The organism is Aeromonas sp. PI_26, from assembly GCF_027854445.1.
GTDB classification, from domain to species: Bacteria; Pseudomonadota; Gammaproteobacteria; order Enterobacterales; family Aeromonadaceae; genus Aeromonas; species Aeromonas veronii.
The window spans coordinates 1-161547 of record NZ_JAJNOE010000008.1 but is presented as its reverse complement, the minus strand read 5'-3'; the positions used below and the strand labels follow the sequence as shown (position 1 = coordinate 161547).

At 59.4% G+C, this 161547-nt stretch carries 152 protein-coding genes, 4 tRNA genes and 1 other RNA gene; 82 read left to right on the top strand and 75 right to left on the bottom strand.

Features of this window, described 5'->3' with window-relative positions:
• Nucleotides 1-67: 67 nt before the first annotated feature.
• The 7 genes from murA to mlaF are packed head-to-tail and all read right to left on the bottom strand — an operon-like array spanning nt 68 to nt 4588.
• A complete protein-coding gene (gene murA / locus LRL22_RS11200) occupies nt 68-1324 on the bottom strand; it encodes a UDP-N-acetylglucosamine 1-carboxyvinyltransferase (protein ID WP_058058614.1) in 1257 nt (418 codons plus the stop codon).
• An 18-nt stretch (nt 1325-1342) separates the two neighbouring features.
• Nucleotides 1343-1600, bottom strand: a complete 258-nt coding sequence (gene ibaG / locus LRL22_RS11195) for a BolA family iron metabolism protein IbaG (RefSeq protein WP_005306001.1) — start codon at nt 1598-1600, stop codon at nt 1343-1345.
• The gene (locus tag LRL22_RS11190) at nt 1600-1872 is read right to left on the bottom strand and encodes an STAS domain-containing protein (protein WP_005336352.1); all 273 of its coding nucleotides are present in this window, start codon (nt 1870-1872) and stop codon (nt 1600-1602) included. The genes ibaG and LRL22_RS11190 overlap by 1 nt, the downstream gene beginning before the upstream one ends.
• A complete protein-coding gene (locus LRL22_RS11185; protein WP_005336350.1) occupies nt 1869-2501 on the bottom strand; it encodes an MlaC/ttg2D family ABC transporter substrate-binding protein in 633 nt (210 codons plus the stop codon). The genes LRL22_RS11190 and LRL22_RS11185 overlap by 4 nt, the downstream gene beginning before the upstream one ends.
• Before the next feature lie 2 nt (nt 2502-2503).
• Nucleotides 2504-3001, bottom strand: coding sequence for an outer membrane lipid asymmetry maintenance protein MlaD (gene mlaD / locus LRL22_RS11180; protein WP_005336348.1), 498 nt, complete (start codon nt 2999-3001; stop codon nt 2504-2506).
• A 7-nt stretch (nt 3002-3008) separates the two neighbouring features.
• Nucleotides 3009-3788, bottom strand: a complete 780-nt coding sequence (mlaE, locus tag LRL22_RS11175; protein WP_005336345.1) for a lipid asymmetry maintenance ABC transporter permease subunit MlaE — start codon at nt 3786-3788, stop codon at nt 3009-3011.
• Complete coding sequence (gene mlaF / locus LRL22_RS11170) at nt 3788-4588, bottom strand: phospholipid ABC transporter ATP-binding protein MlaF (RefSeq protein WP_005336343.1); 801 nt, start codon at nt 4586-4588, stop codon at nt 3788-3790. The genes mlaE and mlaF overlap by 1 nt, the downstream gene beginning before the upstream one ends.
• A 207-nt stretch (nt 4589-4795) precedes the next feature.
• Here mlaF and LRL22_RS11165 point away from each other — a divergent pair, with 207 nt between their 5' ends.
• The 10 genes from LRL22_RS11165 (at nt 4796) to npr (ending at nt 11612) form a co-directional block, all read left to right on the top strand.
• Nucleotides 4796-5791 carry a KpsF/GutQ family sugar-phosphate isomerase gene (locus tag LRL22_RS11165; RefSeq protein WP_058057518.1) on the top strand — a complete coding sequence of 332 codons (996 nt, stop codon included), beginning with the start codon at nt 4796-4798 and terminating at the stop codon, nt 5789-5791.
• Nucleotides 5791-6345: a 3-deoxy-manno-octulosonate-8-phosphatase KdsC gene (gene kdsC, locus LRL22_RS11160; RefSeq protein WP_101530526.1), complete on the top strand. Its 555-nt coding sequence runs from the start codon at nt 5791-5793 to the stop codon at nt 6343-6345. Before LRL22_RS11165 ends, kdsC begins: the two co-directional genes overlap by 1 nt.
• Entirely contained in the window at nt 6342-6902 is a 561-nt protein-coding gene (gene lptC, locus LRL22_RS11155; RefSeq protein WP_043821874.1) for an LPS export ABC transporter periplasmic protein LptC, read from the top strand. The genes kdsC and lptC overlap by 4 nt, the downstream gene beginning before the upstream one ends.
• A complete protein-coding gene (gene lptA, locus LRL22_RS11150) occupies nt 6889-7416 on the top strand; it encodes a lipopolysaccharide transport periplasmic protein LptA (RefSeq protein ID WP_040068817.1) in 528 nt (175 codons plus the stop codon). Before lptC ends, lptA begins: the two co-directional genes overlap by 14 nt.
• A 3-nt stretch (nt 7417-7419) precedes the next feature.
• A complete protein-coding gene (gene lptB, locus LRL22_RS11145) occupies nt 7420-8145 on the top strand; it encodes an LPS export ABC transporter ATP-binding protein (protein ID WP_005336333.1) in 726 nt (241 codons plus the stop codon).
• A gap of 65 nt (nt 8146-8210) precedes the next feature.
• Nucleotides 8211-9650 (top strand): RNA polymerase factor sigma-54, encoded by a 1440-nt coding sequence (locus LRL22_RS11140; RefSeq protein WP_005336331.1) that lies wholly within the window; start codon nt 8211-8213, stop codon nt 9648-9650.
• 20 nt (nt 9651-9670) lie between these two features.
• A complete protein-coding gene (hpf, locus tag LRL22_RS11135; protein ID WP_005336323.1) occupies nt 9671-9958 on the top strand; it encodes a ribosome hibernation promoting factor in 288 nt (95 codons plus the stop codon).
• Between the two features lie 2 nt (nt 9959-9960).
• The gene (gene ptsN / locus LRL22_RS11130) at nt 9961-10407 is read left to right on the top strand and encodes a PTS IIA-like nitrogen regulatory protein PtsN (RefSeq protein ID WP_005336322.1); all 447 of its coding nucleotides are present in this window, start codon (nt 9961-9963) and stop codon (nt 10405-10407) included.
• Between the two features lie 45 nt (nt 10408-10452).
• The gene (gene rapZ, locus LRL22_RS11125; protein WP_268011556.1) at nt 10453-11319 is read left to right on the top strand and encodes an RNase adapter RapZ; all 867 of its coding nucleotides are present in this window, start codon (nt 10453-10455) and stop codon (nt 11317-11319) included.
• Between the two features lie 20 nt (nt 11320-11339).
• Nucleotides 11340-11612, top strand: coding sequence for a PTS phosphocarrier protein NPr (gene npr, locus LRL22_RS11120; protein WP_005336318.1), 273 nt, complete (start codon nt 11340-11342; stop codon nt 11610-11612).
• 17 nt (nt 11613-11629) lie between these two features.
• Here the strand turns inward: npr and LRL22_RS11115 are convergent, their stop codons facing one another.
• From LRL22_RS11115 to LRL22_RS11060, 12 genes are all read right to left on the bottom strand, one after another.
• Nucleotides 11630-13534 (bottom strand): BglG family transcription antiterminator, encoded by a 1905-nt coding sequence (locus tag LRL22_RS11115; protein WP_270905402.1) that lies wholly within the window; start codon nt 13532-13534, stop codon nt 11630-11632.
• 107 nt (nt 13535-13641) lie between these two features.
• Complete coding sequence (gene dagF, locus LRL22_RS11110) at nt 13642-14382, bottom strand: 2-dehydro-3-deoxy-phosphogluconate aldolase (RefSeq protein ID WP_270905401.1); 741 nt, start codon at nt 14380-14382, stop codon at nt 13642-13644.
• Nucleotides 14382-15497 carry a DgaE family pyridoxal phosphate-dependent ammonia lyase gene (locus tag LRL22_RS11105; RefSeq protein ID WP_270905400.1) on the bottom strand — a complete coding sequence of 372 codons (1116 nt, stop codon included), beginning with the start codon at nt 15495-15497 and terminating at the stop codon, nt 14382-14384. Before LRL22_RS11105 ends, dagF begins: the two co-directional genes overlap by 1 nt.
• Entirely contained in the window at nt 15481-16620 is a 1140-nt protein-coding gene (locus tag LRL22_RS11100; RefSeq protein WP_270905399.1) for an amidohydrolase/deacetylase family metallohydrolase, read from the bottom strand. Before LRL22_RS11100 ends, LRL22_RS11105 begins: the two co-directional genes overlap by 17 nt.
• A gap of 42 nt (nt 16621-16662) precedes the next feature.
• Nucleotides 16663-17313, bottom strand: a complete 651-nt coding sequence (locus LRL22_RS11095; RefSeq protein ID WP_005355144.1) for a DUF4310 family protein — start codon at nt 17311-17313, stop codon at nt 16663-16665.
• A gap of 11 nt (nt 17314-17324) precedes the next feature.
• Nucleotides 17325-18101 (bottom strand): DUF4311 domain-containing protein, encoded by a 777-nt coding sequence (locus tag LRL22_RS11090; protein ID WP_005355143.1) that lies wholly within the window; start codon nt 18099-18101, stop codon nt 17325-17327.
• A 39-nt stretch (nt 18102-18140) separates the two neighbouring features.
• Nucleotides 18141-18437, bottom strand: coding sequence for a DUF4312 family protein (locus LRL22_RS11085; protein WP_064335274.1), 297 nt, complete (start codon nt 18435-18437; stop codon nt 18141-18143).
• The gene (locus LRL22_RS11080; protein WP_005355141.1) at nt 18437-18802 is read right to left on the bottom strand and encodes an SFCGS family glycine-rich protein; all 366 of its coding nucleotides are present in this window, start codon (nt 18800-18802) and stop codon (nt 18437-18439) included. The genes LRL22_RS11085 and LRL22_RS11080 overlap by 1 nt, the downstream gene beginning before the upstream one ends.
• Nucleotides 18803-18819: 17 nt before the next feature.
• Nucleotides 18820-19179, bottom strand: coding sequence for a transcriptional regulator (locus LRL22_RS11075; RefSeq protein ID WP_270905398.1), 360 nt, complete (start codon nt 19177-19179; stop codon nt 18820-18822).
• A gap of 314 nt (nt 19180-19493) precedes the next feature.
• Nucleotides 19494-20618 (bottom strand): outer membrane-stress sensor serine endopeptidase DegS, encoded by a 1125-nt coding sequence (gene degS, locus LRL22_RS11070; protein WP_005336297.1) that lies wholly within the window; start codon nt 20616-20618, stop codon nt 19494-19496.
• A 109-nt stretch (nt 20619-20727) separates the two neighbouring features.
• Nucleotides 20728-22089 carry a Do family serine endopeptidase gene (locus LRL22_RS11065; RefSeq protein ID WP_005336295.1) on the bottom strand — a complete coding sequence of 454 codons (1362 nt, stop codon included), beginning with the start codon at nt 22087-22089 and terminating at the stop codon, nt 20728-20730.
• 81 nt (nt 22090-22170) lie between these two features.
• Entirely contained in the window at nt 22171-22551 is a 381-nt protein-coding gene (locus LRL22_RS11060) for a YhcB family protein (RefSeq protein ID WP_005355138.1), read from the bottom strand.
• 140 nt (nt 22552-22691) lie between these two features.
• On the opposite strand from LRL22_RS11060, the gene zapE reads away from it, so the two are divergent.
• From zapE to LRL22_RS11020, 8 genes are all read left to right on the top strand, one after another.
• Complete coding sequence (zapE, locus tag LRL22_RS11055) at nt 22692-23786, top strand: cell division protein ZapE (protein WP_270905397.1); 1095 nt, start codon at nt 22692-22694, stop codon at nt 23784-23786.
• Nucleotides 23787-24052: 266 nt separating this feature from the next.
• On the top strand, nt 24053-24481 hold the full coding sequence (rplM, locus tag LRL22_RS11050; RefSeq protein WP_005336289.1) for a 50S ribosomal protein L13: 429 nt from the start codon (nt 24053-24055) through the stop codon (nt 24479-24481).
• A 15-nt stretch (nt 24482-24496) separates the two neighbouring features.
• Nucleotides 24497-24889: a 30S ribosomal protein S9 gene (gene rpsI, locus LRL22_RS11045; RefSeq protein WP_005336286.1), complete on the top strand. Its 393-nt coding sequence runs from the start codon at nt 24497-24499 to the stop codon at nt 24887-24889.
• Nucleotides 24890-25184: 295 nt separating this feature from the next.
• On the top strand, nt 25185-25775 hold the full coding sequence (gene petA, locus LRL22_RS11040) for a ubiquinol-cytochrome c reductase iron-sulfur subunit (RefSeq protein WP_040068840.1): 591 nt from the start codon (nt 25185-25187) through the stop codon (nt 25773-25775).
• Nucleotides 25776-25777: 2 nt separating this feature from the next.
• A complete protein-coding gene (locus tag LRL22_RS11035) occupies nt 25778-26995 on the top strand; it encodes a cytochrome b (RefSeq protein WP_040068842.1) in 1218 nt (405 codons plus the stop codon).
• Entirely contained in the window at nt 26992-27726 is a 735-nt protein-coding gene (locus tag LRL22_RS11030) for a cytochrome c1 (RefSeq protein ID WP_040068844.1), read from the top strand. The genes LRL22_RS11035 and LRL22_RS11030 overlap by 4 nt, the downstream gene beginning before the upstream one ends.
• 87 nt (nt 27727-27813) lie before the next feature.
• Nucleotides 27814-28443 carry a stringent starvation protein SspA gene (sspA, locus tag LRL22_RS11025; protein ID WP_005336279.1) on the top strand — a complete coding sequence of 210 codons (630 nt, stop codon included), beginning with the start codon at nt 27814-27816 and terminating at the stop codon, nt 28441-28443.
• Nucleotides 28440-28865 carry a ClpXP protease specificity-enhancing factor gene (locus tag LRL22_RS11020; protein ID WP_270905396.1) on the top strand — a complete coding sequence of 142 codons (426 nt, stop codon included), beginning with the start codon at nt 28440-28442 and terminating at the stop codon, nt 28863-28865. The genes sspA and LRL22_RS11020 overlap by 4 nt, the downstream gene beginning before the upstream one ends.
• A 42-nt stretch (nt 28866-28907) precedes the next feature.
• On the opposite strand, the gene dolP is transcribed toward LRL22_RS11020, so the two are convergent.
• From dolP to LRL22_RS11000, 4 genes are read right to left on the bottom strand one after another with little or no spacing between them, the layout of a single operon-like run.
• Nucleotides 28908-29486, bottom strand: a complete 579-nt coding sequence (dolP, locus tag LRL22_RS11015) for a division/outer membrane stress-associated lipid-binding lipoprotein (protein ID WP_005336277.1) — start codon at nt 29484-29486, stop codon at nt 28908-28910.
• Between the two features lie 4 nt (nt 29487-29490).
• Complete coding sequence (locus tag LRL22_RS11010) at nt 29491-30081, bottom strand: D-sedoheptulose-7-phosphate isomerase (protein ID WP_005336275.1); 591 nt, start codon at nt 30079-30081, stop codon at nt 29491-29493.
• A 9-nt stretch (nt 30082-30090) separates the two neighbouring features.
• On the bottom strand, nt 30091-30483 hold the full coding sequence (locus tag LRL22_RS11005) for a YraN family protein (RefSeq protein ID WP_270905395.1): 393 nt from the start codon (nt 30481-30483) through the stop codon (nt 30091-30093).
• On the bottom strand, nt 30404-32191 hold the full coding sequence (locus LRL22_RS11000; protein WP_270905394.1) for a penicillin-binding protein activator: 1788 nt from the start codon (nt 32189-32191) through the stop codon (nt 30404-30406). Before LRL22_RS11000 ends, LRL22_RS11005 begins: the two co-directional genes overlap by 80 nt.
• Before the next feature lie 199 nt (nt 32192-32390).
• Between LRL22_RS11000 and rsmI the strand changes: the two genes are divergently transcribed.
• The 20 genes from rsmI to mutT all read left to right on the top strand — a co-directional run bounded on the left by rsmI (nt 32391) and on the right by mutT (nt 55293).
• Entirely contained in the window at nt 32391-33224 is an 834-nt protein-coding gene (gene rsmI, locus LRL22_RS10995) for a 16S rRNA (cytidine(1402)-2'-O)-methyltransferase (RefSeq protein ID WP_047438714.1), read from the top strand.
• A 157-nt stretch (nt 33225-33381) separates the two neighbouring features.
• Nucleotides 33382-33768: RNase P RNA component class A (gene rnpB, locus LRL22_RS10990), an RNA gene on the top strand.
• A 442-nt stretch (nt 33769-34210) separates the two neighbouring features.
• Nucleotides 34211-34669, top strand: coding sequence for a division/cell wall cluster transcriptional repressor MraZ (gene mraZ / locus LRL22_RS10985; protein ID WP_013723406.1), 459 nt, complete (start codon nt 34211-34213; stop codon nt 34667-34669).
• On the top strand, nt 34670-35608 hold the full coding sequence (gene rsmH, locus LRL22_RS10980) for a 16S rRNA (cytosine(1402)-N(4))-methyltransferase RsmH (RefSeq protein ID WP_005336168.1): 939 nt from the start codon (nt 34670-34672) through the stop codon (nt 35606-35608).
• Nucleotides 35609-35611: 3 nt separating this feature from the next.
• Nucleotides 35612-35926 carry a cell division protein FtsL gene (gene ftsL / locus LRL22_RS10975; protein ID WP_005336166.1) on the top strand — a complete coding sequence of 105 codons (315 nt, stop codon included), beginning with the start codon at nt 35612-35614 and terminating at the stop codon, nt 35924-35926.
• On the top strand, nt 35923-37677 hold the full coding sequence (locus LRL22_RS10970) for a peptidoglycan glycosyltransferase FtsI (protein ID WP_005336163.1): 1755 nt from the start codon (nt 35923-35925) through the stop codon (nt 37675-37677). Before ftsL ends, LRL22_RS10970 begins: the two co-directional genes overlap by 4 nt.
• The gene (murE, locus tag LRL22_RS10965) at nt 37610-39142 is read left to right on the top strand and encodes a UDP-N-acetylmuramoyl-L-alanyl-D-glutamate--2,6-diaminopimelate ligase (protein WP_270905393.1); all 1533 of its coding nucleotides are present in this window, start codon (nt 37610-37612) and stop codon (nt 39140-39142) included. The genes LRL22_RS10970 and murE overlap by 68 nt, the downstream gene beginning before the upstream one ends.
• Nucleotides 39139-40494 carry a UDP-N-acetylmuramoyl-tripeptide--D-alanyl-D-alanine ligase gene (locus LRL22_RS10960; protein WP_270905392.1) on the top strand — a complete coding sequence of 452 codons (1356 nt, stop codon included), beginning with the start codon at nt 39139-39141 and terminating at the stop codon, nt 40492-40494. The genes murE and LRL22_RS10960 overlap by 4 nt, the downstream gene beginning before the upstream one ends.
• Nucleotides 40488-41570, top strand: coding sequence for a phospho-N-acetylmuramoyl-pentapeptide-transferase (gene mraY / locus LRL22_RS10955; RefSeq protein ID WP_005356635.1), 1083 nt, complete (start codon nt 40488-40490; stop codon nt 41568-41570). Before LRL22_RS10960 ends, mraY begins: the two co-directional genes overlap by 7 nt.
• Nucleotides 41571-41574: 4 nt before the next feature.
• On the top strand, nt 41575-42858 hold the full coding sequence (gene murD, locus LRL22_RS10950) for a UDP-N-acetylmuramoyl-L-alanine--D-glutamate ligase (RefSeq protein WP_005355119.1): 1284 nt from the start codon (nt 41575-41577) through the stop codon (nt 42856-42858).
• On the top strand, nt 42855-44036 hold the full coding sequence (gene ftsW, locus LRL22_RS10945) for a cell division protein FtsW (RefSeq protein ID WP_107684326.1): 1182 nt from the start codon (nt 42855-42857) through the stop codon (nt 44034-44036). The genes murD and ftsW overlap by 4 nt, the downstream gene beginning before the upstream one ends.
• Nucleotides 44036-45118, top strand: coding sequence for an undecaprenyldiphospho-muramoylpentapeptide beta-N-acetylglucosaminyltransferase (murG, locus tag LRL22_RS10940; RefSeq protein ID WP_270905391.1), 1083 nt, complete (start codon nt 44036-44038; stop codon nt 45116-45118). Before ftsW ends, murG begins: the two co-directional genes overlap by 1 nt.
• 111 nt (nt 45119-45229) lie before the next feature.
• Entirely contained in the window at nt 45230-46684 is a 1455-nt protein-coding gene (gene murC / locus LRL22_RS10935; RefSeq protein WP_005336150.1) for a UDP-N-acetylmuramate--L-alanine ligase, read from the top strand.
• Between the two features lie 97 nt (nt 46685-46781).
• Complete coding sequence (locus LRL22_RS10930) at nt 46782-47534, top strand: cell division protein FtsQ/DivIB (RefSeq protein ID WP_005336149.1); 753 nt, start codon at nt 46782-46784, stop codon at nt 47532-47534.
• Entirely contained in the window at nt 47515-48774 is a 1260-nt protein-coding gene (ftsA, locus tag LRL22_RS10925; protein ID WP_005336148.1) for a cell division protein FtsA, read from the top strand. The genes LRL22_RS10930 and ftsA overlap by 20 nt, the downstream gene beginning before the upstream one ends.
• A 39-nt stretch (nt 48775-48813) precedes the next feature.
• Nucleotides 48814-49965 carry a cell division protein FtsZ gene (ftsZ, locus tag LRL22_RS10920; protein ID WP_005336147.1) on the top strand — a complete coding sequence of 384 codons (1152 nt, stop codon included), beginning with the start codon at nt 48814-48816 and terminating at the stop codon, nt 49963-49965.
• Nucleotides 49966-50064: 99 nt separating this feature from the next.
• Complete coding sequence (lpxC, locus tag LRL22_RS10915) at nt 50065-50988, top strand: UDP-3-O-acyl-N-acetylglucosamine deacetylase (RefSeq protein ID WP_005336146.1); 924 nt, start codon at nt 50065-50067, stop codon at nt 50986-50988.
• Nucleotides 50989-51128: 140 nt separating this feature from the next.
• Nucleotides 51129-52034, top strand: coding sequence for a M23 family metallopeptidase (locus LRL22_RS10910; protein WP_005355107.1), 906 nt, complete (start codon nt 51129-51131; stop codon nt 52032-52034).
• A gap of 59 nt (nt 52035-52093) precedes the next feature.
• Entirely contained in the window at nt 52094-54814 is a 2721-nt protein-coding gene (secA, locus tag LRL22_RS10905) for a preprotein translocase subunit SecA (protein WP_005336144.1), read from the top strand.
• Nucleotides 54815-54888: 74 nt separating this feature from the next.
• Nucleotides 54889-55293, top strand: a complete 405-nt coding sequence (gene mutT, locus LRL22_RS10900; protein ID WP_019444787.1) for an 8-oxo-dGTP diphosphatase MutT — start codon at nt 54889-54891, stop codon at nt 55291-55293.
• A 77-nt stretch (nt 55294-55370) separates the two neighbouring features.
• Here mutT and yacG read toward each other — a convergent pair whose 3' ends face one another.
• From yacG to LRL22_RS10855, 9 genes are all read right to left on the bottom strand, one after another.
• Entirely contained in the window at nt 55371-55565 is a 195-nt protein-coding gene (gene yacG / locus LRL22_RS10895; protein WP_005336142.1) for a DNA gyrase inhibitor YacG, read from the bottom strand.
• Nucleotides 55566-55574: 9 nt separating this feature from the next.
• Complete coding sequence (gene zapD / locus LRL22_RS10890) at nt 55575-56297, bottom strand: cell division protein ZapD (RefSeq protein WP_005336141.1); 723 nt, start codon at nt 56295-56297, stop codon at nt 55575-55577.
• 37 nt (nt 56298-56334) lie between these two features.
• Nucleotides 56335-56949 (bottom strand): dephospho-CoA kinase, encoded by a 615-nt coding sequence (gene coaE / locus LRL22_RS10885; RefSeq protein ID WP_270905390.1) that lies wholly within the window; start codon nt 56947-56949, stop codon nt 56335-56337.
• A gap of 13 nt (nt 56950-56962) precedes the next feature.
• On the bottom strand, nt 56963-57835 hold the full coding sequence (locus tag LRL22_RS10880; RefSeq protein ID WP_270905389.1) for a prepilin peptidase: 873 nt from the start codon (nt 57833-57835) through the stop codon (nt 56963-56965).
• 60 nt (nt 57836-57895) lie between these two features.
• Nucleotides 57896-59137 (bottom strand): type II secretion system F family protein, encoded by a 1242-nt coding sequence (locus LRL22_RS10875; RefSeq protein ID WP_005336136.1) that lies wholly within the window; start codon nt 59135-59137, stop codon nt 57896-57898.
• Between the two features lie 233 nt (nt 59138-59370).
• Complete coding sequence (tapB, locus tag LRL22_RS10870; protein WP_139463613.1) at nt 59371-61077, bottom strand: PilB family type IVa pilus assembly ATPase TapB; 1707 nt, start codon at nt 61075-61077, stop codon at nt 59371-59373.
• Complete coding sequence (locus LRL22_RS10865; protein ID WP_139405164.1) at nt 61077-61532, bottom strand: pilin; 456 nt, start codon at nt 61530-61532, stop codon at nt 61077-61079. Before LRL22_RS10865 ends, tapB begins: the two co-directional genes overlap by 1 nt.
• Before the next feature lie 315 nt (nt 61533-61847).
• Nucleotides 61848-62711: a carboxylating nicotinate-nucleotide diphosphorylase gene (nadC, locus tag LRL22_RS10860; RefSeq protein WP_270905388.1), complete on the bottom strand. Its 864-nt coding sequence runs from the start codon at nt 62709-62711 to the stop codon at nt 61848-61850.
• 3 nt (nt 62712-62714) lie between these two features.
• On the bottom strand, nt 62715-63185 hold the full coding sequence (locus LRL22_RS10855; RefSeq protein ID WP_270905387.1) for a retropepsin-like aspartic protease family protein: 471 nt from the start codon (nt 63183-63185) through the stop codon (nt 62715-62717).
• Between the two features lie 130 nt (nt 63186-63315).
• On the opposite strand from LRL22_RS10855, the gene ampD reads away from it, so the two are divergent.
• The 6 genes from ampD (at nt 63316) to LRL22_RS10825 (ending at nt 72345) form a co-directional block, all read left to right on the top strand.
• Nucleotides 63316-63891, top strand: a complete 576-nt coding sequence (ampD, locus tag LRL22_RS10850) for a 1,6-anhydro-N-acetylmuramyl-L-alanine amidase AmpD (RefSeq protein ID WP_270905386.1) — start codon at nt 63316-63318, stop codon at nt 63889-63891.
• Between the two features lie 278 nt (nt 63892-64169).
• Nucleotides 64170-64934, top strand: coding sequence for a pyruvate dehydrogenase complex transcriptional repressor PdhR (gene pdhR, locus LRL22_RS10845; protein ID WP_005341670.1), 765 nt, complete (start codon nt 64170-64172; stop codon nt 64932-64934).
• Nucleotides 64935-65013: 79 nt separating this feature from the next.
• On the top strand, nt 65014-67674 hold the full coding sequence (aceE, locus tag LRL22_RS10840) for a pyruvate dehydrogenase (acetyl-transferring), homodimeric type (protein ID WP_270905385.1): 2661 nt from the start codon (nt 65014-65016) through the stop codon (nt 67672-67674).
• Nucleotides 67675-67793: 119 nt separating this feature from the next.
• Nucleotides 67794-69683, top strand: coding sequence for a pyruvate dehydrogenase complex dihydrolipoyllysine-residue acetyltransferase (gene aceF, locus LRL22_RS10835; protein ID WP_270905384.1), 1890 nt, complete (start codon nt 67794-67796; stop codon nt 69681-69683).
• Nucleotides 69684-69831: 148 nt separating this feature from the next.
• On the top strand, nt 69832-71259 hold the full coding sequence (lpdA, locus tag LRL22_RS10830; protein ID WP_005336123.1) for a dihydrolipoyl dehydrogenase: 1428 nt from the start codon (nt 69832-69834) through the stop codon (nt 71257-71259).
• A gap of 123 nt (nt 71260-71382) precedes the next feature.
• On the top strand, nt 71383-72345 hold the full coding sequence (locus tag LRL22_RS10825; protein WP_270905383.1) for a GGDEF domain-containing protein: 963 nt from the start codon (nt 71383-71385) through the stop codon (nt 72343-72345).
• Nucleotides 72346-72429: 84 nt separating this feature from the next.
• Here LRL22_RS10825 and LRL22_RS10820 read toward each other — a convergent pair whose 3' ends face one another.
• Nucleotides 72430-74340, bottom strand: coding sequence for a methyl-accepting chemotaxis protein (locus LRL22_RS10820; RefSeq protein ID WP_128834314.1), 1911 nt, complete (start codon nt 74338-74340; stop codon nt 72430-72432).
• A gap of 234 nt (nt 74341-74574) precedes the next feature.
• Here LRL22_RS10820 and LRL22_RS10815 point away from each other — a divergent pair, with 234 nt between their 5' ends.
• The 5 genes from LRL22_RS10815 to LRL22_RS10795 all read left to right on the top strand — a co-directional run bounded on the left by LRL22_RS10815 (nt 74575) and on the right by LRL22_RS10795 (nt 84218).
• A complete protein-coding gene (locus LRL22_RS10815; protein WP_270905404.1) occupies nt 74575-76830 on the top strand; it encodes a patatin-like phospholipase family protein in 2256 nt (751 codons plus the stop codon).
• A gap of 229 nt (nt 76831-77059) precedes the next feature.
• Nucleotides 77060-79657 (top strand): bifunctional aconitate hydratase 2/2-methylisocitrate dehydratase, encoded by a 2598-nt coding sequence (acnB, locus tag LRL22_RS10810; RefSeq protein ID WP_164535958.1) that lies wholly within the window; start codon nt 77060-77062, stop codon nt 79655-79657.
• Between the two features lie 280 nt (nt 79658-79937).
• The gene (locus LRL22_RS10805; protein WP_270905382.1) at nt 79938-81524 is read left to right on the top strand and encodes an EAL domain-containing protein; all 1587 of its coding nucleotides are present in this window, start codon (nt 79938-79940) and stop codon (nt 81522-81524) included.
• Between the two features lie 162 nt (nt 81525-81686).
• Nucleotides 81687-83081 carry a D-arabinono-1,4-lactone oxidase gene (locus tag LRL22_RS10800; protein ID WP_270905381.1) on the top strand — a complete coding sequence of 465 codons (1395 nt, stop codon included), beginning with the start codon at nt 81687-81689 and terminating at the stop codon, nt 83079-83081.
• 9 nt (nt 83082-83090) lie between these two features.
• On the top strand, nt 83091-84218 hold the full coding sequence (locus LRL22_RS10795) for a CobW family GTP-binding protein (RefSeq protein WP_270905380.1): 1128 nt from the start codon (nt 83091-83093) through the stop codon (nt 84216-84218).
• On the opposite strand, the gene LRL22_RS10790 is transcribed toward LRL22_RS10795, so the two are convergent.
• Nucleotides 84203-87310: an efflux RND transporter permease subunit gene (locus tag LRL22_RS10790; RefSeq protein WP_270905379.1), complete on the bottom strand. Its 3108-nt coding sequence runs from the start codon at nt 87308-87310 to the stop codon at nt 84203-84205. The genes LRL22_RS10795 and LRL22_RS10790 overlap by 16 nt on opposite strands.
• Complete coding sequence (locus LRL22_RS10785) at nt 87307-88407, bottom strand: efflux RND transporter periplasmic adaptor subunit (RefSeq protein WP_270905378.1); 1101 nt, start codon at nt 88405-88407, stop codon at nt 87307-87309. Before LRL22_RS10785 ends, LRL22_RS10790 begins: the two co-directional genes overlap by 4 nt.
• A 90-nt stretch (nt 88408-88497) precedes the next feature.
• Here LRL22_RS10785 and LRL22_RS10780 point away from each other — a divergent pair, with 90 nt between their 5' ends.
• Both LRL22_RS10780 and mdtD read left to right on the top strand, forming a co-directional pair.
• Nucleotides 88498-89106 (top strand): TetR/AcrR family transcriptional regulator, encoded by a 609-nt coding sequence (locus LRL22_RS10780; RefSeq protein WP_270905377.1) that lies wholly within the window; start codon nt 88498-88500, stop codon nt 89104-89106.
• A gap of 11 nt (nt 89107-89117) precedes the next feature.
• Nucleotides 89118-90533: a multidrug transporter subunit MdtD gene (mdtD, locus tag LRL22_RS10775; protein WP_270905376.1), complete on the top strand. Its 1416-nt coding sequence runs from the start codon at nt 89118-89120 to the stop codon at nt 90531-90533.
• Here the strand turns inward: mdtD and LRL22_RS10770 are convergent.
• The 3 genes from LRL22_RS10770 to folB form a co-directional block, all read right to left on the bottom strand.
• Nucleotides 90505-90993, bottom strand: coding sequence for a YbaK/EbsC family protein (locus LRL22_RS10770; RefSeq protein WP_270905375.1), 489 nt, complete (start codon nt 90991-90993; stop codon nt 90505-90507). The genes mdtD and LRL22_RS10770 overlap by 29 nt on opposite strands.
• Nucleotides 90994-91119: 126 nt before the next feature.
• Nucleotides 91120-91629: a 2-amino-4-hydroxy-6-hydroxymethyldihydropteridine diphosphokinase gene (folK, locus tag LRL22_RS10765; RefSeq protein ID WP_103252347.1), complete on the bottom strand. Its 510-nt coding sequence runs from the start codon at nt 91627-91629 to the stop codon at nt 91120-91122.
• Nucleotides 91629-92000, bottom strand: a complete 372-nt coding sequence (gene folB, locus LRL22_RS10760; RefSeq protein ID WP_270905374.1) for a dihydroneopterin aldolase — start codon at nt 91998-92000, stop codon at nt 91629-91631. The genes folK and folB overlap by 1 nt, the downstream gene beginning before the upstream one ends.
• 157 nt (nt 92001-92157) lie before the next feature.
• Here folB and plsY point away from each other — a divergent pair, with 157 nt between their 5' ends.
• From plsY to LRL22_RS10730, 6 genes are all read left to right on the top strand, one after another.
• Complete coding sequence (plsY, locus tag LRL22_RS10755; RefSeq protein WP_270905373.1) at nt 92158-92820, top strand: glycerol-3-phosphate 1-O-acyltransferase PlsY; 663 nt, start codon at nt 92158-92160, stop codon at nt 92818-92820.
• Nucleotides 92821-92867: 47 nt separating this feature from the next.
• Nucleotides 92868-92943 (top strand) — tRNA-Phe (locus LRL22_RS10750).
• A gap of 52 nt (nt 92944-92995) precedes the next feature.
• Nucleotides 92996-93071, top strand: a tRNA-Thr gene (locus LRL22_RS10745).
• A gap of 3 nt (nt 93072-93074) precedes the next feature.
• A tRNA-Phe gene (locus LRL22_RS10740) sits at nt 93075-93150 on the top strand.
• Between the two features lie 8 nt (nt 93151-93158).
• Nucleotides 93159-93234, top strand: a tRNA-Asn gene (locus LRL22_RS10735).
• Between the two features lie 106 nt (nt 93235-93340).
• Nucleotides 93341-94513, top strand: coding sequence for a CD0519/CD1768 family membrane protein (locus LRL22_RS10730; RefSeq protein ID WP_270905372.1), 1173 nt, complete (start codon nt 93341-93343; stop codon nt 94511-94513).
• A 76-nt stretch (nt 94514-94589) separates the two neighbouring features.
• Here LRL22_RS10730 and LRL22_RS10725 read toward each other — a convergent pair whose 3' ends face one another.
• On the bottom strand, nt 94590-95282 hold the full coding sequence (locus tag LRL22_RS10725; RefSeq protein ID WP_270905371.1) for a B3/B4 domain-containing protein: 693 nt from the start codon (nt 95280-95282) through the stop codon (nt 94590-94592).
• A gap of 445 nt (nt 95283-95727) precedes the next feature.
• Between LRL22_RS10725 and LRL22_RS10720 the strand changes: the two genes are divergently transcribed.
• Nucleotides 95728-96183, top strand: a complete 456-nt coding sequence (locus LRL22_RS10720; RefSeq protein ID WP_058058655.1) for a hypothetical protein — start codon at nt 95728-95730, stop codon at nt 96181-96183.
• Between the two features lie 75 nt (nt 96184-96258).
• On the opposite strand, the gene argH is transcribed toward LRL22_RS10720, so the two are convergent.
• The 5 genes from argH to argC form a co-directional block, all read right to left on the bottom strand.
• Nucleotides 96259-97644 (bottom strand): argininosuccinate lyase, encoded by a 1386-nt coding sequence (gene argH, locus LRL22_RS10715; RefSeq protein WP_270905370.1) that lies wholly within the window; start codon nt 97642-97644, stop codon nt 96259-96261.
• A 210-nt stretch (nt 97645-97854) separates the two neighbouring features.
• Complete coding sequence (locus LRL22_RS10710) at nt 97855-99090, bottom strand: argininosuccinate synthase (protein WP_033115910.1); 1236 nt, start codon at nt 99088-99090, stop codon at nt 97855-97857.
• A 68-nt stretch (nt 99091-99158) separates the two neighbouring features.
• Nucleotides 99159-100070: an ornithine carbamoyltransferase gene (locus LRL22_RS10705; RefSeq protein ID WP_270905369.1), complete on the bottom strand. Its 912-nt coding sequence runs from the start codon at nt 100068-100070 to the stop codon at nt 99159-99161.
• Nucleotides 100071-100095: 25 nt separating this feature from the next.
• Nucleotides 100096-100875 (bottom strand): acetylglutamate kinase, encoded by a 780-nt coding sequence (gene argB / locus LRL22_RS10700; protein ID WP_033115912.1) that lies wholly within the window; start codon nt 100873-100875, stop codon nt 100096-100098.
• A 22-nt stretch (nt 100876-100897) separates the two neighbouring features.
• The gene (gene argC / locus LRL22_RS10695; RefSeq protein ID WP_201938570.1) at nt 100898-101905 is read right to left on the bottom strand and encodes an N-acetyl-gamma-glutamyl-phosphate reductase; all 1008 of its coding nucleotides are present in this window, start codon (nt 101903-101905) and stop codon (nt 100898-100900) included.
• A gap of 271 nt (nt 101906-102176) precedes the next feature.
• Between argC and argE the strand changes: the two genes are divergently transcribed.
• Nucleotides 102177-103322, top strand: a complete 1146-nt coding sequence (gene argE / locus LRL22_RS10690) for an acetylornithine deacetylase (RefSeq protein WP_270905368.1) — start codon at nt 102177-102179, stop codon at nt 103320-103322.
• A gap of 231 nt (nt 103323-103553) precedes the next feature.
• On the top strand, nt 103554-106187 hold the full coding sequence (gene ppc, locus LRL22_RS10685; RefSeq protein WP_069554237.1) for a phosphoenolpyruvate carboxylase: 2634 nt from the start codon (nt 103554-103556) through the stop codon (nt 106185-106187).
• Between the two features lie 105 nt (nt 106188-106292).
• On the opposite strand, the gene LRL22_RS10680 is transcribed toward ppc, so the two are convergent.
• Nucleotides 106293-106928 carry a Vat family streptogramin A O-acetyltransferase gene (locus tag LRL22_RS10680; RefSeq protein ID WP_270905367.1) on the bottom strand — a complete coding sequence of 212 codons (636 nt, stop codon included), beginning with the start codon at nt 106926-106928 and terminating at the stop codon, nt 106293-106295.
• Nucleotides 106929-106951: 23 nt separating this feature from the next.
• On the bottom strand, nt 106952-107269 hold the full coding sequence (locus LRL22_RS10675) for a DUF6968 family protein (protein WP_058056329.1): 318 nt from the start codon (nt 107267-107269) through the stop codon (nt 106952-106954).
• 350 nt (nt 107270-107619) lie between these two features.
• Between LRL22_RS10675 and LRL22_RS10670 the strand changes: the two genes are divergently transcribed.
• Nucleotides 107620-108510, top strand: a complete 891-nt coding sequence (locus tag LRL22_RS10670; RefSeq protein ID WP_159158084.1) for a sensor domain-containing diguanylate cyclase — start codon at nt 107620-107622, stop codon at nt 108508-108510.
• 152 nt (nt 108511-108662) lie between these two features.
• Here LRL22_RS10670 and LRL22_RS10665 read toward each other — a convergent pair whose 3' ends face one another.
• Nucleotides 108663-108917 carry a hypothetical protein gene (locus LRL22_RS10665; protein WP_257725760.1) on the bottom strand — a complete coding sequence of 85 codons (255 nt, stop codon included), beginning with the start codon at nt 108915-108917 and terminating at the stop codon, nt 108663-108665.
• Between the two features lie 217 nt (nt 108918-109134).
• On the opposite strand from LRL22_RS10665, the gene LRL22_RS10660 reads away from it, so the two are divergent.
• Nucleotides 109135-110256 carry an amino acid permease gene (locus tag LRL22_RS10660; RefSeq protein ID WP_270905366.1) on the top strand — a complete coding sequence of 374 codons (1122 nt, stop codon included), beginning with the start codon at nt 109135-109137 and terminating at the stop codon, nt 110254-110256.
• Between the two features lie 66 nt (nt 110257-110322).
• Here LRL22_RS10660 and LRL22_RS10655 read toward each other — a convergent pair whose 3' ends face one another.
• Nucleotides 110323-110961 carry an exopolysaccharide biosynthesis protein gene (locus tag LRL22_RS10655; protein ID WP_257725762.1) on the bottom strand — a complete coding sequence of 213 codons (639 nt, stop codon included), beginning with the start codon at nt 110959-110961 and terminating at the stop codon, nt 110323-110325.
• Between the two features lie 251 nt (nt 110962-111212).
• On the opposite strand from LRL22_RS10655, the gene LRL22_RS10650 reads away from it, so the two are divergent.
• Entirely contained in the window at nt 111213-111836 is a 624-nt protein-coding gene (locus LRL22_RS10650) for an outer membrane beta-barrel protein (RefSeq protein ID WP_270905403.1), read from the top strand.
• A 91-nt stretch (nt 111837-111927) separates the two neighbouring features.
• Here the strand turns inward: LRL22_RS10650 and LRL22_RS10645 are convergent, their stop codons facing one another.
• Entirely contained in the window at nt 111928-112851 is a 924-nt protein-coding gene (locus LRL22_RS10645) for a GGDEF domain-containing protein (RefSeq protein ID WP_270905365.1), read from the bottom strand.
• Between the two features lie 505 nt (nt 112852-113356).
• Between LRL22_RS10645 and amt the strand changes: the two genes are divergently transcribed.
• Complete coding sequence (gene amt, locus LRL22_RS10640) at nt 113357-114784, top strand: ammonium transporter (protein ID WP_103252255.1); 1428 nt, start codon at nt 113357-113359, stop codon at nt 114782-114784.
• An 82-nt stretch (nt 114785-114866) separates the two neighbouring features.
• On the opposite strand, the gene LRL22_RS10635 is transcribed toward amt, so the two are convergent.
• The 9 genes from LRL22_RS10635 to LRL22_RS10595 form a co-directional block, all read right to left on the bottom strand.
• Nucleotides 114867-115334, bottom strand: a complete 468-nt coding sequence (locus LRL22_RS10635; RefSeq protein WP_201952827.1) for a glycine zipper 2TM domain-containing protein — start codon at nt 115332-115334, stop codon at nt 114867-114869.
• A gap of 119 nt (nt 115335-115453) precedes the next feature.
• Entirely contained in the window at nt 115454-115930 is a 477-nt protein-coding gene (locus LRL22_RS10630) for a GNAT family N-acetyltransferase (protein ID WP_139405189.1), read from the bottom strand.
• A 112-nt stretch (nt 115931-116042) separates the two neighbouring features.
• Nucleotides 116043-116447 (bottom strand): nitrous oxide-stimulated promoter family protein, encoded by a 405-nt coding sequence (locus tag LRL22_RS10625; RefSeq protein WP_216979590.1) that lies wholly within the window; start codon nt 116445-116447, stop codon nt 116043-116045.
• 86 nt (nt 116448-116533) lie between these two features.
• Nucleotides 116534-118336, bottom strand: a complete 1803-nt coding sequence (locus tag LRL22_RS10620) for an aminopeptidase P family protein (RefSeq protein ID WP_270905364.1) — start codon at nt 118334-118336, stop codon at nt 116534-116536.
• Between the two features lie 33 nt (nt 118337-118369).
• On the bottom strand, nt 118370-119035 hold the full coding sequence (locus LRL22_RS10615; protein ID WP_005340138.1) for a GntR family transcriptional regulator: 666 nt from the start codon (nt 119033-119035) through the stop codon (nt 118370-118372).
• Between the two features lie 193 nt (nt 119036-119228).
• Complete coding sequence (gene pckA / locus LRL22_RS10610) at nt 119229-120854, bottom strand: phosphoenolpyruvate carboxykinase (ATP) (protein WP_005340139.1); 1626 nt, start codon at nt 120852-120854, stop codon at nt 119229-119231.
• 149 nt (nt 120855-121003) lie between these two features.
• A complete protein-coding gene (hslO, locus tag LRL22_RS10605; protein ID WP_019445177.1) occupies nt 121004-121888 on the bottom strand; it encodes an Hsp33 family molecular chaperone HslO in 885 nt (294 codons plus the stop codon).
• A 77-nt stretch (nt 121889-121965) separates the two neighbouring features.
• Nucleotides 121966-122364, bottom strand: a complete 399-nt coding sequence (gene hslR, locus LRL22_RS10600) for a ribosome-associated heat shock protein Hsp15 (RefSeq protein WP_270905363.1) — start codon at nt 122362-122364, stop codon at nt 121966-121968.
• A gap of 256 nt (nt 122365-122620) precedes the next feature.
• Nucleotides 122621-123001: a hypothetical protein gene (locus tag LRL22_RS10595; RefSeq protein ID WP_202004441.1), complete on the bottom strand. Its 381-nt coding sequence runs from the start codon at nt 122999-123001 to the stop codon at nt 122621-122623.
• A gap of 185 nt (nt 123002-123186) precedes the next feature.
• Here LRL22_RS10595 and LRL22_RS10590 point away from each other — a divergent pair, with 185 nt between their 5' ends.
• Entirely contained in the window at nt 123187-124575 is a 1389-nt protein-coding gene (locus tag LRL22_RS10590) for a bifunctional NUDIX hydrolase/phosphatase PAP2 family protein (protein WP_202004444.1), read from the top strand.
• Complete coding sequence (gene ydiK, locus LRL22_RS10585; protein WP_270905362.1) at nt 124572-125657, top strand: AI-2E family transporter YdiK; 1086 nt, start codon at nt 124572-124574, stop codon at nt 125655-125657. The genes LRL22_RS10590 and ydiK overlap by 4 nt, the downstream gene beginning before the upstream one ends.
• Nucleotides 125658-125976: 319 nt before the next feature.
• Here the strand turns inward: ydiK and LRL22_RS10580 are convergent, their stop codons facing one another.
• Nucleotides 125977-126645 carry a hypothetical protein gene (locus tag LRL22_RS10580; RefSeq protein ID WP_202004450.1) on the bottom strand — a complete coding sequence of 223 codons (669 nt, stop codon included), beginning with the start codon at nt 126643-126645 and terminating at the stop codon, nt 125977-125979.
• 86 nt (nt 126646-126731) lie between these two features.
• The gene (locus tag LRL22_RS10575) at nt 126732-127514 is read right to left on the bottom strand and encodes a hypothetical protein (protein WP_202004453.1); all 783 of its coding nucleotides are present in this window, start codon (nt 127512-127514) and stop codon (nt 126732-126734) included.
• 459 nt (nt 127515-127973) lie between these two features.
• Between LRL22_RS10575 and dhaR the strand changes: the two genes are divergently transcribed.
• The gene (gene dhaR / locus LRL22_RS10570) at nt 127974-129875 is read left to right on the top strand and encodes a dihydroxyacetone kinase operon transcriptional regulator DhaR (RefSeq protein ID WP_270905361.1); all 1902 of its coding nucleotides are present in this window, start codon (nt 127974-127976) and stop codon (nt 129873-129875) included.
• A gap of 94 nt (nt 129876-129969) precedes the next feature.
• Here dhaR and LRL22_RS10565 read toward each other — a convergent pair whose 3' ends face one another.
• The 8 genes from LRL22_RS10565 to LRL22_RS10530 form a co-directional block, all read right to left on the bottom strand.
• The gene (locus LRL22_RS10565) at nt 129970-131052 is read right to left on the bottom strand and encodes a glycerol dehydrogenase (RefSeq protein ID WP_040067696.1); all 1083 of its coding nucleotides are present in this window, start codon (nt 131050-131052) and stop codon (nt 129970-129972) included.
• 125 nt (nt 131053-131177) lie between these two features.
• Entirely contained in the window at nt 131178-131894 is a 717-nt protein-coding gene (gene dhaM, locus LRL22_RS10560) for a dihydroxyacetone kinase phosphoryl donor subunit DhaM (RefSeq protein ID WP_270905360.1), read from the bottom strand.
• A 1-nt stretch (nt 131895) separates the two neighbouring features.
• Nucleotides 131896-132525: a dihydroxyacetone kinase subunit DhaL gene (gene dhaL / locus LRL22_RS10555; protein WP_270905359.1), complete on the bottom strand. Its 630-nt coding sequence runs from the start codon at nt 132523-132525 to the stop codon at nt 131896-131898.
• A 9-nt stretch (nt 132526-132534) separates the two neighbouring features.
• Complete coding sequence (dhaK, locus tag LRL22_RS10550; RefSeq protein WP_043851621.1) at nt 132535-133605, bottom strand: dihydroxyacetone kinase subunit DhaK; 1071 nt, start codon at nt 133603-133605, stop codon at nt 132535-132537.
• Between the two features lie 238 nt (nt 133606-133843).
• Nucleotides 133844-135202, bottom strand: coding sequence for an NCS2 family permease (locus tag LRL22_RS10545; protein WP_270905358.1), 1359 nt, complete (start codon nt 135200-135202; stop codon nt 133844-133846).
• A gap of 305 nt (nt 135203-135507) precedes the next feature.
• Nucleotides 135508-135720 carry a transcription antiterminator/RNA stability regulator CspE gene (gene cspE, locus LRL22_RS10540; RefSeq protein ID WP_005316548.1) on the bottom strand — a complete coding sequence of 71 codons (213 nt, stop codon included), beginning with the start codon at nt 135718-135720 and terminating at the stop codon, nt 135508-135510.
• Between the two features lie 595 nt (nt 135721-136315).
• Nucleotides 136316-136600 (bottom strand): DUF3811 domain-containing protein, encoded by a 285-nt coding sequence (yjbD, locus tag LRL22_RS10535; protein WP_005340165.1) that lies wholly within the window; start codon nt 136598-136600, stop codon nt 136316-136318.
• 145 nt (nt 136601-136745) lie between these two features.
• Nucleotides 136746-137648 (bottom strand): cation diffusion facilitator family transporter, encoded by a 903-nt coding sequence (locus LRL22_RS10530; protein ID WP_043822581.1) that lies wholly within the window; start codon nt 137646-137648, stop codon nt 136746-136748.
• A 460-nt stretch (nt 137649-138108) separates the two neighbouring features.
• Here LRL22_RS10530 and LRL22_RS10525 point away from each other — a divergent pair, with 460 nt between their 5' ends.
• A complete protein-coding gene (locus tag LRL22_RS10525) occupies nt 138109-138234 on the top strand; it encodes a hypothetical protein (RefSeq protein WP_019445191.1) in 126 nt (41 codons plus the stop codon).
• A 73-nt stretch (nt 138235-138307) separates the two neighbouring features.
• Here LRL22_RS10525 and LRL22_RS10520 read toward each other — a convergent pair whose 3' ends face one another.
• Nucleotides 138308-139051, bottom strand: coding sequence for a substrate-binding periplasmic protein (locus LRL22_RS10520; RefSeq protein ID WP_201953071.1), 744 nt, complete (start codon nt 139049-139051; stop codon nt 138308-138310).
• Between the two features lie 149 nt (nt 139052-139200).
• Entirely contained in the window at nt 139201-139788 is a 588-nt protein-coding gene (locus LRL22_RS10515) for a single-stranded DNA-binding protein (RefSeq protein ID WP_005340181.1), read from the bottom strand.
• Between the two features lie 426 nt (nt 139789-140214).
• Between LRL22_RS10515 and LRL22_RS10510 the strand changes: the two genes are divergently transcribed.
• The 9 genes from LRL22_RS10510 to LRL22_RS10470 all read left to right on the top strand — a co-directional run bounded on the left by LRL22_RS10510 (nt 140215) and on the right by LRL22_RS10470 (nt 150036).
• On the top strand, nt 140215-140862 hold the full coding sequence (locus LRL22_RS10510; RefSeq protein WP_042080923.1) for a LuxR C-terminal-related transcriptional regulator: 648 nt from the start codon (nt 140215-140217) through the stop codon (nt 140860-140862).
• Entirely contained in the window at nt 140862-141305 is a 444-nt protein-coding gene (locus tag LRL22_RS10505; protein WP_201952785.1) for a curli production assembly/transport protein CsgE, read from the top strand. The genes LRL22_RS10510 and LRL22_RS10505 overlap by 1 nt, the downstream gene beginning before the upstream one ends.
• 11 nt (nt 141306-141316) lie before the next feature.
• Nucleotides 141317-141718, top strand: coding sequence for a curli assembly protein CsgF (locus LRL22_RS10500; RefSeq protein WP_270905357.1), 402 nt, complete (start codon nt 141317-141319; stop codon nt 141716-141718).
• Between the two features lie 7 nt (nt 141719-141725).
• On the top strand, nt 141726-142565 hold the full coding sequence (locus LRL22_RS10495) for a CsgG/HfaB family protein (RefSeq protein ID WP_005355003.1): 840 nt from the start codon (nt 141726-141728) through the stop codon (nt 142563-142565).
• A 187-nt stretch (nt 142566-142752) separates the two neighbouring features.
• Complete coding sequence (locus tag LRL22_RS10490) at nt 142753-143274, top strand: curlin (protein ID WP_270905356.1); 522 nt, start codon at nt 142753-142755, stop codon at nt 143272-143274.
• Nucleotides 143275-143308: 34 nt separating this feature from the next.
• A complete protein-coding gene (locus LRL22_RS10485; protein ID WP_270905355.1) occupies nt 143309-144898 on the top strand; it encodes a curlin in 1590 nt (529 codons plus the stop codon).
• Nucleotides 144899-145008: 110 nt separating this feature from the next.
• Nucleotides 145009-145323 carry a curli-like amyloid fiber formation chaperone CsgH gene (gene csgH, locus LRL22_RS10480; RefSeq protein ID WP_254204223.1) on the top strand — a complete coding sequence of 105 codons (315 nt, stop codon included), beginning with the start codon at nt 145009-145011 and terminating at the stop codon, nt 145321-145323.
• A gap of 89 nt (nt 145324-145412) precedes the next feature.
• The gene (gene uvrA / locus LRL22_RS10475; protein WP_270905354.1) at nt 145413-148241 is read left to right on the top strand and encodes an excinuclease ABC subunit UvrA; all 2829 of its coding nucleotides are present in this window, start codon (nt 145413-145415) and stop codon (nt 148239-148241) included.
• A 121-nt stretch (nt 148242-148362) separates the two neighbouring features.
• Nucleotides 148363-150036 carry a diguanylate cyclase gene (locus LRL22_RS10470; RefSeq protein WP_270905353.1) on the top strand — a complete coding sequence of 558 codons (1674 nt, stop codon included), beginning with the start codon at nt 148363-148365 and terminating at the stop codon, nt 150034-150036.
• Here LRL22_RS10470 and LRL22_RS10465 read toward each other — a convergent pair.
• The gene (locus LRL22_RS10465; protein ID WP_019445201.1) at nt 150033-150164 is read right to left on the bottom strand and encodes a hypothetical protein; all 132 of its coding nucleotides are present in this window, start codon (nt 150162-150164) and stop codon (nt 150033-150035) included. The two genes, LRL22_RS10470 and LRL22_RS10465, sit on opposite strands and share 4 nt — an antisense overlap.
• Nucleotides 150165-150494: 330 nt before the next feature.
• Here LRL22_RS10465 and LRL22_RS10460 point away from each other — a divergent pair, with 330 nt between their 5' ends.
• The 3 genes from LRL22_RS10460 to LRL22_RS10450 all read left to right on the top strand — a co-directional run bounded on the left by LRL22_RS10460 (nt 150495) and on the right by LRL22_RS10450 (nt 154771).
• Complete coding sequence (locus LRL22_RS10460; protein ID WP_005340187.1) at nt 150495-151091, top strand: OmpW family outer membrane protein; 597 nt, start codon at nt 150495-150497, stop codon at nt 151089-151091.
• 222 nt (nt 151092-151313) lie between these two features.
• Nucleotides 151314-153293: a HAMP domain-containing methyl-accepting chemotaxis protein gene (locus tag LRL22_RS10455; protein ID WP_270905352.1), complete on the top strand. Its 1980-nt coding sequence runs from the start codon at nt 151314-151316 to the stop codon at nt 153291-153293.
• An 8-nt stretch (nt 153294-153301) separates the two neighbouring features.
• Nucleotides 153302-154771, top strand: a complete 1470-nt coding sequence (locus LRL22_RS10450) for an ABC transporter substrate-binding protein (RefSeq protein ID WP_270905351.1) — start codon at nt 153302-153304, stop codon at nt 154769-154771.
• A 72-nt stretch (nt 154772-154843) separates the two neighbouring features.
• Here the strand turns inward: LRL22_RS10450 and LRL22_RS10445 are convergent, their stop codons facing one another.
• On the bottom strand, nt 154844-155644 hold the full coding sequence (locus LRL22_RS10445; protein WP_270905350.1) for a GNAT family N-acetyltransferase: 801 nt from the start codon (nt 155642-155644) through the stop codon (nt 154844-154846).
• Nucleotides 155645-155973: 329 nt separating this feature from the next.
• On the opposite strand from LRL22_RS10445, the gene metF reads away from it, so the two are divergent.
• Nucleotides 155974-156864 carry a methylenetetrahydrofolate reductase gene (gene metF, locus LRL22_RS10440; RefSeq protein WP_005340191.1) on the top strand — a complete coding sequence of 297 codons (891 nt, stop codon included), beginning with the start codon at nt 155974-155976 and terminating at the stop codon, nt 156862-156864.
• Between the two features lie 69 nt (nt 156865-156933).
• Here the strand turns inward: metF and LRL22_RS10435 are convergent, their stop codons facing one another.
• Both LRL22_RS10435 and LRL22_RS10430 read right to left on the bottom strand, forming a co-directional pair.
• Nucleotides 156934-157998 (bottom strand): DUF3103 family protein, encoded by a 1065-nt coding sequence (locus LRL22_RS10435; RefSeq protein WP_021231648.1) that lies wholly within the window; start codon nt 157996-157998, stop codon nt 156934-156936.
• 122 nt (nt 157999-158120) lie between these two features.
• Nucleotides 158121-159296 (bottom strand): benzoate/H(+) symporter BenE family transporter, encoded by a 1176-nt coding sequence (locus LRL22_RS10430; protein ID WP_270905349.1) that lies wholly within the window; start codon nt 159294-159296, stop codon nt 158121-158123.
• 119 nt (nt 159297-159415) lie between these two features.
• Between LRL22_RS10430 and LRL22_RS10425 the strand changes: the two genes are divergently transcribed.
• Complete coding sequence (locus LRL22_RS10425; protein ID WP_270905348.1) at nt 159416-159985, top strand: helix-turn-helix domain-containing protein; 570 nt, start codon at nt 159416-159418, stop codon at nt 159983-159985.
• Between the two features lie 16 nt (nt 159986-160001).
• Here LRL22_RS10425 and LRL22_RS10420 read toward each other — a convergent pair whose 3' ends face one another.
• On the bottom strand, nt 160002-161198 hold the full coding sequence (locus tag LRL22_RS10420; protein ID WP_270905347.1) for an NnrS family protein: 1197 nt from the start codon (nt 161196-161198) through the stop codon (nt 160002-160004).
• Nucleotides 161199-161547: the final 349 nt, after the last annotated feature.

Here is a 161547-nt window from a genome sequence, read left to right as displayed (position 1 = left end):
AAACCATGAAAAAGGCCCCCTCGCCAACGCGAGGGGGCCTTTTTATCGGCTAGCGATCAGTGGGCTATCAGCCCTTGATGCGCTCGATGCGGCCACCCAGACCCTGCAGCTTCTGCTCGATGTCTTCGTAGCCACGGTCGATGTGATAGATACGGTCGACGATGGTGGAGCCTTCGGCCACGAAGCCGGCCAGTACCAGACTGGCGGAGGCGCGCAGATCGGTCGCCATCACCTGGGCGCCCTTGAGTTGCTCGGTGTCACGGCAGATGGCCACATTGCCCTGCAGTTCGATGTCTGCACCCATCCGTACCAGTTCGGGAACGTGCATGAAGCGGTTCTCGAAGATGGTCTCGGTGACCATGCCGGTGCCTTTGGCGACGGCGTTCAGCACAGTGAACTGCGCCTGCATGTCGGTCGGGAAGGCCGGGTAGGGGGCAGTCTTGATGGTGACCGGTTTGAGGGGGCGGCCAGTCATGTCGAGGGTGATCCAGTCTTCACCCTTCTCAATCAGGGCGCCAGCCTCTTCCAGCTTGACCAGTACCGCTTCCAGCAGGGTCGGGTCTGTCTTGCGGCAGGTGATCTTGCCGCCGGTGACCGCTGCACCCACCAGGAAGGTACCGGTTTCGATGCGGTCAGGCTGCACGCTGTAGTTGCCGCCGTGCAGACGCTCGACACCGTCGATGGTCAGGGTATCGGTGCCCGCGCCCTGGATCTTGGCGCCCAGAGTATTGAGGAAGTTGGCCAGATCGACCACTTCCGGCTCGCGCGCGGCGTTTTCGATCACGGTGCGGCCATCAGCCAGGGTCGCGGCCATCATCAGGTTTTCGGTACCGGTCACGGAGACCATATCCATCAGGATGTGGGCGCCTTTCAGGCGGCCATCGACACGGGCCTTGATGTAACCATCTTCGATGGTGATCTTGGCGCCCATCAGCTCCAGGCCGTGGACGTGCAGGTTGACCGGACGGGCACCGATGGCGCAGCCGCCGGGCAGGGAGACGTCAGCCGCGCCGAAACGGGCAGCCAGCGGGCCCAGCGCCAGAATGGAGGCGCGCATGGTCTTCACCAGCTCGTAGGGGGCGACGTGGTTGTTCACCGCACCGGTCAGCACTGTGACGTTGCCGTTGACCTTGGTGGTCGCGCCCAGCATCTCCAGCAGCTTGATGGTGGTGCCCACATCTTTCAGGCGCGGCACGTTGGAGAGGTGAACCTCTTCATCACAGAGCAGGGTTGCGAACAGGATCGGCAGGGCGGCGTTTTTGGCGCCGGAGATGGTCACTTCGCCGTTGAGAGTACAACGACCATCGATTTTGAATTTGTCCATTTTTACTTCGTTACCAAATCAGGAGGGCAATAGGAATTTACGTTCGCGTTTCCACTCGGCGTCGGTGAACGCCTTGATGGAGAGGGCGTGAATGGCGTTGCTGGCGATCTTGTCCATCAGCGGGGCATAGATAGCCTGCTGCTTCTTGACCCGGCTCATGCCGTCAAACATGTCACCGACGGCGATCACTTGGTAGTGACTACCGTCCCCTTTGACATGGACTTCGGACAATGGCAGAGCCTCAAGGAGTATCGCTTCAATTTCAGAGACTTGCATTATGCGTCCTCAGTTGTGAGCGGGGTTGACTGAAACAGCCCGGCCACCCCGTAGAGGTTGGCCAGGGTATAGAAATCACTGGAGGCGCCCACCAGTTGCGGTGTGGCGCCTCGTGCTAATACGGCTTTGGCCCATTTGACCAGCAGGGCCAGTCCGGCGGAGTCGAGAGTGGTGACGCCGCCGAGCTCGAGCTGGTCGTCCTGCCACCATTCGGCGCGGCGTTGCCACAGGTCATTGACCTGTGGCGCCTGCAGCTCACCGCTGAGGGTCATGGTTTGAGTACCAGCGGCTTGGCGTTGTGTTCGCGCAACTGGGCGATCACCGCATCGATGCCGTTCTGGCGGATCAAACCGCCCAGCTCGCTCTGTTTGGCGGAGAGCAGGCTGATCCCCTCTGCCACCATGTCGAAGGCTTTCCACTCGCCGGTCTTGTTGTTCTTGCGCAGCTTGAACTCGAGGAAGATGTCCGGCTTGCCGGCCTCTTTCACGCTGACGTTGACGGCGGTGATGTTGCCGCTGGGAGCTTTGCCCGGCTCGACCTTGACGGTCTGTTTGTCAAAATGGGCCAGCGCATCGGCGTAGGAGCTCACCATGTACTCGGTGAACACCTCGACGAAGGCATTGCGCTGCGCTTCGGTGGTCTCTTTAATCTGGTTGCCAAGCACCTTGTAGGCGGCGAAGCGGTTGTCCACATAGGGCAGCAGCTCTTCGCGGATGATCACCCGCAGGTGATCCGGATTGCTTTTCACCTGGGCCTGATCGGCTTTCAGGCGGGCAAAGGTCTGCTTGGCAGCCTGATCCACCAGCGCGTTGGGGTCGGTGGCATCGACGGCGGCTTGGGCAGACAGGGAAAAGAGCATGCTGGTCATCAGACCCAGCAGCAGGGCGATTTTCTTGAACATGATTACTCCTTCTTGCTGTCTGATTTGCTGTCGGAGGATTGGCTATAGAGGAACTTGCCAATCAGATCTTCCAGCACGATGGCGGATTTGGTGTCTTCAATCAGGTCGCCATCCTTGAGCATTTCGGTGCCCATCTCCTCATCGCTGAAGCCGGGGGCCAGACCGATGTACTGCTCGCCGAGCAGACCGGAGGTGAGGATGGAGAGGGAGCTGGTATCGGCAAACTCGCCAGCGCTCTTTTGCATCATCAGGGTCACTTCGGGCACCTGGGTTTTCGGGTCCAGTACGATGTCGCTGACCCGACCAACCACCACGCCGCCAACCTTGACCGGCGAACGGACTTTCAGGCCGCCGATATTATCGAAATGCGCGCGCAGGGTATAGGTTTCTCCTTCCGGTTTGAAGCTCAAACCGGCCACTTGCAGGGCCAGTGCCAGAATGGCACCGATGCCAGCCAGCATGAAGGTGCCGACCAGGAATTCTACTTTGCTGAACTTCATCTTTACCTTATCCAAACATGACTGCAGTGAGTATAAAATCCAGGCCGAGCACGGCGAGGGATGAGTGGACCACAGTTCGGGTCGTGGCCTGACTGATCCCGGCCGAGGTCGGCTTGGCATCATAGCCGTTAAAGAGCGCAATCCAGGTGACCACCAGGGCGAAAATCAGGCTCTTGATGGCGCCCTGCATGATGTCTTCATGCCAGTCGACGGAGGCCTGCATGGCAGACCAGAAGCCCCCTTCGTCCACGCCGAGCCAGTCCACACCGACCAGCTTGCCGCCGAAGATACCGATCAGGCTGAACATAAAGGCCAGCAGCGGCATGCTGATGACGCCAGCCCAGAAGCGGGGGGCAACCACCCGGCGCAGTGGGTCGACCGCCATCATCTCTAGGCTTGAAAGTTGCTCGGTGGCCTTCATCAGGCCGATTTCAGCGGTCAGGGCCGAACCGGCACGGCCGGCAAACAGCAGCGCCGTGACCACAGGACCCAGCTCCCGCAGCAGGGAGAGGGAGACCAGCGGCCCCAGGCTCTGCTCGGCGCCGAAATCCTTCAATACGTTGTAACCCTGCAGCGAGAGCACCATGCCGATGAACAGGCCGGAGACCAGAATGATGGCCACCGACTGTACGCCCACCACATACAACTGCTGGACAAGCAGCGGGAAGTGCTTGCGCGGCTCGGGTTTGCCCGCCAGCGCATGGAACAACATGATGGTGGCGCGACCGACGGAGCTGATAAATCGCACTCCGACCCGCCCCAGCTTGCTTATTTGACTTATCAACATCAGAGATCCTGTAGCAGATCGCCTGCCGGAAAATGAAACGGAACAGGACCATCGGGCAATCCTTTGAGGAACTGCTCGACTTCGGGATTGTGCTCCTCGCGCAGCTGATCCGGTGTGCCGTGCGCCACCACCTTGCGATTGGCAATGATGTAGGCGTAATCGGCGATGCTCAGCACCTCTTTTACATCGTGGGTGACGATGACGGAGGTGATACCGAGGGCATCGTTCAGCTCCTTGATCAGCTTGACCAGCACCGCCATGGTGATGGGGTCCTGCCCGACAAACGGCTCGTCATACATGATGAGGTCGGGGTCAAGGGCGATGGCCCGTGCCAGCGCCGCCCGGCGCGCCATGCCGCCGGAGAGCTCGGAGGGCATCAGTTTCGCTGCGCCGCGCAAGCCCACCGCCTGCAGTTTCATCATGACGATGGTGTGGATCAGCTCCTCCGGCAGGCCGGAGTGCTCCCGCAGCGGGAAGGCCACGTTGTCGTAGACCGTCATGCCGGTAAACAGGGCGCCGCTCTGGAACAGCATGCTCATCCGTTTGCGCACTTCATAGAGGCGCGAACGGGAGAGGGTGGGGATATCTTCCCCGTCAAACAGAATGTGACCGGACTCCGGCTTGAGCTGGCCACCGATCAGCCGCAGCAGGGTGGTTTTACCGATGCCGCTCGGGCCCATGACGGCGGTTACCTTGCCACGAGGAATGGTCAGGTTGATCCCGTCATACAACAGCCGATCTCCGTGACTGAAGGTCAGGTCGGAGATGGTGATCAGGTCATTGTTCAAACAATTGTCCATCCGGTGTAAATGAGGTGCGAATTTTATGGGGTAGTCTAGGTCTAAGCAACAGCAAGGAACAACTATTGAACAGGCTGCAAGCCCATTTGCACGACAGTTTTCTGTAACAAAGTGCGTCATTGAGAGCGGGACTTGCCATCCGATTCGCTTATCCGGACAGACTTTTTTATAATCCCGCAGCTAATTTCGGCCCGGAGCTGTGTCTTTATGTCTGTAAAGCCTGAGAAAGTGTCTGAACTGTTCGATTTTCGTCGCAGTGCCCGCGCGGTGCTGGACACAGAAAAGCAAGCCATTGATGGACTCTATCAGTATCTGAACGACGCCTTCGACAAGGCGTGCGAAATGGTGCTGCGCTGCGGTGGCAAGATAGTGGTCACCGGCATGGGCAAATCGGGCCATATCGGCAGCAAGATCGCTGCCACCCTCGCCAGCACCGGCACCCCGGCCTTCTTCCTCCATCCGGGGGAAGCGAGTCACGGCGATCTGGGGATGATCTCCAGCGGCGATCTTATCATCGCCATCTCCAACTCCGGCGAGAGTGACGAAATCCTGGCCCTGCTGCCGGTACTCAAGCGCCGCGGCATTCCGCTCATCTGCATGACCGGTAATCCGGCCTCCACCATGGCCAAAGAGGCCAACGTGCATCTGTGCATCAAGGTGGAGAAAGAGGCCTGCCCGCTGGGGCTGGCACCCACTTCCAGCACCACGGCAACCCTGGTGATGGGTGATGCCCTGGCGGTCGCCCTGCTGGAAGCGCGCGGTTTTACCGCCGATGACTTCGCCCTCTCTCACCCGGGCGGGTCGCTCGGCAAGCGTCTGTTGCTGCGGGTCGGCGACCTGATGCACAGTGGCGAGCTGTTGCCCCGGGTGGGGATAGATGCCACCATCAGCCAGGCGCTGCTGGAAGTGAGCCGCAAGGGGCTCGGTATGACGGCGGTGGTCGATGGCAATGGCCTGCTGGCCGGGCTCTTTACCGATGGCGACTTGCGCCGCATTCTTGACCAGCAGATCGATATCCATCACACCCCCATCAGCCGTGTGATGACGGCCAACTGTGTTACCGTAGGTCCAGAGATGATGGCTGCGGAAGCCGTCAAGCTGATGGAAACGAGAAAAATCAACGGATTACTGGTCGTGGATGAAGAGAAACGCCCACTCGGCGCCTTCAACATGCACGACCTGCTGAAAGCCGGAGTAATTTGATGCAAAACGTACCGACCCTCTATGGTCCGGTGACGCGCAGCCAGTTCGAGAAGGCGGCGCAAATCCGCCTGCTGGTGTGCGATGTGGACGGGGTGCTCTCCAACGGCCTCATCTACATGGGAAACAACGGCGAAGAGCTGAAAACCTTCTGTACCCGCGATGGTGCGGGCATGCGAGCGTTGCTCAATGCCGGGATCGAGATCGCCATCATCACCGGGCGCAACTCCCGTATCGTCAGCGATCGGATGAAAAGCCTGGGGGTGGCTCATGTGGTGCAGGGGGCTGATAAAAAGCTGCCTCACTTCGAAGCGCTGCTGGCCAAGCTGGGGCTGACTGCTGAACAGGCCGCCTATATGGGCGATGACACCATCGATCTGCCGGTGATGGCCGCCTGTGGCCTGGGTATCGCGGTGGCTGATGCCCATCCGCTGGTGCTGAGCCGTGCCGATATGGTGACCCGGCTTGGCGGTGGCATGGGTGCGGTGCGCGAGGTGTGTGACCTCATTTTGCAGGCGCAGGGCCACGACGATTATCAGCCCGAGGCCTCGGTATGAGCAGACAGACCCTGTTGTTTGCCCTGCTGTTTCTGGTTGCGCTGGTTGCCTGGCAGCTGGGCAAGGTTGAGCTGGTGCCGGAGAGCACCGTCAAAATCGAAAACTATCAGCCGGATTTTGTCGCCAAAGATCTGGTGACCACCCGTTTTGATATCAACGGCAAGCGCACTGAGCGGCTGGAGTCGACCTACGCCGAGTATTATCAAATCCTCGAGCAGGCCACCTTCGACAAGCCGGTGGTCTACATGTATGACGATCAGGGTACCGCCGAGTGGAAGGTGACCGCCGAAACCGGCGTGCTCAACACCGGCGACAACGTCATCCTGCGGGACAAGGTGCATCTGGATGGTCTGCTGCCGACCTCTTTCATCTCCACACTGGATACCCCCTATCTGGAGCTGGATCTGGTGACACAAGATGTGCGCAGCAACCGGGAAGTGAATATTCTGGGTCGGGATTTCCAGACCCAAGGGGTTGGCCTCAAGGGCCATCTGGACCGCAAATATTTTGAGTTACTGGATCAAGGCCATGCCATCTATTTCAATGAAAAACGCTAATCTGGCCCTCGCAGCCCTGTTGTTGTGTGGTGCGGTGACCGCCAAAGAGTCCGACTTTGCCGAGAAGGTCTACGTCGATGCCGTCAAACAGGTGGCCGAGATGCAGGACAACCGCATCACCTTCGAAGAGGATGTGACCATCAATCAGGGCACCATCCGGATCAAGGCTGACAAGGTGGTAGTGACCCGTTCCGGCGAGAAAGGGGCCGAGGTGATGACTGCCTACGGCAAGCCCGCCACCTTCTTCCAGATCCTGGATAACGGCAAGCCGGTCAATGCCCACGGCAACACTATCCGCTACGAGCTGAAGAACCGGCTGGTGACCATCACCGGCAACGGTCAGCTCAAGCAGGAAGATAGCCAGGTCAATGGCGATCTGATCCGCTACGACATCGTCAAACAGAAGATGATCGCCGAGAGCAAGAGCCCGAGCCAGCGGGTCAAAACCGTATTCCTGCCTGATCAGGTAGAGAATTTCGACAAGCCCGCCGACCAGAAGAAGCAGGGAAAATAAGCCATGGCAGTGTTGAAAGCAGTGGGCCTGCAGAAGAGCTACAAGCGCCGCATGGTGGTGAGTGACGTCAGCCTTGAAGTGGGCACCGGCCAGATTGTCGGCCTGCTCGGCCCCAACGGGGCGGGCAAGACCACCTCCTTCTACATGATCGTGGGGCTGGTGCAGCGCGATGCCGGTCTCATCACCATCGACGATCAGGACATCAGCCTGCAGCCCATGCATGTGCGGGCGCGTAACGGCATCGGTTACCTGCCGCAGGAGGCCTCCATCTTCCGTCGCCTGTCGGTGTTCGACAACCTGATGGGCGTGATGCAGACCCGCAAGGGGTTGAGTCGCGAGGAGCGTGAGGACAAGGTTCAGCAACTGCTGGAAGAGTTCAACATCACCCACATTCGCGACAACCTGGGTCAGAGCCTCTCCGGCGGTGAGCGCCGTCGGGTCGAGATTGCCCGTGCGCTGGCAGCGGAACCGCGTTTTATTCTGCTGGATGAACCCTTTGCAGGGGTTGACCCGATTTCTGTGATAGACATCAAGAAGATCATTCAGCATCTGAAAGATAGAGGCCTTGGCGTCTTGATTACCGACCACAACGTCAGAGAGACTCTGGACGTATGTGAGAAGGCCTATATCGTCAGCCACGGCAAGATGATTGCCGAAGGTGCACCGGCTGACATCCTTGCCGATGAGCAGGTCAAGCGCGTCTATTTGGGCGATCAATTCAGTCTATAGTAAGGGGGCATGCCTTCATTTCCTTTGACGAGTGCCTCGCTGAACATAAGGATATCCCGACGTAGATGAAGCCGACATTACAGTTGCGTCTCGGTCAGTCCCTGACCATGACGCCGCAATTACAACAAGCGATTCGTCTGCTCCAGCTCTCCACTCTGGAACTTCAGCAGGAAATTCAGCAAGCGCTCGAAAACAACCCTCTGCTGGAGCAGGAAGAGAGCGAGGCGCAAGAGACCAGTCCGGAAGCGCCGGTCGATGCCAGCCAGCTGGATTCCAGCGATGCCATGGCTCAGGAGCAGATGCCGGACGAGTTGCCGGTGGATACCACCTGGGACGAGGTTTACTCTGCCGGCACCGCCCAGAGTGCGGGCCCGATCCACGATGGGGAAGATAGCGTCTATCAGGGTGAAACTACCGAAAACCTGCAGGATTATCTGCTGTGGCAGATGCGGCTCACACCTTTCAGCGATGTGGACGCCGCCATCGCGCTCGCCATCATCGATGCCATCGACGAATCCGGTTATCTGACCGTTGCGCTGGAGGATATTCAGGCTGCCGTCACCAGCGATGACGTAGAGGTGGAACTCGATGAGGTCGAGGCGGTACTCAAGCGGGTGCAGCACTTCGATCCGGTCGGTATTGCTGCCCGTTCTGTGCAGGAGTGTTTGCTGATCCAGCTGGATCAGTATGACCCGCAGACCCCCTGGCTCAATGAGGCCAAGGAGGTGATCCTCGAGCACATGGAGCTGCTCGGCAACCGGGATTACCGTACCCTTGCCCGCAAGACCAAACTGAAGGAGAGCGACCTCAAGGAGGTGCTGGATCTGATCCAGCTGCTGGAGCCGCGCCCCGGCAACGGCATCATCCAGAGCGACTCCCAGTACGTGATCCCCGACGTCTCCGTGGTCAAGAAGGGCAGCAAGTGGGTGGTCGAGCTCAATCCCGACTCAGCCCCCCGCATCCGGGTCAACGAGACCTATGCCGCCATGGCCCGCAACGCCCGCAGCAGCACCGACACCCAGTTTATTCGCTCCCATTTGCAGGAAGCCAAGTGGTTCATCAAGAGCCTGGAAAGTCGCAATGACACCCTGCTGAAAGTGGCCAGTTGCATTGTCGAGCAGCAACAGGGCTTTTTCGAGTATGGTGAAGAGGCGATGAAGCCGATGGTGCTCAATGACATCGCCGAAGCGGTGGAGATGCATGAGTCGACCATCTCCCGGGTGACGACCCAGAAGTACATGCATACCCCCCGTGGTATCTTCGAATTGAAGTTTTTTTTCTCCAGCCATGTGAACACCGAAGGAGGAGGAGAGTGCTCATCGACCGCAATTCGCGCGCTCATCAAGAAGCTGGTCACGGCAGAGAATCCTGCCAAGCCGTTAAGTGATAGCAAGATCGCGGATTTGCTGGCCGAACAGGGTATTATGGTGGCGAGACGCACGATCGCTAAGTATCGCGAATCCTTGTTTATCCCACCTTCCAATCAGCGCAAACGCCTGGTTTAGGCAAACAAAAGGATGATGTTATGCAAATTAACCTGACCGGACACCATGTCGAGATCACCGAAGCTCTGCGTGATTATGTGAATAACAAATTTGCCAAACTCGAGCGTCACTTCGACCACATCAACAATGTTCATGTGGTGCTTAGCGTGGAAAAACTGAACCAGATAGCGGAAGCCAAATTGCACGTCAGCGGTGGCGAAGTGTTTGCCAACTCTGAACATGCCGATATGTATGCTGCGATAGACACCTTGCTCGACAAGCTGGACAGGCAGATCATCAAGCACAAAGATAAGTTAAATAAAAAATAACCATGCAACTTGAACACATACTGAGTCGGGACTGCACCAAGAGTGCAGTCCCTTGTACCAGCAAGAAACGCGCCCTCGAAATCATCAGCGAGCTGGCCGCCGAACGCCTTGGCACCTCCCGTCAGGCGCTGTTTGAATGCTTGCTGGCCCGCGAAAAAATGGGTAGTACCGGGATCGGTGCCGGTATTGCGATCCCCCACGGTCGCATTGACGATGAGTTCCCGCCAACCGCGATCCTGATGACCTTTGCCGACCCTATTCCTTTCGACTCCATCGACAATCAACCGGTTGACCTGCTGTTTGCCTTGCTGGTGCCGGAAAGCGAGTGCAAGCAGCATCTCAAGACCCTTTCTCTGATGGCTTCCAAGCTGGGTGACAAGGCGGTTTGCCGCCAGTTGCGTCAGGCAACCAGCGACGAAGAGCTCTATCAGATCATGACCTCGGCCTGACAGCAGGCCAAGGATGAAACACCCGTTTTGGCGTGAGGGAACAAGATGCAGTTAATCGTGGTAAGTGGACGTTCGGGCTCCGGTAAAACGGTAGCCCTGCGAGTGCTGGAAGATCTGGGTTACTACTGTGTGGACAACCTGCCGGTCAATCTGCTGCCCCAGCTGATCGTCTCGGTCGAGAGCCAGTATGACAAGCTGGCGGTCAGCATCGATGTGCGCAACCTGCCGAGCGATCCGGAGAAACTGGAAAATCTGCTGGCACAGGTGCGCAATGAGGGGCGGGTAGAGTTCTCCAGCTTTTTCTTCGACGCCGACAACGGCACCCTGCTCAAGCGCTATGGCGAGAGCCGCCGTTTGCACCCCCTCTCACGCAACAAGCTGTCGCTGGATGAGGCGATTCGGGAGGAGACCCACCTGCTGGCGCCTATCTCCTCGACCGCTGACCTGCGTATCGACACCACCACCCTCAGCATTCACGACCTGAGCGAGCTCATCAAAACCCGGGTACTCGGCAAGAAAGAGAACGAGCTGGTGCTGGTGTTCGAGTCGTTCGGCTTCAAGTACGGCATTCCCAAGGATGCCGACTTCGTGTTCGATGCTCGCTTCCTGCCCAATCCACACTGGATCCCCGAGCTCAAGCCCTTCACCGGCAAGGATGAGCCGGTCGCCAACTACCTCTCGGCGCAGGCTGACGTGATGCTGTTTACCCAGCAGATCGAGAACATGCTGGTTACCTGGTTGCCCCATCTGGAGCGCAACAATCGCAGCTACCTCACGGTCGGCATCGGTTGCACCGGCGGTCAGCACCGCTCGGTCTTTATTGCAGAGCGGCTGGCCAGTGCATTCCGTTTGCTTGGCAAGAACGTGCAGGTCCGCCACCGCACTCTCGACAAGAGTGCCCCCCAATCCTGACGGACCAATAGGACGACCCGATGACTGTTTCCGCCTCGGTTGAAGTGAAAAACAAGCTGGGTATTCATGCCAGACCAGCCATGATGCTGTTCGAGCTGGTGCAGGGTTTCGATGCCCACGTGCTGCTGCGCAATGAAGATGGTGTGGAGGCCGATGCTGACAGCATCATCGGCCTGCTGATGCTGGATTCCGCGCAAGGGCGGCAGGTGGAAGTACAGGTTGAGGGCCCTGAAGAGGTCGAGGCCCTGGCCGCCGTGGTGGAGCTGTTCACCTCCGGCTTTAACGAGGAGTAGTCACTCCTCGTTTTATGTTATGAACCGGTGCGCGCCAGCGCTTTGAAGCTGGCAAAATCCCGACAAGCCAGCAGATTCCTGCTGGCTTTTTCGTTCATCAGTGCCAGAAACAGGTCGTAGAGACCCATCGCCTCCTCGTAATCGGCCTTGCTGATGGCCAGCACGAAGATGAGCGTTGCGATTTCCCCGTTGCCCCAGTCGATCCCCTGCGGTGCCAGTACGGTGTACACCAGAGTGCGGCGCGCCAGCAGACCGAGAGAGTGGGGCAGGGCGATCCCTTCTCCCAGCATGGTGGAGACGATCCGCTCCCGCTCCTGCAGTGAGGCTCTGAAGCCGCTCTCCACCAGATCTTCCGCTTCCAACTGATCACAGATGCGGGCAAACAGTTCGGCCTGGGTAAGGGGTTCTTTGACCACCATGAAGTGGTCGGCATCGAAATATTTGTCGAGCATGTAGGGGCGGGTGCGGTCGATCAGCACCAGCTTGCCAAGCTGCTCCAGCTGGTATTGGGTCGGGAAGGGGGCAACGAGTACCACGGGGGCGTTTTTTTCGTTCACCTTGACGGTACTGATGACAAAGTCCTGCGCGATCTGCGCCAGTCCTTCGTAATCTCGCACCGACTCCAGCGTGGTCAGCTGCAACTGGGGATACTCCCGCTTGATGCGTGCTTCCAGCACCCGGAAGGTGGCGTTGCCCGCATCGCAAAGCAATAGAGCCTGCGGGCGGCGGGTATAGCCGATATCGTAATGGCGCTCCAGCCCGACCCCGATATGGATCACCAGATAGCCTATCTCGTGGTGGGTCAGTCGGTAGGGGGTCTGCTTGATCCACTCCGAAATGGCCGCCAGCGTGATGTCGTAGGCGAGGGGGTAGTACTGCTTGATGTGATCGGCCAGCGGGTTGTGGTTGCCAATCTGGTATTTAACCCGTAGCAGCATGGCGCTGATATGGGTTTGCAGGTCGGCCCGCAGCTGTTGGTCGCCTCGCAGGTCGTAAGGGTAGTGTTGATGAATGTAGGTCAGCAGATGTTCCACCAGCTGTTCGCTCTCGGCGGCCATCGCCGGGCTGAGCTGGGGAGTATCGGCAATCAGGCGCGCCTGGATCTGGATGGCGAGCCCGGCGATCTCGTCCTCTACGGGGGGCGTCAGGGTTGGCAATACCGCATAAATATCGCGAGATACTGCCAGCAGCGGCAGAGTCAGATCCTCGCTGGCGAAGTGGCGCAACTCGTGACCGGATGCCTGACGCAGCAGGGCAACGGCGCAGTAGATGGCGAGCTGCTGCAAGCTCTCGTCAGCGAGACGCAGCTGATGTCGGGCAAGCTGGGCATGGATATGATTGCCCACTACCTTCATCGTCTTGCTGGGGCAGAGGTTGGGTAGCAGGGTTTGCAACTGGTTGTTGTGCAGCAACTCCTGATAGAGCAGTTGGGTCAAACAGGCCCGGATCGCCGTCTCCTCCCCCTGAATGCGCATCCCCAGGCGGGGTTTGCTCTCAACGCTGAGCCTGAAGTGGCTGAGCTGCTCGCGGACTTCCGCCATATCCCCCTGCAGTGCCGCCCGGCTCAGATACCAGGTATCAGCCAGCTCATCGAGCTTGATCCCCTGCTCTGCTGTCAATAGCAGGATCTGCAGGTGCAGCACCCGCTCCCGGCTGGTGCGTGGCAGGCCGCTATCCTGACCCTGGGCCGCCAGCAGAGCGTCGAACAGTCCCTGATTGTAGATTTTCAGCTGGTAGCCGCTGCCACGCTGGTGGATCAGGTGAGCGCCGTGCGTGGCAATCAGTTCGTTGAGGGTCGCCACATCGGTGCGCACCGTGCGGGTGGAGACATTGAGGCGGCGAGCCAGCTCCTCCTGCGGCAGTGGTTCGGCATGGAGCTGGATCAGCAGTTGATGGAGCCTGGGGTGTGGCAGCTTGATCATAGGGGGTATGCAAGACTCCTGTTGCGAGATAAAGGGTCGATGTTAACAAGTGGGTCATCAACAAGCCAGGCACCGGTCAGTGATTGAACCGGCGCCCGTGACTGCCATCAGGCCAACAGTCGTTTCACTATGGCCAGCAGAGTCCGCACATCCTCGGGGCGAGTGTGCCCGCTCGCGCTGTCGATGATGGAGCTGTAGACGTGGGGGATCACCTTCTCGACTCCGGCGTCCAGCGCAATCCGCACTATCTCCTCGAAGTTCTCCAGATCGATGCCGCCGGTGGGCTCCAGCCAGAAGTTGTTGCGGGCACAAGCCTCGGCCACTGCCTGATACTCGTCGCGGCAGGCCAGCCCACCCATGGGGAAGAACTTGACCGAGCTGCCGCCCATGTCCTTGAGCAAGGCAATGGCGGTATCGATGGGCACTATGCCATCCGGCTGCCCGGCGCTGAGTGGACCGGTGGAGATCTTCACCATGCCCGGCATGCCGGTAGGGGAGGTCAACCCATTCACCAGCGTTTGTGATTGGCCGAGCAGCGCCCGGCTGGCGCCGACACCGGTGAACACCTGATTGACGTGCTGGGGCTGCAGCTGGCAGGCCAGTTCGGCCACCATGGCGGATTGGCGCGGATCGCCGGCGCCCAGCCCGATGGAGAGGGCGTTGTCGATAAGCTTGGCGTACTCCTTCATATCGGCAACTGCGGAGGGAATATCCGGGTAGTTTTTGGAGAGCACTCCGACCAGCACGTGGCCTTCGGCTGCGTCGTACACCTCGACGGCATTCTCCTTGGATCCAGCCAGCACGTTGAGACAGACCCGATCACGGTAGTAGTTGGGGGTAAGGGACATCAGCGATTCTCCTGAACGAGGTTGGCAATGGCGGTGTGGATTTGGTCGAGCTGGGGCACGGTGACGCTGCGCACATCGATCTCGATGTGCCCCTCGTTGGCCTTGTAGCCGCGGCAGTAGATGGCAGGCGTGCCCTGTTGCAGACGGGTGACGACCTGCACTGTGGTCATGCCGATATGCTGGTGGTCAAACGCGATATCCGTGCGGGCAATGTCGCGTCCTGCGCTGTCCCACACCACCTTGGCGGTGACGCCGGGCAACTGGTTGAGGCGCTCTATGAAGGGGCTCATCTTGGCGACCATGGCGGCGCCGCTCTCTTTCTCTTTGGCCAGATAGCGCTCGATAGCGTGGGTCAGGCCGAGGATCCCCTCCTTGCCCACCTTCATGGCGCGACCGATGCCATTGGCCTGCTGTTTGACCCACTCCACGTACTGACGCTTGCCGAGCACCAGCCCACTGGTGGGCCCTTCAATGGCCTTGGCTCCGCTGTAGATGACCAGATCCGCCCCCTGGTTGTAGTAGAGGCGCAGATCCTCTTCGGCAGCTGCATCGACGATGAGCGGGAGCCCATGGGTCTTGGCGACCTCGGCGGCCTCTGCCACCGACAGAATGCTCTTCTGCACGCAGTGGTGGGATTTGATGTAGAGGATGGCTGCTGTGTTGGCATTGACGGCGGCGGCCAGCTGGGAAGGGGAGCACTCGTTGGCGTAACCGGCTTCCACTACTTTGCCGCCACCCAGATTGACCATGGTACCGACCGGGGCGCCGAAGTTGACGTTATGCCCCTTGGGCAGCACGATTTCACTCGGCACCTCATGGTGATGGGCATGCAGGTGCTCGAGGCGATAGGGATCGCCGCGTACTATCATGGCGGCGACTGACTGGGCGATGCCGGCGCTGGCACAGGAGACCACTACTGCATCTTCCACATCCAGCAAGCCAGCCAGATAGGCGCCGGTCTTGTTGACCAGATCCTTGACCTCGAAGTAGTGGCCCAGGCCAAAATTGACCGCATCGACCACCTCCTGCTCGGGGGTGGAGACGCCGAGAATGGTCATGCGCCCGGAGGCGTTGATCACCGGTTTGAGCTGATATTTCTCATAAACAGAAGGCATGGTGTGATTTCCCATAGTGAGTCAGAACCAGTTCGCCACCGACCAGGGCGGCGAGAGGCTGCAGTTGTTGGTCACCGCTGCGGGACTGGGCTTCGGTATCCATAAACAGGGTCGGGCCGCTGGCGACCTCGAACAGGGTCAGATCGGCATCGGCTCCCACCTCTAGCCGCCCCTTGCCGGAAAGGCGCAGGGCATCAGCGGCCTGATGGGTGACGCAGGCGAGCACCTGTTCCAGCGTCATGCCGATGGCGAGAAACTTCGACATCACGTGGGCCAGGCTGTAGGCCGGCCCCTTGATGCGGTTCTTGCAGTAGATGTCGGAGCTGATGGTGCGGGGCAGGATCCCCTGTCGGATAGCCAGCTCCGCCACCTCGAAGCTGAAGCTGGCGCCGCCGTGGCCAATGTCGAGCAACAGGCCCCGTTTCATTGCCTCGCGCACCGCGACCCGCAGCTCGCCAGCCGGGGTCAGGATGCGGTTCGGTTTGCCGTTGAAGCAGTGGGTCATCAGATCGCCATCCCCCAGCAGGGCGACGATCTCGTCCAGATCCGGCGGCGTGTTGCCCACGTGCACCATCAGCGGCAGCTGGCCGTGAGCCTGTTGCAGCGCCTTGGCCATGCGCAGCGGTTGCAGGCCGTTCTCACCTACCACGCTACCGCTCATCCGCGCCTTGATGCCGACGATAAAGTCGGGGTGGCGACGAATGGCTGCCGAGGCGAGATCCATATCGAGGTCCCGGCTATCCGCCAGCTCGTTCTGGCGTAGCAGACCGATGCGGGAGATGTTGAGCAGGGCATGCACCCGGGTCTTGCAGCCCGCAGCGATCTGCTGGAAGTCATCCACATCATCGGCTCCGGTGCTGCCCGCGTCGATGACGGTGGTGACGCCGGACTCTACGCCCACCTTGTCCGGCTCATCGTGATAGATGGGGGAGGCGGGGTAGCAGTGGGTGTGGCCATCGATCCAGCCAGCGCTCACATGCACCCGGCCGCCGAGCTCCAGGATCTGCCGCGCCGTTGCCGTCCCCGGCAGGGAGCCGATGGCTGCGATTTTGCCCTCCCTGATGGCGATATCGACGAGCTGGCCATCTCCCAGCCGCCCCGCTCTGATGATGATGTCGTACATGCTGATAACCTCTGGCGAGCCGCCCTGCAGGGCGGCTGGTACTTACACAAGGGCGACCGGGAAGAAGGTGCCGAGCAGCATGGCTCCCAGAATGGCACCGCCGGTGATGGGCTTGCCCCACACGTAGAACAGCAGGGCACCCAGCAGGGAACCGATACCGATGGGGATGGAAGCGCCCATGGCAGAGAGGATGATGAGGGGGCCGAGGAAGCGGCCAGAGCTGTTGCCAGCACCCATCATCACGTCAGCACCGTAAGTGGAGTTGCTCTGGTTGATGGTGAACTTGCGCGCCAGAATGATGACGTAGCCGATGGCCAGACCAATCCCCATGCCGGTTGCCAGCGAGGCGCCGAAGTTCTCCACCGGATAGACGATGCCGGCTCCCAGCAGCAGTGCGGGAACGCCCAGTCCGACCCCGGTCTGGATGGCTCCGCCGATATCCAGGATCCCCACCAGGGATCCCTCGATGATGCGGGCGAACAGGAAGCTGGCACCGAAGGCGGCTACTGCGCCGTAGGCACCCGTGTCCATTCCGGCTTTCAGCATGGCGACGAAGGCTACCTCGTTGAAGGCACCAACCCCGTACAGATAGAACATGTGGGTACCGGCAAAGACCCCGGCCGAGAGCAGGCCGACGAAGATGGGGAAGGACCAGTCGGCGTACCAGAAGTTGTTTTTCAGTTTCTCATCCATGGTGTGACCCCTTATTTGCCGCTCAGCAGGTTATGGACACTTTCCAGCCATAGGGGGACACCCATATGGAAGGATTCAATCAGTTTCATGTCGAAGCCGCGGAAGAAGCCGCTCAGCACGAACAGCAGGACGATGGCCGCCATCATCACCTTGGTGACATGGTTCCAGCCGCTCTCTTCCACACCCTTGCCGATCAGGATGCCGAGCACCAGACCCGGTACCGCGTTGCCCATGATGAGCTGCGCCAGACCGCCGAAGATGGTGGCCCAGAAACCGGATTTCTTGCCCGCTTCGATGGCAGCCAGCCAGAAGATCACCGGCATGACGGTGTTGACCAGCAGGTTGGCTGCCGGTACCAGCACCTTGACCGCAGTGACCTGCAGGGCGGCCGGGACGGCAGCAGCCGTACTGTTGAGGAAGGCGACCACGATGGCACCTATGATGCCGCCGGCGATGGCCATCTTTTTCGGGTCGTGCAGAGTGGTGGCGAGATCCCGATTTTTGAACAGCAGTGCCGCCGTGGCCCAGTGCGGGATGATGCGGTGATCCACATCCTGGGTGAAGGCGCCTGCCGCCACGGTGGAGGCCCAGGCGTTGAAGAAGAAGCCCAGACCAAACGAGAAGTGAGAAGCGGGATCCCCTTCGCAGGAGTTAAGTTCGCCCAGGGTGCGGAAGGCACCCATGCCCTGTACGGTCGGGGCGTGGAACATCCGCGCCGCGCCGGCCCCCACCCCGACGCCAACCAGGCCGCCAATGATGAGTGACTTGATAAAAATGATTAGAAACATCCAACGTATCCTTCTTGTGGGGTTGTGCCTGCGCAGGCATCACACCTGGGTGAACGTCACCTTGGCTACATCCAGACTGGTGACCTGAACCTTGATCTCCAGCTGGACGCGGTATTCGCGGCGCTGGCGCGGCAGGAAGAAGAACAGGAACTTCTCCACCCGGACCAACTCTTCTGCCTTGAGCACCTGTACATCGACCGGCTCAATGCGCAGCAGTACCTGCTGATTGTCCTTGAGCAGTGTGGGTTGCACCTGGCTGAGAGCGGAGGCAAACGCCTGCTGGCGGGTCGTCCCCTTGCCGTTGACGATGACCTGGGTGGTGAAGTTCTCTTTCATCAGGCGCGTCCGTGCTTTTTGGCGAAGGCTTCGACCAGCTTCTGGCCCAGCTCTTCCTTGTCCATGAAACCGAAGCCCAGCACCACGCACCCTTCGTTGATGGCGGTGACGCCCTCTTCAACAGAGCGCATGCCGTAGCGGCACTTGTAGCCGTATTTGGTCTGGGCGGTGATCGCCCCTGCGCCGCCGCTGCCGCAGAAGGAGATGCCGAGATCCGCCTGCTCTTTGTTCATCACGTCGCCGAGCTTCATGTCAGCGGCCATGCCTGGGATGATGGTCACGTTGGCCCCGGCAGCTTCCGCGCCTGCGCCCACTTTCTGACCCTTGCCGAGACGGTCTCCAATCACGAGTTTGATGGCTGTCATATCGATTTCTCCTTGAGTTACGGGTTCTGCACCGAGCTGAGTTCGTTTTCTTTGGCGACTTCAAAATGGACGGACAAGAGGTGTGCCTCCTCATAAGCAAGCTGATCCAGCCAGCTGACGACCTGTTCGGCGAGACGCAGTGAGAGGGGGGAGATCTCTTCAAACAGGCTGAGGTCAACTTCTGGCAGGGGCTCGCCGCTGTGGGAGCGCCACACCATGGCTTTGACATGGGAGGCCAGCATCTGCCGTTGCACCTCGTTGGGGATGATGCCCTGTTCGGCCAGCAGGGGATAAATGCGCGCGAGGATATGATCGGTCTGGCGCAGCAACTCCGGGCTGTTCAGGGTCAGGGTCTGGTCGTGAGTCTCTGTTTGCAATGTCTGCTCTCCAAGGCTGGCAGAAGGTATGGCGTTACCCTAAGCCTGCGCGTCGATGTGGAGGAGGCAGCGTTTTTCCGATTCGAAGCGGAAATTCCTGAGGAAATGGCCCAGAAGTAATCGTTTGGATACTGAAAAGGTAAAAAGAGTGTTTATTGAAGCTGGTTTTGTGTGATCGGTAGCGCACAAATCGGGAGGCGGGGGCAGGGCAAGCGTTGCGGGAAACTGTGAGTCATCTCACGGTAAGAGACGTTGCCGAGAGGGCAGATATGGAAAAGGGCGGTTTCCCGCCCTTCTCATTAAAAGGAGTGACGCTAGCTGGCCGATGCTGCGCTCGAGCTGGCTGTTCTCTGCTGATAGCGCAGGTCTTCCTCTATAGTGACCACCACTTCCAGCGGCTTGCCGGAGCGGAATACCGAGATGGTCAGCTTGGTGCCGGGGCGGCTTTCGACAATCTTGTCCATGGCGCTGCGTACGCCACTGATGGCCTCTCCATTGATCTTGAGCAGCACATCCCCTCGCTGCAGGCCGCCTTTGGCCGCCGGGCCGTTGGGGTCCAGACTCTCCACCACCAGACCACGCAGGTCGCCGAGGTTCATCATCCGCGCGACTATGGGGTTGATCTCGACACTGGAGATCCCGAGGTAGCCGCGGATCACCCGGCCGTTGGCGATCAGCTCATCCATGATCCGTTTTGCCAGCCGGTAGGGGATGGCGAAGCTGATGCCGTAGCTCTCCTGATTGCCGTTGAGGTGATAGGTGGCGGTGTTGATACCCACCAGATCGCCACGGCCGTTGACCAACGCGCCACCCGAGTTGCCCTCGTTGATGGCGGCATCGGTCTGCAGCAGATCCTGACGGCCATTGCTGTCGGGCCCCATGCTGGAGAGGCCGGTACGGCCGGTCGCACTGATGATGCCCTGGGTGATGGTCTGGCCGACGTTGTAGGGGTTGCCGATGGCGAGCACCACATCTCCCACTTCTGGCAGTCGTTCGGGATCCTGCGGGATCACCGGCAGGTTGTCTGACTCGATATAGAGCACGGCGAGGTCGGTGAGCTGATCGGTTCCGACCAGCTCGGCGCTGAAGACCCGACCATCCTGCAACGCGACGATGATCTGGTCGGCATCGGCGATGACGTGGTAGTTGGTCAGTACATAGCCGCGCTGGTTCATTATGACGCCAGAACCCAGCCCTTGCGGGCGTAGTTCCCCCTGATTGCCCTGATTGGGGGCAAAGCTGCGGGTGTAGATGTTGACGACGGCAGGGCCTGCCCGATGGGCGGCATAGGAGAAACTCAGTTCACGGGCATTGGTGATGATGCCGGGCAGTTGGGCACCACCGCGAAAATGGGGAAACAGCAGCAACAGCAGCGCCGCGACGGTCAATCCAAAACCGACAGACTTGCCCAAGTAACTGACTAAAGGGGGGATTTTCATGTCATTCTCATCCGTACAGGCTGCGCGCAGAGAATAACACTATCGATGGATAAAAATCACCCGCGGTGAAGGCCGCGGGTGATGGAGGGGTTGGCGAACAACTTGAGCGTTAGCGGATCACCAGATAGAGCGAGGAGTCGCCGCGCTGGATGTTGAGTGCCAGCACGTCAGGCTTGTTCTTGAGCGCCTTGGTCAGCTCGCCCAGGGTGTTGATGCGCAGGCGGTTGACCCCGATGATGATGTCACCCTTCTGCAGGCCGGAAGCGGCTGCCGGAGAGCGAGGATCAATATCGGCCACCGCAACACCGGAGACCGGGTCGGTGGTGGTGCTCAGCTTGGCCCCTTCCAGTGCCGGATGCAGCGCGCTGGCGCGTACTTCGCTGTCATCGGCCTGCTTCAGGGTCACTTTGGCGGTTTGCGACTTGCCATCGCGGATCAGCCCCAATTCGACCTGCTTGCCAGCGCCCATGGTAGCGATCTTGGCGCGCAGCTCACCGAAGGAGCGAACCGGTTTGCCATCGATGCTGACGATGATATCGCCGGCCTTGATGCCCGCCTTGTCGGCCGCCGAATCAGGCATGACCTGATTGACGAAGGCACCATCCTTCTTGTTGTAACCGAAGGTTTTGGCGATGTCGGAGGTGAGCTCGGTGCCGGTAATACCCAGCTGGCCGCGACGCACTTCACCGTACTTGACGATCTGCTCGGTCAGATCCCGCACCATGTTGGAGGGGATGGCAAAGCCGATGCCAATGTTGCCGCCGTTCGGGCCCAGAATCGCGGTGTTGATACCGATCAGCTCGCCACGCAGGTTGAGCAGGGCACCGCCGGAGTTACCGGAGTTGATGGCCGCATCGGTCTGGATGAAGTTCTCCAGATTCTCGATGTTGAGGCCGCTGCGACCCAGCGCACTGACAATACCGGAGGTGACGGTCTGGCCCAGACCAAACGGGTTGCCGATGGCCAGCGCATAGTCACCTACCCGCAGCTCGTCGGAGTCGGCGAACTTGATCTGTACCAGATCCTCGGCCTTGATTTGCAGCAGGGCGATGTCTGACTGCTTGTCTTCACCGATCTTCTTGGCCGCGTACTCACGACCATCCTTCAGGTTGACCTTGATCTCGTCCGCCTCGTGCACCACGTGGGCGTTGGTGATCACGTAACCCTTCTTGGCATCGACGATGACACCGGAGCCGAGCGCCTGGAATGGCTGCTCGCTCACCTGTTCATCGGGCATGTTGGGGCCGAAGAAGAACTTGAACTGTTCCGGCAGACGCTGACGGGTAATTTTTTTGCCAGAAACCGAGATATTGACCACCGCCGGGGTGACCTGTTCGAGAACAGGCGCCAGGCTTGGCATCTCCTGATTTGAACCTAACAGGGAAGGCAGTGCAGCCTGAGCAGGGGCCGCAGACATGGCGATACCGACACTGAGGGCTAGCACACTGAGCATGGAAAGAGGTTTACGCATATGAAAAACAGCTCCCAGAAAAAGTTGCATTGCAATCGTCAAGGTCAGACCACGGGACTGGCCAATTAGTTCCGCGAGGAACTAGTTTGGTTGCTTGAGCAGTCCGGAAGAGGCGCCAGCATAGTCGCGAGGCGGAACGCCCGGCTCTTCTGCCACATTGGCAGGGGCTTCTTCTACCAATGATTCGCGGAACAGCGGTTCCTGCGCCTTGGCCAGGAATTTGCTCTGCTCGGCCATGTGGCGATAGAGGGTTTGATACTGCTCGGCCAGTTGCTCCATCAGGGCGGCACTGTCGGCGAAGTGGGTGTTGATCTGGCCCTGATAACTCTCGAGCTCCTTGTGGGCCTTCTTCAGTTCCTGTTCCAGACGGCCAGCATCGCGGCTACGTACCGAAAAACGGCCGAGAACGACACCGATAATCAAGGCCGCGACAGCCAGCAGGATCCCAGTTAACAGACTCATAGATGCTCCTTGTTACAGCTAAAACAGAGTGGGTTTATGCGGTCGTCATAACCGCCATGCCTTGATGGCACTATACCGTGCGTCCTGAGGCCGTGATACCATTTTGTCCTCGATTCAGGGACTTGGAGAGGCGCTCAAGGATGACACCGCAGCAAAAATACCAGCAGGATCTGCTGCGCCCCGGCTTTGTGGCCGACCCCGCGCAGGGGATGGCCATTAGCAGGCTGGAGCGACTGTATCAGGATTTGCTACGGCGCCCGACTCCGACCAGATCTCGAGGGCTGCTGGGGTGGCTGCAAAAGCCCAAGCCGCCGGAGCCTGTCCTCGGTATCTATATGTGGGGCGGAGTGGGCCGAGGCAAGACCTGGCTGATGGATACTTTTTTCGACAGCCTGCCGGGGATGCGCAAGATGCGCAGCCATTTCCACCGTTTCATGCACCGCATTCACGATGAACTGCAGGGGCTGAGCGGGCAGTCCGATCCCCTCAAGCTGGTGGCCAGCAAGCTTGCCAGCGAGACAGACATCATCTGTTTCGACGAATTTTTTGTCTCCGATATCACCGATGCCATGCTGCTGGGCACGCTGTTCCAGGAGCTGTTTGGTCACGGTGTCGTGCTGGTTGCCACTTCAAATATTCCGCCGCAGGATCTTTATCGCAACGGGCTGCAGCGAGCCCGTTTTCTGCCAGCTATCGAGCTGATCGAGCGTCATTGTGAGGTACTTAACGTGGATGGCGGTATCGACTATCGCCTGCGTACGCTGGAACAAGCCGAGATTTATCACTGCCCGCTGGATTTGCAGGCAAAAGCCAATCTTGACCACTATTTTCAGCAATTAACCGGCGGACACACGGCTTGCGAGGGGACGTTCGAGGTCAATCATCGTCAGCTGGCGTCGCTCGGGATGGGGGAAGGGGTGCTCTACATGGAATTTGAGCAACTTTGTTGTACTCCCCGCTCCCAGAACGACTATATCGAGCTGGCCAGGCTGTTCCATACCGTTCTGCTGGCCAATGTGCAACCAATGGGCACAGGCACGGATGACGCGGCTCGCCGCTTCATTGCCATGGTCGATGAGTTTTATGAACGGCACGTCAAGCTCATCATGTCGGCAGCGGTTCCCATGGCAGAACTCTACGGCGAAGGGCTGCTGAATTTCGAATTCCAACGCTGTCTTTCACGGCTTCAGGAAATGCAATCGCACGAATACCTTGCCAGAGTGCACCTTCCTTAGTCACAATACCGCGCCTGCCAGTCGGATGGGCATCTGCGGCAGGTAGGGCCGGGCGACATTTGCTGGTTTCATGGCAGTGAAATTAGCAGGTGATATTTAAGGCAACTTCACTTATAATCGCCCGGCCCACGTTACAGCTGTCGATAAGGCAGCAACACTTTAAGCTTTACTTGTATTCGAAGGGGTACAGGTAGGCCATCGTTTGTTGTTTGTGGGAGAGCCCCCATAAGCAATTGGGTCTGTAACAGGTAATTGGGTTTAACTTAATGAAAACTTTCGTTGCCAAGCCAGAAACCGTAAAACGTGACTGGTACATTGTGGACGCAGAAGGTAAAACTCTGGGTCGTATCGCAACCGAGATCGCTGCTCGTCTGCGTGGTAAGCACAAAGCTGAGTACACTCCGCACGTTGACACCGGTGATTACATCATCGTTGTAAACGCTGAGAAGGTACACGTAACCGGTAAGAAATTTACCGACAAAATGTACCACGCTCACTCCGGTTTCCCGGGTGGTATCAAGTCAATCAGCTTCGACAAGCTGATTCAGCGTAAACCGGAAATGGTAATCGAAGCAGCCGTCAAAGGCATGCTGCCGAAAGGTCCTCTGGGCCGTGCCATGTTCCGTAAACTGAAAGTTTACGCAGGCGCCGAGCATGCTCATGCTGCTCAGCAACCTCAAGTACTGGATATCTAATCGGGAACTGGCAACATGGCAGAAAATCAATACTACGGTACCGGCCGTCGCAAAAGCTCCACTGCTCGCGTATTTATCAAAGCGGGTAGCGGCAAGATCGTAATCAACCAGCGCTCCCTGGAGCAGTACTTCGGCCGTCCGACTGCCCGCATGGTAGTTCGTCAGCCGCTGGAACTGGTTGAGATGACCGAGAAACTGGACCTGTACATCACCGTTAACGGTGGTGGCATCTCTGGTCAAGCTGGTGCGATCCGCCACGGTATCACTCGTGCTCTGATGCAGTACGACGAAACCCTGCGTTCCGAACTGCGTAAAGCTGGCTTTGTTACTCGTGATGCCCGTAAGGTTGAGCGTAAGAAAGTTGGTCTGCACAAAGCTCGTAAGCGTCCGCAGTACTCCAAGCGTTAATTCGCTTTTGGTACTCACTCTTTCGAGTGTCAAAAAAGCCTGGCGGTTGCCAGGCTTTTTTTATTGGTAATATTACCGACATCAATGCTAACCACGCGTCACAAAAGACAAAAAATTGTTTCTTTATTGTTTTCATTGCTCACCGCTCTTTCTTGTCAAGTTGTTATCTTTTCTTTAAAATTTCCCCTGTTTTCTGTGGCAATTGTAAATCCAGCTTCCGCCGCTGTTGTCACGGGAAAAATGGGGAACAGGGACACTATAAGAATGTGCGGAGTCCACATGGGAGAGTTTTTGGATGAGCAATGCGCCAGTTGATACCGGTCGCCGCAGATTTCTTACCTGGTCAACGGTTGCCGTTGGTGGGGTAGGAGCTGCGTTTACCGCAGTGCCGTTTATAAAGTCATGGAATCCGAGCGCCAAGGCCAAAGCAGCCGGTGCGCCGGTTGAAGTCGATATCAGCAAGTTGGAACCGGGTCAGCTCATCCGTGTCGAGTGGCGAGGCAAGCCTGTCTGGGTGGTGAAACGCACCAAACAGACGCTGGATGCCTTGGCCGCGCATGATGACAAGCTGCGGGATCCCTCATCTGAAGAGCCGCAGCAGCCTGACTATGCCCATAACGGGTACAGATCGATCAAGCCCGAAATTTTTGTCGCGGTCGGTATTTGCACCCACTTGGGGTGTTCACCTTCCTATCTGCCTGACAGCTTTGGCGAGCAGGTGCAGGGCGTTACGTCCGGCTTCTTCTGCCCGTGCCATGGCTCCAAGTTCGACATGGCCGGCCGTGTGTTCCAGGGGGTGCCTGCACCGCTGAACCTGGTCATTCCGCCCTATCAATTCATTAATGACACCACCATCCTGGTCGGTGCCGATGGCAAGGAGGCCTGACCATGTTGAGTAAACTGATGGGCTGGATCGATTATCGATTCCCGCTCACGGCCATGTACAACGACCACATGGCCAAGTATCCGGCACCGAAGAATCTGAACTTCTGGTACTTCTTCGGCTCGCTGGCCATGCTGGTGCTGGTCAACCAGATCATCACCGGGATCTGGCTGACCATGAACTACAACCCCTCTGCGGAAGGTGCGTTTGCGTCCGTGGAGTACATCATGCGTGATGTGGAGTACGGCTGGTTGCTGCGTTACATGCACTCAACCGGTGCGTCTGCATTCTTCATCGTGGTCTACATGCACATGTTCCGCGGCATGATCTATGGCTCTTATCAGAAGCCTCGTGAACTGCTGTGGATCTTCGGCATGCTGATCTTCCTGGTGCTGATGGCGGAAGCCTTTATGGGCTACTTGTTGCCCTGGGGCCAGATGTCATTCTGGGGTGCCCAGGTCATCATCTCGCTGTTTGGCGCCATTCCGGTCATCGGTGACGATCTGACCCTGTGGATCCGCGGTGACTACGTGATCTCCGGTGCGACCCTGAACCGCTTCTTCGCGCTGCACGTCATCGCGTTGCCGCTGGTGCTGGTGATGCTGGTTGCCATGCACATTCTGGCGTTGCACGAAGTGGGCTCCAACAACCCGGATGGTATCGACATCAAGAAGCACAAGGACGAAAACGGCTGGCCGCTGGATGCGGTGGCGTTCCACCCTTATTTCACCGTCAAGGACATGATCGGTGTGGCGGGCTTCCTGTTCTTCTTCTGCGCCATCATCTTCTTCAAGCCGGATATGTGGGGTTACTTCCTCGAGAAGCCGAACTTTGAAGTGGCCAACGGCCTGAAGACTCCTGCTCACATCGCGCCTGTGTGGTACTTCACCCCCTTCTACGCGATTCTGCGTGCGGTACCTGACAAGCTGCTTGGCGTCATCATGATGGGCCTCTCTATTGTGGTGTTGTTCCTGCTGCCTTGGCTGGATCGCTGCAAGGTGCGTTCTGTTCGCTATCGCAGCAAGCTGCACAAGCTTAACATCGCCCAGTTCGTGGTCTGCTTTATCATCCTGGGGGTGCTGGGTGTACTGCCGTCGACGCCGACCCTGACGCTGGTTGCCCAGATTTGTACCTTGGGTTATTTCGGTTTCTTCGTGCTGTTGTTCTTCTACAGCAAAAACGAACGCACCAAGCCGCTGCCGGAGAGGGTTACATTTAAATGAAAAAAATAATATTTGCAGTGCTGACCCTGCTGCCATCACTGGTGTTTGCCAATGCTGGGGCCGTGCATCTGGACAAAGCCAATTATGATCTGAGCGACAAGGCATCCCTGCAACGTGGAGCTGCCACCTTCATGAACTATTGTGCAGGCTGCCACTCTACCCAGTATCAACGCTACAACCGGGTTGCTGCCGATCTGGAGATCCCCGAGGAGCTGATGAAGGAGAACCTCATCTTCACCGGCGCCAAAGTGGGTGATCTGATGAAGAGCGCCATGTCCGAGAAGGATGCCGCCAAGTGGTTTGGTGCTCCCCCTCCGGATCTGACTCTGGTTGCCCGGGTACGTGGTGCGGACTGGATTTACACCTATCTGCGTTCTTTTTACGTGGATCCGACTCGTCCGTTTGGGGTGAATAATGTGGTGTTCCCGTCTGTGGGTATGCCTCATGTGCTGGAGCCGTTGCAGGGAACCCCCCGTGCCGAGTTCGTCACTCACACGGTCGATGGAGTCGAGACCCAGCAGGTTGTCAGCATCAAATCTGACGGTAATGGTGAAATGGATGACGAAGAGTATGATCAGACGGTACTGGATCTGGTAAACTTCTTGGTCTACTCGGCTGAACCGGTACAACAGGAGCGTGAACGCATGGGCTTCTGGGTGCTTGGTTTCATCGTGATCTTCTTCATCTTCACTGTGCTGTTGAAGAAGGAATTCTGGCGCGACGTTCACTAAGCGACCAGATACGGGTAATATAATGCACGGCAATGAAGACCAAGATGCTTCATTGCCGTTTCTGCTTTTTAATGACGGGAGGGTTCAATGGCTGTAGCTGCCAATAAGCGTTCGGTAATGACGCTGTTTTCCGGTGCCAACGATATGTTCAGCCATCAGGTGCGTATTGTCCTGGCGGAGAAGGGTGTTAGCGTGGATATCTGCCAGGTTGATCCAGCCAATCTGCCGGATGAGCTGGCCGAGCTGAACCCGTACAACTCTGTACCGACCCTGGTTGATCGTGAGCTGGCACTCTACACCTCGCGCATCATCATGGAGTATCTGGACGAGCGCTTCCCGCATCCGCCCCTGATGCCTGTTTACCCGGTTGCCCGTGGTAACAGCCGTCTGATGATGCACCGCATCGAGCTGGACTGGTACTCACTGGCCGACAAGATCATGGCCGGTACCGATGCTGAAGCGGCACGCAACGAACTGCGTGACAACCTGCTGGCCATCGCGCCGATCTTCGGTGAAATGCCCTATTTCATGAGCGAAGAGTTCGGTCTGGTGGATTGCTACATGGCACCGCTGCTGTGGCGTCTGCCGAGCCTTGGCATCGACCTGACCGGTCGTGGCGCCAAAGAGCTGAAGGCCTACATGGTTCGTCTGTTCGAGCGTGAGTCCTTCCAGGCTTCCCTGACCGAAGCCGAACGCGAGATCCGTGCTGGCGTATGAGCATGGAACCGACAATGACACCGAGCCGCCCGTACTTGTTACGGGCGTTCTTTGACTGGTTGCTGGACAACGATCTGACCCCTCATCTGGTGGTCAACGTCAACATTCCCCATGTGATGGTGCCGATGCAGTTTGCTCAGGACGGGCAAATTGTGCTGAATATCGCGCCCCGAGCCGTGATGCAATTTCACATGGATAACGAGGCTATCAGCTTCAGTGCTCGCTTTGGCGGGGTCTCCCAGCAGGTTTACATCCCGATGGCAGCCGTACTGGCTATTCATGCCCGGGAGAACGGCGTGGGCACCATGTTCCCGTCCGAGCCGGGTTACGATATCTGGCTTGAGCGGGCTGAAGCGCCGGTGGAGCCTGAGCCGGAACCACCGCGTCCAAGCGGTCGTCCGACCCTGAAGGTGATCAAATAAAAAACGCAGCCGATTGGCTGCGTTTTATTATGCCGCGTTGGCTTAGTTCTGGGCGAACTCGAAGGCCTTGATCACGCGCTTCACGCCGGTGACATGGCGGGCGATGTTGACTGCCTGCTCTCCCTCCTGGCGAGTCACCAGACCAATCAGGAACACCTCGCCGTTCTCGGTGACCACCTTGACCTTGGTGCTGTCGAAGTTCTTGGTGCCGAACATGTCGGCTTTCACCTTGGAGGTGATCCAGGAGTCATTGCTGCGAGTGGTGAAACTGGCAGGTTGGCCGATGCGCAATTCATTGTAGACGTGGCGCACCCCTTCGATGCGACTGACAATTTTGCCCGCCTCAATCTTGTAAACGTCAGAAGGTGTCTGTCCGACCAGCAGGACGCGGCCATTGTTGCTGTAGACGCTGATCTTGCTGGCTGCACTGAGGGGTTTGTTGTCGGCCAGCAGATTGGCCGCTTTCAGCTCGATGGTCTGGTCATCCCACTGCGCGCCCAGGGTTCGGCGATCGCCAGAGGCCTTGGCAGTCCCTGCGGCGCCGCCAACAACCAGGGCTGCGCAGCCTTGCAGCAGCAGGGTGCTAACCAGCAGACCGAGCAGGATAGTGTGCTTTTTCATGGTTTCAATCTTCCTGTTGCGGGAAAAGTGTCTGGTCGATGAGATCACACAGGCAGTGCAGGGTCAACAGGTTCACTTCCAGAATGCGAGGGCGACGGGCGGAGGGAACACGGATCTCCACATCGTTCGGGCCGAGCAGACCTGCCATTTCGCCACCGTCACCCCCGCTCAGCACCACTATGGTCATGTCGCGGGAGAGGGCAGCTTCGGCGGCCTTGATCAGGCTGCGGCTGTGGCCAGAGGTGGTGATGACCACCAGAATGTCACCAGGCTGGCCCAGCGCGCGGATCTGCTTGGCGTAGACCTCTTCAAAACCGTGGTCGGTGGCGATGGCGCTGATGGTTGCCATGTCCGGGGTCAGGGCCATGCCGGGCAGGGAGGGGCGCTGTGTCTCGTAGCAGTTGACCAGTTCGGAGATGAACAGTTGCGCCAGTGCGGCAGAAGGACCGTTACCGCATGCCAGCACCTTGTGGCCATTGAGCAGGCAGATGGTGATCATCTGGGCTGCAGTATGGATGGCATCCGGCAGCGCCTCGGCGGCGGCTATCTTGGTCTGGATGCTTTCGGTGTAGTTCTCTTTGATGCGGTCAGTCATAGGGTCCTCTTAAAATGCGTTCTGGATCCAGGCTGGCTGGTCGCCCTCGAACGCAATCACATCGAATCGGCAGGCCTGATTGGCCTCGTTGATGGCATGTTGCTTCAAATAGTGGCGCGCTGCCAGCATGATCTTGTGCTGTTTGCTGCGGGTGACCGAGCTGGCGGCCCCGCCATGGCTGCCGGTGGCCCGGTGGCGCACCTCAACAAACACCAGGGTCTGGCCCTGGTGCATGATGAGATCTATTTCACCGCCACGACAGCGGTAGTTGCGAGCTACCGGTTGCAGGCCCCGAGCCTGCAACCAGCGTTCAGCGACTTGTTCAAAGTGCTGTCCCTTGCTCGTTGGTGAGGGGAACAGGCTCGGCAACTGCTGGCGCATCCGTTTCCATAGTTCCTTCATTGGAGGGCTCCTCCAGCTGCTGAACGGCGTTCTCGTCGACCAGTTTGCCGTTCTGGTAAGTACCCCAGCTCAGCATCCGCACAATATTACCTTGGGCATCCACGCTCAGCTGACCGCTCATGCCGGCCTGCTGCATGCCGCCTACTTTGCGCATCTGTTGCAGATTTTCCGCCAGTGCAACGGCGTCATAGCCCATGGCAAACAGGCGCAGCAGGTCGCCCTGGGTCTGCGGCCAGAGCAGGGCGATCTGCTCGCGCTGTTTCTCGTAGCCGCCCAGCAGCAGCGGCATATCGGCGATATGCATGCCGTTGAGCTCGGAGGCGACCTCGGTTGCGGCGCTGTCGTAGCCACGGGAGCTGGTGTAGATGGGCAGGCTGCCCATCGGATTGACCGAGATATCAACGTAGGGCTTGATCATCCGGGTTTCGAGGCTGTTGGCCACCACATAAACGGCATCGATGCTGCGCGGTGCGGCATCAGAGAGTTGCACCACTTCACCAGCTCGGGCGGTAGAGCGGCCGCTCAGGGCATTCTTGACCATCCCCTGCACTTCGTTGCGGGCACCGAAGGTGGCAACGACCGGCTTATCCTGGCTCAGGGTGGCCCAGCTCTGCTCGAACGCCTTGATACTGCTGTAACCGATCCGACCCTGGGCGGCGATCAGCAGCGGTTTACGGTAGCCCTGGGTGTAAAGGTACTGGGCTGCCTGCGCGGCATCTGCGGCGGCAGAGAGGGAGAAGTAGTAGGTGGTGTCGTTGACGACCGGCTTGTCCAGCTCGTTGAGCGCCAGTACCGGCACGGTCGGATTGGCCTTGAGCAGCTCCTCGACACGATCTTTCAGCAGCGGGCCGATGATCATGTCTGCCCCTTCCTGAATCGCCTGCTTATAAAGATCGCCGGTCGACTTGCTCTGGGTGTCGTAGAAGTTCAGGGTGAATTGCCCCTGATTTTCCTTATAAGACATCAGCATACCGTTACGGATAGCGGCGCCCTGCGGCTCCAGATTGCCTGAGAGGGGCAGCAGCACAGCGATCTGTTGCACCGAGGTGCTGGCAGTAGCAGCCAGATCGCCCAATCCTGCCGGCATATCCTTCTGGGCTGGATGGTTGGGGAAGTCGCGCTTCCAGCCTGCCAGTTGGCGGGCCAGCAGGTTCGGCTGGGCGCCAAATTCGTTGACCAGTGCCGCCAGTCGCAACCAGCCGGTGGTCACATCAGGGGCCGGAGCCTCTTCCAGCGCCTGCAGGGTGGAGGGGGTCATGCTTTTGAGCAACGACCAGATTTGCTGATGGTTGGTCGCCTGCTCGCTCTGATTGAGGTAGGGCTCCAGTGCAATCAACGACTTGGCTGCGCCAAATTTGTTGTTGATGTCGAGCTGCAGCACCACGCGCTGGCGATACCAATCCTTCTGGGTATCGGCATCCAGCACCACCTCGGGTTTGCCTTCCAGCAGGATCAGCGCCTGATTAGCGTGGCCTTGCGCCAGCAACAGATGGGCTTGCAGCAGTTGCAACTGCGCCTTCTGAACGGGATCCTTGGCCTGCTTCTGCAATTGCTGGAACAGTGCCGAGGCCGGTTTGGCCTGGCCGAGCGCCAGATAGCTGCGTGCCGCCAGCATCTGCCAGGTAAAGGCCTCGGCCGGCTTGGCGGGGTCCACCTGCTCAAGATACCACTGGGCATTCTTGGTCAGATTGGAGAACGCAGAGGGCATGCCTGACGGCCCTGACGGTTGATTGGGCTCCGACGCACAGGCGGCGAGCAGTACTGCCGCGAGTATGATGCCGAAGAGTCGTGATACACTTAACTGCTTTGTAACCCGGTTCAAGTTCATTCCCCGACCAGTGTTGAAGTTCCCCATAGTGTAAACGGGCCAATATGGCGACACAATTGTCGGGGCACTCGGAGATCCCATGAGTGACATCCCAACCCTGTATATAGTCCCCACTCCGATCGGCAATCTGGCGGACATCACCCAGCGTGCATTGGACATTTTACGCAGTGTCGATCTGGTGGCAGCCGAAGATACCCGTCATACCGGTATCCTGCTCAGCCACTACCAAATCTCGGTGCCGACCTTCGCCCTGCACGATCACAACGAGCAGCAGAAAGCCGATGTGCTGATCGGCCGGATCAAAGAGGGCAAGAGTGTTGCGCTGGTCTCCGATGCCGGCACCCCGCTTATTAGCGACCCCGGTTATCACTTGGTCACCCGCTGTCGTGAAGCCGGGGTCAAAGTGGTGCCGCTGCCCGGTCCCTGTGCCGCCATTACCGCCCTGAGCGCGGCCGGTCTGCCCACCGATCGCTTTGCCTTTGAGGGCTTCCTGCCCGCCAAGAGCAAGGGGCGTGACGATCGCCTGCAAGCCGTTATTGAAGACACCCGCTCGCTGGTGTTCTACGAATCCCCGCGCCGTGTGCAGGATACAGTGGAAGCGATTGCTCGCATTCTCGGCGAGCGTCAGGTGGTGGTGTGCCGCGAGCTGACCAAGACCTTCGAGTCGATCCACGGTTTGCCAGCCTCTGAAATGCTGACCTGGCTTGGTGAGGATGACAACCGCTGCCGCGGCGAGATCGTGCTGGTCGTGGCTGGCGCCTCCAAAGAAGAAGAGGATCTGCCAGCCGAGGCGATCCGTACTCTGGGTCTGCTGGTGACCGAACTGCCACTGAAAAAAGCGGCTGCGCTGACCGCCGAGATCCACGGCGTGAAGAAGAATGCCCTCTATAAATACGGTCTCGAGCACTATTGAGTCGGTGGAATAGGCCGGCAGACTATTTTATGACCAGTGCGCTCCTCTCTATCTGCGAGCATTCAGCCTGTGAATGGGGACCAAAGCGCGATAAATGGCTGTAAACGGGAATTGCCGGTTTACCCCGTGCGTATCGCAAGGCTATAATCCGCGCCTCGGAGTTGGCTGGGCAATCGCTGCTTCGTCGTTGTGTCCCTCGGGACAGACGGGCGGAGGGGAGGAAAGTCCGGGCTTCACAGGGCAGGGTGCCAGGTAACGCCTGGGGGGCGTGAGCCTACGACCAGTGCAACAGAGAGCAGACCGCCGATGGCCCGCAAGGGATCAGGTAAGGGTGAAAGGGTGCGGTAAGAGCGCACCGCGCGACTGGCAACAGTTCGTGGCACGGTAAACTCCACCCGAAGCAAGACCAAATAGGCCCCTATTGGCGCGGCCCGCGTTGGGGGCGGGTAGGTTGCTTGAGCCAGCGAGCGATTGCTGGCCTAGAGGAATGATTGCTACCCGGGGCAACCCGGTACAGAACCCGGCTTACAGGCCGACTCCGACCTCATTCCGAAGAGCCCCGCGATTTATCGCGGGGCTCTTTTTTATGCATGAGAAAATATGGCTTCGTTGGCAAGATATTTTCGACCTTGTCATTTTGCATGAAAATATATGTTTTAAATCAATCGAATAGTTTTGTATTTGGCACGATGGCAGCGATAGATGGTGATAGAACCCAGGATGGTTGTTCGCACCCACATATTGTGTGTGTTCTCAGTTCATTCACTTATTTCAATTAATCACCAGAGTTTAACGCCAAATAACTTGTGGAAAATCAACCCACTCAATCCGCGGTATGCAATTACTGCGTCAATATGTTCCCTCTGTCCCATCTCCTTGCTTGAAAAGCCCCCTGCACGTCCTTAAACTTCAAGGTGGGGAAAAGTGGATCAAAGTGGTTTTTAGAGGGGCAATTTGCCTGCTCACTCACCTTCAGGGACTGCAATTTGTTGCGTGGCGCTCATGCCATCAGCCTGGACAGTAAAGGGCGGCTGGCAATTCCGACCAAATTCCGTGATTGGCTGCGCGATGAAAGCGACGGCCAGCTGGTCTGCACCATCGATATTGCCCATCCCTGTCTGCTGCTTTATCCCCTGAATGAATGGGAAGAGGTCGAGCGCAAGCTCAAGACTCTCTCCAGCATGAATCCGCAAGAGCGCCGTTTGCAGCGCCTGCTGCTGGGACATGCAACTGAGTGCGAGCTGGATGGCAATGGCCGTCTGCTGCTCAGTCAGCCACTGCGAAACCATGCGGGGCTGGACAAGAAAATCATGCTGGTGGGCCAGCTCAACAAGTTTGAGTTGTGGGATGAAGCCCGCTGGCAACAACAGGTCAATGACGACATCTTGGGTCTGCCCGGGGACGATTGGGCAAGCTCACCACGACTACAGGATTTCTCTTTATAAATGACCCAAGCCGCTGAACACATCACAGTGCTGCTGCACGAAGCCGTTGAAGGTCTGGCCATCAAGCCGGACGGTGTCTACGTCGACGGTACTTTTGGCCGTGGTGGTCATTCTCGTCTGATCCTGCAGCACCTTGGCCCCAATGGCCGCCTGATCGCCATCGACCGCGATCCCCAGGCTATCGCCGAAGCGGCCAAGATCCAGGATCCCCGTTTCGAGATCGTGCACGGCCCCTTCTCTGGCATCGCCTCCTATCTGGATGAGCGCGGTTTGCTGGGCAAGGTGGATGGCTTCCTGCTGGATCTGGGGGTCTCTTCACCCCAGCTGGATGATGCCGAGCGCGGCTTCAGCTTTATGAAAGATGGCCCTCTCGATATGCGGATGGACCCCACCTCCGGCCAGAGCGCTGCCGAGTGGCTGGCCAAGGCCGATGTGGATGATATCGCCTGGGTGCTGAAGACCTTCGGTGAGGAGCGTTTTGCCAAGAAGATCGCCCGCGCCATCGTGCATGACCGTGTGACCGAGCCTTATGTGCGTACCCGCCAACTGGCCGAGATGATTGCCCGGGTCAATCCGAGCAAGGAGAAGGGCAAGCATGCGGCAACCCGCAGTTTCCAGGCCATTCGCATCTATATCAACAGCGAGCTGGACGAGATCGAAACCGCGCTCAACGGTGCACTGGAAGTGCTGGCACCACATGGCCGTCTGTCAGTGATCAGCTTCCATTCGTTGGAAGACCGGTTGGTGAAGCATTTCATCCGCAAGCACGAGAAGGGGCCGGAAGTGCCTTACGGCATTCCGTTGACCGAGGCCCAGTTGGCAGGCGGTCGCAAATTGAAGTCGGTCGGCAAGGCGCTCAAGCCTTCTGATCATGAAGTATCTGAAAACAGCCGGTCACGCAGCTCGGTGCTGCGGGTTGCCGAACGGTTGGCGGAGTAAGCGATGAGCGAAGTGCGTGTTCATCTGGCCAAGGAGATCGTTGCCGATCTCTGGCGGCACAAGCTGCAGATTTTTCTGTCGGTCGCCGTGCTGGTGACCGCGTTTGCCGTGATCCTGGTGACCAACATGACCCGTGGTCTGACGGCCAAGCAGAACGATCTGATGGCGGAAGAGGATCGCCTCAATATCGAATGGCGCCACCTGCTGCTGGAGCAGGGCACCCTGGCTGAACACTCCCGGGTGGCGAGTCTGGCGATGGACAAGTTGCAGATGGGTCGTCCGCTGGTGACCACCGAGAAGGTAATTACCCAACCATGAAACGCAAGGCTACAGCCAAAGCTGCCAAAGCGAATGTCAAAGCGCCATCGATCTATCCGTGGCGCTTTCGCACGCTTGCGGTGTTTATCGGCATCGCGTTTGTGGGTCTGATCCTGCGTCTGGCCTGGATCCAGGTGATCAATCCGGATCGTCTGCGTCAGGAGGGTGACATGCGCTCCCTGCGTACAACCTCTACCCAGGCGGTGCGCGGTATGATCACCGATCGCAACGGCGAGCAGCTGGCGGTTTCTGTGCCGGTCGAAGCGGTCTGGGCCGATCCCAAGACGGTACACGAGTCCGGTGCCATCAATAATGAGCGAGCCTGGCTGGCGCTCTCCGCCGTGCTCAAGCTCGACATCAATACCCTCAAACACCGCATCGCCAACCCCAGCAAGCGTTTCGTCTATCTGCAGCGTCAGGTTACTCCTGCGGTGGCGGAATATATCAAGGGGCTCAAGCTGGGTGGCGTCTACCTGCGCCCTGAAGCACGCCGCTTCTACCCGACCGGCGAGATCAGCGCCCATCTGGTGGGGGTGACCAACATCGATGGCAGCGGTATTGAAGGAATCGAGCGCAGCTACAACGAGTGGTTGACGGCGACACCCGGCGAAATGCGGGTGCGCAAGGATCGTCAGGGGCGCGTCATCGAGCGGCTTGGCATCGTCAAAGAGGGCAAGAACGCCAACGATCTGCAGCTCAGTATCGATCAGCGGGTGCAGGCGCTGGCCTACCGTGCCCTCAAGCGGGCAACCGACGAGAACAAGGCTACCTCCGGCTCCATGGTGATGCTGGATATCAAGACCGGTGAAGTACTCGCCATGGTCAATACCCCCTCCTATAACCCGAACAACCGCGGCCAGTATCAGAGCTTCCGGGTACGCAACCGGGTGGTGACTGATACCTACGAGCCGGGTTCGACCGTCAAGCCATTGATTTTGCTCAGTGCCTTGCAGGCAGGTGTCACCAGCTGGAAAGATTTCATTCCCGGTGGTCCGCTCTTTATCGGTGCCAAGCAGATCAAGGACGTCAGTATCCACAAGGCGACCAACCTCTACGATATCCTGCGCTACTCCTCCAACATCGGTATGTCGCGCATCGCGCTGCGGATGCCGGCGCAGGAGATGATCAACACCCTCAGCATGTTCGGTTTCGGCATGGATACCGGCAGCGGGCTGATGGGCGAGAGTAGTGGCATGTTGCCCCAGCGTCGTCGCTGGTCCGATATCGAGCGAGCAACCCTCTCGTTCGGTTATGGTCTGCGAGTCACCCCGCTGCAGCTGGCTTCCGCCTATGCCACCCTGGCCAACAAGGGCAAACGGGTGCCGCTCTCCATTGTCAAGGTGACTACGCCGCCCAAGGGTGAGCAAGTTATTGATCACAACAACGCCGCTGCCATGTTGCAGGCGCTGGAGTACGTGGTCGACAACGCCATTCCAAAAGCCAAGATCCCGGGCTATCGGGTCGGTGGCAAGAGTGGTACCGCCAAGGTCGCCGTCGCCGGTGGCTATGGCAAGGATTACATGGCCTGGTTTGCCGGTTTCGCACCCGCCAGTGATCCCCGTTTCGTCATGGTGGTGGTGATCAACGAGCCAAAAGGCAGCGCCTATTATGGCGGCGCCGTGGCGACCCCACCGTTTGCAGAGGCCATGGGCGGGGTGCTGCAGCTCTTCAATATTCGTCCCGATGCGGTGCCGCCAGCGGTGCCCACCAAACTTGCCCGTACGGAGGCTTCTCTTGTCCCGCGCACTTGATGCATTACTGCGCCCCTTCGGTATCCAGGCGCCGGCGCTAACCCTGACCGATATCCAGCTGGATAGTCGGCGGGTTGGCCCCGGCTCGCTCTTCGTGGCCATTCGCGGTCATCAGGTGGATGGCAGACGGTTTATCGAACAGGCGGTGGCTCAAGGAGCAACCGCTGTTGTGTTTGAGGAGGATGGTGAATTTATCCCACCATCGACTCCGGTTCCCTGTATCGGGATGCGGGAGCTGCCCGCTCACCTCTCAGCACTCGCAGGTACCTTCTACGACCAGCCAGCGAACAAGCTGCAACTGGTGGGAATCACCGGCACCAATGGCAAGAGCACTACCGCTTTGCTGGTCGCCAACTGGCGCACCCTGCTGGGTGGCAAGGCGGGTGTGATGGGCACCATCGGCAACGGCCTGTTCGGCAATTTGATCGAAGCGGAAAACACCACCGGCAGCGCCGTGCAGGTGCAAGCCAATCTGGCTGCGCTGCAAGCGCAGGGGGCGGATCTGGTGGCGATGGAGGTCTCCAGCCACGGTCTGGTGCAGCATCGTGTTGCCGCACTGCCGTTTGCCGCTGCCGTTTTCACCAACCTGAGCCGGGATCACCTCGACTACCACGGCACCATGGAAGCCTATGGCGCGGCCAAAGAGCAGTTGCTGCAGTTGGTCGATGAGTCTAATGCGGTGATCAACCGCGATGACGAGCTGGGTGCCAAGTGGCTCGAAAAATACCCGGCAGCTGTGGCGTTCAGCGTTAATGGCCCGATTGAACACCATTTTGGCCGTCAATTAACGGCGCAGCAGCTCGATTTTCACCAGCAAGGTTTTCGCGCGCAGATTAACTCCAGCTGGGGGAATGGTGTATTATCCGCCCCCTTGCTCGGGCGCTTCAACGTCAGCAATGTGCTGGCCGCGATGGGTGTGATGCTGGTGCTCGGCTATGACTTCCACGAGCTGCTGGCGACAGCGCCTCAGTTGCAGCCGGTGACCGGTCGCATGGAGTGCTTTGGCGGTGGTGATACGCCGCTGGCGGTGGTCGATTACGCCCACACCCCGGACGCGCTGGAGAAGGCATTGCAGGCCCTGCGGGTGCACTGCACAGGCCAGCTCTGGTGCCTGGTCGGTTGTGGTGGCGACCGCGATCGCGGCAAGCGCCCCATGATGGCCGCCATGGCCGAGCAGTATGCGGATCGCGTGATCCTGACCGACGACAATCCCCGTACCGAGGAGCCGGCCCGGATCATGGCCGACATGGTGGCGGGTCTTCGCGATCCTGCTGCGGTGCAGGTGGAGCACGACCGGGTCAAGGCGATTGTGCTGGCCATTGGTCAGGCGAGCAAACAGGACATCATCCTGGTGGCTGGTAAGGGTCACGAGGATTATCAGATCATTGGAACCGACAAGCGGCACTACAGCGACCGGGAAACCGTCGCGGCCGCCTTGCACACATTATTGGAGTCATTCAAATGATGACCCTCAGGCTTGCCGAGCTGGCGCAGGTACTCGATGCCCGTCTGATTGGTAACGATGGCGAGATCACCGTCGTCAGTACCGACACCCGCACTCTGGGCGCGGGTGCCCTGTTCGTTGCCCTGCGCGGCGAGCGCTTCGATGCCCACGATTTTTGCGAACAGGCTGTTCAGGCAGGGGCCTCTGCCCTGCTGGTCGAGCGTGAGCTGCCGCTGGCCATCCCCCAGCTGGTGGTAGCCGACAGTCTGAAAGGACTGGGCCGACTCGGCAAACTGGTGCGCGAGCGTATCAACCCGAAAGTGCTGGCCATTACCGGCAGCTGCGGCAAGACCACGGTGAAGGAGATGGCAACCGCCATCCTGCGCAACGAAGGGGAAGTGCTGGCCACCGCTGGCAACTTCAACAACGAGGTGGGCGTGCCGCTCACCCTGCTGCGCCTCGAACCGCAACACAAGTTTGCGGTGATGGAGCTGGGTGCCAACCATCCGGGCGAAATCGCCTGGACTACTTCACTGGCCAAACCCGATGCCGCCATCATCAACAACGTGGCGGCGGCCCATCTGGAGGGCTTCGGCTCGCTGGAAGGGGTGTTCCACGCCAAGAGCGAAATCTTTGAGGGCTTGAGCGAGGGTGGCACCGCTATCGTCAATGCCGACAACGAATTCTGGCCGAAGTGGCGGGAACGCGGCATTCAGTGCGCCTTCTCCATCGACGATCAGAGCCAGCCGTTCCACGCGCGCAACCTTGTGCTCAACGAACAAGGCTGCGCCGAGTTCGTGATGGTGACCCCGCAGGGTGAGCTGAGCCTGACTCTGGCTATCCCGGGTCGCCACAACGTGGCCAATGCGTTGGCTGCCGCCGCGGGCTGTCTGGCCCTCGGCGCATCCCTCGCCTGTGTCAAGGCGGGGCTGGAACAGATGGCGCCGGTCAAGGGGCGCTTCTGCGTGCAGCGCTGGGGCGGTCTGACTCTGGTGGATGATACCTACAATGCCAGCGTGGAATCCGTGCTGGCGGGCATCGATGCCCTGACCGCCATGGGCGGCTTCAAGGTACTGGTGTTCGGTGATATGCGGGAACTGGGTGAGGAGTCTGCCGAGCAACACGCCCGGGTTGGCCGTCATGCCCGCGAGCGCGGTCTGGATGCCGTGCTGACAGTGGGGGAAGATAGTCGTCACACCGCAGATGCCGCGGCGGGACGACATTTCGATAACAAGGCGTCGTTGTTTGAAGTGCTTGCGCAAATGATAAATACACATCAGGAAATTTCGATTCTGGTCAAGGGGGCCCGTGGCTCCCGCATGGAAGATATCGTCGAGATGGTCAAAGGCCATCAGGAGTCAGCCACATGCTAGTCTGGCTGGCCGAACTGCTCACCCCGCACTTCACCTTCTTCAACGTCTTCTCCTACCTGACGTTTCGCGCCATCCTGTCGATCATCACCGGACTGGGGGTTGCCCTCTGGATGGGGCCACGACTGATCCGTCGCCTGCAGATCCTGAAATTCGGTCAGGTGATCCGCAACGACGGTCCCGAGTCCCACCTCAGCAAGCGGGGCACCCCGACTATGGGTGGCCTGATGATCATTGCTGCGATTTTCACGTCTGTGCTGCTCTGGTGCCGCCTCGACAACCCCTATGTCTGGCTGGTGCTGTTTGTGCTGGGAGCCTACGGTGCCATCGGTTTTGCCGACGACTACCTCAAGGTGGTGCGCAAGAATACTGACGGCCTGATCGCGCGCTGGAAGTATTTCTGGCAATCCGCGGTAGCGCTGGCGGTGGCTGTGTTCCTCTATGCGACTGCAACCCATGAGGGACAGACCCAGCTGGTGGTGCCTTTCCTCAAGGATGTGATGCCGCAGCTTGGCCTGATGTTTATCGTGCTGACCTACTTTGTCATCGTTGGCACCTCCAACGCGGTCAACCTGACCGACGGTCTCGACGGCCTGGCCATCATGCCGACCGTGATGGTGGCGGGGGGTTTTGCCCTGATCGCCTGGGCTACCGGTAACGTCAATTTTGCCAGCTACCTGCACATTCCCTACGTGCCCTATACCTCTGAGCTGGTGATCGTCTGTACTGCCATCGTCGGGGCGGGTCTTGGTTTCCTCTGGTTCAACACCTATCCGGCCCAGGTCTTTATGGGGGACGTCGGTTCCCTGGCGCTGGGCGGCGCGCTTGGCACCATCGCCGTGCTGGTCCGTCAGGAGTTCCTGTTGGTGATCATGGGCGGCGTCTTCGTGATGGAGACCGTCTCGGTGATCCTGCAGGTGGGTTCATACAAGCTGCGCGGCGTGCGGATCTTCCGCATGGCGCCGATCCATCACCACTACGAGAAGAAGGGCTGGCCGGAGCCGCGCGTTATCGTGCGCTTCTGGATCATCACCCTCGTGCTGGTGCTGCTGGGTCTTGCCACCCTGAAGGTGAGGTAAGGCCATGGTCATCATCATCGGATTGGGCAAAACCGGGCTCTCCTGTGTCGATTACTTCCTCGGCCGTGGCGTGACGCCACTGGTGATGGATACCCGCGCCAACCCGCCCGGCAAGGATCAACTGCCGCCGGAGGTGGAGCTGATCCACGGGCTCGACGAGGCGCTGCTCAAGCAGGCGCACATGATTGTCGCGAGCCCGGGTATCGCGCTGGCGACCCCCGAACTGAAAGCGGCTGCCGAGTGTGGCGTACAGATCGTCGGTGACATCGAACTGTTTGTGCGCGAGACCCAGACTCCGGTCATCGCCATTACCGGCTCCAACGGCAAGAGCACCGTTACCACCTTGGTGGGCGAGATGATTGCCGAAGCCGGTCTCAATGTCGGCGTGGGCGGTAATATCGGCACACCTGCGCTGGAGCTGCTCAAGCAGCCGATGGATCTCTGCGTGCTGGAGCTCTCCAGCTTCCAGCTGGAAACTACTCACAGTTTGCGTGCAGCCGCCTCCGTGGTGCTGAACCTCTCAGAAGATCACATGGATCGCTATCAGGGCATGGCCGACTATCGCGCCGCCAAGATGGAGATCCATCAGCACTCCAAACACATTCTGGTCAATCGTGACGATGCCCAGACCCTGCCCGATGTGGGTCAGGTGTGGCAGAGCTTTGGTCTCGATTGCAATGGCTATGGCCGTTGCCTGCTGGATGGCCGCCACTGGTTGACCCTGCACGGCGAACCGCTGTTGGCAGTGGACGAGATGAAGATCGTCGGTGCCCACAATCAGGCCAACGCCCTTGCGGCCATGGCGCTGTGCGATGCGGTCGGTATTCCCCGTGCGGCTCAGCTTACCGTGCTGCGTCGTTTCGAGGGCTTGCCCCATCGTGCCCGCTTCGTGCGCGAGGTGAACGGGGTGCGCTGGATCAACGACTCCAAAGCCACCAACGTGGGGGCCACGCTGGCTGCCGTTGCCGGTGTGCGCGAGTCGGTCAAGGGGCGCCTGCTGTTGCTGGCCGGTGGTCAGGGCAAGGGGCAGGATTTTGGCCCGATCCAGGCGCTGCTGGGCAACCAGATCGATCACATGTACTGCTTCGGTCAGGATGCCGAGGTGCTGCTGGCACTGGGCGAGCAGACCGAACGGGTGGCCGACCTGGCCGCTGCGGTTGCCAAAGCGGCGGCCGATGCCAAGCCCGGTGACTGGGTGCTGCTGGCGCCAGCCTGTGCCAGCCTCGATCAGTTCAAGTCGTTCGAGGTGCGCGGCGATCGTTTCACCGAGATGGTGCTGGCACTATGAACGCCCTTCGCGTAGCAGCAGGTCTGTTCCAGCGCTGGTTGTTACCAGCGCGTCCTGCCGGTCTCTACGATCGGCAGCTGGTTCTGCTGGCGCTCTCCCTGATGGCGGTCGGGGTGGTCATCGTGGCCTCGGCGTCGATCCCCGAAGGGATTGCGCTGGGGGATGACCCCTTTATGTTTGTGAAACGTCACGCCCTGTTTCTGGTGATGGCGCTCGGTATCTCCTGGTTTGTGTTGCAGGTGCCGATGGCGCGCTGGCAACAGCACAACGGCCCCATGTTGCTGCTGGCGATCTTGATGCTGGTGCTGGTGCTGCTGGTGGGGCGGAACGTCAACGGTGCGGTGCGCTGGTTGCCGCTCGGCCCCTTCAACCTGCAGCCTGCCGAGTTTGGCAAGCTGGCGCTGTTTGTCTATCTGGCCGGTTATCTGGTGCGGCGCCAGAGCGAAGTGCGTGAAGCCTGGATCGGCTTCCTGAAACCGCTGGCGGTGTTCGGGGTGCTGGCGGTCTTGCTGCTGTTGCAGCCGGACCTGGGTTCCACCGTAGTGATGTTCGTCACCTCGTTCGGCATGCTGTTTCTGGCCGGTGCCCGACTGGGACAGTTTTTGACTCTGATCGGCGCGGGTCTCGGCTCGGTGGTGATGCTGATCATCGTCGAGCCCTACCGGATGCGGCGGGTGACCTCTTTTATGGATCCTTGGGCCGATCCGTTCGGCAGCGGCTACCAGTTGACCCAGTCGCTGATGGCGTTTGGCCGTGGCAGCTGGTTTGGCGAAGGGCTTGGCAACTCCATCCAGAAGATGGAGTACCTGCCGGAAGCACACACCGACTTCGTGTTTGCGATCCTCGGTGAAGAGCTGGGTTACGTCGGGGTGCTGGGCGCCCTGTTCCTGATTTTTGCGCTGGCGGTCAAGGCGCTCAAGCTGGGGCATCGCGCGCTGGTGGCCGAGCGGCTCTATGACGGTTATCTGGCGATCGGCATTGGCATCTGGTTCAGCTTCCAGACCTTCGTTAACGTCGGCGCGGCTAGTGGCATGATGCCAACCAAGGGCTTGACCCTGCCGCTGGTCAGTTACGGTGGTTCCAGTCTCATCATCATGTCGGTGGCGGTGAGCATGTTGATTCGAATCGATTTTGAGTTGCGTCAGGCGACAGCCCAGGCGCGCGTGCGGGAGGTTTAGTGAGCAAGACTCTGTTGGTGATGGCAGGTGGTACCGGTGGGCATGTGTTCCCCGGTCTGGCCGTGGCCGATCGCCTTAAGGCCCAGGGCTGGACTGTCCACTGGCTAGGCACTGCCGACCGGATGGAGGCGGAACTGGTGCCAGCCCACGGTTATCCCATCTCCTTCATCGATATTCAGGGGGTGCGTGGCAACGGCATCAAGCGACTGCTGGTGGCGCCCTATCGCATCGTCAAATCGATCTTGCAGGCGCGTCAGGTACTCAAGACCGTTCGCCCTGATGTGGTGCTCGGCATGGGCGGTTTTGCTTCCGGCCCGGGTGGCGTGGCGGCCTGGTTCTCCGGCATTCCGCTGTTGCTCCATGAGCAGAATGCTGCTGCTGGCATGACCAACAAGTTGCTGGCCCGTATCGCCAGGCGGGTTTTGATGGCATTTCCGGGCGCCTTCGCGCCGAGCCGTCGCACCGCCGTGGTCGGTAATCCAGTGCGTCCCGAAGTGGTCGCCCTGCCGGATCCGCAACTGCGCAGCGGGGATGAGCCACTGCATCTGCTGATCGTCGGCGGCAGTCTGGGGGCGCGGGTGCTCAACGAGCAGGTACCTGCTGCGGTGGCAGCATCCGGCGTGCCCATTGAAGTGCGTCACCAGTGTGGCAAGGGCAATGCTGAGGCCGTCTCTGCTGCCTATGCCCAGCACGACATCAATGCCGAGGTGAGCGAATTTATCAAGGATATGGCCAGCGCCTACGCCTGGGCCGACCTGGTGGTCTGCCGTGCCGGTGCCCTGACTGTTTCCGAAGTGGCTGCCGCCGGTGTGGCTGCCATTTTCGTGCCGCTGCCCCATGCGGTGGATGATCACCAGACCCGTAACGCCTTGACTCTGGTCGACGGCGGTGCGGCCGAGTTCCTGCCCCAGTCCGAGCTGAATACCGCATCACTGGCGGCGCGTCTGACCTGGCTGGCTGGTCGCAGGGAGACCCTGTTTAACATGGCGAAAGCGGCTCGCCGCGTCGCCATCACCGATGCGGCCGAGCGGGTTGCAGATGAGTGCAAACAGCTCGCAACCGGGCAGTGTGGTAAAGATTGATGAGCAAGGTTGCAGCGGTGACACCGTGCAGCCTTGTACCTGTATGTATTGATGCCGCCGTGCAACTGCGCTTTGACGGCGCATGGCCTGCGGCAGACTAAAGAGACGATTATGACCAAGGTTGAACTGGCAAAACTACGTACTGTGATCCCCGAAATGCGCCGCGTGCGTCGCATCCACTTTATCGGCATCGGTGGTGCCGGTATGGGCGGGATTGCCGAAGTGCTTGCCAACGAAGGGTATCAGGTGACAGGTTCTGATCTGGCTCGCAACGCCGTGACCGAGCGGTTGGCCGGACTGGGCGCCCACATCTTTGTCGGCCACAGTGCCGAACACGTTGAGGGTGCCAGCGTGGTGGTGGTCTCTACCGCCATCAAGCAGGACAACCCGGAGCTGCTGGCTGCCCGCGAACTGCGGATCCCGGTGGTGCGCCGTGCCGAGATGCTGGCCGAGCTGATGCGTTTCCGTCACGGCATCGCTATCGCCGGTACCCATGGCAAAACCACCACCACCAGTCTGGTGGCGAGCATCTATGCCGAAGCCGACCGCGACCCGACCTTCGTCATCGGTGGCCTGCTCAACAGTGCCGGCACCAATGCCCGACTGGGCAGCAGCCGCTACCTGATTGCCGAGGCGGACGAGAGCGACGCCTCTTTCCTGCATCTGCAGCCGATGGTCTCTATCGTGACCAACATCGAAGCGGATCACATGGATACCTACGGCGGTGATTTCTCCAAGCTGAAGGCCACCTTCATCGAGTTTCTGCACAATCTGCCCTTCTACGGACTGGCGGTGGTCTGCATCGATGATCCGGTGATCCGTGGCATGTTGCCCGAGATTGCCCGTCCGACCTTGACCTACGGTCTCTCTGACGATGCCGATGTGCAGGTGCTGGATTTTGTCCAGACCACCAACCACAGCTGCTTCCGTGTTCGCCGCAAAGAGGCCGGTGAGCTGCAGGTGACCCTCAATTTGCCGGGTATTCACAACGCATTGAACGCCGCAGCGGCGATAGCTGTCGCGACAGAGGACGGTGTCAGCGATGAGGCCATCATCTCTGCTCTGGCCAAATTTGAAGGGGTTGGTCGTCGCTTCCAGCAGTATGGCGAGTTTGAAACCGGTCGCGGCAAGGCGATGCTGGTGGACGATTATGGTCACCACCCGAGCGAAGTGAAGGTCACCATCAACGCCGCCCGTGCCGGTTGGCCCGAGAAGCGTCTGGTGATGGTGTTCCAGCCGCACCGTTATACCCGCACCCGCGACCTCTACGAGGACTTCGCCGATGTGCTCTCCAAGGTAGACGTGCTGGTGATGCTGGAGGTTTATGCTGCCGGTGAGGAGCCGATCCCGGGCGCTGATGGACGGGCACTGTGCCGCTCCATTCGCTCGCGCGGCAACCTGGAACCCATCTTCGTCGCTACACCGGATGACGTGCCAGCCGTGCTGGCCGACCTGATCGGCGAGGGGGATTTGGTGTTGACTCAAGGCGCCGGGAACGTCGGGGCACTGGCCCGTCGTCTCGGAGAGATGAAATTGAGCATAGATAGCATGAAATCTGGCGCCTGAGGGCCCAATGAGTATTTTGACCGCCAAGCCGGGGCCTATATAATGGCGAACCGGTCTGTCAAAGGCCGGTTTAGCGCGTTACACGGGGATCGATCGGGTGGAGGCAAGGGCACAGGGGCGCACCAAGGGTGGCTTCATCGCAGGGGTAGCGTTTTTCCTGCTGGTGATATGGGGCTGCTACCGGACGGCGCTGGATGTTAAAGGTTGGCTGACAGATGCCAACCGGTTGCCCATGAGCGAGCTGTTGCTGCAGGGGCAACACCAGTATTTGCAAACCGAAGAGCTGCGGATGGCCGTGCTGGATGGCGCCGAGCTGCGCAACTTCTTCGAATTGGACGTCAACGAATTGCAGGCAAGGCTCAATGCCTTGCCATGGGTGGCCTCGGTCTCGGTACGAAAGAAGTGGCCGAACAAGATCAAGATCTACCTCACGGAACAAGATGTGGCGGCGCGCTGGAATGGCAACCGCTTCGTCAACACCAAGGGCAAGGTATTCAGTGCCCCGGATCGGGTCAAGACGCCGCTGTTGCAGCTGTCAGGGCCGGATGACCAGGCTGCCCGGGTGTTGAAAGAGAGTCGGCAGTACGAGTCGCAACTGGCTGCCAAGGGATACAAGTTGCTGGGGGTGAATCTGACCCCCCGCCATGCCTGGGAACTGACCCTGGATGGCAATATCAAGCTGTTCCTGGGACGCAATGACATTGCGCTCCGGCTGCAGCGGTTTATCGATGCCTTCCCGGTTATCGAACCCCGTGCGCAAGTTGCCTACGTGGATCTTCGATACGACACCGGAATGGCAGTTGGCTGGAAGAAGAGCGAAGAGAAAGTGCATGACCAACACCGCAGATAGGAATTTGATTGTCGGACTGGATATCGGCACAACCAAGGTGGCGGTTCTGGTCGGGGAAGTATTGCCGGACGGTGAACTGAACGTCATCGGTATGGGCAGTCACGCTTCTCGCGGAATGGAGAAGGGCGGGGTCAATGACCTCGACTCCGTGGTCAAGTCACTGCGCCGCGCGGTGGAAGAGGCTGAGATGATGGCAGATTGCCAGATCAGCTCGGTCTATCTGGGGTTGTCCGGCAAGCATATCGACTGCCGCAACGAGACCGGTATGGTGCCCATCTCCGATGAAGAGGTGACCCAGGAGGATGTGGACAACGTGATCCACACTGCCAAGTCGGTTCGCCTCTCCGATGAGCTGCGCGTGCTGCATGTGCTACCTCAGGAGTTTGCCATCGACTATCAGGAAGGGATCAAGAATCCGGTCGGCCTCTCCGGTGTGCGGATGGCAGCCAAGGTTCACCTGATCACCTGCCATAACGACATGGCCCGCAACATTGAGAAATGTGTGGAGAAAGTCGGCTTGCGCGTGGATCAACTGATCTTCTCCGCGCTGGCCTCCAGCTATGCGGTGTTGACCGAAGACGAGAAAGAGCTGGGTGTCTGCGTGGTGGACATCGGTGGCGGAACCATGGACATGTCGCTGTTTACCGGCGGTGCCCTGCGCCACACCAAGGTGATCCCGTACGCTGGCAGCACTGTGACCAGCGACATCGCCTACGCCTTCGGCACGCCGCCGCTCGACGCGGAAGCGATCAAGGTGCGCTACGGTTGCGCCCTCGGTCGTCTGGTCAGCAAGGAAGACAATATTGAAGTACCCAGTGTCGGCGGTCGCCCGGCGCGCAGCCTGCAACGGCAGACACTGGCTGAAGTGATTGAGCCCCGTTACACCGAGTTGCTCTCCATGGTGAATGATGAGCTGGTGCGGGTACAAAGCGAGTTGAAAGCGCAGGGGGTCAAGCATCAGCTGGCAGCCGGTGTGGTCTTGACCGGCGGCGCTGCCCAGATTGAAGGCATTGTGGAGTGTGCAGAGCAGATCTTCCAGAGCCAGGTCCGGGTGGGAGAGCCCATGAACATACGTGGTTTGAGTGATTACGTGCAGGCACCGGTGTACTCGACTGCGGTCGGGTTGCTGCAATATGGCCGCACCCATCAAGCCACAGGTAGCAACAAAGAATATGCCGCCAAGGCAAGCGTCGGTGGCCTGGTCAAACGGGTTAGCAACTGGCTGCGTGGCGAGTTCTAAGAATTTTGCTGAGTCAGGCAAATAAAGCGGAGAGACAACATGTTTGAATTTATGGATAGCCACACTGACGAAGCCGTCATTAAAGTGATCGGTGTAGGTGGCGGCGGCGGCAACGCTGTCGAACACATGGTTCGTCAAAATATTGAGGGTGTTGAGTTCATTACCGTCAACACCGACGCTCAGGCACTGCGCAACTCCAGTGCCAACACTACCCTGCAGATCGGCGGTGGCATCACCAAGGGTCTGGGGGCCGGCGCCAATCCGGAAGTGGGTCGTGATGCTGCAATGGAAGATCGCGAAGCGCTGCGTGAGCTGCTGACCGGTTCCGACATGGTGTTCATCGCCGCAGGTATGGGTGGTGGTACCGGTACCGGTGCTGCGCCGATCGTGGCCGAAGTGGCACGCGAGATGGGCATTCTGACCGTTGCTGTGGTGACCAAGCCGTTCTCCTTTGAAGGGAAGAAGCGGATGGGCTTCGCCGCGCACGGTATCGAAGAGCTCTCCAAGAACGTCGACTCCCTGATCACCATCCCCAACGACAAGTTGCTGAAGGTGCTGGGTCGCGGTATCTCCCTGCTGGATGCCTTCAAGGCGGCCAACGATGTACTGCTTGGCGCGGTACAGGGCATTGCCGAGCTGATCACCCGTCCGGGTTTGATCAACGTCGACTTCGCAGACGTGCGTACCGTGATGCGTGAAATGGGTACCGCCATGATGGGTACCGGTTCCGCCTCTGGTGATGACCGTGCCGAAGAAGCGGCCGAGAAAGCCATCTCCAGCCCGCTGCTGGAAGATGTGGATCTGGCCGGTGCCCGTGGCATCCTGGTCAACATCACCGCCGGTATGGACATGACCATCGAAGAGTTCGAAACCGTGGGTAACGCGGTCAAGGCCTTCGCTTCCGAGAACGCCACTGTAGTTGTGGGTACCGTAATCGATCCGGAAATGCACGACGAACTGCGTGTGACCGTGGTTGCTACCGGTATCGGTGCCGAGCGCAAGCCGGACATCACGCTGGTCAAGAGCAGCCAGGTGCAAGAGCGCCCGGTGCGTCAGCCGCTGGTTAGCGACATGATGCAAGGCCGCGTGATGGACGAAGCCCCGGCCAAGGTGGTCAACGCCGAGCCGCAAGCTCGTCGTGAACCGGATTACCTGGATATTCCGGCGTTCCTGCGCAAGCAAGCTGATTAAGCCTCTTATGGCTCTTGTTTGTTTGTTGTTCAAGGAATGTGCTAAGATGGCCTGCCAACGACCATCTGGTCCGGATTTTAAGCTGTTTAGGGTACACCCATGATTAGACAAAGAACCTTGAAAACGAGTGTACAGGCGACTGGTGTCGGCCTGCATTCGGGCCGGAAAGTCACCATGACGTTCCGTCCGGCGCCTGTGAACACAGGAATCGTTTACTTGCGTACCGACCTGAATCCTGTGGTGGAGCTGCCAGCCAATGCCGATCAGGTGCGCGATACCGTGCTCTGTACCGCTCTGGTCAACGAAGCCGGTGTCCGTGTCTCTACCATTGAGCACCTCTCCGCCGCGCTGGCCGGGATGGGGATCGACAACCTCTACGTTGAGGTTGACGCGCCCGAGATCCCGGTGATGGATGGCAGTGCGCATCCCTTTATCTACCTGCTGCAGGAAGTCGGGATCCGTGAGCAGAATGCTGCCAAGCAGTTTGTGCGGATCAAGAAGAGCATCCGGGTTGAAGACGGCGACAAGTGGGCGGAATTCCACCCCTATCGCAACGGCTTCAAGATGGATCTTGAGATCGATTTCCAGCATCCGGTCTTTGAAGGGCGCAATCAGCGTTGCGTACTGGATTTCTCCGGTGCCTCCTTCGTGAAAGAGATCAGCCGTGCCCGTACCTTCGGGTTCATGCGCGATATCGAGTACCTGCGTTCCCAGAACCTGGCGCTGGGCGGAAGCCTAGAAAACGCCGTGGTACTGGATGACTATCGGGTGCTGAACGAAGACGGTTTGCGTTATGAGGACGAGTTCGTCAAGCACAAGATGCTGGACGCGATCGGTGACCTCTATATGTGTAACCGCAGCATCATCGGTGAGTTCCGTGCCTACAAGACCGGACATGCCCTGAACAACAAGCTGCTGCGTGCCTTGCTGGCCGAGCAGGAGGCTTGGGAATTGGTGACCTTCGAGGGTGAGGGCGACAAAGCGCCTATCGCTTACTACGATAACGGTCTGGTTCTGGCCTGATAGCTGTGCAACGGAACGTCGGTCCTCTCTCCGCACCGACGTTCCGTCATTTGTTTACTCCATCCTTTAATACCGATTATCTCCCGGTTTTATTTCCCGTGCAGGCTCCTGGCCGCACCTGACCGAGCAGACTGATTTCTATGAGCATTACCCTGATCCTCCACGGCAAGCAGCGACGCAAGTTGCACCTGCCCAAACAACGTCTGGCCTGGGTCGGCGGTATTCTCTTCTCCCTGTTGGCCCTTGGTGGTGGTTGGCTCTGGCAGAGCTGGCACCAAAAAATGGAGGCGCTGGAAGTGGCGCTTGCCGTTGCCGAGCAACAGTCCGTCGACCAGAGTGGCGACGAAGCCCGTGAACAGTTGGCAATGCTGGCTGCTCAGGTGGGCACTATGCAAGGCCAGCTTGGCCGTCTCAATGCCCTCGGCGAACGATTGACCGAGCAGGCCGATCTCGATCCCGACGAGTTCAATTTCAAAGAGCTGCCCCCCATGGGCGGTCCTTCTTATGATGAAGAGCTGGAAGTGAGCCTCAACGAGCTGCAAGCCTCGATGAAACACCTCAGCCAGCAGCTCAGCAGCCGCGAAGAGCAGCTGTCGGTACTTGAATCTTTCATCATGAATCACCATATCACCGATGCCGGTTTTATTTCCGGCACGCCAGTCAAACAGGAGCGAGTTTGGGTCTCGTCCGGGTTTGGTGGACGGGTCGATCCGTTCAACGGGCGTGCCAAGATGCACAAAGGGGTCGATTTCCGTGGCAAACCCGGAACCCCGATTCTGGCCACCGGGCCCGGCATTGTCAGCTGGGCGGGCCGTCATCCGGAATTTGGCAATATGGTGGAGATTAATCACGGCAATGGCCTGGTCACCCGCTATGCCCACAACTCCAAGTTGCTGGTCGAGGTGGGCACTCTGGTTGATCAGGGTCAGAAGATTGCCTTGATGGGACGCACCGGTCGCGCGACCGGGGTCCATCTGCATTACGAAGTGTTGAAAGATGGTCGTCAGGTCAACCCCGCACGCTTTCTCAGTGCCAGACGGGGTTAGGTTTTTTTCTTCAGGTTCCAGTGACGGAACGCTTTTATAACCAGAAATAGTTGGTACCCATGATTAGCACACTGCTTACCAAGATTATCGGCAGCCGGAACGACAGAACGCTCAAGGCTTTGCGCAAAATTGTAAAACAGATCAATGCCATGGAGCCGCAGTTCGAGGCTCTGTCCGATGCCGAGTTGCAGGCCAAAACGGCTGAATATCGTCAGCGTATCGAGCAGGGTGAGACCCTGGAGCAGTTGCTGCCGGAAGCGTTCGCGACCGTGCGTGAAGCCTCCAAGCGGGTGTTTGGCATGCGCCACTTCGATGTGCAACTGATCGGCGGCATGGTGCTGAACTCCAACCGCATCGCGGAAATGAAAACCGGTGAAGGTAAGACTCTTACGGCGACTTTGCCAGCTTACCTGAACGCCCTGAGCGGCCGGGGTGTGCACGTGGTAACGGTGAACGACTATTTGGCCAAGCGTGATGCGGAGGCGAACCGCCCGCTGTTCGCCTTCCTCGGCATGACCGTCGACTGCAACGTGCCCGGTATGGATGCGTCCCAGAAGCGTGACGCCTACGCCGCCGACATCACCTACGGTACCAACAACGAATTCGGTTTCGACTACCTGCGCGACAACATGGCGTTCTCGCCGGAGCAGCGCGTACAGCGCCCGCTCAACTACGCGCTGGTGGATGAGGTGGACTCGGTGCTTATCGATGAAGCCCGGACTCCGCTCATCATCTCCGGCCCAGCTGAAGACAGCTCAGAGCTCTATATCCGCGTCAACAAGCTGATCCCGCTGCTGGTCAAACAGGACAAGGAAGACACCGAAGAGTACACCGGTGACGGTCACTACACGGTGGACGAGAAGAACCGTCAGGCACTGCTGACCGAAAACGGCCAGATCTTCGTGGAAGAGCTGCTCAAGAAAGAGGGGCTGCTGGACGAGAACGACTCCCTGTTCTCCGCCTCCAACATCAGCCTGCTGCACCACGTCAATGCGGGCCTGCGTGCTCACACCCTGTTCGAGCGCAACGTGGACTACATCGTCCAGAAAGACGAAATCGTCATCGTCGACGAGCACACTGGCCGTACCATGCCGGGTCGTCGCTGGTCCGATGGTCTGCATCAGGCCGTTGAAGCGAAGGAAGGGGTGAAGATCCAGAACGAGAACCAGACGCTGGCATCCATCACCTTCCAGAATTACTTCCGTCTCTACAACAAGCTGGCGGGCATGACCGGTACTGCAGATACCGAAGCCTTTGAATTCCAGCAGATTTATGGCCTGGATACCGTGGTTATCCCGACCAACAAGCCGATGGTGCGTAAAGACATGGGCGATCTGGTCTACCTGACCGCCAACGAGAAGTATGCCGCTATCATCGAAGATATCCGTCAGTGCGTGGCCAAGGGCCAGCCTGTACTGGTCGGTACTGTCTCTATCGAGAACTCCGAGCTGCTCTCCGGCATCCTGACCAAGGAGAAGATCCCGCACAAGGTGCTGAACGCCAAGTTCCACGCCATGGAAGCGGAGATCGTTGCCCAGGCTGGTCAGACAGGTGCGGTCACCATCGCGACCAACATGGCCGGTCGTGGTACCGACATCGTGTTGGGCGGCAACTGGCAGGCAGAGATTGCCAAGCTGGAGAACCCGACCAGCGAGCAGATTGCCGAGCTGAAAGCCGCCTGGCAGGTGCGTCACGATGCGGTGCTGGCCGCTGGTGGTCTGCACATTATCGGCACCGAGCGTCACGAATCCCGTCGTATCGATAACCAGCTGCGCGGCCGTTCCGGTCGTCAGGGTGACCCGGGCTCCTCCCGTTTCTACCTCTCCATGGAAGATACCCTGATGCGGATCTTCGCCTCCGATCGCGTGACCGGCATGATGAAGAAGCTGGGCATGGAAGAGGGCGAAGCCATCGAGCACCCGTGGGTCACCAAGGCGATCGAAAATGCCCAGCGCAAGGTGGAAGGTCGCAACTTCGACATCCGCAAGAGCTTGCTGGAGTTTGATGACGTGGCCAACGACCAGCGCAAGGTGGTCTACGAGCAGCGCAACGAGCTGCTGGATACCAACGACATCTCCGAGACCATCCACGTTATCCGTGATGATGTGTACGGCGCGGTGATCGATGAGTACATCCCGCCCCAGTCTCTGGAAGAGATGTGGGATGTGCCGGGTCTGGAAGCGCGCCTGAAGGCCGACTTCGCGCTGGATCTGCCGCTGCAACAGTGGCTGGCGGAAGATGACAAGCTGTACGAAGAGAAGCTGCGCGAGCGCATTCTGGACGAAGCCACCAAACTCTATGCCCACAAGGAGGAGCTGGTCGGCAAAGAGGTGCTGCGCAACTTCGAGAAAGCGGTGATGCTACAAACTCTGGATGGTCTGTGGAAAGAGCATCTGGCCGCCATGGATCACCTGCGTCAGGGCATCCATCTGCGCGGCTACGCCCAGAAGAACCCCAAGCAGGAGTACAAGCGCGAATCCTTCGATCTGTTCACCCAGATGCTGGAAACCCTCAAGCGCGACGTGGTCAGCATCCTGAGCCGTGTTCAGGTGCAGGAGCGCGATGTAGAGGCGATGGAAGAGCAGCAGCGCCAGCAGGCGGAAGCCGCTCCCCGCACCTATACCCACGCCGCAGCCGAGAGCCAGCTGGCCGATGAACAGGCCGCAGGCGAAGAGGGGCACACCACCTTCGTACGTGACGAGCAGAAGGTCGGTCGCAACGATCCCTGCCCGTGCGGCTCCGGCAAGAAGTACAAGCACTGCCACGGTCAGTTGACCTGATCGACGCTATGCCATAACAGGCGGGCCAAGTGCCCGCCTTGTTATTGGTGGCAACAAGCGAACAGAGGTAATTGATGGAACAGAAAAAACGGATCTGGGTGGCGGTTGGCGTCATCGAGAATGAACGGGGCGATATCTTCATCGCCAGACGCTCCTCCGATCGCCATCAGGGGGATCGCTGGGAGTTTCCCGGTGGCAAGGTGGAGTCGGGCGAGGATCTGCTGACTGCGCTGGATCGGGAGCTGTGGGAAGAGATCGGCATCCGGGTATTGGATTGTGCCCCCTTTATGGAGCTGCAGCACGACTACCCCGAGAAGCAAGTATTGCTGGATATCTGGAAGGTGACCCGTTTCAGCGGCGAGCCGTTCGGAAAAGAGGGGCAGGAGTGTCTGTGGGTGCCGGTGGCCGAGCTGCACAACTACCACTTCCCCGATGCCAATGGCCCGATTGTAGCGCGGCTACAGGGTCTGCTGGCGTGAGCCGGTAGCAATCAACAAGCATCAAAAAAGGGCCAATCGGCCCTTTTTTGATATTGCAGAGGTGAGTGACCAAGGGCTTATAGCCACTGATCGCCCTCTTCCGGCTCCGGCAGCAGATCCGGGTTGATCTCCCCCGGGATCCGCTTCTCTTCATCGGCCCATTCGCCGAGATCGATCAGCTGGCAGCGCTTGCTGCAGAAGGGGCGGAACGGACTCTGCGGGCCCCACTCCACTTCGCTCTGACAGGTCGGACACTTTACCTTGGTGACCATAAGCCCTCCTTAGCAGCAGGCGAGCTGGAACGGCACGTCGCCAATCGGCTGTTCTGCGGTAGGCAGAAAGCGCAGGGCGAAGCGGTTCTTGTGGCCGCTCAGGGTCGGGTAGCAGAACAGATTGCCCGGCAGCTTGATGCGGATCAGCTCGGCGCTCTCGGCGGTGTCCTGGAAGAAACCGTTGCTGGCAACCTGCTCACTGAAGCTGCCTGATTCACGCCACAGGCGCAGCAGCAGAGTGATGGCATTCATCAGCAGGTTAATATCGCTCAGCCAGCCCTGCATCTGCTGGTGACGGGTGATGGCCGGGGTGCCGAGCCAGTGGTGCAGCTGTGGCACATCGAAGGCACACAGACCACCCGGGATGGAGAAGCGCTGGCGGATGGAGCCGAGCAGACGATCCTCTTTCAGGCGGGCACCCGGGCGTGGCGAGTTGAGCAGGTTGCGAGAGAGCTGGCTGCTCTCTTGCTGCATCAGTTTGATCTGCTCCAGATCGACATCGGGCAGGCTGGCCCAGTGGCTCAGACGCTGGCCGAGACGTTCCAGATCCTTGATGAGGTCGGCGCGCAGGTCACCACGCTCAAGCAACTCCTGCAGATCGAACAGCCCCTTGAAGAAGGCGATATGTGCCCAGGATTGTTCACTCTCCAGATTGTCGCGGATCTGGGAAAACAGGGACTCCAGACGAAGATAGGTCCGGCTTTTTTCATTGAGGGGAAAATCGTAAATCATGCCTAATCCTGGCCAGCCATAAACCGGCCTAGTGTACTCACACTTGGCGGCCTTGTTGAGAGGCAATTGCCAGATATGTCTCGTGCAGCGCCAAAATCCGCGTTTTAATCGCCATTTCGCTACCATTGTGGTTTTCGATGACATCATCCGCCGCAGCGAGACGTTCCGACCGGCTCGCCTGAGCGGCGATGATGGCTCGGGCCTGCTCGGCCGATACCCCATCACGGCGGCAGGTGCGCTCAACCTGGGTGGCTTCATCCACATCGATCACCAGCACCCGGTTGGCGAGGCCGGTGAGTTTGTTCTCCACCAGCAGTGGCACCACCAGCAGGCAGTAAGGAGAACTGGCCGCGGCACATTGGCGCAGCATTTCGCTGCGAATCAGCGGGTGGAGCAGGGCATTGAGCCACTCCTTGGCCTGTGGATCGCTGAAGACCCGCTCGCGCAGGGCACGACGGTCGAGTTGACCGCTAGGTTCAATCACATCCGGGCCAAAATGGTCGGCGATGGCGGCAAGGGCCGGGGTACCCGGCTCGACCACTTCGCGGGCGATCACATCGGCATCCACCACCTCGATACCCAGCGCGGCAAACTGATTGGCGATAGTGGTCTTGCCGCTGCCGATACCACCTGTGATAGCAACTACATACATGGGGGCCTCTTGCTCAAAGCAGGGTCGAGAGATACCAGCGGGTGATGGTATCGCCCCATAGCAGGGCGATCCAGCCCGCGATGGCGAGGTAGGGGCCGAAGGGGATGGGCTTGCCCTGATGGTGTTTGTGCAAGGCGATCAGACTGATGCCGATCACTGCGCCGATCAGGGATGAGAGCAGCAGAATTATGGGCAGCGCCTGCCAACCGAGCCAGGCGCCCAGCGCCGCTAGCAGCTTGAAGTCGCCATAGCCCATCCCCTCCTTGCCAGTGAGCAGCTTGAAAGCCCAGTAGAGGCTCCAGAGCACCAGATAGCCCGCCATGGCGCCGATCACGGCATCCGCCAGCGGTACGAAGCCACTTGCCAGGTTGAACAGCAGCCCGCCCCACAGCAGTGGCAGGGTGAGCTGGTCGGGCAGCAACATCTTGTCGAGATCGATGAAGGTGAGGGCGACCAGCACCCAGGTCAGCAACAGGGCGGCCAGTGTGCCCCAGCCCGGTGTTATGACCATGGCTACGGCTACCGATAGCAGGGCGGTCAGCAGCTCTACCAGCGGATAGCGGGCCGAGATGGGGGCCTGACAGTCGCGGCAACGCCCTTTGAGCCAGAGCCAGCTCAACAGCGGGATGTTCTCCAGCGCAGTGATGGCGTGACCACAGTGAGGGCATGCGGAGCGCGGCACCATCAGGTTGTAGCGCTCTGGCGCAACGGCCTCTTCGTCGGGGGCGAAGTAGCTGCGATACTCGGCCTGCCACTCCCGCTCCAGCATGATGGGCAGGCGGTGGATGACCACATTAAGGAAACTGCCGATCATCAGGGAGAAGAGAAAAACCAGCGAGAAGTAGAGCCAGGGCAAGCTGTGAGCCAGCTCGAGAAGAAGTGTCATAACCAACCGTCAGTTATTGAATGAGGGGAGGGCATGGTTTTGGTGCCATGCCCTGATAAATCAGCCTACCACGTCGCCAAGCTTGAAGATGGGCAGGTACATGGCGATAACCATGCCGCCGACCAGCACCCCGAGCACCACCATGATGAGGGGTTCCAGCAGGCTGGTGAGGCCATCGACCAAGTCATCCACCTCCTGTTCGAAGATGGTGGCGACCTTGGAGAGCATATCATCGATGGCGCCGGACTCCTCACCGATCATCACCATCTGGATCACCATGTCGGGGAAGAGATCGACGGTGCGCATCGCCACGTTGATCTGCATGCCTGCCACCACCTCGTTGCGGATCGCCATGACGGCGGTGCGATAGACATAGTTGCCGGAGGCACCTGCTGCCGAAATCAGCGCATCCACCAGCGGGATACCGGCGGAGAAGGTGGTCGACAGGGTGCGGGCAAAGCGGGCCATCGCTGCCTTGTGCAGGATCATCCCGACTACCGGAATGGTGAGGACGAACTTGTCGGTATTGTCTTTCACCTTCTGGGAGGCCCGCCAGGCCCGCACATAGAGGAAGATGCCAAGGGCTGTGCCACCAAAGAAGACATACCACCAGTTCTGCATAAAGCGGGAGATGCCGATAACAAACTGGGTGAACACAGGCAGCTCGGCACCAAAGCTCTTGAAGATATCCTCGAACTGCGGAATGACGAACAGCAGCAGGATGGAGGTGACCACGATGGCGACCAGAATGACCATGGTGGGGTAGAACATCGCCTTCTTGATCTTCGACTTGAGCGCTTCCGACTTTTCCCGGTAAGTGGCGATACGGTCGTAGATGGTCTCCAGTGCACCGGATTGCTCACCGGCTTCCACCAGATCGCAGTAGAGATCATCGAAATAGAGAGGATGGCGACGCAGCGCCTCCGACATGGGGGTGCCGGTCTCCACATCGGCGGCAATCTGCCCCATCAGCTCGCGCATCGAGGCTTTCTCGTGACTGCGAGCGATGATCTGCAGGCTCTGCACCAGTGGTACGCCGGCGGAGAGCATGGTAGTTATTTGGCGGGAGACGATGGCGATATCCATCGGTTTGATCTTGGCGCCGCCCTTGGAGAAAAGCCCCTGGGATTTCTTGGCCACCTTGGTGACGTTGACCCCCTGCTTGCGCAGTTCGGTCTTGACGGTGTTGATGCTGTCAGCCTGCAGCTCGCCGGAGACCTTCTGCCCCTTGCGATTAACCCCGTGCCAGCGGAAGGCGAAGACTTTCTTGGGGGCATTGTTCTTTTTCGTTAGGGTTGCCATCTTTGCATCCTGCAATGGGGTTGGTTGTCAGAGCCTGGCTCTGCACGTCACCAACCTGGTCAAGGTGCCCGACTGGCTTGATGCCGGCGGGGTACTGATAGGGGGGCCTTCTTGGCGCCAGCCCGGTCACTTTAATGCCTGATTATTCTGTCATTCGGGCTGTCATCTATTCCGTGTTCGTGAACGACAAATTCGCTCTGCCAACCAAACCGGCGGGTCGTCCCGCACACGGATCAGTTGGTGGTGACCCGGTTGACTTCGGCCAGACTGGTGACCCCGAGCCGGGCCTTCTCCAGTCCCGAGGTGCGCAGGGTGCGCATCCCCTCCTTCTGCGCGATAGCGGCGATTTGCAGGGAGTTTGCCCCCTGCATGATCAATTTGGCGATGTTCTCCGACATCAACATGATTTCGTAGATGCCGACCCTCCCCTTGTAGCCGCCAGAACACTCCTTGCAACCGACCGGTTTGAACAGTCGCAGTCCGGCTGCCAGCTGCTGCGGCGTAAAGCCCAGCTCCAGCAGTTCGGCTTCCGGCACCACTTCCGGCGCCTTGCAGTGGTCGCACAGTTTACGGGCCAGCCGCTGGGCCATGATCAGGGTCACCGAGGAGGCGATGTTGAAGGCCGGTACCCCCATGTTCATCATCCGGGTCAGGGTCTCGGCGGCGGAGTTGGTGTGCAGGGTCGAAAGCACCAGGTGACCGGTCTGCGCCGCCTTGATGGCAATCTCTGCGGTTTCAAGATCGCGAATTTCACCCACCATCACCACATCCGGGTCTTGCCGCAAGAAGGAGCGCAAGGCGCTGGCGAAGGTGAGCCCCGCCTTGGGGTTGACCTGCACCTGGTTGACGCCGGGCAGGTTGATCTCCACCGGATCTTCGGCAGTGGAGATGTTTACCTCGGTGGTGTTGAGAATATTGAGGCCGGTATAGAGCGAGACCGTTTTGCCCGAGCCGGTGGGGCCGGTCACCAGGATCATCCCCTGTGGCTTGGAGAGGGCGCGCAGGTACTGCGCCTTCTGCCGGTCATCAAAGCCGAGTTGCTCGATATTGAGGCGTGCCGCCGAGGAGTCGAGCAGACGGATAACGATCTTCTCCCCCCACATGGTGGGCAGGGTGTTGACCCGCATATCCATCGATTTGTTGCGTGACAGCTTCAGTTTGATGCGGCCATCCTGTGGCAGCCGCCGCTCGGCGATATCGAGCCGCGCCATCACCTTGAGGCGAGCGGAGAAGCGGTTGGAGAGGTTGACCGGCGGTGTGGCAATTTCATGCAGAATGCCATCGATGCGAAAGCGAACCCGATACTTGAACTCATAGGGCTCGAAGTGCAGGTCGGAGGCGCCACGCTTGATGGCATCCATCAGGATCTTGTTGATGTACTTGACGATGGGAGCATCGTCATCGGCAGTATTGACGCTCTCGTCCAGCCGACTGTTATCGTCGGAGACCTCGAGATCCGAAATCTCGGACTCGTCGATATCCTCCATGCCGAGGGCGTCGTTTTCACTCTCCAGCAGCTTGCCGATGGCGGCGGTGAGCTTGTTCTCCTCCACCAGCAGCGCCTCGGTATGAAGGCCGAAGCTGAAGCCAAAGTCCTCCAACGCCGAGACATTGGTCGGATCCGACATGGCGATATAGAGGGTGTGGCCCTGGGTGTAGATGGGCAGGACGTGGTGTTTCTCAATCAGCTTCTGATTGAGGTATTTCTGCGGGATCTCGGCCAAATCGAAGGCGGCAAGATCCAGCAGAGGTACCCCATACTCCAGCTCGCAAAAATCGGCGAGCGCCTTGCTGTCGAGGATCTCGTTCTCTATCAGAAATGTCACAAAGGGTTTGCGCTGGGCCTTGGCCTGGCTCAGATAGCGCTGGGAGTCCTCTTCACTGATCAGTGAAGAGGCGGCCAGGCTTAACGCCAGGCCGCTATTAGGGCTAGAGGTCATTATTTGGGGCAATAGTCATTAACGTTGGATGCTCCTGCGCATGAAGTCTGCCAAGTTACTTTCCCATCGGTTGCGACTGTGCCAGTAAGGCGATAAGAATCGTTCGCTGGTAGAGGAGATAGGGTAGTAGCATCTTTAACTGTCGCAGTAAGTGTGTAACTGGTTGATGTTCCACCACCTGAACCTGTTAATTCAACACCAGTTGATACTGCTGGCGATGGCGCTGCACCTGGGATACCTGTTCCCGCTGTGCCTGCAGCACAGCTGCTGACTCCTTTGGTTTGAACGCAAACTTCTACAGCTGTTTTTGCTGCGCCGGTCGCGGCAACAAGTTCAGTCATCTTGGCTTTTTTGGTGTAGTTCTGATACGCCGGCAGTGCTACCGCCGCCAAAATGGCCACGATCGCGACCACGATCATCAGTTCAATAAGGGTAAAACCCGATTGTTTCTTCATTTGAAATATCCTTTTATCCTTGGTTCCTGGGAAGTGTCGGTAGAAAACCATCCGAACGTCAGTATCTTATCCGAGCTGTCAGGGGTGGCAACAGAGATTGCTTCCTTTGTTAACCACTTTCATGTCATTTACCAAAAACTTGATGCGAGTCATAAAATAAGTGGCTTCTTATGACTCTTTGTTACGGGTGAAAGCGGGTCCGTCATTACACTCCTTTGCTGAGGGATCCTGCATAAAGAAAAGGCGCCCATGGCGCCTTTTGCAAGTTGTTTATCCGGTTAGGTCGAGTATTTGCTCAGGCCTGCGGGGTGAATCTCACTGCTGGATAAAGCGCATGGAGAGATCGAGCGCCCGCACATGCTTGGTGAGCGCCCCGACCGAGATAAAATCGACGCCGGTGGCGGCAAACTCGGCCAAGGTGTCCAGCGTCACATTGCCGGAGACTTCCAGCTTGGCACGGCCCTGATTGGTGGCGACCGCTTCCCGCATCATGGTCACGTCGAAGTTGTCGAGCATCACGATATCGGCCTTTGCCGCCAGCGCCTGCTCCAGTTCTGCCAGTGATTCCACTTCCACCTCTACCGGTTTGCCCGGATTGAGATGACGAGCCTTGCTAATTGCCTCGGCAATGCCGCCACAGGCGAGGATATGGTTCTCTTTGATGAGGTAAGCGTCGTAGAGGCCGATGCGATGATTCTTGCCGCCGCCGCAGGTGACTGCGTACTTCTGGGCGGTGCGCAGCCCGGGGATGGTCTTGCGGGTGTCGAGCAGACGGCAGTCGGTGCCCTCCAGCTCCGCCACATAGCGAGCGGTGAGGGTGGCGACGCCGGAGAGGGTCTGGACAAAGTTCAGCGCATTGCGCTCGCCGGTCAGCAGCAGGCGGGCAGGGCCGTGGAGGCGGAACAGCTCCTGATTGGGGGAGAGCACTTCCCCATCTTGCACCTTCCATTCCACCTTCACGTCGCCGCCGAGTTGTACGAACACTTCATCCACCCAGGGCTGGCCGCAGAACACACCGGCCTCACGGGTGATGACCCGGGCGCTGGCCATCCGATCCGCTGGGATCAGCTGGGCGGTGATATCGGCGCTGGCGTCCGGTTGGTCCAGCGTGGTGAGGGCATCGCCCAGATCTTCGAGTAGTGCGGCGCGCACGGCGCGGCTGACATCCTGTTGAAACATGCCTTATTCCTGCAAGGGTCTGAGCAGCAGTTGCCGCTCCTTTTGAACCAGCTCCAGCCGACCGAGGGCGTTCATGCCAACCAGCACTTCGTCACCGTCTGCCGCCGGATTGATAAAGATGGCCAGATCGTACAAGGTCAATGGCCCCATCGCCAGCGTTTCGATGGTGCCGTTGCCGACCCGGATCTGCCCCGCGGCAGTATTGACCTGGCTGCTGCCATAAGCGGTCAGGCCGAGGCGCTCGGCAACCTGCTGCGGGATGGTGATACGGGTGGCGCCGGTATCGAGCAGCAGTTGCACCGGTTGGCCGTTGATGGCACCCTCCAGACGATAGTGGCCGCTTTGGTCGGCCCGCAGCAACAGCTCGCCGCTGGCGGTGACGCTGGGTTGGTTGCGGGAGTGAAAATAGAGGGTCAGCAGGCCCATCAAAGAGAGCCAGGCCAGTAACCACATCCAGCGTACCGTGTGCTGCATACCCCATCCATATCGAGCGGAAGATGACTCAGCCTAACATACCATTTCCCGTTGATTCAGTGAGTTGGTGCCGGGTTGCCTATCAGGTATCTTCGTTTTTTCGCCATTTATCAGCCAACTCGAGTAGCCGATGACTCAACTCGCTTCGCAACCTTGTTTCTCTATCGATGCCGCTGGCTGGTGCCAGCAGGCACGCCGGGTGCCTTCTCCTCACCACAACGAGCGGGCCGTGCCGGACGATATCTCCCTGCTGGTGGTGCATGGCATCAGCCTGCCGCCAGGGGAGTTCGGCGGCCCCTTTATCGACGATCTCTTTATGGGACGACTCGACCCCGATGCCCACCCCTATTTTGCCGGTATCCATCAGTTGCGGGTTTCGGCCCATTGCTTGATCCGCCGTGATGGCGAGCTGGTGCAGTATGTGCCGTTCGGCGCACGCGCCTGGCATGCTGGTATCTCGAGCTGGCAGGGGAGAGAGGCATGCAATGACTTCTCCATCGGCATCGAGCTGGAAGGGACCGACGAGACCCCCTACACCGAGGCTCAATATCGGGCACTGGTAGGGCTCACTCGAGCCATTTCAGAACGCTATCCGGCGATTACCCGCGAAAAAATTGTCGGTCATTGCGACATAGCTCCAGGGCGCAAGACGGATCCCGGTGCCAGTTTTCAGTGGGATTACTACTGGCAACTACTAAACAGCTAAAGTAAATATTCAAATTTAGTTTGGGTTTTAAAATCAATGGCTTGCCGATCTGGCAGGCCATTTTCGCCTCTGGTTGCACATATGTTATTTGTGAGCGTGGTCAAGAATATTGGTCAGACCATTTTCTATGAGCTAAATCATGTTTCCTCTGCTTTACCCCTTAAGTGGTGGGGGTGATTCTTGACTCAGATCATCTTTTGAGTGGACTTTTCAAAAGGCCTCTGCTAATTTTCGCCCCATTCATGAAATTGGTAATACCAATTTAACAAAGTAGCCTCATGCCCTATCGCAAGATTACGCAACCCAAGTTGGCCGACTCCATTGTCGCCGAGCTGGAACAGATGATTCTGGAAGGCAGCCTGCAGCCGGGGCAGAAATTGCCTCCCGAGCGGGAACTCGCCATCCAGTTTCAGGTATCGCGCCCCTCCCTGCGCGAAGCCATCCAGCGGCTGGAAGCGCGCGGGTTGCTTTATCGCCGTCAGGGCGGCGGCACTTATGTGCAGAATGCCCTGAGCAAGGGGATGGCCGATCCTCTGTTCGAACTGCTCAGTACTCACCCGGAAGCCCGGTATGACCTGCTGGAGTTTCGCCACGCGCTGGAAGGCATCTGTGCCTACTACGCCGCCTTGCGGGGAACCGGGTCTGATTTCGAGCGCATTCGTCAGGTACAAATCACCATCGAAGAGGCGGGCCAGTCGGGCTCGCTGGTGGCCGAATCGGCAGCCGTCACCCAGTTTTATCTGGCGGTGGCCGAGGCGTCCCACAACGTGGTGCTGCTGCACCTGCTGCGGGCCATGAGCCCCATGCTCGAGCAGAACATTCTGCAGAATAACGAGATTTTGAATCGCCGCCCGGGAGTGGTAGCCAAGATACGTCGCCATCGCGCGAATCTGATCGAGGCTATTCTTTCGGGGGCTCCGGAGCGGGCCAGAACAGCTTGTCATGAGCATCTGGCCTTTATCGAGGACACCTTGTTGGATATGCAGAGGGAAGACAGCCGGATCCAGCGATCCATGCGTCGGATCCGTCAGCAGGAAAACTAATCCCACAAGGCTTTATTGTCGAATGCTTGCGCCCTTCGCCGTGCAATGCCGTGCAATCACAACAACATAGGAACCAGCCATGTCTGATATCCTGAAGAACGATGTGGACCCGATAGAAACGCTGGAGTGGCTTGCCTCTCTGGAATCCCTGCTGCGTGAAGAGGGTCCGCAACGCGCTCAGTTCATCCTTGAACAGTTGGCCGAGAAAGCCCGCGCAAGCGGTGTGGACGTGGCTGCCAAGGCAAATCGCGATTACATCAACACCATCCCGTCCAGCGATGAGCCGGACTACCCGGGCGACCTGGAGATGGAACGCCGCATTCGCGCCATCATCCGCTGGAACGCCATGATGATCGTGCTGCGCGCCTCCAAGAAAGACCTGGACCTGGGTGGTCACATGTCTTCCTTCGCTTCTTCTGCGACCATCTATGATGTCTGCTTCAACCACTTCTTCCGTGCTCGCAACGAGAAGGATGGTGGTGATCTGGTTTACTTCCAGGGTCACATCTCCCCGGGCATCTATGCTCGCGCCTTTGCTGAAGGCCGTCTGACGGAAGAGCAGCTGGACAACTTCCGTCAGGAAGTAGACGGCAAGGGTCTGCCTTCCTACCCGCACCCGAAACTGATGCCGGACTTCTGGCAGTTCCCGACCGTATCCATGGGTCTGGGTCCCATCGCCGCCATCTATCAGGCTCGCTTCCTGAAGTACCTCACCGACCGTGGTATCAAGGATTGCTCCGAGCAGACCGTTTACGCCTTCCTGGGTGACGGCGAGATGGACGAGCCGGAAGCCAAGGGCGCCCTGACTGTTGCCGTGCGTGAAAAGCTCGACAACCTGGTGTTTGTGGTTAACTGCAACCTGCAGCGTCTGGATGGTCCGGTTGTCGGTAACGGCAAGGTCATCAACGAGCTGGAAGGCCTGTTCGCTGGCGCCGGTTGGGACGTGACCAAGGTTATCTGGGGTCGCAAGTGGGATGAGCTGCTGCGCAAGGATACTTCCGGCAAGCTGATCCAGCTGATGAACGAGACTGTGGACGGTGACTACCAGACCATGAAGTCCCGCGACGGTGGCTACATCCGCGAGCACTTCTTCAACCGTTATCCGGAAACTGCCGCGCTGGTCAAAGACATGACCGACGAGGAGATCTTCGCTCTGAACCGCGGTGGTCACGATCCTCGCAAACTGTTCGCTGCATTCAACAAGGCGACCCAGACCAAGGGCAAGCCGACCGTTATTCTGGCCAAGACCATCAAGGGTTACGGTATGGGTGAAGCGGCCGAAGGCAAGAACATCGCTCACCAGGTCAAGAAGATGGAGCTGGACTCCGTGCGTCACCTGCGTGACCGCTTCAACCTGCCGGTGGCCGACGAGCAGCTGGCCGATCTGCCGTACCTGAAGATCGAAGAGGGCAGTGAAGAGCACAAGTACCTGCATGCTCGTCGTGCAGCCCTGAAAGGCTATCTGCCGACCCGTCTGCGCGAAAGCACCACCAAGCTGGAAATCCCGGCGCTGGATGCCTTCGGCCCGCTGTTGGGCGAGCAAGCGCGCGAAATTTCCACCACCATGGCGTTCGTGCGTTCCCTGAACGTGATGCTGAAAGACAAGTCCATCGGCAAGCGCATCGTTCCGATCCTCGCTGACGAAGCCCGTACCTTCGGTATGGAAGGTCTGTTCCGCCAGATCGGTATCTACAGCCCGCACGGTCAGCAGTACACCCCGCAAGACCGTGACATCGTCTCCTACTACAAGGAAGACAAGCAGGGTCAGGTTCTGCAAGACGGTATCAACGAGCTGGGCGCCATGTCCTCCTGGCTGGCTGCTGCGACCTCTTACAGCACCAACGATTGCCCGATGATCCCGTTCTACATCTACTACTCCATGTTCGGCTTCCAGCGGATCGGCGACATGGCGTGGGCAGCCGGTGACCAGCAAGCCCGTGGCTTCCTGCTGGGTGCGACCTCCGGTCGTACTACCCTGAACGGCGAAGGTTTGCAGCACGAAGATGGTCACAGCCACATCCTGGCGAACACCATCCCGAACTGCATCTCCTACGACCCGTCCTACGCCTATGAAGTGGCGGTGATCGTACAGGACGGCCTGCGCCGCATGTACGGTGAGAACCCGGAGAACGTGTTCTACTACATCACCACCCTGAACGAGAACTACGCCATGCCGGCCATGCCGGAAGGCGCCGAGGAAGGCATCCGCAAGGGTATCTACAAGCTGGAATCCGTCGCCGGTGCCAAGGCGAAAGTGCAACTGCTGGGTTGTGGTTCCATCCTGGGGCACGTGCGCAAGGCTGCCCAGATCCTGGCCAGCGAGTACGGCATCGGTTCCGACGTGTTCAGCGTCACCTCCTTCAACGAGCTGGCCCGTGACGGTCAGGACGCGGATCGCTGGAACATGCTGCACCCGACCTCTGAAGCGCGTGTTCCCTACATCGCTCAGGTACTGGGTTCCGAAGCCACCATCGCTGCGACCGACTACATGAAGTCCTTCGCCGATCAGGTTCGCGCCTTCGTTCCGACCGAGAACTACCGCGTGCTGGGTACCGACGGCTACGGCCGTTCCGACAGCCGTGCCAACCTGCGTCGTCACTTCGAAGTGAACGAGTTCTACGTGGTGGTTGCTGCTCTGACCGAACTGGCCAAGCGCGGCGAGGTAGACAAGCAGGTTGTGGCCGACGCCATCGCCAAGTACGGCATCGATGCCGACAAGGTCAACCCGCTGTACGCGTAAGTGGATCAAGGGTCGCGCCGTCATGCGGCGTGACCCTGCCAGGATTTAAAACGGTTAACGCGAGATGTGCGTGGCGGCATCAGCCAGTCACGCGGATCGACGCAAGAGGATAAAGCACAATGTCCAAACAGATTATGGTGCCGGATATCGGCGCCGATGAAGTTGAAGTCACCGAGATCATGGTGGCCGTGGGTGACAAGGTCGAGCTGGACCAGTCCATCATCGCGGTAGAAGGCGACAAGGCCTCCATGGAAGTACCGGCCCCGTCTGCCGGTATCGTCAAAGAGATCCTGATCAAGGTAGGCGACAAGGTTGCCACCGGTTCCCAGATCATGATCTTCGAAGCCGAAGGCGCTGCCGCCCCTGCTGAAGTGGCTGCACCGGCTGCCGCTGCTCCGGCCGCCGCTCCTGCCGCTGCCGTGCGCAAAGATGTGCACGTGCCGGACATCGGTGACGACGAAGTGGACGTGACCGAGATCATGGTTGCCGTGGGCGACATGGTTGAAGCCGACCAGTCCATCATTGCCGTGGAAGGTGACAAGGCCTCCATGGAAGTGCCAGCGCCGTTTGCCGGTCGCGTGGTCGAGATCAAGGTTGCCGCTGGTGCCAAGGTCTCTACCGGTTCTCTGGTGATGGTATTTGAAGTGGCTGGCGCTGCGCCTGCTGCCGTTGCTGCTCCGGCTCAAGCTGCCGCGCCCGTGGCTGCTGCCCCGGTTGCCGCCGCTGCCAAAGAGGTCAATGTACCGGATATCGGTGGCGACGAAGTGGAAGTCACCGAGATCATGGTTGCCGTGGGTGACAAGGTTGAAGCTGACCAGTCCCTGATCGCCGTGGAAGGTGACAAGGCCTCCATGGAAGTGCCTGCGCAGTTCGCCGGTGTGGTCAAAGAGATCAAGGTGAAGGCGGGTGACAAGGTCTCCACCGGTTCCCTGATCATGGTATTCGAAGTGGCTGGCGCTGCTCCTGCCGCCGCGCCGGTTGCTCAAGCTGCCGCCCCGGTCGCTGCAGCCCCTGTTGCCGCTGCTCCGGCTCCGGTTGCCCAGGCTGCTGCCGCTGCGACCGATTTCGTTGCCAACGACGCTTATGTACACGCCTCTCCGGCGGTACGCCGTCTGGCGCGCGAGTTTGGCGTCAACCTGGCCAAGGTGAAGGCCTCCGGTCGCAAGGGCCGCATCGTCAAAGAAGACGTGCAAGCCTACGTGAAGGATGCCATCAAGCGTGCCGAGTCCGCTCCTGCCTCTGCCGGCGTAGCCGGTGGCAACGGTCTGGGCGTACTGCCGTGGCCGAAAGTAGACTTCAGCAAGTTCGGTGATGTGGAAGAGGTCGAGCTGACTCGGATCCAGAAGATCTCCGGTCCGAACCTGCACCGCAACTGGGTCATGATCCCTCATGTCACCCAGTTCGACGAAGCCGATACCACCGAGCTGGAAGCGTTCCGCAAAGAGCAGAACGCGATGCTCGAGAAGCAGAAGGCTGACGTGAAGATCACCCCGCTGGTGTTCATCCTGAAAGCCGCCGCCAAGGCGCTGGAAGCTCACCCGCGCTTCTGCAGCTCCCTGTCCGAAGATGGCAGCAAGCTGATCATGAAGAAGTACATCCACATCGGTGTGGCGGTAGATACCCCCAACGGTCTGGTTGTGCCCGTGGTGCGCGATGTTAACAAGAAGGGCATCATGGAGCTGTCTCGCGATCTGGCCGAGATCTCCAAGAAGGCCCGTGCCGGCAAGCTGACCGCTGCCGACATGCAGGGCGGTTGCTTCACCATATCCAGCCTGGGTGGCATCGGCGGTACCAGCTTTACCCCGATCGTCAACGCGCCGGAAGTGGCCATCCTCGGTGTTTCCAAGTCCGAGATGAAGCCGAAGTGGAACGGCAAAGAGTTCGCGCCGCGCCTGATGCTGCCGCTGGCTCTGAGCTACGACCACCGCGTGATCGATGGTGCCGATGGGGCTCGCTTCATCACCACCATGAACGGCGTGCTGTCCGACATTCGTCGACTGGTCCTGTAAGTGAGAGGGCGGGCCCAGAGCCTGCCCTTTTTACTTCTCATTTCATTAACATGATCGTAAACTTGCCCCGTTTTTTTCACGGCTGCAGCCACCCGTTTCGGTATAAGACTGCGCTGTCCGGGGATATAAGAACGACAAAGAGGTCATGATGAGTAAAGAAATCAAAACCCAGGTCGTAGTACTGGGTGCTGGCCCTGCCGGTTATTCCGCTGCTTTCCGTGCAGCCGATCTGGGTCTGGATACTATTATCGTCGAGCGTTACTCCACCCTGGGTGGCGTCTGCCTGAACGTGGGCTGCATCCCCTCCAAGGCGCTGCTGCACGTTGCCAAAGTGATTGAAGAAGCCAAGGCGCTGGCCGAGCACGGCATCGTCTTCGGTGCCCCGCAGACCGACATCGACAAGATCCGTCTGTGGAAAGAGAAGGTTATCAACCAGCTGACCGGCGGTCTGGCTGGCATGGCCAAGATGCGTAAAGTTCAGGTTGTTAACGGCTTGGGTAAATTTACCGGCCCGAACACCCTTGAAGTGGAAGGTGCCGACGGCAAGACTACCGTGACCTTTGACAACGCCATCATCGCGGCCGGTTCCCGTCCGGTGAAGCTGCCGTTCATCCCCCACGATGACCCCCGCGTATGGGACTCTACCGATGCGCTGGAGCTGAAAACCGTTCCCGGCAAACTGCTGGTTATCGGTGGCGGCATCATCGGTCTGGAGATGGGTACCGTTTACTCCTCTCTGGGTTCCGAGATCGACGTGGTGGAATTTGCCGACCAGCTGGTTCCGGCTGCCGACAAAGACATCGTCAAGATCTATACCAAGCGCGTCGCCAAGAAATTCAACATCATGCTGGAGACCAAGGTCACCGCAGTTGAAGCTCGCGAAGACGGTCTGTACGTCTCCTATGAAGGCAAGCACGCCCCGGCCGAGCCGGTTCGTTACGACAACGTGCTGGTTGCAGTAGGTCGTGTGCCGAACGGCAAGATGCTGGATGCCGAGAAGGCAGGCGTTGCCGTGACCGAGCGCGGTTTCATCGAGGTGGACAAGCAGCTGCGTACCAACGTGGCGCACATCCACGCCATCGGCGACATCGTGGGTCAGCCGATGCTGGCGCACAAAGGTGTTCACGAAGGTCACGTTGCCGCCGAAGTGATCGCCGGCAAGAAGCACTACTTCGACCCGAAAGTGATCCCGTCCATCGCCTATACCGAGCCAGAGATGGCATGGGTTGGTCTGACCGAGAAGGAAGCCAAGCAACAGGGCCTGAACTTCGAAGTCGCCACCTTCCCGTGGGCTGCTTCCGGTCGCGCCATTGCGTCCGACTGCTCCGACGGTATGACCAAGCTGATCTTCGACAAGGAGAGCGGCCGCGTCATCGGTGGTGCCATCGTGGGTACCAACGGTGGTGAACTGTTGGGTGAAATCGGTCTGGCCATCGAAATGGGTGCGGACGCCGAAGATATCGCGCTGACCATCCACGCTCACCCGACTCTGCACGAGTCCGTGGGTCTGGCTGCCGAAGTGTTCGAAGGCTCCATCACCGACCTGCCGAACGCCAAGGCCAAGAAGAAAAAGTAATCTTCTGCCATCTTCATGAAAAAGCCGCTCATTTGAGCGGCTTTTTGTTTTCTCCTTGCTGCCCCGACTTCGACAAAGCCCAATATGCTAAAGATAGGTTTTGGCACTGATGAGAGAGGCACGATGCTAGAAGCACCCATTCCACCCGATGAGGCATTGCGGTTGGAGACCCTGCGGCGGCTCTCTTTGCTGGATTCCGAGGCCGAGGAGCGGTTTGATCGGCTGACCCGCATGGCCCGACGGGTGTTCAATGTCCCCATCGCGCTGGTGAGTCTGGTGGATGAAGATCGCCAGTGGTTCAAATCCTGTATCGGACTGGAGGTCCGCGAGACCGCCCGGGACATTTCGTTCTGTGGCCACGCCATCATGGGCAATGAGACCTTTATCGTGCCGGATGCTTCGCAGGATCCCCGCTTTGCCGACAATCCGCTGGTGGTGGGCGGGCCCGGCATCCGCTTCTATGCCGGACAGCCACTGCGGATCGCCAACGGCTGCAAACTGGGGACGCTCTGCATCATAGATACGGTGCCACGGGAATTGAGCGAGGAGGATGTGGGGTTGCTCAAGGATCTGGCGGCGATGGTGGTGCGGGAGCTCGAAGCGGTGCAGCTGGCCACCATTGATGAGTTGACCCTGATCTCCAATCGGCGCGGGTTCGTGATGTTGGCGGAGAAGAGCCTCTCGCTGGCCAGTCGCTTGCAGATGCCGCTGGCGCTGCTCTATCTGGATCTCAATGGCTTCAAGGGGATCAACGATCGGTGGGGGCATGCAGAAGGGGATCGGGCTCTGATCGCCTTTGCCACTCTGCTCAAGCAGGCTTTTCGGGGCGCAGACGTGTTTGCCCGCATGGGCGGCGATGAGTTCGCCGTCCTGTTGCCCAATGTGCTAGAGGCGCAGGCACAACTGGCCTATGAGCGTTTCAATGCCATGTTGGCCGAGCACAATCAGCACAGTGGTTGCGGTTATGCGCTGACCTGCAGCACCGGGATTGTCTGTTATGACGGGCGCGGCTGTGCTTCCCTTGCCGAGCTGCTCACCCGCGCGGATGAGCTGATGTATCAGCGCAAACGGGATGACAAGGGCTGACTGCTATACCGGATTAGTCGCCACCAAAACAACAGAGAGCGCCACGGCGCTCTCTGTTGCTGATGACTCAGGTCAAGGCCAGGGTCAGAGCCGGAAGTTGCCAACCAGCTTGTCCAGCTGACCGGAGAGCTGCTGCAGGCTGCGGCTCGATTCGGTCAGCTGGTGGGCGATATCGGCGGTCTCCATGGTGAGCTGGTTGATGTCTTCCACGTTGCGGTTGATCTCGCCGACCACACTGGACTGCTCCTCGGTGGCGGTGGCGACCTGGATATTCATGTCGTTGATCTGGGTGATGTGGGCGGTGATCTGGCCGAGGGCGGCGTTGGCCTCATCGGCCTGGCTCACCACCTCCAGACTCTGGTTGCGACCCTGCGCCATGGCGCTGACGGCGCGGGCACTCTGCTCCTGCAAGCGGTTGATCATCCCCTGAATCTCGGCGGTCGAGGCGGCGGAGCGGTTGGCGAGGTTACGCACCTCATCTGCCACCACGGCGAAACCGCGACCCTGTTCACCGGCACGAGCGGCCTCGATGGCGGCGTTCAGTGCCAGCAGGTTGGTCTGCTCCGAGATGCTGCGGATGGTTTCGAGAATGCTGCCGATGGAGTCGGTCTGGCTCGCCAGCGACTCGATAACCCCTGCCACCTGCTCAATCTCGCCGGAGAGGTCGACGATGCCGTGGCGCGCCTGCGCTACCACTACTGCCCCTGCATCGGCCTGATCGTTGGCCTGTCTGGCTACTTCGGCTGCCAGCGAAGCGTTACCGGCGATCTCGCTCACCGTGGCCCCCATTTCGTGGATAGCGGTGGCCACCTGCACGGTGCGATCGCGCTGGGCAGTACAGTTGTGCTGGGTCAGCTGCGCCTTGTTGGCCACCTCGTTGGCGGTGGCCGCGAGCTGGCGGGAGTTCTCCGCCACCTGCTCGATGGAGCCGTGGATCTTGGCGACGAAGTTGTTGAAGCCGGTGGCGACCTGACTCAGTTCGTCACGTCCTTCCACCTTGAGGCGCTGGGTGAGATCCCCATCGCCGCTGCCCAGCTCCTTGAACAGGCGGGCCAGCTCGTTGAGCGGGCGGCTGACCGAACCTGCCAGCAGCATCCCCATCAGCCCCATGACCAGCGCAATCACCAGCGAGATCATCAGGATCTCGTTGCGGGTCTGATCCAGCTCGGCATAGATCTCGGCTTCTGGCACCTGGGCCACCAGATACCAGTCGAGCAGCGGGATATAGCTACTGGCCAGTACCATGGGCTCGCCATTGACTTCGGCGTTGATAACGGCAAAGGGACGTTTGGCCAGCAGGCTGCCGGTATCACCGCTGGCAATGTTGCCAAGCGTGTCACGCTCGATGCGGTTGGCCTCGGGGTGCAGCTTCACCTTGCCGCTGCCATCGACCATAAAGACGATGCCGCTCTCTTCCAGCCGGAAGTTGGAGACCATGGTCACCATGGTGTCGAGGGATTTGGCAAAGCCGGCCAGCCCGCGCCCGTTGAGCTGCTGGAAGTTGACGAACAGCTTCACCTCGCCGTTGCTCTCGCGGAAGATGCTGAGGGTCATCTCCTTCTGGCTCTTGGTGTAGTCATAGAACCAGGCATCTTGCGTGGGGGTCAGGTTGCGCAGAAAGCCATCCTGGTTGTAGTAGGCGGCACTCTGGCGATCGGCGAAGGAGGCAGTCACCAGACCATACTGGTTGGCCACATCCTTGAGCTGGTTGATGAGGATTGGCTCCTGCTCTTTGGGCATGCCCCGATCCACCCAGTCGAGGATGAAGCGGTCGGTGGCCAGTTGGCGGGCGGCCTGGGCGATGCCGTGGAGATCCTGTTCAATCTCCTTGCTGATCCGCTGGGTCAGGTTGGGGAGCTCCTGCTCGAACATCCGGTTTTCGATCAGTTGCTGGGCCGAGCGTTGGCTGAAGTAGCCTACCAGCAGGCAGGAGACGACCACGGCCAGGGTGACCGTGGCCAGTATTTTCTGTTTAAGAGTGAGGGTTGCCAGCATAAAGGTGCTCAAAAGGTTGAGATTGACGACGCTCATATTAGCGGCAGCGCGGCGCTACCCATGAGGCTTGCAGCCCTTTATTTGCGGATTACGTTTGCGCTCACAGGGGCGGCGGCTTGCCCCATCGGCATGCAGCACAGGCGGGAGGCGGATTGACGGTTGCGCTAACTGCCGGGCCCCTTATAGTAGAGGCCATCCTTGGTGACTGACCCTCTGAATAATATGGAAAATATGATGCGCAGCTTAGGTGCGGGATGGACCCGTCTGCTTTTGGTGATGCTGGCGGCCTGCCCGCTGCTGGCTGTGGCGGCACAGGGGGAGCGCCCGAAAATTGCGGTGGTGCTCAGCGGCGGCGGCGCCAAGGGTTCTGCCCATATCGGCATCCTCAAGGTGCTGGAGCAGAAACGGATTCCGGTCGACATCATAGTCGGCACCAGCATGGGCTCTTATGTGGCGGGGATGTACGCCATGGGGCTCAGTGCCGAGGAGGTGGAGCGCACTACCCTGGCCATCGACTGGAACAAGGGCTATCAGGACAAGGTGGGCCGCGACGAGCTGTCGTTGCGTAAAAAGCAGCAGAACGAGCAGTATCAGCTGCGCACCGATATCGGGGTGAATGGCGACACCACCCAGCTGCCGGACGGTTTTTTCCAGGGCCAATCCATGGCCAGCCTGCTGCGGGGGGCCACCTCCAACCTGCCGGTGCAGGCGAGTTTCGACGATCTCCCCATTCCCTACCGCGCCATGGCGACCGACATGGAGACGGTCACACCCTTCGTGCTGGATCACGGCAGCCTGGCCAAGGCGATGCAGGCCTCCATGTCCATTCCCGGTGCCCTCAAGCCTGTGGAGTGGGAGGGGCACATCCTGGCGGACGGCGGCAGCGTCAACAACATGCCGGTGGATGTCGCCAAGGCGATGGGGGCTGACGTGGTGATCGCGGTGGATATCGGTGCCAAGCTGCGTACCCGGGAGTCCCTCAAGTCAGGGTTGGCGATGATCGACCAGCTCACCACCTACATGACCCAGGTGGGCACCGACAAGCAGAAGGCGCTGATGGGGCCCAGAGATATTCTGATCGCCCCCGAGTTTGGCGATATGGGGATCGCCGACTTTGCCCGGATGCCGGAGGGGATCAAGATCGGTGAGACGGCGGCTGACAAGGTGTCGCTGCAACTCGATAAGCTGTCGCTCACCAAGGCGCAGTACAACGCCTATCGCAACCAGAAGCTGAGCCGCCGTGCCGAGCGTAGCGGTCAACCCGCCTACTTCATCGACAAGGTGGAGATCATCAACAAGTCGCGCCTCTCCGACGAGACGGTGCGCGCCATGCTGAAAGTGCGGCCTGACAAGATCCAGACCAACGAGAGTCTGGAGGCTGGCATTCGCCGCCTCTATGCGCTGGAGTCGTTTGACCGCATCACCTATGAAGTGGAGGAGCGCGATGGGGAGAACGTGCTGGTAGTGGATGCCAGCGAGAAGAACTGGGGGCCTGGTTACCTCAACTTCCAGTTCGGTTTCACCGATGACTTCGAGAACACCTCCAACTACAACGTCGGCATGTCCTACACCCTCACCAACGTCAACGAGTGGGGGGCCGAGTGGTTGACCGAGGCATCGCTGGGCACGGCCAAACATATCAAGACCGACTTCTATACACCGCTGGAGCCCTCCCAGACCTTCTATGGCGAGGCGAGCCTGGCCTATGACCAGACCCAGAGAAGCCTCTTTAATCCGGATCCGGACGAACCGATATTCACCTATCTCGATACCGAGTACTCCTTCTTCAGCGCCGATCTGGCGGTAGGCTGGAATCGTCAGCCCTGGAGTCGCCTGTCCATGGGGCTGGAAGGGCAGATGGGGAGTATCGAGATCAAAAACTTCAAAGAGCTGCAAGGGGATGCCACGGCGTGGGGCCCCTATGTCCGCTTTGAACACGACAATCTGGATAGCCGCTATTTCCCCTATCAGGGGGTGAAGTGGGATATGAAACTGGGCCACTCCCACGTCAGTGTGGATGGACTCGAGTCGGCAGATGGTCGCAGTGAAGGCTGGAATTATCAACTCTCCATGATCAAGCCCTGGTCATGGGACAGGCACAGTCTCAACCTGATCCTCGAAGGGGGCGGTTCTGGCAGTGAAGAGGTGGTGCCGCTGCATATTCAGGATCTGGGCGGGCTGTTCCGCCTCTCCGGTTTCCAGCGCTATCAGCTGAGCGGTCGCTACAGCCTTTTTGGTGGCCTGCGCTACATCTATCGGGTGGCAGACAACGACTTCGGTGCCCTCAAGATGCCGCTCTATCTGGGTGGATCTCTGGAGCAGGGCGGGGTCTGGAACAAGGGTGAGGATATCAGTCTGGAGAGCTCGTTTACCGCCGGGTCGGTTTATGTCGGGGTGGAGAGCTTCCTCGGCCCTGTGTTCCTCGGCTACGGCATGGCGGAGGGGGGCAATGACGTCTTCTATCTGCAATTGGGCAGTACGTTCGAATAATGCCGAAATGATGCCAATTTGTTAACTCTGGTTGAGGGTGTTCAATTAATTTTCAAAAAACACCAGTCTGTTTAATTGGTTATGATTTTGTGGTGAATAAGTAAACAGGGTTTGGATTTTAATTAGTCGTTAAAACTTATATAGTGGGGAGCACCCTACGGGGTGTCCCGCAAGGACGATCGCCGCGAGCGTGGGCGAACCCCAAAAAAAGACCAAAGAGGAATTAGTCGTGCTTGAAACATACCGTAAACACGTCGCAGAACGTGCCGCCGAGGGCGTGGTTGCCAAACCTCTGGATGCAGAGCAGGTCGCCGCCCTGGTAACGCTTCTCAAGAACCCGCCCGCTGGCGAAGAAGACTTTCTGAAAGAGCTGTTGTCCTCCCGTATTCCCCCCGGTGTTGATGAAGCGGCCTATGTCAAAGCCGGTTTCCTCACCGCCGTCGCCAAGGGCGAAGCCCACTCTCCCATCCTGACTGCCGCCGAAGCCGTTGAGCTGCTGGGCACCATGCAGGGTGGTTACAACATTCAACCGCTGATCGACCTGCTGGATCACGCCACTCTGGCGCCGCTTGCCGCCAAGGGGCTCTCCCACACCCTGCTGATGTTTGACTCCTTCCACGACGTGGAAGAGAAGGCCAAGGCGGGCAATGTCCACGCCAAACAGGTGATGCAGTCCTGGGCTGATGCCGAGTGGTTCCTCTCCCGCCCGGAGCTGGCCGAGAAGATCACTGTCACCGTGTTCAAGGTGACCGGTGAAACCAACACCGACGACCTCTCGCCGGCACCGGACGCCTGGTCCCGCCCGGACATTCCGCTGCACGCCTTGGCGATGCTGAAAAACGCCCGTCCCGGCATTACTCCGGACAAGGATGGCGCCGTCGGCCCCATCAAGACCATCGATGCCCTGAAAGAGAAAGGCTTCCCGCTGGCCTACGTGGGTGACGTGGTCGGTACCGGCTCTTCCCGTAAATCCGCCACCAACTCGGTGCTCTGGTTCATGGGCGACGACATTCCGTTCGTGCCGAACAAGCGCGCTGGCGGTGTCTGTCTGGGTGGCAAGATTGCCCCGATCTTCTTCAACACCATGGAAGATGCCGGTGCTCTGCCTATCGAAGTGGACGTCTCCAAGCTGGAAATGGGCGATGTGATCGACATCTACCCCTATGCCGGCAAGATCTGCAAACACGGCACCGAACAGGTGCTGGCGCAGTTTGAACTGAAAACCGACGTGCTGATCGACGAAGTACGCGCCGGTGGCCGTATTCCGCTGATCATCGGTCGCGGCCTGACCGACAAGGCCCGCGAAGCACTGGGTCTGCCGTTCTCCACCGTATTCCGTCGCCCGCAGCCGGTGGCCGATACCGGTAAAGGCTTCACCCTGGCCCAGAAGATGGTGGGCAAGGCGTGCGGCGTGAAGGGCATTCGCCCGGGCACTTACTGCGAGCCCAAGATGACCACGGTCGGCTCTCAGGACACCACGGGCCCGATGACCCGCGACGAGCTGAAAGATCTGGCCTGCCTCGGCTTCTCCGCCGATCTGACCATGCAGTCCTTCTGCCACACCGCCGCTTATCCGAAGCCCATCGACGTACAGACCCACCACACCCTGCCGGACTTCATCATGAACCGCGGCGGCGTGAGCTTGCGTCCGGGTGACGGCGTCATCCACTCCTGGCTGAACCGCATGCTGCTGCCGGATACCGTGGGTACCGGTGGTGACTCCCACACCCGTTTCCCCATCGGGATCTCCTTCCCGGCGGGTTCCGGTCTGGTGGCCTTCGCCGCCGCCACCGGCGTGATGCCGCTGGATATGCCGGAGTCCGTGCTGGTGCGCTTCAAGGGCGAACTGCAACCTGGCATCACTCTGCGTGATCTGGTCCATGCGATCCCCTATGCCGCCATCCAGAAAGGGCTGCTGACCGTCGAGAAAGCGGGCAAGAAGAACATCTTCTCCGGCCGTATCCTCGAGATCGAAGGCCTGCCGACCCTGAAAGTGGAACAAGCCTTCGAACTGGCTGACGCCAGCGCCGAGCGTTCCGCTGCCGGTTGCACCATCAAGTTGGATAAAGAGCCGATCATCGAGTACCTGAAGTCCAACATCGTGATGCTGAAATGGATGCTCTCCGAAGGTTACGGTGACCCGCGCACCATCACCCGTCGCATCAAGGGGATGGAAGAGTGGCTGGCCAACCCGACCCTGATGGAAGCGGACAAGGATGCCGAGTATGCCGAGATCATCGAGATCGATCTGGCCACCATCAAGGAGCCGATCCTGTGTGCGCCGAACGATCCGGACGATGCCCGTCTGCTGAGCGACGTGGCTGGCGACAAGATCGACGAAGTGTTCATCGGTTCCTGCATGACTAACATCGGTCACTTCCGTGCCGCCGGCAAACTGCTCGAGAAGTATCAGGGCGAGCTGCCGACCCGCATGTGGATCGCGCCGCCCACCAAGATGGACAAGGATCAGCTGACCGAAGAGGGCTACTACGGCATCTTTGGTCGCGTCGGTGCCCGCATCGAGATCCCGGGCTGCTCCCTGTGCATGGGCAACCAGGCGCGGGTAGCGGAAGGGGCCTCGGTGGTCTCCACTTCCACCCGTAACTTCCCGAACCGTCTGGGTAAAGGTGCCAACGTCTATCTGGCCTCTGCGGAGCTGGCCGCCGTTGCCGCCATCCTCGGCAAGATCCCGACTGTGGCGGAGTACCTGCAGTATGCCAAGGCGCTGGATGCCACTGCGGCAGACACCTACCGCTATCTCAACTTCAACGAGATCGCCTCCTACACCAAGAAGGCCGATGCGGTGATCCTGCAGCAAGCCGTTTAACGGAGTTCTTGCGCGATTTGCGCGATAAGAAGCCAATAATGCCGCGTATTTACGCGGCATTATTTATTTGTGTGTTATTCACCGTCTTTTTTGAAGATTGTTTGCACGATCCTTGCTAGAGAGATCCAACCACCTGTTTGGTGGTTCGTTTTATAAACGCTTTGGGTTATGTTGTTCGGTTATGTGCGGTAATGATGAGGCATCGTTATCGAGGGAAAGTGGATATCTGTTCACTGGGTGCTTGCGTTGGCAGGCCTGACGAATTGCGGCGTGGTTCTTTATGTTTCTGTTCAGGATCGATCTCTCCCGAACCGGGTTACGCTTCGGCGGTGCCTTGCTGGTCTTTACCCTGCCGCTGCTGGTGGGAGCTTGGCTCATCCACAGCAATTATGTGCAGGAGCTGAAAGCGGAATCCAGCGCCTCGGCCCACAAGGCCAGAACCCTGATGGAGTCGATGCTGGATCATGCGGAGCAGGCCAACCGCTCCGTGCTGCCTCTGGTGAATGCTCCCTGTCGCGACAACCTGCTGGTGCTGCGCAAGAAGGTCGCCATCGAGCCCTTCCTGCGTTCGGTCAATCTGGTGCGAAACGGCATCATCAATTGCACCTCGCTGTTTGGTGAGGCCAATGATGCCGATGACGGCTCCATTTACACCGGCCGCAAGCTGTTGCTGATGAGTGGCAACCGGGTGCGGCAAAATCACCCTCTGCTGGTGGTGCGCACCGAACAGGGCAAGGATGCCGCCTTGAGTGCCATCGACAGTACCCAGCTCAGCTTCATGCTCTCCATGAGCGGAAAATCCAGTGCGCTGTATCTGCAGGTGGGGTCTGCCTGGCTCAATGAGTCGGGCCGCTATCTGAGCGAGGTGCCCACCCTCCATCGCGGGATCAGCCAGGCCCTCACCTCATCCCATTATCCTTTCACCATCCATGCCGGTTATGCCATGCCGGTCTACTGGAAGTCGCTGTGGGCCGCGCGGCATGTGGCGCTGTCGTGGCTGGCGGTTTCCTCGCTTTTGCTGGCCTGGCTGGTGTGGTGGGTGCTGGGGCGGCCCGGCTCGCCAACAGATGAGTTGCGACGTGCCCTGCGGGCCAGGGAGTTTGTTCCCTACCTGCAGCCGCTGATTGCCAGCCACGACGGCAAGATGATGGGCGCCGAGGTGCTGATGCGCTGGGAGCATGTCAATGAAGGGGTGATCCGGCCCGATCTCTTTATTCCGCAAGCGGAGGAGTCGGGACTGATCGTCCCCATGACCACCCATATCATGAAGCAGGTGGCGACACGGTTGAACCGCTCTCAGGAGCAGTTGCCCGATGGGTTTCATATCAGCTTCAACATCAGTGCCGCCCATTGCCACGATTTTGCCCTGCTGGCCGAGTGCCGCGCCTTCCTCGGGCATTTCCTCCCCGGCAAGGTGGTACTGGTGCTGGAGCTGACCGAGCGGGAGCTGTTGATGTCAGATCCCCAGACCCTCTCCCTGTTCCGCCAGCTGGACGAGATGGGGGTCAAACTTGCTATCGACGACTTTGGCACCGGCCACTCCAGCCTGGCTTACCTGCAGCAGTTTCATGTGGATTACCTCAAGATCGACAAATCCTTTATCGCCCGCATCGGTACCGAGTCGCTCTCGGAGCATATCGTGGATAACGTGATCGATCTGGCGACCCGGCTCGGTCTGGCGCTGGTGGCGGAAGGGGTGGAGAGCGAGCGTCAGGCTGACTACCTCAGGGCCAAGGGGGTCGACTATCTGCAGGGGTACCTGTTTGCCCGCCCCATGCCGCTGCGCCAGTTCTGCGAGGAGCTGCTGCCGGAAGAGGCTCAGACCCGCCAGCCAGATGGGGTACGAGGCATCCCGAACGCCACCTGATCTATCGGTGACAGACGGGCGGCCACGTTCCCCTCTGGCAGGGTAGGGAAGTGCTCTCTCCCTATCCCCCCTCGAGTGCAGGGGCTTGTTTTTCATGCCTTGCGGCTCGCTTTTCGGTAGAATCAGCGCTCATTTTGACGTCAGTAAAAGATGAGGCGCGGTATGACGGTTCAGTTCCAGGCATTTCACAGCATCAAGGCGATCGGTAATCGGGAGGTGCTGTTCAACTGGTCGAGAACCAATCCCCTCGGGGCGCTGGATCAGGTGTGGCGCCCGAAAAGCCGCGACGAGCTGCAAGCGCTGCTGCGGGAACACCCCGAACGCAAGCTGCGCCTTATCGGCTCCGGCCTCTCCTTCGAACCCATCCACAGCGTCTATGCCGAGGGCAGTCAGGCGCTGCTGGTGGACTTGCACCACCTGCGCGGCCAGCTGGCCAAAACCGCCGATACCGTGACCTATCAGGCGGGTACGCCGCTCGATACCGTTTATGCCGAGCTGATCGCCATGGAGCGGATGCTGCCCGCATCCCCGGGCGTTATCGGCATCCAGACCCTGGGCGGCGCCCTCAGCACCGGTACCCACGGTCAGGGGCTGCACCAGTCTGCCCTCTGCGATGCGGTGGAGGCGATGACGGTGATGCTGGCCAGTGGCGACATCATCCTGGTGGATCGCACCGACCCGCGCTTCGGTGCCTTCGTGATGGGAATGGGGATGCTCGGCATCCTGCTCGACGTCACCCTGCGCACCGTGTCCAACCGCATTATGCGCTGCACCAAGTTCACCACCGATTACCCCTTCCTGCTGGAGCACAACGAGCGGCTCAACCGCGAGCATGGCTTTGTGAAGAGCTGGTGGTTTGCCTGGACCGGCGAGAGTCACATCTGGCTGGTGGATCCCGCCTCCGATGACGAGGTGGCCCGCTACCGCGCTGGCGGCAGCGAGCCGCTGCTGCTGGATGGCGATATCGACGCCCGCATGAACGCCACCATTGATGCCACCTTGCAGAAGATGGCGAAAGATACCAAGGATGAGGCGCTGGCCGGTGAGCACTTCGAGACGGTGCGCCGCTTCAAGGATGCCTCCGATCTGGTGGGCAACGTCTACCAAATTCTTTGCAAGGGGATCCCGGCGCCCCAGATCAACTGCGAGGTGGCGGTGCCGCTGCATCGCATGAACGAGGCGCTGGAGACCCTGCAAGCCTGGCAGCAGGCCAATCCGGGCGTGTTGCACTACCCCTTTATCCTGCGCTGCACCGGCCCCTCCGAGGCCTGGCTAAGTGCCGCTTACGGCCAGCCGGTCTGCTGGATCGGTTTTCTGGTCTATCTGGCGGCGGACGGCACCTTCGTCAACGGCTCCATGGAGCAGATGCGCGAGCTGCAGCAACTGCTGGCGCCGCTTGGCGGCATACCCCACTTCGGCAAGCATCTGGCGATGGATCTCTACGACTTCCCGACCCTGCTGCCGCGCTGGAACGACTTCGTGGCGTTGAAAGCCGAGCTCGACCCCCACGGCCGCTTTGAAAACCGCTGGCTCAGCGACCTGTTTGCCAACCGGTAAGGATCTGACATGACCGATATGCAAGATACCCGTATCCCTGTGACCCTGCTGACCGGCTTTCTCGGCAGCGGCAAGACCACCTTGCTCAACCATTGGGTCAAGCAGCCGGAGCTCGGTGAGTGCGCCGTGCTGATCAACGAGTTCGGCTCGGTGGGGCTGGATCACCATCTGGTGCAACAGGTGGATGAGCAGGTGATGCTGCTCGACTCCGGCTGCATCTGCTGCTCGGTACAGGGTTCTCTGGTGGAGGCGCTGCAGGGGCTCTTTATGAAGGCCATCCAGCGCAAGATCAAACCGTTCAAGCGGCTGATTATCGAGACCACTGGCCTCGCCGATCCGGCCCCCGTGCTCTTCACGTTGAGGGAAGAGGGCTTTATCGCCCAGCGCTACCGCTTCGATGGCACCGTCACTGTGGTGGATGCCGGTCATATCGAGCAGCAGTTGGCGGCCCAGTATGAGGCGGTGAAACAGGTGGCGTTGGCGGATCTGCTGGTGGTGAGCAAGGGGGATCTGGTGGACGGCGAACAGCTGGCGCGGGTCGAAGCCCAATTGGCAGCCCTCAATCCAGCGGCCCCGATCCAGCAGGTGACCCATGGCGAACTGTCGCCAGCGGTGCTGGAGAAGCTGGGCGCCTACAACGAAGCGGCGGGGCGCGATGTGCGCCAGCTGCTGGCCTGGCTGCGCACCGAATCCCCCAAGCAGGGGCTGGCGTCACCGATGCAGCCGAAGATGCAACCGTTCGCCGCCAAGGTGGGCACGGCTGCGCCCACCCACTTCGAGCACGGCAACATCGAGAGTTTCTCCCTGCGTATCGGTGAGCCGCTCAAGCCCTCCCGCCTGCTGGCCGCCATCGATGCGGTGCAGGCGAAGTATGGCGATGCACTGCTGCGCCTCAAGGGGATCTTGCAGCTGGAGGGAGAGAGCCAGCCGGTGGTGATCCACGGTGTCCACGGCCAGCTCTATCCGCTGCAGGCGCTGGGCGACTGGCCGGAGGGCAAGGCCCAGTCCCGACTGGTGTTTATCGTGAAATGTCAGGACAAGGCCGGTATCGAGCAGCTCTTTATGGCGACCCTCAAGGCCCCCGAGCCCACTCTGGAAGAGCGGCTCAAAGCCATGCTGGGTCAGCCCGACAACTGATCTTGCACGTTGTAGCTCTCCTGCACCGGGTCAGGACGGCGACGGTTGAACAACACAAACGCCACCGGCACAAAGTAGAACGAGAGCAGGGTCGCCAGCGCTGTGCCACCGGCGATGGCGATGGCAAAGGGTGGCCAGAAGCCGCCGCCCCCCAGCAATAGCGGGATGAAGCCGCCCACCGTGGTGATGGTGGTCGAGACGATGTGGCGGCTGCAACCGGCCACCAGATCGCGGATCTGCGGCAGATTGCCCTGTTGTGCCAGCGGGTCTGCCTTCAGCTCAGCCAGAATGACGATGGCGGCGTTGATGGCCAGCCCCATCAGTCCCAGCAGGGCGATGATCACCGTAAACCCGAAGGGGTACCCCAGCAGCCAGACCCACAGCAGCCCGAGCCCAGCCGACTGGATCGCCACCAGGGTGACGATGCCTGCCAGCCGGAACGAGTTGAAGCTGAGTACCAGCACGGCCACCAGCAGCACGGCGACCAGGCTGACATGGGCCATCAGATTGCCCACCGATTCATCCCGCTTGGCGGCTTCTCCGCCAAACTCCAGTCGATAGCCCGGCGGCAACGCCAGCGCCTTGGCGGCCAGCCTCTCTTTGACCTGCTCCAGCACGGTTTGCGGCAGGACGCCGACCGCCAGATAGGCCTCCAGCACATTGACCCGCTCACCATCCCGACGGCTGATCTCCCCCCAGCTTGGCAGCAACTCGGGAGTGGCCAGTGCCCGCAAGGTGAGATTGGCAGCCCCTTGCTGGCCGGTGCCGGTGAGCGATAGCGGCACATTGAGCAGCGCATCCGGATCCTGACGCAAGGGCTCGGCCAGTCGCACCCGAACCGGGATTGACTCGGTGCCTTCCAGCACAGTGCCGCCCAACCTGCCATCCAGTGCGCCCGCCAACCGGGAGGCCACATCGGTCAGGCTCATGCCTGCCAGTCGGGCGGCCTCCTCATCGACCTGCAACCAGAGTTTGGGGGCCCCGGCCTGCAAGGTGGCGCGGGTCTGCACCACTGCCGGGGTATTGGCGAGCAGACTGCGCAGCTCCTCTCCCAGATGGTGCAGCTGTTCAAAGTCGGGGCCAAACAGCCGCAGCTCGACCGGGGCATTGAACGGCGGCCCCTGTTCCAGCTTGCGCACCAGGATCTGCGCTTCGGGAAATTTTGCATCGAGCCGCTGCTGAAGTTGTGGAATGAGCCGCTCGGCGGCATCGGCATCCTGCAGGGTGATCATCCCCTGGGCGTAATCGGCCCGCCCCTGTTTTCTGGGCACCAGGTTGTAGTAGAAGCTGGGGGCGTTGTCGCCCACCACCCAATCCTGACGAACCAGCTCGGGGAGGCTGGCCAGCTCGGCGGAGATCCCCAGTGCCAGCTCGCGGGTGCGCGCCAGGCTCGCCTGTGGGGAGAGGCTGGCCTCGATGTGGATCATGTCCCGGTCAGCAGGGGGAAAGAACTGTTCGGTGAGGCGGCCCGCCACCCAGAAACCGAGCAGGGGCAGCAGACTGACCAGCAGCAGGGTTCGCCAGGGGTGAGCCAGCGCCATGGCGATGCTCTGCTGGAAACGGGCGCTCACCCGGGGCAGGTGCAAGCCATCCTGATACCAGCGTCCCCCCTGGTCACTGCCAATCCAGCGGGCTGCGAGGCCAGCCACCAGGGTGTGGGCGATGAGGTAGGATCCCAGCAGCGAGCAGATCACCGCCCAGGCGATGCCGCCGACAAACTCGCCTGCGGGGCCCGGCATCAGAATGATCGGCATAAAGGCGAGCATGGTGGTGAGGGTGGAACCCAGCAGTGGCAGCCAGAGGTGGCCGATAGCTTCCAGTGCGGCGGCACTCATGGCCATGCCGTGGCGGCGCTGATACTGCACCCGATCCGCCATGACGATGGAGTTGTCCACCATGATCCCGAGCGCCACCACCAGACCGGTGACCGACATCTGGTGAATGGGCAGATTGATCAGGTTCATGCAGGCGAATGAGAACGCCACGGTAAGCGGCAGCGACAGGGCCACGATAATGGCGGCCTTGACTCCCAAGGTCACCAGCAGCACGGCCACTATGATGAGGAAGCCCTGCACAATGTTGATGAGCAGGGTGTCGAGCCGCTGATCGGTATAACGCTGCTGATCGAAGCTGGTGACGAGGCCGATATTATCCGGCAAGTCCTGTTGCAGCTGGGCCAGCATGGTGTCGACCCGTGCCGACCAGAGGTCGATGCGGTGATCCTGTGCCATGCGCAGGCCGACCACCACGGCCCGCTCACCATTGGCAAAGGCCAGCTGGCTCTCCGGCTGGTGCAGGGTACGTCTTACCTCGGCCAGATCGCCAAGGCGCAGGGTCTGGCCCTGCTCGCCGGTGCGCAGCGGGATCTGGCGGATCCGCTCCAGGGTATCGAGGGCGCCACGGATCTCCACCTGAAAGCGATTGTGGCTGCCTTGCAACTCCCCGGCGGCCACTTTGGCATCGGCACCGTTCAGCGCCTGGGCAAGCTGTTCGCCACTCATGCCGCTGGCACTGAGGGCGAGGGGATCGAACCGTACCTCGATCTCCTCCTGTGGTGCCCCGACCCGCTCGACGTATTCGGTACCCGGCAGCTGGCGAGCCCGGCGTTCCAGCTCGGCGCTGTAGCGGGCGAGGCGATCCAGCTGCGGCTGGCCCGGCCCGCGCCAGACCACATTGACCAGCCGGGTGAAGGGGTAGCCTTTCTCATCATCCAGCTTGGGGGCACTGGCGCCGGCTGGTAGCACGGCGGCCAGATCTGCCAGCCGATCTCGGACTCTGGACCAGACGGGCTCGACATCGCTGACCTCATCCTTGAGCTCCAGATTGATGATGGAGAGACCGGGGCGAGAGCTCGACTCGATCAGCTTGATCTCGCTCTGGGCCCGCAGCCGGTTCTCGATGGGCTCGCTCACCAGCGCCTCCACCCGCTCGGCGCTGGCCCCGGGGAAGTGGGTAACCACGCTGGCAAAACGGCTGGTGAGCTGGGGATCTTCGGTTCTGGGCAGGGTTTGCAATGCCGCAAGGGCGGCCGTCAGCAGCAGCGCGACCGTCAACAGCAGCAGGCGGCCATTCTCGATAAACGGGCGGATCATGACTGTGGCTCCGGATGCGCCGCCTGATGATCCACGCTGGTTGTCAGGGTGACCTGCTGGCCCGGCACCAGTTTATGCAGGCCATCGGTCACCAGCTGTTCTTGTCCATTCAGGGCACCACTGATCCAGGCCCGCTCGCCATCTTGCTGCAGCAGGGTGACGTCCCGACTGACCACCCGGGGTGGCGTTTCATCGTTGAGCAGATAGAGGGTCCAGCTGCCGCGCAATCCCTGGGTCAGCGCGGTGAGCGGCACCTCGTAGGCGCGGGTGGGCTCGCGGGTCTGATGCAACAGGGTGATCAGTTGCCCCTCTGCCAGCTGTTCGCCGCCCCGGGTCAGCTGGAAGCGGGCGGTGCGGGTGTGGGTCTGCCCGTCCACTTGTACCCCCAGATTAAGCAGGCGCCCCTCCAGTGATTGCGCACCGCTTTGCAGGGGATAGTGTTGGCCGACGATCAGGGTCTCGGCCTGTTTCACCGGCACGCCGATATCGGCCTCCCACTGGCCGCTGCGGGTCAGGGAGAAGAGAGGCTGGCCTGCGGCCACCACGGCCCCCAATGCCTGCTCGCGGCTGACCACAATCCCGTTGAAGGGGGCGCGCAGCTGTGATTTTTCCTGTTTGACCCGGTTGGCTTCGAGGGCGGCGGCCAGCTGGTTGGCGCTTGCCTCCAGCATGCGGACTTTGCCTTGCTGTTCATCCAGCGCCTGACGGGAGCTGAACTGCTGCTGGCGCAGGGCAGTGAGTCGATCGAGCGTCTGCCGGGCAAGGATCAGTTCGGCCTCGTTCTGGGCGGCCCGGGCGGCCAGCTCTTTGGCTTCCACTGCCAGCAGCCGGGTGTCCAGTGTGGCGAGCAGTTCGCCAGCCGCTACCGGCTCTCCGCGTCCCTTGTGCAGGGTAGCAATCCGCCCTGCCTGCTCGAAGCCTATCTGGCTGTGCTCGGGGGCGATCACTCGGCCATTGAAGCGGTGCAGCACCGGGTAGTGATCGCTGGCCTGCAGCGGCTGGGCGATCACCCGGGTCAGGGCGGGTGTTTTTTCTGACTCTGTGACCGGGCTGCAGCCACTCAGTAACAGCGCCAGCAGGATTAAGCAAAGTGTCATGACATCATCCTCTGGTTGACATAACATCAAATCACACCGGTGAGTCTAGTTTTTCGAAACTAGACTGTCCAGTTTGATTGTGGAGGAAAAATGAACATTTCACCCCGTAGTCAGCAGAAGCGGGCTGCGATCCTCGATGCTGCCGGGCGGCTCTTCTGTCAGCACGGTCTGCATCTGGTCAGCATGGACATGGTGGCCAGTGAAGCGGGCGTCTCCAAGCAGACGGTCTACAGCCATTTTGCCAACAAGGAGTCGCTGTTTGCCGAAGCGGTGGGCAGCAAGTGCGTCAGCAGCGAGCTGATGCCGGAGGTGTTGCTGCGTGGCAACAATGTGCGGGAGAGCCTGATTGCCTTTGGTCGCAGCTTTCGCAAGTTGATCCTGAGCGATGATGCCATCAATATCTTTCGCACCTGCATCAGCTGCAACGATGCCCAGCTGGCCACCCTTTTTTTCGAGGCGGGCCCGCTCTATGTGACCGAGATGCTGTCCAATTGGCTGGAGCAGCAGAAGCAGCAAGGCCTGCTGTGCCATCAAGACAGCGAACAGGCCGCCTTGCAGCTGTTGCTGATGTGGCAGGGCAAGGAGCGCATGCTCCGTGAGCTGGGTCTGCCGTTGACCCAGAGCACTGCCGAGCAGGATGCCTGGACCCTGAGTTGTGTCGATCTCTTCCTGACCGCCGCCGCTCCCCCGCAAAAATAATGGAGGTGGCCATGAGCCACACAGTGACAGATGCCCAGCGCAAGTGGCTGCCCCTGCTGGCGGCGGTCGGTTTCTTTATGCAAGCGCTGGATGGCACCATTCTCAACACTGCCCTGCCCAGCATGGCCGAGACCTTGGGAGAGAGCCCGCTGCAGATGCAGTCGGTGATCATTGCCTACATGTTGACGGTGGCGCTGCTGATCCCGGCCTCCGGCTGGCTGGCAGACAGATTCGGCACCCGCCGCATCTATCTGACCGCCATCTCGCTTTTCACGCTCGGCTCGCTCGCCTGTGCCGCTGCCAATTCGCTCTCCATGCTGGTGGCCGCCCGGGTGCTTCAGGGGATTGGCGGTGCGCTGCTGATGCCGGTGGGCCGGTTGGCGGTGCTGCGGGTCTATGACAAGCACGAGCTGCTGCGGGTGATGTCGTTTGTCACCATCCCGGGGCTGCTTGGCCCGCTGATGGGGCCGGCGCTCGGTGGCTGGCTGGTGGAAGTGGCGAGTTGGCACTGGGTGTTTCTCATCAACCTGCCGGTGGGGCTGCTCGGCTTTATCGCCAGCTGGCACTTTATGCCGGAGCTGCGGCAGCAGACCGCCCGGTTCGACTGGCAGGGCTTTGTGATGTTCAGCGTCGGCATGGTGCTGGTGTCGGTCGGCTTGCAGGGACTGGGGGAGCACAGCATCTCCACCGGTTGGGCGCTGTTTGCACTGATCTTCGGCTTGGCGGCGATGGCGAGCTACTGGCTCTATGCCGCCAATGCACCGCAGCCGCTCTTTAGCCTGAGCCTGTTCAAGACTGCCACCTTTGCCATCGGCATCTGGGGCAACCTGTTTGCCCGCCTTGGCAGCGGCGCCATGCCTTTCCTCACCCCGCTGTTTCTGCAGCTGGGGCTCGGCTTCTCCCCGAGCAAGGCGGGGATGACCATGATCCCCACCGTGATTGGCGCCATGCTGACCAAGACGCTGGTGAACAAGCTTATTCCGAAGGTGGGCTATCGCCGCATCCTGATCGGCAACACCCTGTTGCTGGGGGCGATGATCGCCAGCTTCTACTTTATCGACAACCAGCTCCCTTACGGGGTCTTGCTGGGCTGGCTGGCGATCTTCGGCGCCATCAACTCGCTGCAGTTCTCCGCCATGAACACTCTCACGCTGCAAGATCTCAGCCCGACCCTGGCTAGCAGTGGCAACGGTCTGCTCTCGGTGGTGATGCAGCTCTCCATGAGCTTGGGGGTGGCGATTGCCGCCAGCCTGCTCGGGCTCTTCTCGGCGGGCACCTCAGCGGGCACCTTAGTGGCCGAGGGGCAGTGGCTGGCCGGGTTCCACCTTACCTACCTCTGTGTCGGGCTGCTCTCCATGCTGGCGGCGCTGATCTTCGCCCAGCTGGCGCGCGATGGGGCTACGCCGTCGGCGCGGGCAGATAGCTGACCTCGCAGGGGAGCTGCGCCAGTACCTCGGCCAGATATTCGGTCGCCAGCAGAAAGGTCTGCTCCGGGTGGCCCGGAGTCCAGGTGAAGGCGGTGTGGTTGAGCAGTTGCGGATCCACCAGTAGCGGAATATCGGCGCGGGGCAGGAAGGGGCAGACCGCCCCCGGCAGGCAGCCGATCTCCGCCTGCATCTCTTCGGCGGTGCAGATGGAGGGCTTGCCACCGAGTGCGGCTTTGACAGCCTTGTTGTCGAGCCGTCCGTCCCTGTGGGTCAGCAGCAGGGCGAAGCGGCCATCCTTGAACTTGAGAAACAGGGTCTTGCTGAACTCCGCCTGCCAGCCGAGGCGGGCTTTGACCTTTTCATCGGTGGCGTAGTCGAGAATGGGTTCATGCTCATAGCGCTGGTGGGGCAGTTCGGCCAGTAGCTGGCAGTTGAAATGGTGAATGGTATCGAGTGGCATGGGGTTCTCCTGTAGTGGGCGCTATCCTGCCAGCCTCGCAGGGTCAGGCCCAATGACACTTTCTTATCAGTGATAAGCAACTCTGTCCGTGCAAACAACAAGGGCGCCGTGAGGCGCCCTTGTGGATCAGTGATGTTGCAATTCGCACGCTTCCCAGTGAAAGGGAATGGGGCACAGCTGCTGGGAGGCCTTGTCATAGGCTTGCCACAGCTCGCCCATGGTGCGGCCATCGACCGGGTGGCGCAGGGTGGGGGCCAGCTCGGCCAGCGGCCAGAGCACGAAGGCGTTGGTGAGCACTTCACCGCGCGGCAGCACCAGCGGGGTGTCGCAGACCAGATCGCCATAGAGCAGCAGGTCGAGATCCAGAGTGCGCGGGGCGAACTTCTTGGCATCCGGCTCGCGGCCGTGGGCGAACTCCATGGCCCGCAGTCGCTGGCAGACGGTGGTCAGCGGCAGATCGGTCTCGGCAGCCGCCACCAGGTTGTAGAAGGGGCGGCCGTTGAAGCCGACCGCCTCGCTCTCGAATACCCGGGAGACCCGCAGCTCGCCAAATTCGGCGTGCAGGGCATCGAGCCCGGCGCGAATATGGCGATCCCGCTCGATGTTGGAGCCGAGGCTGATATAGATGGTGGTCATCAGTTGCTGCTCGCGGCCGGCGTGCGATGGCGCAGGATCTCGACGCCGACCCCGGCGGCATTGGGCACGGCGCCCGGCTTGGTGAGGGTCACCTTGACCCACTGCACCCGCGCGTCGGTCAGAACCAGCATGGCGACCTGCTCGGCCATGGTCTCGACCAGCTCGACCACCTTGCCGCTGACATGTTCGCAAATCTTGTTGGAGAGGTCGGCATAATCCAGTGCCAGATTAATGTCGTCGGTTGCTGCCGCGGGGCGGTTGTCGAACCCCATCTCGAGGTCAAAACGGAGCTTTTGGCGAATGCCCTTCTCCCACTCATATACACCTATGGTGGTCAAAACTTCGAGTCCGCGAATAAACACCTTGTCCATGACTGTACTTCTTCTTTACTCTTGATGGGCTGTGATGACAGCGCAGGGATGCTGGCCGGGCAACAGGCTTGCCGAGGCGCTCTGGGTGGGCATGGGCCCATGCCAGCGTATGTGGCCCGCATCATACCCCATTCATATCGTGGTAAAAACGACCAAGATGACGGCCCTGACGATTTTGATGATTATTCTGGCCTACCTGGGTGGTTCACTATCCAGTGCTGTGCTGGTCTCTCGCTGCACCGGTCTGCCCGACCCGCGGGATCATGGCTCCCACAATCCGGGGGCAACCAATGTGCTGCGCCTCGGTGGCCGGATGGCGGCGCTGGTGGTGCTGCTGCTCGATGTGCTCAAGGGCACTGTGCCCGTCTATCTCGCCTGGTATCTGCAGATCAAACCCGTCTACCTCGGCTTTATCGGGGTCGCCGCCTGTCTCGGCCATATGTACCCCCTCTTCTTTCATTTTCGTGGTGGCAAGGGGGTAGCGACGGCGCTCGGTACCATGCTGCCCATCGGCTTCACCATGGGGGGCGCCGTGATTGGCACCTGGCTGCTGGTGCTGCTGGTGAGCGGCTACTCCTCGCTGGCCTCCATCATTACCGTGCTGCTGACGCCGCTCTTTACCTACCTGCTCAAACCCGAATATACCCTGCCAGTCTCGCTGCTCTCCTGCCTTATCCTGCTCCGCCATCACGAGAACATCTCCCGCCTGCTCAAGGGGGAAGAACCCAGAGTCTGGGGGCGAAAACGCGCGGCCTGTGCCGAGGAAGTGGCAGAAATGGACGATGTTGCGCAAAAAAGAGACGAACGAGACAAAAAGTGAAATTTCCCGTTGACCATCCGCCTTAAAATCCGTTTAATAGCGCCCACGCCCAGATAGCTCAGTCGGTAGAGCAGGGGATTGAAAATCCCCGTGTCGGCGGTTCGATTCCGTCTCTGGGCACCAAAATTTGGTGCCATGAAATAAAAATTTGTTCATGCACAATGGTTTAAAGTGTGCCGGCTTAGCTCAGTAGGTAGAGCAACTGACTTGTAATCAGTAGGTCACCAGTTCGATTCCGGTAGCCGGCACCATTTGCCCAGATAGCTCAGTCGGTAGAGCAGGGGATTGAAAATCCCCGTGTCGGCGGTTCGATTCCGTCTCTGGGCACCACGAATAATTCCTCCTTAGCTCAGTCGGTAGAGCGACGGACTGTTAATCCGCAGGTCGCTGGTTCGAGCCCAGCAGGAGGAGCCAAACCGAAAAGCCCTTGTCGCAAGACAAGGGCTTTTTTTCATTGGTTCAACACCGCTCTTTTACCATAACAACAATCACACACGCACAGAATGACGGCAGGATAGATATGGAAAATCAAGTAGTTATAGACTCAAAGGGGCGACTGGCCACCATCCGCGAGTGGCTTGAGCCCGTGCTGGTGCTGCTGATCCTGGGCAGCCTGTTTGGCTACCTCGGCAGCCAGATGGGCCTCTCCGCCATGGTCAACACCCTGTTCAATACCGCCCACCAGCTGCTGCTCAATACCGTGCTCTTTATCATGGGGATCACCGTACTTTCCGGCGCCCTCAGCCAGCTCTTGAGCGAATTCGGGGTGATCCGACTGCTGGAGGTGCTGCTGGCACCCCTGATGAAACCGGTGTTTCGTCTGCCCGGTCGTACCGCATTGGCGGCGCTGATGACCTTCTTCTCCGACAACCCGGCGGTGATCAGCCTCGCCAAGGACAGCCGCTTTCGCAAGGGCTTCACCCCCTGGCAGCTAGTGTCGCTCACCAACTTCGGCACAGCCTTTGGCATGGGGCTGATCGTGGTGACCTTTATGGCCACCTTGCAGCTGCCGGGCGGTGAATCCACTGCAAGCGCGGCGCTCATCGGGCTGCTCGGCGCTCTGGTAGGCTCGGTGGTCTCTACCCGATTGATGCAACGGATGATCCGCCCCTTGGTGGGGGAAGTGCTGAACGATGACGCTATATCGTCCGACGGCCGCAAGGTAGGGGTGACCAAAGAGGCGGCTCCCGGCTGGCTGCGGATCCTCAACTCTCTGCTCGATGGCGGCAAATCTGGCGTGGAGCTGGGGATGGCGGTGATCCCCGGGGTGCTGATCATCAGTACCTTCGTGATGCTGCTCACCTTCGGCCCCGGCGACAAGGGCTATACCGGCGAAGCGTTTCAAGGGGTTGCCCTGCTGCCGGTGCTGGCCGCCAAGGTGAGCTGGCTGTTTGACCTGCTGTTTGGCTTCCAGCAGCCGGAGTTGGTCGCTTTCCCGGCTACCTCGCTTGGTGCCGTTGGTGCCGCCATGTCGCTGGTGCCCCCCTTTATCGCCAAGGGGTGGATCACCGGTAACGAGGTCGCGGTGTTTACCGCCATGGGGATGTGCTGGAGTGGCTTCCTGAGCACCCACACCGCCATGCTCGATGCCCTCGGCTATCGCCACCTTACTTCCCGCGCCATTGTTGCCCACACGGTCGGCGGCTTGTGCGCCGGGGTGGCGGCTCACCAGCTCTATCTACTGCTGGGCTGAGCAGGGTGAAAAGAGAGAGGGGCGCTGTGGCGCCCCTCTCTGTATCTATCGGTGACGAGTTGGCTCGTCCTTCTATTTACTCAACATCGCCGAACAGGCTCTGTGTGATCACCGCTTCCGGCATCATCTCCCGCAGTCCGGCGACCAGTTTTTCCCCCGCCTCATGCAGCGCAGCCAGCGGCATCTCGGGCAGGCTCTCCAGAATAAACCACATCTGGCCCGAATCGACACTGAGTCGGGTACGCACACCCTGCCGCCAGTTCCAGCGCCGACAGGTAACCCCCTTGTCATCCCGCCAGACCACCTCGCCGGGTTCCGGAGATTCGTGTGCGGGTTCGCCCCCCTTCATGGTATCGAACTGCTCGCTGCCATCGGCTATCACCAGTCGCGGTAGTCCCTCATAAGCAAGCAGGTTTTCGCCCCCCACCGGAATGGCGTAGCGGATACTGATGGCGTTGTAGAGATCGACCACGGGATCGATGGCGGGCAGGTTGCCGTCGCGGGCGACCCGCTTTCTCAGAGCCTCGGCGGAACAGGGAGTTCGCTGCGGCTTGGCGCCAAATTTTCTGAACAGCTCGCCCCAGGCGGCGAGATGCGCCTCTGCCCACGGCACATCGGCGGTCAGCATGGCGGTGCAGGCTTCATCAAGGGCGCGCGCCCCCACGTTCGGGTCGACCACGGCGGCGGCCTGCACCTTGATGCTCAAAGCGCGAAAGCCGGGAGCCAGCTGGCTGACTTCGGGGGAGATATAGGGGGTGATCAGGGACATAGCGACTCCATAAACGAAAGAGGCAGGGAGAAGGCGGCTGCCGGCCAGCATTGCGGTGACGGCAAATCCGGTTTGAGAGCCATCTTGCGCGAACATATTAGATAAGAAAATTCACATGATCTTAATAGCCATAAGTTTCATGAATGAAAAATGACGTAATCGAGGGGATGGCGGGCATGTACCGGCATATAGCGAAGAGGAGCCCTGCCGCCTCCGGTTTGCTGCGGCAATGCCCCTTTGCCGCTTCGATCTGCAGCGGCAGCCGCTGGCCGCTCGGCTCTCTTGTGATGACCTCAGCCGCAATGCCCACTAACACAAGGCGGCGATTCAAATCACTCGGTGGCTCAATGGGTTGGTTTCGCCCTGTGCTGTTCACTAAATTTTGGCCCCGCTTATGCACTCCTCTTGGCAACACAATCAAGGGTCGTTGTCGCGGAGAGATATCATGATCAGCAGCCTGTTTCCCCTTGCCTCGATCGCTCTCAAGCTGGGCAGTCAGCTGCTTGGCAGCAGTAGCAAACCTGAGCCTGTGCAGCAAACCGTGCAGGAAGAGCGCCTCGCCCCGACCGTCCAGAGTTTGTTCCAGCGACTCGGCATCAAGGGTGCCAATAGCGAGCAAAATCGCGCTGCCATCAACCACTTTATGGGGGAGCTGATGCAGACTCTGGGGCAGGAGAATGGCGGCCAATCCCTCCCTGCCGCCATCGAGAGCGCCCGCAACCAGCTGGCGAGCGGCACCCAGAGTACCCGCCTCGATGCCCTGCAAAGCGAGCTCGATACCCTCAAGGATTCCCTCGGTGCCAGCCATCTCAACCTCGACCAGCTGCTCGGTGCCTTTAAACAGACCCTGCCCAATGGCAAGGGGGAGGGAGTTGGCAAATTGCTCAATGCCAGTGCCTGAACGGCGGTGAGCAATAAAAAACGGCAATCTGAGGTTGCCGTTTTGCTTTCTTGTTCGAATGACAGGCCGGTTGGCTTATCCCACCCGCTTGGCCAGCCACTGTTCGGCAGCAGTCAGAGCTGCCTCAACCTGCTCGCGGGCGACGCCGCCTTTGGCGACCCGCTTGGCCAGGGTCGCTTCCAGCTCCAGATTGGGGTAGACGTCGAACTCGATCACCGGGCTAAAGCGCTGGAACTCGCCGATGGTCAGCTCTTCCAGCGGCTTCTTCACCTGGATCGCGTAGACCACGGTCTCGCCGACGATATGGTGCGCTTCACGGAACGGAATTCCCTTGGCCACCAGATAGTCCGCCAGCTCGGTGGCGTTGGCGTAGCCGCCTTGCGCCGCCGCCATGGTGCGCTCGCCGTTAACCTTCAGATCGATCAGCACCAGCGCGGCCATATCGAGGCAGTCGTGCCAGGTGTCGAGGGCATCGAACAGCCCCTCCTTGTCTTCCTGCATGTCCTTGTTGTAGGCCAGCGGCAGCGCCTTAAGGCTCATCAGCATGCCCATCTGGGCGCCCACCACCCGACCGGTCTTGCCGCGAATAAGCTCCAGCGCATCCGGGTTCTTCTTCTGCGGCATCAGCGACGAGCCGGAAGTGACCGCATCGGAGAGCTCGACAAAGCCCGCCTCTCCGGTGTTGTAGAAGATAAGGTCTTCGGCAAAGCGCGACAGGTGGGTCATGGAGAGGGACGCCACGTGCATCAGTTCCACTACGTGATCCCGATCGGAGACCGAATCCAGACTGTTGCGGGTGGCGCCGGCAAAGCCCATGTCGAGCGCCAGCGCTTCGCGGTCGATGGCGTAGGCAGTGCCCGCCAGCGCGCCGCAGCCGAGGGGGCTGGTGTCGAGGCGTTTGAGGGCATCCTGCAGCCGGGAGTAATCCCGCTCCAGCATCTCCACATAGGCCAGCGCCCAGTGGGCGAAGGTGACCGGCTGTGCCCGCTGCAGGTGGGTGTAACCGGGCAGCACGGCAGCCTGATTGGCGCGAGCGGAGGCGACCAGCCCCTGCTGCAGGGCGGTGATGGAGCCGAGCAGCAGCTCGCCCTGCGCCTTGCACCAGAGTTTCAGGTCGGTGGCGACCTGATCGTTGCGCGAGCGGCCGGTGTGCAGCTTCTTGCCAAGATCGCCGACGGCGGCAATCAGTTGGCTCTCGACCCAGGAGTGGATATCTTCGGCGTCCGAACTCAGGATCTGCCGGGGATCCTGCTGCACCGATGCGAGCAGCACCTCCATCGCCTGCTGCAGCTTGCCCTGCTCATCGGCGGTCAAGACTCCCACTTTCACCAGCGCGCGAGCCCAGGCCATGGAGCCTTGAATATCCTGCTCCGCCAAGCGGTAATCGAACCGCAGCGAATCGTTGAACTGCTTGAACCGGCTATCGGCTCCCTGACTGAAGCGTCCACCCCAAAGTGCCATACTGCTCTCCTTGAATGCGTTGTCGGCGGCGCCCTGGCCACCGAGCTTGAAATCGTGCCCTGTTTTTCTGCGAGCCTGTTATCTCACAGAAGCGGCCGGGGCGCTGCCGCTCTTGTCACACCTGCCGATGATGGCTCAGGGGCCATGCCCTCGGCCTATAGAAGAGGGGGCCATGCCCCCTCAACGGAATCAACGGGTTATCGCGCTTGCTTAACCGTGGGTGTGGTCGCCACCGATGGCTTGATGTTGTTCCTTCATGGCGCGGATCCGGCTGGCCAGGGTGTAGAGACGGATAAAGCCTTCGGCATGGCTCTGGTCATACACTTCATCGGCGCCGAAGGTGGCGAAATCTTCGGAGTAGAGGCTGTTCGGCGACTTCTTCTGCACAGCGGTGACCTGACCCTTGTACATCTTCAGCACCACTTCACCGTCCAGATCTTCGGCGATGGCGTTGGCAGAGGCGAGGATCGCCTTGCACAGCGGGGTGAACCAGCGACCGTCATAGACCAGATGGGAGAACTCGGCACCCAGCTTCTCCCGCCAGGCGCGGGTCGGGCGATCCAGTACCAGCTCTTCCACGGCGCGCAGCGCAGCGACCATCACGGTACCGCCCGGGGTTTCGTAGCAGCCGCGGGACTTCATGCCCACCATCCGGTTTTCGGTGATGTCGATGCGGCCCACGCCGTGCTTGCCGGCACGCTCGTTCAGGGTCATCAGGATCTGGTGCGGGCTGAGCGGCTGGTCGTCAACGGCCACCACTTCACCCTGCGCCACGGTCAGCTTGACGTACTCCGGCTGATCCGGTGCCTGTTCGGCCGGTACGGTCCACTGCCAGACCGCTTCGGAGGGCTCGTTCCAGGTGCTCTCCAGCTCGCCACCCTCGGTGGAGATGTGCCAGGCGTTGGCGTCGCGGCTGTAGATCTTCTTCAGGGTCGCCTTGCAGGGGATGTTGCGGGTCTCCAGATAGGAGAGCAGATCTTCCCGGGAGCGCATGTCCCAGATCCGCCACGGGGCGATCACTTTCAGCTGGGGCGCCAGCGCAGCGACCGCACCTTCGAAACGTACCTGATCGTTACCCTTGCCGGTGCAGCCGTGGGAGATGGCATCGGCCCCTTCCGCCAGCGCCGCTTCGACCATCGCCTTGGCGATCACCGGACGGGCCATGGAGGTGCCCAGCAGATAGGTGCCTTCATAGACGGCGCCGGTCTTCAGGGTCGGGTAGACGTACTCTTTGACGAACTCTTCCCGCAGATCCTTGATGATGCATTTGGTGGCACCGGAGGCGATCGCCTTCTGCTCGATCCCTTCCAGATCGTCGCGCTCCTGACCCACATCGGCCACGAAGGCGATGATTTCGGCGTCATAGTGCTCTTTCAGCCAGGGAATGATGGCCGAGGTATCCAGTCCACCCGAGTAAGCCAGTACGATCTTGTTGATTCCGCTCATGTTACTTCTCTCCGTGATGATTCGATGATGATTCAATAAAAGGGTCGTGATTCAGGTTGAGTGTCGCGTTACTTGCCACCCAGAAGGGTAAGCAACACGGCGTTCTGGATATGCATCCGGTTTTCGGCCTCGTCCATGATGAGGGAGGCGGGGCCATCCATCACCTGCGAGGTGATCTCCAGCTCGCGATGGGCCGGCTGGCAATGCAGCACATGTGCAATGCCGGTGCGGTCGAGCAGGGCCTGGTTGATCTGGTAAGGCATAAAGAGGTCTTTGACCTGCTCCATCGGGGTGTTGTCGCCCATGGAGACCCAGGTATCTGTGTAGGCCACGTCGAACCCTTCGATATCTGCCACGTCATCGCTGATGTGGATGGTCGCCCCCGACTTGGCCGCCAGAGCCTGCGCCTGCAGGAAGATCTGGGTATCCGGGCCGTGGCCTTTCGGGCAGATCAGGGTGACGTCGGTGCCGAGGGTGGCCCCCAGCAGCAGCAGAGAGTGACTGACGTTGTTGCCATCACCGAGGTAAGCAAGCTTCACCTTCGACAGATCGTCGTAGTGCTCGGCAATGGTCATAAAGTCGGCCAGCCCCTGACAGGGGTGGTAGAGGTTGCACAGGCTGTTCACCACCGGCACAGAGCCGTGTTCAGCAAGCTCAACAAGCGTCTGGTGATCGAACACCCGGGCGACGATGGCATCACACCAGCGCGACAGGTTGGCGGCGAAATCCTTCACCGACTCCCGCTTGCCCAGCGCGCCGTTTTGCTGATCCAGATAAACGCTGTGGCCGCCCAGTTTGGCGATGCCGATGTCGAAAGTGACCCGGGTGCGCAGGGAGGGTTTCTCGAACAGGGTGACCACGCTCTTGCCGGCCAGCACCTGGCTGTACTTCTTCGGGTCGGCCTTGACCGCTTTGCCCAGCGCAATCAACGCCTCGATCTGAGCTTTGTTCAGATCACTGTCTTTCAGAAGATGTTGCATCGGATGTTCCTTGTTCCGGTGGAGATCAAATGGCCACTTGGGTGCCGACCGCGCCGCCAGCCAGCAGCTTGAGCAGCTGGTCTGGGTAACGCCAGCTGGCGACACAGACCGGCTTGCCAAGGGTCTGGGCAGCGTGCAGGGCCGCTTCTACCTTGACCGCCATACCATCGCGGATCACCCCTTTCTCCATCAGATCCAGTGCGGTCAGCTTGTCGAGCTGGGGCACCAGCTTGCCCTTGCCATCGAGGATGCCGCTCACATCGGAGAGCATCACCAGATCGGCACCGAGCGCCTCGGCAATGGCGGTGGCCGCCTGATCCGCGTTGACGTTCATCAGTTGCCCCTCGGCGGTGATGCCGATGGAGCTCACCACCGGCAGGAAGCCCTGCCCGAGGATGCCCGCCACCAGTGCCGGGTTGCCCGGCTTGCACTCGCCGACTGCACCGAGATCCGGGTCGAGCTGGGTCACCTGACAGAGGCCACCATCTGCCAGACAGAGCCCCACCGCCGGAATGCCGGTGGCGATCGCCTTGGCCATCATCTGCTTGTTGGCAGTGCCCGCCAGCGCCCCGGCAATGAAGGGGATCTGCTCGAACGGGGTCACCCGCAGGCCGTTCTTTTTGGTGGAGGTGAGGCCCAGCCCCTTGAGCAGGTCATCCACCAGACAGCCACCGCCGTGCACCAGCACCAGCGGACGGTGCTGATCATCGAGAAAGGTTTTGAGGGTGGCGAACAGGGCGGTCAGCGCCTCGTCGTTCTCGATAAGGGCGCCGCCCAGCTTGATTACCAACGTCTGTTTGTCCATGTTCGAGATCCTTCCTAAGTCCTTAAATCAGGCCGGTGGCCGGTTCAAAACCAAATTTGATATTTATGCACTGCATGGCTTGCGAGGCGGCGCCCTTGAGCAGGTTGTCGATGGCAGAGACCACCACCAGCATGTTGCCCTGCTGTTGCCAGGCGATATCGCAGTAAGGGGTGTTTGCCACACCGCGAATAGAGGGCATCTGGCCGGTGAGGCGCACCAGCGGCTTGCCTTCATAAGCCTTGAGGAAGGCCTGATCCACCTGAGTGGGGGTGACGCCGTCCGCCAGCTGCACATAGATGGTGGCCAGAATGCCGCGCACATAGTTGCCAAGGTGGGGCTGGAACAGCACCTCCTTGCCGAGGTGATGGCTGATCTCCGGCTGGTGTCTGTGATTGAAGGTGCCGTAGGGATTGAGGCTCACTTCGCAGAAGCTGGTGTTGATGGCCGCCTTGCGACCGGCGCCGGAAACCCCGGAGACGGCGTTGATGATGGGCTGCCACCCCTTGGCAATCAGACCATCCTGCTGCAGCGGCTTGAGAGCGCACAGCGATGCGGTCGGGTAGCAACCCGGCACCGCAATCAGCTGGGCGGTAGCGATGGCATCGGCATTCCACTCCGCCAGGCCATAGACGGCCTGATCCAGCCACTGCTCGCTGTCGTGGGTGAAACCGTAGAAGCTGTCGTAAAAGCCCTGATCCTTGACCCGGAAGGCGCCGGAGAGATCGAACACCGGCAGCCCCTTGGCGAGAAACTTGGGCGCAAGCTCGGCACTCACCTCGTGGGCGGTGGCCAGCAGCACCAGATCGGCCTGGGTCAGGATCCGGGTCATGCCGTCGTCGTCCAGCGGCAGCAGCGGCTGATCGAGGGCGCCGACCCACTGGGGATGCAGGGCAGAGAAGCGTTTGTGGGCATCCTGACTGCCGGCGGAGACATAGAGGCCGAACAGCTTGAGTTGTGGATGGTTCTGTACCAGTGCGGCCAGTTCGGCTCCCGCGTAGCCACTGGCACCGACGATAACGGTGTTAAGCATGTTGAATATTCCAAGTCAGAGTTCGAGATTCACAGCATGACGCTGCAGTGCACAAGGGTGTTCGAGCGCCCCTTTGCACAAGTGCGGAGGGGCAATTCAGGCGGGTGTGTGTCGTCGGTTATAGATCAGGTGACAGAACATTAACTTTCCCTTACAACTAGAAGCCTTTGTTGATGAGCCAGATATTCAGGTAAAATTAAGGAATATTCATGCACTCACTTTGCATTTGTATTTTCTAACAGAAACATTCCGGGGACGCAAGGAGGAGCTGATGGCCAATCTGGATTTTTTTTCACTTTATAAGAATATTATTGCGATTCCCTCTATCAGCAGCACGGATCCCAAGTGGGATCAGAGCAATGAGGCGGTGATCCGGCTGCTGGCCGACTGGTTCGGTCAGCTCGGTTTTCAGTGCGAGGTGACGGCGCTCCCCGATCTGCCGGGCAAGTTCAATCTGGTGGCGACGATCGGTCAGGGGGAGGGCGGTCTGCTGCTGGCGGGTCACACAGATACGGTACCGTTCGATGAGGGGGGCTGGAGCAAGGATCCCTTCAAGGTGACGGAAGAGGGCGATCGCCTCTATGGCCTCGGCACCATCGACATGAAAGGCTTCTTCGCCTTTATCGTCGAGGCGCTCAAAGAGATCGACCTCACCAAGCTGACCAAGCCGCTGCGCATTCTCGCCACTGCCGACGAAGAGACCACCATGGCGGGGGCCCGCGCCATCGCCGCGGCGGCGGAGCTCAAACCCGACTACGCCGTGATTGGCGAGCCGACCGGACTGGTGCCCGTGGTGGCCCACAAGGGGCATATGTCGGAGGCGATCCGCATTACCGGCAAGAGCGGTCACAGCTCGGATCCCGCCAACGGCGTCAACGCCATGGAGATCATGCACAAGGCGATGGGGCAGGTGCTGCGCTTGCAGCAGGATCTGAAAGATCGCTACGCCGACCACCGCTTTGCCGTGCCGCAGCCGACCCTGAACCTGGGTTACATTCAGGGTGGTGACAGCCCGAATCGCATCTGCGGCTGCTGCGAGCTGCATATCGATCTGCGACCCACTCCGCAGGTGGGGCCTGACGAGCTGATGGGGATGCTCAAAGAGGCGCTGTCGCCCATCGAGATTCACCAGCCTGGCTGCCTGCATCTGCAACATCTGCACGAACCTATTCCCGCCTATGCCTGCGCCGATGACTCTGTGCTGGTACGTGAGGCCGAGAAGGCGAGCGGTCGCGCCGCCGAGTCGGTCAACTACTGCACCGAGGCGCCGTTTATCCAGCAGCTTGGCTGCGAGACCATAGTGATGGGCCCCGGTCATATCACCCAGGCGCACCAGCCGGATGAGTATCTCGACCTCTCCTTCGTCAAGCCGACCACCTCGGTGTTGCAGCACCTGATCAGACGTTTTTGCCTGTAGCGGCGGCGGTGAAAGGGGCGTAAAAACTGTAAGTAAGTTACATAACAAGCCGGTTGTGGAGTGGTGATGGAAATACATGTTCTGAATCGGCCTGTTATTTGACCTTGCGCAGACAATCTGGGTAGATTGTCACCCTAAGATGACGGAGCATATGTTGTAATCGCACAACAATAAGTGAGGTCGTCTCGCACCCCGGATGGGTGTCAGGCACCAACAAGATAAGGATGTGGAATGAACGAAAAGTACGCCGCACTACGCGCCAACGTAGGTATGCTGGGTCAGCTGCTGGGTAAATCCATCAAGGATCATCAGGGTCAGGCCTTTCTCGACAAGATCGAAACCATTCGCCAATTGGCCAAGTCCTCCCGCAAGGGCAATGAATCAGACCGGGAACGTCTGCTCGATACCCTGCGAACCCTGAGCGATGACGAACTGCTGCCAGTGGCCCGCGCCTTTAGCCAGTTCCTCAATCTGGCCAACGTGGCGGAACAGTTCCACACCATTTCCCGTCGCTGCGAAGAGCAGGTCTGCACCCCGGACCCGCTGGAGCAGATGTTCGACAAGCTGAAAGCCTCCAACCTGTCGCAAGAGGCCATCATTCAGGCCGTGCGCGAGCTGGATATCGATCTGGTGCTGACCGCTCACCCCACCGAGGTGACTCGTCGCACCCTGATCCACAAGCACGTACAGCTCAACGACTGCCTCGAGGCGCTGGAGCTCTCCGACCTGTTGCCCCGTGAGCGGGACAAGATCCTCAATCGCATCGAGCAGCTCATCAATCAGGCGTGGCACACTAACGAGATCCGCGAACAGCGCCCGACACCGGTCGACGAGGCCAAGTGGGGCTTCGCCGTGGTGGAGAACAGCCTGTGGCCTGCCATTCCCGAATTCATGCGCAATCTGGACGAGCGTCTGCAACACCATCTGGGTGTGCGGCTGCCGCTGGATGCCGCGCCGGTCAAGTTCACCTCCTGGATGGGCGGTGACCGAGACGGCAACCCCTTCGTTACCGCCAAGGTGACTGCCGAAGTGCTGGAGCTGGGCCGCTGGATGGCGGTGAGCCTGTTCTACAAAGACATCAAGGAGCTCACTTCCGAGCTCTCCATGTCCGACTGTACCGACGCAGTGCGCGCTCGCGTTGGCGATCACCCCGAGCCCTACCGTGCGCTGGTGCGCGAGCTGCGTGAAGCGCTGCGCGAAACCAAGGAGCATCTCACCGCCAAGGTGCAGGGCCAGGCGAGCGAGAGCCAGGATCTGGTCAAGACCACCGCCCAGCTGCGCGAGCCGCTGGAGCTCTGCTACCACTCATTGCACGCTTGCGGCATGGGCAACATCGCCGATGGCATGCTGCTGGATGTGCTGCGCAAGGTCGCCTGTTTCGGCATCCATCTGGTCAAGCTCGATATCCGTCAGGATGGCGAGCGTCACGGGCTGGTCTTCTCCGAGCTGACCCGCTATCTGGGTCTGGGTGACTACGCCGAGTGGAGCGAAGATGACAAGCAGGCTTTCCTGCTCAACGAACTGAATTCTCGCCGCCCGCTCATTCCTCACGACTGGGAGCCGAGCGCCGAGGTGCGCGAGACGCTGGATACCTGTCAGGTTATCGCCGAGCACGACCCCGATGCGTTCGGTATCTACATCATCTCCATGGCCGGTGCGCCATCCGATGTGCTGTCGGTGCAACTGCTGCTCAAAGAGGCAGGCTGCAAGTTCCGCATGCCGGTCGCCCCGCTGTTTGAAACCCAGGATGACCTGATGGCAGGCACCGCCGTGATGGAGCGCCTGCTCTCGGTGGACTGGTATCGCGGCTACATTCAGGGCCGTCAGTACGTGATGATCGGTTACTCCGACTCTGCCAAGGATGCGGGCATGATGGCCGCAGGCTGGGCCCAGTACGCCGCCATGGAATCCCTGGTGGGGCTGGCCGAAGCCAACAATATCCGCCTCACCCTGTTCCATGGCCGTGGCGGTACCGTCGGTCGCGGTGGTGCGCCTGCCCATCAGGCGATCCTCTCCCAGCCGCCGGGATCCCTGCGCGGCGGTCTGCGTACCACCGAACAGGGGGAAATGATCCGCTTCAAGTTCGGTCTGCCGAAAGTGGCGATCAAGAGTCTGGAGCTCTACACCAGCGCCGTGCTGGAAGGGAACCTGCTGCCGCCGCCCAAGCCGAAAGAGTGCTGGCGCGAGGTGATGGAACAGCTGGCCGCCGACTCCTGCGAGCACTACCGCAGTATCGTGCGCGGTCATCCGGACTTCGTCCCTTATTTCCGTGCCGCCACCCCGGAGATGGAGCTCGGCAAGCTGCCGCTCGGCTCCCGTCCCTCCAAGCGCAAACCTAACGGCGGCGTCGAGAGCCTGCGCGCCATTCCGTGGATCTTTGCCTGGACCCAGAACCGCCTGATGCTGCCGGCCTGGCTCGGTGCCCACAAGGCGCTGCAACAGGCGATCGACGGCGGCAAGCTGGCGGTGCTGGAAGAGATGAGCGCCCAGTGGCCCTTCTTCCGCACTCGCCTCGAAATGCTGGAGATGGTGTTCCTCAAGGCGGACGTCTGGCTCGCCGAGTACTACGACACCCGTCTGGTGCCGCAGGAGCTGTGGGGCCTTGGCAAACAGCTGCGTCAGGAGCTCGCCGAATCCATCGAGGTGGTGCTGAAGCTGAGCCCGCGTGGGGATCTGCTGGAGGATCAGCCCTGGATCAAGGAGTCCATCAAGCTGCGCAACCCCTACACTGACCCGCTCAACGTGCTGCAGGCCGAGTTGCTCAACCGCTCCCGCAACCACCCGGAGACCCTGCACCCCGAGTTGGACAAGGCGCTGATGGTCACCATCGCCGGTATTGCTGCAGGTATGCGCAATACGGGTTGATAGCCAGCCCAAGCCAGCAGGCTTCAGCAATATCCATCAAGCCAAAGGGCGCCGACACGGCGCCCTTTGTTGTTTCTACAATCTCGCTTGGTTTACAGGTTGTCTCTATGGGGTTGCCGCTTCCAGCGCGGCTATCTCGCCGCCGCTGATAAGCGGCAGGTTGCGGCTGATCTGCTCCACCGGCCAGTCCCACCAGGCGATGGCGTTGAGACGGGCGATGGTGTCGTCGTCGAAGCGGTAGCGGATCACTTTGGCCGGGTTGCCGCCGACCACGGCGTAGGCGGGCACGTCACCGGTGACCACGGAGCGGGCGGCGATAATGGCGCCGTTGCCGACCTTTACCCCCGGCATGATCAGAGCCTCATAGCCAATCCAGACATCGTTGCCGATGACGGTATCGCCCTTGTAGGGGAGGCTGCCCGGGGCGGGGGCGGCGCTCTCCCAACCGTTGCCGAAGATAAAGAAGGGGTAGGTGGAGAAGCCGGAGGTCTGGTGGTTGGCGCCGTTCATGATGAACTTCACCCCGCGGGCGATGGCGCAGAACTTGCCGATGATGAGCTTGTCGCCGATGAAGGGGAAGTGGTAGAGGACGTTGCGCTCGAAGCCCGCCGAATCCTCCGGGTCGTCGTAATAGGTGTAGTCACCCACCTCGATATTGGGCCCCTTGATGGTGTTCTTGATAAAACACACCTGGGGGAAGCCATTCATGGGGTGGGGGTTGGCGGGGTCGGGTCCGTGCATCCGGGCTCCTAGGGTTGGCCGGGCTAGAGCGCCGGGAAGTAGCAGGCGCTCATGTCGATAGGGTGATCGGGGCAGCCTGGCAGATAGAATTGCCAGCCCGCATCGGAGAAGGCGCGCAGTTCAGTTTCGACAAACTTGATGGCGAGGCTCAGGGCCTGCAGGCTGTCGATGCCGTAGATAAAGGTTTTGTCGCTCAGCCCCGCCAGCTTCACCTTGCAGCGCCAGTCACCGCTGGCGGACTTGGGATCCGGCTCGGGGGCCTTGATGGCGATCTTGAGGGTGAGCTGTTCCCCTTCGGTACTGATAGCGTCGAAGCGGGCGGTAACGATGGCGTTTTTCATCTGGCTATTCCTTTTCCCTGGTACAGCCCCTGCGGTTGCGGGGGGGCTGGCGTTCCTGATGGCTGATGAGGTGAAAACTGGACTCGTGACGGCCAGCGTAAATGAACTTGTGAGTTGAAACAATGAGATATCATTGAGCGAGGGAGGGGCCATCCGCCACTGCGAACGGTCGCAAGTCAGAGCGGCGGTGGGCGCAGGCAATCCTTGCTGGCCGAGACGTCTGCATGCTGCTAGATGTAAAGGATTGTTGGCTATGACGGCAGATTTTTCTCCGTTGCCGATGAGGGCGAGTGAGTCCTTTTAAGGCAGAATATCTCCCCCCTGTTTGACCCTAACGTACAGGAGTCTCCGTGGCGCTTTCGGTAACCCAGCTTTATGAAGTGATGGCCCAACTGCCAGATCCCATCTTCATCCTCAGTGAAGATGGTTATTACGTGGAATATATCGGCGGCATGGAGCAGCAATCCTATCACGATGGCAATCCGCTGGCGGGCAAGCAACTGGCCGATGTGCTGCCACCCGAGATGGCCATGTGGGTCAAGGCACAGGTTGCCGAGTCACTGGCGAGCGGTCAGGTGCGGGTGGTGGAGTATGAGCTCTCAGCAGCCGAGGTGGGGGGGATCAATGCCGCCGTCGGGCCGCAGGGGGTACAACGCTTCGAGGGCAAGATTGCGCCGCTGCCCTCCCTCTATGACGGCAAGCGGGCGGTGGCCTGGGTGACTCGCAATATTACCCGCCAGTACGAGTTGCAGCAGCGACTGCAGCGCCAGAGCGAGACCGATCAGCTGACCGGTCTCTACAACCGCCGCTTCTTCTTCGAGCACTGCCAGCCGCTGCGGACAGGGGAGGCGCCCTGTGGCCTTATCATGCTCGACATCGATCACTTCAAGCAGATCAACGATCACTACGGCCATCAGCAGGGAGATCGGGCCTTGCAGCGATTCAGTGGCTGCATCGATGCCCTGTTGCGTGCGGACGATCTCTTTGTGCGCAGCGGCGGCGAGGAGTTTTTGATCCTGTTGCCACGGATCGATGAGGCCGGTTTGCTACAGATGGCGGAGCAGATCCGTGCCGCTGTCGAAGCATTGCCTGCCGATCCGGTCGCCATCACGGTCAGTCTGGGCACAACCCTGGTGCAGCCGGAGGAGGAGATCAATCAGGCGCTGGCCCGGGCCGACGAGTGGCTCTATCAGGCCAAGCGGGCAGGGCGCAACCGGGTGGCACACTGCCCGGCACGCTGAGCTGATTGGTCCTGTTATTGGCAGACATCACCTTTCCTTTTGCCATAAATAAATTGGCTGACATCACTGTCAATTAGTCGAAAAGTTGGCCGAATTATTTCACTCATATTCCACAGCTTAAGGTGTTAATATTATCGGCCTGATCGCTGGTCTTATTTGTGTTGTTGGGCAACAGCATGAGGTTTTATCGGTATGTTATCAAAAGGGTTTGGATCTGGTTCTGGATGACGAATGTGACACATTTCATTGTCTTTTGAAACAATCCGATTCAAACGGTCATGAATTATTAACCTTGACCAGGTTGGCGATTTCAACGATGGTAGCGTGGCAGCTCCGTTTCCTTCCGGTGGCCCTGTTGGCCACTGGCGGCGTTGTTTTTTCATGTGCAGGGCGATCTGCCATGACATATCGCCAGCCTGTTATTCGGGCCAATAAAAATAATGATGACAGACTAATAAGGTATATATTGCAATGAGTGTTTCTATTGCTGAAAAGAGTCACCCTGTTTCAAAATTGAAATGGGAGAAAAGCGATTCGGTATGGACCATGGGCTTATATGCCACTGCTGTTGGTGCCGGTACGTTATTTCTCCCTATTACTGTTGGCAGTAATTCCCCGGTTATTTTGCTGTTTATATTATTGCTGGCTTTCCCGCTCTCTTATTATTCCCACCGGGCATTGAGCCGCTTTGTGCTCTCCAGCTCCCATAAGGAAGGGGATATCACCCATGTGGTGGAGGAGCACTTCGGTGCCAGGGCGGGCAAGCTGCTGATGCTGGTCTATCTGATGGCCTTCTACCCCATCATTCTGGTCTACAGCATCTCCATCACCAATGCGATCCAGAGCTTCGTGGTACATCAGCTGGGGGATGCCGAGCTTCCCCGCGGCTTGCTGGTGCTGGGGGTGATGCTGGGCCTGCATCTGGTGCTGCTGGCCGGCAAACAGATCGTGGTGTCGGCCATCAGCGTGCTGGCGCTGCCCATGGTCGCCTTTCTGATTGGCCTCTCCATCTATCTGCTGCCCCAGTGGAGCCTCTCCTATTTCACAGAGAGTGAGGCAGTGGAGTGGCGTGACCCGGCGTTCTGGAAATCCCTCTGGCTAATCGTGCCGGTGATGGTCTTCTCCTTCAGTCATGCGCCCATTATCTCCTCCTTCAGCGCGGCGCAGAAAAAGCGCTGTCAGGAGAGTGCCGACCTGCGTGCCAAGCGGATCATCAAGTACAGCAGCATGCTGATTTGCGGCAGCGTGCTCTTCTTCGTGGTGAGCTGCGTGATGAGCCTGAGTCAGGCCGAGATGGCGCTGGCCCGCACCGACAATATCTCCGTGCTGTCGGCGCTGGCGAACAAGTTTTCCAATCCGCTGATCGCCTATGTGGGGCCGCTTATCGCCATTCTGGCCATGTCCAAATCCTTCCTCGGCACCTCCATGGGGGTGAGCGAGGGGACGGTGAGCATGGTGAGCGGTGCCTGTCAGGGGCTGGGGCTCTCTCTCAATGAGTCGACCATCGCCCGGGTGTCGTCGGTGATCCTGTTTCTGGTGACCGCCCTCATCACCTATCTGAACCCCAATGTGCTCGACATCATCGAGCGCGTCAGTGGCCCGCTGATCGCGGTGATCCTGTTTCTGCTGCCGGCCTGCTCCATCTATCGCTTACCCGCACTCAAGCGTTATCGCGGGCCGAGTACCCTTTTTGTGTTGGTGATGGGGCTGCTTGCCATCTCGGCCCTTATCTACGATCTGCTTTGACCGGGCAGTATCCCGCACAAATCCAAAAGGGCGACCATCTGGTCGCCCTTTTTCTGTGCATCGGGGTTAGCCGAGCAGGCCGGTGGCACTCTGGCCCGCCATCAGCAAGCCGATGGCCAGCACGCTGAACCAGACCAGGGTCGCACTTACCAGCAGATAGCCGCTGGCAACGAACAGACCGTCCCGCTGCAACATGCCGGTGCAGAGCAGCAGGATGGCCCAGGCGGGCATGGCATTGGTGAAGGGGATGGCGCCCAGGGGTAGCATCAGCAGCAGGGCGGCCAGCATGATCAGCAGACCGTTGCAGCGGTTGACCGTGCTGCTGCCGGTCAGCACCAGCAGGCGCGGGCGGATAACGCGATCGACCCGGGCCAGCAGATCCGCCCCTTTGTGCAGGGTCGGCTTGAGCTGGTCGGCGGCGAAGCGGCGCTCCATCAGCATGGCAGGCAGCCAGGGCACCCGATTGAGGGTGATGCCGATCCCGATAAAGAGGATCAACAGGCCAAACGGGGTGCTTACCCCGGGAATGGAGACCGGCAGCAGAAAGGGGACGGTGAGCAGCACGCAAAACAGCAGCATGCCCTGTTCGCCCACCAGCTCCAGCATCTGGCGCAGGCTGATGTGGCTCTCGTCGATGGCATGCGCGGTGGCCCGCAGGGTATCCGCGAGGGTGGTTTGGGGGTCGTGAAGTTGCGCGGCAACCATTCCCTGATGTCCTTTTGAGTAGTGATAACGGGCCCCGATGACCCGATTTGGCGCCAGCATACGTGGCAGAGGTTAACCGTCGATGAATGGTGGCAGGGGCGCATAGCGGCGCCAGTGGGGCGGCTCGGCAGAGGTTCCGGCGAGAGGGAAATCCCGCGATGAAAGTGATCCGGTACAGCCGCCATTTAGGATGGGCGCAGGATGCCTCTGGTATGCTTTCTGCACAATCACACAGGGAGCAGGGGACGATGATGAAGAGAGCCGGGATAGCGATGATGGGGCTGTTGCTGCCACTGGGGCAGGCCTGGAGTAGCGAGGCTGCGACCACATCTGGTTGGCAGGTGACGCCGTTTTTCGGCTACAGCTCAGCCATCGACTTCGAGAAGGGTGACGAGGTGGTGCAGCCGGTGCCGCTTTCTGCATCGCTTGATTCACTGCAGGGGCAGAGTTCCGGCTGCTGGGGTCTCTTTATCAGCAAGGAGGTGGATGATCCGGGCATGATCGAGCTGCTCTACAGCCATCAGTCCACCACCCTCTCTCCCGACCAGCCGGATCGCCTGACGGTGGACATCCTGCACTTTGCCGGTGCTTTGACCCTCTCTGACAACCTGATGGCGCCCTATATCGGCGCCGGGATCGGGGTGACCCGCTTTGCCGCTTACGACAGCGAGGTGACCCCTTCCATGTCGCTGGCGCTCGGGGTGCAACCGCGCCTCGCCGAGCATCTGGCCCTGCGGGCCGAGGTGCGCGGTTATGGCTCGCTGGTCAACGACAACAACCAGTTTCTCTGCAACCCGGAGCAGTGCGTGTTCAAGGTGCGCGGGGAGCTGGTGACCCAGTGGCAGGCCAATATCGGTCTTACCTTCCGCTTTTAGGTGGGGGGATTTCCCCCCATAAAACAGGGGCCCCTGGGCCCCTGTTTCAGCAGCAATGTTCCGCAGTGACCGGCAATCAACCGGCAGCTCTTCACGCCTCTTTATTAGTCGGCGTCGCCCATACCGCGCAGTTTCTACCCGCCTCCTTGGCGCCATAAAGCGCCTGATCCACCCGTTTGAACAGCGAGACGGCCGGCTCCCCGGGCTCGCGGATCCCCATCCCCAGACTGACCGTCATGGTATGGGTCGGGTCGGGGGCTATGGTGCGGGTCGCAGTGAGCAGGGTGTTGGTCAGTTGCTGCAAATCGGCTTCGTGAGCGACGGGCAGCAGCAGGGCAAACTCTTCACCACCGACACGGGCCGCCAGCGCACCCGGTGGGCAGTGCTGTTGCAACAGCTCGCCAAACTGCTGCAGCACCCGATCCCCGATATCGTGGCCGTAGTTGTCATTGATCCGCTTGAAGTGATCCAGGTCCAGCAGGATGAGGGCATGGCAAACCCCTTGCTCCAGAAACAGCTGCTGATGAAAGTAGCGCCGGTTTGGCAGCTTGGTCAGATCGTCAAACAGCGCCTGCTCTCTGAGCCGGGTATTGATATGAAAGAGGTGGTGCATGGTGCTCAGGATGCCGATGCTGCTGAGCAGGATGCCGCTGGAGCGCAGCAGATCCTCGGTATAGATGGCGAGCCAGAGCGGCTGCGCCACCAGCTCATCCATGATGTCGGCGGTGGCCCCCATGATCCACAGCATCAGACCGCAGGAGAGCATGCGGTAGGTGTGGGTGGGCAGGTGGGCGCACTGCACCACCCAGAACAGGAACAGCATGGTGAGCCAGTTGATCACCTCGAAGCCAAAGCTGACGGCGTAAAAGCGCTCGTAGGGGAAGTGGGGCAGCAGCAACAGATGAAGGGTCATGATGGCCAGCATCAATCCCCCCAGCAACAAGATGTGGGAACGATGCTCCCGATCGAGCTGATGGTAGTGGGAGAGGCTGATATCGAGACGATCAAACTGCATGGTGTTCCTCGGATTGGGCCTGCCATCAGCTTGCAAACAAGGGGCTGTGTAATGGCATGCCGTGGTCGGATAACAGGAAACGGCTGGTCTGTCAGTGTAAACGAGCGGGCCCGCAGCGCGCGATATCGATGACGTCAGCTTGTGGGCTGGCTCAGGGTTTGCGCACTTCTGGTGCGCGACGTATCGCCTGCCCTGTGACAGGGCGACCCAGGGCAGGTTAGCGCAGCTCATGCGCTAAATTGGTGCATTGATAATGCATGATCTTTCTAACGCAATGATTTAAAAGGATTTAAATTTGTGGCCCGCTTTATGCTTTTTACATGTCAGACGGTCTCTTGCGGTCATCGGCGGCAGACGCAGTGATGAGGAAGTGGCAAGAGACATCCCCGTGCCGAGCGCGGGTGTGATTCTGGCGGGTTGCAGCAACACCTAGCGGTTCGCCACAGATTCAATCAGGGAAACGGAGCCGGTCTTGTACCGGTACGACAGGGAAGGAGAGTGCTCTATGGTCAAAAAATGGATGATGGCGGGTCTGACGATGTTGCCTGCCTTGCTGGTTACCCCAAGTTGGGCCGAAGAGGTCGCTCAGGTACAGGCTGCGGTGGCGCCGGTTGCCGCCATGACAATCAACAAGGGTGACAACACCTGGATGCTGCTCTCGGCGGCGCTGGTGATCCTGATGTCGATCCCCGGTCTCGCCCTCTTCTACGGTGGTCTGGTGCGGGCCAAAAACATGCTGAGCGTGCTGATGCAGGTCTTTACCCTGTTCTGCCTCATCTGCGTGCTCTGGGTGATCTACGGTTATTCGCTGGCCTTTACCGAGGGGGGCAATTTCTATGGCTCCTTCAGCAAGGTGCTGCTCAAGGGGGTAACCCCTGACTCCATCGCCGCCACCTTCAGCAAGGGTGTCGGGATCAGCGAGCTGATCTATGTGGTGTTCCAGGGGGCCTTTGCCGCCATCACCTGCGGCCTTATCGTGGGGGCGTTTGCCGAGCGCATCAAGTTTGCCGCCGTGCTGCTCTTCTCGGTGATCTGGTTCACCTTCGCCTATATCCCGCTGGCTCATATGGTGTGGTATTGGGCGGGTCCGGATGCCTATACCAGCGCCGAAGCCGCAGCAACCGCGACCGCAACTGCCGGGTATCTGTTCCAGCATGGTGCGCTGGACTTTGCAGGCGGCACCGTGGTGCACATCAACGCCGCTGTGGCGGGTCTGGTGGGTGCCTATCTGGTGGGCAAGCGTCTGGGCTACGGTCGTGATCCCATGACCCCGCACAGCCTGACCATGACCATGATCGGTGCCTCCCTGCTCTGGTTCGGCTGGTTCGGTTTCAACGCGGGCTCCGCGCTGGAAGCCAACGGGGTGGCTGCGCTCGCCTTTATCAACACCTGGGTGGCACCGGCTGCGGCAGCTCTGTCATGGACGTTGGCCGAGTGGGTGATGAAGGGGCGTCCCTCCCTGCTGGGTGCGGCGTCCGGAGCGGTGTCCGGTCTGGTGATGATCACCCCGGCGGCCGGGTTTGTCGGTGTCGGTGGCGCGCTGGTGATGGGTCTTGTCAGTGGTGTGGCCGGTCTGTGGGGCGTCCACGGTCTCAAGCGTCTGCTGGGGGCCGATGACAGCCTGGATGTCTTCGGTCTGCACGGGGTGTGCGGCATTCTCGGCGCCCTGCTGACCGGCGTCTTTGCCAGCCCGGATCTGGGCGGCACCGGGGTGTGGGACTATGTTACCAATCAGGTTGCCGAGGGGTACTCCATCCTGACTCAGGTGAAGATCCAGGCTATCGGGGTCGGTGTCACCCTGCTCTGGTCCGGTGCCGTGGCGGCGATTGCCTTCAAGGCGGTCGATATGCTGATCGGGCTGAGGGTCAATGGCGATGCCGAGCGGGAAGGGCTGGATGTCACCTCCCACGGCGAGAAGGCTTACAGCATGTAATCCAGAACGTCAGACAACAAAAAACCGCCGGAACCGGCGGTTTTTTTATGACTCTAAAGCTGCAAAGCCTGAGTTCACACCCTTAATTCACGACGGCCACGTTGATGCTGCCATTGCCCTGGGTCATGCGTACCCGCGCGCCCGGCACGAAGGTGGGGCTGGCTTTCTGCACCACCACGATGGCTTCGCCGTTCTCTTTCTTGATCTCCAGCTCGACCCCGTCGACCTGGTTGAGTTTGTCGCCAGCGGCCTTGCCGGCTGCCGCGCCGGCAATGGCACCACCTGCTGTGGCGATATCACGGCCGGTGCCGCCGCCTATGGTGCTGCCCAGCAGGCCGCCGACCACGGCGCCGCCAATAGTGCCGAGCAGGGAGTTTTCATCGGCCTGGATCTTCACCGGGCGGGTGGAGATGATGGTGCCATAGCTTACGGTTTGTACCTGTTTGGCACGGTCTTTGGTGTAGACATCGCCAGAGTAGACATCGCTGTTGGCGCAACCGGTGACGGTAGTGGCGGCCAGCAGGGCAATAAGGGTCATACGTTTCAACATGATGGGCCTCCAAGGCTGAATAGAATTCAAACAATCAGTTTGATGAATTGAACTTTACTCCAAGCAAGCGGGACATGAAATCGGCAAAATGTAACCAATTATGCGTTCTGTAACCGGTTTTATCCTTGAATCGCAGCTGTACCGGAGAGGGTTTTAACCAGCACAAGCCGATCCTCGCCGGGGCCGAAGTAGTCGGCGACCTCTTCAACCAGTTGATAGCCAAGACGGTAGTAGAGGCGCTGGGCCGGATTGGCCGGATCGACCGTGAGCCGCAGTTCGCTTATCTGCAGCGCCTGCTGGTTGGCCTCCATCTGGCGCATCATCCGCTCCGCGAGGCCGAAACCGCGCGCCTCGGGCAGCACCGCCAGCGAGAGCACCCAGCCTTGCGACCGCTCCTGACCAAAGCCACCCAGCACATAACCCACCAGTTGCCCCTCGTATTCGGCCACCAGCAACAACTCGGGCCACAAATCCATCGCCTGACGGAAGAAGAAGGCGGGATAGACATCTTCGCCAAACACCTTGGCATCGATCTGCCAGATGGCGTGCATGTCATTGTGGGTGGCGGTGCGTAGCAGGGGCGGGTTGTGGTGCATCAGGACTCCATCGGCAGAAAACGGATCGGCAATGCCGCTGACCTTGGGGCCAACGGCAGAAAAGGAGTCATAGGGTAGTGGTCATCCCCTGCCGGATGCAAGGGATTGGCGGTTATGGCGGCAGCGGTCTGCTGTGGGGCAGTTTGGGAGCCTTGCGAAAGCCGTCGAGCAGGTGGCGAAGGGTGAGCCAGGGGTGGCGCAGCAACATGCGCGGGCCGCTCCACTTCATCACCTGCTGGATCTGTTTGCGCATCGCCGGGGCGTAGCAGTGGATATTGCAGTTGGCGCAGGTGGGTTTGTGGCCGTGGCCATAACGGCAGCGACGCAGGCGCTGATGGGCGAAATCCCGCAACTGGCGACAGTGACGGCAGTGGGGATCCTGATGATGGTGCTGGCAGTAGAGGCGGATCATGGCGCTGACCGTCTGCTGCTCGCGCATGAGTCTGGGGTGGTCACTCGCCTTTTTGCTGGCTGCGGCGTGTGGGCCCCGGGCTGGGCTGGCATGATAACTTTTCATGGCCGCCATTCTCCTGACCTGCTCGCTTGGAGTGTTGATACAGGTCAAATGGGGGATAAAAAACAGGGCCCGCAGGCCCTGTGTCATCAGATGAGGCTGGTTGCCTGCTCCAGCCAAGCGAGATCATCGCCTTCGAGCAGCGGGCTCAGACGGCGGAACACTTCGGCGTGGTATTCATTGATCCAGCGGAACTCGGCCGGGCTCAGCAGGCTGCGATCGATCAGGCGGGTATCGAACGGCACGTATGTCAGGCGCTCGAAGCCGAGCATCGGCAGCTCGCCAACCTGTTCCAGCTCGGTCACGACTACCAGGTTCTCGCAGCGGATACCGAAGCCATCTTCGCGGTAGTAGCCCGGCTCATTGGAGAGCACCATGCCCGGTTGCAGGGCGACCATGCTCCCTTTCGGGGCGATGCGCTGGGGCCCTTCGTGGACACTCAGGAAGTGGCCGACGCCGTGGCCGGTGCCGTGGTCGTAGTTGTAACCGGCTTGCCACAGCGGCATGCGGGCCAGCACGTCGAGCTGGATCCCGGCAGTGCCGCGCGGGAAGCGGGCCTGATCCAGCGCGATATGGCCCTGCAATACGCGGGTAAACATCGCCTTCTGCTCGTCGCTCACCTCACCCACCTTGATGGTGCGGGTGATGTCGGTGGTGCCATCCATATACTGGGCGCCAGAGTCCAGCAGATAGAGGCTGTCCTGACCAAACGCACGCGGGGTGCCATTGGTGTGGTGGTAGTGGCACATGGCGGCGTTGGGGCCGAGCGCGGAGATGGTATCGAAGCTCGGCTCGACGTAGTGCTCCTGCTCGCGGCGGAACGCTTCCACCTGATCGGCCAGGGTGCCTTCATCCACTCCCTCGACCTCGCCGGAGGCGACCAGCCGATCCAGCCAGGCGAGGAAGCGGGTCATGGCCACACCATCACGCAGGTGAGCGGCACGCATACCGGTCAGCTCGATTTCGTTCTTGCACGCTTTCGGCAGCATGGTGGGGTCTTGGCCAGCCACCAGAATGGCACCCGCCTCTTCCATGACGAGCTGGGTCCAGGCGTTGGCGCTGTCCGGATCGGCCAGCACCTTCTGCTGATCTTCACCGATGCGCTGCAACACGTCGCCCAGCTTGTCGATGGGGTAGACGGAGACATCCTGCCCCACGTGTTGGGTGAAGGCGAAGCAGTCAATTTTGTCGGTATCGACGAAGAAATCCATGCTGGTGTTGGCGTAGAGCACGGCAAAGCCCAGCACCACCGGCAGCCGGTCGATATCGCGGCCGCGCAGGTTGAGCAGCCAGTTGATGGGCTCGGCCTGGGTCAGCAGCACGGCATCCAGCCCGCGCTTGCGCAGGTCGGCCGCCAGCTGTTCACGTTTGGACTGGCTGGACTGGCCTGCCAGCTCCTCGCTGTAGAGGATGACCGGGCTCTTGGTCGGCTCCGGGCGATCGCTCCAGTTCAGGTCGATGGGGTTCTGCTCGACGCGGATCAGCTCGATACCGCGATCGGCCAGCACGGCCTTGGCATTCTTGTACCAGGTCAGGCTGTGCAGGCGGGCATCGAAGCCGACCCGGGAGCCTGACGGCAGCTGCTCTGCCAGCCACTGGACATGGGGATTTTCAATGAGGTGGAGGAATTCGAACAGTTCGGCGGGGGTTTGCATCCGCGCCTGCACCGTATAGCGACCATCGACAAAGAGGGCTGCCCGCTGGGCCATGATGATGGCGACTCCGGCAGAGCCGTTGAAACCGGTGATCCAGTCAAGCCGCTCGGCATAGGCGGGGATGTACTCGCCGAGGTGCTCATCATCGTGGGGGACGATAAAGGCGTCCAACTCCTGCATGGCCAGCTCGGCCCTGACTTGGGCGACGCGGGTTTCAATTATCTCGAAATTATTCATGTCGTTAGTGCCAGATGGTTGCTATATGAGTGTTCAGTTTTTATGGCCGCTGGCCAGGATCCGCTTGATCGACTGACCCGCTGCTTCGATATGCTGCCTGAGCAGCACCACCGCCTCGTGCTTGCGCCGGGCGCGGCACAGTTCCAGCAATTGGGCGTGTTCACGCTCCGCCTTGTCCACGCCGTCGCTGGCAAAGAGCAGCTCGAAGCGGACATAGCGGTCACAGCTCAGATTGATCTGGGCGATCAGTTCAAGTGCCTGGGGGCGACCGGCTGCCTGATAGAGGGTGGCGTGAAAGCTGTGGTTCAACTCGGCCCAATGTTCGATCTGGGTGCCTGACTCCAGGGCGTGATCAAACTGGGCGAGGATCGCCTCCGCTTGTGCGAAGGTGGCTTCCGTCATCTTGTCGACGGCGTGAAACAGGGTATCGGCTTCCAGCAGCGCTCGCAAATAAAAGAGCTCTTCGATGGCCGAGGCGTCCAGCATGGTGACCACGGCACCGCGATGGGCCTCGAATTTGACCAGCCCCTGCGCTTCCAGTTGCATCAGGGCTTCGCGCACCGGGATGCGGCTTACGGCCAGCTCTTTGGCAATGGCATCCTGACGCAAGGGGGCGCCAGCGGGGAACTCCCCACGGAGGATCCGGCCACGGAGGTTTTCCATCACCATCTGGGTTCGGGTCTTGTAGGGTGGGGTCATGGTCGGGTCACGATTGGGCGTTACAGAATTGTATATTGTATAAAGTTTGGCTGAATCTAACCTGTCACAATAGGCAAAGGCAAGGTTTTGGCCCCCTTAACGGGGACGATGGCGGCATTCGGAGCTCCATAAAAACAAAAATGCCGGTCAGCGTGGCTGACCGGCATGATGTCACTGATACGAAGCGAGCCTGTTACAGCTGCGGGCCTGCCGCAACCAGACGTTTGCCTTCGTCGTTATCGGTGAAGCGCTCGAAGTTCTTGATGAAGCGCCCTGCCAGATCGACGGCCTTGGCATCCCACTCGGCCTTGTCGGCGTAAGTGTCGCGCGGGTCGAGAATGGCCGGGTTCACATCGTGCAGCGCGGTCGGGATCTCCAGATTGAAGATCGGCAGCACCTTGGTCTCGGCCTTCTCGATGGAGCCATCCAGGATGGCGTCGATGATGGCGCGGGTATCCTTGATGGAGATGCGCTTGCCGGTGCCGTTCCAGCCGGTGTTGACCAGATAGGCTTCTGCACCTGCCGCTTCCATCCGTTTCACCAGCTCCTGACCGTACTTGGTCGGGTGCAGGGAGAGGAAGGCTGCGCCGAAGCAGGAGGAGAAGGTCGGAGTCGGCTCTGTGATGCCGCGCTCGGTACCGGCCAGTTTGGCGGTGAAGCCAGACAGGAAGTGGTACTTGGTCTGCTCCTTGGTCAGTTTGGAGACCGGAGGCAGCACGCCGAAGGCGTCGGCAGTCAGGAAGATCACCTTGGTGGCGTGACCAGCCTTGGAGACCGGCTTGACGATGTTGTCGATGTGATAGATGGGGTAGGAGACGCGGGTGTTCTCGGTCTTGGAGCCATCATCGAAGTCGATGGTGCCATCGGCGGCAACGGTCACGTTCTCCAGCAGCGCATCGCGACGGATGGCGTGGTAGATGTCCGGCTCAGCTTCTTCGGAGAGCTTGATGGTCTTGGCGTAGCAGCCCCCTTCGAAGTTGAACACACCGTGGTCATCCCAGCCGTGCTCGTCATCGCCGATCAGCTGACGCTTGGGATCGGTGGAGAGGGTGGTCTTGCCGGTGCCGGAGAGGCCGAAGAAGATGGCGACGTCGCCGTCCTGACCCACGTTGGCGGAGCAGTGCATGGAGGCAATGCCGCGCAGGGGCAGGAAGTAGTTCATCATGGAGAACATGCCCTTCTTCATCTCGCCACCGTACCAGGTGCCACCGATGAGCTGCATCTTCTCGGTCATGTTGAAGGCAACAAAGTTCTCGGAGTTGAGACCCTGCTCTTTCCAGTTCGGGTTGGTGCACTTGGCACCGTTCATCACCACGAAGTCAGGCTTGAAGGTTTTCAGCTCTTCATCACTCGGGCGGATGAACATGTTTTTCACGAAGTGTGCCTGCCAGGCCACCTCGGTGATGATGCGCACGGCCAGGCGGGTATCCGGGTTGGCACCGCAGAAACCGTCGACCACAAACAGGCGCTTGCCGGAGAGCTGTTTGGTGACCAGCCCTTTCAGATGTGACCACACTTCCGGGGTAATCGCTTTGTTATCGTTTTTACCCTGGTCAGACCACCACACAGTATCCTGGGTAGTGGCATCTTTGACGATATATTTATCTTTCGGGGAGCGACCGGTGAAGATACCGGTGTTTACGTTGACGGCGCCCAGCTCGGTCACCACACCGCGCTCGAACCCTTCCAGGTCAGGGCGTGTCTCTTCCGCGAAAAGCTGCTCGTAAGAGGGGTTGCGAACGATTTCTTGGCTGTTTTTGATGCCGTACTGGTCCAGTCCTAATTGTTGGGCCAGGGTGGGTTCTGCCACGATTGTCATTGTATTCTCCTGGGTTCAGAGGTTGGTAGGGTTCTATCTGACGGTCATCCTATCACTTAGGTGGTAGAGTTTAGCGATCGCCATCAAACTTTATAAAATAGGGTATTTTTTTGTTATTAAAGTTAAAGGCGGGTTTTGCCCGCCTTTAATTAGTGTAACTGGTTTGCATCATTGCCGGGAGCCCTGCTGAACAGGGTTTCGACATCGATCCCATTAAATTGGTACTGGGCGCCGCAATAATCACAGTGCATGTCGATCTTGCCGAGCTCCTGCACCATCTCCATGACCTCTTCCTTTTCTATCTGCAACAGGGCCCCTTCGCAGCGCTCGCGGGAGCAGGTGCAGCGGAACTCGACCGCCTGCGGATCGAACACCCGCACCTTGTCCTGATGGTAGAGACGGTAGAGGATCTCTTCTGCCTGCAGGCCGAACAGCTCTTCATCCTTGATGGTGCTGGTGAGCTGGGTCAGGTGATCGAAATCGTTGCTGTGATCCTCGCTCTGGGCGGGCAGCTCCTGCAGCATGATGCCGGCAGCGCGCGGTTCGCCTTCATGGTAGCCGGTACGGATCCACAGCTTGGTGGCCAGCTGTTCGGAGCGGGCAAAGTAGTGCTCCAGGCAGCCCGCCAGGGTGTCGGCGTCCAGCGCTATGATGCCCTGATAGCGCTCGCCCTGTTCCGGGGTGATGGTGATGATCAGCTGGCCATTACCAATCAGGCTCTGCAGCTTGCCATCGCTCGGCAGCTCGCCTTCATAGCGGGCCACGCCGCGCAGCTGCTGGTTGTTGTCACCATTGATCACGGCCAGACGCACCGGGCCATCGCCCTGCAGTTGCACCGTGATGGAGCCTTCAAACTTGAGGGTGGCGGTCAGCAGGCTGGTGGCGACCAGCAGCTCGCCCAGCAGTTTTTGCACCTGCACCGGGTAGTTCTGGGCTTCCACTACGTGGCGGTAGGTGTGATCCAGCTGGACCAGCTCGCCACGCACTTCGTACTCTTCAAACAGATAGCGATACAGCAGATCTTGGTTGCTCATCATGTATTCCTGGCTTTTCGGTGAGGTAAATCGGGCGGGCTGGGGTTGATGCCAGCCCGGTATCAAATCGGGGTCGGTCAGTACTGTTTGACCTTGAGCAACTGGCGTCGCTCCTGCTTGTCGGGGCGGCGCTCGGGGCTGGGGGCAAACTGGCTGTTTAAGCGGCGCGCCTCGCTGTTCTCGGCCCGTTTTTTCAAGCTCTCGGCGGTCTCTTCATAGAGCTGCTGGGCCAGCGGAGCCGATTTGCGCTGCTCGCTCAAGGCCAGCACCCGCACTTCGCGTTCGTCCTGCCCCTGCCAGAAGCGGATCAATGCACCCACTTCGACCTGTTTGCCCGGTTTGCTGCGCTGACCATTGTAGTGCACCTTGCCCCCGTCTATCTGATCCCGCGCAATGGAGCGGGTCTTGTAGAAACGGGCCGCCCACAGCCACTTGTCGAGACGAACCTCGAGGGCACTTTCTGCATGATTGGGCATGAACAGGCTCCATAACGGGGAAAAGAGGTGGTCGATTATACCAGAGCACGGGGTCGGGATAGAAACCGGGCCGCCGCCGCGCGGGGCGCAAACCATGTCAAGGTGATGCAACATATGGGCAGTTTGCTGATTCACAAGGGAAAGCCGCTGCTTTATCGGGTATTCATGGGGACTGGGAGGGGCCTCCATACCGCGCATATAACACTGCCGCCCCGGTTGGGGGCGGCAGTGTTTACATCCATCAACCATGTCAGAGTCAGAAGTGATCGTGCTGATCCGCCTTCTTCTGGTCGTGTGGCCCTTCGCTGTGGGCGATGGCGGTGCGGATCAGATCAACCCCGGCGCGGATAATCAGCACCCCCATGTTGACCAGCTTGACGCAGACCCACATGAAGGTGATGAGCAGGATCAGCTTGAGCACGGTCTGGAAGGCTTCCAGGAAGTTCTGCTCCAGCTGGGCGGTCAGGCCGTTGGCGCTGGTCATCAGCCAGGTGTAGACCTCGCGCACGAACGGGATGCGGCTTGGCATCTCCAGTACATCCAGTGCGGCAGGGAGCGCCTGGAAGATGACGATGCTGCCGAACAGGATCAAAATGACACCGATGGCGATGCCGAGGAAAAAGCCGAACTGTCTCATGGAGGGCTCCAGCGTTTGCTGCATGAAATTGAAGATAGCCGCCAATAGTAGGGAGTGCCCTCGCTCATCGCAATCTTCCGTGCACCGCCAGCGCGGCGGAAACGGCGGCAATCCGGCCGCTACCGTTGCCCAACTATCTGATTTCTGGGAGGCTTGTCGCCATTGTGCATAGGGAAAGCAAATTGATGTCGAGAACCCTCTTTTTACTGTTGCTGGCGCTGTTTGCCACTCTGCCAGCCCTGAGTGCCGAACCGGCGGCTCCCTCGGCGGCGGCCTGCGCCATCCGCCATCAGGATCAACTGCTGCTGGTGCAGGATCGCATCTCCTCCCGCTACAGCCTGAGCGGCGGCTATATCGATGGCGACGAGCGCCCCGAGCAGGCGGCGCTGCGCGAACTCTATGAAGAGACCGGCTTGCAGGGGGAGGTGGTGCAGGAGCTGGGTCGCTGGCAGCGGGCGCTTATCTTCGCCTGCCGCACGCTGGAACCCATCGTCGCCCAGCAAGATTCCGATTTTGTCTCGCTGCTGAAAGCTCCCAATTTGGGGGGAGAAATCCTTAACGCCCGGCTGATCGCTATCGACCAGCTGCCCCGCGAGCAGCGCCGCTTCCCGGATCAGCTCGACTGGCTGCAAGCCAGGCTTGATCAGGTGCCCGAGAGCGAGGTGCACTGGCAGGCCGATTTCGTGGCACAGGGCAATGCGCTGCATCAGGTCGAGACCCCGCTGATGCTGCACCTGCAGCAGTGGCTGGGGCCCGATGTCTGGTGGCTGTCGGTCAGCAATCTGTTTGGTTCAGGCGGCTTTCAGCTTGCCCTGATACCTTTGCTGCTCCCGTTGCTGGGGTGGTCGCGGCTGCGCCAGTTGCTGTTCGCCATGCTCTGGCTCGGCTTGCTGGTGCAGGCGAGCAAGGAGGGGATCGGCTGGCCGCGCCCCTTCCATCTGCAACCGCTGCTGGCAACCCAGAGCGCGCAAGGCTTTGGCATGCCGAGCGGCCATACCGCTTCGGCCCTGCTGTTCTGGGGGGCGCTGCTTGGCTGGTTCTGGCCTGCCCGGCGCGGGCTGGCCTATTCGCTGGCCTTGCTGCTGGCGCTGACCACAGGTCTGGCGCGGGTCTGGCTCGGGGTGCACTTTATCTCCGACGTGGCGGTGGGGCTGCTGATAGGCGCCTTGCTGCTGGCCGCGCGTCCCTGCTGGCATGCCGACAGGCAGTCGGCGGCTTGGCTGCTGCTGACTGCATCTGCACTGGCGCTCGGGGGGCTGACCCAATCGGCCCATCTGACCGGGATCGGCATGGCGGCTCTCGGGCTCTGGGTTGGCGGTTTGCTTACCCTGAGCCGCGGCGGATATCCCCCCATTGTGACCGGCGCGGTCACGCTGGCGGGGGGGGCGGTGATAGGGGCGGGGCTCTGGGCGCTGCCGCTGCTGACCAGCAGTTCGCTGGCCATACTGCTTGGTCAGTTTGTGCTCTTTTTCGGGCTGGGGCTCTGGTTGAGCGCTGGCCTCTGGTGGATACTATCTCTCTTGAAACAAGACTCTCGACCCAGGGGCGGATGCCCTGACAGGGAAACCCTATGAACATGAAAAAAGTGGATTTGGCCAAGATAACCCTGGGGGTGCTGTTTCTCAGCATCCTGATTATCTCCTGTTTCTTGGTGTTGCAGCCCTTCCTGCCTGCGCTGGTGTGGGCCACCATGATCACCATCGCCACCTGGCCGCTGATGCTGATGGTGCAGCGCCTGTTGTGGGGCAAGCGCACCCTGGCGGCCCTCTTTATGACGCTGGTGCTGCTGCTGATGTTCGTCATCCCGCTCTTTATGACGCTGGCCAATGTGGCGGAGAAGGCCCCCATGCTGATCGAGCTGGGTACCCATATCAGCCAGTCACCGCCGCCCGAGCTGCTCTGGCTGCAACAGATCCCGCTGGTGGGCGACAAGCTCTATGACTTCTGGCAGCAAATTCTGGCGAGCGGTGGTCAGGTGCTGTTTGCCAAGCTGGCCCCCTACTTTGGTCAGACCGCCCGCTGGCTGGCCTCTCAGGCCGGTAATCTGGGGCTGCTGTTTGTCCACTTCCTGCTGACGGTCGGTATCTGCGGGGTGCTCTATCACTCGGGTGAAGTGGTGGCGACCGGCATTCGCCGCTTCGCCCACCGGCTGGCGGGCCAGCGTGGCGACAATGCCACCGTGCTCGCTTCACAGGCGATCCGTGCCGTGGCGATGGGGGTGGTGGTGACCGCGCTGGTGCAATCCTCGGTAGCCGGTGTCGGCCTGCTGATTGCCGGTATCCCCTACGCCATGGTGTTGGTGGTGGTGATGTTTCTGTTGATTGTCGCCCAGATCGGCCCCTTCCCGGTGCTGCTGGCCTGTATCGGCTACCTCTACTGGAGCGGCGACACCACCTGGGGCACCTTCCTGCTGGTGTGGTCACTGATTGCGGGCACCATGGACAACTTCCTGCGCCCCTTCCTGATCAAGCGGGGTGCCGACCTGCCGCTCATCCTCATTCTGGTGGGGGTAATCGGTGGCTTGCTGACCATGGGGATCATCGGTCTCTTTATCGGCCCCGTGGTGCTGGCGGTGGGCTACACCCTGCTGGATGCCTGGATCAAGGAAGATGACCAACCGGCGACCGCGGCGGTTGAAGCCCCTAAGGCCGAGTGACGATTCGGTAACAAGACGATTTAGCCATTAATCGCTGATGCAAAGAGCCGCCCATAAGGGCGGCTCTGTTATTTGTGGTGATTCTGATTATGGCGATGGCGTCAGATTGGCAGATCCGCGCCAACCTGCATATCCCACATATTACCGTCCCATGTAGGTTCGATTAGCGAAGCGTAATCGGACGATCGAGATGCCGCCGTCCCGGAGTTTCCGTGAATCAGCGGCATCTGTCCGAGGGGAAATACGGGTGGCTGTTATAGCGGGGAAATGGATTTACGCGAACGTCCGATTACGCCTGACGGCTAATCGAACCTACGGGCTATGCGAAATTTTTTCCCTTGAGTACCGATCTTACTAACTCACCGATAGGAGTGATGTACAGGCTTGCACCACCACTTGTTACGTACTTTTTATAACTTTTGTAATCATCATTATCTTCAACAACCACCGGCTCAAAATATACATCGACTAAGCCTGTGTTAATTAATGTATTTTCAGAGTCAAAGTGAATTAGCTGTGAAGATTTATTCACAAACTCAAGGAAATCGCCGATAAACATATTATCGATAATTCTACTGATTTTTAGGAATTGATTATATGTTATTTCTCCGACAAGAAACTCCGCGAAGAAAATTGCAATAATTTTACTCGTGTAGTGGTCTTCTGCTTTCTCTATTATATAGATAAGCTTCTCTCCAACCTTTACTTTGAAGTCATTCGAATTATCAATTGAATCGATCATGTGTCGACGTTGTTCTACCGGAATGTCAGACAACTCAGAAAGGAAAGCAACAAGCTTTCTGGTAAACAGAGCATCTCGTACGCTACCAATTGCATTGATGCCAGCAAGAATGCTAGAAAGAATCGGGATGTCTCTCAAAACACCATTATCTAAAATTGCATCTATGCCTACTTCACCAAGATTTACTGCCAAATCACTTAGATTGTCTTTTTTAAGAGAGTCTTCTAAAGACTGTGAAAGCTTCATTTTCTTCGTTCTCAATAATTACACATACGTTTGGTTGAGGGGCTAGCTTTAGCCCGTCCCAATGAGCGAGCGATTTGAACCAGTTGTTATGCCCCGGCACGCAATTTTGTATATAACGAAACTGCCTTATTGAGTAGTTTCATGTATGGAACTGAGCCAGAAATTACTTCCTTGGCTTCCTTGTACGAAGCAAGAGCCTCATGGAAATCTTTCTTCTGCTCTGCCATGGACAAGGAAAAAAACATTGCGCCAGTAGAAGTTGCGCGGAGTGTTTCGGGTGGTATTTTTTCGTTCTTTGATTGTAAATCGTCCATAATGACCTGCTGCATTTCACTATGCATAGTGATTTTTAACAACTGAGTTATTGAGTAAATCTCTTGATAAATTAGCTCTCCAAAGGCGATTACTTCTTCTGGTGTAGGTATATATCCTTGATGGATTACTTTATTTCTCAGTTCCGGGATTTTTTTGCTAAGCGTATAACTGCTGCCAAAGGTTATGAGGTGGAGGAAAAGGAAACCTCCAATTTGGCGTTCTGACTGTTTGGAAACTTGCTTGAATGTTTCTTCAAGGACCTGTTTAGTGACTGAGTTCTTTTTGCAAAAGACATTGATAGAGAACTCAAAGAATCTTTCATAGGCCGCCGAGAGACTTGATGCTGCCTCGATCGTATAGCCTTCAAGGAGTGCGTTCGCCGCTGACTCAAGTAGAATTTCGAATTTCTGGCTTTGTAGCAGGACTGCGGATTTATGCCCTCTGGAGCACTCTATATAAGCCACAGCTCCTTCATAGTAATCTGCAATTATCGGCTCAAATGACGGGTGCCCTAGTTCCTTTTGGCATTCTATGCACAGTGCGAATATTTTCATGTGGCACTTTCCCTAGAGGTATAGCAATGATTAGATAGACGGCGGCTCTAATCCGTTAATAGAGCCTTCCATATAACTCCGGATCGCCCTGAACTCCGCCACGAAAAATGCATTTTAAATAACAACATTACCGGCCTGCCTCTGATACTGAGCGTATTCGCCGCGCATCCTCTTTTGGCTCTACTTTTGGCCATAGGGCAAAAATACACTTCTGGGGCGGCAATGGGAAGCGCCATCCGGTCTCCTCTTCATAAACAAGTCAGTAGTGTGAGCGGGGCGATATATCAAAGAGAGCGAAGGAGTGCCGCATTTTTTGCCACTGGCTAGGCCAGTAATTTGCCGACGGTGAACCCGACCGGGAGGGGGGCGGGGTTGCCGCCCTCTGAGGCAGGTCACTGAATCGGGGGCGCTGGCGTGGTTAAATGGTCGGCTCACATCTTGCCGGATATTGCTGTGACCATGCCATCTGACCTTCAGCCGCTGCTCGCTTGGCCTGACTATCTGCAGGCATCCTGGCTGCGCTGCGCCCACCAGACCAGTGCCACCCTCTGGCATCCGCCCCACAGTGCCAAGGGGCAGACCTTGCAGAGCCTGCGTCAGCGCAAGCGCGACCTGCTCACCACCGGCGAGATGGCCCTCGAAGATCTCTACGAATTTATGGAGGGTCGCCCCTGCGCTCTGCTGCTCACCGACGAGAGCGGCTGCCTGCTGGCCCAGACCGGCCATCCCGACACCTTGCGCGAGCTGGCGGCGTTGGGGTTTGGCCCCGGCGCCTTTTTCAGCGAGGGGCGCATCGGCACCAATGCCATCAATCTGGCGGCGCTGGAGGGAGTGCCGCTCTGCGTCAGCGGCCCTCAGCACTTCAACAAGACCCTCCACCCGTGGCACAACTGCGCCAGCCCGGTCTACAACAGCAATGGCCGTCAGGTCGCCATCATTGCTTTGATCTGCAAGGTGGAGGAGGCGAGCGCCGGCGATCTGGCGCTCACCGTCAGCGCCGGGCGCGAGCTGGCCCATCTGCTGCAGATGGAGACCCTGATGCAGGAGTCCCAGCATCACCTGAGCGAACTTTACGCCCTGCTCGACGGCATGGATGACGGCGTGCTGGCCTGGGATCCGCAGGGTCGGCTGCGTTACCTCAATGCGCTGGCGGCCAATCGGCTGCGGCTCGATCCGGCGCTCTGTCTCGGCCAGCCGCTGGAGCAGCACCTGCTGTTGCCCCAGCGGTTGCAGTTAGCCATCAGGGGGCAGACGCCACTGAGCCATGTGGAGGTAACGCTGGAGCGGCTCGGCGCGCAGGAGGGGGAGTTTATCAATGCGCTGGTGAGCCTCAAGCCGCTGCCGGGGCCGGAGGGGGTCAGCTTTATCGCCCTGCTGCACCCGGTCGATCGGCTGCGGGCCATTCACCAGTTGCGCCAGACGGTGCCCGAGCTGTCGGCGCTGGTGGGCGAATCGAGCGCCATGCGCAAGCTGCTGCGCTACGCCCGGCAGGCGGCCCAGAGCCAGGGGCCGATCCTGCTGCGTGGCGAGGAGGAGGTGGGCAAGGCCCAGTTGGCGGAGGCGATCCACTTTGGCAGCGAGCGGGCCGCCGGGCCGCTTATTACCCTCAACTGCAAGGCGCTGCCGAGCGAGCGGATGGCGCTGGAGCTGATGGGTTCCGACGAGGCGGGGCAGGAGCGGGCGGGCAAGTTCGAGCTGGCCCACGGCGGCACGTTGGTACTGGAGCAGGTGGAGTGCCTCTCTGCCCCCATGCAGGCGGCGCTGCTGCAACTGCTCAAGACCGGTCGCATCCAGCGCTTCGATTCGGCCCGCATTCTGCCGCTCAAGGTGCGGATCATCGCCACCAGCAGCGCCCCGCTGGAGCAGCTGGTGCAGGAGGGGCTGTTTGGCCGTCAGCTGCTCTATGCCTTGCAGGCGTGCGAGCTGTGGCTGCCGGGGCTGCGGGAGCGCGCGGCGGATCTGCCGGGCCTGATCAGCCAGCAGCTAGGGGCGCAGGGGCGCGAGCCGGTACGCCAGTTCAGTCCGGCGGCCCTCGACTGCCTGCTGGCCTATCCTTGGCCCGGCAATCTGGGGGAGCTGCGCAGCGCCGTCGAGCATGCGCTGCTTCATTCCGGTCAGGCGCCGATCCCGCCGGAGGCGCTGCCCGCTGCCATTCGGCACGGCTATCAGCGGGTGGCGGATGAGGTGGTGGGGCAACCGCTGCTCACGCTGGCGGAGCTGGAACGACAAGCCATCCTGCGCTGCGCCCACGCCTGCAAGGGGCAGGTGAGCCAGATGGCCCAGCATCTGGGTATCAGCCGTACCACCCTCTGGCGGCGACTGAAACTGCTCGAGATCGATCCCGCCGACTATCACGGCTGATAGTTATTCAGGCTGTTGCGAACCGGCCCGCAGAAAATGAAAAGGCCCCGCAGATGCGGGGCCTTGTTATATGGCAGGGTCAGTCGTAGCGCGGTTACAGCCCCAGTTGGTGGGCGGTGACGATGGCCGCCAGCACATCCTCGGCGGTGACCTTGAACGGCATGTTGTGGATGGTTTCGCCCTCGGCGGTGGAGGCTTTGGCCACCTCCATCAGGCGCGCCATATCCAGCTCCTTGACCCCCATCATATGCAGGTTGGTCGGCAGGCCCACCGAGCGGCAGAAGGTCAGCACGGTTTCAATCTCCGCCATCGGCGCGTTCTCCAGCACCAGCTGCACCAGGGTACCGAACGCCACTTTCTCACCGTGATAGAGGTGGTGACACTCGGCCAGCTGGGTCAGGCCGTTGTGGATGGCGTGGGCGGCGGCCAGACCGCTGCTCTCGAAGCCGATACCGCTCAGATAGGTGTTGGCCTCGATGATGTTCTCCACCGCCTTGGTGCAGAGCCCCTGCTCTACCGCCAGCTTGGCTTTGTAGCCATCGGCCAGCAGGGTCTTGTAGCAGAGCTCGGCGATGGCCTGCGCCGCCAGCGTGGAGGCGCCACCGGCCATGGTCTGGCAACCGGAAACCTTGTTGGCGCGCGCCTCGAAGTAGGTGGAGAGCGCATCCCCCATGCCGGAGACCAGCAGCCGCACCGGGGCGCGGGAGACCACGCCGGTATCCATGATGACCATGTTGGGGTTGGTCGGGATCATCAGGTATTCGCTGAACTGCCCTTCCGGGGTGTAGATGACCGCCAGCGCGCTGGTGGGGGCATCGGTGGAGGCGATGGTGGGCACTATGACCACCGGCACCTTCTGGTAGAAGGCGACCGACTTGGCGGTATCCAGCGTTTTGCCGCCGCCGATGCCGATGATGACGTCAAACGGGGTCTGCTTGCAGCGGGCCAGCAGGCGGTCGATCTCGGGGCGGGAGCACTCGCCGTTGAAGCAGTCGAACTCCGGCTTGATACCGGCGCCGTGGAAGCTGGTGGCCACGGTATCGCCAACCAGCTTGGTGACGAAGGCGTCGGCCAGGATCAGCGGCTTGCTGCCGAGCGCCTTGACGTAGTTGCCGATATTGGCGAGGGCCCCGTTGCCTTGCACGTATTTGCTGGGGCTGATGATAATGCGGTCCATATTTTATCCCTCTCTCTTTATGAATTAAGAATCGGGGCGAAGGGGCGGCTGTGCCGGGGACTCCTTCGTCTTGAATGAAGCTGCACAGGCTCTGCGAGCGAGTGCAGCCCCTTGAAACAGTGGCGTCAGTCGCCGAAGCGCTCATCGGCCAGCTGCTGGAAGCAGGTCAGTGCGGCGGTGGCATCCTCGCCGCGCGCCAGCAGGGTGAGCTGGTCGCCCTGACGCACGTTGAGCATGGCGAGCCGGGTTAGGCTGCGGGGGTTGGCCTCTTTATCCCCCTTTTGCAACTTGAGTTCAGCGGCAAATGGCTTGAGGGCGGCCACCAGCCGAGCGGCGGGGCGCACATGCAGGCCGTGGGGGTTATCCACCACCACCTCGCAGCGCAGCCAGCCGTCGTCGGCAACGGTGGCTGTCTCGGTGGTTGCCTGCGCCACGCTGGCTGGCAGCATCGCTTGTTTCGGGCCAAGGGCACCGAGCGCCTCGGCGGCCACCTCGTCCAGCGTCAGGCCGGAACCGGCCGCCACCACGGCGGCCAGAGTACCTTCGACCAGCGGGGCCGGGCAGAGCCGCACCCGCGCACTCAGCTCCGGGGGCAGCAGTTCGAGGGCGGTTTCGGCACTCAGGAGGGCGCTGCCCAAGTCCATCAGCACCAGCACGCCGCTGCCGTCGTCCGCTTCTTCAATCGCACTCATCACGGCGATGGCATCGGTGCCGATGGGGTGGTCGGGGTCATCGACCCCGGCCGCCAGCAGCAATCTGGCCGGGCTACCGAGCTGGTCGGCCAGCGCTTTCAAGCCGGCCGCCAGCAGGGCGCTGTGAGAGACAACTACGATTCCGATCATGTCACAACCTCGCTCTGTCACGCAGGGCGGTCAGCAGCAGCAGGGTCGAGGTGGCCCCGGCATCCTGATGGCCGATGCTGCGCTCGCCAAGATAGCTGGCGCGCCCCTTGCGGGCCTGCATCTGGATGGTGGCCTCGGTACCGGCCGCGGCAGCTGCCACCGCCTTGTCCAGCGCCTCGTTGAGGGGCAGCCCCTGCTGCTGCGCCTGTTGCAGGGCGGCCAGTGCCGGCCACCAGGCATCGCACATGGTCTTGTCGCCCGGCTCGGCACGGCCGCGGGAGACGATCCCCTCGACCCCGTCACTCAGCATTTTGCACAGCTGGCTGAGGTTGAGACTCTGGCAAGCATCGCTGCTGGCCGCGGCCCGGATAAAGAAGGTGCCGTAGAGCGGGCCGCTGGCACCGCCAACCGAGGAGAGCAATGTCATGCCGGTGGTTTTCAACACCTGACCGATATCCTTGTCCGCCACTGCGGGCAGTTTCTCGGCCACTTTGGCGAAGCCGCGCTGCATATTGAGGCCGTGATCGCCGTCGCCGATATCGGTATCCAGCGCGGTGAGGTGGTCACGCTGCTCGGTGAAGATATGCTCGCAGTCGAGCAGCCAGTTGACGATGTGATGCTTGCTTAACATGGGTTCTCCTTAGCAGCCACGACGCAGGGCGGGGGTGTGAACGGGGGCATCCCACAGGGTCATCAGCTCGTCATCCACCTTGAGCAGGGTGATGGAGATACCGGTCATGTCGAGGGAGGTGCAGTAGGGGCCAATCAGGTTGCGCACCAGATGGATGCCCGCCTCTTCGCACAGGGTTGCGAGGCGACCATAGACGCCATAGAGCTCGGAGATGGGGGTACCGCCCAGGCTGTTGACCAGCGCGATGACTCGATCGCCCTTGTTGAGCGGTTCGATAAAGGTGTGCTCCTCCTGCCAACTGCCGCTGGTGCGATCCCAATGGCGCAGGGTACGGCCGTAGGGGGTGTTGTCAGTAAGCTCGCTGAACATGTCGTCCACCAGGGTATTGAGGTCGGTGAAGGGGCGACGTTCGATGCCCGGCTCGCCGTGGATACCGACGCCGAACTCCAGCTCGTTGTCGGCCAGGGTGAAGGAGGGCTTGCCTGCGGCAGGCACGGTACAGGCATGCATGGCTACGCCTATGGTGCGGCTCTGGTTGTTGATGCGACGTGCCAGCGCCTCGCAGCGCGCCAGATCGTAGCCTGCCTCGGCGGCGGCTCCGACCAGCTTCTCGCACAGCACGGTCGTGGCAACGCCACGGCGACCGGCGGTGTAGAGGCTGTCTTTGACCGCCACGTCGTCATCGATCAGGGCGAAGCCCACCTTGACCCCGTCACCGTGCAGCAGCTCGACTGCGGTCTCGAAGTTGAGCACGTCGCCGGTGTAGTTCTTCACCAGAAACAGCACGCCCGCGCCGCCATCAACGGCCTGACCGCACTCGTACATCTGATCCGGCGTCGGAGAGGTAAAGATCTCGCCGGGGCAGGCGCCATCCAGCATCCCTTTGCCCACCAGACCGCCGTGCATCGGCTCGTGGCCGCTGCCACCGCCGGAGACCAGAGCCACCTTGCCCATCACGGGGGAGTCGGCGCGGGTGATGTAGTGGGGTTCGATACGTACCTTGAGCTCGGGGTGGGCGGCTGCCATCCCCATCAGTTGTTCACGGACCACAGCATCGACGGCATTGATCAGTTTCTTCATGGCTCACTCCTTGGCTTGCCACCGCACGGGTGGGCAAATGGTTGATGGAGCCAGTCTAACGACAGAAAAAGGGATAAAAATGACGGCTGATTTGGTTCGGATTTGAAACAGCAGGAAGGGGATGGGTGTTTCAATCTGAAACGGTGCGGGGCAAACGGGCGGGAAACTGTTAGCTGACTCACAGCCATGAAAAAGGGCCCCGCAGGGCCCTTCGCTATAACCGGAATATGCGGACGGGTTAGATGGCCCAGCCACCGGCGTAGAAGACCACCAGCGCCACGGCGATGATGACGGTGCCGACGTTGAGCTTCTTCCACTCGGCAGCGAAGATGCGGCCAACGACCAGCGCCACGAAGCCCAGCATGATGCCGGTCACGATGTTGCAGGTGAGCACGATAAAGACGGCACACAGCATGCCGGAGAGCGCATCGACCGAGTCGCTGAAGTCCAGCTTGGTGACGTTGCCCAGCATCAGCAGACCGACGTACATCAGGGCCGGTGCGGTAGCGTAAGCCGGTACCAGATAGCTCAGCGGGGAGAGGAAGATCATCAGCAGGAACAGCACGCCGACCAGCGCGGCGGTCAGACCGGTCTTGCCACCGGCAGCGGTACCTGCGGCGGATTCGATGTAGACGGCAGCCGGAGCACCGCCAACGGCGCCTGCCACCATGCTGCTGACGGAGTCGGCAGTCAGGGCCTTGCCACCGCTGATGATGTGGCCACGCTCGTTGATAAGGCCGGCTTGACCTGCCACGGCACGGATGGTGCCGGTGGCGTCAAACACGGCGGTCATCACCAGCGCCAGTACGGTCGGAATGACCATCGGATTGAGGGCGCCCAGCAGATCCATGCTGCCGACCAGAGAGCCTTTCTCGCCAGTCAGGCTCGGCATGGCGAAGAAGCCCTGCCAGGTCACTTTCGGGTCGAAGATAAGGCCGAGGATGGAGATGGCGATGATCACCATCAGGATGCCGCCCGGCACCTTGCGACGCTCCAGACCGAAGATGGCGGCCAGACCCAGCACCGTCATGATGACCGGGAAAGCGGTGACTTCACCCAGCTGAACCGGCAGACCGGCCCCTTCGTTCTTGATCACCATGCCAACGCCATTGGTGGCGATCAGCAGCAGAAACAGACCGATACCGATGCCGGTGCCGTGGGCGATGCCGGAGGGGAGGTTATCCAGGATCCACTGGCGCACGCCGGTGACGCTGATCAAGGTAAACAGCACACCCATCAGGAAGATGGCGCCCAGGGCGACCGGAATGCTCAGCCCCTGACCCAGTACCAGACTGAAGGCGGTAAAGGCGGTGAGGGAAATCGCGCAACCGATAGCCATCGGCAGCTTGGCCCACAGGCCCATCAGCAGGGAGCCGAAGGCGGCGATCAAACAGGTGGCCACAAACACCGGGCCCTGCTCAAAGCCGGCTGCGCCCAGCATGTTCGGCACCACTATGATGCTATAGACCATCGCCAGGAAGGTGGTCAGCCCTGCGACCAGCTCCTGACGCACGCTGCTGCCGCGCGCAGAAATGGAAAAATAAGAGTCCAGAAAGCCGCCAGTCCCTGTTTGGGCGGCCATATCTTGCTTTGCCATAACTAATCCTGAAAGTGTGAAGGAAATCGTTTGCGTTGGTGGCGCGCAAAATAGCAAGAATTCGCGGCAAATACAGCGGATAACCTGACTTTTTCGTCACTATTTTACATTTTAAGCCCATTCGGAGCTCATTCTGAGACTCAAGCGGTGAGAGCGTGTAAGGGAGGGATCAAGCGGTCGGGGGAGGGGAGATCTGTGAGGAAAAAGCGGGGAAAAACAAAAAACCCGCCTAAGCGGGTTTTTTTAAATTCTTGCAGAGCTGTCAGCAGTTGGCATGAGCCATCAGCAGCATGCTCCGGCTTGAATTACAGACCAACTACGTTGGCAGCAGCCGGGCCTTTCTGGCCTTGCTCGATGGTGAACTCAACGCGCTGACCTTCGTCCAGGGTTTTGAAGCTGGTGGACTGGATAGCGGAGAAGTGTACGAACACGTCTTTGCTGCCGTCAGCCGGGGAGATGAAACCAAAACCTTTCTCAGCGTTGAAGAACTTAACGGTACCAGTCATTTTGTTAGACATAATAATTTCCTTAAATAGTGTTGAATGCCACTTAAATGGCAATTTTTGATTTTTCGTCAGCAATACGTATGGGGAGCACTAAAGAAGGAGAATTATTTGATAAGAATTATCCGAGGATAACGCTTATGCTAATCACTGCTTTACTAAAATGACTGCCTAACATAATCAGGTCTGAACTGCCGAACCATCGAGAAAGATTAAAACACGCTCTCATTTTTAAAGCAAACTTTATCTCGATATTAATGTTTTGTAACAGCCAAAAATATCATTTTTTATAGTAAACATGATGCATTTCAACGGCATAGAAAAATCAGTGCAGACTCATATCACCCTGTGGCAAGCCAGATTCGGCTTTTTTGTCCTGACTATGTAGCCAGTTCTGACAAAAAATATGAGAAAAAATGAAAAAGGTGGCGATAGATGGGGATTGTCAGTTGGCGTTCTCTCTAACTCACAATGTAAATCACTTCTTTGCTGCTGCGATTAGCTTCTGGGCTGCAAATCAATGGCAGCGCCAAATCTGGCTCATCGAGCATCGCCCAGACATGCAAACGCCCGCAGGCACAAGTGCCAGCGGGCGTTTTGCAAGAAGGGATCAGCGCTTGCTGCGAAACTTGTTGCTGACCGAATCAATCCAGCTGAAGGTTTCCGGCAGTACCTGGTTCTTGGCACGCTCTTTGGCTTTCTCGCGAGCCAGCTTGGAGGCAGCCTTGGCTGCTTCGGCGCGGTCGGCCACAATTTTCAGGCGACCCTCTTCGCGGATCTTGTTCCGCTCTCCGTTGGTCAGCTGGTGGTCTGCATTGGCTTGTGCCTTTTGCAATAACAAGGCTATCTCGGCTTTTTCGGCCTCGGTCAGATCTTTCATTTCCAGCTTTTTCACGGCGCGCTCCTGCGGCAGGGTGGTTAGACACCCTAACACAGTTGTGCCGATCACTTCTTATGCAATCGGCTTTCCGGCAGTAAAAATGCGGGTTTGTGCCAACTTTCCGTTATTTCGCTGCCACTTTCCCGCCTTTTGCCACATTTCAGTTTATGGCGAGCGGTGAGGGCAGCTCTTGCTCCTCCGGCTCGACGTGGATCAGCACGATGGCGTGGGGCAACTGCGCCATGATGGCGTGCTCGATGCGATCACAGATATCGTGGGCTTCTCCGATGCTCATCTCCGGGGGCAGTGTGAGGTGGAAGTCGATATGGCGGCGGCGTCCGGCACGACGGCTGCGCAGATCGTGAAAACCGCTGGCGGCAGGGCAGCATTCGGTGATGATGCGGCTGGTCATCGCCAGCTCTTCCGGGCTCATGCTCTGGTCGATCAGCGGCTGGAAGGCCTCGTTGAGCATGCTGATGGCCTCTCTGACAATAAAGATGGCGACCGCAATGGCCACCAGCGGGTCGAGGATGGCGAGTGAATGGCCGAACAGACCGGCCAGCCAGATCCCGCCAAGACCGACGGCGACACCGGCTGAAGTGAGCACGTCCGCCTTGAGATGAAGCGCATCGGCAGCCAGCGCGACCGACTCCTCCTCTCGGGCCACCTTGTAGAGGTAGGCCGAGACGCCGCTGTTGACCAGCGCCGAGATCACCATCACCAGCACGCCCCAGCCAATGCTTTCAATCGGGCTGGGGGTGATCAGCTTGTCGACGGCTTCGAAGATGATCCAGCCCGCGGCCAGCAAGATAAGCAGTGCTTCGATGACGCCGGAGACATTTTCAATCTTGTCGTGACCATAGGGGTGGCGTTCATCGGGCGGGAGATCGGACTTTTTCACCGCGAACAGGGCGATCAGGGCCGCCACCAGATCCATGGCGGAGTGGATCGCCTCCGAGATGATACTGACCGAGCCGCTGGCGAAACCGGCCACCATTTTCATGATGATCAGACTGATATTGGAGCAGACCGACACCATGGCGGCTCTGGTTTTTCTGTTCATGTACAGCTTCCTGAATAAAAACGGATATTTCGGTGCGGCGCGCATTATATCCGGCTGACCGGAAATAACCTATTCGGTGTTGTAACCTGATGTTTCCGGTGATATCGCGAATGCTTATTAAAATGGTGGCCTCTTGAACGGCAATAAATAATGAGAGGGATTTATATTTATCCGTGAAAATATCTAGGTAACGATGGCTTAATATAAGCGTGACAACATTTAATAATGCGAATTACTCTTTTTTGGTCTTTCCTGTCGAGGTCGTTTGGCCTCCCCGCTCAAGGGTCTGCGCGCGACATCTTTTGGACGAGAATGAGGCTGGATCCGGATGCCGCTGGAGGGTATGCTGGGTCTGGTGATGGTCTTGCACCATCCCACCAAGCGTACTGAAGTTGATGATTCGGATGGCATGCTGGCTCCCATGAGGAACCAACTGTCTGGGTAACATTTTTGGAGTTTGATGATGAGTAACAAAGAACATCACAACGGCAAAGATGCCAAGAAAAAACCGCAGATGTCACTGAAAGAGAAACGCGAAGCCAAACGTCAGAAAGCAGAACTGAAAAACGGCAGCGCAATGAAGTAACGCTCCCCCTACTGCTGTTCCTTCGGAGCCAGTACAAAGCCAGCCCTTACCGGCTGGCTTTTATGTTTGTGGCTCACGGCGTGGCGCCGTAAGCCGCGAAAATCTGGTGATAACGACCATCCTGACGCATCGCCTCAAGGCGCTTATCAAACAGATTGCGGGCATCGGCCGTTCGGAAGGCAAAGTGATAGACGGTGGGCGGGAAGAGGTCTGCTTGCCTGACCTGATTGCGCTCGTAGTGCTCGCCTGCCTGGGCGGTGGCAATCAGCTGGTCGAGGTAGTAGTAGAACACCCGCTCCTCCAGTACGACTGCATCCACCCTGCCGCGCATCAGCTGATGTACCTGCACCTGCTGCTTGGCTACCTCCTCATAGTGGGGATTCTGGTTGGCCATGGTGGCGAACGAGCCCCCCAGAATGGTTCTTGCCCGTTGAAAGGCGGTGACCCGTTTTGAATGCAGATCGTCCAAGGTACTGATGTGGGTGCTGCGCAGGGTGAAGATCCGGTTATGGAAGGTGATAACGGGCTGGGACAGAAAATGGGGATCAACCATACCGGGTCTGACGTTGATGATGGCATCCAGCTTTCCTGAATCGAACAGGCGGAAGGTACGCTCCAGTGGCAGAAATTCAAAGCTGGGCTCATAGCCGCTGCCAGCGAACGCCTCTTTCAGCAGATCCAGCTCGATGCCACTTTGATTACTTTCGATGACATAAGGGGGGATGGCAAAGCTGACCCCGACCTTGAGTGGCGTTGCCAGCAACTGACCGGGCAGCATGCTGGTCAGCAGGAACAATAAAGGGGTGAGCAGTTTCATTGCACTTTGCACAAAGCGCTCCTGTGGAGAATATCCATCACTGTAGGGGAAGCAACCATAAAGCGTTATATCCCTTTCGGGCTGAGTGGTTCAGCCTGAGTGCATAAAAAAAGACCCTGAGTTATCAGGGCCTTTTCAATATTCTGTTCTTAGAAGGGGATATCGTCGTCGAAATCCATCGGCGGCTCGTTATATACCGGCGGTGCAGATTGCGGCTGCTGGGCAGGACGGCCATAACCGCCTTGCGGCTGCATGTTCTGCTGCGGAGCCGGTGCCGGGCGCTGCTGATTCATCGGCTGCTGGGCAGGCATGCTCTGCTGTGGCTGACCCCAGTTACCCTGGGATTGGCCACCCATGTTCTGGCCCATACCCTGACCGCCTTGCGGACGGCCACCCAGCATCTGCATCACGCCAGTGAAGCTGTCGACCAGCACTTCAGTGGTGTAGCGCTCCTGGCCGCTCTGATCTTGCCATTTGCGGGTCTGCAGTTTGCCTTCCACATAGACTTGGGAGCCCTTCTTCAGGTACTCGCCAGCCACTTCGGCCAACTTGCCCATGAAGACGACGCGGTGCCATTCGGTACGCTCTTTCTGCTCACCGGTCTGCTTGTCGCGCCAGGTTTCAGAGGTAGCCAGAGTAATGTTGGTCACAGCACCGCCACTCGGCATGTAGCGTACTTCCGGGTCTTGCCCGAGGTTACCGATCAGAATGACTTTATTGATGCCTCGACTGGCCATAATCTCTCTTCCACCTTATTTACCGGCCAGGTCGAAACCTGGTCCAACACGACTAGATACCTGATTAGTTGCTGTGTGCGGGGCGCAATGTCCCGCAGACGCATGTGACGGTCATAGTAACAGTTGCGAAGCGGATTGGCAGCATCCTTAACCGGCTTGATGCGCCAAAGGTAACTGTTGGCTCCTGCTGTAGTGATGGTCGGGTTGCAGCTGTTTCCGGCGCGTCCGGCATCACATTTCTGCCATATATTCCTGTTATGCTGGCCGATTGGCGAATTGGAATCGGTTTTTAAATCGACTAAAAACATATGGTTACGATATTTATGAGATCCATTCTCATACTTTTTTAATATTGTGCTCCCATACCTCCTTGGTAGACTCAGTCGGCCAGATTAGGTGGTTTACAGGTTCAAGGAAGAGCACACAATGAAAGCCGCATGCCCGATCGCACTGGTCACTGAAAATAATGTGCAGGCCAGCACATTTGCTGCATACCTCATCTCTCATTTGAGCCGTCCCGTCCAGCTAATCCACGAGATTAATCAGCTAGATAACCAGTGTGACGGCACGCTGTTTCTCATCGATCTCGACTATATCCGCTCCGGCCAGTCACTGGGCTGGAACCGGGCGATCTCCGAACGCTTTGGCATGGCGACCACCGTGCTGCTCAATGCTCCCACTGCGACGGATCGCGACCTGCTGCTGATGTGGCCGCAGATCTGCGGTCTGTTTTTCCGTCAGGATCCGCTCGACCGACTGGTTGCCGGGTTGCAGAAAATCCTGTTGGGCGAGTACTGGATGCCGCGCCACCTGCTGTGCGAGCTGGTCGAATACTATCGCCAGGGCAATAGCTACCTGCTGCGTAACGACACCCTGCTGACAGCCAGAGAGCAGGAGATCATCCGTTATCTGATGACGGGCGCCTCCAATGTCGAGATCGCCGACAGCCTGTTTGTCAGCGAGCACACCGTCAAATCCCACCTCTATAACGTTTTTAAAAAGCTGAACGTGAAGAACCGGATCCAGGCGGTGAGCTGGGCCAAAGAGTATCTCGATGCTCCGGACTCCCACTGATGAAAGCGTTCTCTCTGGCGTGTTGCCTTGTGCTGCTCTGGGGCTTCACGACCGTTGTGGCGGCCGAGGCCGATGCTCCGCTGGAGTCGGTACAGCCGGAGCAGGAGAGTGATCGGCTGGATGTGGATGGTTTGGTGCTGGACCGCACTTTTACCCGCTTCGGTCAGGGCTTTTACAACGAATTTACCCGGTTGCGCAGTGATGAAGACCCGAATGCCAGAGAAAATCTGACGATTCATGAGCGCCCGACTGCTCGCTGGGGCAGCCTGATCTGGATCACCCATAACCGGAAGGTGATTTTTAAAACCGCGCTCTCTCCCGGCCGCAATCAGCAGGAGCAGAGCGCCAAACTGGCTTGGTCACAGGTCAGGCAGACCCTCGAACAGCAGAAGATCGCGACCCTGTTCATGGATACCTTCGATTTGGAACATGATGAACTATAAGGATATTTCTCATGCGTGCCCGGTTATTGCTAGTTGCAGCACTGATAGCGCCAGCGCTCCATGCGTCGGAGCTTGTCTATCGCCCCGTCAACCCCAGCTTTGGGGGTAACCCTCTCAACAGCAGTCATCTGCTTGGCACCGCCAATGCGCAGAATGATTACAAGGATCCCGCCAGTGGCAGCGGTAGCAGCGGTACCTCGGCGCTGGATCGCCTGACCTCCAACCTGCAATCCCGCTTGATCAGCCAGCTGCTGGCCGATATCGGCAAGGATGGCAGCCAGAGTGGCAGTCTGGTGACCGATGATTTTGCCATCAATGTGGTGGATGAAGATGGCACTCTGGTGGTTTCGATCACCGACCGGGTGACCAACCAGACCACCATGATCGAAGTGAATGGCCTGATTGCCGACTGAGGGCGCGATGAAACGACAACTGTTATTGATAGTGCCCCTGCTTGCGCTGGCTGGCTGTGCGACCCATATCGGCTCGCCCGTTGCCGATGAGAAGGCAACCCTGATGCCGCGATCCGTCTCTTACAAGGAGCTGATCAGTCTGCCCAAGCCAAAAGGGAAAATTGTCGCGGCCGTCTACGATTTTCGCGATCAGACCGGTCAGTATCTGCCAGCCCCGGCATCCAACTTCTCCACGGCGGTCACCCAGGGCGGGGTCGCCATGCTGAGCACGGCTTTGTGGGATTCCCAATGGTTTGTGCCGCTGGAGCGGGAGGGGCTGCAGAACCTGCTGACCGAACGCAAGATTGTGCGGGCGGCCCAGAACAAGCCCAACGTTCCCGGCAACAATGCCAATCAACTGCCCTCGCTGGTCGCCGCCAACATCCTGATCGAGGGGGGGATCGTCGCCTATGACAGCAATGTGCGCACCGGCGGGGCGGGGGCCAAGTATTTTGGCATCGGTGCCAGCGGGGAGTACCGGGTCGATCAGGTGACGGTCAATCTGCGAGCCGTCGATATCCGTTCAGGCCGGATCCTGAACAGTGTCACCACCTCCAAGACAGTGCTGTCGCAACAGGTGCAGGCAGGGGTATTCCGCTTCGTCGAGTACAAGCGCCTGCTGGAGGCCGAGGCCGGTTTCAGCACCAATGAGCCGGTACAGATGTGTGTCATGTCGGCTATCGAGTCCGGGGTGATCCGGCTGATTGCCAATGGCGTGCGGGACAATCTGTGGCAACTGGCCGACCAGCGGGATATCGACAATCCGATCCTGCAGGAGTACCTGCAAGACAATGCCCCGCTGCTTTGAGTTTTCCCGCTCGTGCAATGCCCTCCCTGGTGGAGGGCATTTTTTTTGGCCTCCATCGAATACGAATTAAGACTTTCTGCTCAGCGACAGGGCGGCGCTTTTCATCCTCGAATCAGCGGAGTGCCTGATAGGCCGCCTCTGGTCTGACAGGGATACTGTGGGCGTTTTCCAACAAGGCGATGGCGCGATGAAACACCTGTTGAGTGCTCTCTTTTTCCTGCTGATATCGGGCGCCCCGCAACTCGCCGCAGAGCCTGCCGTCTTCGACGAGCTGGCGATGGCAAGCGAGCTGGATTCCGGTCTGCAGAACGATGGGAATCAGGCGCTGTTGTGGCAACTCGGTAGCGAGCAGCAACTGCATCTCACCCAGCAAGGGGAGCTGAATCAGGCGCGCCTGCTGCAACAGGGTTGGGCCAATGAGTTGTCGCTCTCCCAGGTGGGAGATGAGAACTGGGTCAATGGTGCGCAACTGGGCGAGGGCAATAGCGCCGAGCTCTATCAGGCGGGCATCAATAACCGGATTTGGCTGCTGCAACAAGGCAGCGGCAATGAAGCCTGGATCAGTCAGCAAGGGGTAGACAATCAGGCCCGGGCGATCCAGCTGGGTGATGGCAATCAGGCCAGCATCGAGCAAAACGGTAACGGATTGGCGGCAACCGTTATTCAGACGGGAGCCAATCAGCAAGTAAATGTCGTTCAAACCAACTGAGCCTAGGCTCAACCATTAGCACGAGAGGGAAATCATGTTTAAACGTACCATCATTGCCTCGGCAGTTCTTCTGGCGACCAGCACCGCTTGGGCGGCATCTACTGGCAATCAGGCTGAGGTGACTCAGGCTCAATTCTCCACCGGCAATCTGGCGTACATCCAGCAGGTCGAGGAGAGCACGGCTAACAAGGCGGCGATCTATCAGCAGGGTAACGGCAACCTCGCCTCGACCGAGCAGCGCAATACCGGTGCTTCCACTGCTGATATCAAGCAAGCCGGTGGCCAGAACGAAGGGGAGGTATTGCAGCAGGGAGTGACCAATAAATCGACCGCGACCATTGATACCAGCGGGCTGTTGAACAAGGCCTCGATTACCCAGCAGTACTACAACGGTGAGGCCACGGCTAGGGTGAGCCAGTTTGGTGATGGTAACGATGCCCGCATCAAGCAGGATGATGGCGATCGTGCCAATTCAGTGATTGAGCAGCAAGCGGATGGTAACAGCGCGCAGATCAATAACTACTGGTCTGATTATGCCAGCGCGACCATTACCCAGTCAGGAGAAGGTGGGCATAATGCGGATGTCGATCAACGCGAATCCGATGGTGCCGTTGCCAGCGTGGCTCAAGAGGGTGGCAATAACACGGCCTTAGTCGCACAACGTACAAGCAACTTCGGTTACGGCGCAAACGAGGGCACCTCTGCGGTCGTCAAGCAAAGTGGCAATGACAACACTGCAGAGGTCACTCAGCTGGGGCTGGCCAACGTGGCAACGGTGGAGCAAAGCGGGACCGCTGGCAGCGTGACAGCCCTGCAGTCTGGTGCGACCGCCGGACAAGGGAACAACCTGCTGGCCAAGCAGGCTGGTTCCGGTGAAACCGCCCTTTTGACTCAGACCGGGAGTCGTAACCAGATCGACTCTGAGCAGAGAGGTTCTGAGGATCTGTTGACCATCACCCAGAATGGTAACGACAACATCGCTAACGCCAGACAGAGCGGTACTGGTGAAACGGCGGTCGTGACTCAGCTGGGTAATGGCAACCAGACCGACACCAACCAGCAAGGCGTTGGCAACACTGCGCAGGTCACTCAGAATGGCAACAATAACCAGGCAGTGGTTGATCAGCTGGCCAGCAGCGTGGGTGGATCTGTCACTATCGATCAGTTGGGTAGCGACAACTATGCCAATGCAGTGCAAGAGGAGGGTAGTCGCAACAAGGTCGATATTGACCAGAACGGCACTGGCAACCAGGTTGCCGCCGCGCGTGGCGTTGAGGGCAAAGGAGCCTGGACCTGGGGCTCGGACAACGAGCTGGTCGTGGCTCAGAAAGGCACTGACAACTGGGCTTATGCCGATGCGTCTCACTCTGACTCTGTGGTGACAGTGACTCAGGATGGGAAACTGAACAGCGCCAAGGTCGAATCCTATCTGGGGAGCGAAAACACGCTCACCGTAAGCCAGTTAGGTGAAAAACACGTGGCCAACGTTTACGTCAATGGCGGCATGGGCGGTGGCAATAACGAAGTCGACGTTGCACAAACCGACAGCCTCAACACTGCCAATGTGACTGTCTATGGCAGCGATAACATGGCCTATGTCTATCAGGGTTCTGGTAGCAACTGATGGTTATCTCCGGATTCAGGGGCCTGCGGGCCCCTCTTTTATTGGTGCTGCTCTGTGGGTTGATGCTGGTTCATCGCGTCGCTTCCCCAGCAAGCGCTAGGGGAAACGAGATGGAGCCCGATCCGTCGATCCGCTTGTCCCTCAATATTGCGCAGAACGAGCAGGGGCTGTCACTTGCGCCAACGCTGCTCAGCAAGCGCGACTTGACGGTGAGTGTCAGCTTGCTGGTGCATGGCGAAGGGGCGGCCGGGAGCACGACTCAGCGCCAGAGCCGTAATCTGTCGCTGCAGGCTGGAGTGGTCATGGCGGTTGGCAAAATAGGGCTGGGTTTGCGTTGTCCCTATCGGGTCGAGGTCACCGCTCTGATATGGCAAAACGAGCGGCTGCTGGTGGAGAAAAAAGAGCAGATGGCGTGCGCCGGATGATGCGCATTTCATCTCATGACTGTCTATTCATCCAGTAGTCTCTATGCCATACTGACTCGCTCAGGTTTCTGTATCGAGCGTGCAACAAGATGGAAAAGATCGTGGTCCGGGGTGCTCGCACCCACAACCTCAAGAACATCAATCTGACCCTGCCCCGCGACAAGCTGATCGTGGTCACCGGCCTCTCCGGCTCGGGCAAATCCTCTCTGGCGTTCGATACCCTCTATGCCGAGGGGCAGCGCCGCTATGTGGAGTCCCTCTCCGCCTATGCTCGCCAGTTCCTCTCCCTGATGGAGAAGCCGGACGTCGACCATATCGAGGGGCTTTCGCCCGCCATTTCCATCGAGCAGAAGTCCACTTCCCATAACCCGCGCTCGACCGTCGGCACCATCACCGAAATCTACGACTACCTGCGTCTGCTGTTCGCCCGGGTCGGTGAGCCGCGCTGCCCGACCCATGCCATTCCGCTTGCCGCCCAGACCATCAGCCAGATGGTGGATCAGGTACTGGCCCAGCCGGAGGGGAGCAAGCTGATGCTGCTGGCCCCGGTGGTGCGTGACCGCAAGGGGGAACACACCAAGCTGCTGGAGAATCTGGCGGCGCAGGGTTATATCCGTGCCCGTATCGACGGCGAGGTGTGCGATCTATCCGACCCTCCCGCGCTGGAGCTGCACAAGAAGCACACCATCGAGGTGGTGGTGGACCGCTTCAAGGTGCGCGATGACCTTGCCTTGCGTCTGGCCGAGTCGTTCGAGACGGCGCTGACCCTATCCGGTGGTATCGTGTTGGTGGTGCCGATGGACGGGGAGGAGGGGGTTGCTCCCATGACCTTCTCCGCCAACTTCGCCTGCCCGGAGTGCGGCTACTCCATGTCGGAGCTGGAGCCGCGCATCTTCTCTTTCAACAACCCGGCCGGTGCCTGTCCCACCTGTGATGGTTTGGGCGTGCAGCAATATTTCGACCCGGCCAAGGTGATCGGCGATCCGGCCATCAGCCTGGCCAACGGCGCCATCCGTGGCTGGGACAAGCGCAGCTTCTACTACTTCCAGATGCTCAAATCTCTCTCCGAGCACTACAAATTCGATCTGGAGACGCCGTGGGAGGATCTGCCGCTCAAGACCCAGGAGGTGATCCTGCGTGGCTCCGGTCGCACCGAGATCGAGTTCCGCTACATGAACGACCGCGGCGACGTGGTGGTGCGCAAGCACCCGTTCGAGGGGATCCTACACAACATGGAGCGGCGCTACCGGGAAACCGAGTCCAATTCGGTGCGTGAAGAGCTCTCCAAATACATCGCCAACAAGTCTTGCTCAAGCTGCGATGGCAGCCGGCTGCGGGAGGAGGCGCGCCACGTCTTCGTCGACAACCGCAACCTGCCGGCCATCGCCGAGCAGTCCATTGGCGATGCGCTCGCCTTCTTTGAGGGGCTGAATCTGACCGGCCAGCGCGCCCAGATCGCCGAGAAGATCCTGAAAGAGATCGTCGAGCGGCTCGGCTTCCTGGTAAACGTTGGCCTTAACTACCTGAGCCTGTCGCGCAGTGCCGAGACCCTCTCGGGCGGCGAAGCGCAGCGCATTCGACTGGCCAGCCAGATCGGTGCAGGTCTGGTAGGTGTCATGTATGTGCTGGACGAGCCGTCCATCGGTTTGCATCAGCGCGACAACGAGCGTCTGCTCAAGACACTCACTCATCTGCGTGATCTCGGCAACACGGTGATCGTGGTGGAGCACGACGAGGACGCTATCCGCCTCGCCGACCATGTGCTCGACATCGGCCCGGGAGCCGGGGTACACGGCGGGGCCATCGTCGCGCAGGGTACGCCGGAGGAGATCATTGCCAATCCCGAGTCACTCACCGGTGACTACCTCTCCGGTCGCAAGCAGATCGCCATTCCTGCCGAGCGTACCCCGCTCACCGGCAAGTGGTTGAAGCTCAAGGGGGCGAGCGGCAACAACCTGCGCAACGTCAACCTGGATCTGCCGATCGGAGTGATGACCTGCGTCACTGGCGTCTCCGGCTCCGGCAAGTCGACCCTGATTAACGATACCCTGTTCCGCATTGCTCACCGCGAGTTGAACAAGGCCACCGAATCCACCCCGGCACCCTATCGCAGTGTCGAGGGGCTGGAGCATCTGGACAAGGTGGTGGATATCGACCAGAGCCCCATCGGCCGCACCCCGCGCTCCAACCCGGCCACCTACACCGGCCTGTTCACCCCGATCCGCGAGCTGCTCTCCGGCACTCAGGAGGCGCGTTCCCGAGGCTACCAGCCGGGCCGCTTCTCCTTCAACGTGAAAGGGGGCCGCTGCGAGGCGTGCCAAGGGGATGGAGTCATCAAGGTGGAGATGCACTTCCTGCCGGACGTCTACGTACCGTGCGACGTCTGCAAGGGCAAGCGCTACAACCGCGAGACGCTGGAGGTGAAGTACAAGGGCAAGAACATCCACGAAATCCTCGAGATGACGGTGGAAGATGCCCGCGAGTTCTTCGATCCGGTACCGGCAGTGGCGCGCAAGCTGCAGACCCTGATGGACGTGGGCCTCTCCTATATCCGCCTCGGCCAGTCGGCCACAACCTTGTCTGGCGGTGAGGCACAGCGGGTCAAGCTGGCGCGGGAGCTCTCCAAGCGGGATACCGGTCAGACTCTCTACATTCTGGACGAGCCGACCACAGGGCTGCACTTCCACGATATCCAGCAGCTACTCAAGGTGCTGCACCAGCTGCGGGATCGTGGCAACACCATCGTCATCATCGAGCACAATCTGGATGTCATCAAAACTGCCGACTGGATCGTCGATCTGGGTCCGGAGGGGGGCGCCGGTGGTGGCCGCATTCTGGTGACGGGGACGCCGGAAGAGATTTGCACCAATAAAGAGTCTCATACAGCTCGTTTTTTGCGGCCACTATTGGCGCGATAAGCCGTTATAATCGAGGGGCCTTTGGCCCCTTTTTGTTATAAAAATCGGGAGCATAGGGGGAAGCTCGTCAAGTGTGGGCAGGCTTGGCATCTCAGCATCATGGTAATGGATATATCGGGTTATGGCTCAGGCTCCGCGTACGATTGATCATCAGTTGGCTTACTCCATGTTCCCCATCTGGCTGGGGGCGATCCTGCTATTGCTGGTCCTGCTGGCGTGGGCCCAAATCCCGGCTGCCAGCCGGATTGAAGAGCAGCGAATGAAGGAGCATCTGCTGCGCGTGACCAAGGCGGTGCAGGCGGATGTGGCCGCTCTGGATGCATTCAGTCGGGATTGGGGCATCTGGGATGACAGTCACCGTTTTATGGACAACAAAAGCATGGCGTACATCGAATCCAACCTGTTCAGTGATATGCCGATGCGGGATTTTAGTCTCAACCTGATGAGCTTCATGGATCTCACCGGCTACGAAATCTGGACGCGCACCCTGCTACCCGATGCGCCGGGGATCAATCCGGACCAGTTTCCCTACTTCCTTGATGAATTGAAAAAGCAGTTGAGAGAACGCTCGGTGGCACAAGGGAGCATCAATCTGCACGGGATCCGCGCTTCCCAGTGGGGGCCGCTAATGTACTCGTGGCAGCCGATCAGAAACAGTGACGAGTCGGCACCGTTCAACGGTTTCTTGCTGGTTGTTCGTTGGCTCGACAAGGCCTACCTCGAGCAAGTATCGGAGCGTACCGCGCTGCCACTGGCGATCTCCCACGCCAATCTGGATGTCACAGCTACCTTCAAACCACTGAAACCGCAAATAACGTATCGCCTGATCGACCTTGGGCTGACCCGGCTCAGGGGAGAGGTGCGACTGCTCAACAGCGATAACCAGCCGGTACTGACCCTGGTGATTGAGGAGGAGAGAAAGATCTTGAGTGGCGTCATGGAGGGGGCGCTCTGGACCTTTATCGGCATGCTGTTTATCAGTTTTATCTGCGTCATGATCGCCATGTACCGGCTCAACAGCATTGTGCTTACCCCGTTGCAGCAGCTGGTGTCGGCGCTGCAACGCTTTGGCGATCGGCCAGATGCCACCTTGATCCCCTATATCGACAGCAGCGCCGAGATGGCGACCCTGAGCGGCAAGTTCAAGGAGATGGCCAGCAAGGTTAGTCAGCAACACGATGATTTGTTGGAAAAATCCAGCCAGATGGAGATGGCTGCATTCACCGATCCCTTGACCCGTTGCTTCAATCGTCGCTATCTCGATGGTTGGTTGCAGGCCAACCGGGCCAAACCTTGTCTGTTATTGCTGCTGGATCTGGATCATTTCAAGCGGATCAATGACCGCCTTGGCCATGACATCGGGGATCTGGTGCTGAAACAGTTGGCGGATCTGCTGCGCAAGGTGGTGACAGGAGAGCGCGAGCCGATCATCCGGCTGGGCGGGGAGGAGTTCTTGTTGCTGTTGCAGGTGGATGACGAGCAAGAGTTGGCGCTGCGGGTCGAATATCTGCGCCAGCGTGTCGCTCAGCATCGCTTTGGCAGAGAGGATGCGCCACTCTGGTTGACGGTGTCGCTGGGGTTCTGCCGCTATCCGTTGCACCCGGAGTACCCGGATTCATTCTGGAGTCACAGCTTCAAACTGGCGGACATGGCGCTGTATCAGGCCAAAGTCGGCGGGCGAAATCGGTGGTGTGGCTACGCTGGTCCCCTCTCTGCGGAGGGCATGGGCCAGACTCCGGAACAGCTTGCCGAAGGGGGGCATATCACCCTGCTGCACTCTGTCAATCCGGATTAACCCTGCCGTACCAATACCAGATAGGCCAGGGCGACAATAAAACCGAGCAGGATAAAGAGAAAGGATCCGATTCCCCACACGGCCGCGAGAAAGGCCCCCACCTTTTGCCATTTCGACTCATTTTTCATAAATAAACCATTACTTCCCAGTAACTTGTGTGGCGCAAAAAATACGCTGATTTGCCCATATTAACAACAATTAATAGCCACTCTGCCGCGCAATAAGATGTGGTTTGCTTGCTTCTTTTGGCGCTGGATGCGGGTAGTTACAACCTGTCGAAACAGGCATTTCGGCTTGTTGTCTGGGGACTCAACGAGATTGGGATGGCGCGCAAAGATGTCACACCAATCGATTTATTTCTGTGCAACCTTTGCTCCAAGTCAATAACTTTGCATTTACAAGGGCATATAGTCAGCGGGCTTACAGCATCAAATGAAAACAAAAAAAGGGATTACGTGATGAAAAAATTACTTCCTCTGATGATTGCCGCTGCAGTGACCTCTCCTTTCGCCATGGCCCATCAGGCTGGTGATATTCTGGTTCGTGGTGGTTTGGCATTTGTATCGCCGCAGGAAAGCAGCACGCCTGTAGAGCTGGAAATTAATGACAACATGCAATTGGGATTGACTCTCTCTTACATGATTACTGATAACTGGGGTGTCGAATTGCTGGCTGCAACCCCCTTCTCTCATTCAGTCAAACTGGGTGGCGCTGAAGTTGCCAAGATCAAGCATTTGCCGCCGACTCTGATGGGTCAGTACTATTTTGGCGATGCTCAAAGCAAGGTTCGCCCGTATGTCGGTATTGGCGTGAACTACACCACCTTCTTTGATGAAGAGGGTCGTGGTGCACTGTCAGGAACCGATGTCAAAGTCGATGACTCCTGGGGTGTTGCCGGACAAGTTGGTATCGATATGGCTATCACTGACCGCTGGTTTGTCAACGGTTCAGCCTGGATCATGGATATCGATACCGATGTGCATACAGCGATTGGCACCATTAATACCAAGGTCGACCCGATGGCCTTTATGGTGGGTGTTGGCTACCGCTTCTAATGATTCTGACTGCGGTTCTGAACGGACCGCGGAAGATAGCAAAGTACGTCTCTTTCAGCCCGGCTTGTGCCGGGCTTTTTTCGTATGGCTGATTTTGTCTGTACTGTGATCCAACCCGATACAAATCAATTAAATACCTACCGCTTTATTTCAGTTATTCGCCACCCCTGCCGATAGTGACTATGTTCACTTTACCTTCCCCCAATGAGTGAGGATGTCTCCATGGGCTTATCTATCGTGCAGCGGATCATCGCCGGATTCGTGTTGATGCTGCTGTTGCTGATCCTGCTTGGTGTGATCAGTACCTTTAAAATCAAGGGTATAAATGACGGCCTCTCTGCCGTATCTGACCGGGCAACCCCGCTGGTGGTGGCTGTCGCAGGTCTCAAGGGGGCACTGCAGGATAGCAACCGCTGGGTGCTGGTCTACCGCACCAGTGAAGATGCCGCCCAGTTGCCGCAGCTGGCCAATCAGTTCAAGGAGCAGCAGAACCGCTTCGCCCAGCTGAGTCAGGAGATGGGTAAATTTACCGATGTAGCGGATGCTCGTGCCCGCTTCCAGCAGGTCGAGAGTGCTACCACTCAATTTTATGGCTTGGCGGATCAGGTGTTGGCCCAGCATCGGCAGTGGGTCAGTGCACTGGAGCAGCGCCACAAGCTGGAGATGGAATTTATCCGCCTTGAGGATACCTACCAGTGGGCGGCGGATCTGCTGCTGCAACAGACCGCCAGCAAGCGCTCCATGCGCAACAAGGCGGAACTTATTACCTCAGGTATCGCCCGCGATCTGAAGAATATCCGCCGTGCCGATGCCAAAACCGACCTGAACGAGCTGGAAAAGGTACTCAGCAAGGATATCGAGATGGCCCGCAAGCGGTTGGAGCGGGTGCTGGTGCCCGATGATGTGAAAGCGCGCTTTGTCTCCAATCTGGATCGGATGCAGGAGCTGGCGCTCGGCGCTCAGGGCTTGCTGGCGACCATGCGACAGGCTCAGCAACTGGCGCTGTCGCTGGCCACGCAAAATCAGCAGCTGGATGCCAGTTTGGTCAACAGCCTCAATTTGCTTGATGAGATGGGCAAGTCCGCCGGTGCCATCGCCAGTGATAGCCGGATCAATGCCGATGCTGCGGTCAGCAGTGCCAGCTTCTGGATCCTGGTGGTTGCCGCGATGTCTGCCGCTGCCGCACTGGTGATCGGCTATACCACGGCGCGCAGCATTCAGCGCCCGTTGCAGATGATCAACAAGGAGCTCGATTACATGGCGGCCGGCGACATGACCCGCCGCATCAACTACCGCAGCAGTTGCGAATTTGGCAGCCTCTCTCGCTCCATCGATACGCTGGCGGGCAAGACCGGCGAGCTGCTCTCTCAAATCAATGCGGGTTCCCGCCATCTGGTGGAGGAGGCGAGCCGCGCCGCCGAGATCAGCGAACGGGCCATGTCCCGGGTACAGGAGCAGAAGAGCCAGACCGATCAGGTGGCCGCCGCCATTACCGAGCTGGAAGTGAGCGCCACCGAGGTGGCCCGCTCTACCGATGGCACCAAGCGCGAAGTGGATCTGGCCGATGAAGAGGCGCGCAATGGCCGCCAGAAAGTGGCCACCACTCGCCGGATCACCGAGCAGCTGGCTGGCGCCATGGAAGAGGCGGTCGGGATCACCTACAAACTTGGGGAATTCAGTAACAACATCGGTAGCATTCTCGATGTGATCCGCAGCATTGCCGAGCAGACCAACCTGCTGGCGTTGAACGCCGCCATCGAAGCGGCTCGTGCTGGCGATGCCGGTCGCGGTTTTGCGGTGGTGGCCGATGAGGTACGGGCGCTGGCCAATCGCACCCAGACCTCGACCGAAGAGATCCAGGGGATGATTGAGAACCTGCAGAGCTCCAGCAAGCATGTGGTTGAAGTGATGGGGCGCAGCCAGGAGCAGACCCAGAGCTGTGTCGAGCAGACTCGCGAGATGGATGTGGCGCTGCAATCCATTGCCGATCGGATGGGGGCCATCAAGTCGATGGCGGATCAGGTGGCTCATGCCGCTCAGGAGCAGATCTCCGTCAGTCAGGGAGTCGCTCGTCATATCGCCGGTATTGCCGATGTGGCATACGAGACCGAGCGGGAGGCGCGGGAATCCGCCAGCAGCAGCGAAGTGCTGGCCGACCTGGTCGCCAAACAGCAGCAATTGATCGCACATTTCAAGGTCTAGGAGGGCTTATGTCTAAAAAGTGGATTGGAGCCCTGAGTCTCCTGTTGTGTGGCGAGCTGATGGCCAGCGAGCTGGTGATTGAAAGCTGGCGAACCGATGACAAGGCGTTGTGGGAGCAGAAAATCATCCCGGCGTTTGAAGCGGCGCATCCCGGCATCAAGGTGAGTTTTCATCCGGTGCAGAACGTCAACTACATGCCCACCCTGTGGGAGAGCCTGAAAGGGGGCAAGGCGGGGGATCTTATTACCTGTCGTCCGTTTGATGACTCGCTCGCCCTGTTCAAGGCGGGCCATCTGGCCGAACTGACCGAAATGGCAGGGATGGAGAACTTCCCGAGTTTTGCCCAGTCACCCTGGCAGACTGACTCCGGAGCCCAGACCTTCTGCGTGCCGATGGCTTCGGTGATCCATGGCTTCTTCTATAACAAAAAGATCTTCAGTGAGTTGGGACTCACCTTGCCGCAAACCCGCGATCAGTTCTTTGCCGTGCTGGACAAGATCAAGGCCGACGGGCGCTATGTGCCGCTGGCCATGAGTGGTTCCGAGAGCTGGGTTGCCTCCGAACTGGGGTTCCAGAACATTGGCCCCAACTACTGGAAAGGGGAAGATGGTCGTCTGGCTTTGATTGGCGGGCAGGAGCGGTTGGACAACCCCCAATATGTGAAGGTGTTCGACGAGCTGGCCCGCTGGCGTTCCTACCTCGGTGAAGGTGGCGAGAGCCGCGATTATGCGACCAGTAACGAGCTGTTCACTTCGGGCAAGGCCGCCTTCTACGTGGCGGGCTCCTGGGAGATTGCCCCCTTCACCGGCAAGGTCGATTTTGGCGTCATGCGTCCGCCGGTGGCCAAACAGGGTGATGGCTGTTTCTTTACCGACCACACCGATATCGGTATGGGGATGAATCCGGCCAGCAAGAACAAAGAGGGTGCAATGGCCTTCCTGCAGTGGCTGACGACGCCGCAATTTGCCGAGCTCTATACCAACTCGCTGCCGGGATTCTTCTCCCTCTCCAACCACTTTTTCGATGTCACCAATCCGGCGGCCAAAGAGATGATGGAGTGGCGCGATCAGTGTGACTCGACCATTCGGGTGGCGACCCAGATCCTCTCCCGTGGTACGCCCAAGTTGGGGGATGAGCTGGCCGAGGTGAGTCAGGCTGTGTTGCTCGGCAAGATGGAGCCCAAGGCTGCCGCGGATCGACTGGAAAGTGGCTTGAAGGGCTGGTATGCCCCTCATCAGGGCAACAAGGCCAAGAGCGCGGATTGTCAGTGTGATGCGGTTGCCCCTGCTCCTGTTTCTGTGCCGACGACTGAGCTGTCCGCAGCTCCCGCGACCAGTGAAGCATCGGCCGTGGTGTCACCTGCTGTGACTCCCGTAGAACCCGCATCAGCGGCCGCTGCACCATTACCGGCGCAGTCGGATGAGGTAGAGCAGGCGCTCTCCAACGAGCTGGAGGCGCCACAGCAGCCACAGCAATAGGTCATCGGCATCAATAAAAACGGGAGGCATCAGCCTCCCGTTTTTTATGGCTCGCGGCCAGCAGGTATCGCTTTATTGTGCTTCGTGGGGCCAGTGGCAGAGGCTGCCGATGCGGGCAACCGGGGCAAACCCCAGAGAGCGGTAAATGCGCTGGGCATGGTAATGCTCGTCAGCCACTATGATCAGCTGTTTGGCACGAGACAATCCTGCGCGAGCCACTTGACTCAGCAGCTGGCGGCATAACCCCTGGTTGCGCCACGCATGGTGCGTGCGTACCAATTGGAAGCGCCCAAGTGTGCCGCAAAAGAAGAGACCACAGCTGGCGACCAGTTGCCCCTCTTGCCAGATCCCCCACCAGTCCCCGAGACCATCGGCAATCATGGCCTGATAGAGCGCCTGGCGGGATCGCAGATAGGGGAGATAGCTCTGTTCAGAGTGCCCCTCATCCCGCTCATGGAGTTCGAAGTCGAGCCACTCAGGCCAATCAGCAGTGGTGAAGGTGCGTGCCTCAACATTGTTCATATCGCTGTGAGGGGGCGGGCAACTCTGTTCATCCAGCGCCAGCACCACGCACTCCATATATTGGTAACCCGTTGCGACAAAACCGGCTATCCGGCTGTTTTGCCCGGCCGCCAGCGGCCATTGGAAGGTGCGGTGGCGCACTCGAGGATCTTGACCGATCAACTGATCGAATGCGGCTTCCAGCCAGCCTTTGTCATGGTCGCTGGGCGGGGTGGGGAGTAGCAGGTAGTTGCCGAAGTAGTAGTCGGGAGCATCCGGCGTGCGAACCGCCCAGAACTGCTCATGCTGGATGACCTCGCCCTGGTAGCGATCAAACAGCAAGTCGGTGGCAAAGCCGGGGTGGGTATCCATGATGGTGCTCCTGCAAAGACTCATTCTGTTATCGGCAGGAGTGGGAAATAGATGAAAAGGGGCCGGAGAAACCTCCGGCCAAACAATCACACGCAGATTCAGAACGTCCAAGACGATCTGCCCCCATCATAACTCGACTGGGGCAATTTTGGGATGGGCACTTTTCGGTTACGTACCGTTAATTTTGTAAATATGAAGTTCGTCAGATCGGATGTGAGGTAAATCTCTGTTGACTTTGTGTCGTTTTGCCCATAAATATAAAGACGTTTAGACGTCCAAACATCCGTTTTGACGTAAGAAGATGGATTGCGGGACAGGGAGAAGAGCAGATGGGATTTCACAGTGCACGTCAGGTTGAGGCGCTCAACCAGAGCTTGGCAGATTTGAATGGCGATATATCGGTCAGTTTCGAGTTTTTTCCGCCCAACAGTGAAGGGATGGAAAATACCCTCTGGCAGTCCATCGAACGGCTGAAGGTACTGGAACCCAAGTTCGTCTCCGTCACCTATGGTGCCAACTCCGGTACCCGTGATCGCACCCATAAGGTGATCAAGGACATCAAGGAGCGGACCGGCCTGATTGCGGCGCCGCATCTGACCTGTATCGATGCCAGCCGCGACGAATTGCGCACTATCGCCCGCGACTACTGGAACAGCGGTATTCGTCATATCGTGGCTCTGCGCGGTGATTTGCCGCAGGGGTTGGAGAAGCCGGATATGTATGCCACCGACCTGGTTGCCCTGCTCAAGTCTGAGGCGGACTTCGATATCTCGGTTGCCGCCTATCCGGAAGGGCACCCGGAGGCCAAGAGTGCGCAATCCGACCTGCTCAACCTCAAGCGCAAGATTGATGCCGGTGCCAACCGCGCCATCACCCAGTTCTTCTTCGATGTGGAAACTTATTTGCGCTTTCGGGATCGCTGCGCCGCCATCGGCATCGATGCTGAAATCGTGCCGGGGATTCTACCGGTCTCCAACTACCAGACACTGGCCAAGTTTGCCGGTTTTACCAACGTGAAGATCCCGCGCTGGATGCATCAGCGTTTCGAGGGGTTGGATAACGATCAGATGACCCGCAATCTGGTGGGGGCGAGCATCGCCATCGATCAGGTGCGCGTGCTGAGTCAGGAAGGGGTGAAGGATTTCCACTTCTATACCCTGAACCGCTCCGAGCTGACTTATGCCATCTGCCATACTCTGGGGGTTCGTCCCAAGGGCTGATCAGTGCTCACCGCGATAAAAGCAAAAAGCCAATGAGTTGCTCATTGGCTTTTTCGTTATGGCCGATTATCAAGGTCTGGTCGGGGCGATCTCTTTTGGCTCAAGATCGATAACCGCATTACCGGCAGCCCCCGGATACTGGCGATAGACCTGATCCTGTTCCAGTGTGTAGAAGGTATCCAGATAGTCGTCGTTATTGGTCATCCAGGAATCGGGCAGCGCCTTGACGATGCGACCGCCGAGATCGAGGAAGGGCAGGGCTTCCGGCACGCCACCCGCGGTAAAGCCGAGTTTGAGGGCTTCAATCAGCAGGGCGCTCAGCTCCTTGTAGTTGACGTTGTCATCCTGCTCCATCATCACCACATCGACGGCACCCCAGCGATAGCGATCCCAGTAAACCAGGATCTGGTTGGGGGTGTAGTCTGTGTTGTCATAGTCGAGGTAGGGCATGTCGACAATATCGACTACTGGCTCATCCCGACTGGGATTGACCCCTGCGACCACCGCATACACTTCGGCTGCGCCGAGCAGCCAGGGCTCCTGATCATCCTTCAGTCTGATCTTTTTCAGGATACTGGTCTTGAGCGGCGCCGTGCTGGCCGCCACTCGCGGGGCGCTTTGCAGATCCGCATCGGCCAGTGCTTTGCGCATCACCTTCAAGCCTGCGTTTTTGGCTTTGACGGGATCGGCTTCGACTACCAGAACCGGCCGGGCCGGAGCCTTGTCCACATCCAGATAGACGGGATTGCCAGCGCTGTCGAACGCTTCAATGGCGCTCCAGCTCTTCTCATCCCCACTTGGAACATAGGCGACCAGCGGTTCGACGCCCTGCTGCAGTGCTGCGGCCTGATCGGTGTTGGCCAGCCGCAACTGCATCAGTTGTTTGACCTCGCCATCCAGTCCTTGTCGGCTGATGGCTGCCTGGTTGGCATCGCTCGCCTGCCGTTTAAGGCGCGGGCTGGCCTTCTGCAGCAGGTTGGGAAGTGGGCTCTGGTATTGCTGATTGCTCAGCAGGGGCAGCAGGTTTTTCTGCTGAAGTGCGAGCTGGCGAGCCAGCTCTCGATCCGTATCGGCAGCCTGGACGCTCGTAGCACCCAGTATGGCCAGTAGTAACAAGACAGCCTGATTTTTCATTTTTATACTCCGTTGCATGGAACCTGACAGGGCAACACGTCCGGGAAGATTGGTGCCCTGGCACCACTAGAAGGAAATTAGTTTCACTTGTGAATCATTTTATCTGGATAGTGTGCAGAGGTTCACGGTTTGAGGTTCAATTGATTCCTTTGTCGATATGATTGGAACTGATAGATAGCCAGACCAATCAGCAGACCCCAGCAGGCTGCCGCGATGTCGAGCAGGCTGATCCCGGACGCGGTAATGATAAAGGTGAGCAGCGCAGCTTCTCGCGCTTCATCCTCTTGCAAGGCCGAGTGCAGGCTGCTGCCGATGGTACCTAGCAGGGCCAAACCAGCGACGCAAGTGACAAGGGCTGCCGGAAAGGCGCTAAACAGGGCCGCGACGGTTGCGCCGAAGCAGCCGGTCAGGAGATAAAAGCAACCCGCCCATACCGCAGCTGGCCAGCGGCGCTTGGTATCCGAGTCGACCTCTTTGCCCATGCAGATGGCGGCAGTGATGGCGGCCAGATTGAAGGCATAGCCGCCAAAAGGGGCGAGCAGCAGGCCAGTCAGGCCAGTCCAGCTGATCAGCGAGGAGGTGGAAGGCTGATAACCGTGGGCCCGCAAGATGGCAATTCCCGCCATGTTTTGCGATGTCATGGTGACAATGAACAGCGGCAGCGCGATACCAAACAGAGCATCAAGGGAGAAGGCTGGCCATGTCCAGACCGGGCTGGCGAGTTGCCAGTGAAGGGTGCCCAGTTGCAATCCCCCCCGCACGCTGCAGATCAGCATCCCCACTCCCAGTACCAGCACCATGGTATAGCGGGGCCAGAGATGACGACCCAGCAGGAAGGCCAGCAGCAGGGTGCCAAGCAACAAAGGGTCTTGCGGGGCGACCTTGAACAGATCCAGCCCGAATTTGAGCAGCACGCCAGCCAGCATGGCGGCGGCCAGTGGAGCCGGGATATGTTTCATCAAACGGTCGAACCAGCCGCTGATGCCACACAGAGTGATCAGCAGGGACGAGATCACAAAGGCGCCGATCGCTTCCGCCAGAGTGAAGTTGCCCAGCGTGGTGATCAGCAATGCCGCGCCCGGTGTGGACCAGGCGGTTAGTATGGGTATGCGGTAATAGAGAGAGAGGCCGATGCAGCTCACCCCCATGCCGATCCCCAGCGTCCAGAGCCAGGAGGCGACTTGAGCAGTATCAGCACCCGCTGCCGTGGCGGCCTGGATGATCAGGATGACGGAACTGGTGTAGCCGACCATCACGGCGATAAAGCCTGCGACCAGATGGGGGATGGCGAAGGGCATGGCTCTTCCTCTTGGCGTTGTGACGCGCTGTGCGTTATTGCGTACAATACAGCTTTGACTATATCGCTGTGCGCTATAGCGCACAAGGCGCATCGTGCAAGAGTAATAAAGAGGCAGTTATGCAAGAGATGAGTCAGCATCTGGCTGCTCGACTGAAGGGGCTGCGCAGCGAGCGCGGCTGGAGCCTGGATGCCGCCGCGCGCGAAACGGGTGTCAGCAAGGCGATGCTGGGGCAGATTGAGCGGGGAGAGTCCAGCCCGACAGTGGCTACGCTGTGGAAGATAGCCACCGGGTTTCGAGTCTCATTTTCCAGTTTTATTGAGCCCACACCCGCTGCGCAGGCAGAGGTGCTCTATCGCACCGCCGATGCCATTCGCCAGCAGCCAGCGGGAGAGGGCATGCAAGTGGCGCCGCTCTTCCCTTATGAAAACCGGTTTGGTTTCGAATTACTTGAGCTGACCCTGTTGCCGGGTTACCAGCGTGAATCCGAGCCCCATGAGCCGGGAGTGACCGAACATGTCATCGTCATCAGCGGCATAATGGAGGTGCTGGTGGAAGGGGAGTGGCGCTCATTGGTGCAAGGAGAGGCGGTGCGTTTTGCTGCCGACCGTCCCCACGGTTATCGCAATCTGGGCATAGCCCCGGCGATTTTCTACAACCTCATCCACTATCCGGTGGCAACACCCTGAACATGTTCCGCAGTCATCAACCCGGTCGACCATCTGCTCTGGGGCGGATCAGTATCGGGGTATAGACCCAGACAAACAGACCATAGGCCGCGATCCAGGCAAGCGCGCTGAGGTTCCAGCCATGCAGGGTATAAGCAGGCCAGAACAGGGGAATCGCCACCCGCATTGTGGCGGCAGCGATAACCAGGGCGAATGCGCCAGTGATCCTGCGTCCTACCTGCAAGGCTCGACCGCTATGGCCGAGAGAGACTCGTGCAATCATACCCAGAATCATGGTACCCATGCAGCCTGCGCTGAGCAGGTGACTGGCCATCGACAACGTGATGGGCTGACCCGCGCTATGTGCCGCAAGTGCGAGCAGGCCAAAAGGGATAAACAGATAGGCGAGATGGAGTGACCACAGCAGGGGATGCGCAAGGGTCGATGGCAGATGCCAACCCAGTTGCCGCCACAGATGCAAACTCGCCGCCACTATATAGAGAGGCACTATATATATGCTGGTGACCCATTGAGTGGGGAGCAGCAACCAGCACAGCAATATAAACCACAGTGCCGCGAGCGCCGCCCGTTCCAGCCAGAGCTGAGGTGCAGCTTTCTCCTGACCGGTTGCCTGGGCGGTGAAGAACGGAATCACCCTTCCACCCATCACGGCGATCAGGGTGGTAAACAGCAGCACAGTGGTGATCAATAGGTGCTCAACGGTGGTCCAATCGACCTGCCATAACCAGCTGGCACCATTGAGCAAGGTCAGTATCAGCAACAGGGGCACGAAGAAGAGGTTGCGCCATTGCCGGGTTATCAAGATAGGCTTGGCAAGGAACCAGGCGCAAAGCGGCAACCAGAGCAGGTCTGCCGCCATCAGGAGCGTATTCTCTTCACCCAGCCAGGGTAACAACGTCCTTGGCAACATCCACAACCCCACCACCAGTGCCAATGGCCAGCTTCGAACACCGGGATGGGCCGTCCAGTTCTGCACCGCGGTGAGCAGAAAACCCGCGACGATGGCAGCCCCGAAACCAAACAGCATCTCATGACCATGCCACCAGATCGGGTTGGCAATCCCTGGCAAGGTAAGCCAACCGTTGAGCTGCCCCAACCAGAGCAACATGCCGACGGCAGCAAATAGAGCACCGAATAAGAAGAAGGGTCGGAACCCCAAGCGGAACAGCGGGACGATTTGCTCTTCCTTATGGCTATCGAGGATTTGATGCATGAGGGCATTCCAATTAAACATTTGAGATGGCAATTATAAATTGGCTTTTCAAATGTTCAATTTAAATCCGGCAATAGTCAGAATGGATGCCATTTCGAGCAAAAAAAGAGGTGGTTGCTTGATATCTGAGCGAACGAACTTTTTTGCTGAAAAAGCCCTTGTCATCCCGGCGCGGCTCTCTATAATGCGCCCCTACCGGCACGGCGGAACACGCCAAACTGATGAGCCAGCTTCCTTGTGAAGCAGGCGCCGAAAGAAAAGCGAAAACAATCGCTTGACTTTCGAAGTGAGAAGCGTAATATGCGCATCCTCAACGCGACAAGCGTGACGCTCTTTAACAATTTGAATC

Coding starts and splice junctions, on each gene's coding strand:
- murA (WP_058058614.1), bottom strand. CDS start 1,324: ATGGACAAATTCAAAATCGATGGTCGTTGTACTCTCAACGGCGAAGTG.
- ibaG (WP_005306001.1), bottom strand. CDS start 1,600: ATGCAAGTCTCTGAAATTGAAGCGATACTCCTTGAGGCTCTGCCATTG.
- LRL22_RS11190 (WP_005336352.1), bottom strand. CDS start 1,872: ATGACCCTCAGCGGTGAGCTGCAGGCGCCACAGGTCAATGACCTGTGG.
- LRL22_RS11185 (WP_005336350.1), bottom strand. CDS start 2,501: ATGTTCAAGAAAATCGCCCTGCTGCTGGGTCTGATGACCAGCATGCTC.
- mlaD (WP_005336348.1), bottom strand. CDS start 3,001: ATGAAGTTCAGCAAAGTAGAATTCCTGGTCGGCACCTTCATGCTGGCT.
- mlaE (WP_005336345.1), bottom strand. CDS start 3,788: ATGTTGATAAGTCAAATAAGCAAGCTGGGGCGGGTCGGAGTGCGATTT.
- mlaF (WP_005336343.1), bottom strand. CDS start 4,588: ATGGACAATTGTTTGAACAATGACCTGATCACCATCTCCGACCTGACC.
- LRL22_RS11165 (WP_058057518.1), top strand. CDS start 4,796: ATGTCTGTAAAGCCTGAGAAAGTGTCTGAACTGTTCGATTTTCGTCGC.
- kdsC (WP_101530526.1), top strand. CDS start 5,791: ATGCAAAACGTACCGACCCTCTATGGTCCGGTGACGCGCAGCCAGTTC.
- lptC (WP_043821874.1), top strand. CDS start 6,342: ATGAGCAGACAGACCCTGTTGTTTGCCCTGCTGTTTCTGGTTGCGCTG.
- lptA (WP_040068817.1), top strand. CDS start 6,889: ATGAAAAACGCTAATCTGGCCCTCGCAGCCCTGTTGTTGTGTGGTGCG.
- lptB (WP_005336333.1), top strand. CDS start 7,420: ATGGCAGTGTTGAAAGCAGTGGGCCTGCAGAAGAGCTACAAGCGCCGC.
- LRL22_RS11140 (WP_005336331.1), top strand. CDS start 8,211: ATGAAGCCGACATTACAGTTGCGTCTCGGTCAGTCCCTGACCATGACG.
- hpf (WP_005336323.1), top strand. CDS start 9,671: ATGCAAATTAACCTGACCGGACACCATGTCGAGATCACCGAAGCTCTG.
- ptsN (WP_005336322.1), top strand. CDS start 9,961: ATGCAACTTGAACACATACTGAGTCGGGACTGCACCAAGAGTGCAGTC.
- rapZ (WP_268011556.1), top strand. CDS start 10,453: ATGCAGTTAATCGTGGTAAGTGGACGTTCGGGCTCCGGTAAAACGGTA.
- npr (WP_005336318.1), top strand. CDS start 11,340: ATGACTGTTTCCGCCTCGGTTGAAGTGAAAAACAAGCTGGGTATTCAT.
- LRL22_RS11115 (WP_270905402.1), bottom strand. CDS start 13,534: ATGATCAAGCTGCCACACCCCAGGCTCCATCAACTGCTGATCCAGCTC.
- dagF (WP_270905401.1), bottom strand. CDS start 14,382: ATGTCCCTTACCCCCAACTACTACCGTGATCGGGTCTGTCTCAACGTG.
- LRL22_RS11105 (WP_270905400.1), bottom strand. CDS start 15,497: ATGCCTTCTGTTTATGAGAAATATCAGCTCAAACCGGTGATCAACGCC.
- LRL22_RS11100 (WP_270905399.1), bottom strand. CDS start 16,620: ATGTACGACATCATCATCAGAGCGGGGCGGCTGGGAGATGGCCAGCTC.
- LRL22_RS11095 (WP_005355144.1), bottom strand. CDS start 17,313: ATGGATGAGAAACTGAAAAACAACTTCTGGTACGCCGACTGGTCCTTC.
- LRL22_RS11090 (WP_005355143.1), bottom strand. CDS start 18,101: ATGTTTCTAATCATTTTTATCAAGTCACTCATCATTGGCGGCCTGGTT.
- LRL22_RS11085 (WP_064335274.1), bottom strand. CDS start 18,437: ATGAAAGAGAACTTCACCACCCAGGTCATCGTCAACGGCAAGGGGACG.
- LRL22_RS11080 (WP_005355141.1), bottom strand. CDS start 18,802: ATGACAGCCATCAAACTCGTGATTGGAGACCGTCTCGGCAAGGGTCAG.
- degS (WP_005336297.1), bottom strand. CDS start 20,618: ATGAAAATCCCCCCTTTAGTCAGTTACTTGGGCAAGTCTGTCGGTTTT.
- LRL22_RS11065 (WP_005336295.1), bottom strand. CDS start 22,089: ATGCGTAAACCTCTTTCCATGCTCAGTGTGCTAGCCCTCAGTGTCGGT.
- LRL22_RS11060 (WP_005355138.1), bottom strand. CDS start 22,551: ATGAGTCTGTTAACTGGGATCCTGCTGGCTGTCGCGGCCTTGATTATC.
- zapE (WP_270905397.1), top strand. CDS start 22,692: ATGACACCGCAGCAAAAATACCAGCAGGATCTGCTGCGCCCCGGCTTT.
- rplM (WP_005336289.1), top strand. CDS start 24,053: ATGAAAACTTTCGTTGCCAAGCCAGAAACCGTAAAACGTGACTGGTAC.
- rpsI (WP_005336286.1), top strand. CDS start 24,497: ATGGCAGAAAATCAATACTACGGTACCGGCCGTCGCAAAAGCTCCACT.
- petA (WP_040068840.1), top strand. CDS start 25,185: ATGAGCAATGCGCCAGTTGATACCGGTCGCCGCAGATTTCTTACCTGG.
- LRL22_RS11035 (WP_040068842.1), top strand. CDS start 25,778: ATGTTGAGTAAACTGATGGGCTGGATCGATTATCGATTCCCGCTCACG.
- LRL22_RS11030 (WP_040068844.1), top strand. CDS start 26,992: ATGAAAAAAATAATATTTGCAGTGCTGACCCTGCTGCCATCACTGGTG.
- sspA (WP_005336279.1), top strand. CDS start 27,814: ATGGCTGTAGCTGCCAATAAGCGTTCGGTAATGACGCTGTTTTCCGGT.
- LRL22_RS11020 (WP_270905396.1), top strand. CDS start 28,440: ATGAGCATGGAACCGACAATGACACCGAGCCGCCCGTACTTGTTACGG.
- dolP (WP_005336277.1), bottom strand. CDS start 29,486: ATGAAAAAGCACACTATCCTGCTCGGTCTGCTGGTTAGCACCCTGCTG.
- LRL22_RS11010 (WP_005336275.1), bottom strand. CDS start 30,081: ATGACTGACCGCATCAAAGAGAACTACACCGAAAGCATCCAGACCAAG.
- LRL22_RS11005 (WP_270905395.1), bottom strand. CDS start 30,483: ATGAAGGAACTATGGAAACGGATGCGCCAGCAGTTGCCGAGCCTGTTC.
- LRL22_RS11000 (WP_270905394.1), bottom strand. CDS start 32,191: ATGCCCTCTGCGTTCTCCAATCTGACCAAGAATGCCCAGTGGTATCTT.
- rsmI (WP_047438714.1), top strand. CDS start 32,391: ATGAGTGACATCCCAACCCTGTATATAGTCCCCACTCCGATCGGCAAT.
- rsmH (WP_005336168.1), top strand. CDS start 34,670: ATGACCCAAGCCGCTGAACACATCACAGTGCTGCTGCACGAAGCCGTT.
- ftsL (WP_005336166.1), top strand. CDS start 35,612: ATGAGCGAAGTGCGTGTTCATCTGGCCAAGGAGATCGTTGCCGATCTC.
- LRL22_RS10970 (WP_005336163.1), top strand. CDS start 35,923: ATGAAACGCAAGGCTACAGCCAAAGCTGCCAAAGCGAATGTCAAAGCG.
- murE (WP_270905393.1), top strand. CDS start 37,610: ATGCGGTGCCGCCAGCGGTGCCCACCAAACTTGCCCGTACGGAGGCTT.
- LRL22_RS10960 (WP_270905392.1), top strand. CDS start 39,139: ATGATGACCCTCAGGCTTGCCGAGCTGGCGCAGGTACTCGATGCCCGT.
- mraY (WP_005356635.1), top strand. CDS start 40,488: ATGCTAGTCTGGCTGGCCGAACTGCTCACCCCGCACTTCACCTTCTTC.
- murD (WP_005355119.1), top strand. CDS start 41,575: ATGGTCATCATCATCGGATTGGGCAAAACCGGGCTCTCCTGTGTCGAT.
- ftsW (WP_107684326.1), top strand. CDS start 42,855: ATGAACGCCCTTCGCGTAGCAGCAGGTCTGTTCCAGCGCTGGTTGTTA.
- murC (WP_005336150.1), top strand. CDS start 45,230: ATGACCAAGGTTGAACTGGCAAAACTACGTACTGTGATCCCCGAAATG.
- ftsA (WP_005336148.1), top strand. CDS start 47,515: ATGACCAACACCGCAGATAGGAATTTGATTGTCGGACTGGATATCGGC.
- ftsZ (WP_005336147.1), top strand. CDS start 48,814: ATGTTTGAATTTATGGATAGCCACACTGACGAAGCCGTCATTAAAGTG.
- lpxC (WP_005336146.1), top strand. CDS start 50,065: ATGATTAGACAAAGAACCTTGAAAACGAGTGTACAGGCGACTGGTGTC.
- LRL22_RS10910 (WP_005355107.1), top strand. CDS start 51,129: ATGAGCATTACCCTGATCCTCCACGGCAAGCAGCGACGCAAGTTGCAC.
- secA (WP_005336144.1), top strand. CDS start 52,094: ATGATTAGCACACTGCTTACCAAGATTATCGGCAGCCGGAACGACAGA.
- mutT (WP_019444787.1), top strand. CDS start 54,889: ATGGAACAGAAAAAACGGATCTGGGTGGCGGTTGGCGTCATCGAGAAT.
- yacG (WP_005336142.1), bottom strand. CDS start 55,565: ATGGTCACCAAGGTAAAGTGTCCGACCTGTCAGAGCGAAGTGGAGTGG.
- zapD (WP_005336141.1), bottom strand. CDS start 56,297: ATGATTTACGATTTTCCCCTCAATGAAAAAAGCCGGACCTATCTTCGT.
- coaE (WP_270905390.1), bottom strand. CDS start 56,949: ATGTATGTAGTTGCTATCACAGGTGGTATCGGCAGCGGCAAGACCACT.
- LRL22_RS10880 (WP_270905389.1), bottom strand. CDS start 57,835: ATGACACTTCTTCTCGAGCTGGCTCACAGCTTGCCCTGGCTCTACTTC.
- LRL22_RS10875 (WP_005336136.1), bottom strand. CDS start 59,137: ATGGCAACCCTAACGAAAAAGAACAATGCCCCCAAGAAAGTCTTCGCC.
- tapB (WP_139463613.1), bottom strand. CDS start 61,077: ATGACCTCTAGCCCTAATAGCGGCCTGGCGTTAAGCCTGGCCGCCTCT.
- LRL22_RS10865 (WP_139405164.1), bottom strand. CDS start 61,532: ATGAAGAAACAATCGGGTTTTACCCTTATTGAACTGATGATCGTGGTC.
- nadC (WP_270905388.1), bottom strand. CDS start 62,711: ATGTTTCAACAGGATGTCAGCCGCGCCGTGCGCGCCGCACTACTCGAA.
- LRL22_RS10855 (WP_270905387.1), bottom strand. CDS start 63,185: ATGCAGCACACGGTACGCTGGATGTGGTTACTGGCCTGGCTCTCTTTG.
- ampD (WP_270905386.1), top strand. CDS start 63,316: ATGACTCAACTCGCTTCGCAACCTTGTTTCTCTATCGATGCCGCTGGC.
- pdhR (WP_005341670.1), top strand. CDS start 64,170: ATGCCCTATCGCAAGATTACGCAACCCAAGTTGGCCGACTCCATTGTC.
- aceE (WP_270905385.1), top strand. CDS start 65,014: ATGTCTGATATCCTGAAGAACGATGTGGACCCGATAGAAACGCTGGAG.
- aceF (WP_270905384.1), top strand. CDS start 67,794: ATGTCCAAACAGATTATGGTGCCGGATATCGGCGCCGATGAAGTTGAA.
- lpdA (WP_005336123.1), top strand. CDS start 69,832: ATGAGTAAAGAAATCAAAACCCAGGTCGTAGTACTGGGTGCTGGCCCT.
- LRL22_RS10825 (WP_270905383.1), top strand. CDS start 71,383: ATGCTAGAAGCACCCATTCCACCCGATGAGGCATTGCGGTTGGAGACC.
- LRL22_RS10820 (WP_128834314.1), bottom strand. CDS start 74,340: ATGCTGGCAACCCTCACTCTTAAACAGAAAATACTGGCCACGGTCACC.
- LRL22_RS10815 (WP_270905404.1), top strand. CDS start 74,575: ATGCGCAGCTTAGGTGCGGGATGGACCCGTCTGCTTTTGGTGATGCTG.
- LRL22_RS10805 (WP_270905382.1), top strand. CDS start 79,938: ATGTTTCTGTTCAGGATCGATCTCTCCCGAACCGGGTTACGCTTCGGC.
- LRL22_RS10800 (WP_270905381.1), top strand. CDS start 81,687: ATGACGGTTCAGTTCCAGGCATTTCACAGCATCAAGGCGATCGGTAAT.
- LRL22_RS10795 (WP_270905380.1), top strand. CDS start 83,091: ATGACCGATATGCAAGATACCCGTATCCCTGTGACCCTGCTGACCGGC.
- LRL22_RS10790 (WP_270905379.1), bottom strand. CDS start 87,310: ATGATCCGCCCGTTTATCGAGAATGGCCGCCTGCTGCTGTTGACGGTC.
- LRL22_RS10785 (WP_270905378.1), bottom strand. CDS start 88,407: ATGACACTTTGCTTAATCCTGCTGGCGCTGTTACTGAGTGGCTGCAGC.
- LRL22_RS10780 (WP_270905377.1), top strand. CDS start 88,498: ATGAACATTTCACCCCGTAGTCAGCAGAAGCGGGCTGCGATCCTCGAT.
- mdtD (WP_270905376.1), top strand. CDS start 89,118: ATGAGCCACACAGTGACAGATGCCCAGCGCAAGTGGCTGCCCCTGCTG.
- LRL22_RS10770 (WP_270905375.1), bottom strand. CDS start 90,993: ATGCCACTCGATACCATTCACCATTTCAACTGCCAGCTACTGGCCGAA.
- folK (WP_103252347.1), bottom strand. CDS start 91,629: ATGACCACCATCTATATCAGCCTCGGCTCCAACATCGAGCGGGATCGC.
- folB (WP_270905374.1), bottom strand. CDS start 92,000: ATGGACAAGGTGTTTATTCGCGGACTCGAAGTTTTGACCACCATAGGT.
- plsY (WP_270905373.1), top strand. CDS start 92,158: ATGACGGCCCTGACGATTTTGATGATTATTCTGGCCTACCTGGGTGGT.
- LRL22_RS10730 (WP_270905372.1), top strand. CDS start 93,341: ATGGAAAATCAAGTAGTTATAGACTCAAAGGGGCGACTGGCCACCATC.
- LRL22_RS10725 (WP_270905371.1), bottom strand. CDS start 95,282: ATGTCCCTGATCACCCCCTATATCTCCCCCGAAGTCAGCCAGCTGGCT.
- LRL22_RS10720 (WP_058058655.1), top strand. CDS start 95,728: ATGATCAGCAGCCTGTTTCCCCTTGCCTCGATCGCTCTCAAGCTGGGC.
- argH (WP_270905370.1), bottom strand. CDS start 97,644: ATGGCACTTTGGGGTGGACGCTTCAGTCAGGGAGCCGATAGCCGGTTC.
- LRL22_RS10710 (WP_033115910.1), bottom strand. CDS start 99,090: ATGAGCGGAATCAACAAGATCGTACTGGCTTACTCGGGTGGACTGGAT.
- LRL22_RS10705 (WP_270905369.1), bottom strand. CDS start 100,070: ATGCAACATCTTCTGAAAGACAGTGATCTGAACAAAGCTCAGATCGAG.
- argB (WP_033115912.1), bottom strand. CDS start 100,875: ATGGACAAACAGACGTTGGTAATCAAGCTGGGCGGCGCCCTTATCGAG.
- argC (WP_201938570.1), bottom strand. CDS start 101,905: ATGCTTAACACCGTTATCGTCGGTGCCAGTGGCTACGCGGGAGCCGAA.
- argE (WP_270905368.1), top strand. CDS start 102,177: ATGGCCAATCTGGATTTTTTTTCACTTTATAAGAATATTATTGCGATT.
- ppc (WP_069554237.1), top strand. CDS start 103,554: ATGAACGAAAAGTACGCCGCACTACGCGCCAACGTAGGTATGCTGGGT.
- LRL22_RS10680 (WP_270905367.1), bottom strand. CDS start 106,928: ATGCACGGACCCGACCCCGCCAACCCCCACCCCATGAATGGCTTCCCC.
- LRL22_RS10675 (WP_058056329.1), bottom strand. CDS start 107,269: ATGAAAAACGCCATCGTTACCGCCCGCTTCGACGCTATCAGTACCGAA.
- LRL22_RS10665 (WP_257725760.1), bottom strand. CDS start 108,917: ATGTCATGGCAGATCGCCCTGCACATGAAAAAACAACGCCGCCAGTGG.
- LRL22_RS10655 (WP_257725762.1), bottom strand. CDS start 110,961: ATGGTTGCCGCGCAACTTCACGACCCCCAAACCACCCTCGCGGATACC.
- LRL22_RS10650 (WP_270905403.1), top strand. CDS start 111,213: ATGAAGAGAGCCGGGATAGCGATGATGGGGCTGTTGCTGCCACTGGGG.
- LRL22_RS10645 (WP_270905365.1), bottom strand. CDS start 112,851: ATGCAGTTTGATCGTCTCGATATCAGCCTCTCCCACTACCATCAGCTC.
- amt (WP_103252255.1), top strand. CDS start 113,357: ATGGTCAAAAAATGGATGATGGCGGGTCTGACGATGTTGCCTGCCTTG.
- LRL22_RS10635 (WP_201952827.1), bottom strand. CDS start 115,334: ATGTTGAAACGTATGACCCTTATTGCCCTGCTGGCCGCCACTACCGTC.
- LRL22_RS10630 (WP_139405189.1), bottom strand. CDS start 115,930: ATGCACCACAACCCGCCCCTGCTACGCACCGCCACCCACAATGACATG.
- LRL22_RS10625 (WP_216979590.1), bottom strand. CDS start 116,447: ATGAAAAGTTATCATGCCAGCCCAGCCCGGGGCCCACACGCCGCAGCC.
- LRL22_RS10620 (WP_270905364.1), bottom strand. CDS start 118,336: ATGAATAATTTCGAGATAATTGAAACCCGCGTCGCCCAAGTCAGGGCC.
- LRL22_RS10615 (WP_005340138.1), bottom strand. CDS start 119,035: ATGACCCCACCCTACAAGACCCGAACCCAGATGGTGATGGAAAACCTC.
- pckA (WP_005340139.1), bottom strand. CDS start 120,854: ATGACAATCGTGGCAGAACCCACCCTGGCCCAACAATTAGGACTGGAC.
- hslO (WP_019445177.1), bottom strand. CDS start 121,888: ATGAGCAACCAAGATCTGCTGTATCGCTATCTGTTTGAAGAGTACGAA.
- hslR (WP_270905363.1), bottom strand. CDS start 122,364: ATGCCCAATCATGCAGAAAGTGCCCTCGAGGTTCGTCTCGACAAGTGG.
- LRL22_RS10595 (WP_202004441.1), bottom strand. CDS start 123,001: ATGAGACAGTTCGGCTTTTTCCTCGGCATCGCCATCGGTGTCATTTTG.
- LRL22_RS10590 (WP_202004444.1), top strand. CDS start 123,187: ATGTCGAGAACCCTCTTTTTACTGTTGCTGGCGCTGTTTGCCACTCTG.
- ydiK (WP_270905362.1), top strand. CDS start 124,572: ATGAACATGAAAAAAGTGGATTTGGCCAAGATAACCCTGGGGGTGCTG.
- LRL22_RS10580 (WP_202004450.1), bottom strand. CDS start 126,645: ATGAAGCTTTCACAGTCTTTAGAAGACTCTCTTAAAAAAGACAATCTA.
- LRL22_RS10575 (WP_202004453.1), bottom strand. CDS start 127,514: ATGAAAATATTCGCACTGTGCATAGAATGCCAAAAGGAACTAGGGCAC.
- dhaR (WP_270905361.1), top strand. CDS start 127,974: ATGCCATCTGACCTTCAGCCGCTGCTCGCTTGGCCTGACTATCTGCAG.
- LRL22_RS10565 (WP_040067696.1), bottom strand. CDS start 131,052: ATGGACCGCATTATCATCAGCCCCAGCAAATACGTGCAAGGCAACGGG.
- dhaM (WP_270905360.1), bottom strand. CDS start 131,894: ATGATCGGAATCGTAGTTGTCTCTCACAGCGCCCTGCTGGCGGCCGGC.
- dhaL (WP_270905359.1), bottom strand. CDS start 132,525: ATGTTAAGCAAGCATCACATCGTCAACTGGCTGCTCGACTGCGAGCAT.
- dhaK (WP_043851621.1), bottom strand. CDS start 133,605: ATGAAGAAACTGATCAATGCCGTCGATGCTGTGGTCCGTGAACAACTG.
- LRL22_RS10545 (WP_270905358.1), bottom strand. CDS start 135,202: ATGGCAAAGCAAGATATGGCCGCCCAAACAGGGACTGGCGGCTTTCTG.
- cspE (WP_005316548.1), bottom strand. CDS start 135,720: ATGTCTAACAAAATGACTGGTACCGTTAAGTTCTTCAACGCTGAGAAA.
- LRL22_RS10530 (WP_043822581.1), bottom strand. CDS start 137,648: ATGAACAGAAAAACCAGAGCCGCCATGGTGTCGGTCTGCTCCAATATC.
- LRL22_RS10525 (WP_019445191.1), top strand. CDS start 138,109: ATGATGAGTAACAAAGAACATCACAACGGCAAAGATGCCAAGAAAAAA.
- LRL22_RS10520 (WP_201953071.1), bottom strand. CDS start 139,051: ATGAAACTGCTCACCCCTTTATTGTTCCTGCTGACCAGCATGCTGCCC.
- LRL22_RS10515 (WP_005340181.1), bottom strand. CDS start 139,788: ATGGCCAGTCGAGGCATCAATAAAGTCATTCTGATCGGTAACCTCGGG.
- LRL22_RS10510 (WP_042080923.1), top strand. CDS start 140,215: ATGAAAGCCGCATGCCCGATCGCACTGGTCACTGAAAATAATGTGCAG.
- LRL22_RS10505 (WP_201952785.1), top strand. CDS start 140,862: ATGAAAGCGTTCTCTCTGGCGTGTTGCCTTGTGCTGCTCTGGGGCTTC.
- LRL22_RS10500 (WP_270905357.1), top strand. CDS start 141,317: ATGCGTGCCCGGTTATTGCTAGTTGCAGCACTGATAGCGCCAGCGCTC.
- LRL22_RS10495 (WP_005355003.1), top strand. CDS start 141,726: ATGAAACGACAACTGTTATTGATAGTGCCCCTGCTTGCGCTGGCTGGC.
- LRL22_RS10490 (WP_270905356.1), top strand. CDS start 142,753: ATGAAACACCTGTTGAGTGCTCTCTTTTTCCTGCTGATATCGGGCGCC.
- LRL22_RS10485 (WP_270905355.1), top strand. CDS start 143,309: ATGTTTAAACGTACCATCATTGCCTCGGCAGTTCTTCTGGCGACCAGC.
- csgH (WP_254204223.1), top strand. CDS start 145,009: ATGGAGCCCGATCCGTCGATCCGCTTGTCCCTCAATATTGCGCAGAAC.
- uvrA (WP_270905354.1), top strand. CDS start 145,413: ATGGAAAAGATCGTGGTCCGGGGTGCTCGCACCCACAACCTCAAGAAC.
- LRL22_RS10470 (WP_270905353.1), top strand. CDS start 148,363: ATGGCTCAGGCTCCGCGTACGATTGATCATCAGTTGGCTTACTCCATG.
- LRL22_RS10465 (WP_019445201.1), bottom strand. CDS start 150,164: ATGAAAAATGAGTCGAAATGGCAAAAGGTGGGGGCCTTTCTCGCGGCC.
- LRL22_RS10460 (WP_005340187.1), top strand. CDS start 150,495: ATGAAAAAATTACTTCCTCTGATGATTGCCGCTGCAGTGACCTCTCCT.
- LRL22_RS10455 (WP_270905352.1), top strand. CDS start 151,314: ATGGGCTTATCTATCGTGCAGCGGATCATCGCCGGATTCGTGTTGATG.
- LRL22_RS10450 (WP_270905351.1), top strand. CDS start 153,302: ATGTCTAAAAAGTGGATTGGAGCCCTGAGTCTCCTGTTGTGTGGCGAG.
- LRL22_RS10445 (WP_270905350.1), bottom strand. CDS start 155,644: ATGGATACCCACCCCGGCTTTGCCACCGACTTGCTGTTTGATCGCTAC.
- metF (WP_005340191.1), top strand. CDS start 155,974: ATGGGATTTCACAGTGCACGTCAGGTTGAGGCGCTCAACCAGAGCTTG.
- LRL22_RS10435 (WP_021231648.1), bottom strand. CDS start 157,998: ATGAAAAATCAGGCTGTCTTGTTACTACTGGCCATACTGGGTGCTACG.
- LRL22_RS10430 (WP_270905349.1), bottom strand. CDS start 159,296: ATGCCCTTCGCCATCCCCCATCTGGTCGCAGGCTTTATCGCCGTGATG.
- LRL22_RS10425 (WP_270905348.1), top strand. CDS start 159,416: ATGCAAGAGATGAGTCAGCATCTGGCTGCTCGACTGAAGGGGCTGCGC.
- LRL22_RS10420 (WP_270905347.1), bottom strand. CDS start 161,198: ATGCATCAAATCCTCGATAGCCATAAGGAAGAGCAAATCGTCCCGCTG.